The following is a 230,686-nucleotide window of genomic DNA, read 5'->3' on the forward strand; positions in this document are numbered from 1 at the left end:
ACAGAAATGGTATCGAAGAGCTCACCATATTGCTTTGGAGATTCTCCTTTAAAGACTAAGGCATTCCACAATCTAGCACCATCGAGATGATAGCCCAAACCGTGACGATCAGCCACTTGCCTTATTTTTTTCAATTCTTCAAAATCCCAACAAGCACCGCCGCCTTTGTTGGTCGTGTTTTCCACTTCAATTAATGAAGTTAATGGACTATGATAAAAATCTGGTGGATTAATAGAAGATTCGGCTTGTTCGGCGGTATACATTCCTCGATGACCATCGATTAGTTTACACGAAATGCCACTATTAAACGAGGCTCCACCTCCTTCATAATTATAAATATGGGCATATTTATCACAAATGACCTGTTCACCAGGATTGGTATGTAATTTCAATGCTGCCTGATTTGCCATACTTCCTGTCGGAAAAAACAAGGCTTCATCCATACCAAACATATCAGCTAATTTCGTTTCTAAGGCATTAACGGAAGGATCTTCCTTATATACATCGTCACCCACTTTTGCAGAAAGCATCGCATCTAGCATGCCTTGAGTAGGCTTAGTGACTGTATCGCTTCTTAAATCGATGATCATTATTATAAAATATTTGACTCTAAATATATTGAATGATTAGAAATATTGAATTACGTAGCACAAAGAAACTTAAAAGTTAAGATTATTCAATAACTAAAAGAGCACCTACTTAAAAAGAGGTGCTCTAAATGCTATCAGTTAATTTTAATTACTAAACAGAACGTTAGTTTTAACTTAATCAAATATAAAATAGATAGATTGTAAGCTACTTAACATATGTTAAGCACTTATTTAAATTTTAAATGATTATAACAAATAATTGATTAAATCTTACATATGGTCTATAAAATCAACCCTTAAAAAGAAATAGCACTAAGGGTAAATTTATTTTTATACCTTTAAGATTGCTATTAACATATTATCATATTAAAATGAGAACAAAATTATTAATGCTTCTAGGAATATGCTTTATATTCTTTACTTGTCAAACTGAACCCATTGAAACCGATACCAATTCAGAAACTGAATTAAACGCGCGAAAGAAAAAGAAAAAGAAGAAAAATCATGATAACGATAATGCTGATTATAGAGAATGTATTATCATAGATGCAGATAGATCTCCGTACGGGGCACAACAACCAACTTCTAATTTCTGGTGGTCTGAAACACCAGCTGGAGACGATTACTTTGTTGCTGATACTTATTTTTCGCAAGATGCAAATAATACTTTAGTTTTTAGAGAGTATGACAATGGAACTGCCAACATATTAGGCACCACGGTAAGCGGAACATGTATCGTTACAGTAGATGTATGGCTACGCGATAAGAAAACCTGGTCAGAGTGGCAAGCACTGGGTGGAGGTCATAAAAAAGAAGGGACTGCAGGTAATGCTTCAAATTCTGAGGACATGCATTTTTATGTTATTGATAATGAAAGAAGTTCAATTTCAGCATCAGGTGGAGATTGTGTACAGGAAGGGGATTTTGGACTTGAACAAAGACCAGACCCGAATGATCCGAACACTCCAAATTACGGCGCCCACATTGGTATTGGTGGCGCAAACTTTGATTCTGATTTAACTGCCATAGGTCTAAGTACATGGGGTTGGTTAACTAATCCTGATACTGGTGAACGATTATGGTTAATCGACTTTAATTTTAAAATTGAATGTCCAAACCCAAGCTTAGGTGGTTGCGAAACTGCATTCGCCAAAGGAAACTCTGAAAACGACCATGCTTGCTTTAGTGAAGGAGGATTTAGTAGATGGGGATGGAATATTGGTCCTATTTCAGAAGGAACTTACACATATGATGTTTACGCAGCTGCTGGTCAGTGCAACATTAATAATGGGGCGCTCGTAGGAACTGTAACCATAGAATACATTAATGGTTCTGTGTCTGCTACCTATAATTTGTTAGATGGTTATGTAATTCAGGAAGAACATTTATATGCTGGCTCCACAGTTTACCCAGTAAAAAGGAATGGTAGATATACCGTTGCACCAGGACAATATTACGTAGAACAGCCGTTATCTGGTGATATTTATGTTATTGCACATTCAGTTGTTTGCGATGACGACGATGATGATGATGGTGGTGGCGCATTTTAATACTAATATTAAAACCCTAAGTTTGAGCTTAGGGTTTTTTATTTAGTTATCGTAATTACAAATATCGCTTCCTATAGTAGAACCGTCCGGTATTTTTGGCGACACATTTATTTTGAATTTTTCTGGATGCTCAAAAAACGTTTTGATCATTATTCCATATTGAATACTCATGGCATCTTTTTTCAAAAACTTTTGGGACAACTCTAATAAGGTTTTGTTCGCAATTGCTTTTGTTTGTAGATAGCTTTCGTTATTTACAGCCAAATTCATAATGTATTTTAATACGTTTGCATTGATCTGATGCTGAATTTCACTGAGATAGGTATCCGTTTGAACTTTATGAAATGAGACTTCCAGTAATTCTGAAATAAGATCTTCAAGTCCTATCTGGCTTTCATCGAGTCCTTTTTGTAAAACTAAGCGATTGGCACGCTGCGGATGAAGCAAATATCTCAATGTCATATCACTAGCGGTATTTGCTACGCTTAAAGGATCGAATGCTACTCCAGTTTTACCCTTGAAAGATTCTCGTGATCTGTAGTACCCATTCGCTCTAGGCGGAAATAACCCTAGCTTATCTTTAGGAATGGCCAAAGTTTGGGCATCTAATGTCTTAAGTATGGCTTTCAGTGTTTCATTCTGAAGCTTTACATCAATAGGGTTCGTTGTAATTTGTCCGTCACCTTTGACGGCATAATTATAATCCAATCCACCAACAACTTTCGTTGCAGCCTCAACCTGATAACGATGGAAAAAATACAGAGGCACAAACACATCCTCTAATACTGAATAGGGCTCGTAACTTTTGATATTATCCTTTGAAAAATTGGCCATAGCCAATTGGCGCACTTCTAATACGCTATTGAGCTCATCAGCTGCACTTCTTCCGTTATCCCACAAGTGTGCTAGGGCATGTGCGCCGCCAGCAGCTCTGGCGTCAGAATCTGTAATGAATCGTAGGCCATCATCTTGTGCTTTTTTCAAAATACCATTTAAAGCGTCTCTTTCGTTTGTTTTCTTGTCAAATTCAGAATAGCTATAGGCAACTGTGACTTTATCCCATTCACCAATACCAGTATCGTAGGCATCACTGAAATCTACTTTTCCGTTTTCAAAAGTAATTTGAGGATGTGGATAGTCCATTACTGAAGCTCTATTATTTGTGCTTGCAGCAAAATTATGACTGAATCCGAGCGTATGACCAACTTCATGTGCACTTAACTGACGAATTCTTGCTAAGGCCATTTCTAACATAGGTTGATAATTATCATCTCTTTCGGCAAAGGGTTGATTCATCAAAGCTTGAGCAATCATGAAGTCCTGACGAATGCGCAAACTTCCTAAGCTCACATGCCCTTTTATAATTTCACCAGTTCTTGGATCAACTACACTACCGCCATAACTCCAGCCACGTGTAGAACGATGAACCCATTGTATAACGTTATATCTACAATCCATTGGATCTGCGTCCATAGGGAGCATTTCTACCTGAAAAGCATCCTTAAAACCGATAGCTTCATAGGCTTCATTCCACCAACGCGCACCATCGAGTAAGGCCGACCTCACTGGCTCTGGAGTACCAGGATCTAAATAGTAAATAATAGGTTCTTTGGCTTCACTTTTAGCACGACCAGGATTTTTCTTTTCCAAACGATGTCTAATGATAAAACGCTTTGTAATGCTTTCCTGAATAGGCGTTGCGTAGTCCATGTAAGACATCGAAATAGCGCCGCTTCTAGGATCGAAAACACGTGGTTTGTAATTATCATCTGGTAACTCCACAAACGAGTGATGCTGAATCACAGTAACTAATGACGAGGTCGGTGTTACACTGCGTAAATTTCTCCCAGTAGGTTGTCCTTTGAACGTCAGTAATGCTTCAAATTCTACATTTTTCGGGAAGGCCTTCGTGCGTTCTAAAGCCAGTGCACTTTTTGAAGCATCTATTTTGTAAGTTCCCTCTTTACTACTTTTTAGACGATTAGAAACACCATGAGCATCTTGCATTAAGAATGGCGTCATATCTACAATGAATTCACCTTTATCCTCTGAAAGGATTTTAAAACCAAATAAAACAGATTTGGCAAAAGCCTGTTCAATACTCTTTCGTTCTAATTCATTATCTGTATTAGCACGGTATTTTAAATTTGGTTGAATAAGCAATAATTTATTTCCTGCTCTTTCAAAATAAACCACGCGATCACTACCTAATTGACCGCGATCTAAACCTATATCATTACTTCCCACGCCAGAAGCTAAAGAATTAACGTAAAGAAATTCCTGATTTAAATTCTTAACTTTCAGATAGATTTTATCTGTAGATGCTTCATAATAAAAGTCGAAAAAACCCTCGTAAACCTGAAGGTCCTTTTTATCTAATATTTGTGCATTGATTGAGAAACTTGCCAAAAGAATGAGGGAAAGTAGAAGACGTTTTTTCATTTTCAGAATTTTGATGGATAAAGCTACGGAATTTCTAAAAAACCGATTCAAAATTATGCGACTTTAATATGACCTATTATATTTGCAGAAATTCAACTTATTTATGATTACTTCAGATCAAATAAAAGATCTTAATACCCGTCTAGACGCACTTAGACAGTATCTTTGACTTAGATGCTAAACTCATAGAAATTGCTAACGAAGAAGAGCAAACTTTCGACCCAAACTTTTGGAATGACTCAAAAAAAGCAGAGCAGGTTATGCGCTCAATCCGGGAGAAAAAAAGCTGGGTCAACGACTTTAACGCTGCCAATACACTCTACGAAGATTTAGAGGTTATATACGAGTTTTACAAGGAAGACGAGGCTACCATGGAGAACGTCGAAGCACGTTTTGAAAAAGCTGTGAATGCCATTGAAAAACTTGAATTCAAAAATATGTTATCCGAGGAAGGCGATAGTCTCAGTGCCGTTTTACAAATTACGGCTGGTGCCGGAGGAACCGAATCTTGTGATTGGGCAAGTATGTTGATGCGTATGTACTTAATGTATGCTGAGAAAAGCGGTTTTAAAGTGAAGGAACTTAACCATCAGGAAGGTGATGTCGCCGGTATAAAAACCGTGACCCTCGAAATTGAAGGCGATTATGCTTTTGGCTGGCTTAAAGGCGAAAATGGTGTTCACCGTTTGGTGCGAATTTCACCATTTGATAGTAATGCCAAGCGCCATACAAGTTTTGCCTCGGTTTATGTTTATCCACTAGTTGATGATTCTATAGAAATTGAGATCAACCCAGCAGATATAGAGATTACTACGGCCCGATCTAGCGGTGCTGGTGGGCAAAATGTAAATAAAGTAGAAACCAAAGTGCAATTATTGCATAAACCAACTGGAATTCAAATTCAATGTTCTGAGACGCGTTCGCAACACGATAACCGTGCGCGCGCCCTTCAAATGTTGAAATCGCAATTGTACGAAATAGAACTTCAGAAGCAAATGGCACAGCGTGATGATATCGAAGCTAGTAAAATGAAAATTGAATGGGGAAGCCAGATCAGAAACTATGTTATGCATCCGTATAAATTGGTGAAAGACGTTCGTTCAGCTCACGAAACTGGTAATGTTGATGCTGTGATGGATGGTGATTTAGAACCCTTTTTGAAGGCTTATCTGATGATGATGGGACAGCAAGAAGAAAATACAGGAAAACTATAGATGAAAACAATAGACACCATAATATTTGATTTGGGCGGTGTTTTGATCGACTGGAATCCTGAGTACGTTTATTTAGATGTATTTAATGGCGACCGCGAAAAAATGCAGTGGTTTTTTGATAATATCTGTACATCGGATTGGAATGAAAATCAAGATGCTGGTTACCCTATGCAGAAAGCAACTGAGGAACGTATTGCGTTATTTCCTGAATATGAAGAACTTATTAGAATGTATTATGGTCGATGGGTAGAAATGTTAGGTGATGCCATTGACGATACCGTTTCTATTTTGAAACAATTTGTAGAACATCCTGATTATAAGGTCGTGGCACTTACAAACTGGAGTCATGAGACCTTTCCTATTGCGTTGGACAAGTTTGAATTTTTACACTGGTTTGAAGGAATTATTGTTTCAGGCGAAGAAAAAACCAGAAAACCATTTAAAGAAATTTATCAACTTACACTAGATCGATTCCATATAAAAGCAGAAAATTCTGTGTTCATTGATGATAATTTGAGAAATGTAAAGGCTGCTGAAAATTTAGGCATTAATGGCATACATTTTGAATCACCTCAACAGTTGAAACAACAATTAATGCATTTAGATATACACTTAAAATGATTAAAATTTATCATAATCCAAGATGCCGGAAATCGAGAGAAGGCCTTGCTACTGTAGAGGCTTCAGGACAACCATTTGAAATTATAAAATACCTCGATCAACCAGTATCTCAAGAAGAATTAACAGAAATAATTACTAAATTAGGCATAGAACCAATAAACTTAGTGCGTAAGAATGAAGCCATTTGGAAGTCGGATTTTAAAGGTAAAAAGCTTTCAAATGAAGCTATAATCGAAGCTATGGTGATGCATCCTAAGTTAATTGAGCGACCTATAGTTATTAATGGTAAAGATGCCGTAATCGGAAGACCAGCAGACAACATATTAAATATTATTTAAAATGAAAAAGACTTTTTTGATCGTATTTGCCCTTTTCATAGGCTTCAATACATATAGTCAGATAAGAAGAGACCGTAACAGAATACCTCAGACCAATACGCAACCTTCAGATGCAGATATCGCTAAAAAGGAACGTGAAATGGAAGAGCGTAAAATGGAATTCATCAATAACTTCCTCACTACTCTAGAAGCTGATGAATTTCAGAAGGAAATAACCAAACAATACATAAGTAGCTTTTTTGACGAGAAGGTGAAAATAATTCAAACGAGATACGAGCGCAGTTTTGACCGTGAGGAAGCTCTTAAAAAACTAGAAGACACACACTTCAAAGACTTAGAAGAACTCATTTCTGAATCTGATATGACCAAGATCAAAGAGATGATTAAGGGAAATTTTGACGAGAAAGAGACCAAAAAGAAAAAGAAGAAAAGGAAAAAGAAGAAGAAAAAGGATAAGGATAATGAAGAGGATAATCGGTAGTTAGCTATAAGTAGCAAGTTATAAGTTGGAAGTTGGAAGTTGGAAGTTTACTGCCCTATTATGTCTTCATACAGTGTTTTTAAATTCATACCGAATAGTAATCTTGAATACCAGAATTGACAATCCTAATCTTGCTTTAACATAAGATTAACCAAAGTCGCCGCAAGTAAAAGTAATTTTGCGCATCCAAAAGCACAAACACTCTAACCTGTGAAACGACTTTTTTTATACACCATTTGTTTTTCAATACTTAGCACTACCCTAGCCTTTGCTCAAAAAGAGGTCAAGGTCGAAGGAAAAGTCATTGAAGAAGGATCAAATATTCCACTCGAATACGCTACTATTACTTTCAAAAATGCTACAGACAACACGGTTGTAACAGGTGGTATTACTGATACAGAAGGAAAGTTCAGTATCACCGTTCCCGCAGGAAATTATAATATCGCTGTTGAATATATTTCCTATAAATCAAAAACATACGACAATAAAGCTATCACTGACAATATTAATTTAGGAACGGTAAGTTTAGCCTTGGATATAGAATCTCTTGAAGAGGTAGAAATTATTGCTGAGACTACTACAGTAGATATTAGACTCGACAAAAAGATATATAATGTCGGAAAGGACCTTACTGTACGTGGAGGAACCGTTAGCGATGTTTTAGACAATGTACCTTCTGTATCTGTTGATGTCGAAGGAAACGTGGCCTTGCGAGGTAATGGTGATGTGAGAATTCTAATTAACGGAAAGCCATCTGGACTTGTAGGATTAAATTCAACAGATGCTTTGCGTCAATTGCCAGCTGAAGCCATCGAGCGTGTAGAAGTCATCACCTCTCCATCTGCTCGATATGATGCCGAAGGCTCTGCTGGGATCTTGAATATAATTTTAAGACGAAGTAAACTTCAAGGTCTTAATGGTGCAATCACAATCAATGGTGGTTATCCGTTACAAGCCGGGGTTTCAGGAAACATTAATTACAGAACAGGCGATGTCAATATTTTTAATACCACAAATTATAATTATCGTGAGGCTCCTGGAAATTCGCTTACTGAAACGGAATTTTTTAACGGCGACGATCCAAGTACTTTCTTGTTCGAAGACCGCGAATTCGATAGAACCAGAAAAGGCTATAGCACAAATACAGGAATTGAATGGTATGTAAATGAAAGTAGTTCTATCACTGCTACTTTGGTTTATAGAGATAGTGATAACGAAAGTGATGCGTTTAACCGTACACGCGAGTTCGACTCAGACTTCAACCTTCTAGATACCACGATTCGTCGTGACCCAGAACTCGAAGATGATCGTACGGTTCAGTATTCTTTGAGTTACGACAAGCAGTTCAATGAAAATAGTCAACATAAATTTACCTTCGATTTTCAGTATGAAGACAGTAATGAGCTAGAACGTTCATTAATTAACCAGAATAACTTTGATGTTGAAAATGTGGTTACGGACGAAAACCAAACTCGAATGTTACTACAAGCAGATTACGTGCAGCCAATCAATGAAACCGGACAATTTGAAATCGGTTATCGTGGTGAATTCTTTGATTTGCTTACAGATTATTTAGTAGAATTTAGACTAAACCCTGAAGATCCTTTTGAGGTGAATACCAATTTGAGCAACGTTTTGGATTTTACGCAACAGGTAAATGCATTTTATACACAATACGGAAATAAGATTGGTGAACGATTTTCGTACTTGTTAGGACTTCGATATGAAGGCACCAGAATAACTATTAACCAAATCACTAGTGGTGATTTTGATAAGAAGGATTACCACCAATTATTCCCAACGGTCAACCTGGCTTTCGAACTTTCTGAGGACGAAAATATAACATTAGGATATAACCGTCGTGTAAGACGTCCACGTTCACGATTCATTAATCCTTTTCCTTCAAGAAGTAGTGCCACTAACCTATTTCAAGGAAATCCAGATTTAGATCCAAGTACATCTAGTGCATTCGATTTAGGTTATTTCAAAAAGATGGGGAAACTGACATTTAACGGTTCAGTATATTTCCAAAGAGCTAAAGAGGCTTTTAATTTTGTGGCTTTAGAAACTGATAATTTCTACATATTCGAAACCAATCAAACCGTAAATATTAATGATCCAGATTTTGATCAGTTGAATGAGGATTTTGATTTGGTTCCTGTCATTCAACGCACACCGATTAATCTAGCGACTAACGATAGATTTGGAGCTGAATTTACACTTACCTATCGTCCAAATAAAAAATGGAATCTCAATGGTAATTTTAATCTTTTCAATTCTAGTACGAGAGGTGATTTTGAAGGTCAAAATTTTGATGCTGATAATTTAAGTTGGTTTGTTAGATTAAATAATAAATACACTCTACCAGGTGAAATAGACTGGCAAACGCGCTTATTTTATCGCGGTCCGAGTGAAACAGCCCAGAGCCGAAACCAAGGGATATTTTCAATGGATCTTGCATTTAGTAAAGACCTTTTCAAAGATAAAGCATCTATAGCCTTTAATGTTAGAGATGTTTTTAATTCTCGTAAGCGTCGTTCAGATAACTTTACTAATACATTTGAAAGTTATAGCGAATTTCAATGGCGTGTACGTTCATTTAATTTAGCGTTTACATACCGTTTCAATCAACAAAAGAAACGTGAACGTGATGGTCGTGGTAACGGTGGTGAAGACTTTGAATTTGAAGGATAATTTACAGCTTTCAATCTTCCGCTTTTAAAGGTATTATTATTGTTATTTTAGTCTTTTCGATTAGAATTCTAATATTATTTGGATCGTAGAACGTATCGTTGTGATTCTTTATAAAATCTGAATAATTCTTGTATTCCAAATAATGACTAAGAGATTCTGCTACATAAGATTTTAGTCTGATTTTTCTGTTGGGCTCAGTCACAACGGAATGGTATTTATCTCTTAAGCTTTTTTCACCATAAGGTTCTCTGCTATCTTCCAAAATATAGTCTGAAAGCAATTTTGCTCTTGGCTGAATTTTATCTGTGTTAAGTTCTTCCTCAGCCTTCTCAAAGGCGGTCTTAAGCAGTATTTGGTACATTTTTAAAGCTTAGTTTTTCAATATTCGCGATTCATTTCAAGAGCACATAGTTATAATTTCCAAAAACTTTCCAATTTATTTCCATTAAATACCGAAAACTCTTAGTTGATTTGAACATCCTAATTTTATTTAAAACTACATTCAATTTTTTTTGAGCCTAACACTTAATAAACTAGAAATTAAAAGTTTAGAACTATAACAACCGGCAGAACAATTCAAATCTAATCTACTATATACAAATGCTTCAAATCTTAAAATCAAACAAAATGAAAAAATTATTAATGATTGTTTTTACGGTTATCCTCAATGTTGGGATATTTTCATGTAATCCTGAAAGTTTAACTGAAAATCCACAAATTGAACAGTCTTGTTGTGGTGAGATGGCTGAAATACCTCCACCGCCTCCACCACCAGATGGTCTATAAAACAAATACTTAGTATTTTAGATGAATGAAGGTTTTTTCTTACGTATTTATCAGTCTGTTGTTCATTTTTTATAGTGTTCAATCAGAAACTTTTGCTCAAAATTCATCAGACAGTCTTAAACACTATTCCAAACTGGCATTGAATCCCCAGAGTGGCAAAGACTTGTCTGATGCCTATAGGTACTTTGATCATCATTTTCAAGTGGATCGAGAGACAAAGGATAAGCATAAGGCTGTAAATTCGTATTATTATTTAGTCAGTATTTTATATAAAAGTGGTAACTATCACAAGTGTGAGGAGGTTGCAGTGAAGGCATTGAAAATACTAGATAAAATGCGTAACTCCACTTTCACTTCATCTACAAGAAAGAGTTTTTATAATCTTCTCGGTGTCATCTACAAGGAACAGAAAAACTATTCTAAAGCTGAGGAATTGTTTCTTGAAACTTTAAATTTCGCCAACACACCTGAGGATAGTGCAAAAATTTACAATAATACATCTCAGTTGTACCTCAGTATGTCCCAGTTTAAAAAGGCGAAGGACGAAATTCTAAAGGCTTATAAAATCTTACCACGTGTTACAAACATTTTAGACCGAGCTCTCATAATAGATAATTATGGTGTACTAGAATCTGAAACCAATAAGGCCAATGCCTTAATACTTTTGAAAGAGGCATTAAAGCTACGTGAGTCTGTGGGTGATACCTCAGTGATTTACACAAGTTATTCTCATTTGGCTCAATACCATTTCAAAATCGGTAAACTAAATCAATCTAAAGTATATGCCTTAAAAGCCTACCAATTCGCAGAGGTCATCAACTCACCCATTTATCGGTCTGATGCTCTAAGTCTTTTAACAAAATTAAGTGATGATAAGTATGTTCAGGCCTATAAAAGATTAAGTGACAGCCTTAATGATGCCGAAAAATATGCAGAAAACAAATTTGCCTTAGCAAAATATGATGTATCAAAAGTGAATAATGATCTACTAAAAAGTAAAAGAAAACAAAGGGGTGTTTTGTATGTTTCACTGCTGCTTTTGGCAACCTTTCTGATCATTTATTTCTTTCAGAACTCAAGGCATAAAAAAGAGAAACTTCAGCAAGTTTACGATACCGAAACTCGCATTTCAAAAAAAGTTCACGATGATATTGCCAATGATATATTTCAAGTGATGATGACCCTTCAGGCTGAAAACTCCATCAAAAAAACAATTAAAAAAGATATTGAACGCATCTACGACAAAGCAAGAGATATTTCAAAATTGTCGGGTGAAATTGATCTTGACTTCGACTATACGTCTGTTTTGAAAGACTTGGCTCTGAGTTTCAATAATGAAAACACCAGCGTTATTATTAAGGACATCTCGAAAATAAATTGGGATAAAGTTCCAAAACCAAAGAAACTCGCGCTATTTAAAATTTTGCAAGAGTTATTAATAAATATGAAAAAGCATAGTGATGCCTCTGTCGCTGTCATTTCATTTAGTAAAAAACTCAAAAAAATGGTCATTACATATTCTGACGATGGCGTTGGCTGTAACTTAAAAATGGGAATCGGTTTGCTTAATGTGGAAAACCGTATAAACGCTATGGGCGGTCATATTACTTTTAATTCAATTATTAATAATGGCTTTAAAGTCAAAATTGAAATTTAGATATGTTTAAAAAAGTTTTAATAGTAGACGATCACGATGATATACATAAAAGTATTCTAAGTATATTAAAAAGTTTTGGTACAACTGAGGCCTGCAATTCTCAATATTGCGACGATGCATTTCTAAAAATAAAAAGAGCAGATCTCGATCAAGTTCCCTTCGATTTGCTCATTACCGATCTGTCCTTCAAAAAAGATCATCGTAATTGTACAATCTGCAATGGTGAAGATCTCATTGCCAAGTTGAGAACGGTATATAAGGATCTACCCATCATTGTTTATTCCATGAAAGATCAACTTCAGAAAGTGCGATTATTGGTCAACAAATACAATATAAACGCTTATGTCTGCAAGGATCGCAACGGTTCTAAGATCCTTTCAGAAGCCATTGCATCCGTTTATAATAAGACGCTATTTTTATCATCGCAAGTAGCAAATGCTTTAAGCTCTAAAATCGATTTGGAAATTACCGACTATGATATTGAACTAACGAGACAATTGTCTTTAGGTTTAGATCAGAAAAAAATAAGTCACTATTTTTCAGAAAACAACTTTTCGCCTGTGAGTGTAAGTTCAATTGAAAAACGTCTTAATAAATTACGTATAAAATTCAAGGCGGATAACGCCACTCACTTGGTGGCCAAAATGAAGGATTTAGGATTAATCTAAAGTATACGTATTAAGCCAATTTCAATCACTGCCAAATTGTTTATTTCTTATCGAAAAAAATAAGAATCTTACGGAATCCCGTTAGGAATACCTTTACCCTGATTTTACTTTTGAAGCAAATTAACCATAATATAAAAGTCATGCCCGTATATGATAATCTAAGTGGAGATTCAGATGTTTATTCATTTGATTTAGGAAAGGATTTCATTATTGTAAGATTTACAACTAATGAGTCCTTTCTTTACACATATTTAACTACAGGTGCACAGCACATAGAAAACATGAAATCCTTTGCACTACAAGGGCAAGGTTTAAGTAGTTATATCAAAAGGTTTGTAGGTGAACGCAGTGCATTAAAACTCTAAAATGATGACTGTAAAAACATTTTAGCACAAATCATATAACTATACCAATTTACCAATAAACATGACCTTTCTCATGTTGTTGCCTTTATTTTTTGGCTAAATTGCTACAATGAATACCATTGCAGCACGTATTTACGATTATCTTAAAGCCTATCCGCCATTTAACTTGCTCAATCCTGAGCAATTAATGGCTATTTCTACAGCGGTTGATGTTATTTATTTAGAAGATCAGCACTATTTATTTGAAATTGGACAACCTGTAGCCAATCACTTTTATGTGGTTCGTGATGGTGCCATAGGTTTGTTCCGAAAAGATAATACCCTTGTCGATGAGTGCGATGAAGGTGATATTTTTGGACTTCGTGCTCTCCTTAGAAAAGGTGATTATAAACTCAACGCAAAAGCCATTGAAGAGAGCATTGTTTATAGTATTTCCTCTGAACTATTAGAATCATATATTACCACCAACACAAATGCTAGTCAATTCTTAATGGCGAGTTTCGCGTCCAATACGAAAGCAAGAAATTCTGAAGACGACGATTTTATGGAAACGCTGAGTCGTTCTTCGGAATACACCTATTTACAAACGGCTGATTATTCAAAAAATCCTGTTACCTGCACGCTAGAAACTACGGTCAAAGAAGCGGCAAACATCATGACCGAAAAACATGTTGGGTCAATAGTTATAGCGAAGGACAACAAACCCATCGGAATAATTACCGATAAAGATTTACGCACTAAAATTGCCACTGGGAGGTTTGAGATCCAAGACAAGGTGTCAACCATAATGTCATCCCCAGTGATTACCTATCCCGAGACCATTACTGTGGCAGAGGCGCAAATCGCCATGTTAAAACACCGTATTACGCATTTATGCATAACCAAAGATGGAACTGATCATTCGGATTTAACAGGAATCTTATCTGAACACGATATTATTGTTCTGCGAGAAAACAATGCCTCTGCACTCATTAAAGAAATTAAGCGAAGTCATTCAGCTAATGAATTAAAAGGTATCCGCCAACGTACAGAATTACTCTTGAAACGCTACTTAGAGCAGGATATTCCGATTGATTTTATGTCGAAATTGATCTCTGCAATCAATGATGCCATTACACAGCGCATTATAGGGTTTGCACTCGATAAAATGGAACAAAAGCCACCTACAGCATTTGCGTGGCTGGCTATCGGAAGTCAAGGTCGACAAGAGCAATTACTCATGACTGACCAGGACAATGCTTTGGTTTTTGAGGACGTTTCGAAGGAATATTATGAGGCCACCAAGTCTTATTTTTTGACGCTATCGGAATATATTAATTCGGATTTAGAAACAGTCGGGTTTGAATTGTGCCCAGCACAAATGATGAGTAATAATGCCAAATGGTGCAATTCGGTTTCTGATTGGTCTCAGCAGTTCAAACGTTGGATCACAACTCCAGATCAGGATAATTTAATGCTATGCACCATCTTCTTTGATTACGAACATGTTTACGGCGATAAATCTTTAGTTGAACAGTTATCTGAGCATATTTTCAATCATATAGAATCGCATGATATATTCCTCAACTATTTGGGTAGAAATGCGCTTCAAAATCCACCACCATTAAGTTTCTTCCGACAGTTCTTAGTTGAAGCTGATGGTGAACATAAAGACCAATTCGATATTAAAGCAAGAGCCATGATGCCGTTGGTTGACGCTGCCCGACTACTCATTCTATCACACAATATTAAGTCTATTAATAACACTATCGAACGCTACGAAAAGCTAGTAGAACTCGAGCCTCAAAATAAAGACACCTATCAGTTTTGTATGGAGGCCTATAAAAACTTATTACGCTTTAGAACCGAACAAGGATTAACCAATAATGACTCAGGACGCTTTATTGATTTAGAATCTCTTAGTAAAGGGAATCGTTTACGTTTGAAGCGCAGTTTCAAGGCTGTTAAGGCAGTACAAGATTTAATAAAAACACGTTTTAACCTTTCGCAATTAATGTAGTATGAATTGGTTCAAACGTAAATCCTATCCCGAATATTGGTCGAGCTATACAGCTCACTTTTCAAAACCACAAGAACAACAACTTGATGGTATTCGTTTTGTAGTTTTTGATACAGAAACCACTGGGTTAAACACTAAAACTGATCGTGTATTATCCATCGGCTGTGTGGCCATTGAGGGTTTAAAGGTTAGAATCTCAGACCAATTAGAAACCTATCTTCAACAAGATCAATTTAATGCCGACACAGTGAAAATTCATGGTCTATTAAAAGCAGGAAAGCTCACCAAAGTTGAAGAAACCGAAGGTCTTTTACAATTTCTTGATTACACAAAAAATGCTGTATTGGTAGCGCATCATGCGGCTTTTGATGTGGCAATGATCAATCAGATGTTGCATCGCAATGGATTGCCTAAACTGAAGAATCATGTATTAGACACAGGACAATTATTTCAAAAGACCAAGATCGACACCAGTAAATCTCATTTCAGTTTAGATGAACTCGCCGAGCGGTTCAACATCCCTAAACACGACCGTCATACTGCCTCTGGTGATGCTTATATTACGGCCTTATTATTCTTGAAACTAGTTTCAAAATTAAAAAGCAAAAACCCAAAACTAACGCTACGCGATTTGGAGCGTTCTAATAATCGAGTTGGGTTGTTGTAGGGTAATTGTTCATTTTTTTCTTGACAAAAAAACGAACCAAAAAAGTCAAGACTGAAAAAGGAAATCACTTCGTGACGTTCGCTCTAGTCACCTAATATGTAATCTTTCAATTTTAAAATAATTGGGTTTATCCTTAATCTTACTTTATCACACTGTTTTACAGCTCACTATTTCTGCTTTCAGTCATTTTCCGACTTCGTCGGAATCAACGATTTTAAGAAATAATGAGCTACAATCAATCTTAATACCTAAATTAAGGATTAATAGATGAACCAAAATAAATTTTAATTAATTAACCTAATGTGGCGAATGGTGCTTTAGCAATTTCCAATAAATCGTTTTGATCTTTTGTTTCGTTTTGCATCAAGGCAAAATGAACATAAAAAAACACACCCCATAAGAGTGTGTTTCATCCTAACTAAATTATAAACAAAAAAATCATTTATGAATTCTTCATAAATATCTTAAGCAACTGCGCTTAATGCCTTTTTCTTAGTTTCAGTTTTAGCTTTTGGAGCATCAAACTGATTCGATGTATTCTTTGCACCGCCTGCTTTTAGAGCATTATCACCAGCAAAGAAGGTTTTATGATCATCCCCAAGGTCAGATCCTGCCATTCGCTGATGCTTCACACAGGCTACATTCTTTCTGATCTCCTGACGCTGAACTTCCTTAACATAAGCCAACATGCCATCTGCACCAAAATAGCCTTCTGTAAGATCATTCATGTGCAACGCCGTTGTGTGATATGTTGGTAATGTGATCAAATGGTGGAAAATTCCAGCTTCTCGAGCACCATCTTTTTGGAAGGTTCTGATCTTTTGATCGGCTCTGTAGCTAAGCTCTGTATTATCGTATTCTTCAGCCATGAGATTATTTCTATCGTAAGCTGTCATATTTTCGCCTTCGGCTACCATCTCTTCAAATACCTGGTTACGGAAATTCAATGTCCAGTTAAATGAAGGTGAATTGTTATAAACCAATTTGGCATTTGGTATCACCGCCTTAACACGATTCATCATATGTGCAATTTGTTTCACATTAGGTGTTGGTGTCTCAATCCAAAGCAAATCAGCACCATTTTGAAGACTAGTAATGCAGTCTAACACAACGCGGTCGATATTTGAACCGTCTTTGAACTTATATAACCCATTTGGTAAACGCTTAGGACGCATCAATTTTCCATCACGTTTTAATAGTACATCGTCTTCCTTAGCCTCAGTAATTGTGATCTCTTCAGCATCAATGAATGCTAAATACTGCGAAGCTAAATCTCCTGGTTGCTTACTAACAGGTAACTTTTGAGTTAATCCAGCCCCTTCAGAATCAGTGCGGGCCACTATAATTCCATCCTCTACTCCTAATTCAAGAAAAGCATAGCGAACAGCATTCAACTTAGCAATAAAATCTTCGTGTGGAACGGTAACCTTCCCATCTTGATGTCCACATTGCTTAGCATCAGACACCTGATTTTCAATTTGAATAGCGCAAGCTCCAGCCTGAATCATCTTCTTGGCTAGAAGATATGTAGCTTCTTCGTTACCGAAGCCAGCATCAATATCTGCAATGATCGGAACAACATGCGTTTCAAAATTATCGATTTGATCTTGCACATCTTCACCATTCTGCAGACGTCTAAATAAATCATTAAGTTCTATGGCATCAGCCTGACGAAGAAAATCATAGATTTCAGCAATCAAGGCCGGTACAGCTGTTTTTTCGTGCATAGATTGATCTGGTAATGGACCAAATTCTGAACGAAGCGCAGCAACCATCCAACCAGAAAGGTAAAGGTAGCGCTTGCTAGTTGTTTTGTGGTGTTTTTTAACCGCTATCATTTTTTGCTGAGCCACAAAACCATGCCAGCATCCTAAGGACTGTGTGTAATTTGCAGCGTCTGCATCGTAATCAGCCATGTCTTTTCGCATTATGGCCGCAGTGTATTTGGCGATTTCTAATCCAGTTTTGAAACGGTTTTGAGTTGCCATTCTGGCTGCATTTTCGGGACTGATTGCAGTCCAGCTATTTCCAAATTTTGCTTTTAGATCCTTTATAGTCTCTAAAGCTGAGGCATAGTTACTTTGTGGTAAATTTTTCATAATTTTGAAATGTATTAATGATATAATTAGATTTAATATGAATCCCGTTTAATGTTGCCGCATTAGCGGGATTTTTTGATTTTTTTAATTTGATGCTTCGACAAGCTCAGCATGATCATTCTATTTATAATTGACGATACGCTGAAATGGTTAGGAATTCTTCAAATTCATCTTGCGTTACCAATCGTTTGAATAAGGTTATGGCATCACAAAATTTGGTATCCTTAATTTTAGCTTCGCCAACCTCTCTAATGAGCTTTTCAACTTCATCATCAAAAATTGCATCAAACAACTCTTGGTTGAAAACACGTCCGTCTTCAAGAGATGCTTTGTTCTTTAACCATTGCCAAACCTGAGTTCGTGAGATTTCGGCAGTTGCAGCATCTTCCATAAGATTATATAGTGCAACGGCGCCATAGCCTCTTAACCATGCTTCCATATATAGGATACCAACGTTAATATTCTTTCTAATACCAGCTTCAGTAATAGTGCCTTTTGGTAATTCTACGAGGTCTGCTTCAGTTACATTAACGTCTTCTCGTTTTCTAAATATTTGGTTTGGCGTTGGCATATATTTATCAAATTCAGACATTGCAACCTTAACTAACGCTGGGTGTGCAACCCATGTACCATCATGACCATTTTTAGCTTCGCGTTCTTTATCAACACGAACTTTTTCGAGAGCAACTTCATTAGCCTTTGCATTGTTTTTTATAGGAATTTGCGCAGCCATTCCGCCCATAGCATGAATACCACGCTTATGGCAAACCTGAATGACAAGATTTGAATAAGCCGCCATAAATGGCGTAGTCATTGTAACCTGATCTCTATTAGGAACGATGAATCCCTCGTGGTTTCTGAATTTTTTGATGTATGAAAAGATGTAATCCCAGCGACCACAATTCAATCCTACGATATGGTCTTTCAATTCGTAAATGAATTCATTTAATTGGAAACTTGCTGTTATCGTTTCAATAAGTAAAGTCGCCTTAAACGTACCTTGAGGAACACCAAGATAAGCTTGGGCATATTCAAAAACAGCATTCCACCAGCGCGCTTCTAGATAGTGCTCTAGTTTCGGTAAATAGAAATATGGTGCTGTTCCATTTTCTAGCAAGATTTTTGAGTTATGGAAAACATATAGACCAAAATCAAATAAACTACCAGAAACTTCTTCACCATCGACCAAAACATGTCTCTCATTGAGATGCAGCCCTCTTGGTCTTACTAAAAGAACAGCCGTTTCATCATTTAATTTATAGTGTTTACCTCTAGATTCATCAATTAGCTCGATGGTTTTTTTATTCGCATCTAATAAGTTTTGTTGACCTTCAACAGTATTTGACCAACTTGGTGCGTTACTATCTTCAAAATCAGCCATAAAAGTTTTGGCTCCAGAATTCAAGGCATTAATAACCATTTTACGATCAACAGGACCAGTAATTTCAACACGTCGGTCCATTAAGTCTTCAGGAATCGAATCTACCTTCCACCCACCTTCTCTTACATGTGCCGTCTCTTTTAAGAACTCAGGAAAATTACCTTTATCAAAATGCGCTTGTTGCCCTTTGCGCTTATCTAATAAATCGAGACGTTGCTTATCGAATTTTCTATGAAGCTGTCTAACAAACAACAATGCGTCTTCTGTTAAAATGTTTGGGTAAAATTGGTCAACCTCTCTTGAAAAGGTTAAATGGTCTGGTGTAGCGATTAAAAATTCCATACTATAAATGATTTGATGAGACAATGTTACAACAAGTTTTTGAAAAAAACAAGCGAACGTTCGCTATTTTTATTTTTTCGCTCATAATTGAATATTCGCAAATAATTATATCTTTGTTTATATGGAACAAGATTATATCAAGCTTATTTTTGGACTAAAACTTAAGCAAATCCGCACTGACCGTGGGCTTTCACTATTTGGTCTTTCTAAACTATCTGGACTTTCAAAATCCTATTTGAATGAGATTGAGAAAGGAAAAAAATATCCAAAACCTGATAAAATTGCAGCGCTTTCGGAACATTTAGAGGTTGGTTATGATGATTTAGTGTCCTTGAAATTGGATAAAAATCTTGCGCCAATTGGAGAGATTTTACAATCCAAACTATTAAAGGAAATTCCTTTAGAGCTTTTTGGTATTCAAGAAAGCACGCTTATTGACATCATTTCGAATGCACCAGCAAAAGTCAATGCGTTCATTAGCACCATCATTGAGATCGCACGTAATTATAATTTTAGTCGCGAAAACTTTTTCTTAGCGTCCGTTCGTTCGTTTCAAGAAGCGAATAACAACTATTTCGAAGACCTCGAGCAAGAGGTACTGAAGTTTGCTAAAACCTATCAGGTAGATCTTTCAAAAAAGATAACTTCGAAGGAATTAGAGGATATATTAGTTGAAGAATATGGGTATCATATTAATAATGACGAGCTAGAAGCACATAGCGAACTCGATAATCTCAGATCCATCTATGTACCCAAGACCAAAACACTTTTGATTACCAAAGGTATTGACGATGCCCAGCGATCATTCATCTATGCTAAGGAATTGGCCTATAATTATTTAAAAATTGAAGAGCGACTTTATACCTTTTCATGGATCAAGTTTGATAATTTTGACGAAGTCCTAAATAATTTTTATGCCTCATATTTCGCAGGTGCCTTAATTATCCCTCGGGAAAGTCTTGTCGAAAACCTGAAACAAGTTTTTTCTAAAAAGCGTTTCAATTCTAAAGAATTTTTATCGCTTTTGTCCAACTACAACGCTTCACCTGAAAGTGTATACCAGCGCTTGACAAACATTCTTCCAAAGGATTTCAAACTTAAAAATCTTTTCTTTTTAAGGTTTTCACATAAACAAGATACCGATGATTTTTCACTGAATAAAGAGCTGCATTTAGCTAAACATCAATCACCGCGTGCGAGCGAAACTGATGAGCACTATTGTCGTAGGTGGGTCTCTATTAAGGTATTGAAAGCTATAAGTGAGAATAAATCCGACCATGAATTCGATATTCAAATATCAGATTATGCAACTGAAGAAAAACAATATTTGGTTTTGGCGTCAGCGACCAAAGATCCTTTTAGGGATAACCGATATAGAAGTGTCTCTATTGGTATTGAAATTAATTCACAATTTCAGCGAAGAGCCAATTTCCTTGAGCATAGAGGACTAAAAACGGTTCATGTCGGTGTGACCTGCGAACGTTGCGCCATTGTAAATTGTAATGTTCGAAAAGCGGATCCTGTTTTTCTAGAAAGAAAAAAGAAGGAAACTGATACGGAAAAAGTGGTTAAAGCCATTCAGGAAAAATACAGTCAATAAGAAATCCCAAATTCCAATGCACACAATTTCGGAATTCAGGATTTACATTCTCAATAGTCATATTGATAACATAATCAATGACTACCGATATATTCAGACAGGTTTATAGTACGTTATCCATTATTTCCTGAACTACCTCAGGATTAAGCAATGTACTTGTATCACCCAGATTACTAGTATCTTTTGAAGCGATTTTTCTCAAAATTCGTCTCATAATTTTACCAGATCGTGTTTTAGGTAAACCTGACGTGAATTGGATCTTGTCTAACTTGGCAATCGGACCAATACGATCAGTAATTAATTGATTAATTTCTCGACGTACGTTGTCGTGATCTCTATTTTCACTTGTATCCTTCAGCGTGATATAGCCATACAAAGCATTACCTTTAACATCGTGCGGAAATCCAACAATAGCAGATTCTGCCACGGCATTATGCTCGTTAATAGCATCTTCAATTGGCGCCGTACCGAGATTATGACCAGAAACAATAATTACATCATCTACCCTACCTGTAATTCTGTAATACCCTACTTCGTCGCGCAAAGCACCATCGCCAGTGAAATACATGTTTTCGAATGCTGAAAAATATGTGTCCTTATAGCGCTGATGATTGCCCCAAATGGTTCTAGCCATCGATGGCCATGGGAATTTAATACAGAGCCTTCCATCAACCTGATTGCCTTTAATTTCCTGACCATTTTCGTCCATCAATGCGGGTTGAATTCCAATAAATGGTAAGGTGGCATAAGTTGGTTTTGTAGGTGTTGAAAACGGAATTGGTGTGATCATAATTCCGCCCGTCTCGGTTTGCCACCAAGTATCAACAATCGGACTTTTCTTTTTACCGACATTGTCATTATACCAATGCCATGCTTCTTCATTGATAGGTTCGCCTACGGATCCTAAAACTTTCAAGGAAGAGAGATCATATTTTTCAACAAGCTCGGTTCCGTGTTTGGCTAAGGCTCTAATGGCCGTTGGCGCTGTGTAGAACTGATTGATCTTGTGTTTTTCTACAATATCCCAGAAGCGTCCAAAATCAGGGTAACTCGGAACACCTTCAAACATTACAGTGGTTGCCCCATTACATAAAGGCCCGTAAACAATATAGCTATGGCCGGTAATCCAACCAATATCTGCGGTACACCAATAGATATCTTCTTCACGGTATTGGAATACATTTTTGAATGTATATGCCGTGTATACCATATAACCTGCTGTGGTATGCAACATCCCTTTTGGCATTCCTGTAGACCCTGATGTATATAAAATAAATAAGGGATCTTCAGCATCCATAACTTCAGCAGTATATTCGCGATAGGCCTCGTCTAATAAAGGTTGAAGCCATTCATCACGGCCTTCCTTCATGTTGATATCAGAATTAATTCGCTTTGCGACTAGAACAGTCTCCACACCTGGACAATCCTCTAAGGCTTCGTCAACAATACCTTTAAGATCGATAGTTTTCGCACCGCGAAAAGAACCGTCTGAACAAATAACCATTTTGGCATCACAATCATTAATTCTTGTGGATAGAGCTGTAGCTGAGAATCCGGCAAACACTACAGAGTGAATAGCTCCAATTCGTGCACAAGCTAGTACAGCAATCGCCAATTCTGGAATCATAGGCAGATAAATACAAACGCGATCTCCCTTTTGAATACCTTTATCATGCAGTACATTGGCGAATTTACAGACGCGATCATAAAGCTGCCTGTAAGTAATATGCTCGGCCGGCTCATTTGGATCATTCGGTTCGAATAGTATTGCCGTTTTATCACCGCGAGTATGCAAATGTCTATCAAGGCAATTCTCGGTAATGTTTAATTTAGCACCTTCAAACCATTTGATCTCTGGTTTTGAAAAGTCCCAACTTAAGACATTATTCCACTTTTTACGCCATTCAAAATGTTCTTCAGCAATTTCTTCCCAAAATGATTCAGGGTCTGAGGTTGATTTTCTATAGACCTGAAAGTATTCTTCAAAGTTTTTAATATGATAATTACTCATGGTTGATTAAGTTTTTATGTATTCCTATTTGATTTTTTTTATAAACAGTTTCAATTTCTGAAATTATCGCGACATCGTCAATGGTTGACGGCACATTATATTCTAATTCGTCTGAAATGTTCCTCAACAATTTACGAAGAATTTTTCCAGAACGTGTTTTCGGCAATCGTTTAACAACAAGGACATCTTTAAATGATGCAACTGCACCAATTTCGTGACGAACATCTTGTACGATCTCTTTTGAAATTACCTCCTCATCCTGATTTTCACCAGATTTCAAGACGATTAATCCCAAAGGTTTTTGACCTTTTAAATCGCAATGCACCCCGAATACAGCACACTCAGCAACGGCCTTGTGTGAAGCAACAATTTCCTCCATCTCAGCTGTTGACAATCGATGCCCAGCCACATTGATGATATCATCTACACGACCCGTAATGAACACATAGCCATCTTCATCCTTGTAGCCACCATCACCTGAAAAATAATAGCCTGAAAATTTGCTAAGATATCCAGATTTGAAGCGCTCTGGATTGCCCCAAAGATTTAAAAGCGTACCTGGAGGTAAAGGCAATTTAACAGCAACGTAGCCTTCTACTCCGGCTTCAGTTTCACGACCGCTTTCATTCAGAATTTGAATATCGTAACCACAAACTGGTAAGGAAGCGGATCCGGGTTTTACGTCCATCAATTCAACACCTACCATATTGGCCAGCATCGGCCATCCGCTTTCGGTCTGCCACCAATGGTCAATTACGGGAATATTCAAATGTTGTTCTGTCCAGCGCAGTGTTGCCACATCACAACGTTCACCTGCAAGAAATTGATATTTTAAATGACTCAGATCGAATTTCTTAATAAAATCCCCATTAGGATCCTCCTTTTTAATAGCACGGATAGCAGTTGGCGCTGTAAACATTACCTTAACCTTATGTTCACTGATCACTCTCCAAAAGGTAGAAGCATCGGGTGTTTTAATTGGCTTCCCTTCAAATAAGATGGTAGTATTTCTATTTATTAGTGGTCCATAAACAATATAGCTGTGACCCACAACCCATCCAACGTCGCTTGCTGCCCAGTAAACATCGCCTGGCTCAACACCATAAACATGTTTCATGGAGAATTTTAAAGCCGTGGCATAACCTCCTGAATCTCTTATAATACCTTTAGGTTTTCCTGTGGTTCCTGAAGTATATAAAATATAAAGTGGATGGTTAGATTCAACAGCAACTGGCTCAATAGGCACAGATTTTGAAACTAGTTCATCATAATCAATATCGTAGGATTGATAAGGTATTTCAACCCCTAACTTTCGATCAAAAACAATGACGTGTTCTGGCTTATTCTCTGCCAGTTCTATGGCTTCATCTACAAATGGTTTGTATGGAATTATGCGTTGAATTTCTATTCCATTAGATGCAGTAATAATTGCCTTTGGCTTACAATCGTCTATACGGATAGCGAGTTCGTGTGGGGCAAATCCGCCAAAAACCACGGAGTGAATAACACCTAACCGCGCACAGGCTAACATAGCGTAAAGTGCCTGCGGAATCATTGGCATGTAAATAACACAGGTATCACCTTTTTGTAATCCAAGAGTTTCTAACCCTCCAGCTAATTTGGATACTTCATGATGTAATTGATTAAATGAAATAGCCGTTTTAGTGTCTGTTACAGGTGAATCGTAAATAATGGCATTTTGATCACCATAGCCATCCTCTATGTGCTTATCAATACAGAGGTAGCTGATATTCAATTTCCCGTCTGAAAACCACTGTGGATAGTCGTATTGGTCTGTCCCGAGAATTTCATTAGGCTTTTGATACCAAGCAATTTCTTCTGCCTGAGCCTTCCAGAATTTGGATGGTTGTTTAATACTTCTATCGTAAATATCTTGATAGCTCATGATTTACTTTTTTTAGAATTAAACAATCCAAACCAATTTGGATTCAACACTTTAAGCTTTATCAAAGCCCAAATAATAACTACAAAACAAATACCCATAACAACGGATTCTAATGGTCCAGTTGCGGTTTCACTTTCTAATTTAAAACGGAAAAATAAGGTCACAATAACGTATATACTGATAATAATATCAGACGTTAATGCATTAATTCGAAGTCGTTTCATTTTCTTTTACTTTAATTAAACATGGTTTGTTTGCACACAAAACCAACGTTCATTAAAGTTGAAATTAAGAAGCTATAAGTTCATTAATTTCTGAAACTATTTTTTTTACTGAAAACGGCTTTGTTAAATATTTATCAGCTCCTAGTTTTAAGCCCTTTTCAATATCTGAAGCTTTATTTTTTGCAGTTAAGAACACTACTTTTGTGTCCTTTAACTTATTATTATCCTTAATAGCCTTAAGTGTTTGATAACCATCTACTTTCGGCATCATTATATCTAACATTATAACATCAGGGACCACACGTTCTAAAATCTCCAAGGCCTCACTCCCATCTCTTGCAATATACACTTCAAAATCGTGCTTTTTGAACGTATATTCTAAGGTCATAACTATATTAGGTTCATCGTCAACGATGATAATCTTTTTCATGGCTCTAATTATCCTACAATTTACTTAAAAGGTAGCTTAAAACCAAAGGTTACGCCACTTTTTTGATTATTTTTTGCCCATATTTTCCCATTATGGTTCTCAACGATCTGTTTGCATATGGCCAGCCCTAAACCACTGCCCTCAGGCTTTTGAATATTTTGGTTTTTGGACTGGTAAAACTTATCAAAAATATATGGCATGTCCTGTTTGGGTATACCCTTTCCATTATCACTAATCGTAACCTCTAAAAACCCTTTTCCGTATTTATAATCTACTGCGATCTTTCCCTTGTTGGGTTCGCAAAACTTAATGGCATTAGACATCAAATTAGTCAATACCTGTACAATACGATCTTCGTCATATTGGGCATAAAAATCACTTTTATTAGAATGAATTAATTGAATATTGCGTTTTTCTGCAATTTGATGCAAACTATCAATAGTTTTCTGAATGGTTTCTCGAATGTTCTTTTTCTGAATATTGAGCTGTGTTCTACCTTTCGAAAGCTTTTCAAAATCCAAGATGTTATGTATCAATCGTGAAAGTCGATCACTATCTTGAAGCATATTCTTCAGAAATTGTGCTTTTATTTCTGAGGGCATATCATCTTCATCATCCATCAATAACTCTGTAGTTGCTCTAATTCCTGTAATTGGGGTTTTCAACTCGTGCGCTACGGTATCTAAAAACTCATCTTTTTGCTTATCTTTTTCTAATAGTTCTTCATTAGCCTCTTTTAACTGATTGGTGATTTTTGTTAACTCATCTGACTTCTCACGTAACAACTTATTGCGGGCAATGGTTTCCTTAGATTCTTCAAGAATTTTCAACACTTCAACCAGACTTACTTCATCTTCTTTAACAACACTAGATATCAATATTTTTGCTGATGCACCTCCTATACTACCAGTCAATAATTTTTCAGAAAAATTGATCAATCTCGCATCCGCCATTTGAGTATCTGGCGGTATATTATATTTTCTGAAAAATAGATTCAAAGCACGTTCGGTTCTCGTCTCGCCTAAAAATTTTACCAATACTTTTCTAATTTCAGCTACGTAAGCCTCACCTTTCCAAACTAATGCACTGTCTTGTAAATCCGTAAAGTTTCTGCTGTCAACATACATCTCAGCATAATTACGTTCACGATAATTTCCTTTAGTGATAACTGAAAAGGATACATAGCTAAAGATATTAACCAACATACTCCAAAAGAAGGCGTGGGCAGGTGGACTTAAAAAGTCAATTCCGAATAAGGCATGTGGTTTTAATGCTGCAATATTTCCTGGTCCATTCTGAACCCAATCGTCAGATCCTGTAAGTGCTTGAATGAAAAAAGGCAAAATTAAGGTATAGAATACAACACCTAACCCAGTGATGATACCAATTATAGTAGCTTTAGATGAACCTCTATTCCAAAATAACCCGATAAAGAACGATGGTGCCAATTGCGAAATAATGACAAAGGCCATCAATCCGATAGAATATAAGGATAACTCAAATGAAAAGTTGACATAAAAAGCATAGGCTACGATAATGATAGAAAAAATGGAAATACGCCTAATGTTCTTAATATACTTGGCGTTTCGCTCTGGTCTGTTTTTTACAAAGTATTCGAGAAATCCATAAGGTATCACCAAGTTGTTACTTACCATAGTCGATAAAGCCAGAGTTGCAACCACCACCATAGATATTACTGCAGAAAAACCACCTAAAAATACCAAAACCGACAAAAAGGTATTTCCGTTTTGTAGTGGTAATAATAGTGCGTAGTACTCTGCTTGATCTGGATTTCCGATTGTAAGATTACCCGCCCAAGCGATAAAAATTACGAAGATATTGAAGACTAAAAGGTACAGCGGAAACATCCAGATGGCGCCTTTCAAGTGTTTTTCTCTAACATTTTCTACAACCGAAATCTGAAACTGACGCGGCAGTAAAAATATTGCCATGAAGGATAACATTATTGTGTATAGCCAATTAAATCCATCTTCGAAACCATTGATCGTTATCAATGATTTAAAGTTTTCAGACTGCGACATTCTGTTATAGATATCTTCAGTTCCGTCGAATAAAATGTAGGTTACGTAAATACCAACAAATAAAAAGAAGGTCAGTTTTATTATAGATTCAAAAGCTACCGAGACCACAATACCTTTGTGCTTTTCTGATGCATCGGTAGCCTGAGTACCAAAAAAGGTTGCAAAAACGGCTAGAAGTAATGCAATGTAAAACGTAGAATCGTCATAAACTGAGGTTGACACATAGCTGGTTTTGTCTGATAAAATCTGAAAAGTTTCAGACACCGCTTTAAGCTGAAGCGATATATATGGTACGATAGCCAAAAGGCAAACAATTGTAACTAAAGCACCTAAAAATCTATGATTACCGTAACGTAGCGAAATAAAATCTGCTATAGAGCTGATCTTATGCTGTTTTGAAATTCTAATGATCTTTCTCATTACAACGATCCAAAGTGGAGCAGCTATTACAGGTCCCAAATAGATGGGTAAAAAATTTATCCCTGAATTTGCAGCAATCCCAATACTTCCATAATACGTCCATGCGGTGCAGTATACGGCCAGTGACAAGCTATATACAATAGCATTATTTACCCATTTACTTTTTGAATTCTTCTCAGCAACAAAAGCGATAAAAAATAATGCTGCTAAGTAAATGATGATCACTATGAATAAAACGTAATTACTCATAATAGCGCTTTAGAACAATATAAGACACAACAATTACTACCAACCAAATACTAAAAATTGAAAAGTAAAATGTAGGTATACCGAAAACGTGACCATCATGATTAAAAACCAATAAGAAAGGAATATTCAAAATAATGAACGCCGTAATAGAAAGGATAACTAATTTTTGCTCGTGTCTTTTTTTCAAACGTTGGTTGATTTAGTTTTTGAATTTAATAAAAGATATTTAAATAGATTCCGAATTAATTCTGAATAAACACAAAAAACAGTGTTGCTAATAACAACACTGTTTTTACTAACTAATAAAACTTGTCAACTAGTGACTATGTGCTTCTCCAGCACCAGAGGGGATTCTTATATTCTCAACAATTTCTTGAACGTGTTGTGGTGGAGCCGGTGTTAAACGCGACACAACAACTGAGACAATCACATTCACAAGCATTGCGATAGTTCCGAAACCTTCCGGAGAAGTGCCAAACCACCATTCGCTTGCCGGTCTTGGATCGAAACCTCCGATAAGACCAGTTTTATATCTAATCATGTAGAATAACATTAATGTAATTCCGACGATCATACCTGCAATTGCACCTTGTTTGTTCATGCGCTTATCAAAGATCCCAAGAATTATGGCTGGGAAGAATGATGCGGCTGCGAGTCCAAAGGCCAGTGCCACCACGGCGGCGACAAATCCTGGTGGATTCATACCAAAATAACCCGCTACGATGATCGCTCCAAGTATGGCAATACGCGCTGCCCAAAGCTCACCTTTCTCTGACATGTCTGGTTTGATCTGTTTTTTAATTAAATCGTGTGAAATCGAAGTCGAAATTACGAGCAGTAATCCTGCCGCAGTAGATAATGCTGCTGCTAAACCACCTGCTGCCACTAAAGCAATTACCCAGTTTGGTAATTTCGCAATTTCAGGATTTGCCAATACCATAATATCGCGGTCTACATATAGTTCGTTTGGCGAATCTGTAGCTGCATTAGAAATAGTACGCTCTCCATAAGTTCCTCTAGCTTCATTGAAGATTGGTTTTTTTCCAACGATAGCACCTCCAGCAACATACTGAATTTTACCATCGCCGTTTTTATCTGTCCAAGCAATAAGTCCACTATCCTCCCAATTTTTAAACCAGGCTGGTACTTCTGCGTATTCAGTATCTCTTACGGTCTCGATTAAGTTTGTTCTCGCAAACACAGCAATTGCAGGAGCTGTTGTATAAAGAATAGCAATAAATAATAAAGCTAAACCAGCTGACTTCCTTGCGTCTTTCACTTTTGGTACAGTAAAGAAACGTACAATTACGTGTGGTAATCCTGCTGTACCTACCATTAAGGCTAAAGTAATTGCAAATACATCCCAAGTGGATTTGCTACCGTCTGTATATTCTTTAAATCCGAGTTCTGTATGAAGTCGGTCTAATTTATCAAGCAGCAGTTCACCGCCTTCGACACTACCACCCATACCTAATTGTGGAATGATATTACCTGTCATTTGCATAGAAATGAAAAATGCAGGAACCATAAATGCAAAGATCAATACACAATATTGTGCTACCTGAGTATAGGTGATTCCTTTCATTCCTCCAAGGAAAGCAAATACTAAAACAATGGCCATACCAATGGCAACACCTAAGTTAATATCTACTTCGAGAAATCTAGAAAATACAACACCTACACCACGCATTTGTCCGGCTACATAAGTAAAGGAAACTAATAAAGCACAGATTACGGCGACTGTTCTCGCTGTGTTTGAGTAGTAACGATCACCGATAAAATCGGGTACTGTGAACTTACCAAATTTCCTGAGGTAAGGTGCTAAAAGAAGCGCCAGCAGTACATATCCTCCAGTCCATCCCATAAGATAAACGGAGCCATCGTAACCTGTAAAGGAGATAATACCAGCCATTGAAATAAATGACGCGGCACTCATCCAGTCGGCTGCAGTAGCCATACCATTTGCTAAAGGAGATACACCTCCACCAGCAACATAAAAGTCTTTAGTTGAGCCTGCTCTGGCCCAAATTGCGATTCCGAAATAGAGGGCGAATGTAATCCCAACTAATATCCATGTCCAAGTTTGTACACTCATAATTTTAATTTTTTTGGTTATTAGTTAAGACTATTCGTCGAAACCATATTTTTTATCTAGTTTATTCATAATTCGAACGTAAACGAATATCAAAATGACGAATACGTAGATCGATCCTTGTTGCGCAAACCAGAATCCCAGTTTAAACCCACCAAGTTTAATTTCATTCAAGGCATCTTTAAAAAGAATACCACAGCCATAGGATACAATGAACCATATGACTAAGAGTATGGAAAGGTATTTTACGTTTTCTTTCCAGTATGCTGATGCGTGTTTTTGTTTATCTGACATAATAAGTTGATTTATAAGAATATATGCGTTTGAATGGCAAAGACATTTCTATTTTCTGCTCCCATAGCTCCACTCTTACCAGTTAAAAATTCAGCAGTAATTTTGGCGAAATGACCATTGATGAAATAATTCAAACCAACACCAAATTCGCTACCATTATCAGGAGTAAAATCGAGTGATTGCGTATTGTATTTTACATAAGGCATTAGCTTCGCATTGCGGAATAAAAGTCCGACTTGCCCGTGCAAGATAGAACCCGAAGAAGGCACCAATCCGCCACCTGGAGCACCTGCCGTATCGCCATAATTGTAATTGTAGTAAGCGCCTAATGCACTAATTGCTAATGTATTATTAATTGGTGCATCATAAAAAATATCAAATGCGGCATGAAAAACGTCTTCTCTATTGTTGAGATCATTAACTGCCAAGGCATCTGGGTGGTAATGGAAACCTGCACCGATACTCAGTACTTTCTTTTTCCCTAAGTAAGTTCCAACAAAATAAGGTAACTTATCAGATTCCTTATCAAATAGGTCGTATTTAAAATACCCAGCATAGTTCCATGTCCCGGTACCCGTACTGTTGTCTACCTGAAATGTAGGTTGAGGCCCTAAGGTTCCTATGTTGTTTCTGGCATTGTTCGCAGAAATTCGATATCCGAATTTCCCAAGGGAACCCTTGGCATATATTCCTAAATGACGTGCAAACTGGTCGCTCGTGGTAATATTTGACCAAGGAAATAATCTAGCATCAGAAACTGAAACACCACCTTGACCACCAGGGTTATCTAAGGTCATCATATTCAGTGTACTCTGATTTGTTAGCCTTGATATTCCATTCCAATAATGCAATCCAGATCCGATATGCAATTTACCAGGTTCTACAGCAAATTCAGCCCAAGCATCATGTAAAAACAATAAACTACGTTGATTATTAGACTGTGAATTTGGATTTGCAGTAAGATTTCCAGCACCTAAACTATTAAGTCCAAAATGCGTTAAAATTAAAAATCGTGGTGAAATTTGTGCGTAGGCTAAAACTCTCGACCTTCTGATAGAGAATTTAGGACCTTTTTGTTCTGATCCTCCTTGTAGCCACATTTGGTGCCATAAAATAAATCTGATATACTTACTACCATCTTCATTTAACTTTACTTGCAAAGGCTTATAAGAATGATCCGGTTCAGAATCTTCTTGTTGGCCCCAAGTTGCAATAGGTATCATCACCATTGCAAAAAGAATTAAAAGTGTTTTCTTCATAAATTGTAGTGATTTAGTTAGTTATACATTGGTTTTGTGTGCACCACTAAGCTCAGAAAAACATGTCCTAAAAAAAAAGTTAATATAGTTTTCTGTTAATTAACTATATTTATAACTAACAAAGTGAAGATATTTTTGTTCGAAATGTCTTAAACAAGATATGAATAAAAAGCCTAAAGTTTCCCTTAATCACGGAAACGTTCCCATTTGATAAGCATGAATTTATCACCCAGTTCTGTGACGAGCGTTCCTGCACCTGAAAGATTTTCAGCATTGGAAAAAAATCTTGACAACTCTTCTGCATTTAAGATTTTATAGGTTGGATGGTATTTAGAATTATAAGGTCTTTTAATATTGAATTTCTTTACCCAATTCATCACGCTAACGTGCGAAATTCCCAAGATACGTTCAATTTCTCTGTAAGTTAAGCCTTCAAGATAGAGCTGAAGGGCCTTGTTTACATAGTAATCATCAATCTTTTTACCTAATTTATTGACGGTGAAGTAATAATTACATGCTTTACATTTATAGCGTTGTCTGTTTCCAACGATACCACTTTTCACATAATGATCAGACCCACAATTAGGACAAAGATTTAATTCCATAATTGATATATATTAAATTAGCATAAATATATTAATTTAGCATAATATATACAAATGTTACTTATTTGTTGTAAGCTGACAGTGATCTAGTTAAACAAAAACTACTTTGATTTTTTGTATCTACTGAAATAAGACTTTGATTCAGCAATAACTTTTGGCGCCAGTAAAATTGTAGCGATCATGGTTGGGATAGCCATAAATGCGAATACACCATCTATAAAATTAATCATTGCCTCAAAAGAGGTAGTTGCCGCCAGTATAATACTTATGATATAGAAAAAGTTGTAATAGTGCTTTTTGTCTGCCCCTATTAAATAAGACATGCACTTCTTACCATAATATGCATAGCTGAACATCGATGAAATACTAAAGAAGAAAACGCACACCATCAACAAATACTGACCATAAGGCAATGCATCTTTAAATGCAGATGCTGTAAGACTCACACCATTATCGGAAGTATTTTGCCAAACTCCGGTCACCAAAATCGCCAAAGCTGTTAGCGTACATACAATTAAGGTATCTATAACTGGACCTAGCATGGCTACTAAACCTTCACGAACAGGCTCATCAGTTTTGGCTGCACCATGAGCCATCGGTGCTGTTCCTAATCCTGCTTCATTAGAAAATGCTCCTCGTTTAATTCCATGTAAAATCAATGCCCCTAAAACACCGCCTAAAAACGGCTTATCAGCAGGGAAATAATCTGCTGCAAATGCATCAGTTATAATTAAACCTAAATACTTCGGAACTTCAGTATAATTGATTCCAAGTATAATCAATACCAAAATAAAATATAATACAACCATGGCAGGCACCATTTTAGATGCCCAATTGCTTATTCTTTGAAGTCCACCTAAGATAACGATTGTTGTTACCAATACTAATACAATAGCTATTGTAAGATTTGTACTGAATGTAACTTCAACACCATTAGGAATTAAAATTATATCGTTTATGGCTTGTTTGAGTTGATTAACGTTTACCACAGGTAATGCTCCAAGCATCCCAAAAATGCTAAAAAGTATAGCTAGAAATTTCCATTTTTTTCCGAGACCTTCCCGAATGAAATACATCGGCCCACCTTGCAACTCTCCATTGCTATCCTTACCTCTATATAAAATGGCTAAAGTAGATGTAAAATACTTTGTACTCATACCAACAATAGCACTTATCCACATCCAAAACATGGCGCCCGGACCACCAACAGATATGGCTAGAGCAACTCCAGCAATATTCCCCATTCCTATTGTGGAAGACAGTGCCGTACTAAGCGCTTTAAAATGGGAGATCTGACCGGGATCGTTAGGATCATCGTATTTTCCTCTCAATACGCTTATGGCATGACCTAAGTGTCTAAATGGTAAAAATTGTGAACGAATTAGCAGGTATAATCCACCTCCAATGAGTAGAATAAGTAGTGGTAAACCCCAAGCTAATGATGAAAAACGTTCGAGTAAATAGTTTAAGTTCTCCATGAGCCATAAAGGTAGCAAACCATTAAAATAAACCCAGTAAGATTGAAAGAAAAATTAGTGGACGTACTGCTTAGCGCTTTTTGCCTGAATGAGAGCGTTAGTCAACGCTAGATATTGTTGGTCTATATCATCGTTTTTATACGTGAATTGTTTCTTGTTATTGGCACGCTTCCAGCTATCTTCTGGAGATGCCTGCTCATCGATGAGATCTTCTATTATTGGTAAACTACTTTTAATATCTTTTAATCGTATGTACGTAATATTTTTGAGTAAGCTTGTTTTCTCCGTAAAATCGAAATAAAAATCAATTAGTTTATTAATAATTTCTTGATTTTGATCCGTTTCGGCTCCTAATTCAAACTCGCGCAGATTAACTCCAACTTTATCTTTCCAAAAATACTCATGAGGAATATCAAAATAAAATTTTAACATCGACGGTTTATTCCAATAGTTGATTACTGAAGTAATCCAAGATGAAGGTGATCTTAAAATGCAAACATAATCCAAGTTTTTAGCAGTTTTGTGCTGTGCTAATTCTTCAACATAAGCACTCCAAGATCCCGAACATTCGAGCTTAAGATTTAAATAATTTAGGCGTTTAACGAAGTATTTGTCAAAATCCTTATCAAGATATTTATAAGAAGCAAAGTGTATGGGCTCATGACGAGAAACTTCAGTGTTAAAGCTGCTCGACAGAAATGTTGTTCCTGTCTTGTAAGGAGAAATACAGTAAACTGTCCTCTGTTTAATTAAATCTGGACTTTGTTTATCCATTTTGGCCAATAGTAGGCGCCCCTCAAATTCCCTAATTTGCTTTGCAAAAGGAGTTTTAAGAAGGAAGAATTTCAATTTATCTGAAGTAATCATTACTATAAAAATTAAAAGTTCTTGCTTATTTTTATAAAAATGAGGGAACTAGAACGACGAAACCGCCTCTTAGAAATCGAATATCTAAGCTAATTTTTGGAATAAGCTATTAATTTTAGGTTCGGTGCTATATAACAACTAAAAATGTTTTTTTAAAAAAATAATAGAGGAATGGTAGAAAAATCAAGATAATAATGCATATTTCGTAAATAATAACCAATTTTTTAACAATATGAGCGACACCAGTCATCACGATGAACGTATAGCAAAAATGAGTTTTGCATCTGTATATCCGCATTACGTCACGAAGGTCGAAAAGAAAAATAGAACCAAAGAAGAATTACATGAGGTCATTGAATGGTTAACTGGCTATGATGAAAATCGACTAAACGAAATTATTGAAGCAAAGACTAATTTTGAGACCTTCTTTAAAGAAGCCAATATGAATCCAAATGCCCATCTTATAAAAGGTGTAATATGTGGTTATCGTGTTGAAGATATAACTAACCCAACAACACAAAAAACGAGGTACCTTGACAAGTTAGTTGATGAATTGGCAAAAGGTAGAAAAATGGAGAAAATATTACGATCCTAGTTCAATTACCAGCCGAATTATACTATGCCAAAAACTCTTTATCGCATCTATGTTGTTGAATTATCTAAACGTGTTTATACGAAAAATGCAAAATTCAGGGCGGCCAATCCTCAATTCAATGGTGTATTAGAATGTCTTTATGTAGGTATGACGAGCAAGACGCCTAATGAACGCTTTGAACAACATAAAACAGGACATAGAAACAAAAAGGGTTACAAGATATCTTCGAGTATTGTAGAAAAATATGGCTTATATCTACGGCCTAGTTTATATATGCATATTGATCCCTTCTTAACCCGCGAAGAGGCCCTAATTGCTGAAAAAGAAATTGCTCTTGAATTAAGACGTGAAGGGTATGCTGTTTGGTTTAATTAGTCACTAAAAACTTATTCAAAGTTTCTTCATAGATAGCTTCGTACTGCGGAACGATATTATGAATATCGAAGTTTCTAGATTGCGCCTTCGCATTGGCTTTAAACGTATTCAATGTATCTAAATCCTTAAGAATTTTTATGGCATTTGCAGACATATCTCGTACGGCATTAACATCACTTAAATACCCTGAAAAACCGTCAACATTCACTTCAGGTAATCCACCAGTATTTGTGGAGATCACGGGTACTCCACTAGCCATAGCTTCTAATGCAGCTAAACCAAAGCTTTCTGTACGAGAAGGCAATAAGAAGAGGTCACTAAAGCAAAGGATTCGGTCTATTTCAAAACTATTTCCGAAGAAGATAACCTTATCACTAATACCGAGTTCTTCAACCAATAATTCTGCGCCTTCCTTTTCTGGACCTTCACCTACTAACATGAGCTTTGCTGGAATTTCCTTCTGAATATTATAAAAGATCTTAATAACATCTGGAATTTGTTTTACCTCTCGCATATTACTGATATGAGTGACAATACGCTCGTGATCCTCGGCCATCATACCACGTTGGCAATCGGTAAAATTATTTTCATGCTTATCGAGATCAATGAAATTTGGCACTACATGAATATCTTTCTTTATGTCAAACAAGCGTAGTGTATCGTTTTTCAAACTTTGAGATACCGAAGTAACAGCATCAGATTTATTAATACTGAAAGTCACTGCTGGTTTGTAGAATGGATGACTACCAACTAAGGTAATATCAGTTCCATGTAATGTTGTAACAATAGGAACCAAAATTCCTTCATCTAAAAGCATTTGCTGGGCCATATAAGCTGCATACGCATGTGGAATTGCATAATGTACATGCAAAAGTTGAATGCCATACAACTTTACCATATCTACCAATTTACTAGAAAGTGCTAACTCATAAGGTTGATAATGAAATAATGGATATTCAGGGACATGCACCTCATGAAAATGAACATTATTACTCAACAGCTCTAGCCTAACAGGTTGGCTGTAGGTAATAAAATGAATTTCATGACCACGTTTAGACAGTTCTAGCCCTAATTCTGTGGCCACTACTCCACTACCACCAAAAGTTGGATAGCAAACAATTCCTATTTTCATTTATGTATGGTTGTAACTGGTTTGAGAGGCTAAAGTTAGAAGAATTAAGTCTTCAATAGTCAACTTTAAGATTTTTTAACTCGAAAATAAACGTATTCGTTTTCCAATTTGAACCTAATCTATTCAATAATAGCTTCATATATAAGCCGTTGTATTTCAGTACGGATATTTTCTCTTAGTAAAAGATTTTTACCGGCTTCCGGATAAGTTCTATTCGCTAAAAACACATAAACAATTTCTTCTTCCGGATCTGCCCATGCATAAGTCCCCGTAAATCCAGAATGACCAAAACTTGTCATAGAGATACAACCGCAGGTTGGACCTTCTTCTCCTAATTGAGGTTTGTCGAAACCAACGCCTCTTCGATTATCGTTCTCACAGTAATAGCAGGTATTAAACTTATCTAAAGTCTCCGCTTTTAGATAACGTTTACCGCCGTAAAATCCTTTTTGTAAATACATCTGCATAATTTTGGCAACGTCATTGGCGTTACTGAAAATCCCCGCATGACCGCCTATTCCACCTTGCATAGCGGCTCCCATATCGTGCACATAACCATGCACTTTTTTATAACGATAATACTTATCGACCTCAGTTGGTACAATATCTTTTAGACTGAATACTTTTCTAGGATTATAAGTGGTGTAATTAGCACCTAATGATCTGTAGTAACGATCTTGAGTGATCTCATGCAAAGACTTGTCATAAAAACCTTCAAGGTACTCTTTCAATATATAATATGGAAGATCGCTGTAGCGATAACGCAGTCGAGACAATAATTCACTTTCCTTTATTATTTCTTGAATAGAATCCTTGTAATCGCTGCGCATAAATAAACTGTTGGTCACTTCAACATTAAATTCCTTCGAACGCTTCGATCTGTAATATTTTGAATCTGGTTTCTTGGTAATCGTATCTAAAGTTGAATAATAAAACGGAATCCAAGGTTTTAATCTCGCATAGTGCGAAAGCATTTTTCTTATCGTTATATTCTTTTTATTAGAATCCTTGTAGTATGCCATAAGGTCGCCTAATTTTGCGTCTAACGATACCGATCCTCTTCCTTCTAATTCCATTAATATCGGAAGGGTTGCCAATATTTTGGTCAATGAGGCCACATCGTAAACGTCATCAAAATCAACTTTGTTTTTCTTCGCATACGTATGATATCCAAAGTTTTTATTATAGATAACCTTTCCTTTTCGAGCGACAATAAGTTGAATTCCAGGCGTCATTTTTTGGTCTACCGCATGATTGGCTACTGAATCAATTCGACTTAGCAGTTTAGAATCCATTCCGACGCGTTCTGGCAATCCATAACTCAAACTAGAAATAGCATTATAAGTTTCGCCAGAACCTACTGGGAAAAAAGCACCTGCACTCACGGGTAAATTCCCCAAAGCACTTATGGCCCCAAAAATGAGTTGTGCAGACTTTTCCTGAGCTATTTTACTGTTCTGGTAGCTCATTACAATCCCTTCAATATTTTCTATAGATCGTAGATCGTTCAAGGCGTATGGTCTTGCAAAAAGATCCAAAACAACGGTATTTGTTCTTGCAATTTCATATAACCATGCTAGTTCCTTCTGTGAAAATTTGAATCCTTTCCAAGGATTCGCATTAGATTTATGAAACCCAACAATCACCGTATTATAATTCTGTAGTTTTGAAACGAGTTCATCAAGCTTATCAGCTTTTATATGATGAACTTTGGTGTATTTTTTTAATTCGTCATAAAAGACCGAACCTGATGCATCACCGAGTTCAACATAAGCAATACTTTTAGTAGCCAAATCTCTAAATGGCAAAAGCGAGTTCTTATTTTTCAGCACGGTTATAGCGTTCTCCATCAATTCTTCGTAGAGCGCATCATCCTTAATTCGATTAAGATCTTCTCCTAGGTTATAAAGACCAACTGGCTTGTAATCGTGTAAACCGACCTTATATTTTGCCATCAGTATTTTCTTTACTGAATGCGCCAATCGCTCATCTGTGATTATTCCTTTATCGTAAGCTTCAACAAATTTTGCAATACCGAGCTTTGGGTCTTCAGACATAAGCATTACGTCGTTACCTGCAAGAAAGGCCATAAGATCAATTTCTCCGCCTTCAGACAAAGATTTTGCTGTAAGACCATCAACGCCTTTTGCAACATAATCTGCCGCACCTTTCATGGTAAGCGCGTCAGTAAAGATCAAACCTTTAAATCCTAAAGAGTCTTTCAAAATATCAGTTACAATATGCTTCGATAAGGATGATGGAAAGCCGCGTCGTTTTTCTAAACTTGGGACATTGAGATGCGCCACCATAACACTCGATAACCCTTCTTTAATCAATGTTTTGTAAGGATACATTTCAACAGAATCAATGCGTTCTTCTGAAAATGACACCGTTGGAAGGGTTAAATGCGAGTCGTCCTCAGTATCACCGTGACCTGGAAAATGTTTTGCATTGGCCAATACACCTGCGCTTTGCATGCCCTTCATAAAGGCTGAGCCTTTAGCAGTAACATTGTCACGGTCTTCACCAAAGGATCTGTTACCAATAATTGGATTATTTGGATTGGTATTTATATCGACCACTGGTGCAAAATTAAAATGAACACCTAATCGTTTACAGTGTTCCCCAATTTGGCGACCCGTTTGTTCAATAAGTTTATTGTCTGAAATAGCGCCAAGCGTCATATTCCACGGAAATGCATAGGTAGAATCTAGTCGCATGCTCAATCCCCATTCTGCGTCCATTCCAATAAGCATTGGTACTTTTGAAGCTGCTTGTAGCTTATTATTCAGCCTAGCTTGACGATAAGGTCCACCTTTAGAATAAATAATGCCTCCTATGCCTTCATTCTTAATAAGATCTACAACCTTGCTATTCTCTTTATCACTTTTTTCAGACATAACTTGTACCATAAATAACTGCCCAATTCGTTCCTTTACAGACATCGAGTTGTAAATACTGTCAACCCATCTATTCTGTGCAGTTGAATCTTTAGTTATTAATGGATTTGTTGTTGCTGTTTGAGCAAAACTTAAATGAATAAAAAAGTATAATAGAATAAGGGACCAATAACGCATGAAATTCTTTTTTCGTTTAATTGATTAACTAACGAATACTATGCCAAAATAGCATAATTAATAAGAAGTAAAAAGACTTTAGGATAGTTTTATAAACCGTGTAATTAACAGTTTTATGTCTATTTCATTAAATCGATATGACGATCGTGATAACCGAGTAAATATAATACACCGTCTAAACCAATACTCGAAATAGAATTCTGAGCATTATCTTTCACTTTTGGCTTGGCATGAAATGCGATACCTAAACCTGCAAGATTAAGCATTTGAAGGTCATTTGCTCCATCACCAACGGCTATAGTTTGACCAATATCAATCCCCATATTATTGGCTAAAAGTTTCAGGTATTCGGCCTTTTTGTTACCATCTACGATATCCCCGATATAACCACCAGTAAGTCTTCCGTCGATAATCTCTAGCTGATTAGCATAAACGAAATCAATATCGAGTTTCTCTTGCAAATAATGACCGAAATAAGTGAATCCACCAGATAAAATAGCCGTTTTATAGCCATAATAATGCAGTGTATCTATGAGACGCCTTGCTCCTTTGGTAATAGGTAAATTTTCTGCTACTTCCTGCAGAACACTTTCGCTCAAGCCTTTGAGCAATTTCATGCGTTTTCTAAAACTCTCATTAAAGTCGATCTCGCCCTGCATGGCCGACTCTGTGATCGCCTTAACCTCATTACCAACATCAGCACGTTCTGCAAGCTCGTCTATCACTTCAGTTTGAATAAGAGTCGAATCCATATCGAAACAAACCAATCTACGGTTTCTTCTGAACATGGTATCTTCTTGAAAGGCAATATCTACATCGAGCTCTTTTGAAATATCCATAAATCTTGTAGTGAACTCAGATTTATCGTTCAATTTACCTCTAATAGACAGTTGAATTGAGGCTCTTGGGTATTCTTGTTCTCTAACTAAAGAGGTTCGCCCCGTCAATCGTTTTATAGAATCTATGTTCAGTCCTTTGTCTGAAATGATCTTTGTGACTTCTGAAATTTGTTGAGCAGCTAACTTTTCCCCTAAAATGGTGATGATATAGCGATCTTTACCTTGTAAACTTACCCAGTGTTCATAATCCTCTAAAGATATAGGCGTGAATTTCGCAGTAATACCGAGCTCATAAGCCTTGAATAACAAGTCTTTTAAAACAGCTGCAGATTTCTTACCAGATTTGATTTCGAACATCATTCCAAGGGAAAGCGTATCGTGAATATTAGCCTGACCAATATCTAGGATTTTAGCATCGTATTCGGCCAGAACACTTGTAAGTCCAGAAGTTAAGCCAGGTTTATCCTGACCAGAAATGTTCAATAAAAATATATCTGTAGCCATCTTAAATGAAGAAGTACTTATTAAATCTTGATATTCAGGTGGTAAAAATGATTATTCTATCTGAGAAATAAAAATTATTCAGCATGCGAATACTGTAATAATTTGCGCGTATTCATGCAAATTCTTCAAAATTGAAAATTATTTGATAAACCTACTATGCCAGCTTTCAGATGCAGGTACCTCCCAATTCTCTTTAAACTCCGCAATGTTACTTACTAAATTATTAAAGACAATTGTGTTTTTTGAAACCGATCTATTTTTTGCCATCGTTTTAAAATCGACCAATGGTTTATATGCAATAAAATCGCCCTGTTTGAATGATACATTCATTTTATCCATAAGGTCAACATTGTAAGCCTTTTCTAAATCTTGAATAAAATGAACTGAGGCATCAATGGAGCAACCAGTGGCTAAATTCAGATTTTGGTTGAGCGCAATAACTATAAAACGCTTGTAAACAATCTTGTAACCGGCTTGTAAATCTTTACCGTGGGCAGTCCAGGCTTCTATAAATGTTTCAATCTTTGAATTCAATTCATCAATCTCTTCATCTGTAAACGAACGATTTGCCTGATATATCCAAACTCTTGATTCTTCGGGTAAGGTTTCAAAATCTACTAGCATAAGTTTATTTTTTCACTTTTTTAGGTCGAATAATTATACCCATTACCGTACCGAAAATAATAAAACGAATTATAAATTTTATTATAGAAAAATCTTTGTCGTCAACATATTCAAATCCAGCAGTTAATAAGGCAAAAATAAGTCCACCGATGAGACCTGCTTTAATTCTTACTTGTAGTGGTAATTTAGAATTTGCCATTTTTAGGAGTCAGCAATAAGTTCAGCTATATCTAGTACCTTAATGCTATCTTCTTTTTCATTGAATTTAACACCATCACTCATCATGGTGTTGCAATATGGACAGCCAGTCGCAATAATATCTGGCTTGGTTTCCAGAGCATCCTTAGTTCTTAGAATATTAACGTCCATATCACCTTTCTCAGGTTCTTTGAACATTTGAGCGCCACCAGCGCCACAACATAATGCGGTTCGCTTGTGACGTTTCATTTCAACAAGGTTAGCATTGGTATGTTTTAATACGTCTCTTGGTGCATCATACTCACTATTTGCTCTTCCTAAATAGCATGGATCGTGAAATGTAATACGTTTACCCTTATAGGTTTCGCCTTCTAGGCTTAGTCTTCCAGAGCTGATCAATTCCTTAATAAATTGAGTATGATGAACAACATCATAGTTTCCACCTAAACTCGGATACTCATTTTTGATACAATTGAAAGAATGTGGATCGCAGGTTACAATACGCTTAATCTCATAAGCGTTTAACACTTCAATATTCATCATAGCTTGCATCTGGAATAAAAACTCATTCCCTGCACGCTTAGCGACATCACCAGTGTTACTTTCCTCAGCTCCTAACACCGCAAAATCTACATTTGCTTTGTTTAGAATTTTTACGAATGCTTTGGTAATCTTTTTAGCTCTGTCATCGTAACTACCAGCAGATCCTACCCAGAATAAAATCTCTGGTTGTTTTCCTTCTGCCATATATTCTGCCATGGTTGGCACTTTCAACTGCTCACTCATATTATTCCTTTTTCTTTTTCTCAATCATTAGATCCTCATGATAGGATTTAGCCTTTTCTAAAACTTGTGCTGACAACAACTTAAAAAATATTGGCGAATCGGGATCATAGTTGATCATCGCCCATTTATCATCTGTAGTGGCGTCATTCACGAGGATTGTAATTCGATTAGGCATAACAACACTTATGGTATTATCTGAAACAAACGTTGCCTCCATGCCTTGTAATACCATCATTTTAATGATTTCATCCTTCATGGTATCATCAAAAGATTCATTTTTAAAGGTCATAGACATTTTCATATCATAGTCCACAAAGGCGAAATCTGTATCATTTTCTTCGTCCCTGAACTTTTCAGAAATATTATAGTCTGGTATTTCATCTGATAAAGCAATTGAAAATTCGTCGTTGCCTTCTAGCATTGACTTAAATGCATTTATCATCATGTCCTTCGAAACAAAATCAAAAACCTTTGGATGTGTCATATCCATAATGCCTTCATAATTTCTTTCGCTTACATCTTTGAACATTTTCAGGGCCAAACTATCGAGCTCAGACTCCACAACCTCTGTTTCCTGTGTATAAACTGAGGTCATCAGGCTCAAAAATAGCAAGGTGGTAATTACATATTTAATTCTGTATAATCTCATAAATCTGTCTTGCACTTTATTCATCTTTCCAATTAAGACGGTCCATTTGGTTATACGGCCAAGGAGCTCCATTATTTTCAATATTAGTCATCATATTGTTGAGTTCCATTGGCGCAGCACTTTGCTCCATCACTAAGTAACGACGCATATCTAAAATAATGGACAGTGGATTAATACTCACCGGACACTCTTCAACACAAGCATTGCACGTGGTACAAGCCCAAAGTTCTTCGTTGGTAATGTAATCGCCAAGTAATTGCTTTCCATCATCCTTAAATTCTCCATTATTAGCATCTATGTTTTTACCAACTTCTTCAAGTCTATCACGAGTATCCATCATAATTTTACGAGGAGACAACTTTTTACCTGTAAGGTTGGCCGGACAAGCGGAGGTGCAACGTCCGCATTCCGTACATGTATATGCATTAAGAAGTTGAATCTGATTTAAATCCATCACATCACTAGCACCAAACTTTTCAGGAACCTCATCCTCTGCTCCTTCAGGTGCCGCAGCAAAAGGATCTGCATTTGGATCCATCATTAGCTTTACTTCATTAGTAACAGCCTCAAGATTATTGAATTTTCCTTTTGGTTCTACACTGCCATAATAGGTGTTCGGGAATGCGAGAATGATATGAAGGTGCTTTGAAAAATAGAGATAATTCAAAAAGACTAATATACCTACAATATGCAACCACCAGGCTGAGCGCTCAATCGTATGAAGAGTTGTTTCACTCATACCTTCAAACCATGGTGCTATAAACTGTGAAATGATATTACCATGACCCATTTCCTGGAAGGGTGTGTCCGTTGCATTCATTACCAGAAATAAACACATTAGAACGACTTCAAAATAAAGAATGATGTTACCGTCATTCTTTGGCCAGCCTTTCATTTCAGCACTTAGAAAGCGCTTTAACTTAATCACATTTCTCCTTAACCAAAAGGCTACTACGGCAACTAACACTAACACTGCTAGAATTTCAAAAGAACCAATTAAAAAGCCATAAATAGACTCTGGAAGCACCTTTAAACCTATTCGGTGAGTGCCAGCAAGTCCATCTATAATTATTTCTAAAACTTCAATATTGATGATAATAAAACCGACATAAACCACAATGTGAAGAAATCCAGCAATTGGTCTCGTTACCATTTTACTTTGGCCGAGAGCGATACGCGCCATATTTTTCCAGCGCTCCTTTTTATTGTCGCTAGCATCTACTTCTTTTCCAAGTTTTATGTTTCTTATAAGCTTTCGAACGTTTCTTGTGAAATAACCTATTCCTAAAACTAGGACAATGGCAAAAAGTATATTTGGTATGTAATCCATAAAAAATTAATTCTTCTGGTCTTCGGTTGGTGGTGTATACGGGATTTCTTTTTTAGATAAAATTCGTCTGTAACGCGCAGGATGTAGTTTGATATCTAATAACAACAATTCCATTTCTTTGGATGCTGCTTCAAGATTATTGTAAAGCTTGTCGTCATTAAGCAACTTACCAATGGTGCCATCTTCACTTTTAACTTGAGCTAACAGTTCATTGATTGAAGACAATGATTCATCGAATTTCGTAATGGTTTTTGCGAGTTCAATATCCTTCAAATCATCTGATAATTTCGAAAGATTTTCGCTCGTAACATCAAAGTTGTTTAATATCGATGCAATTTTATTATCGTTCTCCTTTAAAACATCCTGAACAGAATACGATAGTATTTTAAATGATTTCAATGTAGCGTTTAGTTCTGCAATAGTGCTCTTAATGCCTTCTTCAGATTCATCAACGACTAATTTGTTGAGATTGGTCATAAGGGTATCTGCGGAACGGATGGTGCTATCGAGGTCAGAACTTAAGCCTGAAAAATTACTTTTCAATGAGGTTATTAGTCCGGGCTTTACTTCGGAAGCAATAAAGTCGCCAGGTTGAGCAAATTCATTGTCATTTTTATTGATAATGGCCAAAGCATTACCGCCCATTATTCCTGTTTCATAAAGGCGAATAGTGCTGTTTTTTGAAAACTTCAATTTCGGATTTACAGAAAAGGATACTCTGGTTTTACCGGTTTCAAAATCATACCGAATATCTTCAACTTTACCGACTTTATTTCCCTTTACTGTCACCGACGATGATGTGCTTAATGCGTTGTAATCAAATTCGGTGTAATACGTGTTGGTATCTGTAAATAGATCCTCACCTTTTAAATAAGAATACAAGTAAATAAAAAGGGCAATACCAGATAAGACTAATAGTGCAGTTTTAACTTCTCTTGAGATTTTCAATGGGCTTAGGTTTGATTAAAAACAAAATTAGGAATAAATATATTAATAATGTTTCTAATTAGTGGTAGTTTTCAGCGCTTCGGAAAGTTCAATTTGCTTTCCATCTTTATAAGCTACCACGAAGCTTGAAGGATAACCTTTAGATTTAGCTTCCTCTTGCAGTTGCATTGCTTTGTTATAGTCTGAAGTGTTACCATAGTAGTATTTAAAGAGCTGCCCTACTTTTTCTTTGCTTAATTCTGAAAGACCATTGAAATTATAAGATTTAGTTGCCAGGTCTCTCGAGCTTGCTGCAATCTGAACTTTGAAGGTGATGTCGTCATAAACTTTTGAAATTTCTTCAACTGGCTCCTCAGTGTTATCTTCATCTGAAACAATAATGCTGCTTCCTACATTCTGATCGATCTCCTTTTTATAGGAAATAATGGCATCCATAAGCGCATTGGCCATTTTTACTTGTCCGGCTCTCGAATTTAAAAATGCGCCCTCTTTCTTATTGCTAATAAACCCTAGTTCAACCAAGACGCTTGGCATGTACGTGTTTCTAATCACCAAGAGGCTGTGTTGTTTTAGGCCACGACTTTTACGCTTAGCTTTATTAACGAAGTTATTTTCGATTTTGCTAGCGAGGTCTACGCTTTGCTCAACATAAACTTCTTGTTCTATAGTAAGCGCAATTTCAGACTCTGGAGAACTTGGATCAAAACCGGCGTAGTTTTCTTCGTAGTTATCCTCCAAGAAAATCACTTCGTTTTCGCGCTTGGCAAATTCGAAATTTCTTCCGGCATTGTTTTCGCCTAAAACCCAAGTCTCTGTCCCATAAGGTTTTGAATTTGCAACCGAATTACAATGTATGGAAATGAATAAATCCGCATCAGCCTTATTGGCGATATCAGCACGTTTCCAAAGTTCGATGAATTTATCTGTTTTTCTTGTGTAGATAACTTTAATATCATCTACATCTTTCATTAGCTTACCTAACTCTATAACTACATCTAAGGCGATTTCTTTTTCTTTATAACCATTGCTTATAGCTCCTGGATCTCTTCCGCCATGACCAGCGTCTAGTACTACAATAAATTTATCCTCTTGAGCATGTAATGTAGAAAGACATGTTAAAGAAGTGATAAATGTAAGAACAATGGATACTATAATATATTTGCGCTTCGTTTGCATATTTAATCTAACGGTTAATGAACTCATATTATTACTCGTCATTGCTAGTGATACGGTATTTTTTAACTTTAGAACATTAATGTGATAATCACAAAAAAAATACTGTACTTTTGGCGTTTCAAAAACCGAGCCATACTTTTACAAAAATACATTTAAAAGGATTGCGTACAAATAGCCTACACATACTTTTTGTCTTGAGTTTTACAGTGTTTATTAACACTTTAAGCTTCGCACAGGAATTACCAAAAAACAATCCTAATATTCCTCCAGCTCAGAAGACAGATACCCTAGTTGTAGCAAGAGATTCCTTAAATATTGTTGTTGATTCGTTATTGAATAAACCCGTAAACACAAAGCCTATTGATTCTACTCAACAAGATTCAGTAAAACAAGAAGGCTTTTTAAAGGATATCGTAACCTATACAGCTAAAGACTATGTTGCGATAAACCAAAAGAAGCAGCAGATCAAACTATTTAACGAAGCTGAAGTACTTTATGAGGATATGGAGATCACTGCAGGAGTCATTGTTATCGATTACAGCAAAAATCTAGTTTATGCCGGCCGTTTAAAAGATTCAACAGGATACTCTCAGAAGCCCGTATTTAAACAAGGGGCTAATGTTATTGAACCCGATTCCATTATTTTCAACACCGATTCGCGTAAGGCACTTATCTTTAATTCAGTGACTGAACAAAGTGGCGGTACGGTTTTAGCAGAACGCACAAAGCGCGAAAATGATTCGGTTTATTTTATTTCGAAAGGAAAGTTTACAACTTCAGAAAATCTGGATGATCCGGAGTATTATATTTTAATGAACCGGGCCAAGATCGTACCGAACAAGAAAATTGTTACAGGTATGAGTCAGATGTACATATACGATGTCCCTACTCCTATTGCCATTCCATTTGCTTATTTCCCTATGAGCAGAAAGCAAACTTCAGGAATTATTTTTCCGTCGTTTGGTGAAGACACAGGAAACGACAGAGGCTATTTTTTACAAAATGGAGGTTACTATTTTGCCATTAGCGATCATGTAGATCTCGCGGTTTTAGGAGATTATTATACCAATGGAAGTTATGGATTGCGATTAGAAAGTAGCTACGCCACGCGTTATAAATATCGCGGGAACGTGAGTTTTAGATATGAAAACCTACTTAATAGCGAACGTGGTTTCCCTGATTTTAGGCAGAGTACTATTTATAATATTCGATGGTCTCATACGCAAGACGCCAAAGCCAATCCGAATTCAAGATTTTCGGCATCGGTGAATTTAGGTAGTAGTCAGTATTTCCAGCAATCGATTAATCAGGTGAATCAGGCCAATACACTAACCAACACGCTAGCTTCATCAGTATCATGGTCTAAAACATTTCAAGGTGAACCACAGGTTAATTTGAACGTTACAGCCAGTCATACGCAAAACACAAATACCGAATCCATCAATTTAACCCTTCCAACGGTTCAGGCTTCAATGACAAGGGTGTTCCCTTTCGCGCCTAAATCTGGCGTAAAAAAAGGAGCAATTCAAAATATAAACTTTCAGGTAAATACCAGAGGAGAATATCGTATCAATACAACGGATTCCTTATTTGGTAAAAGCGAAATGTTTGACGATGCCTTAGCAGGAATGCGACATTCCATACCGCTAACAACAAACTTCAAGATCTTCAATCATTTCAGTGTAAGTACAAATGCAAATTTTGAAGAAACCTGGACATTAAAAACCATTCGGAGAGACGACATCTTCCAAGGTGAGAGCTCGGTAACAAGAGATGTCAATGGATTTGATCGTTTCCTTACGTACAATTTTGGAGCGAGTATAGGTACGACGATCTATGGGATGTACGACTTTCAGAAGGAAGGTAAAAATCCGAAAATTCAGGCCATACGGCATGTGATGCGGCCAACGTTGAGTTATTCGGTCACACCTGCTTTCGATCAATACTATGAGACTTATGATGTAATTGATGCCGATGGTACAACAGTAGATCAGGTTGAATATACCCGATTTGAAAATTCCCTGTTTGGTCGTCCTGGAAATCGCTATTCGAGCAATGTTGGTTTAGCCATTGGTAACAATTTTGAAGCTAAAGTACGTTCTAAAGATTCCACTGAAACTGAACCAAAGAAGATCTTTTTGCTCAATAACCTCAACTTGGCAACCTCCTATGATCTGGCAGCAGATTCATTGAATTGGAGCCCATTGAGAGTAACTGGTAATACTCAAATTTTGAATAAAAAGATGAGTATTAACTTCGGAATGACTTTGAATCCTTATGCACTAGACAGTAATAACAACATTATAAACACCTTTAATATCAATAATGGCGGAAGTCTTTTCAGGCTTACCTCCGCCAATTTGAATATTAGCTACACACTAAATAACAACAGTTTTTCTGGCAAAGATGACGAAGAAAAACCTGATGAGGATGCCGAACGGCGCGCTGCCACAGCAAATGCCCGAACGGATGATTTATTTGGTGTATCACAAGATTTTGCAGATCAGCGATTGACCGATAGAGACCGTGAGAAAAAAGAGGAAGACAATAATGAATACTATAATTATAAGATTCCTTGGAACCTCCGATTGGCATACGCTGCGAATTACACTAACACTAGGCGCGAAAATAGGATAAGTTCAAACTCATTGATGTTTTCAGGAGATGTGGAACTTTCTCCGAGATGGTCGGTTGGGGTTTCTTCAGGATATGATTTTCTGAACCAGGGGTTCACCTTTACGCAGTTACGTTTTGAACGCGACCTCCTCAGTTGGCGAATGAATTTCACATGGATTCCTTTTGGAAATCAGCAGAGTTGGAATTTCTTCATCGGAATTAAATCGAACCTACTTAAAGATCTTAAATACGATCAACGTCGTCAACCAGATCGTAATTTAGGTAACTAGACCGTTTACCGTCAGTTTGAGTGAAATTTAATAGAATTTTGTATTGAGAACGAATTACGAGTTTAGATCTTTAGACTGTTAGATTATTAGATCTTTAGATCATTTGCCGTCAGTTCGAGTGAAATTCTGAATGAATTTTGTATCGAGAACGAATTAGGAGTTTAGATCTTTAGACTGTTAGATTATTAGATCTTTAGATCGTTTGCCGTCAGTTAGAGTGAAATTCTAATAGAATTTGTATCGAGAACGAATTGGGAGTTTAGATCTTTAGACTGTTAGACTATTAGATCTTTAGATCGTTTGCCGTCAGTTCGAGTGAAATTCTAATAGAATTTTGTATCGAGAACGAATTACGAGTTTAGATCTTTAGACTGTTAGACTATTAGATCTTTAGATCGTTTGCCGTCAGTTCGAGTGAAATTCTAATAGAATTTTGTATCGAGAACGAATTACGAGTTTAGATCTTTAGACTGTTAGACTATTAGATCTTTAGATCGTTTGACTTCAGTTCGAGTGAAATTCTGAAAGAATTTGTATCGAGAACAACTTAGATAATTTGATGGTTAGATAAATACCATTCATATTCCCCAAATCACAGATCAATCTAAAATCTTTTTCAATATTCATTCTGAAAAATCAATCCAATTGTCGATTTTTGATAGACAATTTCAACACGGAACCATGAAAAAAATCATTAATACTCCAAATGCACCAGCACCTATAGGCCCTTATAATCAGGCAGTTTTAATAGGTAATACACTCTATACTTCGGGTCAGATTGCACTCAACCCAGAAACTATGGAATTGGTTACTGAATTTATAGAGGCTGAAACCGAGCAAGTAATGGAAAACATGAAAGCAGTTTTAGCTGCTGCAGATATGACTTTTGAAAATGTCGTTAAAACCTCCATTTTCATTAAGAATATGAAGCATTTCTCGAGAATAAACTCAGTCTATGCCAAATATTTTAATGAAGCTACAGCACCGGCAAGAGAGACCGTAGAAGTGGCCAACCTGCCAAAATATGTAAATGTTGAGATTAGTATGATTGCGGTAAAATCGTAATATAAACGGTTACTCTTTCAAAGGAAATTTAATGATCGAAGTTTTACAGATCGTGTCTTTATTCTCCATGACTACTGTCGCTTTAGGAAACCCTTCAGAATTATAACTTGTTACGGTTTCATAATATTCCTTGCCATCATTTTTGAATTGTTTTAGACGCGTTTCTAATAAGTCTTTTCCATTCCAATGGTAAGAGGTTAACATCACTTGATATTTAAATTCTCCATTGGGATCATTCTTGGCTTCACTGTGTTTTTTGATTAATTGGCCACTTCTGTTATAGAAGTATCGCACTTCTTTCGAATAGTCATCGAATAGGTTATATCGAGATGACTTTGAAACAACACGATCCTTTTTTACCACATACTTATGTATTTTTGAATCATTGTAATTACTAGTCTCATTGACGTAAATGGTATCGCCTTTTCTGTTATAACTCATGTCGAATACGGTAGTGTAGCAATTAAGCCTTGTTCTTTTAGTTACGATTCCATCTGAATCAAATTGAAATGTATCGTAACAACACATAAAGCTTTTAAAATCTTTGCTTATAGTCTTGTTGTCGTGAGCACGAAAGTAATTCAACGTATCATTGATTTTTGCGGTGCCTAGTTGTCCATAAATAATTATTTCAGCAACCGAATCGATACTCTTCTTGTGCATTAAATAAGGGATCTGGTCAAAGTAATCGGTTTTTACGGAATCAATTGATGCAACATTTTCATTTTCACACGAAAACGACAGCAATAGAATAAGACTTATTAATTGATATTTCATTAGAAATAAAACAATAAAATCAACTTGTTATTGCCAAGCTCATCAATATTTAAAACTAAGTTCACATTAATGGTATTACTTTTCATTTATTCGCTGTTCTACTGTTTTTTCGTAACTTTTCTTCACGCTATAAATTTAAAGACAAACACCTAGCATACACCTTCTTGCACGGAAATGGTGGTGTTTTATACTCTTCATTCCATACTGAAAATAATGTTGCAGAAGCCATAACCGTTGAGCGCTTAATGCAGTATATGGTCTTTGAATTGGCTGCTATGGAAAATTCACTAGATTAAAAGCAAAAAAAAGTCCTGAGTATTTAAGCTCAGGACTTTTTTTATATATTTTGATTTTTGAATTAGTCTTCAGGGTGCATAAAGCGTTGTTTGCCTAATAACTCCTCTTCAGTCTCAACCACATTCTCATCAGGCACACAGCAGTCTACAGGACAAACCGCAGCACATTGAGGCTCTTCATGGAAGCCCATACATTCAGTACACTTATCTGGTGCAATATAATAAACTTCGTCACTTATAGGCTCTTGGGTTTCATCGGCATCAACTTCTTTTCCACTCGGAAGAACAACATTACCCTTAAGGCTGGTTCCATCAGAATAACGCCAGTCATCAGCACCTTCGTAAATAGCTGTATTAGGACACTCTGGCTCGCAAGCACCACAATTAATACATTCGTCTGTTATAATAATTGCCATCGTAATTTTTCTTTTTTATTGCGTAATTTTGCAGTTGCAAAAATAGAACCTAAACTGCTTTTTACCAAATAGCTAATGGATTTACAACAAAGAATTAACGCTTTCGCAAAATTAGGTGACTTTTTAAGTCAATTTAATACCTCTAGCATAGAACGAAAGGAAGGTATAGAAGCTAATGAGTTATTTTTTGAAGGTTTTAAACACCAAATGAAGCTTGCAAAAGAATACAATGGATGGTTTACGGATGCCAATGTATTATTTAGTTTAGAATTCTGGTCTGATGCCTTAAGCACAGAAAATCTAAACAAGTGGACTTCGAACTATAAATTTGATCGTGTTGAGACCAAAACCATTGGTATTATAATGGCAGGTAATATCCCGTTGGTTGGGTTTCATGACTTTTTATCGGTACTCATTACAGGTCATAATGTGCTGGTAAAACAATCTTCTAACGACAAGCATCTACTCCCCTTTTTAGCTAAATATTTAGAGATCGTAGAACCCGAATTTAAAGGTAAAATAACATTCACCGAGGAAAAATTAGAAAATTTTGATGCGGTAATTGCAACTGGAAGTAATAATACAGCACGCTACTTTGAATACTATTTCAAGAATCAGCCTTCAATCATTCGTAAGAATAGAAATTCTATAGCTATACTAACGGGTAATGAAACGTTAGAGCAACTTGAAGCACTTTCTGATGATATCTTCAGGTATTATGGATTAGGTTGCAGAAATGTTTCAAAACTATTTGTTCCAAAAGACTATAATTTCGATACCTTTTTTAACGCTGTTTATAAATGGCATCCTATCATTCACGAATCTAAATACGCCAATAATTACGACTATAATAAAGCCGTGTATTTAATGAGTGAATTTGATATGCTAGAAAATGGATTTTTAATGGTGAAAGAAGATGAAAGCTATGCATCTCCAATAGCAACCATTTTTTTTGAATATTATAATTCAAAAACTGAATTAGAACAAAAAATATCTTCTGATAAAGATCAAATTCAATGCATAGTGGCAGACCGTTTTACGGAAAATGAAGTGGCTTTCGGTGAAACCCAAAAACCACAACTTTGGGATTATGCAGATAATGTTGATACTGTTGAATTCTTGTTAAAAATTTGATTCAAAAATTATCAATTTATTAATGTATTATACCCAATTAATTAGCACCTTTGTAGCTCTTTAAAATTTAATAATAGATTTCCATTTGTTTGGAAATGAAAATAAATATTCATGAAAAAACATAATTTTAGTGCCGGCCCATGTGTACTGCCAAAATCGGTGATGGAAAAAGCTGCTCAGGCAGTAATTAACTTCGATGATGGTTTATCACTTATCGAAATATCTCACCGTAGCAAGCCTTTTGTTGATGTTATGGAGAATGCCAGATCCTTGGCTTTAGAATTATTAGGCTTAGAAGGTAAAGGCTACAAAGCACTATTTTTACAAGGAGGTGCAAGTACACAGTTCTTAATGGTTGCGCTAAATCTTCTTGAAAAAAGAGCGGGTTACCTCAACACAGGAACTTGGAGTGATAAGGCGATAAAGGAAGCTAAGATCTATGATGATATTTATGAAGTAGGGTCTTCTAAAAGTGCAAACTTCAATTATATTCCAAAGGGATATGATATTCCAGAAGATTACGACTATTTCCATTGCACTTCGAACAACACCATTTTCGGTACTCAAATGAAGAGTTTTCCAAACTCACCCATTCCAATGGTGTGCGATATGAGTAGTGATATCTTCTCACGTCAATTAGACTTCTCACAATTTGATCTTATATATGCAGGTGCACAAAAGAATATGGGACCTGCAGGAACAACTTTGGTAATTGTTAAAGAGGATATCCTTGGTAAAGTTTCACGTAAAATACCATCAATGATGGATTATAAAGTGCATATCAGCAAGGGAAGTATGTTTAATACGCCTCCTGTGTTTGCTGTTTATGTTTCTATGCTCACAATGCAATGGTTGAAAGACAAAGGTGGCATTAAAGTCATTGAAGAGGAAAACGATAAGAAAGCACGATTGATTTATTCTGAAATTGACCTTAACCCATTATTTAAAGGCTACGCTGTTAAAGAGGATAGATCTCACATGAATGCAACATTTACACTTGAAAACGAAAACCTGAAGGAAACTTTTGACGCTATGTGGAAGGAGGCTGGAATTAATGGCCTTAACGGACATAGAAGTGTCGGTGGTTACCGTGCATCAATGTATAATGCATTAACATTAGACAGTGTGAAGGTTCTTGTTGAAGTGATGAGTGAATTAGAACGAAAGGCATAAAAAATTATAACATTAATTGAAGTATTAAGTTTAGAGACCTTAAAACTTTAGACTTTTAACTTCCAACTTTTAACTTTTAACTTTTAACTTTTAACTTAAAATGAAAGTATTAGCAAACGACGGTGTTTCACAAAGTGGTATAGATGCATTAGAAGCAGCAGGATATGAAGTAATAACTACGAATGTAGCCCAAGAACAACTTCAAAATTACATCAATGATAACGAGGTCTCTGTTCTATTGGTAAGAAGTGCTACTAAAGTAAGAAAGGACATCATTGATAATTGCCCAAGCCTTAAAATCATAGGGCGTGGTGGTGTTGGTATGGATAATATCGATGTAGAGTACGCCAGAGAAAAGGGATTACACGTTATTAATACACCTGCCGCATCTTCGCATTCAGTTGCTGAATTGGTATTTGGGCATTTTTATGGTCTTGCTCGTTTTTTACACGATTCTAACCGTAACATGCCGCTAGAAGGAGATGCTAATTTTAAAGGTTTGAAAAAAGCATATGCCAAAGGCACTGAATTGAAAGGTAAAACTTTAGGTGTTCTTGGGTTTGGACGTATTGGACAAGCAACTGCAAAAATTGCGCTTGGTGCCGGAATGAAAGTTGTAGCCTATGACCCATTTATTGAAAAAGCGAATCTTGAACTAGATTTCTTTGATGGACAAAAAGTCTCTTTTGATATTGAAACTATTTCCAAAGAAGATGTATTACGTCAGGCTGATTTTATAACGCTACACGTACCTGCTCAAAAGGACTATGTTATTGACGAGAAAGATTTCAACCTTATGAAAGATGGTGTAATCTTGGCTAATGCTGCAAGAGGTGGTGTTGTTAATGAAGTGGCACTAGTTAAAGCAATAGAAAGTGGTAAGGTCGCTAGGGCTGCGCTAGACGTTTTTGAAAAAGAACCAAAGCCTGAAATTCAACTACTAATGAATTCGTCATTATCATTAACTCCACATACAGGAGCCGCTACAAATGAAGCTCAAGACAGAATTGGAGTTGAACTTGCAGAGCAGATTATAAATATTATGAGCAATTAGTTTCAAAAATGTGACTAATGTAAAAAAAATGAGTCCTACATATGCTAGGACTTTTTTTGTACCTTTTCAAATCAAATTAAATTAATCATAATACATATAAAAAAATGGAAGGAATCTTAGATTTATTAGGCAGTGACCTCGGGAAAAAAATCATCAGTGGTGTTTCAGGATCGACAGGGACTGATCAAAACAAAACTGGAAGCGTTTTAACGATGGCTTTACCTGTGTTAATGAAAGCAATGGAACGTAATGCCTCAACTCCCGAAGGTGCGCAAGGACTTATGGGCGCGCTAAACAATAAACATGACGGTAGTATATTAGACAACCTTAGTGGTTTATTCGGTGGTGGTGTTGACGAGGAAGTAAAAACAGATGGTGATAAGATTCTTGGTCATGTTTTAGGAAATAAGCGTAGAGGTGTAGAACAAGTTATTGGGCAGAAATCTGGCGTTGATGCAAGTAGTGTTGGTGACATTCTTAAGGTAGCTGCGCCAATCTTAATGGGTCTGTTAGGTAAACAATCTAGACAAAACAATGTAAGTTCACAAAGTGACCTTACGAGTTTACTTGGTGGTCTGCTTGGTGGAGCTAGTCAAAGAGGACCTGTAACTAAAGAGCAAACCTTTTTAGAACAAGTATTAGACTCCGACGGTGATGGTAGTGTTATTGATGATGTTGCCGGCATGTTATTAGGTGGTAACAAGAAAAAAAGTGGACTTGGTGGCCTACTCGGTGGTTTATTTGGAAAATAGAAACCTTTCTCTTAACAAATGATATAAAGCAGTTCAAATGAACTGCTTTTTTTTGACCACTATGTGAAATGTATCGTTTACTCAGCAGCAGGTAGTGCTCACAAAATTAGACTTACATAATACCTTATTTATTCATTGCTTTGTATTGACATTAAAACATACAACTGTAAAAAATTCAATATCTTTAGTTATTATGAAAAAAATTGCACACTTAATATTTGTCCTCGGAATTATTATCGTGAGTTGTAAGTCTTACACTCCTGAACAAATGATCAATCACGGTAATGAAAATGCCTTGGTTGAAAATGACACCCTTTCTATTAGTAGTGATGAAACAGATTATGAGATCATCATAATAGAACCCGGATTTAACGGTTGGCTGGCGAGTACAGCCAGACCAAGAGGTTATTATACTCAAACCTGGTTAGAAGAAAGAAATAGGCTCTATGTTCAGGCTTGGAATCAACGAAATTTACAACCAGGACTCTTCGATCAGAATCTATATATGTTACGCATAGATTATGATGTGAGGACAGACTACGGCTACGAAGTCAACTATTTACTGTACAACTATTTTGTCTATTTTCAATTGAAATATAAACAACAACTCACCACACTTATTCCTAGAATTTAACTTAACTTTGCTGCACTTTTAAAGTGCTATGAAAAAGTTTAAGGAAGCTTGGGAGATACAACATAACTGGCAATTAATATTTCCAATAATTGGTCTTTTAGGACTGGGATATTCTGCCTTTAAAATTTCCAATGCAATATTTCAAAAATTTGGTACAGCAATAGTAATTGTTGTATCAATTTTGCTTTTTATCAGTTTGCTATTCATTACACTTCGATTATTTAAATGGCTTGAAAAAAGATGGATTCTCGATTACAGATGGGAAATGATCCGTGTTTTTATAGTTTTTGCTTTAACGGGTTCTGCCTCCATGTTTGTAGGTAGGCCAATTATGAAATATATAGGAATTACTAAAGAAAACTTAAATCCTCTACTCTACTGGATATTATTTATTATCATTGGGCTAATTTTTTATCAAATACTTTTAGTTACCTTTGGGTGGTTATTTGGTCAGCATAAATTTTTTTGGGAGTTTGAAAAGAAAATGCTGAGAAGATTTGGTTTAAAACGATTTGTGGATTGACGGTTAAAACTATCATAAAACCTATTTATAAAGCTTTATCACTGTTATTAGTAGTAATTGTATTACTGCCTATTGGTGTTAAACTTTCGCATGTCTTTAATCATCATGAACACGAAGTGTGTTCTATTGATGATCGCAATGCAGGTACACATTTCCACGAATTAGATTTAGATTGTGAATTCTTCAAGTTTAAGTTAAACACTAACTTCTACTCCTTTATAAAAGATGAGGACTCCTCAGAAGACAAAAAATTAAACAAGACAAATACTTGTTTATACATTTTCTTAAGAACACATCAGCAAACTACGTCGTACTTAAGAGGCCCACCTCACTCCGTTTAAAACCCTTCTTTTAAACATCTAATTATTATACTAAGCGCTAATGTGCTTAGGTCACTGTATTATAAATATCCCATGAAGCTTAGTGCTTTATTTGTAACCTTATTTTGTTTTCAAATAGGTTTCACTCAAAAATGCGATTCTGTGTTTTTGGGCGAAATTAGAGACTTTCACGACAATACTCCAATTGTAGGTGCAACAGTATATATTCAAAATTTGAATAAATATGTGGCATCAGATAACAATGGAAAGTTTAAGATCGAAAACCTATGTAAAGGTCAAATTATCTTAGTTATATCTCATATAGGTTGTGAAACAAAGACCGTATCCTACATGATTGAAGGAGACTTATTTAAAAGTATCTCCCTTGAACATCATATAGAAGAACTTAACGAGGTTGCCTTAAGGGCTAAAGAAAATAAAACAACTCAGACGGCTCAAGAAACAATCATAAAAACTGATGTTCTAGAACGCTATAGCAGTCTAAGTTTGGGAGATGCTTTAAAGGAAGTACCAGGCGTATCATCTATTAATACCGGAAACACAATAGTAAAACCATTAATAAACGGACTTCATAGTAGTAGAATTTTAATTATGAATAACGGTGTTCGTCAGCAAGATCAAGAATGGGGTATAGAACATGCACCAAATATTGATATCAACAATGCTGGACAAATATCTGTGATTAAAGGTTCTGGGGCATTAGCCTATGGCGGTGACGCTGTTGGTGGAGTTGTTGTTTTGAAACCCGGCAGGATTATTAACAAGGATACGTTATACGGTAGAACTATTTTGGGAGGTCATACAAATGGCCGTGGTTACAACATCACGTCAACGCTCACAAAAAATTATAGTTCAGGTTGGTTTGCGCAATTGCAAGCATCATATAAACGTAACGGTGACTTCAGAGCACCCGATTATAACCTCACTAATACCGGACTCGATTCTAAGGGATTTTCTACACGGCTTGGAAAAAGGAATTTTGAGTCCGGTTTTGAATTTTATTATAGCTATTTAAATAACGAGATCGGTATCTTAGGCGCCTCGCACATTGGAAGTGTATTTGATATTGAACGCGCCATTAATTCGGGTCAGCCACTTCTAATTGAAGATTTCAGTTATGATATTAATGCACCAAAGCAAGACATTACACATCATCTTGCAAAGGCCAATTATTATCGAAGATTCCAAGGTTTTGGAAAAGTGAGCGTTCAATACGATTATCAGTATAATCAACGCTTAGAATTTGATGTTAGAATTGGAGATAGACGAAACATCCCTGCCATCGATTTAACGCTACAAACGCATTCTTTGCTTGCTGATGCAAGTTTAGATTCGAACTTAGAGCGTAAATATAATTTTGGTATAATGGGCCGCTATCAGAATAACTTTGCCGATCCAGATACAGGTGTTCGTCGATTAATTCCTGATTATGACAAATATGACTTTGGAATTTATGGAACGACAGAGTGGCAATTAAACGATGATCTCATCTTAGATGCAGGTGTTCGTTACGATTTTAGCCGCATCGATGCTAAAAAATTCTATTTAATATCACGATGGGAAGAGCGTGGTTACGATGAGGATTTTTCTGATATTATTATTGAAGAATTACCGACGCAGCTTCTAACCAATCCTGTATTCAATTATCATAATTTTTCTGCATCGGCTGGTGCAAAATTAGATCTTGATAATTATAATCAGATTCTTTTCAATTATAGTCTAGCAAGCAGACCACCAAATCCTTCTGAATTATTTAGCGACGGTTTACACCATTCGGCTGCAAGATTCGAGCTTGGAGATTTGAGATTTGGCAAAGAAGTATCAAATAGAGTGTCCCTTACTTATAGTTATAATAGTACGAGGTTTAGACTGTTGTCTGAAGTCTTTTATAATAGGATAAATAACTTTATTTATCTCCGCCCTTTCGATTTTGTTCTTACAGGAAGAGGACCATTTCCAATTTGGGAATACCAACAAACTGACGCCCAACTTTACGGTATTGATCTAACAGTAACTTACGATATTACAGATGCTTGGCAATTTCAAAATAAATCATCATTAACTAAAGGTTATGATAAAGAAACCGACTTGCCTCTAATTGATATTCCACCATTTAGTACCATCAATCAAATTCGTTATACGAACAGCAAGTGGAATAACTTTTCAGCGAGTCTAAAATCAGAATGGGTATTTGAACAAAATGAATTCCCAGATTTCAATTTTGAAGTCGAAGATGAACTAAGCGGAGAAATGGTACTTCTCGATATAAGTACGCCTCCTCCAGCCTATCATCTATTACATTTTTATAGTGAAGCTACATTCGATCTTAGCGAAAAAACAAAATTGAATGTTAGCCTTTCTGTGAATAACATTTTTGACACATCATACAGAAATTATTTAAATCGTCTACGCTTTTTTGCTGATGAACTCGGACGAAATATAAGCTTACAAATTCAACTTAATTATTAAAAAATAAAAATCATTTAAAAAATTAAAACAATGAAAATCAATAATCAAAATTTAAAAAACATGAAAACGACCAAATTTTTTGTAAAGGCGCTACTTTGTTTAGCATTGGTAACATCATTCACATCATGTTCAGATGATGACGATCCGGCTCCAGTAAATGAAGAAGAGATCATTACAACCTTAACGCTAACTTTCGTTAATAACGCTAATCCTTTGGATTTCGTTGTATTAAACAGTTTTGCTGCTGATGGTTTAGAAGATGGTATGTCTACAGAAACTATTACAGGAAACTTTACAGCCGGTGTTACCTATTCATTATCGCTTGGTTTATTGAATACTTCTGAAAATCCAGCTGAAGATGTATTAAACGGTGATATCATTCCAGAAGCTGATGAGCACTTTTTTGCTTATGCAGTAAATGGTCTTGATATGACAATGACTAGAGATGCTGATGACGTTCCTGGTCCTGACGGAAGTAACTTAGGTGTAAATACTACTTGGGTTGCTAACTCTGCAGGAACTGGTAACTTACAAATCAGATTAATTCACGAACCAACTTCAGTAGATGATTCAAACGAATTTGGATCTGCAACAGGAGGTTCTGAAGATTTCAATATCACTTTTACAGGTGTAGTTATCAACTAATCTTAAACTTGCTAAAAGAAAAAAGCACTCCAATTGGAGTGCTTTTTTTATGCTTTAGTTAATTTCTTTTCGGGATTTAGAACATAGGTGTATAACCACATTAATGAGAATGTTGGTATAACATCCATAAACGGCAGCGCTTCTTCAACAAAAGCTACAACCGCCGCAACTTTACCTTGCTTACCCTTATAGAGTCTCGTCATTAAGTAAGCAGACAATGGTGCCCAAATAACATCAGAGAACTCTCCTATTCCAGGTATGAAAAAGGATACAAATCCGAAGCTATCAAAAAGTAGCCCTAAGGCCAATTTAGTATATTTATTCATCTAACAGTTTTAGTATTAATTCATTAAGACAATAACAATAAGTATTCCAAATTTATTGCTCCGACAAATCGTCAAAATTTTCTTAACATACCTTAAACCTTTTTAACGTTTAGTTAAGAGCAGTGCTTCATGTATGAGTGTAGTTTTGCAACGCAAAAGTGCAACAAACCAATTAACAATTCATCTTTATAGCAACAGTTAGTTAATTCATCAATCAAATCTCTATGAACCTACGTTCTTTATTAATCTTATTTAGCCTTTGTATAACTTGCCTAGGCCTGGCACAACAGGATAGTATTCCTACACCAGATAAGAAGTTATTGAATATTGAACGGACTAATCAAAAGCCAAAGATCGATGGGGTTTTAGATGAAGCTATATGGCAAAACGCTGATATTGCCAGAGATTTTATTCAATTTAGACCAGAAATTGGAAATGCACTCCCTAACGAACAACGTACAGAAGTTAAATTAGCCTATGACGATAAGGCCATTTATGTGGCAGCCTATTTATATGACGACCCAGAGTTGATTATGAAGCAATTGGTTAATCGTGATAATTTTGGACAAACCGATTTTTTTGCAGTGGTTTTCAATCCGAATAATGATGCCCAAAACGACACACAGTTCTTTGTGTTTAGTTCGGGACAACAAGCTGATGCCATTGCTAACCCAAGTATTGGAGAAGACTTTAGTTGGAATGCCGTTTGGCAAAGTGCGGTTAAAATGAACGATGATGGCTGGAGCTTAGAAATTGAAATACCTTATCGTACCTTGCGTTTTGCCGAAGAAGAGAATCCGATTTGGGGACTCCAATTTCATAGACACTTTAGACGAGACCGATCACAATACACCTGGAATCCTATTGATCCAACCAAGGGAAACATAGGGTTGTATCACGGAGAATTAGACGGCCTTAGTGGTCTTAAACCACCAACACGCTTAATTTTTTATCCATTCTCCACAGGAATCTTAGATAATTTTGATGGCGAAACCGAAACCACTCTAAGACTAGGAATGGATGTAAAATACGGCATCACCGATAACTTTACCCTAGATGCGACACTAATACCCGACTTTAGCCAAGCTGGCTTTGATAATCTTGTATTGAATCTAGGGCCATTTGAGCAGACCTTTGCTGAACAACGGCAATTCTTCACAGAAGGTGTTGATCTGTTTTCTAAAGGTGGATTGTTCTTCTCGAGGCGTGTAGGTAGTGCTCCGACCGGACAACTAGATCTTGCCGATAACGAAGAGGCAGATGTTCCTAATGAAGTGAAAGTTCTAAATGCATTAAAAGTTTCCGGGCGTACAAAAGACGGTTGGGGTCTAGGTATTTTCAATGCTATTACTGAAAAGACTGAAGCCACAATTAGGAATACCGATACAGGTGAGACTCGAAGTGAGGTTGTAGAACCATTTGCCAATTATAATATTCTGGTTGTTGATAAACAGTTTGGAGGAAATTCGGCCATAAGTATCATTAACACAAATGTGATGCGTGAAGGTGAATTTAGAGACGGTAATGTTACGGCATTGGTGGCTAACTTAGTAAATAAGAAAAATACATATCGCTTTGATACGGCATTACGAATGAGTAATGTGAATTATCAGAATGCTCCAACAGAAACCGGTTTTAACACCTTTATGTTTGTCGGAAAAGTGGCAGGTAATTTCAGGTATAGTTTTGACCATAGCTTTTCAGATACCAAATATGAAATAAATGATCTTGGACTGAATTTCAGAAATAATCGAAACGATTTCGGAATAGACTTTTCATATCAAACATTTGAGCCTTCTGGAAAATTGAACAATTACCGTTTGAACTTTTTTGCTAATTATAGACGTCTCGTAAGACCAAATACCTTTTCGCGTTTCAATTTCGGTGGTGGTTACAGAGCTATTTCGAGAAAATTAGACGCCTACGGATTCCGATTAAATATCGAACCTGGAAAGCAGTATGATTTCTTCGAATCGCGCGATGGGCGTCCGTTTATTTTTGAAAATTTTGTAAGCACAGGCGGATGGATCTCCACAAATTACAATCGTGTTTTTGCTATTGACGTTAGAGCAAATGTTGCCACACTATTTGAAGAAGGTCGTGATCTTTTCAATTATAATTTTAATATCGAACCAAGAGTTAGGGTTTCTGACAAGTTATTATTGGTTTATGGATTTGACTTCAACCAAAGAAACGGAGATCGTGGTTATGCTACAGCCGTAAACGATGAACCTATTCTTGGTGAGCGTAACCGTAAGATCGTAACAAATACCTTATCTGGTAGTTTTACGTTTAATCCATTTCATACCTTAGGGTTAACCTTCAGACATTACTGGGACACGGTAAACTACGATTATGAATTATTCACCCTATTAGATAACGGCCGTCTAACAACAGCGTCCGGATTTAACTTAGATAATGTAGATGATCCAAATATTAATTTCAGTACTTGGAATGTAGATTTAAGCTACTCATGGCAATTTGCGCCGGGTAGTTTTTTAACGGCACTATACCGAAACCAGATCTTTAATTTTGACGAAAATTCTGAAGATGGTTTTTCAGAAAGTCTGGACTTACTTCTCCGTCAACCGATGCAAAATATCTTTTCATTGCGTATACAATACTTCATTGATTTTAATAATGTGAAGTCTATATTCAAAAAGAAACAAAAAAAGCAAAACGGACAGGCAACGATGTTTAATACCACGCGTCCGTTTAATACCTTACCATAATTAATAGTGCATTTCGTATTAAAATAGTATTTTCGCTTTTGTATGATTAATGCGACAAATATTCATAAATCTTATAAAGACCTTCACGTTTTAAAAGGTGTAGATCTTCAAATTTCTGAAAGTGAAATCATCTCTATAGTCGGGGCTTCTGGGGCTGGTAAAACGACGTTGTTACAGATTTTAGGCACCCTCGATAAACCAGACTACAAATCAGATACCGAACTCATCATCAACGGGCAATCCGTTAAAGCACTTAATGATAAAGCATTAGCGAAATTTAGAAATCAACACATTGGTTTCATATTTCAGTTTCATCAGTTATTACCAGAGTTTACTGCATTAGAGAATGTTTGTATTCCTGCCTTTATAAATAATACATCAAAAGCGGAAGCTGAAAAGCGCGCTAAGGAATTGTTGGATTATTTAGGACTTAGTGATCGCATAAATCATAAACCCAATAGCATGTCTGGTGGTGAGCAACAACGAGTTGCCGTGGCAAGAGCATTGATCAATCAACCGAATATTATTTTTGCCGACGAACCATCTGGAAATTTAGACAGCGAATCCGCCGAACAATTACATCAGCTTTTCTTTAAACTAAGGGACGAGTTTAAGCAAACCTTTGTGATTGTTACGCACAATCAGGATTTAGCAAACATGGCCGATCGCAAACTAACAATGATCGATGGTAAAATGGTAGGTTAAATCTGAGCGCTCATTTTATTCTATACCCATTACTTCTTAATTATTTTTTCTGAAATACTTCTCGCCTTCTATTTCAATTAATTTACGTTTTACTAGAGCAGACTATCACTCAACCACAAGTTTCACATAGATCTTCCCGTCTTCACCAACATAATCACGATTGAAGACTTTTTTACCAATGAGATCATTTTTTGCTCTTTTGAGGTCTTCAAGATCACCGCCTAATTCAATTTTAAAGGTATCCTTTTTAGATTTGAATTCGTGTGATACATATAATAAATATTCATCTAAAATATCTTCTAAAGGATATTGATCAGTAGTAACAATAACCTGATTGTAAGATATCGTCATTCTGTATTTAAAACTATCCGTTTCATTAAGGTCAAGATATATGCCTTCCTCGATAAGTCGATATTTTTTAGTGTTTTTATAACGTCCTCGAGTTTCTAACTTAATATCAGTCATAACATTGTATTCTGATTTTAGTTTGTATTCAGAAGAAGTTAACGTGTCTTTGTCAGTGGTTTGTGCGCTTGTTACATTGAGACTTAAGACTAAGAAGACAAGAGTTAATAAGACTTTCATATTATTTTTAACAAAACTTAAGATAATAATTTTATTCTTGGCTAAAATTATGGCGTAAAAATAAATGAACCAATACGTAGAACTACTTATTTTTCGATCTAGAATCCTCTAAAATTATTATGACAATCTTCAGCTTTTAAAACTGCAAAATCTGTAATTTTGTAGTTCTTTAAAAACATAAATAATCATGTCATACAGAATAGAAAAAGATACTATGGGCGAGGTTAAAGTACCTGCCGACAAGCTTTGGGGTGCACAAACCGAACGTTCTCGAAATAACTTCAAAATTGGAGCACCAGCTTCTATGCCATTAGAAGTGGTTTACGGTTTTGCCTACCTTAAGAAAGCTGCTGCTTATGCTAATTGTGAATTAGGCGTTTTAGATAAAGATAAACGCGATCTTATCGGTCAGGTATGTGATGAGCTCCTAGACGGACAGCACGATGATCAGTTCCCTTTAGTGATCTGGCAAACGGGTTCTGGGACGCAAAGTAATATGAATGTTAATGAGGTCATCGCCAACCGTGCACACCAAATTGCAGGAAAAGTGATCGGTGAAGGTGAAAAAACTATTCAGCCAAATGACGACGTTAATAAATCGCAATCTTCTAACGACACCTTCCCTACCGGAATGCACATTGCTGCTTACAAAAAGGTCGTAGAAACAACCATTCCAGGTGTAATTCAGTTACGAAATACACTACACAATAAAGCCATTGAATTCAAAGACTGTGTGAAGATCGGTCGTACCCACCTTATGGATGCCACACCACTAACTTTAGGTCAGGAGTTTTCAGGTTATGTGTCTCAATTAGACCATGGACTAAAAGCTTTAGAAAATACTTTGTCTCATCTAAGTGAATTGGCTTTAGGTGGTACTGCTGTTGGCACCGGGCTCAATACGCCTGAAGGATATGATGTATTGGTGGCTAAATACATTGCAGATTTTACGGGCTTACCTTTTGTAACGGCAGAGAACAAATTTGAAGCTTTAGCAGCACACGATGCGATTGTTGAAACTCATGGCGCCTTAAAACAGTTGGCGGTGTCTCTAAATAAAATTGCCAATGATATTAGAATGATGGCTTCTGGTCCGCGCTCTGGTATTGGAGAGATTATCATTCCCGCTAATGAACCAGGAAGTTCAATTATGCCTGGCAAAGTAAATCCAACACAATGTGAAGCATTAACTATGGTTTGTGCCCAAGTTATAGGTAATGATGTTGCCGTGACTGTTGGAGGTACACAAGGACATTATGAACTAAATGTGTTCAAACCTATGATGGCTGCAAATATTTTACAGTCGGCACAACTAATTGGTGATGCCTGTGTGAGTTTTGAGCAAAACTGTGCTATCGGAATTGAGCCTAACCACGCTGTGATTAAGCAATTACTTAATAATTCTTTAATGCTGGTAACGGCATTAAACACTAAGATTGGCTATTACAAAGCTGCAGAGATCGCAAACACAGCGCACAAAAACGGAACTACCTTAAAGGAAGAAGCCATTAATCTTGGCTATGTCACTCCCGAAGAATACGACGAATGGGTGAAACCAGAAGATATGGTAGGAAGTCTAAAATAAAGGTTTGATTTTAACCATATTCAGGAATTATTGTGGTAATTTTACTACGTTGACTAATTAATTCTTGTTTATGAAATTATCTTTACTTTCTGTTGCACTTATGCTCCTTTTTTCCCTCAGCATAAGCGCCCAAACCGTATGGGAAACTAAATCGACAATCGACGCACTTACAGGCAATAATCCTTATACTATTGCCTCTGGATTGATCGATAACGACACCGACCTCGATATACTCATCGGCACTGATGCCGATCATATTATCGTATGGTATAAGGGCAATGGTGATGGCACCTTTGTAAAACAAACGGCGATTACCAACTCACTCACCAATATTGTTGGCATTAAGCTCGTAGATTTAGATAGCGATACCGATTTAGATATCCTAGCCGTTGGCTTTGGAAGTTATGCTGCGGGTTATGGAACACCATCAGCATTAGTATGGTTTCAAAATGATGGCAGTGGCAATTTCGGGTCAGAGCAACTTATTACCAATGCATTTGATGGTATGAGTGGTTTATTTGCTGGCACTATTGATGCTGGGTCTACTATCGACGTCGCAGTAACTTCTGTTGTTGATGGGGAAGTATTTTGGTTGTCGAATGATGGCTCCGGAAACTTCTCTGTTCCTACCAATAGTAGTATCGATAATACACTCAATGCGCCGGGAGTTATAAATATGAAGGATATCGACGGTGATGGCGATTTAGACGCAGTTGTAGCCACCGCAAATTATTCTTCTGACGCAATCGAGATCTTTAGAAATGATTTAGTACCAGGTGGTACTGTTTTATTCACTAAAGATGCGGCCTCAGTAACTACAGGAAAAATTGGAATCTTCAATGCTAATTTTGAAGATCTAGACGGGGATTCAAATCTCGATATATTGGCAACTGAAGTTTCGTGTGGAACCTGTTCGCCTTCAACAGGTAATCTCTACTGGTATGAAGATAACGGGTCTGGCTTTACTGAAACCGTTTTTACAACCAGCATAAATAATCCAGCCGTTGCACAATTTAAAGATGTAGACAATGACGGACTCAATGATATCATTTTGAGCAGCGGTACTGCAGGCGCAGGGAATGATCTAGTATGGTTTAAAAATAATGGCTCTGGAAGTTTTGGTTCTGAAACCGTTATCGATGATACGCAAAGTCAGGCTTTTGTCTATACTATTAATGATTTTGATGATGATGGCGATAATGACATTGCCAGTTGCGCCTATAATCAGGATGATCTCAATTATTTTGAAAATTTATTGGAGTCCTTAAATGTCGATGACATTGAACTGATAGATTTCAGAATATATCCAAATCCGACGACTGAACTTTTATATTTTGAAGGGCTCAACGTTAGTGAAATTGATGTAACAATCACCGACATTTTAGGAAAGACCATAGCAATAAAAGCCCATAATCCTAGTTTTCCTTTGAATGTCTCAAAATTGGCTAAAGGATTATACACCTTAAAAATTAATGACGAATTTGTAACTAAGTTTATCAAAAACTAATCGCCTTAAAAATTATATTTCTAAACGTCAGTGCTTTGTGCTGACGTTTTTTTTATTCGAAAAAAATAGGCAACTTTACAAAAAGCCAATCTTATGTCTATTCTCATCACAAATATTAAGCAACTACTTCAGGTTCACGATCACAATGTTTTGGTACTAAAAGGTGAGGAAATGAAGACGCTAACTGTACTAGAAAATGCCTATCTATATATAGAGCACGATACCATCATTGAATATGGAGAAATGGTGGATTGTGAGGGTATTGAAGCCGAAACTGTTGTTGATGCTACAGGAAGAATTGTACTACCTTCTTGGTGCGATTCGCATACACATATTGTCTACGCAGGAAATAGAACTTCAGAGTTTGTAGACCGGATAAAAGGATTGAGCTATGCCGAAATTGCTGAACGCGGTGGCGGAATATTGAATTCGGCCAAGGTGCTTCAAGAGACCTCTGAAGCCGATCTGTACGACCAATCCATGGATCGCCTCGAAGAACTCATTAGAATGGGTACAGGTGCTTTCGAAATAAAAACAGGTTACGGACTCACGGTTGACGCCGAACTAAAAATGCTTCGTGTTATTAAACGTATTAAGCAGGAAAGCTTGGCGCTTATTAAACCAACACTCCTTGCAGCACATGCTATACCAGATGACTATCGCGATAAAAAAGAGGACTACATCAAATTGATTACTGAAGAACTCATTCCGAAGGCAGCAAAATTAAATATTGCCCATTTTATAGATGTCTTTTGTGAGAAAGGTTATTTTGATCTCAAAGACACCGAAGCCATTCTGAAAGCTGGTAAAGATCACAACATGCGACCAAAGATTCATGTGAATCAATTTAATATACTCGGCGGAGTAGCCTTAGGCGTAAAATATAATGCGCTCTCAGTCGATCATTTAGAAGAATTAAATGACGACGACATTAATGCTTTAAAACCATCATCTACTATGCCGGTAGCATTACCTGGATGCTCGTATTTTTTAGGAATACCCTATACTCCGGCACGCAAGCTTATCGATGCGGGAATACCGATAGCGATAGCAACAGATTATAATCCGGGTTCAGCGCCAAGTGGAAACATGAATTTTGTTGTAGGCGCCGCATGTATTAAAATGAAAATGACACCAGAAGAAGCAATCAATGCCGCCACGATCAATGGCGCTTATGCCATGGGAATCAGTAATATGTACGGCAGTATAACAAGAGGTAAAAAGGCTAATGTCATTATTACAAAACCGCTTGAACATTATAATGAAATACCTTATGCTTTTGCACACAATCCTGTGGAGCAGATCGTCATCAACGGTCAACTTAAGGATATAAAAAATCCGGAAGAAAACTTCCGGATTTAGCTATCAATCAATTAAACGAATAGTTTTTATTTCAGAATAAATTCTGAGGAAGAAATCAATTCTTTATCGTTAAATACACTTATTTGGTATCTGCCTTTTTCAAATTTTGAATCGTTCGGTTGTGAAATATATTCACAAATATTTAGGTTTCTATTCTCATAGTTGAAACGACTGATCAAACTGTAATTCAATACCTGATCATCGAACTGTACTTGGTTATTCGAACCTAGAACATTATTGTTAGGATCGATCACCTGAACGTATAATTCTTTATCACCTGCTTCGGTTAATTTATTTTTAGCAACTGTAAAACAAACTTTAATTTTATCGCTTCTACGTGCACGTTCTGTAGGGATTTGCTTTCCACTGCTTCTTTCAATTACACCCATACCTACTAAGCCTACAGTTTGCAAGGCTGCTGCATCTTCAACAACATTTGCTAGTTCTGTATTCTGCACTAATAATGAATCCGTAAATACCGTACGCTCGGCTAACTGAACTTGAGTACTATCAAGCGAAGTTGCCAAATACTCATTTTCTACTTTAAGACGATCGTTTTCAGCTAAAAGCTCGTCCATTTCTTCTTGTAAGACCAAAAACTTCTTCTTGTATCTAAATAGGCTGTTCACGCTATTCTGTGAAACTTTAAGCGAATCCATTAAACCTTGAATACGTTCTCTAGCCTCGATAAGATCCTGATCTTTGATCTCGCTGGCAGCAATTGCCTGATCGTATTGCTTCGCCATGTTATTAAGATCATTCATGACTTGTTGCTTTTCAGAAATGAGCTCTTTTTCTTGCTCTTTACCTTCAGAATAAAATTTAGATGCAACAAATGCTGATCCTAAAAACAGTATTAATAGTATTCCTAACCCTACTTTTAGACCAATGTTTGATTTTTGTGATCCTTCCATAATTTTTAGTTTTAAGTTATTGTAATTTCTTTGTTTTAAAATAATTGAAAAAACAGAATTAAATAAATAAAGCTGTATTTTTATTTTCAATTTTCATTATTTGTCCAAATGCAAAATCTCGTATTATTTTCTTCAAAAGATCGCGATGCGCTCTTAAATACTCGTAAAGGAGAATCTAAATTTGGAGAACATGTTCAGTTATTAACTAACCTCAATAACATATACGAAGACATTAGCAATTTAGATGTTGACCATGTCATTTTTGGTATCGCAGAAGATATTGGAGTTTACGCAAACCATGGTAAAACAGGGGCTTACAGAGCATGGGAGGCTTCCATAAATTTTTTATTAAATATTCAAAGTAATAGTTTTACAAAGGCTAAACGCGTTCTTATTCTTGGGTATTTAGATTATAGTAACGCATGTGAGATTGTAAAACAAGAACCGACTAAAAAGTCAATCTCAAAAGCGCGGCAGCTAGTTGAATCTATAGATAAAGATGTGACTTTTCTTGTTTCTTCGATAGTAAAAGCAGGGAAAACTCCGATAATCATTGGTGGTGGCCACAATAATGCCTACGGTAATATTAAAGGCTTGTCGCTTGCGAAGAATGATTTGGTTAATGCTGTGAACTTTGATGCACATACCGATTTTAGACCTGAAGAAGGTCGACATAGCGGAAATGGTTTTAGTTATGCCTATGCAGAAGGATTCTTGAAAAATTACTTCGTTTTTGGTGTGCACGAAAACTATACTTCAGAAAAGCTGTTCAAAACACTAAAGAAGATTAAGTCTATTAAATATAACACCTACGAAAGTATGGCCGTTAGAAATGAACTCGACTTTAATTCTGAAATGGAACGCGCTTTGAACTTTGTTTCAGGAAAACATTTTGGATTGGAGATCGATTGCGATGCCATTGAAAATATACCTAGTAGTGCCCAAACACCCAGTGGTTTTAGTGTTAAGGATGCCCGACAATTTGTACACTACTTTGGACAACATAAAAACGTTGGCTATTTACACATTTGTGAAGCCGCTCCACGCAAAAAATCAATGCAGAAAGTCGGTAAACTCATTAGTTACTTGATAACAGATTTTATTAGAGCAAATGACCATTGAAATTATTGATTACAAAGACAAATTTGCTAGCGATTTCTATGATTTAAACATTGAATGGTTAAAAACGTATTTCTATGTGGAGCCCTTTGATGAGGAGGTTTTAAGCAAACCTGAAATTTACATTATTAACAAAGGTGGTTATATATTCTTCGCTTTAAAAGAAGATAAAGTTGTAGGAACTGTTGCCCTTATGCCAACGGACCAAAAAGGTATATTGGAACTAACAAAAATGGCCGTTTCGCCAAATGTCCGTGGCCAAAAAATCGGACAACAAATTCTAAAATATTGCATCAAGTTTGCTAAGACTAAAGAATTGAAAGCCCTTCTGCTCTACTCTAACACACGTTTAGAAAATGCGATATATCTTTACAGAAAATACGGATTTAAAGAATTAGAGCTTGAAAAAAACAGTCCTTACAATCGTTCGGACATTAAGATGTTGTTAGAATTTAAAAACTAAGACCTGTCTTCAAACCATTTGATCTTTTTAGAATTATTGATCTTAGTTTTATAAAACTCGTTGATATCAATACTATATAAACCACTTGAAGGCTCATCAGAATAAAGGTCTTGTTTATAACCGCCGAGAATATACAGTTTACCGTCGTTATAAAATAGCTCCGCATACTTCAGGTTGAGTCTAATTTTATATTCATTCAAAATTCCGGTTTGTAAATTATAGGTTAAGATTCTTCCATCGTTGTAGATATAAATAGTGCCTTTACTATAAGCCAATCCCGGTCTTTCCATTCCTTGGAACAACTCACCTTCTTGTTTCCATTCTCCAGTAATAAGATCAAAACTTTCAATACTTGTTAATGCAAAACCATTAAATCCGCCCACTAAATAGATCTTGTCTTTCACTAAAATTCCTTTAGTTTCCTTAGGGTTTGGCATCTCTCCAAGTTTGTACCAATACCCTGTTTTCAAATTACAGAAATAAATATCTTCAGAATATTTTCTGCTACCGTTTTTATTAATCTTCTTAATCCCACCAAGAGTTATGAGGTAGTCATTGTAAAGAAACGACGCAAAGTTTACAGCTTGATTTGGGTTGGTTTCATCTAATCTTACCTTGTTCGTATCTGTATTATAGACTTCAACTACATGATCGAGGTATTTTTTTCCGGTTGAAACTGGTCGTTTACCTCCAAAAACATAAATGTCATCATCATAGATATGAAGGTTATGACCGCTGCGTTTTCTAAATTCAATATCCGATACTTCCCAGGAATCATTTGGAATATCATAAACCATTAAGCTACTCGAAAATTGCTCCTGACCGCTGGGTGCCATTCGCAAACCTTCAAGATAATTTCTAAAATTAAGATCGAAAACAGGATTTGGCTGATTGACAAGAAACCGGGTAGCCGCCACGTCTCGCACAAACATAGCTCTTCTAAAGACATAGGAGTTCTCGCCGCCAACAACATATATCTTATCGTCTTCCATACCGGCGGCAAATGAAAACAACGGCTGACTGAGTGAAGTCAATTCAGTAAATTCTATATTACTTTTAAGTTCCTTACCAGCATCGATCCAAGTCTCGGATAAGCGTTGATCTTTAGGTTCTAGAAAGATTCTAAGGTTACTTTTCTTCGCTTCTGAAATATGAATCGCTTTTGTTGCAAATCCAACATGCGAAATATAGATAGAATCGTTCGTGTTGTATTTTTCTTTATATCTGAATTTGAATTTTCCTTCAGCATCAGAAACAGCACCTTTCTTTTTACTGAAGTAAATGTGTGCATTTTCAATTGGTGCGTTAGTATTTTTATTCGAAATCTCACCCTTGATGGTTTGAGCTGAAATATTGCCAACAAAAATTGAAACACATAACGTGATGATTAGAGGCTTCATAATGCAATTTTTTAACTGTTTAATTTTCAGTTAATTTACCTCTTTTTCACCTAAAAGTGCGTTAAAGAATTTATAATTTAAACGAAGTTTTTATATAAGCGAAGGCCTCTTGAATATTGTCAAAAATGTGTTCTTCAGAAATTAAATCAGGAACAATATCAATAGAGATCAACTTATCTTTTGGCTGCTCCTGAATAGCGGTCAATAAAACTTGAACATCACGCTGCTCAAGATCTAAAACCGCATTCTCCAAGGCATATAAGCCCGATTGATCGATATAAGGCACACGATCCATCCGAATGATCAATGCCTTAACACCTTCCGGAATATTCTTTATCTCCTCTTGAAAATGCGAGGTAAAACCAAAGAATAAGGGCCCATAAAGGTGCTTTATATAAATTTTATCCTTGAATTCATTATAAAACTCAACCTCGTCCTGCCAAGGTTTTTCACCGTCAAACCCAGCGATAGTGCCTACCTCTAAACCTTTTTCGCCAATATCACTTGCACGCTTCATAAATAATAAGGAGGCCAATAATAAACCTATTCCAACAGCCTGAATTAGACTCCCAAATGTTGTAATAAATAGCACTAAAATCAAAACAATAGCATCTGCTCGAGGTACGGCCAATAAATGCTTTAGACCTTTAGTATCAATAATCTTAAAACCTATCGGAATTAAGAGTCCGGCTAAAACAGAAAGCGGAATATATCCTGCCAATTTTCCTAATCCTAATAAAACGGCCAATAAGAACAAACCGTGAATTGTCCCAGAAACTCTTGTACGGCCACCAGAGTTGATATTCACTACTGTACCTTTAGTTGCTCCAGCTCCAGGAATTCCACCAAAAATAGCGGCGATAGCATTACCTATACCCTGACCAACAAGTTCTCTATTACTGTTATGTTTGGTCTTGGTCATATTATCTGCTATTACAGAGGTCAATAAGGAATCTATTGAACCTAAAACAGCCAGTACAAGCGCGTATTCAGCAACTAAACTGTAAGCACTTGCATCGATTGAAAAAATACCATCAACCTGAATTGATGGCAAACCTGAAGGGATCTCACCAATTATTGGTACATCCCATTGTAGAAAATAACTAGCTACTGAGGCTACGATTAAAGCTACCAATGCACTAGGTATCACCTTAGTTACATATGGAAATATGTAATAGATCAAAACGGTGAGTCCGCCTAATGCCAATGCCTGCCAATTAAAGTCTGAAAAGAGTCTAGGAAAATCCTGAATAACTAACCAGGTTGACTTTGCTGAGTCTAATCCTGCAAAAGGAAACAATTGTAATATCACAATGATCAAACCAACACCACTCATAAACCCAGAAACTACCGGATATGGGAAGTATTTCACATAACCAGCAATATTAATTAAGCCAAATACAATTTGAAAAACGCCACCTATAAGAAAAGTTACGATGATGATGGGCATCGCAGCTTCTAAGCTTCCTGTTAATTCAATAGCAGACGCCACTAAAGCAGCTGATACAACGGTCATCGGACCTGTAGGTCCACTGGCCTGTGTTGCGGTTCCACCGAAAATTGCAGCAAAGATACCTACTGCAATAGCACCATATAATCCGGCAATTGCACCAAGTCCAGATTGAACACCAAACGCCAATGCTAATGGTAAAGCGACCACACCAGCAACTAATCCGCCGGTTAAATCGCCTTTTAGATATTTAAAATCGTAAAATTTTGAGCTCATAATTAAGTTTGATTAGACATTCATAAAGATATGACATCTATATTATTGTTAAAATTTAATTTTTAGATTCTAGTCGAAATCATCATTGTCGAAGTTTGGGCGTCGTCTGTCAATTTGTTTAGCAATCATTTCATTTAGGCTATGTGAAAAAGCTCTATATTGGCTATTATTTCGGAATAAATTGTTGTCGAGATCAAACAATGACTTATGTTGCATGTCAATTCTTGGAATATATATTTCTTCGACCTTCACTTTATATTGATCGATTAAGCCTAATGCTTTTTTTGACTTTATAAGCTGAATCCATTTAAACCGCTTCGCGTATTTACGCAACAATACAATTACAAACGCCCTCGAAGGATTTAAATACATTTCGTGCTTTTGCAATACCTTATCAATAATATTGTCAATATAGGTTCTTAAACCTACGTCCTCATTTCTATTTGTTTCATTAATCGCCTTATAAACGGAAACTGAAAAAAGATCCTTATCTGCCTGCAGATCCACCACTTCAAGTTGGTAGTCGACTTTTCGAAATTTGAAAGTATTGAATAAGAATGTCTCAGAAACTTCGACTTGAGTCAACCTTAATACTTGATTATTGATTAGATTTAGAATCGTAAGCCTTATGGTATCAATAGTATGACGTTGCCAATCGAATTTACTCGATTTTGATAAAAATCCGTACTCTAACCTGGGATATTTCCCGATAACATACAGACCGATATCCTGACAAATGACCGTCTCGAAATTGAGTTGTAAAGTATTTAAAGTGGTTACCTTTTTTTCGTACAGAGACCAACCGAAGAGCTTCGTTGATTTAATTATTTTGAAGGTGTTATTAATTTCCAATTGCCTTTAGAGAATCTATTTGACGCTGTAAAGCTTCTATTTGTTCAGCATTATCCTGAACTTTTGGAATAGTCTTTAATGAATCTATGGCTTGCTCAATTAGATCTTCATCCTTCGGTTGTTCGTTAAAGTAATACCCTATACCTTCTTCAGAACGCCATGCTTCGTTAAGTTGATTGTAAACCGCTTCATCCCAAGAACTTGGATGCTTTACATCGATCCAAACCACATCACGATATTCACTATCAATTAGAACTAGATCGGGCGTTGCCGAACCATCAAATTGCTGTGCGTTTTGATCACTAATTGAAGAAATTGTTCCTAGAAAGAACATGCGTTTTCTACCAGCAATATCCTTTACATAAGGTCTAAATTCTACAGGCGTACTTGCATTCCAATCGTATTCTTTTCTAGACTCTTTTACCTTTAGTGGCATGGCAGAAACACCGGCATATCCTTGTTTTTTGGTCGCATGATCATAATAATACAAACGATCCGTGCCGTCCGCAGGCACAAAAACACTATAGCTTAAACTGGTACGTTCTTCGCCCACTGGCTCCAATCCGAACCAGTGATAAAGTCCACTGTAGGCATCTGAATTACTTCCTGCAAAATCAAAATCCGTAACATAGGGTTGTTGGTTTTGATCTTTTGGCATTAAAGGAATTTTAACTGCTGTTTCCATATTCCATGGCAGCGGATCACTAAACCCTCCCAAAAACTTCAAAGATTCGGCCTGTAATTGAGATACTTTTTCAGACAGAGTATTTTGTTTGGTGAGGAACTTATAGTTTTTAACCTCCTCGGGTTTCACAAAAGTTCCTTTACCGATTGTAATGCGTTCTATATAGTCCTTAAAATCGTGATCCCCATTTTCAATAATCATTACGCCTCCAAAAGTTGGATAAGGAAAGAAAAAGCCTTTCCATTTGATAAGGCTAACTACTTGTACCCACTCGCCTTCGTCATTCTTCATGTAGAAGGTATCGCTTGGTTCGTAATTAAATAACATCCAAGGATTAAAACGCTGTACTACAGCATTATAGGTGTTTCTACTAAACATTAAAGACTCACCAATAGAAAAGGTAATATCTATTCGATTTTCATTCGAAAACCTAGGAAAGGGCGTCGTACTACTCACTGAAAACACCTCTTCAGTATTATCACTCATACGCTGCATGAAATACTTTTCACTTGGCTGTATGGCCATGGTCCATTTATTTTCTGTACCAATTCTTACTAAATGTGGAAGGGATACATCCTTGGTTTCACCGACACTTTCATTCGCCATTGAGAAAATATTTCTTAAAGGCTGAATACGTTCGTTTTGAGTTAAAGGTAATTCGTCGATCTCTACTTTATTCAAATTATTGAAGACATTATAGGTTTTCATATAGTCATAGAGACCTTGGTTCCAACCGAGAAAATAAAGAAGTCCGAAGAACAGAATTAATAGTCCTAGTATACCTAGTCGTCCACCCGCATTGGCAGTTTTCCTGAATTTTCTTAAACCAAGAATTAAAACGATTAGACTAACAAGAATTATAAAAATGTACTTGCGTAGAAATAATAAAACGGGTTGATAGTCATCTCTAAAAAAGAAGAGCGCCAGAATTAATAATATTCCAACAATAACGACGATACGTTTTTGTTTAGCCCCTTTATTCCAATAATTTTTGATCATATTTATAGTGTTGTCAAATCTTTATTACATCAAACCCTTATCCTTCAACCGGTCGCGAGCGCTTTTCTTTTCAACTTCTGGTTCTGGATCAGGTTGTATTTCTTCTTTTGTCTCTTCGATTTCTTTGGAAGTATTATCTGGTTTGAGATCTTCGATCAAATCCTTGCCCTTTTCAACAGCATCACCCAGTAAATCTCCTATTGAATCACTTTTCTCTTCAACAACCTTTGAAGTTTTTATAACAAAATTTGCCAAGTAGGTTCCGATGAGTGTACCTGTTGCGAAAGTAGCTAGACCAGATATTGCCAATAGGTTTGAAAATACAGCTATTGGTGTTAAGAACTGAAGAATCAATCCTACGATCAGCAATGAAATTACAACAAATAGTAATCTAGGAATAAATGGTTGCTTGTAAATAAACCCCTTGGTTTCTGCGGGACTCATTTGAAGTTCTTTACTATTCATCATTTTATTGATAAATCGGTATGCACCATTTCCATTAGACTCTCGCCAATAGAGAAAGATGCCAAATAATATGGCTGAAACAAAAATTATAATGTCGATTCCTAGTCCCATGACGTTGTATTTAAGGTTCTTATAAAATTAGTCTAAAATTCTTAACTTTTGTTACTATCCTTGATTTCAAAAGGTAATTTATCCTTCAAAATAGATCTTGTTAGTCGCTAAACAACAACTACTAAATATTCGCCTTTATCGTTTCAATTACCCAATCTCTAAAGGAATCATCCCAAGTTTCATAGCTTTTGTAAAATTGTTCTTTATCATACCAGTATAGAAACAGTACGTCCTTTGGCGCAATATTGATCAATAATTTATGGATTAAATCACGATGCTTGGTAGATAATGAAGAATGCGGTTGGTGCAGTGCAAAATACATGGATTGCTCTACCATATCTTCAATTTTATAAGCATTACTTCGCTCTAATCGCTCGAGATAGAGTTCGGCACCCATAATTTGCTTTCTTGCCTTAATATCAATTTTATTCAGATAACTTTTGAAAAGAGATTTACTATCTAAAATTTCTTTAATAGGATGCTCAGCGTCTTGAAGTATTTGATAAAGTTCAAACTTCTTTATACGGTCGTAATTTGGTGTTGTGACCATATGCTCCAAATCGCACTCAATAATGATATGACTTTTCAGTTTATCTACTAACTCGCGTTGATCAATGTGGTAAATTAAAACATCGTGAATGGTATCCTTAATGGCTTCCTTATAGATCTTTTTACTCTCAAAAACTAAAATCGGTTTAATAAAATCTCGTAATAGATAAACTCCGTCAAACGCCCTAGTATAAAATGAATCTGTAGAAAACTTTAAAGGCTCTAATTTGAGATCTCTGTTACGAAGATCACCATAAGCCTTAGCCGACTCTAATAATTCATTATGAATACGTTCATCAATAAAATTATTATCTCTTCGGAACTTTTCTACGAGCTGCATCTGTTCTCTCTGCTTCTCTTCAAGATTATCAATTAGTCTGAAGGTGATTTTGACATCTTCGTACTTCAGAATATCCAAAGGTTCATAAAACACATCTATATCCTGATCAAAATCAATACATATCGCAGAATCTCTGGTAATATCATTGATCTTTTGTCCATGTGTTCTAAAGATATGTTGCATCATTTCCCGATCGAAGGAATGAAAAGGTAAATAAACAGGTTTCCCTTTTTGCAATGGCGAAATTATAATTCCATGAGGATTAGCATCGCCGTGATTGAGGTACTGAACGTCTTTCTTTTCATCTGCAACTTCCGGACTCCATCCAACGCCGTCAATTGAGAAGGACTTAAGTTTAGTCTCTTTAAAACCTAAGGTTTTTAAACACTTATTATAGCGTTCCACTAACTTTCCGCTGACCGGAATGAGTTCACTTCTGTAAAGGTTTGCCTGTTTTAATTTATCCATTTTCTAGCCGTTGAGGCGGTCGTCATTTATTTTATATTCCTTCTTATAAAGAACAACCACAACTATACTAATTTATGTATTTGAGCATATTGTAGCAACATAATAGTTTTCGCATCGATAATTTCTTCATTCTTTATCATCTGAATCGTCTTATCAATGGATAACTCTAGTATTTCTATTTCTTCATTTTCGCTTTCCAGTCCGCCGCCGTCATTTATTTTCATACTGTCTTGATATTCGGCAACAAACAGATACATTTTTTCAGTCAACGCACCTGGCGATGTATACGCTGTTAACACCTGTTTAGCATCATCGATCTTATACCCGACTTCTTCTTCAGTCTCCCTGATAATAGTCGCTAATGGAGAGTCATTTCCATCAATGGCGCCCGCACAAACTTCTATGGACATAGCGTCTCCTTTATCATTTTCATAGATTGGCATTCTGAATTGCCGCGTTAAAATTACAGTTCGTTTTTCCTTATTATACAACAAGATAGCTGCACCGTTACCACGGTTATAGGTTTCGCGAGAAAGGCGTTTCCAATCGCCATTTTTGAATTGGAAGTCGTAATCAATACGATCTAGAACAGCCCATTCTCTTGAAAGGTTTACATGCTTTATGTTTTTTAGATTATTCAAAGGACTAACTGCGCTTATCAAATTGTTCCCTGGCTTCTGTTTCAATATTTAATTGATTTACTCTTGCATCAACTTTGCGTTTGAAGTCCGTATCAGCAATAGTCGCAACATTATCTAAATAACGTACTACTTCCTGTCGTCTGATATCACTAAAGTCGAGCCCTTTCATATTGGCACGCATCAACTCTTGAAGCATTCCAAATTTGGTATCGTAGTCCTTTTTGAAATAGGTCTCTGGATTTTCAAACCAATCTGATTCAAGATCAAAATCCGTTAGTCTCAGAGAAACCGCTTTCTGAATATTTCTTACATCACGAGAAGAGAAAAATGGAAATATCTTCTGTATTTCGGTATATAAATGTGCATAAAACATATGATCGTCATCGTCGTACTTTCTTGCCACTTTTTCAAAAGTATCGAGAACGCGCTCCTCTGTTGGCTTATCTATTTTCTCTAAAATTTCACCAAGATTCTTCGCAACTTTTTGCGCATCCAAATATTTATAATCATCTGGATTATCCATATTGATGAAATTCGGCATGGTTTCTTCTAAACTACGCCACCAGAGATAATCCTGATCAACGAAGTCCTTTTCATTTCGGGCACCATCAATTTTAAATCGCCCTTGCACACGTGATATTACCGCCTTATCTAACATCTCAGGAAGGTTGGTAAACAAACCGATTGAACTATTCCCATAGTTTACGGCATAAGCGCCTTCAGTATAGCGTAAGAAAACCCCAATCACCTCTTTTACACCAGCAGAAACGCCTTGAGCAGTACGTTCCTGTAGATTATTCTCAGCATCATCAATAGGTGCAAATATTAAGCGTGTTGGGTCTTGCAAAGGTTTCATCCATTCAACCATTTTTTCAGCAGAACCTCCTTGAAATGTTGAGATCAGAGTATCTGGCATTGGATGGAACAAAAACGGAATATCTAAATTCTCGCTATGCTCTTTTAATCGTGTAGCGATGGCAGCAATAAGCATACTCTTTCCAGTACCTGGTATTCCATAACCCATAAAAACTGGCATAAAACCACCTAATTCTTGAAATGGATTCTTCTTAGCTTCAAAATCGTAGCTTAACAAACGTTCTGTTAATCTTCTAGCGAAATGCTTTGCATCTTTATTACCAACGATCTGTTCAAACTGAATTTTATTAAACTCAACGCTAACAGCAGTACCTTGGAATACGTTATTCCAGCCATCTACTGCAAAGTCAGAGTTTTCTAATTTATAGGCTCTGTCAACTATAGTCCCGGTATATTCTAAAGAACTTTTACGCAATTGAATTTCATCGATGAGTGCTTCAAAATAAACAACCGTAAAATCGATGACATCCTTGTCCGTTTTTATAATATCTGGATGCCCTAAGTACTTATCATAATAAAACAGTTGACACGAAATTCCTTTGAGTGGTGTAATCAAAGACACCTCAGGAATCCCGGCAAACTTTTGCTTCATTACGGTAAGGTCGTCTGAAGCATGTGGTTTTAAATCGTGTAATATCTTATAAGCGGTTGCAAACAACATGAAAGCTGTTGCCGTCTGCATTTTACTTTCGTACTCTCGTTTACCTGCATTATCGAGGGCCGATCTATTTTCGTACAAAGTAGATAAACCTGAAGCATCATAATAACTATCCTTAATCCACAATCCTAAGGTAATGCCTTCCTGAACAGCAAATAAAGCATGATTAAGATAAATTGGAATGGCCACAGACTCTGGTAATAATCGCTTCTTTAAGGAAAGAATGGTTTTAGAAACTGAAGTCACTGACACACTACTTCCATTATTGGCCCGAGATAGATAAAGCAAAATAGATTCGTCCTTACCGTTATTATCTCTATTCTTGGCGCGTTGACTTTGTTCCCATTGAATAGATTTCAAATAGGATGTTGCCTCATCGCGAAGCATATCGAGTTCATTTTGTTTTATCGGAAAGGTTGAATTGTGTTCCATCTTTTAAGTAAAAAGTTCTAAGTTATAAGTTATAAGTTATGAGTTGTGAGTTCACGCTTCTAACTCCTAACTGCTAGCTTATTTTTCAATTTTTAAATCTGAGACCTGAACTGGCGGAATGGCTAGTTTATTCATGATCTCAGGGGTTTTATTATATAACAATTGTATAATTCTATGCGGTGCAAATACATAACGCTGTCTGAATGTATTGCCCCATCTCTGAAAGGTTTGCTTACTAAAAAAGCTCCCTTCTTTAAATTCACTTTCAGAATTAAGTTCATCTATTTTGAAGGATATCAAATAAGATTCAAGCGGTATAGTCTTTTTTGCAATGCCGTCTAAAATCGCATGTGTTAATTCGTTCTCGTCCTTGGCAAATACATTGTGAATTGGCCCGAGGTCAATTCGTCTTATTAGTTTTGGTAATACCTTCGGAAGCCTTTTATCTATGGCATAGGCCATGGTATCTAAAGCCATTTCGCGGTCAGAGGTATTTTTTAATACGCTGTAAATTTCGTCTTTATAGCCTTGAACATCTCGGCCGTCATAGTTGAAATACAGATAGCAAATAAAAGGTCTATTATGTGTAACATCATAAAAGCTCCAACTCACCAAATATTCTGAAGATGAACCTTTTGGAGCCTCGATGATCTTACCTTGAACAAAGCGGTTAAATATATACTCTTTACGTGCTGACGTATAATAAACAATAGACGACGCCTGGAATAGCTTTCGTTTGGAGATCGGTTGCTTCTTTCGCATCAAGGTGTCTAAGAATTCATCCTTAAGGACTTCAACATCGGTAAGCCTGCTAAGAAATTCTTCACGCAATTCCAGATCATTAAATAAATAACGAAATTCTAAATAATTAGGAAAGCTTGAATCCGTAAGATCGACCTTCATATTCTCGTCGTCATCATACATGTACTTAACACGCATGGCTTCAATAGAATACAACAACAAATCTGTATACTGTTTGAATAGCAGAATTTCCTGCTCATTCAATATTTGCTTCGCTTGAACAGCAGATATAAGCTCCTTGAGCGAGAAATCTATCATTTTATGATAGAATACGTATTGCTCTTTAGAATCGAGTGTTGCTGAATCTAATGGTGTTACGATCATTTTCTACTTGGTAGTTTACAGTCGTGTTTTTTTAATTAATTGTGACTGAACACTGATTACTAAACACTATTTCTACCCTAAGAGATCATCCTCATTGGCTTCAGGTTTTGGTTCACCTTCAGGTTCACCACCTTCGCTTGGTGCATTAGGATCAGCATTATAATATTCCGTGAAAATCTCTTTCATATCAATCCCATAACGGTCTGCGAAATTCTTCTGGATTTCAGCATCTTTCGATCTGATATCCTTAAGCGCTTCGGCGTAACTTCCGTAGATTCCCTGCATAACTTTCTCATGAACCGGAATATTATCCATCATCTCTTGACGTGCTTTCGCGCTTGCTGTGTGCATAGCGGCGAGGGTTTCACCAATATGCTCATCAGTTTTAACTCCAAGATGCTCTAAAATTGCAGCGAACTCTTGATCGGTTCTGGCCTTCAATGCCACTACATATCCATCGTAGTATTTTAATCGCTCATCGGTATCTGACTTCAATTTAGCACGATGAGTTTGTAGATTACTACGCAATGAAGTTAAAACCTTAATGGTAAGATTATGTTTATGAACAAAACTATCTTTTGAAGCCGCAAGGGTTATATATGCATTTTTAAGACCTTCAAGCTCCTCTACTTTTTGCTCTAGTTGTGTAACTTTTTCTAATGCCTCAGAATATTCAGGAGATTGTTTATCAGCTACCTCCTCTAATGCTTGTCTGGCTTGCTTCAACAAAGCGTACTGTTCTTCTAGTCGCGCTTCTACCTCTTCTTTCTTCTGAAGAGCTTTAGTGTGGTTGTTGCTCGCTTCAACAATTGCAATTTTGAGACTTTCTTCAACTTCTTTGATTTCGAGCTCTCTATCCTTTAAACGCTTAATCGCAGCCTGACTTTTAAAAGACAACTCGTTTAATAAAGTCTGAACATCAGCTGTTTCAATACGCTCTTGGAACATGGCCTTTGCTCTATTATCTGCACCGTCACGTTGTTTCTGAGCAGAAGCTAATTCTTCTTCAGCCTTTTTGATCTTACTTTTACGACCCCAAAGATTATTCCACCAGGTATCTGGTTTAGCTTTGGCATCTTCAAGCTCAACTTTAGCACGTTCCAGACGTCTAACAGCATCATCGATAATCTTTTGCTCGGCCTCATTAAGTGCCGAGAAACCTTCGAACATAATACCCACCTCATCCTGATAATCAGTAAGGTCTTTTATGGCATCAAGAAGAGTAGTTCGGTCCTTTTCAGCCATATCTACCACATTATCTAATGTGGCGTTTAAAATCTTCTGACGACTTTCGGGATCATCCTCCTGCGCCAATTTAGACTTCATTTGGTCTATGGCCTTTCCCCAGTTGACATCTACTTTTTCAGCTTTTTCTTGTGAGTTTGTCTCTAATAAATCGAAATCATCAGACATATTATATAGTGTTAATTAGTTGAACAATTTTTAGGATAAGCAATTTCGGTAATTTTTTTAAGACTATAAAAACTTTACCAGCAAATTATAGGTAGCAATTGTGATAAAAATGTTACAGTATTTTAAATGTTGCTTTTTGTTGAATATCTTTAGAGCAAAACAAATCGATGAAACTATCAAAATACATTGTTATTCTAACTCTTTTATTTGCATTTTTTTCGTGTAATGACAACAAAAAAAATGTTGATATCGCATCTGATAAAGAGGTGCAAAATCCTGAAAGCTCAATTAAAGTAGTTCCGATCTCTCATGGAACATTAATTCTTGAAACCGATAAGGAGGTCATTTATATTGATCCAACTGGTGGTAAAAAAGCATTTGAAGGACAAAAAAGTCCAACATTAGTACTCATAACTGATATTCATGGAGATCATCTCAGTAAATCTACTCTAGAAGCTCTAAATTTAACTGAAGTACCAGTTGTTGCTCCTAAAGCAGTTACTGACAAGATTCCGACTACAATCAGCCCAAAAACCGTTACGATTAATAATGGCGACTCCTATACACACAATGCTATAAAGATTGAGGCTATACCGATGTATAATCTTAGAGAGGAAGCTTTAAAATTTCACACTAAAGGTCGAGGAAATGGCTATGTATTGAATATCGGCAATGAACGTATATATATTTCTGGCGATACCGAAGATATACCTGAAATGCGCAATCTAATAAATATTGACCTTGCATTTGTATGTATGAATTTACCCTATACGATGCCTGTAGAAAGCGCAGCGAGTGCTGTTTTAGAATTCAAACCAAAAACTGTTTATCCTTATCACTACCGAGGCACCGACGGCTTGAGTGACGTGAATTTATTCAAGAGTATGGTTAATAAAGAGGATAAATCGATAAATGTTCAACTTTTGAAGTGGTATTAGCATTTTTAATATGTTAAAATTTAGAGTTGTTAACAACTCACCGAATCGTGTTTTTTAGCCGAAAACACTGCGTTTCGTCGTGTTTTTTATTCGTTTCACCGATGTTTTTGTTGACAATTACTATGTAATTTCTTCTAAATAAAGCATTTGGAAAGGGTTTTTTTTCTATATTAGCACCATAGAACCCAAATCTAATAAAATTAATCATGCTTAACAGACTGCTTTCCAAGGCTTTAATAGTGACCACGACACAACTGACGATGATTCTGATAGCAGTAGCATCTATTTTTTTAGTTTTTATTATCATCGCCATTATAAAGATGTATAGACTAAAAGCTGAAAATAAAAAGTTGATGGAAACTAACGCATTTAAGGATGTTGATGAATCCTATAAAGATTTTACCAGCGGTCATCTATACGGAGATAATTAACCAAACCACAGAAAATATTAATAAAAAAGCCAGCTTTCGCTGGCTTTTTTGTTTGAAGTCATTGCCTAGTTATCTTACTAGCTTTTTATACTTTATACGTTTAGGCATAATATCGCCTCCTAAACGCTTCTTCTTATTTTCTTCATAATCGCTAAAGCCACCTTCAAAGAAATAGACTTGAGAATCTCCTTCAAAGGCGAGTATATGCGTACATATTCTGTCTAAGAACCATCTATCGTGACTAATAACAACTGCACAACCAGCAAAGTTTTCCAAACCTTCTTCTAATGCTCTTAATGTATTGACATCTAAATCATTAGTTGGCTCATCTAAAAGTAGAACATTACCTTCTTCTTTTAAGGTCATAGCCAAATGCAAGCGGTTTCTTTCACCACCAGATAGTAAACTTACCTTTTTATTTTGTTCGCTACCCGAAAAGTTAAATCGACTCAAATAAGCTCTTGAGTTGACTTGTCGGCCACCCATCATCACCAATTCTTGTTCATCACTGAAATTTTGCCATATGGTTTTTTCAGGATCGATATTAGCATGCTTCTGATCTACATAGGCGATCTTAGCTGTCTCACCAACTTTGAATTCACCTTTATCAGGAGTTTCTTCTCCCATGATCATTCTAAAAATGGTGGTCTTCCCTGCTCCGTTCGGACCAATAACACCAACAATTCCGGCTTGAGGTAAATTGAAATTGAGATCGTCGTACAATAATTTGTCATCATATCCTTTAGCAACTCCGATTGCTTCTATAACATTGGTTCCCAGTCTAGGACCATTTGGTATATAGATCTCTAACTTCTCATCGAGTTGCTTTTGATCTTGGTTCATCAGTTTATCGTAGTTCTTCAAACGTGCTTTTTGCTTTGTTTGACGCCCTTTTGCTCCTTGACGAACCCACTCTAGCTCTCGCTCCAATGTTTTCTGGCGCTTTGATGCCGATTTACTTTCTTGTGCCAAACGTTTCGATTTCTGGTCTAGCCAAGAGGAATAATTACCTTTCCACGGAATACCTTCTCCTCGATCGAGTTCTAAAATCCAACCAGCAACATTATCTAAAAAGTATCTATCGTGTGTTACGGCTATAACCGTGCCCTTGTATTGTGCTAAATGATGTTCTAACCAATGAACAGATTCTGCGTCTAAGTGGTTGGTAGGCTCATCTAAAAGAAGTACATCAGGTTCTTGTAGCAATAAACGGCACAGGGCCACACGGCGACGTTCACCACCAGAAAGGACACTAATCTTTTTATCGCCATCAGGTGTGCGTAGTGCATCCATAGCGATTTCTAATTTGGTATCTAATTCCCAAGCATTAGAAGCATCTATTTGATCTTGAAGCTCGGCTTGGCGATTCATTAGTTTTTCCATTTTGTCTGGATCGCTATAAACTTCTTCTAGACCAAACTGTTCGTTTATACTATTGTATTCATCTAGAATTGCCACCGTTTCAGCAGCGCCTTCTTTAACGACATCCATAACAGTCTTCTCATCATCGAGTTGCGGCTCTTGTTCTAGATAACCAACCGTATAATCTTGTGAAAAAACAACATCACCCTGATAATTTTTATCTACGCCTGCAATGATCTTTAATAAGGTGGATTTACCCGAACCATTTAAACCTAGAATACCAATTTTAGCACCATAGAAAAAACTGAGGTAAATATTTTTGAGTACTGGTGTATTTGCCGATTGAAATGTCTTGGTTACACCAGCCATTGAAAAAATGACTTTCTTATCGTCGCTCATAATTAAACTCGTCCTTTTAAAGCATTAAACACCCACGCAATTGCAAAAAAACCAATGCCTACGGTTGCAAAACCCCATCCTGCGACATCGTCGTATCGGTATGCTCCCATTAGTATTAATAAAACACCCATTATAATCATGAGCACAGTAGCCCATGCAAGTACGGTATTCTTGTTCATTGCCATAATCTTATAATTTTTTTGAAAGTTAGTTGAAACACAAATATCGTGATAAAAACCAAAAAAAAGCATTCTTAAACAAGAATGCTTTTTTTAATGCTTCAAAATGAATTGAATAATTTAACTCATCGGAACTTCAATAATAACTAAATCAGAATCTTTATGCGCCGATATTTGTACCTTATCTGTTTCAGAAATACCTACTGCATCTCGTTTGTTTAAATGCGTGTCTGCAGCATTTATTTCGCCATCTGCTACAAAAACATAAAGTCCATTATTTGGTGATCTCAAGTCAATATTCAAACTATGATGAGCCTCTAAGTGACTCCTATAAATATAAGCTTGCTGACTTATAGGCAAGGCTTCACCTTCTAATTTGTCTTTCGGAGCGACTACAGTTTGAAGTTGATTACGTTTACCTGAATCTGAAAACTCACGTTGTTCATAATTAGGTTCTACGCTCATTTCCTCTGGAATGATCCACAATTGAAGAAAATTAACTTCATCTGTTTTGCTGTCGTTAAATTCTGAATGTGTTAATCCAGTACCAGCACTCATTACCTGAACTTCACCTACTTCAATAGCGCGTTTATTCCCCATACTATCTTTGTGTGAAAGTGCGCCTTTAAGCGGAATGGAAATGATCTCCATGTTTTGATGTGGATGTGTACCGAAGCCCATTTTCGGCTGCACTACGTCGTCATTTAGTACGCGAAGCATACCAAAATTCATTCGTTCTGGATCTTGATATCCTGCGAAGCTAAAGGTATGGTGTGATTTCAACCATCCGTGATCTGCATATCCTCTTGTATCTGCTTTGTGAATTATAGTTTTCATATGAATTTATTTTTAATGTTTATATTTAATTTACTGGTAAAAATCCCATTTTACCCATTTGATAATCGCGCATGGCCTCTAGCAATTCTGTTTGCGTATTCATCACATAAGGTCCATAAGTTGCTACTTCTTCCTTTAAAGGTTCACCCGAAAGAAATAAAAGCAAGCTATCAGATTGCGCTTCTAAGGTAAATCCGTCGCCATCCTGATGGAAATACACAAGTTGATCTTCGTTCAAACTTAAAGTGACTTGGTCATTTATTTTAACCGTGCCTTTTAGCAAATACAGCATTCCTTGATGTGAAGATTGAAAATTAATGGTTTCTACTCCACCTTGCTTCGCCTCGATCATAAATGCATTAACGGCAGTTTGTGTAACTATTTTTCCTGTCTTTCCGGCTAATGCACCAGCAATGATCTTTGTATTTATTTTACCATCTGATGAGTTAACAACTTCAAAGTCTTCGCTTTTTGCGTGTTGATAATTGGGTTGCATCATTTTCTTTTCTGAAGGTAGATTCAACCACAGCTGAATACCTTCAATAGTGCCTCCACGATTCACAAATTCCTTTGTTGGTCCTTCAGCATGAATAATACCTCGTCCGGCGGTAGTCCATTGTACATCACCTGCCTTTACTACGCTTTCATTGCCGAGCGAATCGCGATGTAATTGTTCACCCTGCACCAAGAATGTTACAGGCTCAAATCCACGATGCGGATGTGGACCAAGATCGAAAGGATTCTTCTCCGGACTTATATCGTAAGGACCATAATGATGTAACAAAATAAATGGATCAATCATATCTATTTGCTGCGTTGGCAGTGGTTGACGTAGTCTGATTGGACCCATATTTACAAAGTCGCTACGCCCTATTCGTTTTATTGAATTTGTTTTCATTGTTTTATTTGTCATTAAAATATTTTCCATGGAAAATATTTGATTAAAAAAATGCACTATCGCATTTTATCTAAGAGATCGCTTAATTGTTTGGCTTCTTCTTCATTCAAATTTTTAAGTAACTCTTTATTTAAAGTGTTAGGTATAGACTTCAATAAGTCAATGCCTTCCTGAGTAATGGCGATCTTTACTACACGTCTGTCGTGTTCTGAAGGTAGTCGCTCTATATAATTTTTAGCACAAAGTTTATCCATTAGTCGCGTTGCGTTTGGAGAACGCTCTAGCATGCGATCCTTTATGGTTTGAACATTTAATGGCTCACCTGCACCTCGTAATATTCTCAGGATATTATATTGTTGGGGTGAAATACCAAAAGTTTTGAAATGTTCGTTTTGACAACTATTTATCCAATTGGCTGTGTAAATAATGTTGAGTAAAGCTTTTACTCTATTATTTTCAAACTTTGAATTGATATCTTTTGCTAAATCTCCCATTCTAAAATCTTACATCGTTGTATTCGCTACGCTTTCTAAAAACAGCATTTGCAAATGGACAAAGAGGCATAATCTTCAAGTTATTTTCTCTTGCAAAAAGCACTGCTGCTTCAACCAATTTATAACCTACACCCTGACCTTTCAAAGATTCATCAACTTCAGTATGATCAATAATAATCTTATCTGAACCTGCATAACTATAGGTCATAAGTCCTAATTTACTACCGTCTACTTCGTAGTAAAACTCACCTTTCTTTTCGTTTTCTAACTGTTGTATTTTCATGATTACAGACTTTCTTCAAATTGTTTAACTTCTTCTAAAAGTGCTTCGTTTAATTCTGAATTAATAATCTTTCCGTCTTGAAAATTAATTCCAAAAGACGGTAGAGAAAACTTTCCCACAATATTGGCATCGTGTCGAGGGAAGCGATCAGAAGCCATTGCCAAAACTGACGCACCTCCTCTTCCACCTGGAGAGGTCGCCATAAGTAACATTGGTTTACCCAAAAAGGTTTTTTGTTCTACTCGCGATGCCCAATCAAATACATTTTTAAAGGCTCCTGAATAAGCACCATTATATTCTGCTAAGGATAATACAATACCATCTGCATTTCTAATTTCATCAACAAAAGCAATGGCTTCCTCAGGATGACCGTTTTCTTTTTCCCTATCGGAACTGTAAATAGGCATTTCAAAATCATTAAGATCCAAAACCTTTACCTCTACATCACTTACTTGGCTCGCCGCATAAGTTGCGAGTTGTTTGTTAATTGAGGTACTGCTATTACTTCCTGCAAATGCAATAATTTTTTTCATGATCTGGTTTTAGGCTAATTGTAATTCTTTAATTTGATTATCTGCTTTTTCTTGCTTCGATTCAGCATCGAACATCAATTGATCTAATTTAATCATTTCTATATCGGTAATTCCAATAAAACCAAGGAAATGTCTAATATACTTTCCAGCGAAATCAATATCACTATCAATTTGAGTTCCACCACTACTAATTACTACGTAAGCCTTCTTGTCTTTAAGTAGCCCCACTGGTCCATTTTCAGTATATTGAAAGGTTAATCCTGCTCTGGCAATTAAATCAAAATAGGCTTTTAAAGAAGCGGGCACAGAAAAATTATAAATTGGTGCAGAGATAATAATGGTATCCGCTTCGATGAGTTCATCGACCAACTCTTGCGATTTTCTTAGTGCATCTACCTGTGATTCTGTTCGTTCACCCTTCACAAATAATGAGGCTAACATTTCTTCATTCAGAAATGGTATATCTGAATATGTTGTATGTCTTTCAACAATACTAACTTCATCTTCAACCTCTTTTATACGGTCTATTAATTTTTCGGCATAGCCAGTAGAAATCGAACTTTGTCTGTTACTACTCGAATTGATATTTAATATTTTCATGATACATGTTTTTAATTACAGAACAAATCTACAATAAATAAATTTATTTTCCAAGGAATATAATTCCATGTTATATATATTTAACGTTTCATTTAGAAAATAGCTTTAACATTTAAAAGTTATGTTTCGTAAATTCGTAGCAAATAAATCTGCATTAATGGATATCAAATTCAATAAAAACGAAGATCATAATAAATTACTCCTTTCCGAATTAAAGAAGCGACTCGCTAAAGTAAAGCTTGGTGGTGGTGAGAAAAGTATAGCAAAGCACCACAGCAAAGGCAAAATGACAGCTCGTGAGCGTATCGATTACCTATTAGATCCTAAGTCTAAATCTATAGAAATCGGTGCATTTGCCGGTGAAGACATGTACAAAGACTATGGTGGTTGTCCGTCTGGAGGTGTCGTCGTAAAAATAGGATACATTAAAGGTAAGCAATGTATGGTAGTAGCTAATGACGCTACCGTAAAAGCAGGCGCCTGGTTTCCGATCACGGGAAAGAAAAATTTACGTGCACAAGAAATAGCAATCGAAAACAGATTACCTATTATTTATCTAGTGGATAGTGCTGGCGTGTTTTTACCAATGCAGGATGAGATCTTTCCTGATAAAGAACACTTTGGTCGGATTTTCAGAAATAATGCTGTGATGAGCAGTATGGGCATAACTCAAATCGCTGCTGTTATGGGAAGTTGTGTTGCTGGTGGTGCTTACCTTCCAATAATGAGTGATGAAGCCTTAATTGTTGATAAAACGGGTAGTATATTTTTAGCCGGAAGTTATTTAGTTAAGGCCGCAATCGGCGAATCAATTGATAATGAAACATTAGGTGGTGCTACAACGCATTGCGAGATTTCGGGAGTAACAGATTATAAAGCGAAAGACGATAAAGACGCCTTAGATACTATAAAAAACATCGTAGACAAAATTGGTGATTTTGATAAGGCCGGTTTTAATCGAATCAAGGCCTCAAAACCGAAAGAAAATCCAGAAGACATCTATGGCATTTTGCCTCATAGTAGAGCTGATCAGTATGATATGAACGAAATCATCAATCGACTGGTCGACGATTCAGAATTTGAAGAATACAAAGCTGGTTACGGTCAAACTATAATTACGGGTTATGCACGGATTGATGGTTGGGCTGTTGGTATTGTTGCGAATCAACGTCAGATTGTAAAAACCAAAGGCGCCAAAACTAAACCTAGTGAAATGCAATTTGGTGGTGTAATTTACAACGATTCGGCAGATAAGGCCACGAGGTTTATCGCTAATTGCAATCAGAAAAAAATCCCACTTGTGTTCTTACAAGATGTTACTGGATTTATGGTAGGGAGCAAATCTGAACACGGAGGTATTATTAAAGATGGTGCCAAAATGGTAAATGCTGTAAGTAATTCGGTGGTTCCAAAATTCACCATTGTTATAGGAAATAGTTATGGTGCTGGTAATTACGCGATGTGTGGAAAGGCTTATGATCCGCGTTTAATTGTTGCGTGGCCAAGTGCTGAATTGGCAGTGATGAGTGGTAAGTCTGCTGCTAAAGTGTTGTTGCAAATTGAAACGGCTTCACTCAAAAAGAAGGGTGAAACCATAACCAAAGAAAAGGAAGAAGAACTTTTCGATAAAATTAAATCGAGATACGATAATCAAGTATCACCGTATTATGCAGCTGCTCGTTTATGGACAGACGCCATTATCGACCCATTAGATACTAGAACCTGGATAAGTATGGGCATTGAAGCGGCCAACCATGCTCCTATTGAAAAACCTTTTAACTTAGGGGTTCTACAGGTTTAATGAAGGAAAGCACAAATAAAAAACAGCCTTTGTATGTCATATTATTATTAATCTTGGCGGCAGAGGCTATTTTTATATTGCCATTTGTGTTACAACGTATTTTCCGAACGACATTTTTAGAATCCTTTGGTATTTCGCAAATTGAAATAGGAAGCTGTTTTTCGGCCTATGGAACAGTCGCTTTGGTTAGTTATTTTTTTGGCGGACCATTAGCTGATCGATTCAAATCTCATGTCTTGATGTCTTCGGCATTGATTCTTACAGCCTTAGGTGGGTTTTATTTAGCGACTTATCCTTCACTTTATCAGTTACATATTCTATACGGATTTTGGGGGTTTACGACCATCTTTTTGTTCTGGGCTGCGATGATCAAAGCCACAAGAATTTGGGGTGGTTCTGATAAGCAAGGTATTGCCTTTGGGTTTTTAGATGGTGGACGAGGCTTAGTTGCCGCCCTTTTTGGATCAGCTGGAGTACTAATCTTTTCACTATTTATTACAAAAGACATTGAGCTAACCTCTATAGATGAACGACGACTAGCCTTCAAACAAGTTATGCAATTTACCTCCTTTGCTGTCTTAGCGATTGGTATTATTGTATACTTCTTTTTAAGATTTAAGGAATCTGGTGGGATCAAGTCCGAAAAAAAGGAGAAGCTTTTAACCATTAATAATTTCAAAAAAGTGGCCCAATACCGCGCTGTTTGGTTATTAATGATCATTATTCTTTGTGCCTATTACGCTTATAAAATGACTGATTTATTTAGTCAGTATGCTGAACAAGTTATGCTTTACAACAAAATTGAGGCCGCCAAAATAGGAACCTATCTTCTATACGTACGCCCCGTAATTGGCGTGGTTATTGGACTTTTAGCAGACAGAACACGTGCATCGTTATGGATTGTTATTGGATTTTTACTGATGACTATAACAAGCCTTATCTTTTACCTAGGTATTATTGATGACTCAAAAACCTTACTTTTTATTTTATCTATAGGAACAATGGCACTGGGTGTTTATTCAGCTCGAGTATTATATTTTGCAACTCTTGAAGAAGCAAAAATTCCTGTTGCTCTCACAGGAACTGTAGTAGGATTTATTTCTGTGGTAGGATACACTCCCGATATTTTCGCAGGTTTGCTCATGGGTTATTTTTTAGATGCCAATGAAGGTGTTTTAGGTCTGCAACATGCCTTTGGTATTATGGGCATATTCACCTTTGTAGGATTAGTTGCCTCCTTCATTTTCTACCGACATCAAAAAACGACATCCTAATTGCCTTGATGAGATTTTATACGTGGAATCGTTAGCAATTTTGTTTGTCTCCCATTCACATATCTAAATCCATCTTTACCCCAAAATCCGGCTTCTTCGAGCATAATGCGGATATCGCGTTTCCATTCAGGGATATTAACAGTTGTATTTAATTCAATGGCATAAACCGTATTTTCATGCAAGGGATAATCGCCATTTACAGGAACACCGTTTTGTGCATCCCACATGCCCAAAGTTGTTCCTGATGAATGTCCATAGGTGCCAAGCGGATGCGTATAGATTGCTGGTCGATACCCTTCTTCTCTACCCTGTTCAAGGGATTCCTTCAAGATTTGATTACCAGTTTTCCCTGTTTCAAAGTTGGATGTGAAAATATCCTGAACTCTATTTCCATCCTGAAGTGCTTCCTGCAAAAATTTAGGAGGCTCAGTTTCATTAGGTTTTAAAACATAGGCCAACTCCTGGCAATCCGTATTCAATCTTAAATAAGTAATCCCAATATCGCAATGAACAAGATCACCCGGAAGAATTACCATGTTTTCGGGTCGGTTGGAAAAGGCATATAAATGATTTCCTAATTCTTCGGCAGTGCGCTGCACATCGACAGTTGGGTGAAACCACGTTTCTAGTCCCAATGCTGTTATCTTGTCGCGCATCCACCATTCTACATCTGTTGTAGTGGTTATTCCTGGCGTGATAACTTTTTCTGAAAAGGCCTCAGCAATGATATCGTGGGTTATATCAACCAATTGATTGTAAATTATCATTTCGGTTTCAGTGCGCGTTTCTATCCAGCTGATCGCCAATTTTTCTGCAGATCTTACCTTAGAATAATAGTCTTTAGGTAAATTTTCCATAAAGGCTTCATAATCTGTTTTTACGATTCCGTCACAAATATTAAAATTATCGGAATAGTTTAGTCCAATCGATTTTGGTTGGCGTTCTTCAATTATTTCAACGAGTCGTTTCCATTGATCTGGTTGTTGTTCTTTATCCCAGGCCGAAATAATATTTTCGCCGAAATTATAACGTGCTACAGCAAGTTTTTCTATGGTGTTTTGTTCTTTATTTCTATAGAAAACAAGAATGGTTCTTCGTCTTGCATTGAGCCATGTAGCTGGCAGCATGGTTTTAAGAACAGGGTCTTCATTATACTCTCGAGAGATCAAAATCCACATATCAAAACCGGTATCGTCCATAAGTTCTGGTAGTAAATTATCGAATCTATCCTTCAGGATATTATCTACGACTTCAGCACGTTGCCTTTCAGGTAAAATTTGCTGACTATAGGTTACTGTAGAAACGAGAAATAGAAAGGAGATGATTAGTTTCATATTTTGGGTAATAATTCAAACATAAAAATACTGAAAAATAAGATGAGGCTAACACTTTGATTGTGAGTGTTAACGAGGTATAAAAGCCTAATATTTGATTTTATTTTGATCATTTTTGTAAGTATAATCGTAAAAAAGGGTGTTTTTCGTCGAAAATACGTGTGATTTTCAGTTTCAATAAATGCTGTATTTCTATATTGAAATCACTTAACCTACTTAATGATGAAAAAATCTGCGATTGCCCCAACAATTTGCGTTTTTTTACTGACGCTTTTTATGCTCAATACCAATTACGGTATTGAAGCCCAAAATTCTGTAAATTTTAGTACCGTAACTAGCACTGATAACTCAGCAAAAAAGACTATAATTTATGATGATGCTGATGGTCTAATTTTGTCTATTCCGACCGAGAAAATCAAGAAGTTAAATATCTACAATAAGGGTGGACGAAAACTAATTTCAATCACCAAGTTTGATAAAACAATCTATTTAAGAAGCTTAAGATCTGGCTCCTATCAAATAACCATTGAATTGAAATCTGGAGAAATAATTTCCAGAAAATTGATTAAACCCTAAGCTACTAATTAAGGCCAATAAAAAAGGGTGCTAAATAGCACCCTTTTTTTAATTTTATATTTTAAAAACTACGCTTCGCGCGCCGCTTTTTTCTCTTCTCTCATTTCTTTTAAACGCTCCATAGTAGCACCAAATAACCAATAAGGAATTACAAAAGTTAAAAGGAAAATCATTAACCAGAAACCAATTGTTAATATGGTTAAAAATGCTAAAAATCCTAAATACTGATCAAATTCGAACATAATTGCGTTTCATTTTTAATTGCACTGCAAAGATATAACCAAATTATAAGTTTTACAATAGCAAGATTGAGATTTATTAACAGCTTATTAAAAGCAAACTATAGATTTTTAACGTGATAATCCACGAGCCCATCTATAGGGCGTCTCACAAAATTACCAACTTTAAAGCCGTATTCTTCTGCGACCTCTTTGATTTCATTTTGAGAAAAATACGCTATCGAACCCGCAAAATGAACCGGCACGCCAGAATCTAATTCTTCTTTAAATTGCATGATCATATTCTCTGTAAACAGACGAATACCTTTTTTAATTAAGTTGAGAATATAACTCGAGTCTTTGTTTAAAAACATAAACTCAGCATGATCTGCTAAATAAGCACTTGGATTAGCTTGCTTGTACAGATTGAACTTAATGAAATCAGCATCTAAATTATGTTTGTGCTCAAAGGCCAGTTTTATAGTTTCGGGCATTTTGTTGAAATAATAATCTCTTATTAACTGCTTCCCAAAATAATTACCACTAGCATCATCCATCAAGGTATACCCTAAACTAAGTACGCGTTGGTGCAATTGAAGACCATCAAAATAACTACAATTAGATCCTGTTCCCAAAATACATACCACAGCAGCTTCGTCGTTTGTATTTATGCAAGCTCTAACGGCTGCATAAGTATCTTCTCTTACTTCAACAATTGACTTAGGGAAGTAGTCTTCTAAAACTGATTTTAACAATAGTCGAGGCTTTTCGGTACCGCAACCTGCACCATAAAAGAAGACATGAGAAACCTCATCGACTAAACTCATAAGTTCTTCACTTCGACCTATAGTTTTTCTGAGTTTCTTTTCTTCAATTATCGCCGGATTTAAACCTTTGGTTCTAATTTTTTCTGCAGCTTGTTCACCATTTTCGTTAATGGCTATCCAATCGCACTTTGTAGAACCACCGTCTGTAATTAAAATCATAGTTTGAGTTTAAAAAAATTCCGCAATGCTCAAATTAAAATAACACTACGGAATTTCATAATTAATATGCGAGATTATTAAGTTCTATAGGTTGTTGATCTTAATTGCCAAATCAACTAATTTGTTTGAATACGCAAACTCATTGTCGTACCAAGACACTACTTTAAAGAATTTTGAGTTTAACTCAATTCCTGCGCTAGCATCAAAAATACTTGTACGTGTATCACTCACAAAATCTTGAGAAACTACTGGTTCTTCAGTATAACCTAATACGCCATTCATTGCACCTTCTGAAGCTGCCTTAAACGCTTTTTTAATTTCTTCGTATGAAGTTTCCTTTTGAAGTCTAACCGTTAAGTCTACTACCGATACATCAGCAGTTGGCACTCTAAAGGCCATACCTGTAAGTTTTCCATTTAACTTCGGAATAACTTTACCCACAGCTTTTGCCGCACCAGTAGTTGAAGGAATGATATTATTTAAAGCCGAACGTCCTAATCTATAATTCTTGCGAGAAGGACCATCAACCGTTAATTGTGTTGCTGTAGAAGCGTGAATAGTTGTCATTAAAGCTTCTTCGATACCAAAATTATCATCTAGCACTTTAGCTACAGGTGCTAAACAATTCGTTGTACATGAAGCGTTAGAAACGATCTTATGGTCAGATGTTAATTCGTCGTCATTTACACCCATCACAAACATTGGTGCATCTTTACTTGGTGCAGAAATAACCACTTCTTTAGCACCAGCGTCGATATGGTATTGAGCAGTTTCTAAAGTTGTGAAGATCCCTGTACATTCAGCAACGACGTCTGTTCCGACTTCGTCCCATTTCAAATTCTTTGGATCGCGCTCAGCAGTAACACGAATGGTTTTACCATCAACTACCAAGTGACCATCTTTTACTTCTACTGTTCCATCAAAACGACCATGAACAGAATCGTACTTTAATAAATATGCAAGATGCTCAACATCTAATAAATCGTTAATAGCAACCACGTCTACATCTGGGCGATTCACTGTTGCTCTAAATACTATTCTTCCTATTCTTCCGAATCCGTTAATTCCTAATTTTAAATTTGACATGTTTTCTTTTTTTAAGTCTTTTATATTGTCATTATGTCTGAAACTCTTAGTAGTTCCATATTGATTTTTGATTGTCCTTTTATGGCTTGATCGAATGGCGTAAGATCAATGATATCATTTTTAAGCCCAACCATATAGTTACTTTTTCCTGTAATTAATGATTCAACTGCTTTAACACCCATACGACTGGCAAGTACACGATCGAAACACGACGGATTTCCACCACGTTGCATGTGTCCTAAAACTGAAACTCGCACCTCATATTCGGTCATATTCTCCTCAACATAATCGGCCAGTTCAAATACGTTTTTACCAATTTTATCACCTTCGGCTACCACAACGATACTCGATGATTTGCCTGAGGTCTTACTTCGTCGTAAAGACTCTAATAACCTATCAAGTCCTAAATCCTCTTCAGGGATTAAGATCTCCTCAGCACCTGCACCAACACCTACATTCAGGGCAATGTGACCAACGTCACGACCCATAACTTCAATAAAAAATAAACGGTTGTGTGAACTCGCCGTATCTCTAATCTTGTCAATGGCTTCTACAGCTGTGTTTAGAGCAGTATCATAACCCAAAGTATGAGTAGTTCCGAAGATATCGTTGTCAATTGTACCTGGTATGCCCATAACCGGAAAACCAAATTCTTGATTAAAAATCATGGCACCAGTAAAACTACCATCACCTCCAATTACAACAAAGGCATCTATTTTTGCTGCGCGAAGTGCATCGTAAGCTTTCTGACGCCCTTCTTTGGTTCTGAATTCTTTTGAACGCGCCGTTTTAAGCATTGTACCACCTTTATTAATGATACCCTTAACACTACGCGCATCCATGCTTTCAAAGTCACCTTCAATCATACCCTGATAACCTCTGTAGCAACCAAAGCATTCAATGTCGTGAAAGGCACAAGTTCTTACCACAGAGCGGATGGCAGCATTCATTCCTGGTGAATCACCACCAGAGGTCAAAACCGCAATTTTTTTAATTGTATGAGCCATTTTCGTTTTTAAGTTTTAGTAAAATTACTAAACTAAACACACAATATTATGACTAAAATCATAAAAAAAAAGCGCCTGAATAAATTCAAACGTTTTCGTTAATAACTATTTGATTAAAATTGGAAAAAAGGGAGTTTTCAAGACTTAGTTTTAGTCTTTTTCTTCTTCATTGTGATATAATCTGGCATCATACTTTCTTCATCTTCAACTTCTTCTTTAACTTCATTATCAGCCTTTTTATCTTTACGGTTCTTACCTGAAAAAATAATATCTATGAGTTCTTTGAAGGTATCGAATTCAACGCTGTAGGATAAACCTACGCCTTGTGTATATCCGATCTCCTCACCGAAGTTTCTAATGGTATTTTCTCTATTGAACACTTTGGCTCTCAGCGTTCCGTCTTCGTTGAGCAACCAATCAATTTGAACATCGCCAGTAAGTGTAGTCTGTTGGGCACTTCCAAATGGAACGCCTACCTTACCATTCACTATAAATCGATCTGATATTTTAGTCTGAAGTGTGAGTCCTACTCTACTATTCGTTCGGATATCTGGTGTATCCTGACCTAATTCAAAATCTAACCCAACTTGCAAGTCTTCATTATTTCCTCCTAATAAATTATTGACGATTCCACTTAAACGTTCAGCAATTGTACCAGAAAAATCAATGCCACTTACGCCGTTTGCAAAACTACCTGTAGCTAAAAATATAAGCGCCTGATTGTCGCGTTCGTCTCTTGAAGACAATCTATAATCGAGCTCTGATTTCACTGTTGAATTTACCGTTGGGAATCTAAAATCGAACTCAGGATTTGGCTGTTCTAACTGACCCGTTAAATGAATAATCACCTCAACCGGGATGGTTTGATTAATGGGATTATCTAATAAAACTGAGGGGTTTGCTGATCCCTGATATACTGCCTTGATATCAATTTCAGCTCTTAAAGGATCGCCTTCCCAAACTATGCTACCTCCTTGTTCTACATCAAAACGTTTTTCAACTAAGCCACGATATTTAAAGTTATATACGCCTTCAAATACAGAGAAGTCACCCCACATATTAAAGGTACCGTTAGTGTTAATTAAAAATACAAGGTTTCCTTCGCCCTTTCCTTTAATAGTGCTTCCCGAGTCTTTATCGATTACAATTTCTATCGTCGCATTCTGATTGACATCTAAATCAAAATTCAACTCTAAACCTTTAACCTCAATCGCTTCAACGACTTCACCGCTTATTCTAGCTTTCTTCTCTTCAGGACTTAAAAAATGAATAAATGAATTGTCTCCAAAACTTTCAGAATCATTTAGTGGAATATTGAATTCGGTACCAGAAGCTGTGCTTCCTTCGACATCAATGATGAGTTGATCTGTTGGACCTTTGATTTCTGCTTCACCTGAAATAAAAGCTGTACCGTAATATAATTCGTCTTCAGACTCTTCAGTATTCAATACCAATAGACGGTTGGTGTTAAGATCGAGACCTAATTTCCAATCCGAGAAATTATTGTGTTCTATATAGCCGTTGAGATAACCCTGAGAGAAGTACTCCGAGTCTGTCATGGCCACATTATTAAATATAAACTGTTGATTCCTAAGTGACACTTTTGAATCGAAGTCAAAGCCATAATCCACGTTGAGATAAGGTATTGAGAGTCCGGCTCTATCTAGTAGTAATTCGCCATCAATACTTGGTTTTTTGAGGCTGCCTGTGACTTTAGCATTTCCTGATACCAGACCTCTAATATTACTAATGACACCTTCACCCAAGGGATTCAATGGATCGAGCAAAAACTCTTCAAAGGCCACATCAACATTTATCGTAGGCCTATTTTTAGCTACATCTAGAGCACCATTAGCTGAGAATGAAACCAGGTTGTCATTTACCAGAGAGATATCGACGTCATAGGCTGTGAGTGAATTGTCACCTTCAATTTTAGCCGTTAGGTCTCCTAGATCAAAATCATTTACAAAAAGATTGTTGATCTCCATATCTGATTTTGGCAAATAAGCGCCATTCGTCTGGTTGATACTGAGTTTGCCATTTACGAGCCCATCGAGTGCCAGACTGTCTATTCGAGGTGTGATTTTAACTAATTGAACATCTTTAAAATCGAGCCTAATATTTTTATTAATACTATCACTGATAATACCAGACAATTCAATTTCTTCATTACCTTGATTTATGGTGATTGGGAAAATATCAAAGGCATCTAAATTCTTATCAAATCGCACTTTGTTAAAGTTATTCTTTTCAGAATTCACGAACCATTCATATCCTTTAAATAGAATATCGGATTTCTTGAAACCAACTATAGATTTATTGGCTTCATCGATGGTATAAAATAAATTAAGGTTGAATTCATCTTTGTTATTATCGCCGCCTTTAAATTCTGTTTTGATCAACAAAGTGTCTCTTCTGGTTACATTAACAAGTGAGAAGTCTGAGGCATTATATACGCCTGCACTTAAGCTATCAATTTGAAGGAACGTATTAAAAAGCGGATTGCTATTGTCTACATCGAGATTAATGTTATTAGCAAAATAGTTTTGATATTTAATTTGTGGCGAATTAAAGGTGAGCTCAAATCCTTTTTCATCGGTCTCCACTCTACCTTCAATAAAGGTATTCTTGCCCAAATACAAATCTTTGAAAAATACCGCAGCAATTTTAGAGTACACATTGAATCTAAAATCCATATACTGGCCTTCCTCGACTTCAAAAGGCTGATAGTTGGTATAAATGCTTCCGAGGGAATTTTCTACCAACTTTGGAAGGTCTTCTATCTTAAATTTACCTTTAATTTTCCCACTACAAATATCTGGTGAGTTAATCGAAATAGTGCGCTCGTCACCTTCAAACGTAGACACGATATCAAAATCTTCAAAGCGGTATCTGCTATCTTGATTTTTATAGGTCGTATTTTTAATTTTAACGGTACCGTCGGCATCATCAAAAGTGGAGCCCACAGCTGTCATATTCACTAAACCTCTAAACTCAGAAATACTATCTCGGTCTACAAAATTGAGAACTTTTAAATTAGCATAACCGACGTTTGCTTTAAAATCGAATTGCTTCTGTTCTTCAGCAAAATCTACCAACCCATTGAAATTAAGTTGCAAATTTGGATCATCTGCAATGAGCTTCCCGTTAAAAACTTTGTTACCTAAGTCTCCAGAAATCGCAATTCCTTGGTAGGTATAATCATTATATTCTAGGCTAAAGACATCTCCTTTTATATCTGTTCGCAGATTATCTAGTGTGAAGCCTCTACCATCTACATCGACATTGGCAGACACCAATTTGGCCTTTGGATCGTCTATCATTTGACCTATATCGAATTCGTCAAATACAATGTTACCAATGTAACTCGCCTCGTCGATATCGTCGATCTCAGTTAACTCTAGATTCGATTCTAATAAACCTATATCGGTATCGATCGTAATATCCGCATTTATCTGGTTTGCAGTGACTCTAGATGTTCCACTTATTTTGAAATTACCCACTTTGGTTAATACCGTTGGAATGGCATTGCCTAAAATTCGAGGCAATAAAGCGGTAAGATCATTATAATTAGAAGCTAAATTTTGAAACTTTCCGTCTAAGGCAAAGCTATCGTCTTCTTTACTAAACAGATTTGTAAAAGTGATATCACCTATGATTCTGGTATTTCTAGAAGTACTAACCTTTAGATTATTAGCGGTTAAATTATTTAAGGTTCCTGATAGGTCTACATCAAGTTTAGCACGTTGGTTTCTTCCGAATTCATCAAAAAACACATTGAGTTCAGTGAGGGAAACTTCAGATTCTCTAAAGCTCGCCGTAACAAGAACTTTCTCTGTAAAACCCTTTAAATCTTCACGCTTGTAATCGAATCGTAAATCACCTTTAAGTTTAGAATTCTCAGTCTTTATATCAAGATCTTGAAAATCCATGTGTGTTAAGGTATATTCAAAATTTGCCGTTAAATTATCAACAACAATACCTCGACTATCTATAAAACTAAAAGTGTTAATTCTACTGCTTACTTCGGGGCCATTAATTAAAAAATTAGTGGTATTAACATTGAGATCTTTAAAAATAAAAACTTCAGGAGTTTCTAAATTTTCATCTATAAGCCTAAAAGTTCCATCTTCTATAGAGACATCGCTCGATGAAAACAGAAACTCACTTGGTCCTTCTCTTGGATTATCGTCTTCAAATTTATCAACGAAAATATCGAGATTTGTATCTTCTTCGCTTTCGTAAGTTTTCAGATTGAACAATAGATCCTGAATGTCGATATCGCCAAAATTCAGTTTGCCGTTATATAGATTTTTAAAACTAATGATAGAACTATTCAATTCACCAATATTGATGAGCGTATCTTCATGATGATCTCTAATTAGAATTTCCTTGAGTTCTATGTCGCCATTAAGCTGCAGTCCAACCTTTGCGATGGTAATGTTCGTCTTAAATTCTTCATTAACTTTTTTAGTAGCGTATTTTCCTAACTTGGTCTGAACAGCTGGAATCCCTAGAATCAAAAAAACAATAAAGAATAAGAGCAGAATTATGCCTGCTATTTTTCCTATTATTTTGAGTACTTTTTTGATACGACTAGTGCTTAAAAATTGATGAAATCTTCATTACCTTTGTCTATTCTATACGTTATAAAGTATGGCTTTAGACTATATCTGGTAAAATTAACAATTATTGTGCCTTTTATTACTCATGAAAAAAGAAAATATATACATCCTTGGTATTGAGTCTTCTTGCGATGACACATCGGCCGCTGTATTATGTAACGATAAAATTTTAAGCAATGTTGTTGCAGACCAAAAAATTCATGCGGAATACGGAGGTGTAGTTCCGGAGTTAGCCTCGAGAGCACATCAGCAAAATATTGTTCCGGTTGTGGATAGAGCCATCGAACGCGCCGGAATTTCTAAAGATCAACTAAGTGCTATTGCTTTTACACGCGGACCAGGACTTATGGGATCTCTATTAGTAGGAACTTCGTTTGCAAAGTCTTTGGCCTACGGATTGAATATTCCATTGATCGATGTCAACCATATGCAAGCTCACATATTAGCTCATTTTATTGACGAAGACGACCATAACAAACCACCGTTTCCATTTTTAGCTATGACCATTTCTGGCGGTCATACTCAAATAGTGAAGGTGAGTAATTATTTTGAAATGGAAGTCCTTGGCGAAACCATCGACGATGCTGTGGGTGAAGCGTATGATAAAAGTGGGAAGGTTTTAGGACTCGGTTACCCGGCCGGACCTGAAATTGACAAACGCGCTCAGCTTGGAAATCCGAAAGCATATCATTTTACTAAACCAAAAGTTGAGGGATTAGGTTTTAGTTTTTCGGGCTTAAAAACTGCTATTTTATATTTTGTTCAGCGCGAAACCAAGAACAACCCAGATTTTGTAAAAGAGAACATTAATGATATCTGTGCTTCTATTCAATACACCATTATCGGTATTTTGATGGACAAACTGAAACTCGCCGTCAAACAGACTGGAATAAAGCATATTGCTATTGGTGGTGGCGTGTCAGCTAATTCAGGAATTAGAAAGGCGCTTAAAGACGCGGAGCAAAACCATGGTTGGACGACCTATATCCCAAAGTTTGAATATACCACAGATAACGCAGCCATGATTGCCATTGTTGGTTATTTAAAATATCTGGAGCACGATTTCTCAGATTTTAATGTTATGGCAACAGCACGATTGAAATTTTAATGCTAAAGTACAAGGCATATAAATATTATCTTGCTTTTTTGGTATTGTTATTAATCGCTTTAGTAATATTTCATTTCACCGAATTAACGTTTGTGTTTAATATTCTTGACACCTACTATGTTGTGCTTTATTCTCACATTACAATTTTTGTTTCACTAATTATTTTGGTATTGGGATTGGTGTATTGGATACTCCATTTAAGCAAATTTGAGCTTATTAGAAGTCTTTCCAGAATTCACACAACCATGACCATTATTGGGCTATTTATTTTTTTAATTGTGCTTTGCTTTTCAGAATTTATAAGTCCAATTGGCACATCATCTCGATTTCCGCTATTTGATGATACTCAAAATTTTGAAATAATTTTGTTTTGGCTGTTCGTTGTAGTAATGTTAGCCCAGTTAGTATTTATTATAAACATCATTGCATCGTTGGTGAAGTACTTCAAGAAAAAAATAAATGCTAATTAATATCTATGGAATTAATTTTCGAACTAATTGTTAAAACATCTGTTGATAAGCTAAATCCCAATATCCAAAATCCTTTTTAAATTTTAGTTGTTTTGTAGTAGCTCCAAATTAACTAAATCAATTACATCATGAAACATTTATTTGTTCTTCTACTATTTTGCCCACTATTCGCGCTTTCACAAGAATCATTAGAGCAAGAACTCGATTCGATCAAAACTACTGAAGACGCAAAAATCTTTGCGAAAACCTATAAAAAGGTCCATAAAAGTAAGGTGCTAACCTTCAATAAGGAAAAGCATAAAACCAAATTGGCCGATGAGCTTTTCAAATTATCAAAAGGTGGTAAAAAAGTGGTTAAAAAGGATGATAAGAAAACTTACTACAAGGTTATTGACAAGGATAAAACGCTGCATCACAGAGTAAGCTATATTTATTTTGATGGTCGTAAAATGACCATGGCTGATATTAATGCTAAGCGTTCAAAGATCATAAATCAATTTAAGCAAGGTTACAAATTTGAAGCCTTAGCAGAAATCCATTCAATGGACCTTAATGCCAAACGCGGCGGTGATTTAGGCTGGTTTCCTGAAGGACAAATGCATCCAGATTTTGAAAACGCCGTAAAATCACATTCCAAAGACGATATTTTCACTTTAGATATACCCGACAGACAATGGTATTATATCGTTCTTAAAACCTACGAAGCTAAGGATATAGAAGAGATCACAGTTTTAAAATATACTGAAGTCACAAAATAATGCAGCTGTTTTACAATCCGAATATTTCTGAGCAGACCGAAAATTTCAATTTTGATAAGGATGAAAGTCGACATATCGTTAAGGTTCTAAGGAAAAAGGTCGGCGATCATATACATATTACTAACGGAACAGGTTGGTTATTTGAAGCCGAATTGACCCTTGCAGAAATTAAAAACTGTACAGCAAAAATTGTGTCTCAGTCGCTTCAATCTAAACGAAATTACCGTCTTCACATGGCTGTTGCGCCTACCAAAATGAATGATCGCTTTGAGTGGTTTTTAGAAAAAGCCACGGAAATTGGAATAGATGAGATCACTCCAATTATTTGCGATAATAGCGAACGGAAAGTGGTAAAACTAGAACGCTTTGAGAAGATCATTCAATCCGCAATGAAACAATCTCTGCAATGCTATTTGCCAAAACTGAATGAGACCATGTCGTTTAAAGACTTTGTTGCGCAAGCTACAGCTTCAAAAAAGTTTATTGCGCATTGTGAAGAAACCGATAAAAAGTCGCTTAAATCACAGCTCGACACAAATGGTGATTGCATTATTATGATTGGCCCTGAAGGCGATTTTAGCACTCAAGAGATCGAACAGGCATTGCAGAATAATTACCTTCCAGTTACATTAGGAAATACACGCTTAAGAACTGAAACTGCAGCCATCGCAGCCTGTCATTCTGTGGCATTTCTGAATGAATAATTACAAGCCTACTTGACTTGCACCAGTGATATCAAGGTCATCATTTTCTATCACCACTATCAAAGATAAATCATCTGAAGCCTCTACGATCTCTGGGATGATGATAGATCCTTCACCAGAAACGTCCTCTAACTGAAATCGTAATTCACTAACCACAATATTCGAATTGAGAAGTTCTTTATTTCTATTTTCACCGCGCTTAACCGAAGTTTTGCGTTCATCGATCACTAAAATTGTTCGGATGTAACGATTGCTAATTGACCCTTCGATATTGTATTTAAAGTTAACGACATCATCAGTTTTTGATGCATCAGATAGTTTTACACTATTAGTATTTGCCTTCCTTTTGTATTCATTGATTTTTTGATCTACAAGACGTCTATTAGAACCAACTACATGCTCTTTTCCATTCACAACTAACTGTGGAGTATAAATGGTACTACTATTAAATTTCGAACCATAAATACGTTGTTTATCTGTAAATGTGGATTTGCTAAATGGATCTTTCCAACCAATATAATTCCAATAGTCCACGTGATAAGATAGAGCAATAATATTGTCGCTTTTTACAGTGTTTAAAATACGATCGGCTGGCGGACAACTAGAGCATCCCTGAGAGGTAAACAATTCAAGCACAATGATATTATCAGGTTCGCTTGTTTCACTTTTGAAAATGGTTAAAATGAATGCAGGAATTATAAATAATGTTAACAGAATAGACTTCATAGGATTTCTTTTTTACATTTGAATTATGAAGTTTATGTCGAAAAAAATAGCGCCTCTTACACTTTTATTGGCAATTATGATGAGTTTAACAAGTACGCAACTTGAAGCTCAGGACGTGGCTGTACTTAAATATAAAGGCGGTGGCGATTGGTATAGTAATCCTACGGCCTTACCCAATTTAGTAAAGTATTGTAATGATAATATAGACACCAATATCAATGAAAATATCCAAACCGTTGAAGTGGGTAGTATCGATATTTTTCAGTTTCCGTTATTACATATGACGGGTCATGGCAATGTCTTTTTTAGCGATGACGACGCCCGAAATTTAAGAAACTATCTCATCTCTGGTGGGTTTCTTCATATCGATGACAACTATGGAATGGAACCTTATATCACTAAAGAACTTAAGAAAGTATTTCCAAATAATGAGCTACGCGAAATTCCTAAGGAACACGAGATATTTAGTTCGGTTTATGAATTCCCTAATGGATTACCGAAAATCCATGAACATGACGGCAAAGCACCTCAAGCCTTCGGAATATTTCATGAAGATCGTTTAGTACTATTATTCACTTTTGAAAGTGATCTCGGTGACGGATGGGAAGATCCGGAAGTACATAATGACCCGGAAGAGGTACGCGAGAAAGCACTTAAAATGGGTGCTAATATTGTGAAGTATGCCTTTGAGAATTAGCCAAAAAACTTTCAATATCAATGCGCGAAATAGTTGATATCTTTTTCAGTTTGGTGGAGGGCTTTTTTTTATTTAATTCAAATGAACCGGGCTCGCAAAAAATTAAGAAAGTCGTTACGGGTATCATAATTTTTCTCATTTTGATGAGTATTTTAATAGCACTTATTGTGTACGCTAATCAGCCTGAAGTGACAACAATAACAAGATAAACCTCATTCTAAAATTGCAACGCACGCATTACAACTCGGACTTCAAAAAGCAAAAGCATTCAGTTACCTTAGTTTGTGATAACATCAACAATGCACCTAATATTGGCTCACTATTCAGAATAGCCGATGCATTCAATATAGAAGAAATTATCTTTTGTGGTGATGCCATTCCTATTGGAAGACGCATGACCAAAACCTCACGTTCTACCGAAAAACATGTGAGTCACCAAATTGTGGATAAAATAGAAGATGTAGTAGAACAACTAACAAAAACACATACTATTATTGGCCTAGAAATTACTGAAAATAGTATAGAGTTAAGTCAGTTTAAACTACAATCAGATCAACCCATAGCACTCATTATTGGTGATGAAAACTTTGGGGTTTCCGAGTCCGTCTTAAAACGATGTGATTCCGTGGTACATATCAATATGTATGGTAATAATAGTAGTATGAATGTGGTACAGGCCACAAGCATTGCCCTATACGAGATCGTTAATCAACTTCACACTTTATAGTTTGTTCGACTGAATTAATTTCAGCATCTTTGAGTTATGAATGCAAAAATCATTGCTAACGGCATTTTACGCGCTCTGGGTATTCTGGCAGCAATAGTACTTGTTCTATATTTCCTTTATAAAATTCAATCGGTTATTGTTTACATTGCTGTAGCTGCAGTTATTTCTCTAATCGGAAGACCTATTGTACTCTTTTTGCGACGCAAATTAAAATTTAATAACACCCTGGCAGTTGTTGTAACTATGGTTTTATTCATTGGAATTTTACTCAGCCTAATCAGCATGTTTATTCCGCTTATTGCCGATCAAGGAAGAAACCTTGCTCTGCTCGATTTTCAGCAGCTTGAAAGCAATGTTGATAATCTCTACCAACAGATCATCACCTATTTTGAATTCAATAATATTGATGTTGAAGAATCCATAAAAGATTCTAACCTCCTTTCGAAATTAGACTTTTCACTGATCCCGAATTTTTTCAATGGACTCGTAAGTGGTTTAGGAAGTTTTAGTATTGGACTCTTTTCGGTTTTGTTTATATCATTCTTCTTCTTGAAGGATAGTCAGCTATTCGAAAATGGTATTTTAATGTTTGTACCAAAAGGCAACGAAATGCGTTCAAAGCGCTCTTGGAATACAATTAAAGATTTGCTATCACGCTATTTTGTTGGGCTCATTTTTCAAATACTAATTCTATTTGTCATTTATACCATTGTCTTATTGATCTTCGGAATCGACAACGCTTTGGTGATCGCATTTTTATGTGCATTATTAAATTTGGTACCCTACGTCGGTCCTTTAGTGAGTGGGTTTTTAATGTTACTGCTTAGCATGTCTAGCAACTTGGGTGAAAGCTTTAGCGAGGTCATTTTACCCAAAACCACTTATGTAATGATAGGTTTTGTTATTGCACAGCTTGTCGATAATTTCTTTAGCCAGCCGTTTATTTTTTCAAAAAGTGTGAAATCACATCCGTTAGAAATTTTCCTCGTTATTATCATCGCAGGAATCCTATTTGGAATCGTTGGGATGATCGTGGCTGTACCAGCTTACACCGCCATAAAAGTCATTTTGAAAGAGTTTTTATCTGAATATAAATTCGTGAATAAGCTCACAAAGGGCTTATAATTATGGTTTGAATAAATCACTCTTAAATATTGAAATACAAGATTTTATAAATTCAAACTTAAAATCAGATATCTCAAACCTTCTTCTAAAAGGAATTACTTTCGAAGGTGTTGACACCAAGTCAATCATTGAACAAATTGAAGCCAAAAAACGTTGTGAAAAGAAGTTACCTACCTGGTTTAATACTGCTAATATCTACTATCCTAACAGACTAAATATTGAGCAAAGTTCTTCTGAAATTACTGCGAAATACAAATCTAATCTGGTCACAGGAAATTCATTAATCGATCTTACGGGTGGGTTTGGAGTAGACAGCTTTTTCTTTGCCAAACAGATTGAACAAGTGACCCATTGCGAAATAAATTCTGACTTATCAGAAATGGTAAAGCATAATTATAATGCTCTGAAAATTGACAATATTTCATGTTTAAATGAAAGTGGCATTGAAGCTCTTAAGCGTATTGACGAGCCTTTCAATTGGATCTATATCGATCCATCTCGACGAGACGATTCAAAAAAGAAAGTGTTTTTATTGTCAGATTGTACACCAAATATTAAGACCTTTCAAGGGTTATTTTTGAAATATGCAAAGCATGTAATGATCAAAACATCACCACTGCTCGATATTAAAAACACCATCAATGATCTTAAAAACGTAAAGGAACTTCACATTGTTGCGGTCAATAACGAAGTTAAAGAGTTACTATGGATCTTAGAGCGTGATTATGGAGGTGACGTTTTTATCAATACTACAAATCTTTCAAAAGTAGATGCTGAAATATTTGCGTTTAATTTTAATGACGAAGGCTCAAACTCTGCAACTTTTAGCCAGCCACTATCCTATCTGTACGAGCCTAATGCCGCAATTCTAAAGGCTGGTGCGTTTAGCACCGTTAGTGCTCATTTAGAAGTACATAAACTGCATAAACATTCGCACTTATATACCTTAGATCGTTTAGTTGATTTTCCGGGAAGGCGATTTAAAATTGAAAAAGTTATCGCATTCAATAAAAAAGAGTTTTCAAAAGAGAGAATATCAAAAGCGAATATCACTACGCGAAACTTCCCAATATCAGTTCATGATATAAGAAAGAAATTCAAAATAAAAGATGGTGGTAACACTTATCTCTTCTTCACCACAGACCTCAATAATTCGAAAATAATTATCGTCTGTACTAAAGATTTATAGGCGTATAAGACACAATGGTATTATTAGAATCGATCTCAATCTCGTAGGCCATACAGGTATCCATTTGTATTTCAACCTTATCATCATAAACGACCGGATCGTTACTATCTAAAATGAACAAGGTCTCACCAGGCTCAAAACTAGCCCATGATGTTGTTGAATTTGCTGGTATATTCGGAATAAATATAATCTCTTCACCGATGGCATTATACACCTTGAAATCGAACGGAATAGTACCATTATTAACAACTCTAGTGATTGGGTCCTCATCTACGCAAGGATCATTATTTGAGGATAATGCTACTTCCGTTGTACTATCATGAAGTTCTGAGTCTGGTGTACACGCAAAAAGCATTAAAACGAGACACAGTAGCTGTGTCACTTTAAGTAGGTTTCTCATTGCTCAATAGTTTCATTGCTGTAGACAAGTCTGCAACAATCAATTTGGGACTCCAAACATATAAAACAATTTCGAAATATCGATAAAATGAATCAATTATTCGACGAAATGCACGCTATTCAAATTTGAAAATGGAAGAATTTGTAAAGGCATAATGCACTGCATCTTTGGGACTATCGTGAGTGTTTAACCCTGTAAATAAGCTAAATGCCGGAAGAATAAGCTGTTTTTGTGTCACCTGATAACACGGTAATTTTAACTTCTGCCTACCTTTTCCTTTAATAAGCACACCCGGATGTGTATGCCCAGAAATACTAAAGAAATCTGAAGTATCATCCACACTATCGTGTACAAAAACAAAGGGTGCATTTACCCATTGGAAAACCGATTCAATATTCAAGTCCTCTAAAAAATGTCTTGATCTTTCATCATGATTACCCTTAATTAGTAGCAATTTTAAACTATCAAAACTATTCAACCACGTTTTGAATTTATCCATATCACTATTAACCTCAGCATGAAACAAGTCGCCTACAACAATGAGCTGATCCGCCCTAAAATACTGAATAAGAGCTTCTAACCTATGTAGATCTTTCTCCAGAATATCATGTGGCATTGGTATCCCATGCCTTCGAAAATGGGCTGTTTTCCCAACATGAAGGTCCGACAAAATCAAAGCATTCTCGCGTTTCCAAAAAATAGCACGTTGATTAGTTAATGTGAGTTCCTCACCAGATATAGAAATATGTTCTTCTGCTATATTCAATTAATCAATTTTAAAAGCCTGCTCTTTAATACGTTGAATGCGTTTATCGAGATTTTCATTACTCATGGTGCCTCGCAGACTATCAACTTTTAGTGGAAAACTCAATGGTGTAAACGATCTGGCGTGTTTAACAATAATCTTACTTTTCGAAATACGTTCAAAAGACTGCTGCAATCTTGCCTCTTCTAACTGCTGATTGAATACTTCCGTATAGGCTTGTTTCAGTAATAAATTATCTGGTTCGTAATCTTCAAGCACGCGAAAGATAAGTCCAGAAGACGATTGTAAACTCTTATTATTCTTGCGTGTCCCAGGTTGCGATTGTACTACTAAACCAGCAATAACTGCGATATCTCTAAACTTACGAGAAGCCATTTCAGAAGCATTAATACTAGCCACAACATCATCCATAAGATTTTCCTTACTCAGTAAGGCCCTAATATTCTCTTGATCGACCGGAATAGGCTGATCACTTAACAATTCAAAACCATAATCATTCATTGCGATTGTAAATGTAATGGGCTTGATCTTACTGATGCGGTATGCCATTAATGCCGAAAAAACTTCATGTACCAGTCGGCCTTCAAACGGATACATAAATAAATGATGGCCGTCTTTGGTCTCAATTAATTCAACTAAAAATTCATCCTGCTTAGGAATATGAGAATGCTCTTCTTGCCTACTGACTAACGGATTCAAAAAGCGTAATTCTTTTTCTAATCGACCGGGTTGGAGCGCATCAGACAGTTTCAAACGTAAATAATGACTAAGGTGTGAGGTTAAAGGAAGTCGTCCGCCCAACCAACTCGGTGACACTGCTTTCTTCGCTTTACTACGACGCACCAGTACGGTCATATCCTTAATTTGAACCAGTTCAAGAACTCGACCTGCCAAAATAAAACTATCGCCTGGCTTTAATTTCGAAATGAAAAATTCTTCGATCATGCCAATATAACCGCCAGACATATATTTTACCATCACATTGACCTCGCTTACTATGGCTCCGATATTCATGCGATGCAACATACTTATACGACGACTTTTTACGCGGTAATTGCCATCTTCTTCAAGAATAACTTTATGAAATTCCTCATAGGAATTAAGAGTTTTACCTCCTTTTGTTATGAAATGAATGCACCAAAGCCAATCTTCTTTAGTGAGGTAGTTAAATGCGTGGATTTGTTGAATACGTTGAAATAATTCTTCAGATTTAAACCCTTCACCCACGGCTAATGTGACCATAAATTGTACCAGTACATCGAAGGTTAACACCATCGGATCGCGCGATTCCATTTGTTTATCTTTGATGGCTTCTTTCAAAGCTGAAACTTCAACCAATTCTAAGGAATGCGTAGGAATGAAATATATTTTTGAACGTTCGAAAGGAGAATGACCACTTCGACCTGCGCGCTGCATAAACCGCGCAATACCTTTAACCGATCCAATTTGAATCACACAATCTACAGGTTTAAAATCAACACCAAGGTCTAAAGACGATGTACAAACCACAGCCTTTAAATACCCTGAAGCGATATTATCCTCAATCCAGTTCCGTAACTTTTTATCGATCGATCCATGATGAATAGCTAATAATCCTGCCAGATCTGGTTGTGCGTTTAACAATAATTGATACCACAATTCTGCTTGTCCACGCGTATTGGTAAAGATGAGTGTCGTTGTATTTGAAGCAATGATGGGTAAAATTTTATCTACCATTTTTGCCCCTAAATGACCGGCCCATGGCAAAACTTCAATCTCATCAGGTAAGACTGATATGATATCGAGCTTCTTCTTTTGTTTGGCCTTAATTTCAGTAATCTTCAAGTCTGAATAGGGTAATAAAACAGATTTTGCTTCCTCTAAGTTACCAATGGTGGCCGTTATTCCCCAGATTTTCAGTTTAGGTGCGTAGTGCCTTAATTGGGAGATCGCAAGTTCTGTTAATACACCTCTTTTATTTCCGATCAGTTCGTGCCATTCATCAATGGCTACACATTTCAAATTTTTGAACCATCTGGAATTCTTTTTTTGTGAGAACAACAAATGCATAGTTTCTGGAGTCGTCAGTAAAATATCTGGCATATTTCGCTCTTGACGGCGTCTTGCAGCTGTTGGAGTGTCACCATTTCGTACTTCAGCAGTCCAATCTAAACCTATGGCATCTATGGCCTCATTCATAGCTTTGGCCAGATCCTTTGCCAATGATCGTAAGGGACTAATCCATAATAACTTCAATCCTTTAGGATAACGCTCTGGGTGATTAAGGTAATCGATTACAACAGCAAGAAATACAGAGAATGTCTTTCCGAATCCTGTCGGCGCTACGACCATACCGGAGTACCCATTTGCATACCGCTGCCAAGTTTGCAATTGAAATGGAAATGGCGCATAACCATTCTCAGCCATCCAATTATTAATTATACGCAAACCTTCGCTATCTCTAAACTGACTCAAGTTGAAGTAATTAATTGTTTAACGGTTTCTATGGTATCAATTTCATCTACCGGTTTGTCTTTTCGCCAACGTGCAATTCTTGGGAATCTTAGAGCAACACCTGATTTATGGCGATTACTTAGAGCGATGCCTTCAAAAGCAATTTCAAAAACCAGTTCGGGCTTCACTGTTCTTACGGGGCCAAAACGTTCAATGGCGTTTTTATTTACCCACTGAGATATCTCGGTAATCTCTTTGTCTGTTAAGCCTGAATAGGCCTTTGCAACGGTGACTAGGGCGTCATCTTTCTTCACAGCAAAGGTGTAATCTGTGTATTTTGAACTTCTTCGCCCACTACCCTTTTGCGCATAGATCATAACGGCATCGATGGTTAACGGATCTACCTTCCATTTCCACCAATCACCTTTTTTGCGACCGGTGTGATAAGGCGAATGCTTCTGTTTTAGCATTAGTCCCTCGCTATTTATTGCTCTTGAATTATTTCTTATTTCATGAAGCTCATCCCACTTTTCAAACTTAACCAAAAACGATAATTGCAAATGATCTGGTAATGCTATGGAATCGAAAATTGTTTCCAGTCTTTGCCTTCGCTCGATAAATGAAACAGAACGCATATCATCGCCTTCATATTCCAGGAGGTCATAGGCATAGAATCCGATGGGAATTTCCTCTAATAATTTTTTGGTGACATTTTTACGATTCAAGCGTTTTTGAAGGTCATTAAAAAGTAAAACGTCGTTGTCTTTCATAGCCAGTATTTCGCCATCAATCACAAAATCATATTTGAAATTTTTTATAGCTTCTACAAGCTCAGGAAATTGTTTCGTAACTAATTCTTCACCACGCGACCAGATATAAATTTCGTTGTTACGCTTCACGATCTGACCTCTAATCCCATCCCATTTTTGTTCTACGATCCAATCATGAGGTTCGCCTAATTCTGGAAGTTCTTTTTCTAAAGCATAGGCCAAACAGAAGGGATAAGGTTTGGAATTATCGTAGTTGATATGAGTACCATTGATTAGTTCTTCAAAGGTAATATCATCCACTGTCCAGTTTCCAATAATACTATGCATCAATTGGTTGGAATCTATTCCTGTTAATTTTGACAAGGCATTGACAAGCGTTTTTTTTGAAACTCCAATTCTGAAACTTCCACCGATGAGTTTATTGAATATCAGTCGTTCTTGTTGGTCTAAACCAGACCATGCCTCCAAGACAAAGGCTTTTTTATCTTCCTCAGATTTTGGTTTTAAAGCCTTTAATTCGGTCATCCATTCATGAAGGCTAAGATCTAATTTGTGATTAGGTTCTGGTAGCAAAAGTGCCATGGTTTCACCGAGATCACCTACGGTGCTGTAACTTTCTAAAAAAAGCCATTCGGGTAGTGTTGTGAGTTCCATACACCATGCTCGCATAAGTGTTGTTTTAACAGGTCTGGAAGGGCGTTTACCTGTGAAAAGTGCAATGAGCCATAGTTTGTCCTTATCTGGAGCTCTTTTGAAATAATCAACCAAAGCATCAATCTTGGCATTGGTTTTATTGGTAATCTCTAAGGCACTTATGAGCTCTGAAAATAACTTCATTCGGCACTGGCTTTATCAGTTTCAACTTCGGAATTGATTAAGGTTTCGTCGCCGTATTCGGTAATTAATTCTTTTGCATTAATCCCAATCTCTCTCAGGTATTTTGAAAAAACAGCCTGGTAGCCATGTGTAACATAAACTTGTTCAGCCTCTGAAGATTTAACGGCGTCGATGAGACCATTCCAATCGGCATGATCACTAACCGCAAATCCGGCATCAACAGATTGCCAGCGACGATTGCCGCGAATTTGCATCCAACCTGAACATATTGCGGTTGCAGGATTGGGCAGGCGCTTAAGCATTCTTGAACCTAACAATGCAGGTGGTGCAATAATGACTTTGTTTTGGAGTGTTTTTTTATCAAGATCGGCAGACCATAATTTTGTTTCAGGGAGTTGAAACCCTGAAGCTGAAATGGCTTCATTCAAATTATAAATTGATCGATGCACGTAAATATCGTCATCTACACCCTCTAGTAGAGAAAGTAATCGTTGCGCCTTCCCAAGTGAATAGCCTAAAAATACTGAAGCTCTGTTATTAATTCGGTTATTCTCGACCCAACTATGTAATTCGCCTTGTAATTCTTCTTCCTTTTTCCAATTATAAATTGGTAGTCCGAAGGTACTTTCAGTAATGAATGTATGGCATTTAATGGATTCAAAAGGAGTAGTTATAAAATCGGGCTGCGTTTTGTAGTCACCAGTGAAAACCACCACATATCCTTTATATTCTAAACGGATCTGAGCAGAACCTATCACATGTCCTGCAGGATAGAAACTAACATCAACACCGTTGATAACTAGATGCTCACCATATTCTATACTTTGAACCTTAATATCGGCTCCTAGTCTATGTTTCAGAATGGGCTTTGAATCGTTAGTACAGAGATAGTTCTTCATTCCCCAACGGGCATGATCAGCATGGCCATGCGAAATTATGGCGTAGTCTACTGGTTTCCAAGGATCAAGATAGAATTTACCTTGTGGACAATAGATCCCTTTTTTGGTGAATTTTATAAGTTGGTTTTCTTTTTGCACAGCGTTGTAAGCTATAAAAAATGTGAATATGCCTGTAGTAAAATATAGTTAATTTTTAATATTTGAATGAAAAATCAGGAAGCAAAAATTTTAAAATGACTTAAAATGAATCTTGTAAGTGAAAGAAATTCTAAAATCATAAAATCGTATTAAAAAACTCGATATTTTTTTTGCGTTCTTTGATATGATAAGTTACATTTGCATCCGCAATTTTAGGAAACGTTCTTTAGATTGTATGGAGAGGTGCCAGAGTGGTAATGGAGCAGATTGCTAATCTGTCAACGCGTAAGTGTTGCCCGGGTTCGAATCCCGGTCTCTCCGCCTTCGCCCGCTGAAGTATAAACCAAAGCAGGCAACAATATATGGACAAGCGGGCTCCGTCGGACGGGTCCGCCCATTCCATTAAAAATCAAATTACAGCGCATGCTGTAATTCGGGGTGTAGCACCTCGACTGCGCTCGGTACAGGCTTCGCCCGGAACCGGGCTACAAGTTCAGAATTGATGACCGTTTTGAAGTTGTAATTTGAAATATTGACATTTAATACTGTTTTCGGGGTGTAGCGTAGCCCGGTTATCGCGCCGCGTTTGGGACGCGGAGGTCGCAGGTTCGAATCCTGCCACCCCGACTACGTTCATTGAAGCTTTTGTGAAGTAGTACTTCTAGCTTCTTGAACTTCGTCGGTTAAACCCGACAAAAAGGTTGAATTAAATTTGGTTAAAAATTTATTTTTATAAGAAATTGGTTCAAGCTTTTGCAGAAAGCATCGCTTTTTGCAACAAACTATATTCAGGATCAACGCAGTTAATCCTGTAATAAGAGCAAAGAAGAAATGTCAGCATACCTGCTGGTCCCTTCGTTAAAAATGTCTTCCAGACATTTTTTATTCACTCGGTCCGGTCGCGTAGCTCAGCTGGATAGAGCATCTGCCTTCTAAGCAGACGGTCACAGGTTCGAATCCTGTCGCGATCACTTTTTACTATTCAGTATTTTTCACTTCCCCGCGTTACGCCAGTAACGACGGGGATTTTAGTTTCTCATGGTTTCGGTGAAGTTCGGTGATTGTCACTTTTTTGTTTCACCTATACTTCACCCGTTGAAGTTATATTTCACCTAAAATAAAAAACTATGAGTTCAAGTATTAAATTTATCATCAACAAAAGCAAGAAAAGTAAAAGAGACAATCGTTATCCAATTTACCTAAGAGTTTTTCAAAATTTTAAAAAATCAGAGGGTTCTATGGATTTAACCAGAGTCAACGAATCAGATTTGAAATATTGGATAGAAGCTACCCAACGCTTCGATTCAAAGCAAAAGAAGTTTGAAGCCTACAATCTATTGTTTAATGAAATAGAAAATGAGTTTCACCATTTTCTACGGGAACACAGAAATGATATAAATAAAATAAGTGCCAAGGATATTAGAGATCACTTATTAAATAGAAACAAGCCCAATGAGGAGGTTTATCTCCACGATGCAATTTGGGATTGGTATAATACAGAAGTCCTAAACGATGGAGATAAGACGTTAGGAACCAAGAAGAATTACAAAAAATCACTAAACCATTTTAGTAATTTTCTTAAACGTGCCAAATTAAAAAATCTACGTATTGAAGATTTTAAACGGTTTCATGCCAATAAGTTTATGACCTATTTAAAACAATCTGATAATAAAACAGGAAAAATTGCATTAAAAGGCCAATCTGTGAATAGTGTAATCAAGAACATAAAACCTTATTTTTCAAAGTTACAGCAAGACGAAGCTATCCTATCAAATCCGTTCCATGGTATTAGGGCTACTGAAAAAAAGATTCATAAACCAAGACTTTCTAATGAAGATTTTAAAAGAATCGTAGAATTGGATTTATCAAATGATTTGAAGTTAGACGTTTACAGGGACTTATTCTTGTTTCTTTGTTTCACAGGATTGAGTTACTGCGATGCTACTAATTTGCGTTATGAGGATGTAAAAAACGGAAAATTTCAACTGTATCGCAAAAAGTCCAATGTAAGTACAAGGCAGTTTTTTATCAGACAGAGCTGGAAGATTATATTAAAGTATGAAGGACTGACTCCTGAGTCCCGCATTTTACCCAAGCGAAGTTTGGATAAATTGAATTTAAATTTAAAATTAATTGCTGTTAAAGCGGGAATTAGCTATAATTTGACTAGTTACTCAGCGCGACGGTTCTTCCGTCAATCTATTCATCAATCTGGAATTAGAGAGGCATTAGTTGTGAAAACCTTAATGGGACATACGCGATCAAACGACATGGACCACCATTATTTTCTTGTCGATGACAACATTTTGATTAAGGCCAAGAAAAAACTACAGAAACACTATAAAAAACTGCTGAAATGAATCAGTCAATTGAACAGTACCGAGCCAAGTTAAAAATACTTAATGCTAAGTATAAAAAACAAATAATATGCGATTTTGAATTAAAAAAAAGATCGCTTCTGGAAGAATTAAGGAAACAATATGACAAATGGAAAGAATCGAATGATATCCATAGGTTTATGCTAATTGGTAAAATTACTAGTCAGCTATCATTCTATAACTGCAAAGATGTAATTAATAATATGAAAGAATTAGGTATCAGTCAGTATACGTTGCGGAAGTTTGTTGACTTTAACTCTATTTTCAGAAGGCTAGACTTATTTCAGAATCAATCTAATTACCTATTTCCCTATAAAATCGTTTGGCCGTTATATGTAATGTATAGTGATTTTCTTATTCAAGATTTTTTAGCAATTGACTATGGAATAGACATATCAGCCATTGCAAAAAAAATAAATCGTCAGCGGCATAATCTGACATTCCCTTTTGAATTGAAAGAAAATGAAATGCATTTAAAACAATTGCAACGATTTTTCAAAGATGATTTCATATTCAACCTCTCAGAGAAGAACACCATAAGTTCAATGGCCCATGTTTATGCATATCCGCATAAATCTGTCTACAAAGCTATGTATAAAGAAATTGAGCATTTTAATTGTGAACTGCTTGCCAATGAATTGAATGTTGGTGATTACAAAGTTGACTTTTATGACCTACTAGTAATAATTTTAAGGAATCAAGGTCTATTGAATAAAAATGAAGAAGTAATTGATCGAAGCTATTATAACGAAAGGCAGCATAAAATCTTAACGGTTAATAGCATATTGGGATTGTGATTTTTTTGTTTCAACAATTCACGGCAGTTTCTGGCGAAATTAGTAGCAAAATTTATAATATGAATACTATAGAGAATCAAAAATTGAAGCTTAAAGAAACAACACTTATAGGAGACTGGATACCACGAAAAGTTGTCAAAGAGTTTTTTGGTTATGGTAATACTAAAATGGCATCTTTCGCAAGGGATTATGATATAAGAGTATCGAAAGTTGGAAAGCGAGTTTTTTATAGCTATTCCGACATATTACGTCTTTTGGAAGAAGAATCACTTCTTTGAGCATGATTTCTTTTCAGTCGTTCTAAAGCTGTTTCATATTTCAGGTCATCAATCAGTTTATTTAGTTCTGATTGTAAATCACGAAATCTCAATTGAATCATCCATAATTCTAGATAAGAATCAGAATCTGACTTGCTATGATTTTTAACTTCTTCAATATTTTTATTGAGTTCATCAATATAATCCTTTACTTTTTGGGTAAGGTTTGTTAGCCTTTCAGCCCTCAATGGTTTCCCATATCTTTTTTTATACTTTATCAATATCCATCTTGCCCATTCAGAAATGCATATTTCATTCTCATTGGCCAAAATTTCAAATTGATTATGGATACTTTCAGTTAATCTCATTGAAAGATTTTTAGTCTTAGGTTGTTTCATAATCATCTCATTTGAATTATTAGATCAAATTTAGCCCTTATTAGTTGTTTATTGTTGAAACAAAAATTTGACATCCAATGTTTTTATAAGAACCAAATAGGTATAAAATCTTCAATCCTTAGTTCTAGAATACAAAATGTTGTATAGTCAATGATATATCATTTTCAACCATTCATGATAGTAATACTTTGTTGGGTTGGACTATAATAAAAAGAAATAAATAGCACGCCGTATACTAATGTATACGATGAAATCGACAATCTGTATACAAGCGTATACGGTTATAAAAATGAAGCTAACATACTATTAACTAATACAATGACACAATTAATCAAAGGCTTTTATGCAAGTAAAATAATGCAGTAATAATATTTTATTAACCTCTAAAGCAAATAAGACATACAAAATATTTCTTCGCTTTATAGTTAAATCGGTTCTTCCATTTTTAAGATTATCAAACTGCCTGCTTATGATAAACACTTTGACCACCACCATAATAATTGGTGTAAACATGTTGATAAACAGTATCTGATTTTAAATTTACATCTTCATCAGAATATTGTTCTTGTGGTAAATGAAGAAGATTATCATAAATAATATTTTTCACTTGCGCTTTCACTTGACGACTCTCTCTCCAGCGTTCTACTTTCAGTTTCTCTTCTTTAAGTTTCTCTAAAGTTTGCTTGGCTACCTTTTTTACGGTTTTAATTTCTTTTGAATCTAATTCTTTACCTTCTTTAAGCAAATCGAAAATGGCCAAAGTTTCCTGGTCTCCTAAGTTTTCTCGGACCACTCTTTGCTCTTCGTGCGTTAAATCTTGTATGAAACTATTCAATTTTTCAAATGCCCTTACCGTATCTTCTAAGCTTTTACCTTTATTATATTCTTCTATTATTTCTTGGTATCTATCATAGAACTCTAGACGTAATGGATTTTCCTTAAGCATTTGCTCCAGCTTTTTTTCAATAGCCTTTTGCATATTATAGGTGATTGTATTCTTTCTAGGTGCTTTTTCAAATGCCGCTCTAAGCTTTTCGAAATCCAAAGACCCTAAATCCACATAAACCTCTTCTTCGTCCTCACCTACCTTATCCTGTATTATAATACTATCACTCACTATGGACTGAAGTTCCCTTATTATTTCTGTAACATCAGCAGATTTTACATTTTGATTTAGCTGATTATAAATGGCCTCAATGGCATTATACTTTTTAACGTAAGGTCTAACTTCTTCTTCTGGGAAAAGCGCTTTGTATTTTCTAAATACATTACGAGCCATCATTTCAAATGTTGTGCGTGTTGCATCATTAAGACATATAGCATCAGTGGCTTTATTGATAAGACTTAACTTCTGCATGGGTTTTGCATTAATTAAATCCGATAGCTTAAATTTAAGTAGATTCAGAAACTCGACAACTTCCTTAATTGCCTTTTTTAAATCCTCTGCAAGCTCTGCTAATTGCTCAACCGGTTCACCAATATCTTTCTTAAGTCCTGCGCCTTTACTTCCCTCGCCATAAATAGCATAGGCTTTTTCTAATTGCTTATAAACATTGCCATAATCTACGATTAGGCCATTTTCCTTTTCATCATCATAAACACGATTTGCTCTTGCAATGGTTTGCATTAAAGTGTGACCTTTAATTGGCTTGTCTAGATAAACGGTTGATACGCAAGGAGCATCAAATCCAGTGATCCACATAGCACAAACTATGGCTAACCTAAATGAATTGTCCTCGTCCTTAAATTCTTTTTCAAGGTCTCGCTCTACCATCTTACGTCTATGTGTTTCAATATCAAGACCAAGCTTTCTGAATTTATCAACCTCGTTTTGTTCTCCACTTACCACCACACAAACTTCAGTATTGGCTACTTTGTCATACTTACGCTTTAAATCCAAATATTCTTGTTCATCCTGTGCTTTCTTCATGCGATCCTCCAATTCTTTTAGGTATTCAGGCCAATATTTCATCACCAAATTATGCATGCGTACAGCAGTTGGTTTATCTAGAGACACATACATGGCCTTACCTTGATAACCACGTTCGTTAAAGTGCCAGACCAAGTCTTTGGCAATGGCATCTAAACGTGGCTCGGCAGTAAGGATAGGATAGTTTTGTTGAAAGAGGTATGCTAATTTTTTCTTTTGATCGTCATCTAAATCTTCGTTTTCAAATACCTCAGCCATTTTTTCATCTAACTCAGGATTAACAATATCCAGTTTTTCACCACGATTTACATAACGCAACGGTAATGTGGCTTCATCTTCAATAGCTCTTTTGAAATCATAAATAGACACATATTCACCAAAAATATTCTTGGTTAATTCTAACTCATCTTTGATAATTGGTGTACCTGTAAACCCTAAATAAGAAGCTTTAGGTATACCATGGAAACGCATATTTCTGGCATAAGTACCACCTTGCGTTCTGTGTGCCTCATCTGAGATGACTATAATGTTTGGACGATCTGTAATCAGCGGATATTCTGATTCTTTTTCTTTATTAATTGAGAATTTATGGATGAGCGTAAAAATGTATCTGTGGTTGTCTGCCAATAATTCCCTAAGATGTTCCCGACCTGTAATACCAGCTTTCTTCCCCGCAACGATCTGTTTATCATTAACAACTCCTACACCAGAAAAAGTATCGTAAAGTTGATTTTCTAATTCTGTTCTGTCTGCAACAATCAAGAAGGTGTAAGATCCACCAAGCTTTCTAATTATCTTCTCACAAATGAATACCATGGAATATGACTTACCACTTCCCTGCGTGTGCCAAAATACACCAAGCTTACCTTGTAAATCATCAATGTTTTTAACGTTGGCCAAAACCTTATTTACACCAATATATTGGTGGTTTTTTGCCATGATTTTAGACGTTTCTCCACCCGAAGAATCAAAGAGAAGGAAATTTTCAAATATATCCATGAGGCGATGCTTGGCACATGTTCCTCTAAGCATGGTATCTAAACTCACTAAACCTTCTTCGTCCTCTTCAATACGCTTCCAGTCTAAAAAGAATTTATATGGACTCGTCACCGTACCGACTTTGGCATCCGTACCATTGGATAGGATGATAAAGGCATTACAATGTAATATGCGAGGTATGGTATCCTTATAATCTCTTAAATTATCATCATAGGCATGACGCAAATTGTTGTGGTGTGCCTTGAGCTCCATAAATACAAGCGGAATACCATTAACAAAACCAACCACATCTGGTCTTCTGTTATATAGCTCACCAATGACCTCTAACTGACGTACTGCTAAAAAATGGTTGTCCTCGTAATTTCTGAAATTAAAGACTTTAAGCTTCTTTTTTATCAGCTCTCCTTTAGCATTGGTAAAATTGACCTCAACACCGTTTTTGAGCAGGTTGTACTTAATTTTATTGGTATTGCCCAGTGACTGACCAGACAAATTCTGTTCAATTTGCTCTATAGCATTAGAATAAGCAGTATCAGGTAAATTTGGATTTAAACGTTTTAAGGCATCAGATAAATAACGCACAAGAATAACATCAGACTTTTCTTCCCTACCAAGTAAGCCATCTGGCCCAAGGGTTTCTTTGGTCCAAGCCGTGACAACCTCCCAACCCAATTCTTCTAATACATCTTGGGTGGCCTGTTCTACTAAACCGTCTTCTGAATATTCGTAGCTCATAAGATAATTAGTTCTTTGTTCTTTTTGTGATACTGTTTTGTAATTATGAATTCATTTAGCCTATCTAAAAATGCTTCTTCACTTTTTATTATCTCACTCATTGACATTTCTTTACCAACTCTAATACCATCAACCAAGAAACCACTATCGAGTCTCCTGTTATCAAATAATTGAGTAGCATGAGATTTTTGTTGATTTATATGCTTGTTTACTGGGTAAATTAATCCACCAAAGAGTACTTTTGGCTGATAGTATTGTATGTAAGAATGAATTTGGTAAAAGTCACTTCTGTCAACATCAATCTTGTTTAGATTCATAGTTTTAAATTTAGCATCTAGAACAATAATATCATCAGAATACTTATGTTTCATAACTATATCAGGAAACATACGCCTTCCAAAAAACATTTTATCATACACCATTAATTCTTCTTGACCTGTAACGTACCAGTCATCAAAATAGCGGTCTAAAAGTTTTTCTAAATACACTTCAAATAACTGTGCCACATCAAATAAATAACCTTTTGTAATTAACGATGAATCATCACTTAATTGCAAGCTCTTTTCTCTTAATATGATTTCTGCATAACCAAGAACCTTCTTGTAACCATCGAACATTGGATTGTTTAAAACACTATGGTTTTTAGCTTTTTGAATTGTAGATATCTGAGGGAAATTACCTGAGTAATATTGTTTTAGAATTTGATGAATACCTAGCAGTTTTCGTTTTATACATGATCCATAAATTGGTTCTAAATGCAAACAGCAAGCGAATAGTACATCTACGATTTCTTGAACATATACTTGCTCCCTGTAAGAAGTAGTTATTTTCCCAGTAAAAGGTATATTCTCTTTAAGAAAGGAGTTAATATCTATCTTACCTCTAACTTTATTTCCGTGTTGTGAAAGTGTTTGATACGCTTTTGGAAGACCTAAAACCGCTGCTCTCTCAAGAGATTGAATGAATAAATATGCAATAATATCCTGAAACTCATTTGTATCATTAGATTGCCGAGCAAGATTATCTTGATTATCAACATAAATATCATTAACATAATTCAACATACGGTTAAGGAAATTCTTCCCATATCGTGTTGTTATATTGAATTGGCAATCGTTGTAATATACTACACCAGAAAACAAACCGGTTTGTACAAAAAAGTTAGATCTGCCATCTTGATTGTTCTTAGAATATAACTTAAGAATAAGCTGTTCTTCATCTTCGAGTTTATTTCTTGAAGATTTGAACTTAAAAAGTTCTAATTGTTCCAAAGAGTTAGACTTGGTTGTTAACTCATAAACGGAGGAGAATAGTTTTTTCTTAACTACAGTTTTATTAGCACCAAATACATCCCTTAGGTCATCCTCTAAAATAGGATGCCTCTCATGATAATTATGATTATTTGGTGCCGAGAATCTCATTATTTTCCTTTGATGGGATTTGTGAAGTACTTTAGACCTTCATCTATTTTCTTGTCAAGCTCACTTTCAGGAAACATGGCACGTAAGTATTCCCTAAAGGTTGGCTGTAAATGCAATTTGAATAGATTTTCCAGATTTTTTTTGGTAATGTTTTTTGAATTAGAAATATCGCTTATCTTCATAAAGAACGAATGACCAAACTCATAAGACTTGCCCAGACCAAGATCTTCACTAATATATTTGTTAAGGCTTTCACAGCATTTTCTATAAGTCTCTATATTATTAAAGTCCTCTCCATTTCTATACTTAACATCGTTTTCAATAACATCATAATCGCAGTCTTTTCTAATCCACTTAAATCGTCGTCTTAGAGCTAAATCAAACGTATCAATACTTTTATCTACATCGTTCATCATACCAATGAAAAATACATTTTTTGGTACTCCAAAGTAAACATTGCCATTCTCTAGATGGTAGGCTAAGGACTTGTTTGAAGGATTGTCTTTTATAAGATCTTCAATTAGACCTGAATATTGCGTTTTCATCAAGTTATCGCCATCTATACCATTATGACGGTAATCTTTTTCGAGAAGTGATAAGGTTTCACCGAACACAGAAGACAGATTAGCTCTGTTAATTTCATCAACTATAAAATAGTATGAATTTGGGTCTCTGTTTTCTTCATTTGCTTTAATACATTCTTTCTTAGCCTTTTTGCAGAATTTTTTAAAAATTCCATCAACCAAATTAAATTTAATGTTTCCATTTTCTGTTACGCCTTTTGGTTTAATACCTTCAATAAAATCCTCATAGGTAAAAGATGGGTGAAACTGAACCATTTCATATCTCGATTTGTCACCTTGGCAGAGGTATTTTAAACTGTTATGAACAGAATAGGTTTTTCCAGTACCTGGTGGACCATAGAGTATAACATTAGGTGAATCTTCATCTGCTATTCCTGTAATGGTAGCATATTTCCAAAGAAATCTCGATAGTAAAACACTTTCTACCCTATTTGAAGTATCAATATTAAGTAGGTCGTTTATAATCAATCTGATTTCATGTGTCTTACCAAGATTCCTTATTTCATCACTTAGGACAAATTCATTGTGCAACGTATTAATTGCATCATCTGAGTACATGGATAAAAACGTATGGTGATTGTTTAAAACAGCTGCTTTACGTAAGACCTGTTTACCATGATAATCACTAGATTCTATGGCGCTAATAATATCTTCAGGATTTGTAGAAATAACAATAGTTTTTAAAAGCGGTTTAATACTTTGGTTAAAGACTTCTAATGCTTGTTCTTTGGTGTGCTCTGTTTGTTTCTCTCCTTTTCTTAGTTCTTTTTTTAAGGTATAAGTCTCGCCGTCTTCATTTAACTTAACCATAAAATTATTAGCGTTACCTGGTTTTGAAGAGCCGTAGATTACACGAGTAGTTCTCTCAAAAAAGTTACAAAGATACCCTCCAGGCATAGCTGCATCATCACTATTTTTTCTATTAGTGTAATCATCTATTGTTAAAGAATCATCTTTAATCTTATCACAATAGATTTTCCATTGATGTTGCAATTCTTCAATTTGTTTTTCAATATCACGTAATTGAATATCGTCATATTCAGATTGATACTGTTTCCAGAGTTCCTTGATCTCTGATATTCTTTTGTTAGAAAGCTTTATGTTTTCCATAAGTGTTTTTCTTTGTGCGAGTAGATACCAATTAATAATTCTTTGAGAAGTACTTTTTGATCTATCTCTGCATATTTTAAGAGTTCCTCTTGAGTCGGGAAAAGTAAAGTTGTATGCTGGGTCGTAAAAGTCTAATATCTTTATCTTCCTACGAAAGGGAAACCAATCTAAATTTTTATTAACCACATCCACCTTAAAAGCAGGACCATCTACCATAACCAAAGCTATTGGTCTGTTACCACTTTTAACAGCCACAATATCTCCTTCTTTCATTTCATTATAGAACTGATTTCTAAGTGACTCTCCTTTTTCCCACTGACCTAAACCAATGATCTTTTTTTGACTCAATAATTCTATTACGCGTTTCTCGTTAAAATTACTAGAGTCATTAGGATGAAGTTGTATATGCCAGAAATTCATAGTTTTTCTAATTGGTCGTTTAAAATTTCTATATCCTGTAAAGCCTTTTTACCTTGTTTGGCGTAATGTTCTATTTGCGCCTTTTGTTGCTCATTTGGGATATATCCATTTTCTAAAACCTTCTTATTCATTGTAACTATAACAACCCTTAGATTGTTAACATACTCCTCTAATTCCTTAATTCTTTCATTTATTAATTTTCTCATTTTACTAAGTGTTTATAAATAAATATCTAGAAGTTTATAAAACACCAGGTTTTTTAAAAAAATTTTCAATTAACTAAAACTAACCTCATCAATCATCACCAATTAAATTGTCCCACGACGAGAAATCTTCTTCGTCAAAATCTTCATCATGAAGGCCTGGAATCAACCGATCTAATTCTGCTTCAGGATTATTATGGCTATCTTCTTTATTAGTATTATCTGCTATAAAATTTCTTATGTCATCACGGAGCTTCATCAGATCTTTAATAGGCTGCAGACGTGTATCATCAATGTATCTTATTTCCATTTCTACCTCACCTTCCAGTTCTTCTAATTCTTCAAAACCACTATCGGCATCGCACATGTCTTTGATGATTTGGTATTGTTGTTTAAAATATTCTAAATCTTTAGCCATTTACTTCTGCGGTTTTAACATCTAAGGCCTCCAGATCTATCATCCCAGTCATTAAACGAGGTAAAAATATATCTCTTGCTTCTTTAAGAAGTTGGTTTTGCTTAAAAAGAACTAATTGAGTTTCAAAAGAGTTAATGATTAAATCATGAAATTTTTGAACAATATCAGCTGTAGGCAAAGCAACCTTAAATAGTCCTAATTGTGTTAAATTTATATTGGGTTGAGCGGCCTGACCACTAATAGTATTTATGAGCTTATTCATATATGCGGAAGCTAAGAAATACCTGATATAAAATGGACTAATTAAAGTTTGATCTAATCTTACAATACCTACTGCTTGGTTTGTATTTGCTGGAAGCTCATTTCTACTTACCAAGGCAACTCTTCCTAGAACTCCAGCAATCGAAACAATTACATCCATTTCTTCAAGCTTTGATCTTTTTAATAGTTCATGAGTCTCATCGTCTATATAAGCAAACTTATTGTGAATAAAACTGCCACTATCGGTATAACTTTCTGCTTTTATATAATTGACCCCTTGCTTTATAAATTGCCTTTTTAAAGAAGTTGGTGTAGTTCCTTTTGTGATTTTCAAACATAAATCTTTTAGATAAACCTTCTCCCAACCCTCTGGCAAACCTGTTTCTTTATTAATTGGTGTGGTTTCATGGCCAGGGAATTTCATCCTTACAAACCACTCCTCGTAGGTGTTTTGTGCTTTTTCTTCTAGTAACTTAATCCTCTTTAGATTATTCTCAATTAAATCATCATAAGCCGATAAAATAGAGGCAATTTTGCGTTGGGTTGGTAGTGGTGGAAGATTGATTTTATAATTAGGAATAGCTTTTTTATTACCTCGTGGCATTTTAGTACCATTTGCACCAGCCATCATAAAATCAAAAAAATCCTGTTTTGATAAATAGTAATAAATAAATTTTGAGTCGGCTTTATTTCCATTAGTCCTTAAAACAAAAACGTCATTTGAGCAACCTCCGCGGAATTTAGCTTGCCAAATTTTCTTAAAATACGGTCTAATATTTGAAACTAAAATATCATCTTTTTCGAATAACGTAGCTCTACCCTTTTTAGGTGCATATACAGATGATGTAATTCCTCCTCTGTCAACTTCCATGTTGTCAGCAGAAATAAAATTAAAAGCATTTAGTTCGACAGAATCAATTTTTAATGTTCTGTAAGGTGCTACTGCGCCAAGTTTTACTTTATCCCATTTATCAATCATAAATCTACAGATTGTATTTGGTTAGTGTATATCTCTTCCACATCTATCATCCCAGTCATTAATCGTGGTAATAAGATATCTCGAGCTTCTTTAAGTCTTTTGTTTTGAGTTTTCAAAACTTCAGTGGTATCTAATATTCTTCCAGCAATCCTTGCGAATATCTTTTGTAACGCCAACGGTGGTATTATAATTGGAATACTTTTAAATGCACCATGATTTAAATCGGGCTGTGCAGAACCTGTCGCTAAACCTTTCACCCTCTTAATAATATGGTCACAAATAAGAAAATGATATAGAAAAATGTTATCTAAGTTTTGTTTCGGTGTAATCCTAAAACAGTTATTGTAAATTATTCCTTTTCTACCAATAAATGCATGACCGACTTGTCCCGTTCGACTGTATATAATCTCGTTCTTATTTACTAAGAACTGCTTTGGTATTGACTCTTTAACAAACAAGGTTTCTGTTTCATTAAATAGATCACTAATTTTCAATAATGGAAACTTAGTTGGTCTTGAGGCCAAATGATGACTACTTTTTTTGTTTAGTGCAAATCCTTGTTGAAGATCTACTAGGAACCCAATTTTTATTCTTTCCCATCCCTCAGGCAATCCTCTTTCATTATTAATAGGTGTGGTTTCATAGCCAGGGAATTTCATCCTTAAAAACCACTCCTCGTAGGTGTGTTGTGCTTTTTCCTCTAATAACTTAATACGCTTTTCGTTGTTTTCTATTAAATCATCATAAGCAGATAAAATTGAGGCTATTTTGCGTTGTGTTGGTAATGGTGGAACTTCGACCAAGTATGCATTTAATACGTTTCTATTTAGTGATGGAACTGCACCACCAGAATTGAATGAAGAAAAGTCTAAGCATTGTAACAAATAGTATGCAAATTTCTCATCATTACCTTTAAAATCCCTTACCCATAAACTTGTATTATGTGGCCAATATTCAGATTTTGCAAATTGAAATTTACCTAATGTTCCTGATCTTCCTGTTATTATGCCAGGTGGTTGAACTTTTGCCACGTTATGATAACCCAAAATTGAAGTTGCCCCATAAACAGGTACATCACCTTTATTAAATTTTGACTTTGGCAAATCATAACCTCTTTGAAACCAAACAAAATCGGTTAAACGTTTCTTGACCCAATCTCGCTTCATAATTGAACAGATTGAATTTGGTTCATCAATTCATTGGCTTCTGCATTTAATTCTTCTAATTCGGCATGGATTTCTGCCATACGGCCTTTATAGTCAAAATCCATATCTATATCTATCTTAACACCTACATAACGGCCTGGTGTTAGGCTGTAGTCTTGCTCTTCTACCTCTTCTAAAGATGCTATTTTACAAAGGCCTTCCACATCTTGGTATTTACCCTCCGGGAAATGCTCATTAAACCAAGCATTGTCTTCGGCAACCTCTAAATCGTCACCTCTAAAGGCATTCATTATAGCAGTTAAGCCTTCCATTTGTTCTTCAGAGAAATCATTAATGGTTGTAGTGACTTTTCTGAAGGTATTGCGTGCGTCAATCATTAAGATCTTATCCTTATTCTCTGCCTTTTTACCCTTATTAAAAAACCATAAATGGCAAGGTAAACTGCGAGTGTAGAAAAAGTTATTACCAATAGACACAATACACTCCACATCACCTGTTTCTATGAGCTGCTGTCGGATACGTTTCTCGGCATGACCAGCATCGGTAGCCGAAGAGGCCATAACAAAACCAGCGCGTCCGGTTTCATTTAAATAAGCATGGAAATACTGGATCCATAAATAGTTGGCATTACCAATGGTTCCCTTTCCAGTAAGCGGAGCTCCAAAAGGTAATCGTGCGTCTTCAGTCAGGAATTTATTTTTGGCATCTACCTTATCTACATTAAACGGTGGATTAGCCATAACAAAGTCGCACTTACCAACCAGATGGTGAGGGTCTGTGTAAAAGCTATTCTCATTAATAATTTTGCCTTCAATACCATGGATGGCTAAGTTCATTTTAGCCAACTTTGTGGTGTTGCTTTTATATTCCGTACCATAAGCGGTAATGGCCTCGTTAACACTCTTATTTTCGTGCGTTCTTATAAAATGTGCCGACTGTACAAACATACCACCAGAGCCACAGGCAGGATCGTGTATAATCCCATGGTTTGGCTGTATAAAATTTACAATAAGGTTTACCAATGATGGTGGTGTAAAGAACTCACCACCTTCTTGTGCACCTGCACCTTGCATCGAGAATTTCATAAGGAAAAACTCATAGATTCGCCCAAACACATCGCCCTTAGCATTTTTTACTACATCTGAGTTAAATACACGTACTAAATCCCTCAATAGTTTTTCATCAAACTGTTGGTAGCTTTTCGGCAGAATACCTTCCAAGTCTTTATACTCCGCCTCAATAAGCTTCATAGCATTGTTAATAGCCTCTGCCATATCTACATCTTCTGGTAAGTCAGCCAGATAATCGTACTTGGCTTTTTCTGGTAGCATTATAGCACCTGCAGCCGCATAGTCGCTCTTGTTAGCCACACGCTTCTCACCTGTTCTTGGATTTACAGGCAGGTTTTTCTCAACTTCTATTTTAGCGTCTTCATAGCGGTTTTGCGCAAAGCGCAAAAGGACCAAGCCTAAAAGTGGGTCTTTATATTCTGCTGCGGTTAGCTTTGAGTTAGATCTCAGATTGTCTGCTGCGTCCCATAATTCGGTTTCGAGTTGTTTTATGTTTTGTTGGGTCATTATATTTGGTTAGTCTTTTAAAATTCCGTCCTTATACTTTTCTTTTTTTAGCTTATCACCTGCTTTGTTGTAGTAAGTTGTAGTTCCATTGCGCAATCCATCTCTAACACGACGCTCTTCATAGTTACCAGTATCGTCATCTGTATAGATAAACTCACCATCAAACAATTGATTAGTATCTAATGTGTAATACGTTTCTTCCTTGGGCTTATTGCTAAAATCTACATATTTAGTAACAATCTTTACATTTTGATTTGGGTAGTTATGCTCCCATGTACCGGTCATGGCGGATTTATAGATGTTACCTTTAAAGACAATATTGCCATCTGCATTGGCCAACAAAACAATACCATCTTGGTAGCTTTTACTAGACCCTTTCATTTCGTTATGAAACAACTCTCTGAAATCGTAATGTGGTACGTCTGCTGTTGACTTTGCAATGTGGTAATCGGCCTCCAATCTTCCCTCTTCATTCAAATACTGAATAAAACGTACTTTGAAAGCATCACGGGTCTCTGATAAAATTTTATAGACTTTTTCTATGTTTTGCCCTTGTCCATCATAAACTCTGAATTCTTTAAGTTTATTACTTTTAAATAGCTTTTCTTCTTGTTTTATGCCATCAAGATTATATCTGGTCAACAACCCATTGAGAAGATTGTATTTGTAATTACTTTCTACCAGGATATGGTCATCATTAAGATATTCAATCCATTTACCATCTTTAGCACCGCTTTGGTAGTTTCCTTTTTTATAGACGTATATTGGGTCTTCTTCTGTTTCTATGGTATAACTCTCAATCCATTCTCCCTGCTCTTTTCCGTAATTATAATTCCCTTTGAAACGCAAATTTCCAAGGCTATCTTTAAGAGTATATAACCCATGTAATTCATCATTCTTGTAATTTGCTAAGAGGTGAATTTTATTATATATACGTCTTTTACAAGAATCCTGAGTTTGATTATTTTCATCGAGTTTATCACACTTATAAGTTTGATAACTGATCTGCGAGAATCGCTCAGATAAACCATTACGCATACCATTGCTGTAATTCTCTACAAGATAAAGCTCTTGTGAGTATGTTTCTTCTTTATCGTTACTACTCATTCTTGAATAATGGAATTTCCAAGGTCCTGTTTTCAAATCCCTAGAATAGTTTCCTTCGCTTAAACCACCAGCGAGCTCGAAATGTTTCCAATAGCCTGTTTTAAGACCATTTTGGTACTGCCCAATATCAGTAAGATATAGTTTTGTGGTATCGCTTTGTATGACACCACCAACTAAGAGTTTTTTTAAATCCCTATAGCGTCTAAAATTTCCGTTAAGTTTGTCATTTTTATAATTGGCTATAATTAAAGTATCTTCTGAGATTTCTTGTGCAAAACCATTTTTTTGGTCATTTTTGAACAACACTTTTGACAGTACAAGTTGATTATTATTTTCATCAATAAAAATCAATTTAGTTTCTCCATCTAATTTTCCATCTGAATAATTTGTAAACACCTTAGCTTTTATTCTATCAGTTTCCTCATCATAGAAGAAGTCTGTTGTCTCACCATCTAATACTCCGTTTTTAAAAAACTCAATTTTCCTAATTTTACCTTCAGGCTTATACTCAATTGATTTACCGTTCAGCTCACCTTTGTTTAAATTATAGGTATTTACCAAATTACCTACCTCATCATAATCTTTCCATAAGCCATGTTTAAGGTCATTTTTGTACGCACCTTCAATCCGTAAATTTCCATTTTTATAAAAGCGTTTATAGTTACCTTCTAATTTACCATCTTTAACATTATAGATAATTTCAACTTGCTGGCTATTATCAAAGTAAAGCTTTTTTAAACCATTACTAGGATCATACGCACTTGATTTTTTAATAAGTGTAAAACCATATGCTGTGACACTTTTATCAAAACTTGAATAGCTTTCTTTTTCTCTTTTCTCGGTTGTAATGGTTAGTAAAAACTTTTGATTGGTGTAGTTTGAAATTAACTCATCATCTTTGATCTCACTATTCATAAGCTTATAACCTTTTGCATTTAAAGACTTCTGTACTGCTGTGTAAGAAGACTTATTAAAAACTGAGTAGCTTACCTTATTAGGAAAACCCTCGTAAGTGTACAAATAGAACCATGCAGATGCCTTATCATCATAAGATTTATCGTAAGACCAAGTAATAGTATTATAACTCTCCGAGTCCCCTTTTGAAGACTCATAATATTCCCAACCTTTATTCATTAAAAACTGGTTAACATTTTCCCAGTTCTTTTTCTGACAAATATTTTCTAAATCATTTAACGATAATTTTTGGCCTTGAACTGTACTCAAAAATAGGCCGAACCATATATACAGAAATCTTAATTTCATTGATTAATTAGTTTATTATTAATAGAAATTCATTACAAATGATTGAAATGAATTGTTCAACTAAGAATAAGTTTTAAAGGGAGTAATAAAGATAAAAAATGTATCTACTAGTCAAAATAATACTTCCCATAATGTTTTAAATAATTTCAAAAAAACTAGTCAAAATTAGGCGCACAACCTAATACATCATTATATGGATGTATATAATTCCAAAAAGCTTTACCAGCACTGTCCATATAGTTTAGACTGTAATTGAATTTCGTATTTGAACCGACTTGATAAATATATTGTTTATACGAACTTGTAAAACGAACAACTGCAAAATAATATGTTTCATAATTCTCGCTGACCTCGTAAAAAGTTACTTGGGAGATTGCTTCACTATCATAGCTGTAATAAGTAACGCCATAACTTTTGGATTTGACATATTCTAATATCTTAGAACAAGACATTTGAGCATTGAGTACTCCGTAACTTAAAAGACCAACAAATAAGAGAGATAATTTGATGTTTTTCATATATGTAATTTTTATTAATACGGTTTGTAGTATACAACTCTGAATATCAATACTTTTGATAGTGTAAAATGACAAAAAATAATCTTACTGTCACATGACATAAGTCATGTTTCAATAAATTCAAATATCCTTAACGAAATTACCTTTTAAATAAGAAGAGGAATTACGGATTTCCGTAAAACAAAAAAATAAAACATTAATCCTCCCAACCACACAGGATACTTCCAATTTTCTTTGCATCTGAAAGTCTAATTTAGATATAGAACTCTTGCAATTGGAAAGGACTCTACAATTTTTGAATATTGATACCTTTTTACTTTACTTTCCTTTACAGATATAATCAGAGGTCTCATTAACAAAAGTATTATCTGAGGATAAAAAAGAAAGTACGACTAAAGAAAGTGAAAATTTGATTAATCGCGTTTTCATGTTTTGATTTCTTTTGTGAACGCCAATCCCAGGGTGCAATGGCGTTTGGATCACTCCACAAACCCACTTTTTTTTCTCGTGCTTTATCTTCTAAATTCTGTAAGGACTCATCATCTGAATACTTTACATAATGCCATGCCAAACCAGCTTTTAAGAGCTCTTCGCCTAAATTTTTATTATTATAAAAGACATAAGCAATAGATCTTCCATAACGATCTTTTTTAAGGACCTTAAGCTCCACGTTTTTACTAAAAATGGCATCTGATGTAAATTGTTTTGCCCGTTTTGAAAATGGCTGCTTTCGTTCAGGACAGTCTATATTAGCAACTCTTACTCTTACAAGCGTCGAATCCTTTTGTAACAATTTAAAAGTGTCTCCATCGGTAATGGCTACGACTTTGCCTTCGACCGATTGGGCGAATGAATTTAATGTGAATAGAATTATAATTATATACTTAAACATTCAAATCAATTTAAAAGATTCGGCATGGCTGGATATGGCACAAAACTGTCTAAAACGGGCTGAATACTCTCCTTAACCAACATGCTAAAACATATAATAACTACTGTAACTAAAATACTTAATCCAACATTGTTATTATCAATTTCCAATGAAATATTTTTTCCTTTGAAAAATCGCTTTGTAATTTGAAAAGCGATCATACAGGTTACAAAGGCCCAGATACCTACAATAACTATAAACAATGCAATATGTTTTGATAGATCAAACGCATAAATCCATTTATTACTAATAGTACTTAGCAACTGCATCGTTGAAGCAATTGGTGTTATAACAGATTCCATAAGATAAAAAACCGAAAAGGTTATACCTGATAAAAATATTCCATTCGAAGTCGTTAAGTCATCGAGTGAATTTTTCTTGAACTTCAAGCGCGTCATTATCCATTTTAAAATTAAAAGCGTAACAATTCCTATTAATAGAAACAGCCAGAATCTCATTATTCCTTCCTTTATTAAATTTTGTTCCATGTTTACTTGTTGTTAGTTAGTAAATGTACATCCCATAAATTCATATTTGATATGCTGGGGTCGAGTATACCTGGAATAAACCCAGTTGAAGTGGTTTCCCAAACGTAATATCTTTTTCCATTAATGATTTTATGTTTCCCTGTATAGGGTAAATTAATTGCCAATATAGAATGCTGAAATGGAATACTTCCCAATACGGCAACATCATATCCAAATTTTGAAAGTATTAAAAAAAGCATCACTGTTCTCGTATCACAATCTCCCTTTAAATTGGCCATAAATTCCACTGGCGTCTGTATACCGTATTTAATATTACCTATGCAACACTCCGGACAGTCAGTGAGTTGGTCTATAGCATTAACCGCCATGTTATTTTTTATTTCACAATCTTCTTGAAGAACAAGTGCGTAAGGTATATCTTGAATACATGAAACAATCATTTCTGCCATTTCCATTTTATCAAGCTTATTTGCTCGGCCAATACTGTCAAATGTTTTGTAAATATAGTCGAGTTTTCTTTGATCTTCTCTTATCAAAGAACTATACAAGTACGTCCAACTATTAGTATTTGCCAGATCAAAATTAGTTGAATTTCTATACTGCCTTGAAAAATTATAAGCTGACTCCAAAACACTAAATTTTCCTTGAAAAGTTCTTTTCCTATAATCATTCCATACCCTATTATGACTAATTAAAATTAAACTATCATTTAGTCTTGATTTTGTAACCTTTTCTTCTTTCTGGTTTTCAAAATATTGAGGTCTAGGGAAATCAAAATTTCTCGAAGAAGTTGCCATTGTCCGAAAAATTGAAATCAAGGAAAATATAAAGTAGACCATAATTACTCCCAATAATAATTGAAAACCAAGATTGAAGATTCTAAAAATCAAGTTGACAAGCCAACTGAAATAGTTAAATAAAAGATACACTATAAACAGTAGAGCCAACAAGACAATACCCTTTAAACCAATAACAAATAAAATTGCCGATGAAATTAAAATTAAAAAAGCCCATCCTATTGCTTCGAAACATCCGTCGAAAGAAAAGTTAGAAAATGTTGGTTGAGAATGTACTCTATGATTTTTTTTAGCCGGTAAAGAAGTGTTTTCTTCCTCAGAGATTAAAGATTCTGAGCAGTTGCATTGGTGAATTGGATTACCACAATTATCGCATACCTCAATAAAAGTCTCATCTTCAGTCGCAATAATATCAATTAAGAATCCATATACAATACAAGTAAACGTACCAAAAGTTTGTCCATCCTCTTTTGTGACATCTTTAATTTCTATTAATTTAACCTTAGGCTCGTGTATATTAAATCTGAAAGCATCAAATTTTCCGATTTTTTCCTCTGTGGAAGAAACCACATTTTCGAATGATTTCTGTAAAAAATGAACCTCAGACTCAATTTTAATAAAGGTCTTTTCCGAAATAATTGTAACATTTGAAATTTCGCCTTCATAGACATCGATATCATAATATCTAGCTTTGTCGAGGTGTTTTTTTCCTTCGTCAACACTTCCATAGTACTTACCTGTGAAGTTTCCCTTAATAAAGGTTCTTCTTTCAATATTTTTTTTGACTTTAATCCTCTTCCGCCCCATACAAATGATTAATAAAGTCCGTTTCTTGACCTATAGTTCTTGTATCCTTTTTTCGAATGGTATTAAATGGGGGATCTTCAAATCTTTCCTCAATTTCAATTGGTATACCTAAAGAAGACTCAAAACAAGCTTTATAGTATTTCTTAAATTGTTCGTATTCATCACGAATAATTTTTTCTTGTAAAACAAACCTCTTCTTACTGTAATATCCAGAGGGAGAAGTTGTGAATTTCAAGATGAAGGGACTTAGAAAAACAAACATTAAAATGAGTGTCAACATCCAAATTTGCGGATATTCTGAATTGACAAGAATCAAACTTTCAATAAAATAAGGAGATTCATTCAATAGAATTTCAATTTCTTTAAGCTCAGTTGACTTGTTTTTTTTTAAGTCTTCAATTTTTTGTGTCAAATAATCGACCTCGCCAGTTTCACCTGAAAGTCGTTGATCTTCAATATTTTGCTGAAGCTCCGCCAATTCATCTTCCAAATATTTAATTTCATTATTAAAATAAAGTTCCGATGACTTTAAGGTGCTATTTATTTTCTCTGCCTTAATACTCGCTATTTCTGTAGTTACTTGCTCATTAAGAAGAATAAGCTCTAATGGTTTTATTACCGTTAGGCTGATTAAGATTATAAAAAATATCCTGATCCCTAGAGAGGAAAAATACCCAAGACTATATTTTAATTTATTTGCATTTAAAGTGATAATATTAAGACGATAAATATTAATAATCATCATTGTAAAGGCAATTGATATCAACCACGACAATGTGGGTAAATTGAACAGTTTATTGAATGAATAATGATATGAATATAAACTTATCCAAAATAGTAGAAAAACAGTAATACCACTAGTAAAGAATCTAACTTTCAAACGATACCTAGCTTTATTTACTATTTGAGGATCCTCACCAGAAACTCTCCAGAAAAAAACGTATATGGATCTGCGTATACGCATTTAAACCTCATCAATATATTTATCTAAATCCTTGTCAATATTCTCTTTTTCTTTCTCCTTCCATTTCTGAATAATGTAGTCACTTAACTCTGTCTGAGCCCTAATCAAACTCATTTTTTCTTCAATCTTCTTATTGGCCTGATGATTTATAATGAGATTCCTTTCTTGCCCCTGTTTATCCTTATAGTAATCGTATTTGATTTGAATACCATTGTCGGCTTTAAGCAATTCACTTATGTTATCCGACATATAATCATATGGACTTTTTATAAGCATCATTTTAAAAAATATTGGAGTTAACTCAATTACAACAAATAATAGTGTAATGAATAAGGTAATCCAAAATCCAGCTACTTCGTGCGCTAAGAGTATACGTTCCAACAAACCATCCAATCCTCCTGCTACTTCTTCATTTTTTGCCAATTCGATGTCCAATTCATTCTGTAGTTTTAGTCTGTTATCATGTAATCTATCTAATTCATTTTTATTGTCTGCATCGAAAGAACTCAATTTGGCTGCCAAAGATTCCATCAAACTTTTCAAAGCTGCAGCTTTGGGACCAGGCCTAACAATTCTCACTTCATCCGCATATTGACTTTCAATATCTGTAAGCCTATCAAGGAGTTTGTTCCTTTCCTTTTCAATTTTTTCTATATCTGTATCTATAAGCACAAATCGTTCATCATAATTCGCTTTTGTAGCAGCTTCATATTCTTTACGCTTTTCTAATTGGGCTTGGTGCAATTCGGCATCAATTTCAGATTTAAACATCCTTATTTCCATGGGTTTAGAAATCGTAATTGCAATTACTAAACCCATAATTATTCTAGGTATAGATCCTGTAAACTCCTGCCAAGTAATTGCTTCAGTTCCATCTCCTTTTCCTGTTGCAGCAACAATAAATCTATCAATATTAAAAATGATTAATCCCCAAATAATTCCAAATAACGTAGAAAATATTGCAGTTGGGACATGAACATCATTCTGCAACGCAGAGCCTTTTGGTTCAAAAATCGTATAAATAGCATATCCACCTGCTAAGGCCGCCATAAATCCTGTTGCAACCACAATTCCACCTAAACAAGCATATTTAACTTGGTCATTATAAGTGCTTCTCTTTAGAATATATGAATCTGACCCAGCGGCTTTCCACAACCACTTCATGATCTTACTAGGGTTTGGGCTTTGGTAATAGTCTCTGTTCATTTTTATAAAGCATTAATTGATTAGTAGTTTTAATTTGGTCTATTTGTTTTAATTCCTCATAAGGTGGGCTACTGTAAATTGGTCTTTTATTTGTTAAAAGATTTGAGAAACCAATATTTATGAATTTTGAATTAATCAAATTACCTCTAACTTGGATATTCTTATGGTTAATGACATTTGCAACCCTTTCATCAGATCTCGCAAAATCTAGATCATTAATATTTAAATTATCAAGGCTTGGAATACGCTGTTTTAGTTTTATAATATTTACTTCTGAAACTAAAGTTTTTCTGGTATTTAATCCGTAACAATTTAAGTAAAAACGGGATTCAGCACAGTCGATTTTGAAAATCGTACTTCCTGAGCCTAAGTAAACTTTAGAAGAGTTATCAAGTAGAACAAAAAGACAGTTTTCCACCTTCCAAATCAATTGATTTAATGAACCATGGATACAATAAAGATTATTAGGGCGAAACTCTTTGGAAATAAGTTTTCTACCTAGTAAGAGAAACTTAAAATATCGAAATATAATAATTGGAGAATACCTCAATAATCCAATAAATATTAGAATTCTTCTTCTCATATAGGGTTTTGATATATTTTCCAATTGTTATTCAATCCAAAAATTACAAAAAGTAATGGAAATAATTAAGATTATTCACACAATGATTTACTTATAATGAGAAACTCTATTTACCTATACCTAAAATACTTAGATATTAATTTCTAAAAAAATAATAATTATATGGTAACAAATATTAATCTGCATATTTATTCTAATGTAGAACCATCTGAAAATATTATTTTTTGGGGTATCCATACAACCTTTAAATCAGCTATATCTTTATTCTTCAATCTCACGTCTTCATCTCGAAACTGATTGTAATCTGTTGTATAAGTCCCCTTAAAAGTGGATCCTGCTTTTATAGGATCGTCTATAGTAAGATTTATTGATTTTATCTCTGAATCAAATAAGTCCTGTATTGAAATTGAACCCTTAAAGGCTCTAATATCCTTTTCAGTTTTATTTTCAAACGCCAAACTATAAGTGAGATAATCTTGGTAATTATATTCCTCATATCCTTTATCATACATTGCAACAATTAATGCTTGCCCCAATCGATGCCTTTTATCCTCTTCCTCTAGCTTTACTTTTTCAGCTAATACTTCTTGTTCTTTTTTATAATCCTTTGCTTCTTTAAGAATCTCGCCATAGGTCATACCTTCCAAATTTCCGCCATTAAGTTTTGACTTCATTATCCAACCTGCCATAATTAGGGCGTCCTGTTCAGACAAATTTCCACTTTCCTTAATTTCTTTAGCATCATTCTCAAAAGTTTCCTCATTATATTTTCTGTCAAGTGGTGATGAACAGGAAAATATGAAGAAGAATATTGTTATACCGTAAAATAGTTTTTTCATTTATCCATTTATTTATTAATCAGGAACTTAATTCAGTTTCTATCTAGTTCCAATTTCTGTTGCAATTATTCTGTCTTTCCCACTCCATGGCGGCTTCTCTAGTAGTAATATTGCCAACTTGTACAATATGGCCATTACTCCAGTAATATCTCTGACCTTTATAATTTGTATACCTTCCAGAATTTCTATGTTGCGCTTCTCTAATCCTTAAATCATTCGTTATACCACAATGAACAATTAAATTCCTCACTTTGAAAATGTATTTGTATGTATCTCTCATTTAGTTCATGTTTTAAATATTAATACAAACATAACACCGATAGGTACCCTATCTATACGGTTTACCGTAAAAGCAAAAAGACAACCAAATTATTGTCTTTGTAGCATCTAAACCTTTTGAGTTTTTAGTCAATAGTTTAAAATTATTACAGTTTCAATCGCTCTATTTGGTGTATATATATTCACTTTTTGTATTTTACATTTTTTAATATATGCAGCCACCGCCTCAGATTTCATTTTTGATTGCACTAAATCAATCCTAAATCTTTGGTAATAGATACTAAATGTGTCGTATTATTCGCTTTGAATTGAATCTTTAGCCTATTAAGTCGCTTTTCAATACTGCTTAGGCTACTGGGCTTTAAGTTTTTAGACTTTAGGTCTTCACTTATTTCCTCTTGTGACATTCCTTTAGAAAGTAAATTGATAAGTCGGATATCAAAATCATCGATTTCCATATTGGATTTTGGCTGTAATGCCTTGCAAACTTGAGGTGATAAATATGCCTTGCCAGAAGCCACAACATTCAAGGATTCCCCTAATTCTTTTGAGCCCTTTCGGTCTTTACACACATATCCATTAACGCCTCTATTCTTAATCAAAAATCTAACTTTTTGAAGTTGGTCTTTCATAGAATACACTATGATTGCTAAATCAGGATAGTCCTGCGTCAGTTTAGTAATAAGTTCTTCACCGGAAGATAAGTTGTCGTTTCTATAATCACTTTTAAAGGATAGATCAGTAATTAATAAATCAAATGGGTCTTGATCGAGTTCTGCCTTTTTAATTTTGAGATAGGCCTCATCACAATATTGGGTTTTTTCAATATTGGTAATTCCATTTGACATTAAGACCTGAGCTACACTTTCACCAATAGCATCATGATCATCGTTAATTAGAACTCGGTTAAACTTCATTATATGACAATTTTTGCTTTAAATCCATGTTTTGGTTTTGATTCAAAAGTAATTGTCCCTCCAATAGAATAAATACGGTTTTCCGTATTTAGAAGTCCAGTATGTTTTACGAGATCAGTACCTTCTCCATTATCCGAATATATAATTTTTAGTTTCTTACCGTCCATTTCAAATACAAATAATACAAGAGTTGCCTTACTATACTTTTTCATATTGATTAACAGTTCTTGTAGAACTTTATAAATTGTGGTTTTATAAATATCTGAATAAACTTTCCATTTAACATCAGTTAGACCCTTTACTACAATATTGGTCCTATCTGTTTCATAACTTTCCATTAGTTCTTCAAGACTTTCTAATATTGGCTTACTAGAATCTACCAAGCCATGTTGATTTGAAATATCTCTGGCTTTATAATAAAGATCATTTAATTCTTCAACTAAATCTTTTTGTTCATTACTGTCATTTTCAAACTTGGTCATTATCTGAAATACATTATTTGCAACCTCATCATGGACCTGCTTGGAAATTCTCGATTCCGTATTAATAACTTGTTGTAATTTCTCTTTGCGATGTCTCGCTCTTAGCAAATAAAAAGTCACAATTGATATCAAACCAATACTTAATGCTATCAAGCCAGAAATTACAGCCCTTGATCGCTGCCTTTCCTCTTCCAGCTGACTTTCTAATGCCTCCCTTTGAAATTCGGAGTAATCATATTTCAATAAGGCAAAATCATTCTCACGGTCTTGATCCGTTTTTAGCAAACTATCATTCAATACCTTAAATTCCCTAGCATAATTATCATCACTTAGGTCAACCAAAAGTCCCAATGCTCGATTTCTATAAGATGGAGACTTTATTTTATTTGAAAAATCTAAAGCTTTGTTTGCATATAGCTTTGCATTAGTAATATCACCTTTCTCTTGATAATATTCTGAAAGATGACTGTAACTTGTAAAAGTTTTAGATGCGTCACCTACCTTTTCTCTTATATCAAGCGCCTTAAACATTAATGGCAAGCCATCATCACCATCAGTGGACATTAAAAAGCCCAGATTATCTAAAATCAATGCAGTCGTTAATGAATCTTTCACCTTTGGCAATATGCTATAGGCCTTTTCTAATTCTTCTCTAGCATGAGTCAATTCATTAGCATTTCTGTAGACAATGGATATATTATTATAGACGATAGCACTATCTGTGGCATTCTCAGCTAACTCCAGAACCCTTTCATAAATTTCATTCGCCTTATCCCTATTTTGTTGTTCTTTGTAGTTATTGCCTAAAAGGTTGAGTATACTTTTACGCAGTTCTTTTTTATATGCAGATGGATTGGTTTTATTCGAAAATTCCAAAGCCTCAACCAAATACTGCTCACTTTCGTAATAATCCCCCGTTTTATAAGCAAGACTACCTAAAAAGTAAAGGTGATACATTGCTAGATTGTATTCGTTCATTTCTTGCGCAATGTTATATTGTTTATTGAAATACGATTTTGCTTTTAATAATTGGGGGGCATTTTGTGGTTGCAATGCTACTTTTCTGTAATAATCGAGACTATCAGAAGGTTGTTGAGCACACACTGGTTGGAAAAATGAACAGCAAAATAATCCAAAAGCTAAACAAAAAAAGAGGAATGATTTTTTTAAATATTTCATTCCTCTAATGTAATAACAATTTAATTACTAATCTCCACTTTTTGTTGGTGGTGGCGGTGGCGGAGGCGGTGGTATTTCACCGCTTTCTCCACAACATGCTTGGGTCTTTGGTTCATCTGCGATTGGTTCTGGATCACAAGACATCATCACAGAACTAATGATTATTAACGAAAGTATATATGCAATTTTCTTCATTATATTTTGAGTTAAAATTTGACATAGGTGTGGCTGTCCGAGATTTTCTCAGATTTGAATACAGATCAACACCTGCGATATTTTTGAGGTGAAATCCTCAATCGGGAAGTATGGAGTGCAGATGTAATAGAAGACATTACCTTCCCAAATAGTGTATCTGATTACACCCTTGCTCCATTCATGAATTGATACTCGGAAGCCTTATTCCGATTAAGACAGAAATCAATTCTATAGCAAATGAATGAAGATTTTAATGTTTATATTGGAAAACCTTAAGAAAAGAATTTGAAAAGAATTGGAAACGATTTTCCATTAAATTTCTTTTTGAAATTTTTAATTTTAAGCTGTTAACACATAATTAATAATGCATAGAAAATTAATAGTTGCTGCTTTTGATAAAGGTAAAAAGGATTTAATAGAAAAAGGATCAAAGAATCCTTCGGATAATGCTATTTCTGAATTGATAGCTAATCATATTAATGAAGTACAAAACATTCAGGTTAACTCAAGAACATTAAGGAATTATTACAAGGAAGTAAATGTTAATATATCTCGCAATGACATTGTTCAAGCACTATGTTTGTATCTGGGGTTTGACTCATATGCTGCTTTCATAAGCAATACCGGATTGACCAATAGCAAGTCCTTTCTTAACAAGTTCAACAAAAGTAAGTATATCATTATGATAATAATCGTTGTTGGTTTATTAAGCGCATTAATCTATTTTAAAATCAATGAACCAAGGTTTATGATTTGGAAGGGAGATCATTATGAAGAAGTAGACCTTGATTTAGATAAATATTCTTTAAGTGAACTCAAAAAATATAATCAAGATCGTATTGATAACTTGAGAAAAATTGATCCACAATGTGGATTTGATTTTTTTAATGCTGATAATAGTCCAAGGGTTTGGTATGGCAAAAATTCTAATAAGGAATATGAGTATTTCACATCATTGGGGCTTCATCCAGAAACCAGTAAGACATTGAAACCAATAACTGATTTTATAATAAAAAATCATATATGTAAATAAGAAAGATGTTTTAAATGAATCATCGAATTCCAAAAATCTTACTCCCAAAATTATCTACTATGACAAAGTTACCTTATAATGAAATATGTATTTAGCACTATGGCCGGCATACTTACCATTATTTTCGTATAGATTAAGTTCAACTAAAAACCTATTGACACCTATTTTTAAATTACTCACATCGACAATTTTTAGTTTTTCATCTATGTCTACAAGTTTTTCATTACAATCACACGAAATTGAAATTATTTTTATTTTATCATCTTTTGATAATGTTAAATTTGCCTTTTGCGTAGTATAATATGATTCAGTATCTATTTTATAGCGATGAATCACATAATCCCCAACCTTTCCATAGACATGTTCAACCTTCTCTATTTCGATAGTAAGGTTATATTTCTGTTTGGAATTAAAACTGTTATTATAATTAACTAATGAATCCTTAACGAGCAAATCCAGATGTAGACCCTTCATGTTTTGATATGTAATGCATCCCAGTCCATGTATATGATTTAAAGAGAAACTCACTAAAAATAAGTATAGTAAAGAATATTTCATTTCTTCTAGAATATCAAACTAAATATTAAATCAAATATAATCTTTGTTTACGATCAAACCTATTTCCTTCTAATGGAAAATTAGTTCGCTGTAATCTTGAGTGTTTTACTCAATTGACCAAGGTTAGAGGATGCAAATTATTAATAGAATTCACCATTGATTCACCTTTTGACTTTATCAAACCTGAATCATTTAAAAATCAGTCATTAAATTTTTGGGTTTAGATACTATCTCGGTCATTACAAAACAAAAAAAGCAAACATTTTATGCTTGCTTTAATTATTGATAGATTATTCTTGTTTAGAAAATCGTGATGAAGGTTATTTTAATTTCCAGTCAAAATCACTTAAGAATTTATTTATAGCATAACGCCCAGTAATTTTCTTAACAGATGTCTCTGCCACAACACCATCGTCATCAACATTTGTAATGGAATAATTGCCATATTCGTCTTTATTGATATAAAAGTTATCTGCGTTATATGTACTATGTCTTATGCTAGTTCCAGGATAAACCGGATTGTAGCCTGCAAGCCTGATTCCATACTTGGTGTCTTCTAAATAGATTTTCTGTTCTACCATTTTAGTACCATTATTGTAATAACGAACCCGCATTACGCCAGATTTAAAATCATCGTTCATTACTAATGCGGCACGATGTACTGTTGTACCTGCTGTAAATTTGAGTTCATAAATTTCTTGTGCAGAAATAGTTAATATTGAAAAGAATACGAATGCGAGTGTGATTATAGATTTCATGATATGTGTTTTAATATTTATTTATTATTTTTTTGAAGCTTCATCTAGAAGATAAACAGCACCTACTAATAGTAACCAATCATATAAGGCTTCATTCCCCTTAACGAAATCCCAATTAGCAGAATTCTTTCCAACGGTTAGTATTCCAATGGCTTCATATTTTGTGCCAGATAGCACCCCGTAAAAGCTAATGTAGTGTTCTATTACCCAAACTTTTTCTGCATAACGGTATTGGCAATTAATAACTTTTGAATACACATTGGTGTCTCCTTTACTATGTAAAAGTTCTAAAATTCCTTGCTCATATTTTTGAACAAGCTCTGTTGCTCGACTGCAACTTTGTGCGTTTGTTACTTGTGGTAGGCTGAGTAGTGAGGCAAAAACGAAAATAAAAAAGAAAGTTCTCATAATACATTTATTTTTTGGTTATACTTTTTTGTTACTCCAAATTTAGATGTGAGGCTAAGGATTTCGGATAGATAGTATACGAAACAACCTTTTTGATATATGAAAACAAAAAAGAGCCCTTAAAAAGGACTCCTTAAAAAAAGTATAAATCAAATGTTAATTACAATTCTCATTGTAATTAGCGCACATAAACGCGGCTTCTTCTTCCTGTAATACTTCTTTAGCAACTTTTTCAAGTGCTTGGACCTTTCGCTTATTTGCTTTAGAAGTTGCTATTTGGCTCTTTTTAGGTTTGTCATTGGAACTCTTTATTTCTTCCAATAGTTTTTTTGCGTTTGAATAACAACTAGAATTAGTACTTATGAGATTTAAAAGCTCTATGGCATAATCAGGATTTTTATTATTAATTGCTTTTTTAGCTTCGTCTATGGTTTTCTCACAAATAATATCATTATAAATTAAATAGGCCTTTGTTTGTAAAGCTTGAATTTGTTCATAGCAACTTCCACCTAAATTACGAGGTACGGTTTGTAGGAGCCCAATGGCTTTTTCTAACTGACCGTTATTAAGTAATATTTTGGCATCAGCGTATATTTGATTGCAATTGTCCTGGTAATGACTTATGATTTTCATTTTAACTGAAGTCAAAAACTTTTCAACGGCATCACTCTTTGTCTTTATTCTGCTAATACTTTTTGTGATTGCCTTATCCTTACTTCCACGATCTTCTCCTTTAAGTTCTATAGTCATTGTATCGAATAAAGTCATCGTTTTTATATCAATCACCTTCAAAGTGAGTAATGCCTCTATCGAATGAACTTTTCCAAGTCCTGTTTGAATCTCACTATGATCGTAAATCTCGTATTCTGGATAGATCATAAAATCATTAATATAATCAACGCTCGATATACCGTAACTAGTAATCATACTCTGAATTTTAGTAACAAGCTTAGATACATGAACTGGTTTTAAATCTTCTACATGTATTAAAGGTGCTTTAACCGCCAATTTCACCTGAGTTTCTAAATTATTTGTCTGAGCATATGATACACTAGTTATTGAAAATGCAATAAATAGAACTGTTATAATAAGTCTCATAGTTTCTGTTTTAAAGTATTTTAATATAAATCGAAGCTCGATTTCTCTTTATCTCAATTTTCATATCTAAACCATCAAAGAATCTAACAAGCTTACGCTCCACTCTACTGGGCTTAGAATCACACTCGTATCGAAATTCGTCTACCATTAATTGATTAATTGTCTGATTTGAAATACTATACCTTCCATTTTTTGAATTTGCTTCAATCCAATCTTCAATAACATATTTTAGACGCTGATCGCCTGCTTGAGATATCTTAGAATCCATAGTTAGATTGGATCCCTCACCAATTATAAATTGCATTTCGGCACGTGCGCCATCTACCATACACCTTTCCAGATAATCAATTATTTCTAACATAAAATGGTCTATATAAGACAATTCATTTCCTTTCTCGTCCTCATTATTAATTTGATTGATAGCAGATTTAGTTAATGCGCTTACGTCAGTTGTTCTAAAATAATTTGATTCGCATACTTCACTTGCTAATGAGGTGGCTGTTGAGAAGTGATTGGCTTTAACAATTACAGTAACTTTATTACCATGTTCTGTTTCGATGTATTCTAAGTCTAACTCTACAATGACATCTGCCGCCGAACTATTAAAAAGTAGCTCCGTCAATTCGCATTGATCACAAGGATTAATTTGAAGGTCTGCCCTTACTTTGTCATAGGCGGCTTCAAAATCCTTGGTGTCAAAACCATAATTTTTAAAGGCATCATTTACAGTGGCCATTCCAACCTTAAGATTGAATGGGAGTTTGTCGAGATCATCCAGATTTTGATATTGGTTTAAACCTGGGATAATCATAATACTGGGTAATGTAATCTTATCATTCTGGGCATTATTAGCCATAAAAAACCCTAAGCATAATATGATGAATATCCGTTTCATTGATCTGTGATTTGGTTTAGATTATTAAATGATAGATTTACTAGGAATTGATTCGCAACTTAAATTCACGTCAGGATCCTCAAATAAGTCTATGAGATTATCAATATCTTTTCGCTTTATTTTACCCGATGAAAAATCGCCTTTAAGTTCATTTATATTGAATTGTGTAATTTCTTCCTTAAGTAATTTACCATTGACGTCAGTGACTTCATATATTGCAAATCTGTTACCTTTTGCAATGCCCTCTTCTTTACCTGCTATAATAATTATTTCTCCATTTCGCCCAACTTTTTTGATTTTATGAATCTCAACTTCGTAGGGTGAATAGTTAATTATAAAGTTTTGTATTTTCTTTCGAAAAGTTTTTATTTCATTGGCCATAGCCGAAGTTTTATCTAAACCATCAGGTGTAATATCTGCCATCTTAGAAAATGTCTTCGTGTCCATTGTCTCTCCGGTTTCAATGTCTATTATGCTAATGCTAAAATTGATAGTGCAATTATATTCACCGTTTCCTCCTTGCTTATAACCTACAGATGTTAATTTACCACCTACCAGAAACTTTGCTCCATCAAGTTTACCCTGTTTTACAATATGGCCATTAATAAAGTTGATATTTTTTTGTACCTCAATCTCGGTGAAAATTGAGGTTTCTGCATAGAGTGATCGATCGAGTGGCTTAAATCTTTTCGATGCTACAAAAATCTCTTTAACTGTTTCTGTAAGAAATTCGGCCTCAGCATAATTATCAATATTTAATGATTCAAACGATAGTAAACCGAGGGTTGGTTTCTTCTTATTTTGTCCGTAGGAAATCATTGCTATTAACAAGATGATTATTGTTAGTGATTTATTCATGTTGACTTGTTTTTATGGATTAATTTTTAATTTAATTTTTATTTCTCTGATTCTTTGAAATTATCTGCATAATCATATTTAAAATCGATTACTGTATCGCCGTTTCTATCGATAAATCCCCATTTATCATTTTTCTTCACTGCAATTAGACCATTTACGTAATAGCCCATACCGTCATAAATAGGTCCGATAACCTCATTGCCTTTATAATCGATCATAAGCCATTTATTGTCCTTTTTAACCGCAATGAACTCGGTACTTGATACTTTTATATCATCAAATGAATCCTCAATAAGTTGTTCATTTTTCATATTGATGAGAACCCACTTATTATTGTTCAATTGAACTGATAAAATGCCATCAGAAACATCTCTGATATTTTTATATTGAAAAGGAATGATAATTTTTCCTTGACGATCAATATAGCCCCAATGGTCTCCTTGCTTGACACCGGCTAAACCTTCAGAAAAAGGTCTCGCCATGTCATACATGTTACTAATTAGCCAATGGCCTGTCTTATTAATATATCCCCATTTGCCATTTAATCTAAATGATGAGAGACCTTCTTTAAATCCACCAATTAATTCATAGCTTGAATCTATTGTCTTTTTGCCTGATTTATCAATATAGAACCACTTGTTTTCTTTTTTAACAGCGGCCAATCCCTCAGAAAAAGGAGCGGCAAGTTGAAACTCATTTAATACAACTTCATTGCTTGTATTTATATAAGCCCAATATGCTCCATTTTGAATAGGTGCTAATCCGTTAGAAAAGCCAAAGCTATTGGTGTATTGAGGTTTTATAATTTCATTACCGCTGATATCAATATATCCATATTGCCCATTCAATTTTACTTTGGCCAAATATTGTTCGGATGAAGCAGTTCCCATAAATTTAAACAGAACAAAGGCAGATACTATCAGAATTGAAATAGCAGAAATAATAATAGCTTTTATACCCTTACCCTTATTAGATTTGGCATTCGATGTCTCTTCGCTATTTTTAGAAGTTTCAATATCATTTTCTAAACTTGCTTCATCTATCAGTACGGTAGGACTATCGTCTAAAATCTCCGTAGCGTCTTGTATATCTGAACTCACCATGGTTTTAGAGATACTTAAAGCCTTGGTCAAAAAATGATCGTCATCTATATTATAATATTTTGGCTTTAATTGTTCTAATAAGGATTTACCCGTTATAGGTCTTAGGCTAATATCTCTGGTTAAGCATTGTTTGGTTATTTCTCTCCAATCTTCAGGAATCTTCTCAAGTTCTTCGTCAATATCTTTATTTAATATTTGGGACATAATCTCACTTTGCCATTCGACACTTGCCAAATTACCACCATCATTATCAAATAAAGATCGGCCTTCAAAAACTTCATAAATAATAATTCCGAAACTCCAGAGATCAGCATTTAGTTTCAATGGTAATCCACGCAGTTGCTCAGGTGCACTGTATTGTAAAGTACCTCCCTTAAAGCTATTTTTAAAGCTCGAATCTATATTTTCAATCTCAGCAAGCTTACTCATACCAAAATCAGTGATTTTTGGAATAATACCCTCATTAGGTCGATCAACAACTAAAATATTACTTGGTTTAATATCTCTATGCACTATACCATTGTGATGCAAGAAAGCAATGCCCTGTAATATTTGAACTAGCAATCTACTTTTCTCATCATAAGACAAGGAATTATTTTTTAGATAATTCGATAAATTTCCTAAACCGTAATATTGCATGATTGCATAATCGAATACACCAGGTCCTTCTTCAAACCGATGTACCGTTTCATAATTAGCAATATTTGGATGATCGTCGAGAGATTTTATGGCGTCATATTCAATTTGCAAGGAGAATTCTTTTCCTTGAAGATGTTGAACCTCTTGCACCTTAATGGCTACTTCAATATCTTTTCTGAGATCATAAGCCTTATAAACAGTACCAAAGCTACCGCCACCGATTTTGTCAGTTCTGTTACTGTATTGGTATCTTTTATAAAATTCCTCTCTTGTCATTTCTATGATCTCTTAATTGTAATTAGGACAATAATTCTAGCTTCTGGTTGAATGACTTCACAAGCCACTTATATGTATTAGTTTTTGTTCTTGTTCAATTTAATGTCATCTGGTCTTAGCACTATTTCAAAAATGTTTGGATCCTTTATTCGCTTCGTATAAACCAGCTTATAACTCTGATTTTCTGTTGCATCAATTTGAAAATCTCCCTTTCCAAACAACATGGATTTCTTACCTTTTTTACTTACAATAGATTTGGTAATTATATTCAGCGAGTGTTTGCCTTTGGGCAAGTAAATTTTATTATTATACTTCGTGTTTTTTTTGTTCATACCGAAGCGTTTGGTCACTGAACCATTTATGGTTACAATTAGCTCTTGATGGTCTTCAATAGAACCCAATACATGAGTGAGATTAATGGTAATTAAATCCTTGTCATTAATTTCGGGCTCGTCACTGTCACTATCTAATCTGGCAACATCTAACCAGTTAAAGTCTTTCATAGCTTCTTTGCCATATCCAACCCATCCAAATCCCATATCTCCCCAGGATGTGCCCCAAGAATTTTTAATTAACCAGGCTTGTTTAGTGTCGTCCCAACCAACAACCGAAATAGCATGATTAGGTTTCTTTGTTGTATATCTGTTCAGAATCTGTCCAGATTTATAATTTTGCCATCTTTTATCAGCATAAACACCAGAAGTTAGTGCGCCATGTTTTACTATAGCATTCTTTATCTCTTGAATACTTGGATTTCTTAATTCACCCCAATTTGATACTCTAATATTATTACCGTTTTGTGTAAGGCAATTTTGTCTTGGTCCAACATATGGTTGCTGGTTTTCGGTGTTTAATTCGATGTCATTCTTGGTCATCCAATCAAGTACTAAATAGGGATGACTCCCTTTACAATTATTACCATATTCTTGATATGGAGGATCTAGTCTGGCACAGTCCACAAGTTGTTGCTCTGATAGGTCATTTGTAGCATTATTGATAATTAAATGACTCGATTCTATTGCTGAAATTACCGAGAAAGCCCAGCACGTACCACAAGTGCCTTGGTTTTTTGCCGGAGTGACCCCATTTACATCTCTTAAATCGAAGCGTTTAGCTTGTGCATTACCTAATGGTTGGAAGGTACTTTCGTAAATTTCACTACCAGCTCCTATATATTCCAATTGGGATCTTAATAAAGCTTCTTTCTTTTCATCTGTAATTTGAAGAAGACCCGTCCCTTTATCTTCTTGCACAACCACTAGAGATAAGCAAAATGTTATGAGAAATACGATTATATTAGTTTTCATATGTTTTCAGTTTATTATAGGTCTTCTCCTAAATTATCTTCTTCGTAATAGGCTTCACCATCATTAAGTCCCTCAATAATTTCTTCGTCAGTACCAATCTCTTCGATATCTGAAAATTCTTCGTCTACCGTATCAATTTCAATATCAGGTTCAACTTCGTCAATAATGCCATCATCAAAATTGGTATTTTCACTAAAAAGTTTAAAAAAAGCTTCTTTGTCTTCTTCTGAAAAGGCTTCCCATTCTTCTTTGGTGTATGTATTGAAGGCATTGCCTTTCCAAACAAAAAAACCGCCTTGTCCCAATTGTGCTCTGGCCGCTTGAAAGGCTTCATTAAAGTTCATATCTTCAGTTATATTGTCGGCAAATTCTACAGAAGTTGGTACTTCATAATTGTAAATATGCGCATCGCCATCACTGATATCTGCTTTTTTAATTGGCTCATCGCTATCTGTATCTAAATCTTCTTCGGCAATGTTGTCGTTGACAGGTTTTGTTATACCAGAAATTGAATAGCCACCTAATAAACCGGCTAAGGCAACTACAGGCAATTTGCCTTTCTTCAAAAGAACTATCTGTTGTTCTGTTAGTCCTCTAAGTTTAAACTTAGATACTTTAGACTTGTTTATTCTTAAAAGATTTTTATTGTTTTCCATTGATCAAATTTTTGATACTTAATTAGGCTATTCCGTATTTAGATCATCTTTGATTAGCTATTATTTTGTTTTATTAACTAAAATTCTCCAATACATTGCTTCCAGATATTCTAGAAAATGGAATAATAATAATGGCAGCAAATAAGTCAATCACAAATAGGATTAATGCCAAGCATAAAATTGACACGACCGTATTCCCAGTACTTTCAAATCCTGAATCCCAAGTTTGAACTAATTCTATAAAATCATTTAGAAAAACCCAAGACAATGACACAAATACTACATTAAAAAATAATAATAAAGCGACTATAACTTCAACTATTATTTTAAATAGGCTATCCATTAAAGCGATGGCTAATCCAAAAATTACTGCACCACAGCAACAACTAATGAGTATTACTTTGGTTACTGGCCAAAACCCGTCTTCAAAAAGTGAAGACATATTTAAAAATGCAATAAATACTATAAATAGTAATACAACTGTAATTTCAAAGGCTATGGTAGACTTATTTGATTCTAATTTATCATTCATGATTTAAGTGTTTTAATTTATTATCTGTTTCTAAATCAAAACTACTTTACAATGAGCGTCACAATTCAAATTAATTTATCAAATGATGGTTTTGTCTTATGAAATTAAATTAGCATCTATTCTATCGATATTATTGTTTGTTTTCCTATTTTAATTTTATCATCCATTTTTAGAATTACCCTATCGTTTTCTTTCAATTTCTCAGTCGTGTGATTATTTATGATATAAGTACCATTAAGACTCTTTAAATCTTCAATAATGATCCCTTTATCAATAGTTAACATAGCATGTATGCGAGAAACCGCTGAATCCATCGCAGCATTAATTATAATTGGATCGGCTTGGCTATTATAGCTGCGTATTCTAGCTGCGTCTCTTCCTATGATATATATCTTTCCTGGATAGAGGTTTTTCATGCCTAACATTTTATCATCAGTTTCATTGCTAATTTTAATTTTGAATGAATGCTGAGCAAAGTCGTTATCTTCTATAAGTACTGTACCGCTTTTCTTACTTCGTTTGGTATCTTTCTGAGAGCTTAAATTGCGCTCTAGGTTAAAAAAATATCTGGTCTTACAAACTTTGCATTTAATTCTTTTGTTTATGCCAAGTATTACCCATTCTTCGGGAATTAAAACTCTTGTGCCGCAATTTTCGCAAGTATGATGCATTTACAATCTTTAAATATCTATATCGTTAAACGCATCCTCATTATCATCATTCGGGTCTTCATCCTCATAAGATTGATGGTCATTATGATCAAGAATATTCTGATCTTCAATAGAGATTTCATCATCTAGATAGGTAAAATCCATTTCGATGATGCCATTGGCTGAAATGGGTAGGTCTACTATTATTGAGCTTTCTGTGACTTCATAGTCGATAATTATTTCTTTCATAATTCAATTATTTGGTCCAATTGCATTTACAATTAGGGCATGTTTTCTTTTCTTTCCAATATCTCCACTTATTATTAGATAATTCTTTATTGCACTTCGGGCAAACAAAACTCAGTTGAAACTCAATCCTTAAATCTTCTAAAAGTGATAGTTTCCTTTTCTCCGATACTGATATTGTAGTTAATATTGTGCCTAGAAATCCTGTAACAATAATAATAATGTACCTAATATCGTTATCAATATCTAAAAATGAAATCACCAATATAACCAGCAGAGTAAGCAGAATTTTTGGTAATGACGTTTTTATTTTATAATACTTATTGAGTCGATTTCGTTTATCTAAATAAGTCTCTTCTATCAATTTTAATTCTTGAAATTCTTTATGAAAATCTTTTCTAGATTCTTTGACATAATGATTTACATTATTTATTAATTCAATGCTATCGACTTCTATATTTCCGAAAATGATCTGATCGGAATTTGATATTTCCTTCGCTAGAATTGATCTCCCATTCACCCTTGTACCGTTAGAGGAGTCTAAATCTTTTAATGTAAGCCTCTGGTAATCATCAGAGATTTCAATTTCTGCATGTTTACCACTAACTGAAGGATTTTCAATCACAAAATTATTGCTGCTATGTCTACCAATACTAAATGATTTCATTCTAATACCAATACACAAATTTTCTTAATCGCTTTATGTAAGAATTCCCAAAATAAGCCTTATGCTTTGGCGTATTAGGATTTGTTACAAACCAAACATCATTACCGTCAATTTTTAGAACTCTATTTCTATTAATAATATGCGATTTACCCAATCGCTGAATAGAATTAATCCCAGCAAGACGTTGTTCAGTATCACTTAAAGGTTTGCTTTCTATCCGTTTTTTACCATCACTGAGATAGATTTCAGTAAAAGCTCCACTCCCGGTACAATAAAGAATATCTTGCGTGTCGACAAGATCAAAATATCCCTTAGATCTTATTTTTAACTTCTTCAATATAGCATCCTTATACATTGGAAATTTCATAAGACGATCTATTAAGCAGTTCATAGCACTGAGATCTCCGCTATCGTTTATATGATAAAAACACACAATTTCCTCCTCCCATCCTACAAAGCCCAAATTCTTGTCTTCAGAGACCAATACAGTATGTGATGGTTTATTATTTAACTTACTAAGGCTTAGATAACCTCTTAACTGTTCTCTACTTGTTTGTGATCCATCTGGGATATAAAAGAAGTTTATGTTTTCGATATCTTCGAGATAGGCATTTTTTAAATTGTGCCATTGGGACTCAATTTGTTCAATATAGGCTTCATTTGAGAAATTGATAAAGTCTAGTTCGGTCTGTATATTCAACATGGGTGGTGTTAGAAAATCGAATGTTGAATTTAAGCAAAAAAAAGTACATAAGACCATAATCAACTAAATTTAAATGGGTTAGGTCTAAATTGTTGAAATATTTATCCAATCAGATCTAAACCCTGAATGTTGATTTACATCCTGAGGTTCAAATTCGCAAATGATTGCAGAGTGATTGTCGTTACTTTTAACTGCACAATCTTGTTTAATGATTTCTAATTTCTGTTCTATAGAAATTACTTGATTTGAAAGTACCTCAAGAAGTGAGCGATCCGAAAAAGACTCGGCTACGCCATCAGAACAAATAAAACAAAGGTCTCCAGATTTTAAATCTGATATAAAATTAATCTCTGGAACAACAACATTTCCATCGACATTTCCTCTTATGGCATTAAAAATCTGATTATTCATAGGATGCGATCGGGCTTCTTCTCTTGTAATTTCATTTTTCTGTACAAGCTTCCCGACTATTGAATGATCCCAGCTTTGCCAAAATAAATTTTGATCTGGCTTTATAAAGTAGATGCGACTATCACCGGCATGAGCAGTTAATACTCCTTGTTCAATAATAAAAATTGACGCTATTGTTGTTGCCATTCCTTCTAACAATGGGTTTTCTAAGACCAATTGATTAAGCTCCTTATGCGCACTCTCAATTAAACCGACGATTTTTTTATCGGTCGGTATTGCAGCTACATTTTTTAAGATTGTGTCTACTATTAATTTACTTGCAACGTCTCCCTTTGACGCTCCACCTACACCATCACAAACAATCAAACAATGACTGTTATATCCTATGCAATCTTGATTTACGTCTTTTTTACCTTTATGACTATAGGATTTTATTTTCATAGTAAGCTCGAATTATCAAATCAACCAAATGTCCTTTATTGATCTTTAGCTATTGCATTTAAATGTATGAAATAAACTTTTTAGTATATGAAATTGATTCTGAGCGAGTAAAAGTTAAGCACAATCGCTTGCAATAAAAATTACCATTATAACATGATTATAGGAAGTATGAAAAAGCTAATATTCGCGCATAAAATAATTTTTCACTTATGATTATTTACAGTAAAAATTAACAGCATTTTCAGACCACTTTACAATACTAATCACTAACTCGTTTAGCTTAGATTCCGGGATTACCAATCCATCAGAAAAATTACTACACTTTAGAAACGGATTCTGCAACATATATTTAGCCAAATTATCAGGATCTACTCTGCCCGATAAATTATTGATTACTCTTCCTTTTGAATATGACCCGTCAAAAGGCTTTGGACATGCTCTAACCACGCATGGAGATACATCAACTTCACCTGGTCTTACTATCACCATCATGCGCAAATCCCATAAATGTTTCTTACCTTCAATATTTAATCCTTTTGCTTTTGCAAATTCGAAAAAGCGAATTGGAAACATAGTATGAACACTTTCTGGGCCATACTTCCTGATTACTGCATTTTCAAGTTGATCTAGGGTCTCGTTTATATTTTCATCTGACATTTGGGGTGTAAAAAACTCAATTCCAGTACCTCCGGACCCTGCGTTCATTTTCCCTACCAATACTTGCTCCATTACTCTGGCCTTACTCAATATATCTACACATTCCTCTCTGCTTTTAGCTTCAACGCATTTTAAAGGTGCTATTCCAGTACCCAAACACATGGTTTGTTGCAACGACTTGTCATGAATTAATGCTACGCAGCTTTGTTCGTGCACTATTTCTTTACCGATGGTCTCCAATAATTCATGTGCTACACCCATTCTTTTAAGCTCTGGTAGCAAATTAGGGTTAGAAATCAATCTTACTGTAATGCCTTTATATAAAAGTTGATGTCCATTACAGGTAATATGAGCGGCCACTTCCTTTATTTCTCCAGCTACAACTGTCACCTGTTCATTGCCTATTTTTTCATCACAACTTCTTAATATCGCATCCTTATCTTGGGATAAATAGTCTGTAAACTTTGCCGCTCTACAAAAGAATTCTCCAAGATGAATAAAGCGAAATTGATGAGTAAAAATCACAGCACATTTTTCTGAATTGTCCTTGGTGTTGAATACGTCAACTAAATGTTGTGCTCTTTTTTCATCACCTAAATGTGCTGTAGATGATAGCGCAGCATTACTTCCGTTTGCTTCAATTAATCGCCACTTGTTATCATCACACAGCGTAACATCTAGCATAAAAAAAGCATGGGATTTGGTTTTTACTTTCAGATTAAAAACCAAAGGTTCGTCACCACAGAACTGGTTTAAGTCCACTATTTTTTGTGATATTTCATTGTCATTCCTACCAACTCTTAAAGCGAGTTGAATAGCCTTTGTGTAAACATCTTGTTTCATGTTATATTAAGTTTAGATTGCGTAATACGTTTTTTAATTCCATTGGAGTATCGATTAAAAAGTCTGGTTTTGCGTTTTGAAGCAGCTCTTTCCCATCATAACCCCAAGTCACTGCAATTACAGGAACATCAATAGATTTGCATCTAGCAATATCTACAATTGTATCCGTTATATAAATAAATCTAAGGTCTTGCTTTAGTCTGTTTAAAAGGACTTCTTTCGGTCCTTCCTCAAAGCCATAAATGGCTTCAAATATGCTTACATTATCTGACAGTACCTTTTCTATTGTTCCGATATATGATGAAGACAAGACATATGGTTTGCGTTTAAGAGCTGAGTACATTTGTAATACATCAGTAAAAGGCTTAATACTTGCGCCATGATGTTCCATGAGCAAACGATGCATCTCTCTTAGCTTTTCCCTATGTGGTAGAGTGCCGTGCTTTCCTATTAATCTTCGATAATCATCAAATTGTTCTACCACTTCATTTTCATCAAATAAGTTAACAATGCCTTTCGCTACTTCGATGGCCGTTCGCAGGGAATTCCCTACGACGCCATCGAAATCTGTTATTACGACCTCTGGGTTCATGTCAGATGTAATTTATCATTTACATCTAGCACTTTAACATCGAACTTATGAGATGCATAATCATAAAACTTAGCTCCGCTTTGAGGGTCTGCTTGACCATGATAGTGCAGTGGTACCACAACGCCTGGGTGTCTGAGTGAGCTAAGAAAAGATAATGCCTCATCGGCGTTCATAATGACCTCTCCTCCACAAACTGGTATTAACGTAAGATCGTAATGAATATCTGGTACCACACCTGGCACTTTCATGTCGCCGCAGAACAAAATATTTTTGTCCCCAATTTTAATGTAAAACCCAAGATTGCTAATTGGTTTTGAAATGGGGCCGTGGTCTACCTCGAATGCTGTGACTTCTATAGCACCATAACCTACCACATCATTGTCCTTAATCTTTTCGGCTTCGACTCCCTTGCTCGTCAAGTCCTGATGTGGCTCATCAGCTGAAAAGATTTTTTCAGACTTCATGGCTATTACATTATCATATAAGTAGTGATCTCCATGCTCGTGTGAGATAAATACTGCCTTTAGTTTTGGAAGTACAGGTATCTGTGCTTGGGAAAAAACCCCAAAATCGAAAGCGAAATTCTGACCTGTCTTGCTGTCGGTGAGCAATATGGCTGATTGCTCAAATTTTCTAATTGTTACCATTGTTTTATTGATTTAAGATTAAACATTAACGATTTCGTGTTTGGGCTTGAGCCCTAGGTCCTCAGCGGATTCCATTAACAGCTGAACAGAAAAGGCATAGGCGTATTCAACTCCAAAGTTGAACTCGGCATCATCATTCCCAGAAATGAGAAGTACTCCAACTGGGATGCCTCCATGTGCCTTTACAACTTCTATTGCATTCAACATTGATATTCCGGACTCCGCACAATTATCAACTAGAATAACGCGTTTTCCCTCTAGGACACCTTCAACCTGACGCTTCATCCCTGATTCTCTCGGTTCTTTAAGAATGTTAGCGAATTCCAGGTTGGTTCTGTCTGATAATATTGCTGCCCACTGAGTTCCAGAGTTGGCCACTCCAGCAATGACATCACAATCTGGAAGTGTTGTACAACACTTCATAAGCTCTTTTATTATTAAGTGCCTTAATGGTGGGTTGGTGCCACTGCCTCGACTGTCAATCAAGTAGTCTTTGCCGCCGGGCTTCTTTCGATTAGCAAATACTTGGTTTTTAGAGAACTTGATTAAACCAAGCTTAGCTGCATTTTTGTGTTTTACTTTTGTCATTACGCTTTTTTTAAGTTTACCTGAATAGGGTTAACATTGATTTTTATTGTATTATCAGTAAGTTGCACCTTAGGCAGTGTCAACTCGCCTCTAGATGTAACCACTGTATTAGTTTTCATTCTTTTCGCCAGCCACGGAAGACGTTGTTGTAAAAACGCAAGAGTGCATAGCCCAGTAATAGGTGCTGACTTGTGTACATAAGAGGAAGTAATATATTTCACTCTACCTGACGGTGGATGCAGTACGCAGACTTTTTGATTAGGACCCAAATCAGACTGATGTTTAATCTCCCATTGGCAGCTGTTCTCAAAACTCGAAACTGTGTCGCTAATATTGATACGATAATCATTAAGGAAATTTAGAGTTATCTCCGATCCACCATTTATTTTACACTTCTCATTAAGCTTAAATTGCTTTTCAAGTTCCCAATTTTGACTAACCATAAACTCCCCATTTTCAATTGGATTGACATTGGCGTCTACTTGCATGGTTGCACCATTAGACACTTCAAACAGCGTGTTACTATCTGTTGAATTAAGATATGCTGCTGTTGCCGCAGATGCGTTTCCACACCAAGCAGCCTTAACTAAAGAGCCGTTGGCCTGAAAGCATATGCTTTTTGGCTTAGACTCTGTGCGATCAATTAGGATAACCTTTCCTTTGGCTGCAGCTCTAAGCTCAGTGCTTGTATCCTTGTATAACTTATAGAAGGCTGAGATTTCTTTGTCGACCCAAGCTGCTGTTGATTTAAATTCTGTGCGCTCCAAGTCAACAATTATCCCAACCGTTCCTGGCACAGCTTCGGTGCCAGTTCTAAATTCAGTGATTGGTGAAATACACATATTATCCGTTGGTTTTAATTACTATTTACTTCGTCTTCGCAAAGATTAAGTCTGGTAATTATTAGGGCTGAAATTTGGGGCCCAAACGAAAACAGTAAATATGCTGTCCTTATAGTGTTTGGCTCAGATGGTCGTTTTTGAGAGCTGATTTAATCGCTAAGGCATAATCCTGTTTTCGACTTTTACTTACACCATGACTGCGGTGTGTTAATCAGACCTCATTATACTATGCGCCTTAGGCGTACGGTATGTTGATTTGAAAATTGTAGGGTGTGGTTTTTAGCATTCATTAATAATTGGTTTGTTAGTTATGATAAACCACATCTGTTTATCGATTGCAAACTACAACCAACATGCTACGTGAAGGTTCTTCGGAGTCATTTGGGGTTAATACAAGTTTCGGGAAGTTATTTCGAGTTATTTAAGTACCAATAGCATTGTGCTAAACCTTATCAAAACCTTCAATATCGGTGTGTTGAACAGATATGCACAATTAGAAAATTATGGCTCAATAATTTGCTTAGGTTAAAACGCTAAAAACGAATCTGAAAAAGAGTAGTCGGACTTAGCGCGTTTTAAATATTTTAATAATCTCTGAAATTCTGCCGGATTTATATTGCTTTTTACATCTCGAACACTTTGCTCAAAATGTGAATAGTCTGTCCATTCTTCTTCTGAGTCTAGATGATCTGTATTTTTAAGATATGGAATGTCATTGATTAAATCATCCTTAATGACCAGTTTATCCAAGAATCGCCTTAAATCTTTTAATCTTTTTTTATTTGATTTATACCACTCCCTTTCTTCATTCAAAATATAACCTTCATTGCCTGAATAGCGTCTTATGCAGTTATCTGATAAGCCTAAACCTGTACTAGATACAGGTTTCTTTAGTGTTTTGCTTTTATCAGGAAAGTATTTTTTAAGATGCCCGTCTCTAAGTATAAAATACAACTGAATCTCATCAAAGTTTTTTGTATCTTCTAACTCAAGCTCAACATGACATAAGAGGAGTACTCTTCTTAGAATTAATTTATCGATAAAATTTTGCCAAAGCTCTCTTGTGGATATATTTTCAGAGTTGCACTTTTTAGTTGCACTCAAAAGCCTATTTCTTTTATTTAAAATAATTTTTGAGAGGTTTAAATCTTGGATTTTATTTGAACTTTCTATCTTATTATAAATCAATAAAAGGTTAAGATAGTAGTCTGTTGCAGCATCACTAATTTTTAATTCCAACTCAGCTTTTTTAACTGAGCTTAGAGAAAAGTACTGTTCGAGTTGGACTTTACATTCAGTTCTGAATGCTTTAGTAAACAAATTCAGTTCTTGTGACCTATTAAAAATAGCACTGATCATTTCACTTATTTTGAGATTTGCGTCATCTCCCCATTCAGGATTATAAAGTAAGTCACTCACCTTGTATACACCGTTATCTATTTCTAGTTTTAAATCTTGTCTTGACCAATCGGCCATCCCTAATTCAAGTGCTTCTTCTTGAAACTTATACAAATCTTCATGTTTTGAAGTCAAAAAATAGTCTTCAATCTTTTCTCTTAAAACCAACTGCTTTATTTTCACTAAACGTTTAAAACCAGGTAGCTTTGTGAGCTTCAAAATATTCTTTTCAATGTCTCGCTTAAACTCGGTTTTTTCAAAAAAATAGCATATTCCGTAATCACCAAGTACTTCTTTAATTTTATCAGCCGAATTTGATATTCCTGTATGCAAAATCAAGGGTGTTGTGTAATCTAATTCACATAAGTGCCTACACAAATCTGCGCCATTTGTGATATTCTTTTTTTGGTAAATAAATTTGCCATTAAAATTTTCATCTACTAAAACAAAATCATATTTAAATCTGTTGGACTCATCCGTTAAATGATGATATGCTTTTTGCAAAGAGGTTTCAATAAATATGCTATGGCCTAAATCTTCCAAATCTTCAAGAAGGGCTTTGTTAAAATCTAAATCAATCTCATCATCTACTATATAAATATTCATGTTCAGACTTTTAAAATTTTTAATATAATTTTTGTTTCATTTATTACCTCATCAGCAATAACCTCCAAGGATATTTTGGGATTACTTTTTATCAAATCTTTAATAATTATCAACCCTGGATAAGGGTTTTTCCATGAAGTGTCTCTGGGATAGTTCGGAATTTTGCCTTTTAAATAATCAGCAAGATCATTGTCAAGTGCAGGCTCATTAATGAATTCAACATAATATTCCTTGCCTTTATTATAACCATTTATATGTAAATCATCTTTAGTGTTATGTACTATTCCATTTCTCCACAGGTTCCATAATATTAATATGAAATCAAATAATTCATAATTATTTTTATCCGGTGTTATCTTTGGATAATAATGTTCCTGCTTATCAAAACAAAAATTGGTTAAAACTTTTCTATCATTATAATTTTCTTCAAAGTCTTTTAAGATTTGGAAGATGCTTTTTCCTTCATACTTAATATCATAGTCCGTATATCCTGCGCTGACTAATTCGTAGTCAAACATTAAATGATGTGTAAGCTCATAAACAAGAAAAATCTGTTCTATTTCATTTAGTGCCCTATTTATTTTATCGGCATCTTTAGTTGTAATCCCTCTCTTCAAATTGCGTATTGCACTTAATGGATTTAATTGCTGTAAATTATGTTTATACCCTAACACATATGACTTTCTGCGGCCAGAAAGTAGCTTAGTCAATACTGGACTGTGAAAATAAATATCCAAAAAATAGAATACTTCTTTGTAAAGCAGTTTTGAAATCTCATGTAAAATTGTATCTTCAGGGTGTTGTATATTTATTCTAAATGTGCAAACTAGTGTATTATCGTCATAGGCATCCTCAGTTTCTAACCCTAACTTTTCACTTAAGACTAGTATCTGTTGACTAGATTTTATATTGTCTTTTGAGCTTTCTACATTGAACAAATAGTTTTTTTTATTTGTTATCGCGCAATCTATAACTGGTAAAAAAAGTAAAAGATCTTCAGCGTCATTTTCATAATCTAAGTTATTCTTTGTGTTCTTTAAGACGTATGTTTTAGATTCTTCGTCTATATAATAGTCGTAAAACAAATAGCCATTAATACCTTTACTCACTCTTAAGTCTTCAAATCGCCTATTAACTCTTACATCAACCTGTTTGAGTATCTCATTTTGGGCTAAGTCAATATTCAAGCTATCTACAGCCTCACTATCAGTAAAAGGAAAATCAAAATAGTGATACGAATCTAAAAGTACACCATAAGCGATCTGTTCTAGTTTTATCTGATAGGCCTCCTTTAAAGATATTTTTGAACCTTTTAGGAAAATCGAACTCAAAATGTACTTATTTATTTTTTCTACATACTTGTCAATTTTATGGTGATGTTCCTTTTTTTCTTTGTGACTGAGTGGAATCATTTAAATATATTTTTGGTTGTATTACCTATTCTAATCACATCTTTTACTAAGTCTTCGAAATCCTCTTTTACTGTTCTGTGGTTGACATTCGCAATTCTAATACAATACTTGTTTTCAATATATACATGAGACGTTACGGCACAGCCAAATTCTTGAAGTTCAACCACAATCTCTCTATTTAATTTATTCAACCCCTCTTCAGACATTTTTTCTTGAGGTACAAATCGAAAGCATACAATATTCATTGTAACTGGGGTTACCAATTCCAACAGCTCCTCATCATCTACTAATTCCCCTAAATAATATGACTGAGCAATATTTTGCTGTACTATTTCACCAATTTTGTTAAGACCCTGTTCCTTTAACATCATCCATATTTTTAATGCCCTAAAACCACGGGTCATTTCAATGCTATAGTTGAAAATTGGATCTGGTCCGGACGCGAGGCCTCTGGCGTGTACTTGCAAATAATCTGGCTGTATTGCAAATGCATTTCTGTGATGGTGCTTATTTTTTACCAACAGACAGCCTGTCCCGAAAGGCAATGACATCCATTTATGAGTATCAAATGCAAGACTGTCGGCTGCATTCATTGATTTAAGCATTTTTTTATGCGAAGGTGCAAACTTCGCAAACGCTCCAAATGCACCATCTACATGCATCCAAAGCCCCTCGCGCTTACAAATTTTACTTATCTCATCTAAAGGGTCTATTGCTCCCGTATTTACAGTACCAACATTTGCAACAATACAAAACGGAACGTTACCCTTTTTTCGATCTTCAATTATAGCTTGCTCTAATTTTTGAACATCAATTTGAAATTCTGACGTGGTGTCAACTAAAGTTACAGAATTTATACCTAGGCCCATGATATCTGCAGCTTTAATTACACAACTATGAGCTTCAGTAGAAGTATATATAATCAATCTAGAGTTGTATTCTAACATTCCCTGTTTGCGCACAACTTGATTGGTCGCTTTGTCTCTTGCTATAAGAAGCGCTGTTAAATTTGCTGTGGATGTACCACTTACAAGTATACCGCTGGCATTATTCGGAAATCCCATCATTTTTTTTAGCCAATCTATAACCTGCTTCTCAATATACATGGCACCATGGTCTCCAGTGCAAACATCTGGGTTTAAGCCTGCAACTAATATCTCCGAAAGAATGGACGAAACTGTACCTGTCCCCTGTACCCAAGACCAGAATTTGGGGTGAATATTACCTTTGTAATAAGGGGTTAAATTTTCTTTAATATCTTGATATACTTTGTTTAAATTTTTAGGTTCTATCGGAAGGGCTTCACCTAATATTGCGCCTTTACTATCATCCGTTGGTTGCGTCCATACAGGTTGATTACGAATATCCTTAAGTAAAGCAAACATATCTTTGACCATTTTATGAGCCAAGTCTTCCATTTCATCCCAATCCTTAGGGTCAAAAGATTTTTCGTACTTGAGTAACTCTTTATAATTCATAATTAACAACTTCGATTATATCTTCAAATTTTCCATTTTTATTAAATCTCAAAACTTTTCCCTTTAAAAACAATTTACACCCGGAAATTGATTTCGTCATGAGATTTATCCTTTGTCCATCTAGCAGTTCTATCTGAGCATATTTATCATTTTTATATAAAATATTAAAATCAAATCCCAAGGTATCTGAATAGCCAATATTGTTTTCATCTAAACTTATGAAAAAAAAGTCTTCTCCTTTTGCAAGTTGAATTTGATTATCTCTATCAAAAGTACATTTCATGATTTTTGCATTTGGGTATTTTACAGCCTCCAAAGCCTCTAATAATTTAGGTTTTTCTAAAAAGTTATTCAGTGAATCTATATAAATGGAGCTATCTTTAGAAAGTTCATCTCGGTAAATATATGCAATATCGTCTGCAACCAATTGTGCTTCATCTAAATGGTGAGTAACATAAATACCCAAGGTATTTGTCCCGAGTATAATTTCCCTGAGTTGATTGAGAAATTGTGCCCTAGTTCGTGCATCAAGTCCCTTTGCTGGCTCATCCATCATGATGGTGTCCGGATTTATACTTAAGGCTCTTAATAAAGCTATTCTTTGTCTTTGACCTCCACTTAAATTATTAACCGAAGTTTTACTCTTTAGAACTTCTTCGAGCCCTAAACTCTTTTTAAACGTTTCGAATGTTTTATTATCAAATAAGTATTTGTAGGCCTTAACACTCTTGAAATAAATGGCGTTATCTAGAGGCGACAAAAATTCCATCAAAACAGGTTCTTGGGGCAAGTAAGAGACCACATTTTTTTTACTGACAATATCAACAGAGCCAGCACTAGGTGAAAGGTTACCAAGCATAAGTTTCAGCAATGTTGATTTACCGACACCGCTTTCCCCAAGCAGTGCAATTATGTGGCCTTTGTCTTCATGCCTTTTATTGAAACTAAGCGAAAGATTCTTAAAAATGAGTTGGTCTTTGGTATATCCAAAACTTGTATTATGAAGTTCTATTTTACTCATTGTGACTATAAATTTTAGAGTTTTTAAATACCAAATAATTCCAAACCATAACACAAACAACTGCTAGACCTATTGAAAAATACAAAAAGATCATTCCTTTAGAATAATCTGCCGATCTTCCTGAAATGGTCATGTTCAATTCAGTGACAAAGGATTTTATTTGATCTGATAACACATTATTAATTATGGATTCATTCCAAATTAGGGCGCAAGAAATAAGTCCTAAAAGAAGATAATCTGCCTTGAAAGGTTTAAAGAATAAGTCTCTTGTTTTTTCTAACAAACTAATCTTATGAATTTGTAAATAATTAATATGATCGGTCTTTACCCTGAAGTGTGTTGCCATAGAAAATGAGGTGATTAATGGAAATGCCATAATTACATGACCAATTACCCATGAGATGCGAATGCCAAAAGATGCTCTATAACCTACTATGTCCATCCATTTAAACCCAAGTATTAAAAATACAATTGGCGGAATCATAACCAGCATAAAAAGAGCTAAAAAAAAGCGTAAGGACTTGGAATTAAAATTTGCCAATATTTGCTTCCACATCAAACGACATAGCACACTGAAAATAAATGCTAATGCGGTTAGTATTAAAGCTGAAATAAAAGTCATCAATAAGGTTGGTCCAAGTTTTTCTAATCCAAGCTGAAAATTCACTTTGTTGGTTAAAAGAACATAGAGCATGGGTAGAATTATCCACATTACAAGTATAGGTAAGCTTAATTTACTGGTGAATTCAGCGTTAATACTCTTATAGTTTCGGGCAGTTTTACTTTTAATTCTTTGCTCGAATACTTTAATGAATATTATTATTAAAATAACCAATGACACTAAAGAAACTATAAAAACAAAAACAGAAGATGTCGCTAGTTGTTCAAAAGCAAAGTCTGAATTAATCAATGAATTTGTTTTAAAAGTTCTATGAAGCCAATGACTTGCTAATTCTGTATTTGTACCGCGAGATGCTTTAAATATGAAATACATTTTTGCTTCCTCAAAAAATGAAAAAACAAAAACAACCATAAATAATAATACTGACAAATTTCTTTGTTTAGGTAGTACGATATCACGAACTTTTTCGTATTGGTTTAGACCTATCGCATTTGCATACTCCCAAACTTTCGGGGAAATTGTCTGTTGATTTAACCAAAAAAGATAAATAACTAAGCTTCCAAATTGCCAAAACTGTATGGCAGATAGAGTCAAGAATTTTGTGCTCGGATTTATATAAACGAACTCATTATTTATAAGTACAACTTTAAATATGAAAGCTATGGAGGCACCACCTATAAGAGTTGGGATAAGTAAAATACTTAGGTATTTGCCTCTATTTTCACTGAGCTTAATTTTAACAAGTAATAAGGAAAAAATTAATCCGATTATGACACACAATGCAGCAACAAAAGCTGCAAAAAACAAGGATCTTATTACAGGATTAATAAAGTTGTCATTTGAGGTGAAAAAATCCTTTATATCCGCTGAAACAAAATTTACATTAGAAATAAAAGGAAGATTATACCCTAAGTAAATAGCAATTAAAGCCAATAACAAAAATTTTATCAGGAAATGCTCCTTTATTCTATATCCCATGTCATTTCTCCCTAATTAGACTTTTGATTAACTGAGAACAATTTTTTGCGCCCAATTGTTATTTCAGACTGTATTTGCTCTAAAGCTTCCTCTTCGGTTAATTCATCATTCCAGCATCTTTGAATATAAGTAGTAATAATTTCATTAATCATATTAGAATCAATTCCAGCGACTAGGGCGATATCCGCCCTATCTAAAGACTTTGCCAATGCCTCTGAATAAGGCAATTTAGCTACTTCTGGATTTAAATAGGTTGTTTTCAAGGGAGAGCAAAAACCATTCAAAGCCATTTGAACTTGGGTTGATTCTTGCATCAAATAATTAATGAACTTAGAAACTTCGCCTAAATTTTTTGTTTGTTTATTTACAAAGTAAGCTCCTCCTCCTAAAATTGAGCTATTTCCAGGTACTTCTGCAAAACCAAATCGATTATCTGATTCTGCAGCAAATAAGGACGGATATATCATATCACTCCAAACAAATGCCATAGCAGTTTTTCCTTTTTTCATTATCCTCATTTGTTCGAACTGCTCTACATTAGAATATTGACCGCTATTAAAATTCTTCATTTTATTATAAAGCTTGAGCGCTTCAAGATTTTCAGGAGAATTAACAATAACATTGGTGTCCGGTTTACTGTCCCAACCTCGCTTAGAATCTAGGACTTTACCTCCCTTTAATCCACCTAAAAAGTTCATTAGTTCGAAATATAAGAAGCCTCCTGGACCACCCTCAATACATACACCTTTTTCTCCTTTGTCTTCATTGGTGAAAAACTCAGCTACGGTATAATAATCTTCCCAATTAGATGGAATCTTCAACTCTTTGTTATAAATAGAAAAGTACTCTTCTTTGTTAATGGAATCTTCAAACATGGATTTATTGTACATTAATAGCATTGTTAATGCAGCTGAAGGATAGCCAACCTTAATCACGTCCTTATCACTATCTGAGTTTATGTTATAATAATACCCTAATTCTTCCCAATAGTTTTGAAATAGATCAGATTCAAAAGCCAACATTTTACTATCAACACTTGAATTGACCTCATCTAGAAGATGAATGTAGTCGTTCTCAACAAAGGAAGACAATGAAAAGTTATATTGAATAACTATGTCATAAAGACCTGTTTTATTTGCAAAGTCTTGATTTGATTTGTTGAATGCGTCATCGAAGGTATTGGGATGAAACTTTAAATCTACATTTGGGTTTTCTCGTTCATAATCCTCTTCAATGCTCATCATTGCCTGCATTGTAGATGTATTCTCCCCTATTATACTAATTTCAATTTTATCAGTTTTTTCATCACAACTTAGTGTGATAAGCAGCGGTATTATTACTAAGAATAATATGAATCTTGGTTTTCTCATCTTTATAAATTTCTCTAAATGTAGATTAGGTTTAAAAAATGAGGGTTATTTAGGGTTATTTAGGAATATTTAGGTTTGTTTTTTAGTAAAAAAAATGAAATTGAATAACTAAAAGCATTAATAATAAGTTTAAACTTTCATCCTATTTATTTTTTTAGCATTTTTTCAACTTTAAAAGTCCTGAAGCTTTCAAAGTCTTCAGTGTTATAATTATTATCAATTTCACCATTTATTCACTAAAATAACAAACGAACTGAAAAGTATATATACAAAAAGAAAAAAATAATGCGTTTAAATACCTGTCGAATCCAATCCTTAAAGTGCCTATATCATAAATAATAGAAATCCTATTTAAATGGATTAGACAACGAGTAAAGGAATAAACATTTTAGTTATCCACTCTAATTAAAATTTATCAAATTCAATAGAACCCAGAGATTACCTTTTAAGAAATCATTAACGAAGTTTCATGTGGGAATAGATGTTTTGAAACCTCAAGTCTAATAAAATCAATTAATTTATATAAATCATCACACCATACAGATTCATTTTTAAAATTGTTTTTATCAGAATATCTGTGTGGTAAATATCCTCCTTTACACACTTCAAAATTTCTGCATTGTAAACATTTGGCACTATAATCTTTTTGCCATAAAGTAAATCCATTTTCATTATACACATTATTCATAAATTCTAACAAGGTACCATTTCCCTTATGATGTTTTGTAGATCCATCGTAACACACCTTAAGTGCATCTAATAATTCATAATTACCATTTGATTCTACAATAACATAACCTAGCCCATTTCCTCCAAATAAATCTGTCTTTGGGACACCTCCCAAAATTGCGCTGATAATATCTTCAAATAGTCTTATTCTAATACCCGAATGATCCTTTTGCCATTCGATAAACAATGAAATCAAATAATTTGCTAATGCATATTTAGGAAGTAAGTGATAGTACTTCTCTCTGCTATCATGCGTTACATCTGGAATTAGGAAACTCATTCTTTTAACACCAATTTTCTTGATCGCATTATAAGTGGAATCTCCCCTCGTATAAGGATCAATTACACATAAGATATTTACATCTATTCCTGACGAAATTAATTTATGGATACCCTTTATTGTACTTTCATAACTACCTTCTCCCTTATGGTCAAGTCTAAATTTATCATGACTTTCCTTAGTCCCATCTAAGCTTACACTAACTCCAATCTGATATTGTTTGATTAACTTTATAAAAGTTGAATTGATAAGTGTAGCATTAGTTTGAATTGAAAGTGAAGTTAAATTATTGCCAAGTCTTTCTTTAAGTTTTTTGATAAATGCTTCAAATGCTTCCTCCTTCATTAACATTGGTTCTCCACCATGTAGTGTTATTTCAATAGGATGTTTTTTTATTAATAATATTTCATTCAAATCGTCGCAGATTTTATCTAGGACTTTTAAACTCATGAATTTGGGTTGTTCCAGATACGAGTTATCTAGATGATTGTACAAATAACAGTAAGAACAATTTAGGTTGCATCTAGAGGCAACTTTTAATATTAACGAAGGTATATATGTCTTTAGGAACTTCATTTATCAAATTCTAATTTTTTGAGAAGTTCTTTAAACAAGAAATCGCCATCAGGTGTGAGATGTGTACGGTTTTGGATTAGAGACTCTGTTAAACTAATTACGTCCTTCTTTGTCTGATTATAAATTGCATTTGCCTGTTCTAATAATTTTTTATCATTAATTTTTAAAAAGAATTTATTATAAAAAATAAGTACATTTGAAAAGGCATGAAATGCTAGTAAAACTAAAATTAGTGGTCTTTTTGTATTTTTTACACTTGAATAAGCATCAGGAGCATTTTCTCTTACAAGCTTTGCTTTAGCTAAAAATTTATAAAAATGTTGATGGGAAGATTCATGAATAAGCATCTCACATAATGCTACTTTTGAAACTAGTAATGAAATATGTACTTCACCAGGTTTAATAGAAAGGCTTGAACTCTCCATTATTGAGGGAGGTTTAAGAAGGATGACCAGTTTATGAATGGCGCTGCTTATCCAGAACGCGAAGTCCGGTTCTACTTCTCTAATTAGCGCAGTTGAATCTAAAATTTTATTCTTAGCAATTTCAATTATATCAAAACGATATTCGTCCCTTAAAGCTTCGAATGACAGTACATCAAGCTCTATTTTAGGATGCCAATTTGATAAATGATTTTTATCTCTTTGACATATTTGAATTATTCGAAATAAATGTTCTTTGAATATATTATTTTCTGGAAGTTCATTTAAAAAAAATACTTCTTTCTCTAACTGATTATGGAATTTTTTAATTGATTTTTCGAATTCTATACCAGGAGTAGCAAAATAGTTTTGCATTAACAATTAAAATTAGTTGTTCGCAGAATTACTTTTATTTACCTTAAGTTGATCTCTTAATGAATCTAGTAAATTCTCCTTTAAATCATCAGGGATTCTAGGATCGTTATTCCAAATTGAAATAAGTTCCGCTATTCTTTTGTCATCCTTTTCGTAGACATCCTTTTTTTCATAAGAACCGCCTTTAGTGTACGTACTTGGAGATCCAGATTTTGTGTATGTACCACCTTTGGTATATTTAGTGAATGGATTATTAATAGGATCAAAAGGATTTGTTGAAGGATCTACTGATAACATATCCTTTGGGTTTAATTCTAGAAGAGCACGCATTAAGGCTTTTGCTAGAGAATCATTTAAATCTGACATAACTTTATATTAATATGTAACTCAAAATAACAAATTTTTAAATTATGGACAAAAAAATGTTACACAATGGAATGTATAAAATGCGTTTTAAAACTTTTTATTTATTACAATTATTGTTTATTTAGATTCAAATAGTTTATTTGAGGTTATGTAATTAAAACGGAAAGTAGCTCCATGAAAAAAGTTAGTATTTTATCCATATGATACTTCGGACTTAAGTTGACTGTTTATTAAATTTATAGACAACTTAAAAGTCTGACTTATGACCAGAGAACAAAGGCATGATATTAAGAGAAAACTAGATGTTTTTGATTATGCTAAAAAGGTGGGCAACATTAACAAAGCTTGTAGGCATTACGGGATCTCTAAGACGACTTATTTTAATTGGTTAAAGCGTTATCAAAAAGACGGAGAAAAAGGATTGATTAACAATAAGCCTTGTCCAGAAAATATAAGATTACGCACACCCATTGAGGTAGAAGAGAAAGTCCTTTACCTAAGAAAGAAATATCATTTTGGTCCAGAGAGAATCTATATGTATTTGAAACGTTATCTCGATATTGAAACCTCTGAAAGTAGTGTGTATCGTATCTTAAAGAGAAATGGAATCAGTAGACTCCCAAGAAATGCTAAAAGACGCTCTCCAGGACCAAAATTTAAGCGATATGAGAAACAAACCCCTGGCCATCACATTCAAATGGACGTAAAGTTCCTTACCTTCACTGATAAGCAAGGAAAAAGCATAAAACGCTATCAGTACACAGCTATCGATGATGCAACCAGAATACGCGCCTTAAAAGTCTATAATAGACATAACCAGAACAATGCTATTGATTTTTTAAATTATGTGATCAAAAAGTTTCCTTTTCGGATTAAAATGGTAAGAACCGATAATGGTCATGAGTTCCAGGCAAGATTTCATTGGCATTGTCAAGACCAGGGGATAGAACATGTTTATATAAAGCCAGGAACTCCAAGGCTGAACGGGAAAGTAGAAAGATCACATCTCACCGATAAGCTGGAATTCTATCAATTAATCGAGTACACATCAGATGTTGATTTAGGAAAGAAAATGAACGAATGGGAGAATTTTTATAACTTTAACAGACCCCATAAATCTCATGGAGGATTGACACCTTATGAAGTATTCAGAGCAAAAATGAATATCAATATTCAAAGTTAACCCTAGTTTGAAGTATCACAACTCTACCCAACTGCTGTCAGCAATAACACCACTTTCATTTGATAAACCAAAATACAACTCTGTTCTTTTACCATTGGCTTTATCTGTACATTTACATGATGTAATTAAAAACAGACCAAATATGGATAAAACCATATACCTCATTAATAAAAACTTAAAAATTTTAATTTCGTTTTAGAATTCTAATTTAACTTTAAATAATTAATTTTAAAGCGAAATTAAAAATAACAAACTAATTTCACTCTCGCTTCACCAAGCTTTTAGGGAAGTTGTAAAATATTGAAAATAAGAGGATTGTAATTTAAGTTCAATTCCTGTCGCAACTACAAAAAGCCATTTCTTAACAGAGGTGGCTTATTTGTTATCTTTTTTTGTTTCTGTAAACCTCATTTCGCCAGCAATGCGGCACCAACAATTCCTGCATTGTTTTGATAAGCTGCCGGAATTACCGGTGTGGAAATTGTTATTTGATCTTTGAATTTATCAAATTTTTTACTTGCACCTCCGCCAATAATAATATAATCTGGAGAGAATAATTTTTCGACTAATCTTAAAAATTTATGCACACGACCTCCCCACTCAGGATAAGACAGTTTGTAACGTTTGCGAGCAGCATCAGAAGCGTAATATTCAATCCGTTTATGATTCTTATATGGCATAGAACCTAACTCAAAATTTGGAATAAGATCTCCATTATAGAAGGCTCCCGAACCAATTCCTGTACCAAGTGTTATCATAAACACCAAACCATCCTTACCTTTTCCAGAACCGAAAGTCATTGTTGCCAATCCGGCCGCATCTGCATCGTTGGCCACTGAAAATTCAAGCCCAGTTCTTTTTTCAAAGAGTTCTTCAACATTTACGCCTTTCCAACTTTTATGAATATTAACACTAGTATGTGCTACTCCATGAGTAACCAGGGCCGGAAATCCACAACCTACTTTACCCTTCCAATTGAAATGCTCTACTAGTTCTGCTACCTCGTCAGCAACATCTGCAGGCTTTGCTCCTGTAGGTGTTGCAACACGATGTCGTTCAGTGACAAGCTCACCAGTTTCTATATTAACAACAGCGCCCTTAATACCTGAGCCTCCAATATCAATTCCGAGTAATTCCATAGGTTGAGAAAAGTTAATTATGTATTGTCAAAATACTTTGCAAAGTCCTAAATATAATCAAAAGAGAACGCTTAGCAATAAATTAATAATTCAGACTAAAATTGAAATCCGAAATTACTTATTTTAGCGCAATCATTTTCGGGATGTAGCGCAGCCTGGTAGCGTACTAGCATGGGGTGCTAGGGGTCGCTGGTTCAAATCCAGTCATCCCGACTAAATAATAGCTTTGGTTTTCGTTGAAAGTTTACTTTCTTAAGGAAACCGGGGCTATTATTTTCAAATAAAGCCAAGCTTTATTTGCAACATTTGCGATGTAAATGGATTCTGAAAATCCTAAGAACATCCATCCTACTCCGGATACTCTATTCTAAGGTGATAGATATTTGCAAGCTTATGTTTTAATACCTTTTTAATGGATTGAATTTCTTTAAACGTGATATTAGCGTTTAAAAACTGACCATTATCCATTTGCTTATTGATGATATTTTCAACGAAATCATTGATTTTCGTAGTGGTTGGTTCTTTTAAACTTTTTGAGGCCGCTTCTACGCTATCACACATCATTAAAATAGCAGTTTCCTTACTGAAAGGTTTTGGCCCTGGATACGAGAAGTCTTTTATATCTGCTCCGTCTTCATTAGATTTTTCCTTCATATAAAAATAATAAACCGAGCTTGTGCCGTGATGTGTTCTAATAAAATCGATAACACGATCAGGTAAATTATTCTTTTTGGCTAATTCAATACCATTTAATACATGATCAATAATAATTTTTGCACTTTCTTTGTTTGAAAGCTCCTTATGCGGATCAATCCCGTTACTCTGATTCTCTGTAAAATAGGTCGGATTGACCATTTTACCAATATCGTGGTATAACGCTCCTACCCTTACTAGCATTGCGTTTGCGCCAATTTCGTTTGCCGAAGCTTCAGCTAAATTGGCTACGTTCAATGAATGATGAAAAGTCCCTGGTGCCTCATTAGAAAGCTGCTTTAATAACTTGGTATTGGTATCTGATAATTCGAGTAAGGAAACATCTGAAACTAAACCAAATATCTTCTCGTAGATATAAATTAATGGTTGAACAAATAGGGTCGCTAATCCGCAGAGCACAAAGAGTCCGAAGGTCTCCCACTTAAGGCTAGTAATTTGTCCTTCATGAATAACGAAAAACGCAAAATAGGCGATTATATAAATCAGTGTGATTTGCCCAACAGATATAAAAAGATTTGCACGTTTATACAGTTCAGAAACCGTAAGAATAGTTACAATACCAGCAATGATTTGAAGAAACATATATTCATAACTATTCGGAACAATAAAGCCGAGTAACAACACGGTTAGCACATGAGCAAAAAGCCCGAGTCTGGCATCAAAAAATGCTTTTAAAACCAGTGGTAGTACACAAAGTGGAACGACATATATGTATTGTGAATTATAATTGATAACCAAAGTGGTTAACAAAATCATTAAGGCAATATTGAAAAATATGAAAGTAACTTTAGTATTGTTCAAAAATACTTCAGGTCTGTATTTGTCTAGAAAAAACAACAACATCAGTAGTGCAAGTGCAACGAGTAATGTATATGCAAATAGAACCCAATTGTAGTTGGCCGTATTCCATACTTGCGACTCGTATTCGGACTTCAATGAATTTAAAATTTTGTATTCTTCATCCTCTACGACCTGTCCTTTAGATATGATAAGCTGGTCCTTATCGACGCTTCCTCGAGTAAGTGAGATTTGAGATAATTTTTCTTCAAGCGAATTCCGTGTTAAGTTTTCATTTAAAGAAACATTGGGTTTAACAATATCAAAAAACAAAGAAATCATTCGATTTCTATTTTCGAATGAAATCGATGAGCCAAAATAATTCTCCATAAACGGCCTCAACTGATCTATTTCAATTAAGTTCCCATATTCCAACCGTTTTTCAACAGTATTTGAAGCCATTAAGGTTATTGATTTATCATCAGTATAGGGATAATCTGTGTCAAGAATACCATTTTCGTATAACCTATCGATTAAAGTTTCACCAGATTTGTATAAATTCACATTTAACGAATCACCAAAAACCTCATTGAATTTCTTAGGATAATCAGATTTAATTTTCGCAGGTATTTCCGAATCTACATCAAAATAATCTGAAGCACTATTTTCAATATCGACGCGTTCTTTTTCAATTTCATCTTGAGATTTTTTTATCGCAAAATTGAAGGGGGCATATAGATTCTCTGATTGCCACGGTTTTCCTTTTTCAAATGAATATCTAAACTTCCCAGTTTTTGGAAAAAGGTAAACTATAAAGAGTGTGGTAACTAAGAACAACAAAATCTTATAGACTAATGCATGATTCTTATACCATTTGTTCAGAAGTTCTTTCATATGAAATCAAATGTAACAAATATTAAAATCTTTGATGCCTATAATCTTTAATACATTGAGAAATATCTCAAAATTGATTAATTTCGCAGCAAATAATTTAAACATAGATATAATGAACAAGGAGGTCGTAATCGTATCTGCTGTTAGAACGCCAATAGGAAGCTTTTTAGGCAGTTTAAGCAGTGTTCCAGCACCTAGACTTGGTGCCGCGGCTATTAAAGGCGCCATGAATAAAATACACTTAAAACCAGAATTGGTTGATGAAGTATTATTGGGAAATGTTGTTCAGGCCGGAACAGGACAAGCGCCAGCCAGACAAGCTGCCATTTATGCAGGAATACCAGATACTGTTCCTTGTACTACTGTAAACAAAGTTTGTTCTTCTGGAATGAAAGCTATCATGCAAGCTGCCCAAGCTATACAGTTAGGCGATGCTGAAATTGTTGTTGCCGGTGGTATGGAAAACATGAGTGCTATTCCGCACTATTATCATGCAAGAAGCACCACCAAATTCGGACCAGCGACGATGGAAGACGGTATGCAAAAAGATGGACTTGTAGATGCTTATGATAAAAATGCTATGGGTGTTTGTGCCGATGCTTGTGCTGTAGAATACAATTTTAGCAGAGAAGATCAGGATGCTTTTGCTGTTCAATCTTATGAACGTTCTAAAGCAGCGTGGGATTCGGGAAAATTTGACGACGAAGTTGTTTCTGTGGAAGTTCCGCAACGCCGAGGCGATGCCATTGTAGTTGATAGAGACCAGGAGTATACTAACGTTAAAATGGAGAAAATTCCAGCATTACGCCCAGCCTTTACAAAAGATGGTACAGTAACTGCTGCTAATGCTTCGACCATAAACGATGGTGCTGCTGCAATGGTATTAATGAGTAAAGATAAAGCCGAAGAATTGGGCTTAACACCGTTAGCAACTGTAAAAAGTTACGCTGATGCAGCTCAGGAACCAAAATGGTTTACTACCGCTCCTGCTAAAGCTTTACCAAAAGCGCTTGCTAAGGCTAATGTTTCGCTAGATGATATCGACTATTTTGAATTTAATGAAGCGTTTTCTGTGGTTGGATTGGCCAATATGAAAATTCTAGGATTATCTGATAAGAACGTAAATGTTAATGGTGGTGCAGTTTCATTGGGGCATCCACTAGGTTGTTCTGGAGCTCGAATTTTAGTAACATTAATAAGTGTGTTACATCAAAATAATGCCAAATTAGGTGCAGCCGCAATTTGTAATGGTGGCGGTGGTGCATCAGCAATGGTATTAGAACGCGCTTAAATTCTTTTTATGCAATACGGCATTTGTAATCTGGGGATTGTTCCCATTAGACTTGAAGCCTCAGATAAAACTGAGATGGTTACACAAGCTCTATACGGTGATCTTTTCAAAGTATTAGAACAACGAAAGAAATGGAGTCGTATTCGTTTTGCATATGATAATTACGAAGGTTGGATAGATAACAAGCAGTATCTTGAAATAGAAAAAGAGGACTACGACCAGCTTTCCAAAGCCGGCCTCAACCTTTCTAAAGATTTAGTTGAATTTGTTACTGACGAAACTAGCAGCCTCTATCCTATTCCATTAGGGTCAGATCTAAACGGAATTGATCTTTTAAAGCATAAGTTTGAAGGGAATGCCTTAAAGGCGAAAAGTCCGAAAAGCAATCTTATTTCAACTGCGTTTTTATATTTAAATGCACCTTATCTCTGGGGAGGAAAAACGCCCTTTGGCATTGATTGCTCAGGGTTTACACAAATGGTTTATAAACTGAACGGCTGCATGCTTAATCGAGATGCATCTGAACAGGCAACCCAAGGTTTGGCTTTAAGTTTTATAGAAGAAAGTGAACCTGGCGACCTTGCATTTTTTGACAATTCTGAAGGTGATATCATTCATGTTGGGATCATAATGGCAGACAATCATATTATTCACGCCCATGGTAAAGTGCGAATAGATCGATTAGACCACAGTGGTATATATAATGCAGACACTCGATCTCATACACATAGACTACGCGTAATCAAAAAGATTATATAAAAAAAGCGGTTCAAATTATTTGAACCGCTTTTTTATTCAGATTATAAATTTTAGTTTCCTCCGGCTGCTGCCTCAATAGCTTCCTTTTTAGCTTTCATTTCTTGATACTTTTCAGTATCGTTGATAGCACTATAAAGGTTCATAAGGTTCTTTGCAGTACCTACTTCCTCTTGAAGTTTCAATGCTCTTTCCAACCACGGAATCGCTTCTTTGTATAGATCTTGTAAACTTGCTTTAAGTTCGTCGTATTTATCATAATTTGGTGAAGATGAATCTAAAATAGCATTCATTTCATTCACTACAGACTCTTCCTTAGCCAATATAGCGTATCCCATATTTAATACGGCATTGTAGTAATTAGGATCAATATCAAGCGCTTTTGCATAATACTTCTTAGCTTCTTCCTCTGCTCCTGAAGTTGAAAGTAAAGCACCTAAATTGTACAAAAACTCAACATTTCCTGCACCTTTATTTGAAGCTTCATCAATTAAGGATTGGAATTTTTCTTTATTACCTAATTTTAAGTAAGTCTGAGCTTGAGCGACAATTAAACCTAAGTCCTCAGGGTTTTCTGCTCTAGCTTCTATTGTAGCTGCTAAAGCTTTTTCATTTTCACCTTGATCAGCATATATTAAGGCAATATTCTTAACAATCTCTGAGCGCTTCGAATCTGTTTTTTGATCTCTTGGACTTATATGCGTTTTAATTTTCACAGAAAGATCTCTACCATTTTTATCGGCAAAAGCTTCTTCTTGGCCTGTTTCCTTATTAGTTGCATAATATACCATTCTGACACCTGTGTATTTTATGTCAGCTAGTTCTTCATAGTACTTAAGAGCGCTAGGATAATCATTTGCTCTAACTGATGAATAGGCTGCATTATAAAGATAAAGGGTATCGGCCGGTGAAATTCTATAAATCTTTTCAAATCGCTTTGCCGCACCAGTAAAATCATTTCGATTGAAGGCATCATTCGCCTTTTGAATGAAACTATTAAACATTCCGTCTTTCATTTGGTTAGCCTCTTCTGTATACTTCAATTTACCCATTGAAGATTCTAAGGCCTTTAATTGATCGAGGGTATTAATGGCTTCATCAATGTCAGCATCAGAACCTCCACCATTAGCATATAAGGCTTTTGCTTTTAAGAAATAAAACTTAGCTTTAGTTTTATCGTCCATGTTACCCATCAAAGCTTCAGCTGCAGATACAGCAGATTTAGCATCGGCAAAATTTGAATTTTTAAGTGCTTTATCTATTGCTTTAATTTCATTTTTTTGTGCAAAAGACATTGTTGCTACAGATAACATTAGCACTAACGTCATTAATTTTTTCATCTCGTAATAATTAGTTTTTATTGTTAATTTTAGTTCTCGGTTTCATTAGTATCAAGAGCCGTGCCATCTTCATTAGATGACTGAATATCAGTTGATTCTGCATCATTTTCATCCGCTTCATCGTCATCATCCTTCATCACTTTGGCAACCGCTGCTATAGAATCATTACCCTTAAGGTTAATCAATTTCACGCCTTGAGTAGCTCTACCCATAACACGGAGATCAGCAACTTCCATACGGATAGCAATACCCGATTTATTGATAATCATAAGATCATCGTCGTCAGTTACGTTCTTTATAGATACTAAATTACCAGTTTTTTCTGTAATAGAAATGGTTTTAACGCCTTTTCCTCCTCTATTGGTAATTCTATAGTCCTCTAAACTAGAACGTTTACCGTAGCCGTTTTCTGAAACCACAAGAATGTTACTTTCCATGTCATCGACTGCGATCATTCCTATAACCTCATCTTGATCATTGGCTAAAGTAATTCCTCTAACACCTGATGCATTTCTACCCATCGGTCTTGTCTTAGCCTCTTCAAAACGAATAGCTTTACCAGATTTTAGTGCTAACATTACCTGACTTTCACCTGTTGTTAGTTTAGCTTCAAGTAAAGTATCGTCTTCTCTAATCGTAATAGCATTGATACCATTAGTTCTTGGTCTTGAATATTGCTCGAGCGATGTTTTCTTAACCTGACCTTTCTTAGTTGCCATAATGACATAATGACTGTTTATGTAATCTTCATCTTTAAGATCTTGAGTACAAATGAATGCCATTACCTTATCATCTTGTTCAATATTGATCAGATTTTGAATTGCTCTTCCTTTTGATGTCTTGGCACCTTCCGGAATTTCGTAAACACGCATCCAGAAGCATTTTCCTTTTTGCGTAAAGAACAGCATATATTGATGATTTGTTCCAACGAATAAATGCTCTAAGAAATCTTCATTACGTGTTGTTGATGCCTTCTGGCCAACACCACCTCTATTCTGTGTTTTATATTCTGTAAGTGAAGTTCTTTTGATATAACCTGCATGAGAAATAGTGATCACTACCTTTTCATCAGGTATCATATCTTCAATACTTAGATCACCACCTGCATATTCAATGTTTGAACGACGCTCATCACCGTACTTCTCCTTGATCACTTCTAATTCAGACTTAATGATATCCATTCTACGATCTTTTTTATCGAGAATGTCTTTAAGATCTTCAATAGTTTTGATCAACTCATCATATTCAGCGCGTAATTTGTCTTGCTCTAATCCTGTTAACTGACGTAGGCGCATTTCAACAATAGCCTTCGCCTGAATTTCGGTTAATTCAAAACGTTCAATTAATTTGTTTCTAGCCTCTTCAGCATTGGCTGAAGCTCTGATAAGCGCAATCACTTCATCAATATTATCAGATGCTATAATTAAACCTTCTAATATATGCGCGCGCTCTTCAGCTTTTCTTAATTCGTATTGCGTTCGTCTTACAACTACATCATGACGATGCTCAACGAAATAATGAATTAAATCTTTTAGGTTGAGTAACTGTGGACGTCCTTTTACCAGTGCAATGTTATTCACACTAAATGATGATTGTAAAGCGGTATACTTGTAAAGCTTGTTAAGAACAATATTTGGTATAGCATCACGCTTTAATACGTAAACGATGCGCATACCTTTTCTGTCAGACTCGTCTCTTATCGTTGAAATACCTTCCAATTTCTTATCATTAACAAGATCGGCAGTTTTCTTAATCATATCTGCCTTATTGACTTGATAAGGTATTTCATTAACTATGATACATTCTCTGCCATTCACCTCTTCGATATTGGCTTTACCACGCATCACAATACGTCCTCGTCCTGTATGAAAGGCTTCTTTAACACCATCATAACCGTAGATAGTTCCACCTGTTGGGAAATCTGGCGCTTTAATATGTTGCATTAATTCATCCACATCGATATTGTTGTTATCAATGTAAGCGATTGTACCATTTACAACTTCAGTTAGATTATGTGGTGGCATATTGGTAGCCATACCTACTGCGATACCAGACGCTCCATTTACTAAGAGACCAGGAATTCTTGTCGGTAAAACTGTTGGCTCCTCTAAGGTGTCGTCGAAATTAAGCTTATGATCAACCGTTTCCTTATCAATGTCAGCTAACATTTCTTCCGAGATCTTCTGCATTCTTGCCTCGGTATAACGCATTGCTGCCGGACTATCGCCATCTACTGAACCAAAATTTCCTTGTCCATCGATCAATAAATATCTCAAACTCCATTCTTGAGCCATACGAACCATAGTATCGTATACAGAAGTGTCACCATGAGGGTGGTATTTACCTAAAACCTCACCGACAATTCTGGCTGATTTTTTATGTGCTGTATTTGCTCTAACACCAAGTTCGTGCATGCCGTAAAGTACTCTTCGGTGTACTGGTTTTAAACCATCTCTTACATCTGGAAGTGCACGTGACACAATGACCGACATTGAATAATCAATGTAGGCTGATTTCATTTCATCTTCAATGTTAATCGGAATGAGTTTTTCTCCTTCTGCCATATATAAAATTAATTAGTTTTTATAGGTTTTCAAAACGTGCTAATATAACCAATTTAGTAGTGTTTGCAGAAGTTTTAAGTGCTCTTTTTGGGAGTTTTTATTAACAATTTTTAATATCTTTTTCGTTAATAAGTATCCGAGAAAATACTTTGATTTAAAGTGCTTTTTTAGTCTATTCGTTCAGACCTTTAATTTAAGGTATGATTTTTGACTAATAGATAATATGTTTTTACTATTTTTAATGCAGAAAGGAGTTTACTATGGACGATAATTTTTCCCCAAGAGTTAAAGATGTTATTGCTTATAGCAAGGAGGAAGCATTACGTTTAGGCCATGACTTTATTGGCACTGAACATCTAATGCTAGGGCTTTTGCGTGATGGTAACGGTAAGGCAATTGATATATTAAGTTCCCTGGATGTAGATCTTAACCACCTAAGAAGAAAAGTTGAGATTTTAAGTCCGGCAAATCCCAATATCACCACCACCTCAAACGAAAAAAAGAATTTACATCTTACTAGACAAGCTGAGCGTGCTTTAAAAACAACATTCTTAGAAGCAAAATTGTTTCAAAGCACATCAATTAACACCGCACATTTATTACTGTGTATTTTAAGAAACGAAAATGACCCAACTACTAAGTTATTAAACAAACTTAAAGTTGACTATGATAACGTAAAAGAAGAATTCAAATCTATGATTACAAGTGAAGAAGACTATCTAGACGAACCAAAAGCAGAATCATTTTCTGATGATGATATCAATGAAGAAGAAGATGATGCAAAACAGAATCCTTTTGGAGGCGGTCAGTCTAGCAAATCAAATAAAAAATCTAAAACACCTGTTTTAGACAACTTCGGAAGAGACCTAACCGTACTTGCCGAAGAAGGAAAATTAGATCCAGTTGTGGGTCGTGAGAAAGAAATTCAGCGTGTGTCTCAAATTTTGAGTCGCCGTAAGAAGAATAATCCCTTATTGATCGGTGAGCCAGGTGTTGGTAAATCTGCCATTGCTGAAGGCCTAGCATTACGTATTGTGAAGCGTAAAGTTTCCCGCACATTATTTAATAAGCGTGTTGTGACTTTAGACTTGGCAAGTTTGGTTGCGGGTACAAAATATAGAGGACAATTTGAAGAACGTATGAAAGCCGTAATGAACGAGCTTGAAAAAAATGACGACATCATTTTGTTTATTGATGAAATTCATACCATTGTTGGTGCTGGTGGAGCAACCGGAAGTTTAGATGCTTCAAACATGTTTAAACCTGCCCTGGCACGTGGAGAAATTCAATGTATTGGTGCAACGACACTAGATGAATATAGACAATACATTGAAAAGGATGGTGCTTTAGAGCGTCGTTTTCAAAAGGTCATCGTAGAACCAACTACGGTTGAGGAAACTATTGAGATCTTAAACAACATCAAAGGAAAATACGAAGAACACCATAATGTAGACTATACCGATGAAGCCATCGAAGCTTGTGTGAAACTTACAAATCGCTACATGACTGAGCGCTTTTTACCAGACAAAGCTATTGATGCATTAGATGAAGCCGGCTCACGTGTTCATATTACCAATATTGATGTTCCTAAACAGATTCTAGAGTTAGAAAAACGTCTGGAAGAAGTTAAAGAAACAAAGAATAGTGTTGTTAAAAAGCAGAAGTACGAAGAAGCTGCAAAGCTTCGTGATGACGAAAAGCGACTTGAAAAAGAATTGGCATCAGCTCAGGAAAAATGGGAGGAAGAAACCAAGCAACACAGAGAGGTCGTAACCGAGGACAATGTTGCTGACGTTATCTCTATGATGACTGGTATTCCTGTAAATAAAATTGCCCAGACCGAACTTAATAAGTTAGCACAATTGCCAGAACTTATCAAAGGAAGAGTCATCGGCCAAGACACAGCCGTTGCAAAGGTGGTGAAAGCCATTCAGCGTAACAGAGCAGGACTAAAAGATCCAAACAAACCAATTGGTTCATTTATCTTTTTAGGTCAAACTGGTGTTGGTAAAACGCAGTTAGCCAAAGTTTTAGCTCATGAACTATTTGACAGTAATGAAGCTCTGGTTCGAATTGACATGAGTGAATACATGGAGAAGTTTGCTGTATCTCGACTTATCGGTGCACCTCCAGGATATGTAGGTTATGAAGAAGGCGGACAGCTTACAGAAAAGATTAGACGTAAACCTTATGCGGTAGTACTTCTAGACGAGATTGAAAAAGCACATCCAGATGTATTTAATATGTTACTTCAAGTGCTAGATGATGGCTATTTAACTGATAGTTTAGGTCGAAAAATTGACTTTAGAAATACCATCATTATCATGACATCTAATATCGGTGCTCGAAAACTTAAAGATTTTGGAACCGGCGTTGGATTCGGAACTGCAGCTAAAGAAGCTCAAGAAACGGACTATGCTAAAGCAGTGATTGAAAATGCTCTTAAAAAAGCATTTGCACCTGAATTCTTAAATAGAATCGACGACGTAATCGTCTTCAATTCTCTAGAGAAAGAAGACATCGATAAGATCATTGATATTGAATTGGTGAAGTTAATTTCTAGAATTAAAGAATTAGGTTACAATCTTCAGTTAACGGATAAAGCGAAGGACTATATTGCAGAGAAAGGATTCGACAAGCAGTATGGTGCAAGACCTTTAAACAGAGCAATTCAGAAATATGTTGAAGATGCTTTAGCTGAAGAAATAATCAACGCTAAAATTCAGGAAGGTGATACCATTACAATGGATCTTGATACTAAAAACGATGCCTTAAAAATTAAGGTGAAAAGTTCTAGTAAAACTACTGAGTCCTAAACTAATTAGGCACATATATATTGAAACTCCTTCAAATTGAAGGAGTTTTTTTGTATCTTATATGTCAGTTAAAAACAATTTGTCATGAGAGATTCCCTAACTTTCGACTTTTGTGACATCACGATTTATGACAATTATATCATCGTGGTTATGAAAGAAGGTATGAATATCACACCAGATTATAATGATATTTTGGTGGGGATCACTAACAAGTATTTTCCAAAACAATCCTTCGTTTATATTACACATCGTATACACTCCTACTCTGTTGATCCAAAGATCTATTTTGAAACAGCTAAGATTAAAAATCTAAAGGGGTTTGCTGTGGTTTCAGGAAAGTATCAGGCCAAGGTGAACGCGCAAATTGAACAGATGTTTTTTGCAAAACCTTTTGAAATATTCACTAATCTCGATGATGCCATTAGCTGGGCCAATGAGCTCGTTGAAACTGATCTAACTAATCATTAGTGTTTTTCTACACCATAATTATTCAGGAATAATTCTTCAACTTCAATATCTACATCTTTCAAAAATTGAATTGAATTTTCAATATCGTTATGCAAAACTTTATCCTCTTTGATAAATGGAACAACTTTTCTGTAGTAATCTAGAAATGACTCAAGCAATGGTGAGGTCTTCAATGGACGTCTAAATTCTAAAGCTTGTGAAGCATTCATCAATTCAATAGCAATAACACGTTCAACATTTCTAATTAACGTAAAGGCCTGTGTTGCAGCATTAGCGCCCATGCTTACATGGTCTTCTTGCCCGTTGCTCGATACAATACTATCTACACTAGCAGGCGTAGCCAACTGCTTATTCGCGCTAACGATACTAGCTGCCGTATACTGCGGAATCATAAAACCAGAGTTTAATCCAGGATTGTCAACCAAAAACGCCGGTAACCCTCTAAGACCAGAGACCAACTGAAAAATACGACGTTCAGAAATATTACCGATCTCAGCCATAGCAATTTTAAGATAGTCCAAGGCTAAGGCCAAAGGCTGACCGTGAAAATTTCCACCTGAAATGATCAGATCTTCTTCGCTGAAAATATTAGGGTTATCTGTAACTGAATTGATCTCAGTTAAAATCACCTTTTCAACGAAATCTAAGGTGTCTTTTGTGGCACCATGAACCTGAGGAATACATCGGAATGAATACGGATCTTGAACGTGTTCCTTCTCCCTAGAAATCAACTCGCTGCCTTCCAATAGTTCATTAAATCGTCTGGCAACTTTGCGCTGACCCGGATGTGGCCTCACTTCGTGCACTAAATCATGAAATGGATCTAATCGACCATCGAATGCATCTAGAGAAATAGCTGCAATAATGTCTGCCAAATATGATGTTTTATGAGACATCAATAATAAATAAACACCATAAGCACTCATAAATTGTGTGCCATTTAAAAGTGCCAATCCTTCTTTTGCTTGTAAATTTATAGGTTCCCAATTAAACTTTTCAAGAAGCTCTGCAGCATGATAATTTTCGCCTTCGTGAACAACATTTCCTTTCCCTAAAAGTGGCAATGCCAAATGTGCTAAAGGAGCCAAATCGCCAGAAGCACCCAATGAGCCTTGTGTAAACACAAATGGGAAAATATCGTTATTAAAAAAGTCGATAAGGCGTTCTACCGTTTTTAACTGAACACCACTATGTCCATAACTTAAAGATTGGATCTTTAGTAATAACATTACCTTTACTACGGACTCTGGTACGCGCTCTCCTGTTCCGCAAGCATGAGACATCACTAAATTTTCCTGAAGTTTAGAAAGATCACTCTCAGAAATTTTAGTGTTACACAAAGAACCAAATCCTGTGTTAATTCCATACATCGGCTTTTTTGAATTAGCCAGTTTACCATCTAAATAGGTCTTACAAGCCACTATTTTTTCAACTGATTCTGAAGAGAGCTTAAGTTTTTTCTTCTCTTTAAAAATGTTGTAGATAGTCACAATATCTAAGGCTTCCGAAGAAATGATGTGGTAATTATTCATGAATCATTAGTTATTACCCTCAAAATTGAGAATATTTTATTGTATTGACAACAAAATATTAATAATTCAATGTTTCTTTCATTTGTGGTCAATATCCTTATTTTTGAACTTGAATAAATTAAACTCGATGAAAAAAATATTGCCAATCCTTGTATTGCTATGCCTATGGTCTTGCTCAAAAGACACAAAAATTGATTACGCCATACTTTCTGGGAAAATTGCAAATCCAACGAACGCAAATATTACAATACATCAACAAGATCGTAAGATCGATGAGATTAATTTGTCTAATGAAGGCACATTTATAGACACTATTAAAGTTACAAGTGGGTATTATACGCTTAAGCACGGCCGACAGCAAGTTGATCTATTTTTGAATCCTGGAGATGACATCAAAATGTCGATGAATTCTGAAGCACTTAACAAAACTCTCGAATTCAGTGGCGTTGGATCTGAAGACAATTTGTTTTTGGTAGCTAAAAATAGGTCTGAAGCTAAATTCAATTTAAACTATGATGAATTGTATGCAATGGATGAGAATGACTTCTTGGCAATGATGAATGAGGTTAAAAGCTCTAAAGTTGAATTCCTGAAAGCAGCAGAAAACATAAGTGAGGCCTTAAGACTTTCCGAAGAAAAGGCTATTGAAAATGAGTTTCTAACAGACTTGGAAAATTATATTTCAAAACATGGACAATACGCTAAGCTTAAAGATTATCAACCTTCAAAAGATCTGTTGAGTCTCATTGAGTCCTTAAAATAAGTACTATAATTCGATCTTAAACTATTCTTTTTGTGCTTCACCTTCTTCGGCTTCGGGCTGTTCGGGTTGTGAAAATAAGTCTATATAGGCTTCACCTAGAGTTTCAATAATGTGACTTGCAATTAAACTTTGATAACCAAAATCCTCCAATGAAATATCCGCTGCTCTTCCATGAAGATACACACCAAAAATTGTAGCCGCAAGAGCATCGTATCCTTGAGCAATCAATCCTGAAATTATGCCGGTTAAAACGTCGCCGCTACCTGCTGTTGCCATTCCAGGGTTCCCAGTGGAATTCACATATAATTTATCTCCAAAAACTGTGATGGTATTTGCGCCTTTTATCACCACGATGACTTTGTGTTTTTTGGAAAAGGCTTTTGTTTTTTCAAGTTTATCAAAATCATCAGACCACTTCCCTATCAAGCGTTCTAACTCTCTCGGGTGAGGTGTCAATACTGACATTTCAGGTAATAACTTTAGTAAAGTTTTCTTTTTAGCTAACAAATTCAACCCATCAGCATCAATTACTAATGGGACTTTATTCGATTTTAAAAAGGTTTCAAAAGCTTTTAAAGTATCATCTGCAGTTCCTAAGCCTACACCAATTCCTATAACCGTTGGTTCAATATCAAAATTGATATTTGTGATGATCTCTTCATGAGTATCGGTAATTACCATAGCCTCTGGTAATGAAGCTTGCATACTGTGATAGCCACACTTCGGAATGAATGCTGTTACAAGTCCGGCACCAGCACCCAACGCTGCTCTGCTTGCCAAATTAACTGCACCTATTTTTCCATAACTGCCACCAATTATGAGTACATGGCCAAAATCGCCTTTATGTGAAAATTTCTGTCTGGGCTTATAAAGTGGTAATACTTCAAATTTAGAAATGAGTTCAGCCAGGGTTTCAGTTTGCATCAGGTATTGTCGGTCTATACCAATATCCAAAACTTCCCATTGCTGAGTAAATTTGGCCGTTTCGGGTAAGAAAAATACCAGTTTTGGGGACTGAAAACTTATGGTATAATTAGCGTGTACCACAGCATTTTCGTCTTCTACTGCCCTATCTGTGTAAACACCAGAAGGTATGTCAACAGCTAAAGTGAATGCTTTAGAAGCTCTCCATTTCTGAAATAATTCTTGAGTCCAATCATTTGGTGGTCTATTCAAACCTATTCCAAAAACAGCATCAACAATAATATCGCGTTCTTCAATAACAATTTCTGAAAAATCACCACCACAACTAAGCATTTTTGGCCAGTCTTTAGTAACGGTTTTTATTCTATCGTAGTTTATAAGAAAGTCTTTTGAACGTTTATCACTACAATTTACGATATAGGTAATGACATTGTATCCATGTGTACTGAGGTGTCTTGCCAAAACCAGTCCGTCACCGCCATTGTTCCCTATTCCACAAAAAACATGAATTGGCACTTGTGCACCTTGCATTCGCATGTGAATCCAATTGAAAATTTGAGTACCTGCGCGTTCCATCAGGTCTGTAGACGTTATATTTTGGCGCTCAGCAGTTAGTCGGTCACCTTCATATATTTGCTCTTTTGAGAAGATTTTCATGAATTATATTCAGTATATTTTAGACCGTAAAAATAACACATTAGTAATCAATTCATAAATACTTTACGAGTTCATGTCTATTCCAAAATCATTTCAAACTGATAGACTCCTTGTAAGAGCCGTTGCGCTTGAAGATGCGCCATTTATATTAGAACTAATGAATACACCTGAATGGATTCGGTTTATTGGTGATCGAAATGTCAAAACCGTCGATGAAGCAAAAGACTATATAAAAGAAAAAGCCTTTTCTCAATTAGATAAATTGTGTTATACTAATAATGTTGTGATTAGAAAAAGTGATTCCATGAAATTAGGGACTTGTGGTATTTATCATCGTGAGGGCAATGATATCCCCGATATTGGGTTTGCTTTCTTACCTGATTTTCATGGCAAGGGTTATGCCTTTGAATCGGCAAATAAACTTATGCTTCAAGCATTTGAATACTATGGCCTCAGTGAGCTTAGTGCTTATACCTTGGAAAATAACCAGGCATCTAGAAAATTGCTAGAACGACTAGGGTTCGATTTAATAGGTTTAGGCACCTTACCGATGAATGATGATGAATTACTTCACTATCACCGAAATCTGGATTTTTGACCAATATTTTGATAACTTTTACATTTCGTCTTAAATAAAGGCGAATCATATAGTTTTTAATACTTGATCCCTTAGAATAATTACATTTATCCTTCAATTAAATGGTATGAAAGCACGCATTCTTCTAAGTGCAACTCTAATCTTTGGATTTTTGGTTTCGAGGGCACAACAACTTACCCTTGAAACTCCACTAGATGCTACTGTTAATGAAACTTCTGGTCTATTGTTTTTAAACAGCACGCTCATTACGCATAATGATAGTGAAAACGCCAATGAATTATATGATATAGATTCTACGACTGGATTAGTAACTCGCACGGTAACAATATCTAATGCTACTAATGCAGACTGGGAAGATTTGGCAAATGATGATACTTACATATACATAGGTGATTTCGGGAATTTTAGAGGTGATAGAACAGATCTTAAGGTATATCGAATTACCATTGCTGATTATTTTGCTAGCACATCAGTTACGGCCGACGTTATAAACTTTAGCTATAGCGACCAGACCGATTTTACACCCAATCCATTAGCCACAAATTTTGATGCAGAAGGCCTTATTCATTACAACAATAACCTTTATGTATTCACGAAGAATTGGCTCGATGGTAATACGAATATCTATGAGTTACCAAAGACTCCAGGCACGCATAGTATTTCAAACATAGATAGCATAATGGCTCAAGGTTTGGTTTCTGGTGCAACTTATAACGCTTTAGATAACAGTATTTTTATTACCGGTTACGACCTCAGCGGTGCCTTTTTAATACAGCTTAGTGGATTTAACTCAGGGTTATTTTCTAACGGAACTGTCACAAGGACTTCGGTTAGCGTTCCTGCAAATTTCTCTGTTCAGGTTGAAGCGATAACGCCAATCAATGCAAATGAATACTACATTACTTCGGAAGAAAATTCACCTGACGCATCAGGTTTATTTAGTTTTAATGTTTCGACGCTTGAAGTTTCAGAAACACATATTGAAGAGTTTTCATTTTATCCCAATCCAGCAGACGAAAAAATTGTTTTAAGTAATGACCAACTAATAACCCATATCTACACTGTGACTGGGCAGGTTGTGAGTTCTTCAAATCAAAGAGAAATAGATATTTCGGAATTAAAGTCTGGCATCTATATCATTAAAATGCAAGATGAAGTTACTGGGAATTCACAGATTAAGCGTTTACTTATAAACTAAATCAGCCTAAAATTTTAACCAACAATTCTTTAAGAAGGTCTCCTTGCGGAACAGCATTAGCACCTACGCCTTTACTTTTTACATCAAATTCGCGCAATAACGCAATCACAGAACTTACTTTTTTCATAGGATAGTTCCGTGCCGCTGTTAAATACTCATTAACAAAGTACGGATTAACACGCAAGGCCGAGGCCACACTGCGCGGGTTTTTATCAGACATCCCATGAAGGTGTAAAAGCTGAGAAAAGAAATTAAACAGCAGTGCTACAGTTACAACCATTGGATTATCCTTAGGATTATCAGCAAAATATTTTGCAATCTGGTGTGCCTTCACCACGTTGCGCTCACCGACTGCTTTTCGCAATTCGAAATTATTGAAGTCCTTACTTATTCCGATATTTTCTTCAATATGCTCTGGAGTAATCTGAGTGCCTTGTGGTAAAACAATTTTCAATTTATCGAGCTCATTATTAACCTTACTCAAATCGGTTCCCAGAAACTCAACAAGCATCTGCGCCGCCTTTGGTGAAATATCATAACCCTGACCCTTCAAAACACGTCTGATCCAATCTGGTACCTGATTTTCATAGAGCTTTTTACTTTCAAATACCACACCTCCATTTTTATTGATGGCTTTGAATAACGCCTTGCGCTTATCTAATTTTTTGTATTTGTAGTTAAGAACTAAAACAGTTGTTGGCTGTGGATTTTCAGCATACGATGCAAGTTTCTCTATAGTTCTACTAAGGTCCTGAGCCTCTTTGACAATGACGACCTGGCGCTCTGCCATCATAGGATATCGCTTGGCGTTACTGACGATATCATCAATAGTTACATCACGTCCATAAAGCACCATTTGATTGAATCCTTTTTCAGCTTCATCAAGAATGTTCTTTTCAATAAAATCTGAAATTTTATCAATGTAATAGGCCTCTTCACCCATTAAAAAATAGATGGGTTTTATCTGACCGCTTTTTATATCTGCTACTAATTGTTTTACCTCTTCCAAAGTCTTAAAGCGTTTGCTTGAATGGCATTATAATTTTAATTTTGTGCAGTGCAAGAACTCAACTTTCCACAGTTTGAATACCGATTCAAAAGTACTGAAAATAAAGTTTCTATTTTTGATGTCATTCGGAAAAAATTCATCATTCTTCAGCCTGAAGAATGGGTGCGGCAACACTGTGTTCATTACTTACTTAACACTAAGAATTATCCGAAGTCGCTTATTAATGTTGAAAAAGAATTAAGCATCAACGGTTTAAAAAAACGCTACGATATTGTAATATTTAATTCGGATGGCAGTATCAAGTTAATCGTAGAATGTAAATCTTACGACGTAAAGATCGATCAGGCTACTTTCGACCAGATAGCACGTTATAATCTTGCATTAAACGCTGAGTATTTAATGGTAACTAACGGGATAAATCATTATTATTGTCAAATGGACAAAGACGCACAATGTTATAGTTTTTTAAAAGATATTCCAGAATACTCAAACGTGTAGATGTACAGCATTAATGACATAGCGATTGTAATTTTAAACTGGAATGGTCAGGCACTCCTAGAACAATTTTTACCCTCTGTTTTAGATTATTCAAAAGGTGCCAAGATCTATGTTGCCGACAATGCCTCCACAGATCATTCTGTAGATTTTCTGTCGGAAAATTTTCCTAGTGTTAGCATTATTCAGAATGCTGAAAATGGTGGATATGCCAAAGGTTATAATGATGCACTTCAAGATGTAAATGAGCCATTACTCTGTTTATTAAATAGTGATATTGAAGTAACGGAAGGTTGGTTATTACCTATTCTCGAAGCCTTCAATAATGACGCAAATACGGCGATCATTCAACCCAAAATACTCGATTTTAAGCGGAAGTCTTATTTTGAATACGCCGGAGCAGCTGGTGGTTTTATTGATAAATATGGTTATCCGTATTGTCGCGGTCGAATTTTTGATACCATTGATAAAGACCACGGACAGTATAATGATACCACTTCTATTTTTTGGGCCTCGGGTGCCTGTTTTTTCATAAAGAATGAGGTGTTTAAAAAGTTACAAGGTTTTGATGATACCTACTTTGCACACATGGAAGAAATTGATCTCTGCTGGCGTGCGTTCAATGCTAATTACAATGCAAAATATGTCGGCAGTTCCACTGTGTATCATGTTGGCGGTGCTACACTTAGCAACACCAACCCTAAAAAAACGTATTTGAATTTCAGAAATAGTCTGTTCACACTTGTGAAGCATACCGATAAAAATGTCTTTATTAGAACCATATTCAGAATGAAACTCGACGGCATTGCCGCATTGCGGTTTTTAGTTCAAGGTAAACCCAAATATTTTCTTGCCGTTCTAAAAGCCCACGGTTCATTTTATAAAAATATCGGACGCATTTTGAAGCAACGAAAGCTACAAACCAAGCGTTCAAATTATTACGAAACCAATTCTATAGTTTGGTCTTATTTTATTAAAAAGCGTAAAATTTTCTGATTGTTTATAAAACTGTTAAAAGTTTTGTTAATCACTGCCTGCCCCTATTTTCTTTTATATAATTTTGAGCTGTTATTACGTATAATTTAAACTGAAAACTGATTATGAAGAAATTAATGACACTTAGTGTTTGCACAATGCTTTTATTAGCATCTTGTGTATCGAAGAAGGAGTATTTGGCGCTTGAGGAGAAACAAAAAGAAACGCAGGATTTATTAAACACCGCAACAGTAAAACTGAACGCATGTTTATCTGATGCTGCGGCTGCAAATGCACGAGTTGAGGCGATGAAAGACCAGTTAGAAGACTTGCGTAAAAGTAATGAGGCTTTAATAAAAAGTTCTCAGGATTTAACGGAGTTGACCAGTAAAGGTGCAGAGAATTTAGAAAAATCATTAGAGAGTCTTAGAGAAAGCAATTTAAAGATCACACGTTTACAAGATGCGCTATCTCGAAAAGACAGTGTGACACTTGCCATTGTAACTAGTCTTAAAAAGGAAGTTGGTATCAACGATCCAGACATTGAAGTTAATGTTGAAAAAGGAGTTGTATTTATTTCAATTGCCGACAAACTATTATTTAAAAGCGGAAGCTATAATGTTACGGACCGTGCAAAAGAAATATTAGGAAAAGTAGCAAAAGTAATTAACGGTAAACCTAATTTTGAAGCTATGGTTGAATCACATACTGATAATGTGCCTTATAGCAAACCACCGTTATTAGATAACTGGGACCTTAGTGTGAAACGTGCAACATCTGTAGTAAGAGTGCTTGAAGAGCTAGAGGTAAATCCACAGCAGTTAATTGCTGCCGGACGCAGCTATCATGTGCCATTAGTTGAAAATGACACGGCTGAAAACAAGGCTAAAAACAGACGTACACGAATTATAGTACTTCCAAAGATCGATCAGTTCTACGATATGATTGAGAAAGAAATGAAAAATCTTTCTGCTGGAAATTAATAGCTGAACTTATAATAAAAAAAAGCCCAATGCAGATGCATTGGGCTTTTTTATTTAGTCTTTTATGACTTTTATAATTTCGGGTAATAATGCGATGGCCGTTAATACCACTGCATTTCCTCGTGATGGTTTAGATTCTGATTGTTCAACGTTATTGGCAGCTAGAGGTTCAGATTTTCTCGACTCAACTTTTACCTTAGGTGGAATTCTAATCATGACAACTGAATTCTCGGAGTCTTCGGTGAATTGTTCCTTTGCATTCTTGTAAGCAACTCCAATGCCATCCTCTTCAAGGAATTTAATACTGGTCTTCGGATTTTCGATGGCATATAATAGCTTTTTCGATTCTGTAGGATTTGTGAAGTTGAGCACTACGCCATTATAATTTCCATAAGCTACAATGCTCACTGAATCTTGTTCGGTTAAACGATTCGAAATGAGTTTGAAGGCTTGTTTTAGTACGACCTTATCCTCAATTTCGAAATCATTGCCATAAGATTGAAGTAAAAAAGTAACATTTCTTACAGGTGTAGAATCAGTTACAACGGGGTACTTTTCAATAACAAAATTTATTAATTCATCTATTGAAACAGATAAGGTCTCTATGTTTTTTTCTTGGGACAAACTCGCATTAAACATCATAAGAGCGAGTACTGAGGTGATTAGTGTTTTCATGAGTACAGCATTTAAAGTTCTACATAAAACTATAAGCTTAATCTCTTAGAAAAAACTAACAATGAGTTAATTGGGTGTATTGGTGAGTTAACTATCCAAGAACAGATTTTATGGTTTCATTCCGCTGAATTTTACCATTAACGGTTTCAACAAACTTATCAACGATATAGATATGTTTAGGAACCTCATATTTGGTGAGTCCTTTTATAAATCGAATTCTGTTCGAAATACTTTCAGCAGAGTCTCTCGGATTCTCAACTATTAGAACCAGTCTTTCACCAAGCGTATCATCCTCTTCTCCTGCAACAATAAAACGTTCGTCAATAACAGGCTGCAACTTATCTTCGATCTGCTCTGGAAATAATTTAATCCCACCAGAGTTGATCACATTATCTGCACGACCTAGAAGTTCGAAACTAGTTTCAGATTTTAAGTCTACTATATCACTTGTCACTAAAGATTCCTCAACTAATTTAGGTGCATGAACAATTAAACATTGCTTATCATCCTGAGAGAAAGTAACATTTGGTAAGGCATTAAAAAGTGCTTCGCCCTTTGAAACTTTCGATGCTAGGCGCTTTACCGCAACGTGTGTCACCGTCTCAGTCATACCATACGTTTCATAGAATGTAGAATGACTAGATTTAATTCGTTCTAAAAGAGGTTGAGTCACCTTGGAACCACCAACTATTATCGTTTTAATATTTTGAGTATAATTAATGGTATGCTTAAGCTGTAGCGGAATCATTGCACAGAAGTCGTACTTTTTTTCATAATCAAAAAGCGGATGAGCACTTGGTTCTACATGGTCGATCTCAAGCCCAAGGATCATAGCTCTCACCAGCATCATCTTCCCAGCAATGTAATGACTTGGCAGACAATCGAGTGCTGTATCGCCAGGTTCTAATCCAAAATAATCACCCGTTGCTATGGCAGAATTCACCATGGCTTGCTTCTTAAGCTTGATACGTTTTGGCGTTCCGGTCGAACCCGAAGTGTTCACATATAAGTAATCATTATCATTTAACCAATCGATCAAAAAGTTACCAGTCACTTTTTCGAAAGCCTCACCTTCTTTAATAAGGCTGTAAGCGACTTCCTTTAGCTCTTCATGGTTATAATGTAAACCATTCAATTTAAATCGGTTATGAACTTTGTCGTATTTCGGTGTCATCTATTCTAAAATTTTGTAGTCTTCTTTTAAGGGTTTTGTCACCTTTCCGAATAGTCGCTCTTGCCAGTTATTCCATCCATAACGCTTAGATAAAATCAGTAGCATAATCGGATAGATTACGAGAACAGGCACTAAAATTTCGGTAACAATACTCATTGAAGGTTCTGCAGTACTTCTGAAAATTGCATCTGTTTGAAGCGCCGTCCAGTCTGCGGTTACTAGCAACGAGGCCAAAAGATTGTTTCCTAAATGAAAACCTAATGCTAGTTCCAAACCATCGTCCATCAAGGTCATAATCCCTAAAAGAAGCCCTGTTCCGATATAAAAGATCATCATCTTCCAGAATCCAACTGCTCCAATTTCAGGGTTGGCACTATGCGCTATTCCAAATAAAACTGAGGTAAAAATTAGAGGAAACCATTTATTTTTCACTAGTACGCCCAAATGTTGCATCAGATACCCTCGGAATAAATATTCTTCTAATCCAATTTGAAATGGAAATAAAATAATACTAATCAAAAATAAAATGGCGAATTTCTTCAGATCGAATTGGTAAATAATTTCAGAAGAATCAATTGAATAACCGATAATGAAGGTGCCAATTGTAAATACTGCAACCATCATAAAGGAAAAGAAGATTCTTCCGTAGTCCACTTTATGCCTCGCTGTAGTCAGCGATAAAATACTACGCTGATGCATAAATTTCACCAATAAAAAGAGAATTCCGAGCAAGGGCACGAAAAAGATCAAATTTAGGATCAGTGTGAGATTTTTTGGCCATTCTTTCATCATATCCATGGTCGCCTGCAAATCTGCAGGATCTGAAAAGAGATATAAAATGAAATTCGCTATAAAAACGCCTGCAACTATAAAGGTCGTTAATATGAACATCCATATTTCTAATTTTCCTTTATAGGCTTGTTGTATATAATTCATGCTTAGAGATTAAATTTCCAATCTTCTTTGGTATTGTAATGCAAATTACCATTTTTTACGGTTAATGGCGAATCAAAATTGTTTGTAAATAAACTCCCAGTACCGAGGCCTTGTGGCATATTATTTTTTAGGGTGTAAGTCCATTGCGCAATGGCATTTAGACCAATATTACTTTCTAAAGCACTTGTAATCCACCATTTCATATTTTGATCTTCTGCCAAACTTATCCATTCTTCACTACCGCTAAAACCACCCACCAGACTTGGTTTAAGGATAATGTATTGTGGATTTATAGTTTGAAGTGTTTTTAGTTTGTCTGCTTTTGAAAACACACCAATCAGCTCTTCATCTAAAGCAATAGATAAAGGTGTGGCTTCACAAAGTTTAGCCATGGCTTCAAATTGCCTTGGTTTAATGGGTTGCTCAATGGAATGTAATTGAAATTCTGAAAGTCGTTTTAATTTTTCAAGAGCTTCTTCGACTGCAAATGCACCGTTAGCATCGACTCTTAATTCGATATCCGAAACTGAAAACTCTTTCCGAATAGATTTTAACAGATTTAATTCAGTTTGAAAATCTATTGCACCGATCTTCATTTTGATACAATCGAAACCTGCTTCTAATTTTTCTTTGATCTGAGCTTTCATGAAAGCCTCGTCACCCATCCAAATGAGACCGTTAATTCGAATCGGATCAAAACCTTTAGTAAAAGCTGAAGGAAATAGTAAAAACTCGTTCGAAGATTTCAGAGATCTAAATGCCATCTCTACACCAAAAAGAATACTTGGAAACTCAACGAGTTCTTTTGCCAAACTTTCTAATCCAATGCTGATATTTTCACAAGTCCATTTTAGTTTTTCTTCATAATCCGGACGATCATCCACAGATAGACCTCGTAATATTCCGCATTCTCCAATACCTCGTTTTTGTTGTTCTTCAAGAACAATAAACCAGGTTTCCTTGATCGACATAACGCCTCTTGAAGTTCCGCTAGGCCGTTTAAAGTTTAAAGTGTATTTATGGTAGCTGGCTCTCATTTTACGGATTCAAAAATACTCAATTATTTTCGTAATTTGCTGCTCATAAATGTTGTCTTTATGCCAAATTTTCCCAACATAATCTTATATGCGATTCCATTTTTCATATTGGCAATGGCGATAGAATTATTTGTGACCACAAGAGAACAGTTGAAGCATGTAAAAGGCTACGAAACCAAAGATGCCTTGGCCTCAATTTCTATGGGATTAGGAAATGTCATTCTAGGTTTTGCGAGTAAAGCACTGGTATTATTGGCTCTTTTTTGGGTTTATGACAACTTCAGAATTTTTGAGATCCCTATAGTTTGGTGGTCTTTTATTTTATTGTTTTTTGCTGATGATATATCCTACTATTGGTTTCATCGTATTTCGCACGAATGTCGACTATTCTGGGCATCTCATGTTATCCATCATTCGTCTCAACATTATAACTTAAGTACTGCGCTCCGCCAAACTTGGTCTGGTGGTTTTTATACATTCATTTTTTGGATTTGGTTGCCTTTACTTGGTTTTCATCCGGCGATGATTATGCTCCAGATGTCTATAAGTTTATTATATCAATTTTGGATCCATACTGAAGCGATCGACAAAATGCCTCGATGGTTTGAAGCCGTTTTTAATACACCTTCACATCATAGAGTGCATCATGGTAGCAATCCTATTTACCTCGATAGAAATCACGCAGGAATACTGATCATTTGGGATAAAATCTTCGGAACATTTCAACCAGAACTCAAAGAAGAAAAGGTTAATTACGGATTGGTTAAAAACATAAAAACCTTCAATCCTGTAAAAATTGCGTTTTTGGAATGGTGGTATATGTTTAAGGATGCCTTTTCAGGTCAGAAATCATTTAAAGATCGACTTCTATATTTAATTAAGCCTCCCGGCTGGAAACATGACGGTACAGGCAAAATTAGTGACGATCTAAGGAAAGAGTGGTTAGATTCTAAAAACACATAACTGTCTTACAGAATCTAAACATTAATACTTTCACCAATATCTAATAGAATTAATTTTTTAAGTCTCGCATCAAATTTGGCAACAGCCTTTGGTTTGTCGATTTCGATATAGCCAAACGTATCGTAATGATAACCTAAAACTCTATGGCAATCTATAAATCTGCAGGCTATAAGTGCATCATCAACACCCATTGTGAAATTATCCCCAATTGGTAAAACGGCTAGATCTAGATCGAAGTGTTTTCCAATGAGTCGCATATCGTCCGTTAGTGCTGTGTCGCCTGCTATATATATGGTTTTATCCGGACATTGAATTATAAATCCTCCTGGGTTACCGCCATACTTTCCATCTGGGAATGACGAGGTGTGAACGGCATTTACATACTTCACTTTACCAAAATCGAATTGCCATTGACCACCATGATTCATTGGATGCCCTTTTAAACCCATTTTTTGATAGTGCATAACGATCTCATAATTAGATACAATTACTGCACCTGTTCTTCTTGCGATAGCCTCAACATCTAAAGTATGATCTTCGTGAGCGTGAGTTACCAGAATATAATCAGCCTTCAAGCTTTCAATATCTATGCTTGAAGCCTTCTCATTTCCTGTAATAAATGGGTCTACAATGATGTGTGTGTTTCCAGTTTCAATACCCAAACAGGCATGTCCGTAAAAAGTGATTTTCATATTTAAAAGTATTAAGAACTAAACGTGTTCTAAAATTAATACAAAATATAGCCAACACCCAAGAGAATTGAGAAAAGAAATGTTGATAATGCCAAAACTTTTAATTGACTATCAAAATCGTCTGGTAATTTTGCTTTAAATATTTTTTTCAAATGTAAAGTTAGAGGGATAAAGACTAATAAATAAAGAAAATTATAAGGTTCAACATAATACAATATTGAAAAAATAATTGAAGTTAGCATCGCTCCACCAATAAGAAAATAGTGATAAAACTTTGCCCGTTTGAGACCTAATTTTACAGCTATTGTTACTTTGCCTGCATTGGCGTCACCCTCGATATCTCTCATATTATTGAGATTAAGAACGCCTACACTTAACAGACCAATTGCTATAGCTGGTAATACGGTAACATGATCTATGCGTTGCATATACAATAAATAACTTCCTATTGTACTGACTAATCCGAAAAACACAAATACGAATATATCTCCTAGTGCCCTGTAACCATATGGTGTATCACCCATAGTATAATTTAAAGCGGCATAAATGGCAATACCACCCAAAAACATAAACAATAGGAGGAAGAGTAAATTTGTAGATCCAAAAGCTGCCCAGATCAATGCTAATGCCAAAATAATTACTAAAACTATATTGAATTTTATGGCGTCGAGCATTTCATCTGGAGTGATCTCACCACTCTGAACTGCGCGTCTTGGTCCTACACGTTCGCTATTGTCTGCACCATTTATGCTATCACCATAATCATTAGCTAAATTAGAAAGTATTTGAAGGCTAATCGTAGTTAATATCGCCAAGATCAAAACCCACCAACTAAATCGACCATTGTAATAGGCAAAACAGGTTCCTAAAATAATTCCTGAAACTGAAAGCGGTAACGTTCTAAGTCTCATGGCAGATAGCCATGGTCTAATTTCTTTCATTCGAGATTACAGATTATGGGATCCATTTTTTTGGGAAGTCTGGTTTCCTTTTTTCTAAAAAGGCATCTCTTCCCTCTTTTGCTTCGTCTGTCATGTAAGCCAGTCGCGTAGCTTCACCGGCAAATACTTGCTGACCTACCATACCATCATCAGTAAGATTCATAGCAAATTTCAGCATCTTTATTGAGATTGGTGATTTCGCTAATATTTCTTGTGCCCATTCGTAAGCTGTAGATTCTAATTCGTCGTGAGGTATAACAGCATTTACCATACCCATTTCAAATGCCTCTTGAGCCGAATAATTTCTTCCGAGGAAAAATATCTCCCTTGCCTTTTTCTGTCCGACCATTTTAGCCAAATAGGCCGAACCATAACCACCATCAAAACTAGTTACGTCTGCGTCGGTTTGCTTAAAAATAGCATGTTCTTTACTCGCAAGTGTTAGATCACAAACAACGTGTAAACTATGTCCGCCACCTACTGCCCATCCAGGGACAACAGCAATCACAGCCTTAGGCATAAAGCGAATTAAGCGTTGAACTTCGAGAATATTCAATCGGTGGTAACCGTCATCACCTACATAACCTTGGTGGCCTCTCGCCTTTTGATCGCCTCCGGAACAAAAACTCCAAACGCCATCTTTAGAAGAAGGTCCCTCAGCACTTAGCAAAACAACCCCAATATTTACGTCCTCATTTGCATCGTAAAAAGCATCATATAACTCTGAAGTAGTCTTTGGACGAAAGGCATTACGCACATCTGGGCGGTTGAAAGCTATCCTAGCAACGCCATTACATTTATGATATGTTATATCTTCATAAGATTTGGCAACTTTCCAATCTATATGACTCATTTTTCTCAATATTTTGATTGCAAAAATACGGAATTAATAATAATGAAAATGCGTCAATTTAAATTGGTATAAATTATGCAAGCATAGTATATTTGCGCTCGATTTTTAGCAAATATGATCATTACAAACTCTAACCTTAAGGATAAAAACTGTACCCGCGTAAAGGTAAACCTTGGTACGATATTTCTTTTTGAAAATTATGTAGTCACCAATTTTGATGAAGGGGTTGATATCAATTACGATAACTATTACGAAGTTGGAATGCTAATGAAAGATTATTTCAAAGATAGACCATTTGGTTACATCGCTAATAGATCTCACTCCTATTCGATCGACTTGACCGATGCCCATGTTTTTAATGAGGAATTCCCAAATTTAAAGGCTTATGCAGTCGTTGCCTACAACACATTAACAGAGCGTGTTTTTGAAATTGAGAATCATTTCTTTAAATCAGAAAGGAATACTTTCAAGACTATTGAAGAGGCCGTTGAATGGGTGAATCAAGTTATATCAGAAAGTAATTAATTGTTTATTTGAGATAGATACCATCATCTTTGATCTCGATCTGACGTTCCTTATACAATGATCCAATAGCCTTTTTGAAGCTCTTTTTACTCATTTGAAGCTGGTCCTTAATGACATCGGGGCTCGATTTATCATGAAGTGGTAGGAAGCCGCTGTTGTCCTTCAAAGCATTTAGAATAAACTTTGCCGTAGGCTCAATATTTCTATAACCAATTTGACTTAATGAAATATCAAGTTTGTTATCGTGTCTAATTTTTTTAACGATTCCTTTAAGTCGATCACCAACGCTTATATCTTTATAAATTTCGTCCTTAAACACCAAACCTAGATGCTTCTTATTGACGATAACGTTCATGCCAATTTCAGATGGATGCGAAACGATAAGCTCTACTTCTTCAAACTGAGAAACAGTTAATTCTCGATTATCTAAAAAACGATTGGTTTTACTCGAAGCCACTAGACGTTCAGTTTCTTCATCGAGATAACAGTACACTAAGTACCAGCCACCAGCCTTCATTTTGAATGCTTGTTCTTTAAACGGGCAGAATAATTCCTTCACTAAGCCCCAATCTAAAAACGCACCAAACTTCGTTACCTGATTGCATCGTAATAAAGCGAAATCACCTTTTTTAATGTAGGGTTGGTCAGTTGTAGCAACTGGACGTTCTTCATTATCTAAATAAACGAATACGTCGAGCTTCTCTCCTATTTCAAATTCTTCAGGTACATAGCGATTGGGTAATAAAACTTCACCTTCATCACCATCACCCAAAAACAAACCTGGTTCTGTATCCCTTAATATTTCTAATGTATTGTATTCGCCTAAATGTATCATGCTGCAAAGGTATTGATATAAACGTCATCCCAAAACGAATTCGATATAAAGAAAAACGCTGCAATTATAAAATTGCAGCGTTATATTCTTAGTTATGGCCCTAATCTATTAGTAAACAGATGCTTTGTTGAAATGTTTTACTAATAAATAGTAAACCACAGCTCTATATTTATTTCTGTTAGATTGTCCATAAGTATCCATTACTGATGCAATGGCTCCGTCTAAATCATCACTTTCGCTTAAACCCAATTTTTTAATTAAAAAATTGTTCTTAACAGTTGCTAATTCTTTTTCGTCAGAACCAGAAACTGTTGATGAATCTGCATTGTAAATTGAAGGCCCTAGTCCAACAGTCACTTTTGTTAATAGATCCATATCAGCATTTACTCCACATTTTTCTTTCAAATCTGCGGCATACTTGGTGATTAATTCGTCTCTTTTACTCATGTTGTAAATTGTTTTAGGTTAAATATATTATCTCACTAAAGGTAAGTATTTTTTAGACACACAGAAAATGCTTTGGTCACATTTGGAACCTAAAATCCTAAAAAATTATTTTACAAAATTGAAGTATTCTAAGAGGATTTCGTCATTGATTTTTGACGGTGTGAATATCTCTAATAATTTTGGACGTTCAGAAGCTTTATAAAAGGATTCTAGTGTTGCATCTAATTCAACTTGATTAGAAGCTTCATTATATTCAAAACCAAACATATCACAAAGCTGTTTAGCTTTCAAATGGTGTTTTGTCTCAAAATATGTGTCGAAATTTTCAGTGTTCTTATGCCCTGGTAAAATTCTGAAAATACCTCCACCTTCATTATTGATAAGAACAATTCTAAAATCATTAGGAATGTAATTATTCCAAAGTGCATTACTATCGTAAAAGAAACTCAAGTCTCCTGTTATAAATGTGGTTCGTTTTTGGTTGGCAACCGCGGCACCAATTGCCGTGCTAGTACTACCATCTATACCGCTGGTGCCTCTATTGCAAAAAACAGTAATATCTTTTCTTATCTGAAATAACTGTGTATATCTAATAGCCGAACTGTTGCCAACTTGCAATTGACTTTGCTTCGGAATACTTTTCAAAACTGCATTAAATACTGTAAAATCCGAAAATGGGATGGTTTTTAAATATTGGTCGTGCTTATTTCGTCGATGTTGTCTTATCGCTAACCAAGTTGCCTTATAATTACTCTTTGCATGAAATTCTACCAAAGGTAAAAATGCTTCAAAGAAGGTGTTAGGCGACAAATGAATATGTTTTTCTAAGCAAAAGAAAGTGTCATTGGCTCTGAACAAATCTACATGCCAGTGATGTTTTGGTTTATATTTTCTGAGAAATGCTTTGATCTTTTTTGAGACCACCAATCCACCGAATGTTAGTAAAATATCAGGCTGAAGGGCTTCAAATCCCTCATCATCAAGAGAGGCGATCATTTTGTCTATTCCTGGGAAAAAATCTTTGTGATGCAAGTTGGAAGTTGTTTCAGAAAATACCAAAACACTGTCTTCATTTGCTAATTCCTGTAACCATTGTTCTTCAATAGAATTTGGCTGAAGTACACCCACAAGTATCATTTTTCTTTTTGCCCTATGCCAAATATCGATTAGGCTTTTTATTTCGAAATCATCAACTTTTTCTGTCCTGTCTTTCAAACTGAAAGGCTTCGGATTAATAGTCAAGGCTTCAACAGTTTCGTATAAAGGCTCTTCAAAAGGAATATTAATATGTACGGGGCCCGACTGAATTCTTGCCGCGGTTAATGCATCATGGATTTCCGATTCATTGTAAGTCTGAATGCTTTTCTGTAGTCCGAGGAAATGCTCTAACTTATTTTCAATACTCTTAAGAATTGGAAGTTCTTCCTCTTTACTGTTTTGTTTATCTTCTTTAAGATCTAATTTCAAATTTGCACTATACAGCACATGCTCTCCATAAACATTTTTTTGTTTGATGGTCTGACCATCACCAATATCAATTAAGTGCTTAGGCCGATCTGCTGACAAAACTACCAAAGGAATGTTACTGTAATAGGCTTCAGAAATGGCAGGGAAATAATTCAATAAGGCACTTCCCGAGGTACAAACGATAGCTACAGGTTGCTGTAATTGCTGAGCAATTCCTAAAGCGAAAAATGCAGCACAACGTTCATCAACTATACTGTAGCACTCAAAATAATCATCATGGGTAAAGCCAATAGTTAAGGGTGCATTTCTACTTCCGGGTGAGATAACAACATGCTTAACATTATGCGTTTTGCAAAGCGTTACAACAGTTTGTGACAAGGGGATTTTAGAATATTTCATCAAGCTACAAAGATAAGGAATATCTATATTTTAGCTCAATACGTTTAAGATAGTTTTAGTCTTATTTACGGTTTCTTCCCATTCTTTTTCAGGATTAGAATCTTTGGTTATACCACCACCAACATAAATACTTTCCTTATCGTTTGTTATTTGCATACAACGAAGGTTGACATAAAAATTTGAATACGTTCTTACCAATCCGTAAGCATTATTCTCAACGTTTCGTCGATTAGTGTTCCTCGTTTTGGTCTGTTTTAAATTGAGTTCTCCCAAGAACCCGGTGTAGTATTGGCGGTCGTAACCTTCATTATTTAATATGAAGTCTTTGGCTGGTGCCTTTGGAAAACCACAAACAGCAGGCGTAGGATGCAATGCTTCAATAATTGATCTCAGACTGCAACCTTCTTTAATTAAACCAATGATATAAGTCTTAAGATGCAAAAGATTACCAGCTCTTACTGTTTCAACTTCGGTGGTATTTACCTGATGTGTGTAAGACGAAATCTGATCAACGATGTAATCGGTAACGATCTGCTGTTCTTCGTACTCTTTTTCTGTCCATGCTATCTGATTGCGTGTAGAATATGGCTTTGTTCCGGCTAAAGAAATCATGGTAAGACGATTTCCTTCTACTTTGAATAAAAGTTCAGGTGTAGCTCCTAGCCAGAGACCTACTTTAGGGTGATACCAGCAATACACCATTGCTTTTTTATAGGTATTAAACAAGCGTTTAAAGACCGTTATGGGATGGTCCGTTTTTGAAGAAATATCAACTTTTCGGGATAAAACCACTTTGTCTAGATCACCGTCTTTAATTGCTGTAATTCCTTTGGAAACAAGATCTAGATGGAACTGAGCATCAGTATTATCGATGGTAGTCGGCTTGAAGTCCTCTTCAATATTAATATTGGAGACTTCTAAGGTAAAATGATCACAATTCGCTTCCGGAAGCAAAACACTTTTTTGACTAAGATCGAACGGTGAAAATACAAACCCACTCTCCGTAAAATTCTCAGTGGTATGTAATTCAGCATCATCTTGTAACCAACATTTTATGATCGAATTTATTGGCCTGCTATAAACCACAAAAGGCAATTTATCAGTGTACTGCTTTTCTAAAGTTTCAAAAAACGAATCAACCGTCATCGACTATTTCTTTTTTGGTAAACTAATGGTCGACAATCGACAAATGGACACCAAATTATCATCTTCGTCTGTTATTCTAATATCTAACAGTTGCGTGGTTCTACCCTTATGAAGAAATGTAGCTTTCGCATATACATATCCAGATTTTACGCTTTTCAAATGATTAGCAGTAATCTCTAGACCTCTAACAAAATAGGTGTCGAGATCCGTAAAAATATGTGAAGCAAAACTACCCACACTCTCGGCGAGTGCGGCAGTGGCACCACCATGCAAAACGCCGTCGGGTTGGTGTACTTTAGGTGTAACAGGCATCCTTGCCATTAAGAAGTCATCACCGTAATCTACAATTTCAATTTCTAAAGTTTCCATTAAGGTGTTCTTACTTACTGAATTAACCGTAGCCAGGAATTCTTCTTTAGATTTTTGCATATAAAATGAGTAGTTTTATTGTCAGTTTACAAAAATACTGAAACTACCAAGAATAATGAATCCTGAAGAAAAAGAAATCAATTACACAACGAGCAATTCCTACTCTACGTTGAATACGCTTTCAGAGACGACAAAAACTGTTTGGTTTGTATGCCATGGCATGGGTTATTTAAGCCGTTATTTTTTGAGATATTTCAAGGAGCTCAACCCTAAAGAACATTATATCATTGCTCCACAAGCCCCGAGCAAATATTATATTCAGCCTAAAATGCATGTGGGCGCTAACTGGTTGACGAGAGATAATACAAAGGCTGGAATGCAAAATATATTGAATTATTTTGATGCCATTTTTGAAGCAGAAAAAATCCCCAACACTATTAATTTCATTGTTTTTGGTTACTCGCAAGGTGTAAGTGTATCGATGCGCTATTTAGCGCATAGAAGACTTCAATGCTCGCAATTGGTGCTGCATTCTGGAGGTATCCCGAAGGAATTAAAACCAGAAGATTTTGAATACTTAAATCCAGAAACTGAAGTTAAACTCATTTACGGAACTGAAGACGAATTTTTGGATGCGTCTCGAATTGAAGACGAAACCAAAAGAGCGAAAGACTTATTTGGCACACGTCTTACTATTCTGCCCTTTAAAGGGAAACATATCGTTAATGTCGATTATATCAACCAATTAGTATGATCATCCCAACACTCGAAAATTCCCGTGTAAAACTTAGTCTTCTAGACTTGAGTAATTATAACCATCTCGAAGCCATCGCGCAGGAAAAAGACCTCATTTTTTATTCTCCTTCTGATATTTCAACACCCGAAAAATTAAAGCGTTATGTTGAATTGGCAGTTGACGGTTATTATCATAAAACGATCATCCCATTTATTATTTATGACAAAAAGAAAGAAGCTTATGCGGGCTCAACGCGATTTGGATTAATACATTGGAAAAACAAACTCCTGCATATCGGCTGGACCTGGATCGGGAAGGATTTTCAAGGAACAGGATTAAATGCAAACATGAAATTCTTAATGTTACAATACGCCTTTGAATCATTAGAATTTGAAAAAGTAGAATTCAGAATAGATGAACGGAATATGAAATCGCTTCGCGCGGTTGAAAAATTAGGAGCAAAACTAGAGGGCACACTTCGTAAGGACACTTTAATGAAAGACGGTTTTAGACGCAGTACCTGTTGCTATGGTATTCTAAAAGAAGAATGGCCGCAAATTAAAGCGACCATTTTCAAAAATTATTAACTCGACTGTTGAAGCGTTTTATTCTTTTCTTTTAAAATTGCTAATTGCTTTTCTAAAAATGTAATTGCTTGTTCAGTCTTATAGCTTGTTTTCGAAGCAAACTCTTTTAAGTCTTCTTTGAATTTATCCTTACCAGACTTTGCCGCCTTCGAAACATCTTCTTTAACTTCTTTGAAGTCACTTACTAATTGATCTTTGACCTCTTTACCTTCCTTTTTTAATTTATCTCTGGTTACGCTGCCCTTATCTGGCGCTAACAGAACCGCAGCTCCTGCACCGATCAAAGCACCTAGAACCAATGCGCCTTTAAATTGTATCATGTTGTTTTTCTTTTAGATTAATAGTTCCTTTAATTGTAAGTAGTGAAACTTCTCAATTTGTTACAAACAAATTCAATACCAGAGTTTTATATCTATTCTTTATAGCTGTTTAGTTTCTCATCAATCCACTCAGATACATCTCTGTAATAGTTTTTACTAACCTCCGATTTTTGCTCTTCGAGAAGTTTTTTGGTTTTTCTAAAGGAACTTTCTGCTAAATCCTTTCGTCCCATTTTATCGTAAACATCGCAGATATTCACGTAAATCTTAACCGTGGTTTCGGCCTTTTCTAAGGCCATTTTATAAACGGACAATGCAATATCCCATTGCTCTAGATCTCTGAAATCATTGGCAACAAAGTTCAAATACGCTGCACTAGGTTCGTGTGTGTATCCGAAAATTTTCCATTGTTTCAAATAAAAACTATCAACGAAGGGTTTTATATCATAGGTGCCATAAGATAGATCTTGCATCACCTTCTGATCGGCAAAGTAATTTCTACTCATACTGATAAGACCGTCACAAATAGAAGGTCCAACGATCTGCCAATGCCCAACACGTTCAATGGGTCTTCGATCGAAGGCCAAGGTCTTATTTGGGTAACGTTTCAAAAGTGAATCTATACTATTCACATAACCTGCAAATTCTACTTCGCGTCGACCAACGTCACCGTAGGAGAAATATAGGTACTTGCCGAATTTGGTATTCAACTTTAGTAACGAATCTGCTCGTTTTACAATAACATTATCGGTATCACCGAAAGAAGGACTTATTCCTATGTAGGCATTAAACATATCGCGCTTATCACTAAACAACGTATTTCCAACGAATGCTCCACCCCACGAATGTCCTAAAATGGCTCTAAATCCATCTGTTCTATAATTGGCTTCAACAATCGGAAATACCTCTTTTTGAAGGTGTTCCTGAAGTTTTGGATTTGAAGGGTTAAATTCAGATCCACGATTGTCAGACACAACGCCTACAACGATCATAGGCATTACTGAATAATTATCTACCAAATATCCAATATTTCCTTTCGCGGCATCCCAAAAGATCTTATGCTGAGCGTCTAAAATATAGGTCACGGGATACTTTGCAATAGAATCTCTGTTGTATCGATTAGGTAGAAAGACCTTTATTTGGCGTTCTTTTCCGAATATCTCAGAGTTTATAGTGTGAACTACTTCTTGTTTGTCTTGTGCGCTTAAAAATAAAGTGAAGGTGAAACTTAAAATAAAGGCTGTGATTAGGAATTTTCTCATGATGGTTAGATTTTTAATAACAACGTAAAAGATTGACTATTAATTGCTTTACGCTGTCAATTTTATCTAGAGATTCCTTTTAATTAATGTTCTTTTTAACAAGCTCATAAAGTTCGTCTAGCTTGGTCTTAAGTTCTTTATTTTCTTTTTCTAAAGTTTCTAATTTTGAATTAAGCGCTTTTATGGATTGAACATAAAGTGCATCATAAGTACCATAGGCCGTTTGATAATATCCTTGATTGTCCTTTTCAACATTTTCTGGAAAAACTTCCTTCAATTCTTGAGCAATAAATCCGTATTGTAAACCTTTTGGCCTGTTTGTTCCAGTTTTGTCATCGTTCCATTCATAGGTGACACCTCTCATTTGAAGTAGTCTTTTTAAAGCTTCTTCTTGGGCAAAGGTTTGAATATTTTTTTTCAATCGGCTATCACTATTTGCGAGCCAATCACCTGGTGCAGTTTTAGAGGCTGTTCCTTCTACTTCAAGAATATTTGTTGTGGGTATTCTCGAGAATCCAACTCTACCATTTTTAAGCATAGTCATAGCATTGGAAGCACTGTTATTAGCTACCACCAACAATCTATCATTTCCGTTAGCTACAGATGTACTTGCAGGAGTATACACATTACTGCCATAACCCAAAACCACCTCAGCATATGAATATGCAGTAACATTATTCCCGATGGCTTTAGAATGATCTCCAGATGCCTCTGAACCTTCACCAATAGCTACTGAATATGTACCACTTGCATCTGAACCTCCGAGCGAAATCGACTCATCGCCTGAGGCCAATCCTGCCCATGCTAATGATAATTCCCCGCTTGCTACTCCACCGTAAAATGCAGTAGATTCATCTCCTGACGCCTGGCCAAATCCTGATGAAAATGCATTATCACCCGCTGCGTTGGAGGATGCACCTATTGCTGCTGAACCAACACCACTTGCATTACTGCTATTTCCCATCGCAATTGAATTTTCACCTGAAACACTTGAATTATTCCCAAATGAAAAACCTCTATCAGCTGTTACTGCTCCTCCTTGAATAGCCACTGAAAAATCTCCACCCGCATCGACGCCACCTAATGATATCGCACCATTCTCAGATGCTAAACCAGCCCATGCCAATGAACTTTGACCGCTAGCAACGCCGCCATATAAGGCAGTTGATGAATCACCTGATGCCTGGCCTAAAGCAAATGCTGTTCCATTATCTCCAGACGCATTGGCCGACGAACCAATTGCAACGGCGCCTGTTCCACTTGAATTACTAGCATTTCCCATGGCTATAGCATCCTGCCCTGACGAGCTTGAATTCATACCATGAGCCAAACCTCTTGTTCCGGTTACAGCACCACCTTGAATGGCCACTGAAAATTCTCCACCCGCATCTACTCCTCCTAATGATATCGCACCATTCTCAGATGCTAAACCAGCCCATGCTAATGAACTTTGACCACTAGCAACACCGCCATATAAGGCAGTTGATGAATCACCTGATGCCTGGCCTAAAGCAAATGCTGTTCCATTATCTCCAGAAGCATTGGCCGACGAACCAATGGCCACAGCACCTGTTCCACTCGAATTACTAGCATTTCCCATGGCTATAGCATCCTGCCCTGACGAGCTTGAATTCATACCATGAGCCAAACCTCTTATTCCAGTTACCGCTCCTCCTTGAATAGCGACTGAAAATTCTCCACCCGCATCTACTCCTCCTAATGATATCGCACCATTCTCAGATGCTAAACCAGCCCATGCTAATGAACTTTGACCACTAGCAACGCCGCCATATAAAGCAGTTGATGAATCACCCGATGCTTGGCCTAAAGCAAATGCCGTTCCATTATCTCCAGAAGCATTGGCCGACGAACCAATGGCCACAGCACCTGTTCCACTCGAATTACTAGCATTTCCCATGGCTATAGCATCCTGCCCTGACGAGCTTGAATTCATACCATGAGCAAAACCTCTTGTTCCGGTTACAGCACCACCTTGGATGGCCACTGAAAATTCTCCTCCTGCATCAACGCCACCAAGAGAAATTGCACCATTCTCAGAAGCCAATCCAGCCCATGCCAATGAACTTTGACCACTGGCAATACCGCCATATAAGGCAGTTGATGAATCACCTGATGCCTGGCCTAAAGCAAATGCTGTTCCATTATCTCCAGAAGCATTGGCCGACGAACCAATAGCGACGGCTCCAGTTCCACTCGAATTACTAGCATTTCCCATGGCTATAGCGTCCTGCCCTGACGAGCTTGAATTCATACCATGAGCCAAACCTCTTGTTCCGGTTACAGCACCACCTTGAATAGCGACTGAAAATTCACCACCCGCATCTACTCCTCCAAGTGAAATTGCACCATTCTCAGATGCTAATCCAGCCCATGCCAATGAACTTTGACCACTAGCAATACCGCCATATAAGGCAGTTGATGAATCACCTGATGCCTGGCCTAAAGCAAATGCTGTTCCATTATCTCCTGAAGCTTCAGCAAAAGAACCAATGGCCACAGCACCTGTTCCGCTTGAATCACTCTCACTACCAATAGCAATAGCATCCTGTCCTGAAGAAGTGGAGTTATTACCATGAGCAAAGCCTCGAGTTCCTGTAGCAGCTCCTCCTTGAATAGCCACTGAAAATTCTCCTCCCGCATCTACTCCTCCAAAAGAAATTGCGCCATTCCCAGAAGCCAAACCAGAAATGGCGAAAGAATTTGTACCAGTCGCAGTTCCGAAAATAGCAGCAAAACTACCCGATCCTGAGGCCAATCCATTTCCTAAAACAACTGACAAGGCACCTACATTAGCATCGTTCCATTCGTTACTGTAGGCTTCACCTGCTCTAAAAGCTCCCTTACTTTTATCAAAAAAGAAACGTGAACTAGACCCAGAAAGGGTTGTACTTCCGAATACAAAATCATCGCTACCGACATTTGTAGTGTTTTGCACTATTCCACCAATACTCTGAAATTCTCCAGTTGCTCCAAAAGTGAGTTGATTCCAATTAGAACCGTCGTAAAACCAAAAACCAGCCGAATTATTGGTTTGATAAACCATCAAACCTTGAGCAGGAGAACCTATGGCAAGTCGCTGTACCTCGGTCATTCGGGGAATGAGAATCCCCGACGATGTACTTTCAATATCGAGCATAGCAGAAGCATCAGGATTGGTAGTACCGATTCCGACTTGAGCGATTGAAAAATTAATACATAAAAAGAATAATAGAAAAGTAAGGGTTTTCATAACGCGTAGTTTTAGAATATATATCTACATCGTAAAACCCATAAATTGTCATCACAACCATTAAGTTTCTGAATTTATCTGCGTCAATTCAAGGTCTTCAAAAAAATAAAGACTTCTTCAGTTTAACGTATTATTCGTAATCCCGACGAATAAAAGGTCACATTCAGAATAATAAATATAAATTCAGAATGAAATCAACCAATCATGAAATTTATCATTACGCTTCTAGCACTAGGTTTTATCAATTCTAGTCTATGTCAAATAACATTAAAAGATGAAGGTTTACACTTTGCAACAGGCGTTGTTTTGTCGAGTACAACCTATTATCTGGTCTATTCAAAAACAAATAATAAAACGAAAGCATTTTGGTATAGCCTTGGTGTATCTACTATAGCTGGACTTTCAAAAGAGATCTATGATGGCCATATCATTCGGGAAAATTTGATACTGGCGAATTTATTGCAATGGCATTAGGAGGCTTTACAGCCAGTTATACATTTAATATTTTCACAGGAAAACAAAGGAAAAAAAAACGAGAGAAACGCTTGGCTGCCCTTAGGTTATAAGCTTTGCAACAATGTCTTTAACGGGTAGAATCGCTTTGGTATGCTCAATACTCGGCCCGGCAACCCAAACCGTTTTATAAGTAGCCTTTTTGGCTGCTTTTTCTGTGGCTTTCATACCAATTGAAAATCGGACCATTTTTACCCATTTCTTAAGCTTGCGATTTTTATTGAGTAAATTCTCAATCCAGGTCGCTTTTGTTCCGATCTTTTGAACATAAGGTGTATTAATGACGGTACATGGAGTTCCTGAAATTCGCTCTGTCATAATAATATCATCAGCGCCATAATCTACACAGGCTTGTTTATATTCTTCAGTGACATTGGCTTCTGTTGATGCAATAAATGGACTCCCAACAGACACACCTTCGGCGCCATAGCTTAGCATTTCATCAATATCGGCTTTACAACCTACGCCACCTGCAGAAATAACGGGAATGTTGCAGTTTTCATTTAATTGCTTGATCAATTCTTCTGGTGAAAGATTTCCACGATGGCCACCTGCTTCATTATTTACCGCAATAAGGGCATCAGCTCCAAGGCCTTCAACCTTTTTCGCAAACTTTAAATCTGTGACATCGCAAAATACTTTTATTCCGGCTTTATGAGCCTGCTTAATGGTTTCCTCTGGACTACCAAGCGACGTGATGATAAAATCACAACCTTCTTTACACAGTACCTCGAGCTGACCTTTATATTTTATGTTAGATTTGTTTACAATCAAATTAAATCCAAAAGAACCACCTTCAACTTTATTGGCATGTAACTCCTTTATGGCTTCAGAAAGTTCTTCAAGCGTTCTATAATTTAAAGCAGGAATACAACCGGCTATCCCAGCTTTCATAGCCTCAGTTACCATCGCAACATTTGAAACCAAAAACATTGGTGCCTGTATAATTGGATATTTGATTTTGAGTAATTCGGTCAGTTTTGTTTGCATTAGTACGAAGAATTTCTTCAAATATAATAAAATATATTATGCGTGCATAATACTTTTAATTCAAAAACTGATAATAACCGCATTTTAAATACGCACCTTCAGGAAAGCTAATAGGATGATCAATATCGTGACCAGTTTTTAATATAGTTTTGAAGGGTTTTGGTTGCGTATTCAATACCCTTTGATTGAGATCAAAAAAGGACTGTGCCAAGATTCTTGAAGAGCAAGAGGCCAGTACTAATAGACCCTCTTTTGCTGTGAGCTGTGCCCCGAGTTCTGCTAGTTGTGCATACTTTTTTTTGGCAAGTTCTATTTCTGATCTTTGTTTGGCAAAACTTGGTGGGTCAATAACTACGACATCGAAGGTTTTATTTCGCTTAATAAGTTTCTTCATTTCTAAAAAAGCGTCGCCAGCAATGGTTTTATGTATGCCGGAGTAAGTATTAAGTTTTCCATTTTCTTCGGCAATCTCTAGGGCTTGTTTGCTTATGTCTAAGCTCGTCACCTCTGTAGCGCCATTTGCCAAAGCATGAACCGAAAATCCACCAGCATAGGAAAAGACATCCAAAACTGTTTTATCTTTACTCAGCTGCCCCACGCGTTTACGGTTATCACGATGGTCTAAAAAGTAGCCTGTCTTATGTCCTTTGATGACGTTAGCTGAGAAATTCACGCCGTGTTCAACAAATTTCACTACCTCATTTTCTAGAATTCCGTAGACTACCTCACCATCCTTTAAATCGTGATTTTGACTATTTTGAAGCTGTCTACTTAATCGCACAACTACTGTTTCAGAGTTAGATATACTTTGTAAACTACTCAGAATTGACTGCAAATATGGAATCCATATTTCTGAATATAATTTAACAACCAAAACTGTGTTATAGACATCTGCTATGAGCCCGGGGAAGCCATCATTCTCACCAAACAAAAGTCGATAACTATTGGTATTCGTTTGAAATAGATCTGTTCGTTTTGAAAAGGCCAGTTCAATCTTTTGATGGAAAAACTCGGCATTAATTATGGCCTTAGACTGGCCGTTGTGTATGATCTTTATTCTTATTGGTGACTCCGCATCGTATAATCCTATGCCAATAACTTTATTCTTAGACTTTCCGAAAATAACAGCAAGGTCACCTGTTTGAGGATTGTTACTAATTTTCATTATACTTTTTGAAAATACCCAAGGATGCCCTTTTAGAACAGATCTTTCACCAATAGCATTCAATTTTACTGCCAAATTCTTTGGTGTTTTATCTGAATAAAATGTTCTATTGAAAGCCATAAACGCTGTTAGAAGTAATCTTAAGTTATTTATGCAAAAATAGGTTGAAATTACTTTAGAATTTCATTATCAAAGGTTGAAAACGGGCTATTTGCGCGAATAAGGGCATTATTCAGGATGCATCGAATATCTTCCGGACGCTGCTAAAGGATCTTATACCTAAGATTAATTCCTTTTTTCTCGATAATAATTATAGTTGAAATAAAAAAAGCGCAATCAAATCAATGATTGCGCTTTTGTTTTATGAATCCCGAAGTAAATTCGGGATAAGTTCAATTGCGAATTTTGTAAAACAAAATTCTATTTCACTTACTTAACTTCTTCGAAATCTACCCTTCGACTACGCTCAGGACAGGCTACTTGACTTCTTCGAAGTCTACGTCTTCGACATCGCTACCTTCATCATTAGGCTGACCACCTTGAGCTCCGGCACCTGCATCAGGTCCTGCTCCATTTTGTTGTGCTTCAGCTTGAGCTTTATACATTTCTTCACTTGCTACTTTCCAAGCTTCATTGATCTTTTCTAAAGCCGGATCGATTACTGCGATATCTTTAGTTTCATAAGCCTTCTTCAATTCTTCTAAAGCATCTTCAATTGGTTTTTTCTTATCCTCAGATAACTTATCACCAAATTCTTCTAATTGCTTTTCAGTTTCGAAGATCATTCCATCAGCTTTATTTAATTTTTCAGCTGTTTCTTTAGCCTTAGCATCTGCTTCTGCATTAGCTTCAGCTTCTGCCTTCATCTTTTCGATTTCTTCCTCTGTTAATCCAGATGATGCTTCAATTCTGATATCTTGCTTCTTCCCTGTCGCTTTATCTTCAGCTGAAACTTTAATGATACCATTAGCATCGATATCAAAAGTTACTTCAATTTGAGGTGTTCCTCGTCTTGCTGGTGGAATGCCATCTAAATGGAAACGACCAATAGTTTTATTGTCTGCTGCCATTGGACGCTCACCTTGTAATACGTGAATTTCTACCGATGGCTGATTGTCTGCAGCTGTTGAGAATACTTGTGATTTCTTAGTTGGAATGGTTGTATTCGCATCGATTAACTTAGTCATTACATTACCCATAGTTTCGATACCTAATGATAAAGGTGTAACATCTAATAAAAGTACATCTTTCACGTCACCTGTTAATACACCTCCCTGAATACCTGCACCTAGAGACACAACTTCATCTGGGTTAACGCCTCTACTTGGAGCTTTTCCGAAGAACTTCTCTACAGCTGTTTGTACTGCTGGGATACGTGTAGAACCTCCAACTAAAATTACCTCATCAATATCAGATTTTGATAACCCTGCTGCCTTTAAGGCTGTTTCACATGGCTCAATAGTACGCTTGATCAAATCGTCGATTAATTGTTCAAATTTTGAACGCGATAATGTGCGTACTAAGTGCTTTGGTCCACTTGCAGTTGCCGTGATGTAAGGTAAGTTAATTTCAGTCTGAGATGACGATGATAACTCGATCTTTGCTTTTTCAGCGGCCTCTTTCAGACGTTGTAAAGCCATTGGGTCTTCTCTTAGATCCATGCTCTCGTCATTCTTAAACTCATCAGCTAACCAATCGATGATTCTTTCGTCAACATCATCACCACCTAGGTGTGTATCACCATCTGTTGATAATACTTCAAATACGCCGTCACCTAATTCAAGAATAGATACGTCGTGTGTACCACCACCAAAGTCGAATACTACGATCTTCTGATCTGTAGATTTCTTATCTAAACCATAAGCTAAAGCTGCAGCTGTTGGCTCATTGATGATACGTCTAACTTTTAAACCAGCGATCTCACCAGCTTCTTTAGTTGCCTGACGCTGTGCATCGTTAAAATATGCCGGAACAGTAATTACCGCTTCAGAAACATCTTGACCTAAATAGTCTTCAGCAGTTTTCTTCATTTTCTGAAGAATCATTGCTGACAATTCTTGTGGTGTATATAAACGACCGTCGATATCTACACGTGGTGTATCGTTATCGCCTTTTACCACTTTATATGGTACGCGTTCTGCCTCTTTTTTAGATTCAGAATATTTATTACCCATAAAACGCTTAATAGAATAAACCGTTTTTGTTGGGTTTGTTACTGCTTGTCTTTTTGCTGGGTCACCAACTTTGATTTCACCACCTTCTACGAAAGCGATTACCGAAGGCGTTGTACGCTTGCCTTCAGCATTTGGAATAACAACAGGTTCGTTACCTTCCATTACTGAAACACAAGAGTTGGTTGTCCCTAAATCAATTCCAATAATTTTACTCATAATATTAGTGTCTATATTTTGTTGTGTTTTTCATTTTAAACTCGTTCAGTATAAGTCAAGTATTATGCCATGACAAAATTTATGACATGATGTCATATACGATTCAAAAAAATATTTTCTAGTTTGAATAGTTTGGAACGTCATTTGATATTGAAATAAAAAAACTATTACTATTATGAAACGTATATTATCCTTTATTACCGTATTTGCTTTACTGCTTACCGCTTGTGAAGGCGACCCAGGACCTCCAGGACCTCCAGGCTTTAATGGACAAGATGGGGTCAACATTGTTGGACAAGCTTTTGAGATCATTTTAGATTTCACACCTGAAAATGAATATTCATTCATTGAGCCTTATGGGCCAAATTTCGAAGTATTACCATCGGATGTGACACTTGTTTACATTTCATGGGAAGTTGACAATGGTGAAGACATATGGCGTCTATTACCTCAAACCGAATACTTTGAGGAAGGAACTCTGGTTTACAACTTCGATTTTACCCAAAATGACGTGCGCTTTTTCTTAGATGGCACTATAGACTTTTCAATATTAGATCCATCTTATACAGATGCCCAAGTGTTTAGGGTTGTAGTGGTACCAGCTGACAATGTTGGTCGATTAGATGTATCAGACATTAATGCCGTTATGGAAGCTTATGGCATCACCTCTTTTGAAAAAAGATAAAAAAACTCCAAATAGAAATAAAAAAGCCGAAATTTTGATTTCGGCTTTTTTTTATGATTGACAACCTTCACGTCGTCTTGTATCTACAAGATAAATGATTTTCCACTCATCATCTTCTTTAATAAGCTGAAATGAATTCACACCACAATGACTAAAATTTCCATTGTACCAGAACTCATAGGGTGTCCAGGCATTTGCCATTTTTCCATCTATTTGAATATTGAAATCCAGTAATTTCTCTTCAAAAGTATTATCCTTCGGGATGCTTGCTATACTTTTAATAAACTCATTGTAACTGCTTTCTTGTAATACTGTCTTACCTTCTCTATTTACGGCGATCGATTGCAATTTAATATCTCCTTTCGCCATTGTTTTGAGCGTCAAAGTATCTTGTTTGTGAAAAGCAACAAAGAAGTTCTCGATCGTAGCTTTAACCTTATCTTTTTCAGAATCTTGGGCATTTACAGTTAATCCCATACAAAAAATTAGCGCTAATGTTAGTTTTTTCATGATTGAATAGTTTTGGTTGAAATTACAGATTCAACATTATTTGTGCTGTGCAATAAACAAAAGTTTAACAAAACTCTTTATTTTTACGAACACATTAAATATATCATCATGTCAGTCGCAAAAAAAGAATACAAAAGAATAACCGTAAAGACTTTAGTAGATATGAAGTCTAAAGGTGAAAAGATATCGATGCTTACTGCGTACGATTACACTATGGCAAAGATTGTTGACGGTGCTGGTGTTGATGTGATATTGGTTGGTGATTCTGCAAGTAATGTCATGGCTGGTCATGAAACCACCTTACCTATTACCCTCGATCAAATGATCTATCATGCCTCTTCAGTAGTAAGAGCTATTGACCGTGCTTTAGTGGTGGTTGATCTTCCCTTCGGAACCTATCAAAGTGACCCTAAGGAAGCCTTGCGTTCCGCAATTCGTATTATGAAAGAATCGGGCGCCCACGCTGTAAAAATTGAAGGTGGTAAAGAGATTAAAGATTCCTTAAAACGTATTCTAAATGCCGGAATCCCTGTTATGGGACATTTAGGATTAACGCCGCAGTCTATCTATAAATTTGGGACGTATACCGTACGCGCCAAAGAAGAACAAGAAGCACAGCAATTAAAGGAAGACGCTATAATGCTCGAAAGAGCGGGATGCTTTGCTATAGTCCTTGAAAAAATTCCTGCTGCATTGGCTCGTGAAGTTGCAGAGAGCGTATCCATCCCGATCATTGGTATAGGTGCTGGTGATGGTGTAGACGGACAGGTTTTGGTTCTGCATGATATGATCGGAATGACCCATGAGTTCAATCCAAGATTTTTGCGTCGCTACATGAATTTATATGAAGAAATGACCCAAGCTATAAGTCAGTATGTGACTGATGTAAAGTCTGAAGATTTTCCGAATGAAAAGGAGCAGTATTAGTTTTCAGTCGCAGTTAACAGTTGCAGTTTTCAGTTGCAATTAACAGTCGCAGTTTTCAGTTTGCTGTCGAAGGAATTGCGAAAATACTATTCAAAATTTGACCCTATAATTATTCTGAATGTCCAAAATAATTTCCAATAAAAACAATCTTCAAGTTCTTTATGAAGACAACCATATTATAGCAATTAATAAACGTGCTGGAGATATTGTTCAGGGTGATAAAACAGGTGACATACCATTGAGCGAAGTTGTAAAGACTTTTTTAAAATCGAAATATAACAAACCTGGTAATGTTTATCTCGGTGTAGTTCATCGCTTAGACAGACCGACAACAGGGATTGTACTTTTTGCAAAAACGAGTAAGGCATTACCCAGACTGAACAAACTTTTTGCAGAAAAGAAAGCCAAAAAAACCTACTGGGCAATCGTTAAAAATCGACCTCCAAAACATGAAGATCGATTGATTCATTGGCTTCGAAAGAACCCTAAAAATAACAAGTCAACAGCATTCGATAAAGAAGTTGACGGCAGTAAAAAGGCAATTCTTAACTATAAGATTATCAAGGAGCTTGATCGGTTTTTTGTTTTAGAAATTAATTTAGAAACTGGAAGACATCACCAAATTAGATGTCAATTAGCCAAAATAGGTTCCCCTATTAAAGGTGATCTAAAATATGGTTTTTCTCGCAGTAATAAAGATGCTAGTATAAGTCTGCATGCGAGATTCTTAGAGTTTATACATCCTGTAAAAAAAGAAGAGTTGAGTTTGGTTGCACCTCTTCCTGAAGACGCACTATGGCGAGCAACTTTAGAATCTTAAAGGGTTCGGTAAGGATAGCTCAAACTTAGTGTTGTACCTTCATTTTGAACAGACTCTAATTGAAATTCAGCATTAATTAATTCAGAGCGTTTCGACATGTTGGTTAGCCCTGATCCTTGTTCAATTTGATCATGATCAAACCCAACACCATTATCTTCTGCTGTTATTGTAAGTAATGAAGAATCATAACTTAAGCTAACAATGATCAATTCGGCCTCTGCATATTTAAGCGTATTTGAAATAAATTCTTGAAGTATTCTAAACAGAATTATTTCATCCTTATTATTTTCAAAATTCACCCTTTCGCCAACTGTGTTAAGTTTTGCTTCAATTAACCCAGATTTGTTCAATCGATCAATTTCATTCTTTACTGTTGCTTCAAAACCTAAATTAGCAATAACATCACTATTTAAAGATCGAGACAAATTTCTAACTTCTGCTAAACTCTCCTTCAATGCTTCTGAAGCACTTGCCACTTTAGGTTTGATTTCACTATCTACAACTTTCGCAACGGAATTCATTTGCATAGTTGCAACAGATAATAATTGACCGACATTATCGTGTAACTCACGACCCACTTGCTTTAAAGTCTCCTCTTGGATTTCTTGTTGGGTAATTAATAATTCTTCATCAAATTGTTTTTGCTGTTCTATATTTTTCAAGAGTAGTTGGTTTTTTCGCTTTTGAAAGGATAGAAAAAATAAAACAAAAACGACAACTATAATAACAACAAAGAATACAACATAGACTATTAATGCAATTTCTTCCTCAGTTATTGTTTTTTGAATTGAAGCGTGTATAAAAAGGCAAAGGTTAAACATGAATATAAAATGATGTTAATAACAAACATGTAAACATATCTAAATTGAACGAAACTCTCATTTATTGACGAGAAATATTTGTTAAAAGTAAATAAGGGTGCTGTGCAGATATAAAACAAAAGTAAACCCGAACTAATATAAAATTTTGGTAATCTGTAGAACAGCAATATTTTATCACTTTTTAGTAATTGTCTATAGTAAAGCATTGTAAAAATGAAGACTATAAAGGTTTCTAAAAAATAATAATACGGAAGTGATTTTTCAAAAAATGTTCCCGATAAAAGAAAGTATAATACCGTGAATACGGCGTAAATTATAACCGAAATCTTGATTAGTGATTTTGATGATTTGTCTTTGATAATTTTAGAATAGAATAAACCAAAAAACAACACTGACCCCAAAGAATAAATATTATAAAGCCAGGTATTTTCACAAAACACACTATTTTTCAACCGATTATACCAGTCATAATCATAGTTATTTGTCAAAACATAGCTATACATTCCTAATGTTTCAATAAAAACCACAAACCACAGATACCAAACAAAGATTTTCATTTGACTATCCATGGTTTTAAAATAGTAATACGTGCCAGCTAAAGCAGCTACTAGTTCAATTATATGTATAGCTACAATATAGTTAGACATTATTTCTAGAAAATACTATTGCGGATAATTTGCACCTGGTGGATCGCCTTGGCTTCCTCTATTCAGCCCATTTGCACCAGGAATGTCAGGGCTTCCACCTCCGTTTCCATCCTTACCTAAACCACCACTGGTGGTCGGAATAAGAAATGCTGTTGATAATCCCACTTGTTCCCCTTCGTCAGGATAAGCACCGCAATAAACACGAATGCCATCCAACTCATAACCAAGTTCCTTCGCTTGGTCTTTTGCATATTGAAGAAACAAATTGATCTCCTCTAGCGAAAACCAAGTCGACCGATTGTCTGGTCGCTTTGTAATCTGATTGCTGATCAATGTGTGACGCGCGGAATATGCATCATTTAACGTTTTCGCCTCTTTTGGCGTAATCAAACCTTTTGGATTGCTCATTTTTCAGTTAGTTTAGAAGTTAATAATTAGTATTTCTTGTACTAATTGAGGGTTTTAGGAATTAAGGGATGTGTTATAAAATTATGGAAATTATACCAAACTCTACAAGGTTTATGATAATTTTTCTTACGCAATTATTCTTTTAGTCTGATTTTTAGGCTCTTTCCTGTTGAATTCTGACTCAAGCAATTTATAGCGCTTTCTGAAAGTTGCAGTATTCTTGGATAACCACCTGTTGTTTGAGCATCTCTCATCAAAACTATCAAATTGCCTTGGGGTGTTAATTGTACCGTCCCTGGTAGTACTGGTGAGGTAATAATAGAGGGTATGGTATTAGTTATAAGAGGTTCTAATTGATAAGCCATTCTATTATTCAATTTCGTTACGGTGAAAGTGCTTGTTAATAACTTATTTTGTTGATTTTCAGATAATTTTTCGAACTCTGGTCCTTTATAAACTTCTAAGACCGATTCTGAAATAATGGATTGGTCAAATTTCAGACTTGCATTAGCATCCTGAAAATCTCCTATATTTTTATCATAAATAAGACGGTCTCCCTTTTCTACTTTTTCTTTTTTGGTGATCCCCTTATACTGACTTCTGCTATTTAAAACTTCTTCAGAACGAAAGCCGTCCTTAACCGCTACATAGGTTCTGAATCCTTCACTCGCTGCGCCAAAAGTAAGTACATCATTGGCATCGACGACTGCTACTGTATTATTGATTAAAGCCTTACCATTTATTTTCGGACTCATATTTGCACCAGAAATCGCAATAAATGTTGGTTCAGTAAATAAAAATTCACCGCCAATCATGGTCATTTCTAATACAGTATCTGATACCTGATTACCCAACAGAGCATTCGCAATTCGACTTGAGTAACTATCCATTGCACCTGATACCGGTACTCCAAGATCTCTATAACCAAATCTGCCAGAATCTTGAATGGTTGTATAAAATCCAGATTTTATAACCTTAAGCATTTGACGGAATTTGTTTAAGTTGGTATGTGGAGTTCTCTGCGCGTTTTTTAATATCTAAAAAAGTGTTTTTATTTACTGAATAAAACTTTATACGATCTCCTGCCAGAATGCTACAAGGTGTTTGTTGTGAAGCATTAAATAACTCAATTGGAGTTTCGCCAATAAGATGCCATCCACCAGGACTATCTTGTGGGTAGATTCCGGTTTGTTGTCCACCGATTGCAACTGCCCCTTTTTTAATATTGAGACTGGGTTTATTTTTTCGATTAAAATGTAGTTTAGGATGAAGACCTCCGAGATATAAAAAACCTGGTAAAAATCCGATAAAATAAACAGTATAAATTGCAGCTGTATGCAGTTCAATAATTTCTGAGATTGAAAGTTTTTTTTCGCTTGAAATCGTGCTTAAATCTATACCAAATTCTCGATCATAACAAACTGGAATTTCCCAAAGTCTAGATTCTAACATGACGTCTGAGTTTTGATCGTCAAATATGGATTTTAGCTCAAATAATCTATCATTGAAATTATCAATAGCATGATCATATATTACTAATATTGAGCTATATGTATTAATTACTTCAACTTTTAGTTTACTATAGAATTCAATTACTGATTTTTTTGACTTAAGTATACTTTTAAGGATATTTTCATCAATTATTTTCGGCCATTCAATCAAAATTGAATGTTCATTATACTGCGAAAATTGAAGTTCATAATCCATAAAAATTACTGGATATTTATATTGTGTTTTGGTAATTTTTCATTGAGAAATTTTAAAATTTCATAGGCATTTTTGGTGTCGCCGTGCACACAAAAAGTAGAGGCTTTTATTGGTACTTTTTCACCTGTTAAAGTGATTACATTTTCATGCTTAATCATTTCTAAAAGATGCTCCAAAATTTGATGTTTATCCGTTAAAATTGCAGCATCATTATTTCTTGAAACCAAGGTCAAATCTGAATTATAATTTCTATCGGCAAATGCTTCAAAAGTAACCCTAATGTTTTCTTCTATTGCTCTATCTGCAAGAACCGATTTATAAGGTGCATATAGCTTTATTGGTAGTGAAATACTTTTAATGACTTCGATCACCACATTTGCCGTCTTTTCATCTTTAGCTGCAAGATTATAAAGCGCGCCATGGGGTTTTACATGATGCAATTGAGTATTCTCACTATACAACACGCTTTGCAAATCCCTTATTTGCTGTTTTAGAGATGAATAAAGATCAGCGGCCGAAATATCCATGACTTGGCGTCCAAAATTTGCTTTATCAGGAAATGAAGGATGAGCTCCTATTTTTACCTTATGATTTTTTGCGATCCTCACCACCTTTGTCATAGTCGAAATATCACCTGCATGCCCGCCACAAGCAATATTGCATGAGGATAAATAAGGCATTATCGAGGATTCATTATTTATCCCCTCGCCTACATCAGCATTAATATCAATAGAAATCTTGTTCATCTA

The 230,686-nt window shown here is 35.5% G+C and carries 213 protein-coding genes and 4 tRNA genes (2 of these 217 running past the window's edge); 72 read left to right on the forward strand and 145 right to left on the reverse strand.

The features are described 5' to 3' along the window. On the reverse strand, window positions 1-590 hold the 5' portion of the coding sequence (locus DDY94_RS03740; protein ID WP_111682707.1) for a threonine aldolase family protein. Its footprint begins 430 nt before the window's first position; 590 of the gene's 1,020 nt are visible here — the first part of the coding sequence; the start codon lies at window positions 588-590; its stop codon lies off the left edge, out of view. A gap of 371 nt (window positions 591-961) precedes the next feature. Here DDY94_RS03740 and DDY94_RS03745 point away from each other — a divergent pair, with 371 nt between their 5' ends. Then, window positions 962-2,140 carry a hypothetical protein gene (locus DDY94_RS03745; RefSeq protein WP_111682708.1) on the forward strand — a complete coding sequence of 393 codons (1,179 nt, stop codon included), beginning with the start codon at window positions 962-964 and terminating at the stop codon, window positions 2,138-2,140. 42 nt (window positions 2,141-2,182) lie between these two features. Here the strand turns inward: DDY94_RS03745 and DDY94_RS03750 are convergent, their stop codons facing one another. Further along, a complete protein-coding gene (locus DDY94_RS03750) occupies window positions 2,183-4,582 on the reverse strand; it encodes a zinc-dependent metalloprotease (RefSeq protein ID WP_111682709.1) in 2,400 nt (799 codons plus the stop codon). A gap of 103 nt (window positions 4,583-4,685) precedes the next feature. On the opposite strand from DDY94_RS03750, the gene prfB reads away from it, so the two are divergent. The 5 genes from prfB (at window position 4,686) to DDY94_RS03775 (ending at window position 9,930) form a co-directional block, all read left to right on the forward strand. Next, window positions 4,686-5,796, forward strand: a protein-coding gene (gene prfB / locus DDY94_RS03755) for a peptide chain release factor 2 (RefSeq protein WP_111682710.1) whose coding sequence is annotated in 2 segments (ribosomal slippage) — window positions 4,686-4,748 and window positions 4,750-5,796 — 1,110 coding nt in all. Because the reading frame shifts where the segments join, the coding sequence is not laid out codon by codon here. Beyond that, window positions 5,797-6,417: an HAD family hydrolase gene (locus DDY94_RS03760; RefSeq protein WP_111682711.1), complete on the forward strand. Its 621-nt coding sequence runs from the start codon at window positions 5,797-5,799 to the stop codon at window positions 6,415-6,417. Further along, entirely contained in the window at window positions 6,414-6,755 is a 342-nt protein-coding gene (arsC, locus tag DDY94_RS03765) for an arsenate reductase (glutaredoxin) (RefSeq protein ID WP_111682712.1), read from the forward strand. Before DDY94_RS03760 ends, arsC begins: the two co-directional genes overlap by 4 nt. A 1-nt stretch (window position 6,756) precedes the next feature. Next, window positions 6,757-7,236 carry a hypothetical protein gene (locus DDY94_RS03770; protein WP_111682713.1) on the forward strand — a complete coding sequence of 160 codons (480 nt, stop codon included), beginning with the start codon at window positions 6,757-6,759 and terminating at the stop codon, window positions 7,234-7,236. Between the two features lie 210 nt (window positions 7,237-7,446). Further along, window positions 7,447-9,930 (forward strand): outer membrane beta-barrel family protein, encoded by a 2,484-nt coding sequence (locus DDY94_RS03775; protein WP_111682714.1) that lies wholly within the window; start codon window positions 7,447-7,449, stop codon window positions 9,928-9,930. A gap of 10 nt (window positions 9,931-9,940) precedes the next feature. Here the strand turns inward: DDY94_RS03775 and DDY94_RS03780 are convergent, their stop codons facing one another. Next, a complete protein-coding gene (locus tag DDY94_RS03780) occupies window positions 9,941-10,291 on the reverse strand; it encodes a hypothetical protein (protein WP_111682715.1) in 351 nt (116 codons plus the stop codon). Window positions 10,292-10,557: 266 nt separating this feature from the next. Here DDY94_RS03780 and DDY94_RS03785 point away from each other — a divergent pair, with 266 nt between their 5' ends. From DDY94_RS03785 to DDY94_RS03810, 6 genes are all read left to right on the forward strand, one after another. Next, window positions 10,558-10,716: a hypothetical protein gene (locus tag DDY94_RS03785; protein ID WP_157957233.1), complete on the forward strand. Its 159-nt coding sequence runs from the start codon at window positions 10,558-10,560 to the stop codon at window positions 10,714-10,716. A gap of 25 nt (window positions 10,717-10,741) precedes the next feature. Then, complete coding sequence (locus DDY94_RS03790) at window positions 10,742-12,373, forward strand: tetratricopeptide repeat-containing sensor histidine kinase (protein ID WP_111682717.1); 1,632 nt, start codon at window positions 10,742-10,744, stop codon at window positions 12,371-12,373. A 2-nt stretch (window positions 12,374-12,375) separates the two neighbouring features. Beyond that, the gene (locus DDY94_RS03795; protein ID WP_111682718.1) at window positions 12,376-13,041 is read left to right on the forward strand and encodes a response regulator; all 666 of its coding nucleotides are present in this window, start codon (window positions 12,376-12,378) and stop codon (window positions 13,039-13,041) included. A gap of 140 nt (window positions 13,042-13,181) precedes the next feature. After that, a complete protein-coding gene (locus tag DDY94_RS03800) occupies window positions 13,182-13,406 on the forward strand; it encodes a hypothetical protein (RefSeq protein ID WP_111682719.1) in 225 nt (74 codons plus the stop codon). 109 nt (window positions 13,407-13,515) lie between these two features. Further along, window positions 13,516-15,405, forward strand: coding sequence for a DUF294 nucleotidyltransferase-like domain-containing protein (locus DDY94_RS03805; RefSeq protein ID WP_111682720.1), 1,890 nt, complete (start codon window positions 13,516-13,518; stop codon window positions 15,403-15,405). 1 nt (window position 15,406) lies between these two features. Continuing rightward, on the forward strand, window positions 15,407-16,072 hold the full coding sequence (locus DDY94_RS03810) for a 3'-5' exonuclease (RefSeq protein WP_111682721.1): 666 nt from the start codon (window positions 15,407-15,409) through the stop codon (window positions 16,070-16,072). Between the two features lie 464 nt (window positions 16,073-16,536). Here DDY94_RS03810 and DDY94_RS03815 read toward each other — a convergent pair whose 3' ends face one another. Then, window positions 16,537-18,171 carry an isocitrate lyase gene (locus DDY94_RS03815; protein ID WP_111682722.1) on the reverse strand — a complete coding sequence of 545 codons (1,635 nt, stop codon included), beginning with the start codon at window positions 18,169-18,171 and terminating at the stop codon, window positions 16,537-16,539. A gap of 124 nt (window positions 18,172-18,295) precedes the next feature. Next, window positions 18,296-19,894 carry a malate synthase A gene (aceB, locus tag DDY94_RS03820; protein ID WP_111682723.1) on the reverse strand — a complete coding sequence of 533 codons (1,599 nt, stop codon included), beginning with the start codon at window positions 19,892-19,894 and terminating at the stop codon, window positions 18,296-18,298. Between the two features lie 121 nt (window positions 19,895-20,015). Here aceB and DDY94_RS03825 point away from each other — a divergent pair, with 121 nt between their 5' ends. Further along, window positions 20,016-21,494 (forward strand): helix-turn-helix domain-containing protein, encoded by a 1,479-nt coding sequence (locus tag DDY94_RS03825; RefSeq protein ID WP_111682724.1) that lies wholly within the window; start codon window positions 20,016-20,018, stop codon window positions 21,492-21,494. A gap of 103 nt (window positions 21,495-21,597) precedes the next feature. Here DDY94_RS03825 and acs read toward each other — a convergent pair whose 3' ends face one another. The 11 genes from acs to DDY94_RS03885 all read right to left on the reverse strand — a co-directional run bounded on the left by acs (window position 21,598) and on the right by DDY94_RS03885 (window position 35,371). Then, window positions 21,598-23,505, reverse strand: a complete 1,908-nt coding sequence (gene acs / locus DDY94_RS03830) for an acetate--CoA ligase (RefSeq protein WP_111682725.1) — start codon at window positions 23,503-23,505, stop codon at window positions 21,598-21,600. Beyond that, window positions 23,498-25,411 carry an acetate--CoA ligase gene (locus tag DDY94_RS03835; protein ID WP_111682726.1) on the reverse strand — a complete coding sequence of 638 codons (1,914 nt, stop codon included), beginning with the start codon at window positions 25,409-25,411 and terminating at the stop codon, window positions 23,498-23,500. The genes acs and DDY94_RS03835 overlap by 8 nt, the downstream gene beginning before the upstream one ends. Then, on the reverse strand, window positions 25,408-25,635 hold the full coding sequence (locus tag DDY94_RS03840) for a hypothetical protein (protein ID WP_111682727.1): 228 nt from the start codon (window positions 25,633-25,635) through the stop codon (window positions 25,408-25,410). Before DDY94_RS03840 ends, DDY94_RS03835 begins: the two co-directional genes overlap by 4 nt. 64 nt (window positions 25,636-25,699) lie before the next feature. Then, a complete protein-coding gene (locus DDY94_RS03845; RefSeq protein ID WP_111682728.1) occupies window positions 25,700-26,065 on the reverse strand; it encodes a response regulator transcription factor in 366 nt (121 codons plus the stop codon). 20 nt (window positions 26,066-26,085) lie between these two features. Then, a complete protein-coding gene (locus DDY94_RS03850; RefSeq protein WP_111682729.1) occupies window positions 26,086-28,776 on the reverse strand; it encodes a sensor histidine kinase in 2,691 nt (896 codons plus the stop codon). 316 nt (window positions 28,777-29,092) lie between these two features. Then, entirely contained in the window at window positions 29,093-30,871 is a 1,779-nt protein-coding gene (locus DDY94_RS03860; protein WP_111682731.1) for a sodium:solute symporter family protein, read from the reverse strand. A 30-nt stretch (window positions 30,872-30,901) separates the two neighbouring features. Further along, window positions 30,902-31,162, reverse strand: a complete 261-nt coding sequence (locus tag DDY94_RS03865; protein WP_111682732.1) for a DUF4212 domain-containing protein — start codon at window positions 31,160-31,162, stop codon at window positions 30,902-30,904. A gap of 11 nt (window positions 31,163-31,173) precedes the next feature. Continuing rightward, window positions 31,174-32,421, reverse strand: coding sequence for a porin (locus DDY94_RS03870; RefSeq protein ID WP_157957234.1), 1,248 nt, complete (start codon window positions 32,419-32,421; stop codon window positions 31,174-31,176). A gap of 185 nt (window positions 32,422-32,606) precedes the next feature. After that, window positions 32,607-33,026, reverse strand: coding sequence for a transposase-like zinc-binding domain-containing protein (locus DDY94_RS03875; RefSeq protein ID WP_111682734.1), 420 nt, complete (start codon window positions 33,024-33,026; stop codon window positions 32,607-32,609). Between the two features lie 101 nt (window positions 33,027-33,127). Then, window positions 33,128-34,504, reverse strand: a complete 1,377-nt coding sequence (locus tag DDY94_RS03880) for an alanine/glycine:cation symporter family protein (RefSeq protein ID WP_111682735.1) — start codon at window positions 34,502-34,504, stop codon at window positions 33,128-33,130. Window positions 34,505-34,558: 54 nt separating this feature from the next. Beyond that, window positions 34,559-35,371, reverse strand: coding sequence for a hypothetical protein (locus DDY94_RS03885; protein WP_111682736.1), 813 nt, complete (start codon window positions 35,369-35,371; stop codon window positions 34,559-34,561). A gap of 232 nt (window positions 35,372-35,603) precedes the next feature. Here DDY94_RS03885 and DDY94_RS03890 point away from each other — a divergent pair, with 232 nt between their 5' ends. Then, a complete protein-coding gene (locus tag DDY94_RS03890) occupies window positions 35,604-35,966 on the forward strand; it encodes a DUF2200 domain-containing protein (protein WP_111682737.1) in 363 nt (120 codons plus the stop codon). Window positions 35,967-35,990: 24 nt separating this feature from the next. After that, the gene (locus DDY94_RS03895; protein WP_111682738.1) at window positions 35,991-36,341 is read left to right on the forward strand and encodes a ribose-5-phosphate isomerase; all 351 of its coding nucleotides are present in this window, start codon (window positions 35,991-35,993) and stop codon (window positions 36,339-36,341) included. Here DDY94_RS03895 and bshA read toward each other — a convergent pair. The 10 genes from bshA to DDY94_RS03945 all read right to left on the reverse strand — a co-directional run bounded on the left by bshA (window position 36,334) and on the right by DDY94_RS03945 (window position 47,604). Further along, window positions 36,334-37,473 (reverse strand): N-acetyl-alpha-D-glucosaminyl L-malate synthase BshA, encoded by a 1,140-nt coding sequence (gene bshA / locus DDY94_RS03900; RefSeq protein ID WP_111682739.1) that lies wholly within the window; start codon window positions 37,471-37,473, stop codon window positions 36,334-36,336. The two genes, DDY94_RS03895 and bshA, sit on opposite strands and share 8 nt — an antisense overlap. 119 nt (window positions 37,474-37,592) lie before the next feature. Beyond that, window positions 37,593-40,550, reverse strand: coding sequence for a glycoside hydrolase family 3 N-terminal domain-containing protein (locus DDY94_RS03905; RefSeq protein ID WP_111682740.1), 2,958 nt, complete (start codon window positions 40,548-40,550; stop codon window positions 37,593-37,595). A gap of 119 nt (window positions 40,551-40,669) precedes the next feature. Next, a complete protein-coding gene (gene serB, locus DDY94_RS03910; protein WP_111682741.1) occupies window positions 40,670-41,893 on the reverse strand; it encodes a phosphoserine phosphatase SerB in 1,224 nt (407 codons plus the stop codon). Between the two features lie 138 nt (window positions 41,894-42,031). Beyond that, window positions 42,032-42,517: an ABC transporter ATPase gene (locus DDY94_RS03915; protein WP_111682742.1), complete on the reverse strand. Its 486-nt coding sequence runs from the start codon at window positions 42,515-42,517 to the stop codon at window positions 42,032-42,034. A 4-nt stretch (window positions 42,518-42,521) separates the two neighbouring features. Next, complete coding sequence (locus DDY94_RS03920; protein WP_111682743.1) at window positions 42,522-42,716, reverse strand: hypothetical protein; 195 nt, start codon at window positions 42,714-42,716, stop codon at window positions 42,522-42,524. Between the two features lie 2 nt (window positions 42,717-42,718). Next, entirely contained in the window at window positions 42,719-43,501 is a 783-nt protein-coding gene (locus DDY94_RS03925) for a (Fe-S)-binding protein (protein ID WP_198658908.1), read from the reverse strand. Between the two features lies 1 nt (window position 43,502). Then, the gene (locus tag DDY94_RS03930; protein WP_157957235.1) at window positions 43,503-44,150 is read right to left on the reverse strand and encodes a hypothetical protein; all 648 of its coding nucleotides are present in this window, start codon (window positions 44,148-44,150) and stop codon (window positions 43,503-43,505) included. Window positions 44,151-44,166: 16 nt separating this feature from the next. Beyond that, complete coding sequence (locus DDY94_RS03935; RefSeq protein WP_111682745.1) at window positions 44,167-45,480, reverse strand: (Fe-S)-binding protein; 1,314 nt, start codon at window positions 45,478-45,480, stop codon at window positions 44,167-44,169. 6 nt (window positions 45,481-45,486) lie between these two features. Further along, window positions 45,487-46,428 (reverse strand): MlaD family protein, encoded by a 942-nt coding sequence (locus DDY94_RS03940; RefSeq protein ID WP_111682746.1) that lies wholly within the window; start codon window positions 46,426-46,428, stop codon window positions 45,487-45,489. Between the two features lie 54 nt (window positions 46,429-46,482). After that, window positions 46,483-47,604: an N-acetylmuramoyl-L-alanine amidase family protein gene (locus tag DDY94_RS03945; RefSeq protein ID WP_111683040.1), complete on the reverse strand. Its 1,122-nt coding sequence runs from the start codon at window positions 47,602-47,604 to the stop codon at window positions 46,483-46,485. A gap of 110 nt (window positions 47,605-47,714) precedes the next feature. Between DDY94_RS03945 and DDY94_RS03950 the strand changes: the two genes are divergently transcribed. Together DDY94_RS03950 and DDY94_RS03955 are read left to right on the forward strand one after the other, a co-directional pair. After that, on the forward strand, window positions 47,715-50,510 hold the full coding sequence (locus DDY94_RS03950; RefSeq protein WP_111682747.1) for a putative LPS assembly protein LptD: 2,796 nt from the start codon (window positions 47,715-47,717) through the stop codon (window positions 50,508-50,510). A 681-nt stretch (window positions 50,511-51,191) separates the two neighbouring features. Next, the gene (locus DDY94_RS03955) at window positions 51,192-51,575 is read left to right on the forward strand and encodes a RidA family protein (protein WP_111682748.1); all 384 of its coding nucleotides are present in this window, start codon (window positions 51,192-51,194) and stop codon (window positions 51,573-51,575) included. A 9-nt stretch (window positions 51,576-51,584) separates the two neighbouring features. Here the strand turns inward: DDY94_RS03955 and DDY94_RS03960 are convergent, their stop codons facing one another. Continuing rightward, window positions 51,585-52,352 (reverse strand): hypothetical protein, encoded by a 768-nt coding sequence (locus DDY94_RS03960; RefSeq protein WP_111682749.1) that lies wholly within the window; start codon window positions 52,350-52,352, stop codon window positions 51,585-51,587. A gap of 164 nt (window positions 52,353-52,516) precedes the next feature. On the opposite strand from DDY94_RS03960, the gene DDY94_RS16300 reads away from it, so the two are divergent. Then, on the forward strand, window positions 52,517-52,648 hold the full coding sequence (locus DDY94_RS16300; protein WP_262627050.1) for a hypothetical protein: 132 nt from the start codon (window positions 52,517-52,519) through the stop codon (window positions 52,646-52,648). A 62-nt stretch (window positions 52,649-52,710) separates the two neighbouring features. On the opposite strand, the gene DDY94_RS03965 is transcribed toward DDY94_RS16300, so the two are convergent. Beyond that, window positions 52,711-53,064, reverse strand: coding sequence for a 4Fe-4S dicluster domain-containing protein (locus DDY94_RS03965; protein WP_111682750.1), 354 nt, complete (start codon window positions 53,062-53,064; stop codon window positions 52,711-52,713). A 75-nt stretch (window positions 53,065-53,139) separates the two neighbouring features. Here DDY94_RS03965 and DDY94_RS03970 point away from each other — a divergent pair, with 75 nt between their 5' ends. From DDY94_RS03970 to DDY94_RS04010, 9 genes are all read left to right on the forward strand, one after another. Next, window positions 53,140-54,198: an acyl-CoA reductase gene (locus DDY94_RS03970; RefSeq protein ID WP_111682751.1), complete on the forward strand. Its 1,059-nt coding sequence runs from the start codon at window positions 53,140-53,142 to the stop codon at window positions 54,196-54,198. A gap of 111 nt (window positions 54,199-54,309) precedes the next feature. Continuing rightward, window positions 54,310-55,371 carry a 3-phosphoserine/phosphohydroxythreonine transaminase gene (gene serC, locus DDY94_RS03975; protein ID WP_111682752.1) on the forward strand — a complete coding sequence of 354 codons (1,062 nt, stop codon included), beginning with the start codon at window positions 54,310-54,312 and terminating at the stop codon, window positions 55,369-55,371. Between the two features lie 100 nt (window positions 55,372-55,471). Continuing rightward, a complete protein-coding gene (locus DDY94_RS03980) occupies window positions 55,472-56,425 on the forward strand; it encodes a D-2-hydroxyacid dehydrogenase (protein ID WP_111682753.1) in 954 nt (317 codons plus the stop codon). A 104-nt stretch (window positions 56,426-56,529) separates the two neighbouring features. Continuing rightward, on the forward strand, window positions 56,530-57,177 hold the full coding sequence (locus DDY94_RS03985; RefSeq protein ID WP_111682754.1) for a DUF937 domain-containing protein: 648 nt from the start codon (window positions 56,530-56,532) through the stop codon (window positions 57,175-57,177). Between the two features lie 193 nt (window positions 57,178-57,370). Beyond that, a complete protein-coding gene (locus tag DDY94_RS03990; RefSeq protein ID WP_111683041.1) occupies window positions 57,371-57,811 on the forward strand; it encodes a DUF6146 family protein in 441 nt (146 codons plus the stop codon). A 28-nt stretch (window positions 57,812-57,839) separates the two neighbouring features. Next, window positions 57,840-58,334 carry a DUF6787 family protein gene (locus DDY94_RS03995; RefSeq protein ID WP_111682755.1) on the forward strand — a complete coding sequence of 165 codons (495 nt, stop codon included), beginning with the start codon at window positions 57,840-57,842 and terminating at the stop codon, window positions 58,332-58,334. Continuing rightward, entirely contained in the window at window positions 58,331-58,675 is a 345-nt protein-coding gene (locus tag DDY94_RS04000) for a hypothetical protein (protein WP_111682756.1), read from the forward strand. The genes DDY94_RS03995 and DDY94_RS04000 overlap by 4 nt, the downstream gene beginning before the upstream one ends. 72 nt (window positions 58,676-58,747) lie before the next feature. Beyond that, window positions 58,748-61,144, forward strand: a complete 2,397-nt coding sequence (locus DDY94_RS04005) for a TonB-dependent receptor (RefSeq protein WP_111682757.1) — start codon at window positions 58,748-58,750, stop codon at window positions 61,142-61,144. A 60-nt stretch (window positions 61,145-61,204) separates the two neighbouring features. Then, window positions 61,205-61,789 (forward strand): type 1 periplasmic binding fold superfamily protein, encoded by a 585-nt coding sequence (locus DDY94_RS04010; protein ID WP_157957236.1) that lies wholly within the window; start codon window positions 61,205-61,207, stop codon window positions 61,787-61,789. Between the two features lie 47 nt (window positions 61,790-61,836). Here DDY94_RS04010 and DDY94_RS04015 read toward each other — a convergent pair whose 3' ends face one another. Further along, window positions 61,837-62,115 (reverse strand): hypothetical protein, encoded by a 279-nt coding sequence (locus DDY94_RS04015; protein ID WP_111682759.1) that lies wholly within the window; start codon window positions 62,113-62,115, stop codon window positions 61,837-61,839. Between the two features lie 224 nt (window positions 62,116-62,339). Between DDY94_RS04015 and DDY94_RS04020 the strand changes: the two genes are divergently transcribed. Further along, the gene (locus tag DDY94_RS04020) at window positions 62,340-64,847 is read left to right on the forward strand and encodes a DUF5916 domain-containing protein (RefSeq protein WP_111682760.1); all 2,508 of its coding nucleotides are present in this window, start codon (window positions 62,340-62,342) and stop codon (window positions 64,845-64,847) included. Window positions 64,848-64,889: 42 nt separating this feature from the next. Next, window positions 64,890-65,552, forward strand: coding sequence for an ABC transporter ATP-binding protein (locus DDY94_RS04025; protein ID WP_111682761.1), 663 nt, complete (start codon window positions 64,890-64,892; stop codon window positions 65,550-65,552). A 105-nt stretch (window positions 65,553-65,657) separates the two neighbouring features. Here the strand turns inward: DDY94_RS04025 and DDY94_RS04030 are convergent, their stop codons facing one another. Further along, window positions 65,658-66,137 carry a hypothetical protein gene (locus tag DDY94_RS04030; protein WP_111682762.1) on the reverse strand — a complete coding sequence of 160 codons (480 nt, stop codon included), beginning with the start codon at window positions 66,135-66,137 and terminating at the stop codon, window positions 65,658-65,660. A 187-nt stretch (window positions 66,138-66,324) separates the two neighbouring features. Here DDY94_RS04030 and fumC point away from each other — a divergent pair, with 187 nt between their 5' ends. The 3 genes from fumC (at window position 66,325) to hutI (ending at window position 70,591) form a co-directional block, all read left to right on the forward strand. Beyond that, window positions 66,325-67,722: a class II fumarate hydratase gene (fumC, locus tag DDY94_RS04035; RefSeq protein ID WP_111682763.1), complete on the forward strand. Its 1,398-nt coding sequence runs from the start codon at window positions 66,325-66,327 to the stop codon at window positions 67,720-67,722. A gap of 70 nt (window positions 67,723-67,792) precedes the next feature. After that, window positions 67,793-69,229, forward strand: coding sequence for a T9SS type A sorting domain-containing protein (locus DDY94_RS04040; protein WP_111682764.1), 1,437 nt, complete (start codon window positions 67,793-67,795; stop codon window positions 69,227-69,229). Between the two features lie 93 nt (window positions 69,230-69,322). Further along, window positions 69,323-70,591 carry an imidazolonepropionase gene (gene hutI, locus DDY94_RS04045; RefSeq protein WP_111682765.1) on the forward strand — a complete coding sequence of 423 codons (1,269 nt, stop codon included), beginning with the start codon at window positions 69,323-69,325 and terminating at the stop codon, window positions 70,589-70,591. 26 nt (window positions 70,592-70,617) lie between these two features. On the opposite strand, the gene DDY94_RS04050 is transcribed toward hutI, so the two are convergent. Further along, complete coding sequence (locus tag DDY94_RS04050; protein WP_111683042.1) at window positions 70,618-71,505, reverse strand: chromosome partitioning protein ParA; 888 nt, start codon at window positions 71,503-71,505, stop codon at window positions 70,618-70,620. 108 nt (window positions 71,506-71,613) lie between these two features. On the opposite strand from DDY94_RS04050, the gene DDY94_RS04055 reads away from it, so the two are divergent. Together DDY94_RS04055 and DDY94_RS04060 are read left to right on the forward strand one after the other, a co-directional pair. Continuing rightward, window positions 71,614-72,627: a formimidoylglutamase gene (locus tag DDY94_RS04055; protein WP_111682766.1), complete on the forward strand. Its 1,014-nt coding sequence runs from the start codon at window positions 71,614-71,616 to the stop codon at window positions 72,625-72,627. Continuing rightward, window positions 72,617-73,087: a GNAT family N-acetyltransferase gene (locus DDY94_RS04060; protein ID WP_111682767.1), complete on the forward strand. Its 471-nt coding sequence runs from the start codon at window positions 72,617-72,619 to the stop codon at window positions 73,085-73,087. Before DDY94_RS04055 ends, DDY94_RS04060 begins: the two co-directional genes overlap by 11 nt. Here DDY94_RS04060 and DDY94_RS04065 read toward each other — a convergent pair. The 10 genes from DDY94_RS04065 to DDY94_RS04110 form a co-directional block, all read right to left on the reverse strand. Further along, a complete protein-coding gene (locus DDY94_RS04065; protein WP_111682768.1) occupies window positions 73,084-74,487 on the reverse strand; it encodes a Kelch repeat-containing protein in 1,404 nt (467 codons plus the stop codon). The two genes, DDY94_RS04060 and DDY94_RS04065, sit on opposite strands and share 4 nt — an antisense overlap. 70 nt (window positions 74,488-74,557) lie before the next feature. Further along, a complete protein-coding gene (locus tag DDY94_RS04070; RefSeq protein WP_111682769.1) occupies window positions 74,558-76,213 on the reverse strand; it encodes a SulP family inorganic anion transporter in 1,656 nt (551 codons plus the stop codon). A gap of 69 nt (window positions 76,214-76,282) precedes the next feature. Continuing rightward, window positions 76,283-77,065 carry a hypothetical protein gene (locus DDY94_RS04075; protein WP_111682770.1) on the reverse strand — a complete coding sequence of 261 codons (783 nt, stop codon included), beginning with the start codon at window positions 77,063-77,065 and terminating at the stop codon, window positions 76,283-76,285. Next, complete coding sequence (locus DDY94_RS04080; RefSeq protein WP_111682771.1) at window positions 77,055-78,749, reverse strand: hypothetical protein; 1,695 nt, start codon at window positions 78,747-78,749, stop codon at window positions 77,055-77,057. Before DDY94_RS04080 ends, DDY94_RS04075 begins: the two co-directional genes overlap by 11 nt. A gap of 24 nt (window positions 78,750-78,773) precedes the next feature. Then, window positions 78,774-79,325 (reverse strand): hypothetical protein, encoded by a 552-nt coding sequence (locus tag DDY94_RS04085; RefSeq protein ID WP_111682772.1) that lies wholly within the window; start codon window positions 79,323-79,325, stop codon window positions 78,774-78,776. A gap of 121 nt (window positions 79,326-79,446) precedes the next feature. After that, window positions 79,447-80,682 (reverse strand): DUF6638 family protein, encoded by a 1,236-nt coding sequence (locus tag DDY94_RS04090; RefSeq protein WP_111682773.1) that lies wholly within the window; start codon window positions 80,680-80,682, stop codon window positions 79,447-79,449. A gap of 62 nt (window positions 80,683-80,744) precedes the next feature. Further along, complete coding sequence (locus DDY94_RS04095) at window positions 80,745-81,368, reverse strand: NUDIX domain-containing protein (protein ID WP_232817812.1); 624 nt, start codon at window positions 81,366-81,368, stop codon at window positions 80,745-80,747. Beyond that, complete coding sequence (locus DDY94_RS04100; RefSeq protein ID WP_111682774.1) at window positions 81,328-83,289, reverse strand: AAA family ATPase; 1,962 nt, start codon at window positions 83,287-83,289, stop codon at window positions 81,328-81,330. The genes DDY94_RS04095 and DDY94_RS04100 overlap by 41 nt, the downstream gene beginning before the upstream one ends. Before the next feature lie 78 nt (window positions 83,290-83,367). Then, window positions 83,368-84,414: a hypothetical protein gene (locus tag DDY94_RS04105; protein ID WP_111682775.1), complete on the reverse strand. Its 1,047-nt coding sequence runs from the start codon at window positions 84,412-84,414 to the stop codon at window positions 83,368-83,370. A gap of 72 nt (window positions 84,415-84,486) precedes the next feature. Further along, window positions 84,487-85,827 (reverse strand): coiled-coil domain-containing protein, encoded by a 1,341-nt coding sequence (locus DDY94_RS04110; protein WP_111682776.1) that lies wholly within the window; start codon window positions 85,825-85,827, stop codon window positions 84,487-84,489. A gap of 167 nt (window positions 85,828-85,994) precedes the next feature. Here DDY94_RS04110 and DDY94_RS04115 point away from each other — a divergent pair, with 167 nt between their 5' ends. Both DDY94_RS04115 and DDY94_RS16085 read left to right on the forward strand, forming a co-directional pair. Further along, complete coding sequence (locus DDY94_RS04115) at window positions 85,995-86,765, forward strand: MBL fold metallo-hydrolase (protein ID WP_111682777.1); 771 nt, start codon at window positions 85,995-85,997, stop codon at window positions 86,763-86,765. 206 nt (window positions 86,766-86,971) lie between these two features. After that, on the forward strand, window positions 86,972-87,196 hold the full coding sequence (locus DDY94_RS16085) for a hypothetical protein (protein ID WP_157957237.1): 225 nt from the start codon (window positions 86,972-86,974) through the stop codon (window positions 87,194-87,196). Window positions 87,197-87,265: 69 nt separating this feature from the next. Here the strand turns inward: DDY94_RS16085 and ettA are convergent, their stop codons facing one another. The 8 genes from ettA to DDY94_RS04160 form a co-directional block, all read right to left on the reverse strand. Then, complete coding sequence (gene ettA, locus DDY94_RS04125) at window positions 87,266-88,957, reverse strand: energy-dependent translational throttle protein EttA (RefSeq protein ID WP_111682779.1); 1,692 nt, start codon at window positions 88,955-88,957, stop codon at window positions 87,266-87,268. A 2-nt stretch (window positions 88,958-88,959) separates the two neighbouring features. Beyond that, window positions 88,960-89,142 carry a CAL67264 family membrane protein gene (locus DDY94_RS04130; protein WP_111683044.1) on the reverse strand — a complete coding sequence of 61 codons (183 nt, stop codon included), beginning with the start codon at window positions 89,140-89,142 and terminating at the stop codon, window positions 88,960-88,962. A gap of 114 nt (window positions 89,143-89,256) precedes the next feature. Beyond that, window positions 89,257-89,973, reverse strand: coding sequence for a pirin family protein (locus tag DDY94_RS04135; RefSeq protein ID WP_111682780.1), 717 nt, complete (start codon window positions 89,971-89,973; stop codon window positions 89,257-89,259). A 25-nt stretch (window positions 89,974-89,998) separates the two neighbouring features. Then, window positions 89,999-90,871 (reverse strand): pirin family protein, encoded by an 873-nt coding sequence (locus tag DDY94_RS04140; protein ID WP_111683045.1) that lies wholly within the window; start codon window positions 90,869-90,871, stop codon window positions 89,999-90,001. A gap of 56 nt (window positions 90,872-90,927) precedes the next feature. Next, complete coding sequence (locus DDY94_RS04145; RefSeq protein WP_111682781.1) at window positions 90,928-91,365, reverse strand: MarR family winged helix-turn-helix transcriptional regulator; 438 nt, start codon at window positions 91,363-91,365, stop codon at window positions 90,928-90,930. Between the two features lies 1 nt (window position 91,366). After that, window positions 91,367-91,648, reverse strand: coding sequence for a GNAT family N-acetyltransferase (locus tag DDY94_RS04150; RefSeq protein WP_111682782.1), 282 nt, complete (start codon window positions 91,646-91,648; stop codon window positions 91,367-91,369). Window positions 91,649-91,650: 2 nt separating this feature from the next. Beyond that, window positions 91,651-92,181, reverse strand: coding sequence for an NADPH-dependent FMN reductase (locus DDY94_RS04155; protein WP_111682783.1), 531 nt, complete (start codon window positions 92,179-92,181; stop codon window positions 91,651-91,653). 9 nt (window positions 92,182-92,190) lie between these two features. Next, window positions 92,191-92,781 (reverse strand): FMN-dependent NADH-azoreductase, encoded by a 591-nt coding sequence (locus DDY94_RS04160; RefSeq protein WP_111682784.1) that lies wholly within the window; start codon window positions 92,779-92,781, stop codon window positions 92,191-92,193. A 157-nt stretch (window positions 92,782-92,938) separates the two neighbouring features. Between DDY94_RS04160 and DDY94_RS04165 the strand changes: the two genes are divergently transcribed. Together DDY94_RS04165 and DDY94_RS04170 are read left to right on the forward strand one after the other, a co-directional pair. Continuing rightward, window positions 92,939-94,582 (forward strand): acyl-CoA carboxylase subunit beta, encoded by a 1,644-nt coding sequence (locus DDY94_RS04165; protein WP_111683046.1) that lies wholly within the window; start codon window positions 92,939-92,941, stop codon window positions 94,580-94,582. Further along, window positions 94,582-95,856: an MFS transporter gene (locus tag DDY94_RS04170; RefSeq protein WP_111682785.1), complete on the forward strand. Its 1,275-nt coding sequence runs from the start codon at window positions 94,582-94,584 to the stop codon at window positions 95,854-95,856. The genes DDY94_RS04165 and DDY94_RS04170 overlap by 1 nt, the downstream gene beginning before the upstream one ends. Here DDY94_RS04170 and DDY94_RS04175 read toward each other — a convergent pair. Further along, window positions 95,853-97,190 (reverse strand): M24 family metallopeptidase, encoded by a 1,338-nt coding sequence (locus DDY94_RS04175; protein ID WP_111682786.1) that lies wholly within the window; start codon window positions 97,188-97,190, stop codon window positions 95,853-95,855. The genes DDY94_RS04170 and DDY94_RS04175 overlap by 4 nt on opposite strands. A gap of 219 nt (window positions 97,191-97,409) precedes the next feature. Between DDY94_RS04175 and DDY94_RS04180 the strand changes: the two genes are divergently transcribed. After that, the gene (locus DDY94_RS04180) at window positions 97,410-97,766 is read left to right on the forward strand and encodes a hypothetical protein (protein ID WP_157957238.1); all 357 of its coding nucleotides are present in this window, start codon (window positions 97,410-97,412) and stop codon (window positions 97,764-97,766) included. A 68-nt stretch (window positions 97,767-97,834) separates the two neighbouring features. Here the strand turns inward: DDY94_RS04180 and DDY94_RS16185 are convergent, their stop codons facing one another. From DDY94_RS16185 to DDY94_RS04200, 5 genes are all read right to left on the reverse strand, one after another. Next, window positions 97,835-98,008, reverse strand: a complete 174-nt coding sequence (locus DDY94_RS16185; protein ID WP_198658909.1) for a hypothetical protein — start codon at window positions 98,006-98,008, stop codon at window positions 97,835-97,837. Window positions 98,009-98,106: 98 nt separating this feature from the next. Beyond that, window positions 98,107-98,970 carry an N-acetylglucosamine kinase gene (locus DDY94_RS04185; RefSeq protein ID WP_111682788.1) on the reverse strand — a complete coding sequence of 288 codons (864 nt, stop codon included), beginning with the start codon at window positions 98,968-98,970 and terminating at the stop codon, window positions 98,107-98,109. Window positions 98,971-99,054: 84 nt separating this feature from the next. Beyond that, on the reverse strand, window positions 99,055-100,056 hold the full coding sequence (gene gap / locus DDY94_RS04190) for a type I glyceraldehyde-3-phosphate dehydrogenase (RefSeq protein WP_111682789.1): 1,002 nt from the start codon (window positions 100,054-100,056) through the stop codon (window positions 99,055-99,057). Window positions 100,057-100,076: 20 nt separating this feature from the next. Next, window positions 100,077-101,063 (reverse strand): 6-phosphofructokinase, encoded by a 987-nt coding sequence (gene pfkA / locus DDY94_RS04195; RefSeq protein WP_111682790.1) that lies wholly within the window; start codon window positions 101,061-101,063, stop codon window positions 100,077-100,079. Between the two features lie 137 nt (window positions 101,064-101,200). Then, window positions 101,201-105,586, reverse strand: coding sequence for a translocation/assembly module TamB domain-containing protein (locus DDY94_RS04200; protein WP_232817813.1), 4,386 nt, complete (start codon window positions 105,584-105,586; stop codon window positions 101,201-101,203). 187 nt (window positions 105,587-105,773) lie between these two features. Here DDY94_RS04200 and tsaD point away from each other — a divergent pair, with 187 nt between their 5' ends. From tsaD to DDY94_RS04220, 3 genes are all read left to right on the forward strand, one after another. Continuing rightward, window positions 105,774-106,796, forward strand: a complete 1,023-nt coding sequence (tsaD, locus tag DDY94_RS04205) for a tRNA (adenosine(37)-N6)-threonylcarbamoyltransferase complex transferase subunit TsaD (RefSeq protein WP_111682791.1) — start codon at window positions 105,774-105,776, stop codon at window positions 106,794-106,796. A 598-nt stretch (window positions 106,797-107,394) separates the two neighbouring features. Beyond that, on the forward strand, window positions 107,395-108,024 hold the full coding sequence (locus DDY94_RS04215; RefSeq protein ID WP_111682793.1) for a peptidylprolyl isomerase: 630 nt from the start codon (window positions 107,395-107,397) through the stop codon (window positions 108,022-108,024). Further along, complete coding sequence (locus DDY94_RS04220) at window positions 108,024-108,728, forward strand: 16S rRNA (uracil(1498)-N(3))-methyltransferase (protein ID WP_111682794.1); 705 nt, start codon at window positions 108,024-108,026, stop codon at window positions 108,726-108,728. Before DDY94_RS04215 ends, DDY94_RS04220 begins: the two co-directional genes overlap by 1 nt. On the opposite strand, the gene DDY94_RS04225 is transcribed toward DDY94_RS04220, so the two are convergent. Further along, a complete protein-coding gene (locus tag DDY94_RS04225) occupies window positions 108,729-109,454 on the reverse strand; it encodes a DUF1223 domain-containing protein (RefSeq protein WP_111682795.1) in 726 nt (241 codons plus the stop codon). It lies immediately after the preceding gene. Between the two features lie 76 nt (window positions 109,455-109,530). On the opposite strand from DDY94_RS04225, the gene DDY94_RS04230 reads away from it, so the two are divergent. The 4 genes from DDY94_RS04230 (at window position 109,531) to DDY94_RS04250 (ending at window position 113,192) form a co-directional block, all read left to right on the forward strand. Further along, window positions 109,531-110,151: a DUF4159 domain-containing protein gene (locus tag DDY94_RS04230; protein ID WP_232817826.1), complete on the forward strand. Its 621-nt coding sequence runs from the start codon at window positions 109,531-109,533 to the stop codon at window positions 110,149-110,151. Between the two features lie 223 nt (window positions 110,152-110,374). Next, a complete protein-coding gene (locus DDY94_RS04240) occupies window positions 110,375-110,878 on the forward strand; it encodes a TrmH family RNA methyltransferase (protein ID WP_111682797.1) in 504 nt (167 codons plus the stop codon). A 36-nt stretch (window positions 110,879-110,914) separates the two neighbouring features. Continuing rightward, window positions 110,915-112,003 (forward strand): AI-2E family transporter, encoded by a 1,089-nt coding sequence (locus tag DDY94_RS04245; RefSeq protein WP_111682798.1) that lies wholly within the window; start codon window positions 110,915-110,917, stop codon window positions 112,001-112,003. A 7-nt stretch (window positions 112,004-112,010) separates the two neighbouring features. Continuing rightward, on the forward strand, window positions 112,011-113,192 hold the full coding sequence (locus tag DDY94_RS04250; RefSeq protein WP_111682799.1) for a class I SAM-dependent methyltransferase: 1,182 nt from the start codon (window positions 112,011-112,013) through the stop codon (window positions 113,190-113,192). Here DDY94_RS04250 and DDY94_RS04255 read toward each other — a convergent pair. The 5 genes from DDY94_RS04255 to DDY94_RS04275 all read right to left on the reverse strand — a co-directional run bounded on the left by DDY94_RS04255 (window position 113,179) and on the right by DDY94_RS04275 (window position 119,435). Beyond that, complete coding sequence (locus DDY94_RS04255; protein ID WP_157957239.1) at window positions 113,179-113,592, reverse strand: hypothetical protein; 414 nt, start codon at window positions 113,590-113,592, stop codon at window positions 113,179-113,181. The two genes, DDY94_RS04250 and DDY94_RS04255, sit on opposite strands and share 14 nt — an antisense overlap. 115 nt (window positions 113,593-113,707) lie before the next feature. Continuing rightward, window positions 113,708-114,358, reverse strand: a complete 651-nt coding sequence (pdeM, locus tag DDY94_RS04260) for a ligase-associated DNA damage response endonuclease PdeM (protein WP_111682801.1) — start codon at window positions 114,356-114,358, stop codon at window positions 113,708-113,710. After that, window positions 114,359-116,812, reverse strand: coding sequence for a ligase-associated DNA damage response DEXH box helicase (locus DDY94_RS04265; protein WP_262627051.1), 2,454 nt, complete (start codon window positions 116,810-116,812; stop codon window positions 114,359-114,361). Then, window positions 116,809-118,398 carry an ATP-dependent DNA ligase gene (locus DDY94_RS04270; protein WP_111682803.1) on the reverse strand — a complete coding sequence of 530 codons (1,590 nt, stop codon included), beginning with the start codon at window positions 118,396-118,398 and terminating at the stop codon, window positions 116,809-116,811. The genes DDY94_RS04265 and DDY94_RS04270 overlap by 4 nt, the downstream gene beginning before the upstream one ends. After that, window positions 118,395-119,435 (reverse strand): ligase-associated DNA damage response exonuclease, encoded by a 1,041-nt coding sequence (locus DDY94_RS04275; RefSeq protein WP_111682804.1) that lies wholly within the window; start codon window positions 119,433-119,435, stop codon window positions 118,395-118,397. Before DDY94_RS04275 ends, DDY94_RS04270 begins: the two co-directional genes overlap by 4 nt. A 237-nt stretch (window positions 119,436-119,672) precedes the next feature. Between DDY94_RS04275 and DDY94_RS04280 the strand changes: the two genes are divergently transcribed. The 5 genes from DDY94_RS04280 to DDY94_RS04300 all read left to right on the forward strand — a co-directional run bounded on the left by DDY94_RS04280 (window position 119,673) and on the right by DDY94_RS04300 (window position 122,610). Then, window positions 119,673-119,756, forward strand: a tRNA-Ser gene (locus DDY94_RS04280). Window positions 119,757-119,987: 231 nt separating this feature from the next. After that, a tRNA-Pro gene (locus DDY94_RS04285) sits at window positions 119,988-120,062 on the forward strand. A gap of 270 nt (window positions 120,063-120,332) precedes the next feature. Continuing rightward, window positions 120,333-120,406, forward strand: a tRNA-Arg gene (locus tag DDY94_RS04290). A 267-nt stretch (window positions 120,407-120,673) separates the two neighbouring features. Beyond that, window positions 120,674-121,795, forward strand: a complete 1,122-nt coding sequence (locus DDY94_RS04295) for a tyrosine-type recombinase/integrase (protein WP_157957240.1) — start codon at window positions 120,674-120,676, stop codon at window positions 121,793-121,795. Beyond that, window positions 121,792-122,610 (forward strand): hypothetical protein, encoded by an 819-nt coding sequence (locus DDY94_RS04300; RefSeq protein ID WP_111682806.1) that lies wholly within the window; start codon window positions 121,792-121,794, stop codon window positions 122,608-122,610. The genes DDY94_RS04295 and DDY94_RS04300 overlap by 4 nt, the downstream gene beginning before the upstream one ends. Before the next feature lie 232 nt (window positions 122,611-122,842). Here DDY94_RS04300 and DDY94_RS04305 read toward each other — a convergent pair whose 3' ends face one another. The 22 genes from DDY94_RS04305 to DDY94_RS16190 all read right to left on the reverse strand — a co-directional run bounded on the left by DDY94_RS04305 (window position 122,843) and on the right by DDY94_RS16190 (window position 147,623). Then, the gene (locus tag DDY94_RS04305) at window positions 122,843-123,265 is read right to left on the reverse strand and encodes a hypothetical protein (protein WP_157957241.1); all 423 of its coding nucleotides are present in this window, start codon (window positions 123,263-123,265) and stop codon (window positions 122,843-122,845) included. Between the two features lie 454 nt (window positions 123,266-123,719). Beyond that, complete coding sequence (locus DDY94_RS04310) at window positions 123,720-126,929, reverse strand: type I restriction endonuclease subunit R (protein WP_111682808.1); 3,210 nt, start codon at window positions 126,927-126,929, stop codon at window positions 123,720-123,722. Continuing rightward, a complete protein-coding gene (locus DDY94_RS04315) occupies window positions 126,926-128,350 on the reverse strand; it encodes an McrC family protein (RefSeq protein WP_111682809.1) in 1,425 nt (474 codons plus the stop codon). Before DDY94_RS04315 ends, DDY94_RS04310 begins: the two co-directional genes overlap by 4 nt. Further along, window positions 128,350-130,464 (reverse strand): AAA family ATPase, encoded by a 2,115-nt coding sequence (locus DDY94_RS04320; RefSeq protein WP_111682810.1) that lies wholly within the window; start codon window positions 130,462-130,464, stop codon window positions 128,350-128,352. The genes DDY94_RS04315 and DDY94_RS04320 overlap by 1 nt, the downstream gene beginning before the upstream one ends. Continuing rightward, the gene (locus DDY94_RS04325; protein ID WP_111682811.1) at window positions 130,461-130,670 is read right to left on the reverse strand and encodes a hypothetical protein; all 210 of its coding nucleotides are present in this window, start codon (window positions 130,668-130,670) and stop codon (window positions 130,461-130,463) included. Before DDY94_RS04325 ends, DDY94_RS04320 begins: the two co-directional genes overlap by 4 nt. 88 nt (window positions 130,671-130,758) lie before the next feature. Next, complete coding sequence (locus DDY94_RS04330) at window positions 130,759-131,085, reverse strand: hypothetical protein (RefSeq protein WP_111682812.1); 327 nt, start codon at window positions 131,083-131,085, stop codon at window positions 130,759-130,761. After that, a complete protein-coding gene (locus DDY94_RS04335; protein ID WP_111682813.1) occupies window positions 131,078-132,325 on the reverse strand; it encodes a restriction endonuclease subunit S in 1,248 nt (415 codons plus the stop codon). The genes DDY94_RS04330 and DDY94_RS04335 overlap by 8 nt, the downstream gene beginning before the upstream one ends. Beyond that, complete coding sequence (locus DDY94_RS04340; protein ID WP_111682814.1) at window positions 132,322-133,491, reverse strand: restriction endonuclease subunit S; 1,170 nt, start codon at window positions 133,489-133,491, stop codon at window positions 132,322-132,324. Before DDY94_RS04340 ends, DDY94_RS04335 begins: the two co-directional genes overlap by 4 nt. Beyond that, window positions 133,488-135,068 (reverse strand): type I restriction-modification system subunit M, encoded by a 1,581-nt coding sequence (locus DDY94_RS04345; protein ID WP_111682815.1) that lies wholly within the window; start codon window positions 135,066-135,068, stop codon window positions 133,488-133,490. Before DDY94_RS04345 ends, DDY94_RS04340 begins: the two co-directional genes overlap by 4 nt. A 9-nt stretch (window positions 135,069-135,077) precedes the next feature. After that, window positions 135,078-137,438 (reverse strand): toxin-antitoxin system YwqK family antitoxin, encoded by a 2,361-nt coding sequence (locus tag DDY94_RS04350; RefSeq protein WP_111682816.1) that lies wholly within the window; start codon window positions 137,436-137,438, stop codon window positions 135,078-135,080. 155 nt (window positions 137,439-137,593) lie between these two features. Continuing rightward, window positions 137,594-137,956, reverse strand: a complete 363-nt coding sequence (locus DDY94_RS04355; protein ID WP_111682817.1) for a hypothetical protein — start codon at window positions 137,954-137,956, stop codon at window positions 137,594-137,596. 364 nt (window positions 137,957-138,320) lie between these two features. Continuing rightward, entirely contained in the window at window positions 138,321-138,848 is a 528-nt protein-coding gene (locus tag DDY94_RS04360; RefSeq protein WP_111682818.1) for a thermonuclease family protein, read from the reverse strand. A 5-nt stretch (window positions 138,849-138,853) separates the two neighbouring features. Next, on the reverse strand, window positions 138,854-139,375 hold the full coding sequence (locus DDY94_RS04365) for a DUF350 domain-containing protein (RefSeq protein WP_111682819.1): 522 nt from the start codon (window positions 139,373-139,375) through the stop codon (window positions 138,854-138,856). 2 nt (window positions 139,376-139,377) lie between these two features. After that, entirely contained in the window at window positions 139,378-140,979 is a 1,602-nt protein-coding gene (locus tag DDY94_RS04370) for an Asp23/Gls24 family envelope stress response protein (RefSeq protein ID WP_111682820.1), read from the reverse strand. Further along, a complete protein-coding gene (locus DDY94_RS04375; protein WP_111682821.1) occupies window positions 140,960-141,943 on the reverse strand; it encodes a DUF4407 domain-containing protein in 984 nt (327 codons plus the stop codon). The genes DDY94_RS04370 and DDY94_RS04375 overlap by 20 nt, the downstream gene beginning before the upstream one ends. After that, window positions 141,944-143,149 (reverse strand): DUF4407 domain-containing protein, encoded by a 1,206-nt coding sequence (locus tag DDY94_RS04380; RefSeq protein ID WP_232817814.1) that lies wholly within the window; start codon window positions 143,147-143,149, stop codon window positions 141,944-141,946. After that, window positions 143,115-143,732: a hypothetical protein gene (locus tag DDY94_RS04385; protein ID WP_157957243.1), complete on the reverse strand. Its 618-nt coding sequence runs from the start codon at window positions 143,730-143,732 to the stop codon at window positions 143,115-143,117. Before DDY94_RS04385 ends, DDY94_RS04380 begins: the two co-directional genes overlap by 35 nt. 188 nt (window positions 143,733-143,920) lie before the next feature. After that, window positions 143,921-144,571 carry a hypothetical protein gene (locus DDY94_RS04390; RefSeq protein WP_111682823.1) on the reverse strand — a complete coding sequence of 217 codons (651 nt, stop codon included), beginning with the start codon at window positions 144,569-144,571 and terminating at the stop codon, window positions 143,921-143,923. 43 nt (window positions 144,572-144,614) lie between these two features. Then, complete coding sequence (locus DDY94_RS04395) at window positions 144,615-144,851, reverse strand: GIY-YIG nuclease family protein (RefSeq protein ID WP_111682824.1); 237 nt, start codon at window positions 144,849-144,851, stop codon at window positions 144,615-144,617. Between the two features lie 247 nt (window positions 144,852-145,098). Continuing rightward, window positions 145,099-145,767 carry a DNA-binding response regulator gene (locus DDY94_RS04400; protein WP_111682825.1) on the reverse strand — a complete coding sequence of 223 codons (669 nt, stop codon included), beginning with the start codon at window positions 145,765-145,767 and terminating at the stop codon, window positions 145,099-145,101. Continuing rightward, window positions 145,767-147,428, reverse strand: a complete 1,662-nt coding sequence (locus DDY94_RS04405) for a tetratricopeptide repeat-containing sensor histidine kinase (protein WP_111682826.1) — start codon at window positions 147,426-147,428, stop codon at window positions 145,767-145,769. The genes DDY94_RS04400 and DDY94_RS04405 overlap by 1 nt, the downstream gene beginning before the upstream one ends. A gap of 27 nt (window positions 147,429-147,455) precedes the next feature. Next, window positions 147,456-147,623 carry a hypothetical protein gene (locus tag DDY94_RS16190; protein ID WP_198658910.1) on the reverse strand — a complete coding sequence of 56 codons (168 nt, stop codon included), beginning with the start codon at window positions 147,621-147,623 and terminating at the stop codon, window positions 147,456-147,458. A 364-nt stretch (window positions 147,624-147,987) separates the two neighbouring features. Here DDY94_RS16190 and DDY94_RS04410 point away from each other — a divergent pair, with 364 nt between their 5' ends. Continuing rightward, window positions 147,988-148,656 (forward strand): hypothetical protein, encoded by a 669-nt coding sequence (locus tag DDY94_RS04410; RefSeq protein WP_111682827.1) that lies wholly within the window; start codon window positions 147,988-147,990, stop codon window positions 148,654-148,656. 57 nt (window positions 148,657-148,713) lie between these two features. Here the strand turns inward: DDY94_RS04410 and DDY94_RS04415 are convergent, their stop codons facing one another. From DDY94_RS04415 to DDY94_RS04555, 29 genes are all read right to left on the reverse strand, one after another. Further along, window positions 148,714-149,130, reverse strand: coding sequence for a hypothetical protein (locus tag DDY94_RS04415; protein WP_157957244.1), 417 nt, complete (start codon window positions 149,128-149,130; stop codon window positions 148,714-148,716). A gap of 404 nt (window positions 149,131-149,534) precedes the next feature. After that, complete coding sequence (locus DDY94_RS04420; RefSeq protein ID WP_111682829.1) at window positions 149,535-149,972, reverse strand: hypothetical protein; 438 nt, start codon at window positions 149,970-149,972, stop codon at window positions 149,535-149,537. Window positions 149,973-149,996: 24 nt separating this feature from the next. Further along, window positions 149,997-150,380: a hypothetical protein gene (locus DDY94_RS04425; protein ID WP_111682830.1), complete on the reverse strand. Its 384-nt coding sequence runs from the start codon at window positions 150,378-150,380 to the stop codon at window positions 149,997-149,999. A 156-nt stretch (window positions 150,381-150,536) separates the two neighbouring features. After that, window positions 150,537-151,478 carry a hypothetical protein gene (locus tag DDY94_RS04430; RefSeq protein WP_111682831.1) on the reverse strand — a complete coding sequence of 314 codons (942 nt, stop codon included), beginning with the start codon at window positions 151,476-151,478 and terminating at the stop codon, window positions 150,537-150,539. A gap of 10 nt (window positions 151,479-151,488) precedes the next feature. After that, a complete protein-coding gene (locus DDY94_RS04435; protein WP_157957245.1) occupies window positions 151,489-152,373 on the reverse strand; it encodes a DUF6175 family protein in 885 nt (294 codons plus the stop codon). A gap of 24 nt (window positions 152,374-152,397) precedes the next feature. Beyond that, window positions 152,398-153,231, reverse strand: a complete 834-nt coding sequence (locus tag DDY94_RS04440) for a hypothetical protein (RefSeq protein WP_157957246.1) — start codon at window positions 153,229-153,231, stop codon at window positions 152,398-152,400. A gap of 38 nt (window positions 153,232-153,269) precedes the next feature. Continuing rightward, window positions 153,270-155,249: a WG repeat-containing protein gene (locus tag DDY94_RS04445; protein ID WP_111682834.1), complete on the reverse strand. Its 1,980-nt coding sequence runs from the start codon at window positions 155,247-155,249 to the stop codon at window positions 153,270-153,272. A gap of 77 nt (window positions 155,250-155,326) precedes the next feature. Continuing rightward, the gene (locus DDY94_RS04450) at window positions 155,327-156,556 is read right to left on the reverse strand and encodes a C1 family peptidase (RefSeq protein ID WP_111682835.1); all 1,230 of its coding nucleotides are present in this window, start codon (window positions 156,554-156,556) and stop codon (window positions 155,327-155,329) included. A 14-nt stretch (window positions 156,557-156,570) separates the two neighbouring features. Continuing rightward, entirely contained in the window at window positions 156,571-157,212 is a 642-nt protein-coding gene (locus tag DDY94_RS04455; protein ID WP_111682836.1) for a hypothetical protein, read from the reverse strand. Window positions 157,213-157,285: 73 nt separating this feature from the next. Further along, entirely contained in the window at window positions 157,286-157,744 is a 459-nt protein-coding gene (locus DDY94_RS04460) for a hypothetical protein (protein ID WP_111682837.1), read from the reverse strand. A 116-nt stretch (window positions 157,745-157,860) separates the two neighbouring features. Further along, on the reverse strand, window positions 157,861-158,415 hold the full coding sequence (locus DDY94_RS04465; RefSeq protein WP_111682838.1) for an FHA domain-containing protein: 555 nt from the start codon (window positions 158,413-158,415) through the stop codon (window positions 157,861-157,863). Window positions 158,416-158,424: 9 nt separating this feature from the next. After that, window positions 158,425-158,643, reverse strand: a complete 219-nt coding sequence (locus DDY94_RS04470; RefSeq protein ID WP_111682839.1) for a hypothetical protein — start codon at window positions 158,641-158,643, stop codon at window positions 158,425-158,427. Between the two features lie 7 nt (window positions 158,644-158,650). After that, complete coding sequence (locus DDY94_RS04475; protein WP_111682840.1) at window positions 158,651-159,307, reverse strand: FHA domain-containing protein; 657 nt, start codon at window positions 159,305-159,307, stop codon at window positions 158,651-158,653. A 1-nt stretch (window position 159,308) separates the two neighbouring features. Further along, on the reverse strand, window positions 159,309-160,010 hold the full coding sequence (locus tag DDY94_RS04480; protein ID WP_157957247.1) for a LytTR family DNA-binding domain-containing protein: 702 nt from the start codon (window positions 160,008-160,010) through the stop codon (window positions 159,309-159,311). Window positions 160,011-160,094: 84 nt separating this feature from the next. Then, window positions 160,095-160,862: a PP2C family protein-serine/threonine phosphatase gene (locus DDY94_RS04485; RefSeq protein ID WP_111682842.1), complete on the reverse strand. Its 768-nt coding sequence runs from the start codon at window positions 160,860-160,862 to the stop codon at window positions 160,095-160,097. Window positions 160,863-161,075: 213 nt separating this feature from the next. After that, the gene (locus DDY94_RS04490; RefSeq protein ID WP_111682843.1) at window positions 161,076-162,362 is read right to left on the reverse strand and encodes a hypothetical protein; all 1,287 of its coding nucleotides are present in this window, start codon (window positions 162,360-162,362) and stop codon (window positions 161,076-161,078) included. A 1-nt stretch (window position 162,363) separates the two neighbouring features. After that, complete coding sequence (locus DDY94_RS04495; protein WP_111682844.1) at window positions 162,364-162,954, reverse strand: HAD family hydrolase; 591 nt, start codon at window positions 162,952-162,954, stop codon at window positions 162,364-162,366. Further along, on the reverse strand, window positions 162,951-163,601 hold the full coding sequence (locus tag DDY94_RS04500) for an MBL fold metallo-hydrolase (protein ID WP_111682845.1): 651 nt from the start codon (window positions 163,599-163,601) through the stop codon (window positions 162,951-162,953). The genes DDY94_RS04495 and DDY94_RS04500 overlap by 4 nt, the downstream gene beginning before the upstream one ends. A gap of 18 nt (window positions 163,602-163,619) precedes the next feature. Next, window positions 163,620-164,024: a phosphoribosyltransferase family protein gene (locus tag DDY94_RS04505; protein WP_157957248.1), complete on the reverse strand. Its 405-nt coding sequence runs from the start codon at window positions 164,022-164,024 to the stop codon at window positions 163,620-163,622. 164 nt (window positions 164,025-164,188) lie between these two features. Beyond that, entirely contained in the window at window positions 164,189-165,031 is an 843-nt protein-coding gene (locus tag DDY94_RS04510; RefSeq protein WP_111682847.1) for a hypothetical protein, read from the reverse strand. A gap of 525 nt (window positions 165,032-165,556) precedes the next feature. After that, window positions 165,557-167,035 (reverse strand): DNA-binding transcriptional response regulator, encoded by a 1,479-nt coding sequence (locus DDY94_RS04515; protein WP_111682848.1) that lies wholly within the window; start codon window positions 167,033-167,035, stop codon window positions 165,557-165,559. A gap of 2 nt (window positions 167,036-167,037) precedes the next feature. After that, window positions 167,038-168,447 (reverse strand): hypothetical protein, encoded by a 1,410-nt coding sequence (locus DDY94_RS04520; RefSeq protein WP_111682849.1) that lies wholly within the window; start codon window positions 168,445-168,447, stop codon window positions 167,038-167,040. Then, a complete protein-coding gene (locus DDY94_RS04525; protein WP_111682850.1) occupies window positions 168,444-169,925 on the reverse strand; it encodes a pyridoxal phosphate-dependent decarboxylase family protein in 1,482 nt (493 codons plus the stop codon). The genes DDY94_RS04520 and DDY94_RS04525 overlap by 4 nt, the downstream gene beginning before the upstream one ends. Further along, window positions 169,915-170,946 (reverse strand): ATP-binding cassette domain-containing protein, encoded by a 1,032-nt coding sequence (locus tag DDY94_RS04530; protein ID WP_157957249.1) that lies wholly within the window; start codon window positions 170,944-170,946, stop codon window positions 169,915-169,917. The genes DDY94_RS04525 and DDY94_RS04530 overlap by 11 nt, the downstream gene beginning before the upstream one ends. After that, window positions 170,939-172,501, reverse strand: coding sequence for a sugar ABC transporter permease (locus tag DDY94_RS04535; protein ID WP_111682852.1), 1,563 nt, complete (start codon window positions 172,499-172,501; stop codon window positions 170,939-170,941). Before DDY94_RS04535 ends, DDY94_RS04530 begins: the two co-directional genes overlap by 8 nt. 56 nt (window positions 172,502-172,557) lie before the next feature. Further along, window positions 172,558-173,916, reverse strand: a complete 1,359-nt coding sequence (locus DDY94_RS04540; protein WP_111682853.1) for an extracellular solute-binding protein — start codon at window positions 173,914-173,916, stop codon at window positions 172,558-172,560. Window positions 173,917-174,361: 445 nt separating this feature from the next. Beyond that, window positions 174,362-175,501 carry a radical SAM protein gene (locus DDY94_RS04545; protein ID WP_111682854.1) on the reverse strand — a complete coding sequence of 380 codons (1,140 nt, stop codon included), beginning with the start codon at window positions 175,499-175,501 and terminating at the stop codon, window positions 174,362-174,364. Then, window positions 175,498-176,298, reverse strand: coding sequence for an aKG-HExxH-type peptide beta-hydroxylase (locus DDY94_RS04550; RefSeq protein ID WP_111682855.1), 801 nt, complete (start codon window positions 176,296-176,298; stop codon window positions 175,498-175,500). Before DDY94_RS04550 ends, DDY94_RS04545 begins: the two co-directional genes overlap by 4 nt. 12 nt (window positions 176,299-176,310) lie before the next feature. Continuing rightward, window positions 176,311-176,664: a hypothetical protein gene (locus DDY94_RS04555; protein WP_111682856.1), complete on the reverse strand. Its 354-nt coding sequence runs from the start codon at window positions 176,662-176,664 to the stop codon at window positions 176,311-176,313. A gap of 262 nt (window positions 176,665-176,926) precedes the next feature. Here DDY94_RS04555 and DDY94_RS04560 point away from each other — a divergent pair, with 262 nt between their 5' ends. After that, window positions 176,927-177,847, forward strand: a complete 921-nt coding sequence (locus DDY94_RS04560) for an IS481 family transposase (RefSeq protein WP_111682857.1) — start codon at window positions 176,927-176,929, stop codon at window positions 177,845-177,847. Window positions 177,848-177,862: 15 nt separating this feature from the next. Here DDY94_RS04560 and DDY94_RS16090 read toward each other — a convergent pair whose 3' ends face one another. Together DDY94_RS16090 and ppgK are read right to left on the reverse strand one after the other, a co-directional pair. Continuing rightward, the gene (locus tag DDY94_RS16090) at window positions 177,863-178,012 is read right to left on the reverse strand and encodes a hypothetical protein (protein ID WP_157957251.1); all 150 of its coding nucleotides are present in this window, start codon (window positions 178,010-178,012) and stop codon (window positions 177,863-177,865) included. A 242-nt stretch (window positions 178,013-178,254) separates the two neighbouring features. Continuing rightward, complete coding sequence (gene ppgK, locus DDY94_RS04565) at window positions 178,255-178,986, reverse strand: polyphosphate--glucose phosphotransferase (protein ID WP_111682858.1); 732 nt, start codon at window positions 178,984-178,986, stop codon at window positions 178,255-178,257. A 139-nt stretch (window positions 178,987-179,125) separates the two neighbouring features. Between ppgK and DDY94_RS04570 the strand changes: the two genes are divergently transcribed. After that, a tRNA-Pro gene (locus DDY94_RS04570) sits at window positions 179,126-179,199 on the forward strand. A gap of 135 nt (window positions 179,200-179,334) precedes the next feature. Here the strand turns inward: DDY94_RS04570 and DDY94_RS04575 are convergent. Next, window positions 179,335-181,371 (reverse strand): HD family phosphohydrolase, encoded by a 2,037-nt coding sequence (locus DDY94_RS04575; RefSeq protein ID WP_111682859.1) that lies wholly within the window; start codon window positions 181,369-181,371, stop codon window positions 179,335-179,337. 112 nt (window positions 181,372-181,483) lie between these two features. Between DDY94_RS04575 and DDY94_RS04580 the strand changes: the two genes are divergently transcribed. Beyond that, the gene (locus DDY94_RS04580) at window positions 181,484-182,662 is read left to right on the forward strand and encodes an acetyl-CoA C-acyltransferase (RefSeq protein WP_111682860.1); all 1,179 of its coding nucleotides are present in this window, start codon (window positions 181,484-181,486) and stop codon (window positions 182,660-182,662) included. A 9-nt stretch (window positions 182,663-182,671) separates the two neighbouring features. Then, the gene (locus tag DDY94_RS04585) at window positions 182,672-183,421 is read left to right on the forward strand and encodes a C40 family peptidase (protein ID WP_111682861.1); all 750 of its coding nucleotides are present in this window, start codon (window positions 182,672-182,674) and stop codon (window positions 183,419-183,421) included. Between the two features lie 50 nt (window positions 183,422-183,471). Here the strand turns inward: DDY94_RS04585 and DDY94_RS04590 are convergent, their stop codons facing one another. Both DDY94_RS04590 and gyrA read right to left on the reverse strand, forming a co-directional pair. Next, a complete protein-coding gene (locus DDY94_RS04590) occupies window positions 183,472-184,758 on the reverse strand; it encodes a tetratricopeptide repeat protein (protein ID WP_111682862.1) in 1,287 nt (428 codons plus the stop codon). A 29-nt stretch (window positions 184,759-184,787) separates the two neighbouring features. After that, window positions 184,788-187,322, reverse strand: a complete 2,535-nt coding sequence (gene gyrA / locus DDY94_RS04595; RefSeq protein WP_111682863.1) for a DNA gyrase subunit A — start codon at window positions 187,320-187,322, stop codon at window positions 184,788-184,790. A 260-nt stretch (window positions 187,323-187,582) separates the two neighbouring features. Here gyrA and DDY94_RS04600 point away from each other — a divergent pair, with 260 nt between their 5' ends. Both DDY94_RS04600 and DDY94_RS04605 read left to right on the forward strand, forming a co-directional pair. Then, entirely contained in the window at window positions 187,583-190,138 is a 2,556-nt protein-coding gene (locus DDY94_RS04600) for an ATP-dependent Clp protease ATP-binding subunit (protein WP_111682864.1), read from the forward strand. Between the two features lie 84 nt (window positions 190,139-190,222). Beyond that, window positions 190,223-190,606, forward strand: coding sequence for a hypothetical protein (locus tag DDY94_RS04605; protein WP_111682865.1), 384 nt, complete (start codon window positions 190,223-190,225; stop codon window positions 190,604-190,606). Here DDY94_RS04605 and hutH read toward each other — a convergent pair. Continuing rightward, window positions 190,603-192,138 (reverse strand): histidine ammonia-lyase, encoded by a 1,536-nt coding sequence (hutH, locus tag DDY94_RS04610; RefSeq protein ID WP_111682866.1) that lies wholly within the window; start codon window positions 192,136-192,138, stop codon window positions 190,603-190,605. The two genes, DDY94_RS04605 and hutH, sit on opposite strands and share 4 nt — an antisense overlap. 127 nt (window positions 192,139-192,265) lie before the next feature. Between hutH and DDY94_RS04615 the strand changes: the two genes are divergently transcribed. Continuing rightward, window positions 192,266-192,901 carry a hypothetical protein gene (locus DDY94_RS04615; RefSeq protein ID WP_111682867.1) on the forward strand — a complete coding sequence of 212 codons (636 nt, stop codon included), beginning with the start codon at window positions 192,266-192,268 and terminating at the stop codon, window positions 192,899-192,901. A 21-nt stretch (window positions 192,902-192,922) separates the two neighbouring features. On the opposite strand, the gene DDY94_RS04620 is transcribed toward DDY94_RS04615, so the two are convergent. Continuing rightward, a complete protein-coding gene (locus DDY94_RS04620; protein ID WP_111682868.1) occupies window positions 192,923-194,482 on the reverse strand; it encodes an NAD(P)H-hydrate dehydratase in 1,560 nt (519 codons plus the stop codon). Window positions 194,483-194,555: 73 nt separating this feature from the next. On the opposite strand from DDY94_RS04620, the gene DDY94_RS04625 reads away from it, so the two are divergent. Together DDY94_RS04625 and DDY94_RS04630 are read left to right on the forward strand one after the other, a co-directional pair. After that, the gene (locus DDY94_RS04625; RefSeq protein WP_111682869.1) at window positions 194,556-195,080 is read left to right on the forward strand and encodes a GNAT family N-acetyltransferase; all 525 of its coding nucleotides are present in this window, start codon (window positions 194,556-194,558) and stop codon (window positions 195,078-195,080) included. A 106-nt stretch (window positions 195,081-195,186) separates the two neighbouring features. Continuing rightward, window positions 195,187-196,278: a T9SS type A sorting domain-containing protein gene (locus tag DDY94_RS04630; RefSeq protein WP_111682870.1), complete on the forward strand. Its 1,092-nt coding sequence runs from the start codon at window positions 195,187-195,189 to the stop codon at window positions 196,276-196,278. Window position 196,279: 1 nt separating this feature from the next. On the opposite strand, the gene holA is transcribed toward DDY94_RS04630, so the two are convergent. Next, complete coding sequence (holA, locus tag DDY94_RS04635) at window positions 196,280-197,287, reverse strand: DNA polymerase III subunit delta (protein ID WP_111682871.1); 1,008 nt, start codon at window positions 197,285-197,287, stop codon at window positions 196,280-196,282. Window positions 197,288-197,335: 48 nt separating this feature from the next. Between holA and DDY94_RS04640 the strand changes: the two genes are divergently transcribed. From DDY94_RS04640 to DDY94_RS04650, 3 genes are all read left to right on the forward strand, one after another. Further along, window positions 197,336-197,785, forward strand: a complete 450-nt coding sequence (locus DDY94_RS04640) for a type I restriction enzyme HsdR N-terminal domain-containing protein (protein WP_111682872.1) — start codon at window positions 197,336-197,338, stop codon at window positions 197,783-197,785. Further along, window positions 197,786-198,778, forward strand: a complete 993-nt coding sequence (locus tag DDY94_RS04645; protein WP_111682873.1) for a glycosyltransferase family 2 protein — start codon at window positions 197,786-197,788, stop codon at window positions 198,776-198,778. 104 nt (window positions 198,779-198,882) lie between these two features. Next, window positions 198,883-199,740: an OmpA/MotB family protein gene (locus tag DDY94_RS04650; protein WP_111682874.1), complete on the forward strand. Its 858-nt coding sequence runs from the start codon at window positions 198,883-198,885 to the stop codon at window positions 199,738-199,740. A gap of 54 nt (window positions 199,741-199,794) precedes the next feature. On the opposite strand, the gene DDY94_RS04655 is transcribed toward DDY94_RS04650, so the two are convergent. The 4 genes from DDY94_RS04655 to DDY94_RS04665 form a co-directional block, all read right to left on the reverse strand. Next, complete coding sequence (locus DDY94_RS04655; RefSeq protein ID WP_111682875.1) at window positions 199,795-200,415, reverse strand: vWA domain-containing protein; 621 nt, start codon at window positions 200,413-200,415, stop codon at window positions 199,795-199,797. A gap of 91 nt (window positions 200,416-200,506) precedes the next feature. Further along, window positions 200,507-201,589, reverse strand: coding sequence for an AMP-binding protein (locus tag DDY94_RS16195; RefSeq protein WP_198658911.1), 1,083 nt, complete (start codon window positions 201,587-201,589; stop codon window positions 200,507-200,509). Then, window positions 201,590-202,525: a CPBP family intramembrane glutamic endopeptidase gene (locus tag DDY94_RS16200; protein ID WP_198658912.1), complete on the reverse strand. Its 936-nt coding sequence runs from the start codon at window positions 202,523-202,525 to the stop codon at window positions 201,590-201,592. 2 nt (window positions 202,526-202,527) lie between these two features. Further along, on the reverse strand, window positions 202,528-203,562 hold the full coding sequence (locus DDY94_RS04665; RefSeq protein WP_111682876.1) for an o-succinylbenzoate synthase: 1,035 nt from the start codon (window positions 203,560-203,562) through the stop codon (window positions 202,528-202,530). Between the two features lie 60 nt (window positions 203,563-203,622). Between DDY94_RS04665 and DDY94_RS04670 the strand changes: the two genes are divergently transcribed. Next, on the forward strand, window positions 203,623-204,525 hold the full coding sequence (locus DDY94_RS04670; RefSeq protein ID WP_111682877.1) for a sterol desaturase family protein: 903 nt from the start codon (window positions 203,623-203,625) through the stop codon (window positions 204,523-204,525). A 14-nt stretch (window positions 204,526-204,539) separates the two neighbouring features. Here the strand turns inward: DDY94_RS04670 and DDY94_RS04675 are convergent, their stop codons facing one another. Genes DDY94_RS04675 through DDY94_RS04685 form a run of 3 tightly spaced genes read right to left on the reverse strand, consistent with a single transcriptional unit; the run spans window position 204,540 to window position 207,011 of the window. After that, window positions 204,540-205,217 carry a metal-dependent hydrolase gene (locus DDY94_RS04675; RefSeq protein WP_111682878.1) on the reverse strand — a complete coding sequence of 226 codons (678 nt, stop codon included), beginning with the start codon at window positions 205,215-205,217 and terminating at the stop codon, window positions 204,540-204,542. Window positions 205,218-205,252: 35 nt separating this feature from the next. After that, window positions 205,253-206,158, reverse strand: coding sequence for a 1,4-dihydroxy-2-naphthoate octaprenyltransferase (menA, locus tag DDY94_RS04680; RefSeq protein ID WP_111682879.1), 906 nt, complete (start codon window positions 206,156-206,158; stop codon window positions 205,253-205,255). A gap of 13 nt (window positions 206,159-206,171) precedes the next feature. After that, window positions 206,172-207,011, reverse strand: coding sequence for a 1,4-dihydroxy-2-naphthoyl-CoA synthase (locus tag DDY94_RS04685; RefSeq protein WP_111682880.1), 840 nt, complete (start codon window positions 207,009-207,011; stop codon window positions 206,172-206,174). 114 nt (window positions 207,012-207,125) lie between these two features. On the opposite strand from DDY94_RS04685, the gene DDY94_RS04690 reads away from it, so the two are divergent. After that, a complete protein-coding gene (locus DDY94_RS04690) occupies window positions 207,126-207,536 on the forward strand; it encodes a hypothetical protein (RefSeq protein ID WP_111682881.1) in 411 nt (136 codons plus the stop codon). Between the two features lie 4 nt (window positions 207,537-207,540). On the opposite strand, the gene DDY94_RS04695 is transcribed toward DDY94_RS04690, so the two are convergent. The 5 genes from DDY94_RS04695 to DDY94_RS04715 form a co-directional block, all read right to left on the reverse strand. Then, window positions 207,541-208,371: a CvfB family protein gene (locus DDY94_RS04695; protein ID WP_111682882.1), complete on the reverse strand. Its 831-nt coding sequence runs from the start codon at window positions 208,369-208,371 to the stop codon at window positions 207,541-207,543. 108 nt (window positions 208,372-208,479) lie between these two features. Next, window positions 208,480-208,818, reverse strand: coding sequence for a DUF2853 family protein (locus DDY94_RS04700; protein ID WP_111682883.1), 339 nt, complete (start codon window positions 208,816-208,818; stop codon window positions 208,480-208,482). A 105-nt stretch (window positions 208,819-208,923) separates the two neighbouring features. Continuing rightward, window positions 208,924-210,684, reverse strand: a complete 1,761-nt coding sequence (menD, locus tag DDY94_RS04705) for a 2-succinyl-5-enolpyruvyl-6-hydroxy-3-cyclohexene-1-carboxylic-acid synthase (protein ID WP_111682884.1) — start codon at window positions 210,682-210,684, stop codon at window positions 208,924-208,926. Between the two features lie 30 nt (window positions 210,685-210,714). Further along, window positions 210,715-211,830 (reverse strand): chorismate-binding protein, encoded by a 1,116-nt coding sequence (locus tag DDY94_RS04710; protein WP_111682885.1) that lies wholly within the window; start codon window positions 211,828-211,830, stop codon window positions 210,715-210,717. Window positions 211,831-211,833: 3 nt separating this feature from the next. Next, window positions 211,834-212,259 carry a PaaI family thioesterase gene (locus DDY94_RS04715; protein ID WP_111682886.1) on the reverse strand — a complete coding sequence of 142 codons (426 nt, stop codon included), beginning with the start codon at window positions 212,257-212,259 and terminating at the stop codon, window positions 211,834-211,836. 55 nt (window positions 212,260-212,314) lie between these two features. Here DDY94_RS04715 and DDY94_RS04720 point away from each other — a divergent pair, with 55 nt between their 5' ends. Both DDY94_RS04720 and DDY94_RS04725 read left to right on the forward strand, forming a co-directional pair. After that, complete coding sequence (locus DDY94_RS04720; protein ID WP_111682887.1) at window positions 212,315-212,953, forward strand: alpha/beta hydrolase; 639 nt, start codon at window positions 212,315-212,317, stop codon at window positions 212,951-212,953. After that, window positions 212,950-213,522, forward strand: coding sequence for a GNAT family N-acetyltransferase (locus tag DDY94_RS04725; protein WP_111682888.1), 573 nt, complete (start codon window positions 212,950-212,952; stop codon window positions 213,520-213,522). Before DDY94_RS04720 ends, DDY94_RS04725 begins: the two co-directional genes overlap by 4 nt. On the opposite strand, the gene DDY94_RS04730 is transcribed toward DDY94_RS04725, so the two are convergent. The 3 genes from DDY94_RS04730 to DDY94_RS04740 all read right to left on the reverse strand — a co-directional run bounded on the left by DDY94_RS04730 (window position 213,519) and on the right by DDY94_RS04740 (window position 218,354). After that, a complete protein-coding gene (locus DDY94_RS04730; RefSeq protein WP_111682889.1) occupies window positions 213,519-213,842 on the reverse strand; it encodes a YtxH domain-containing protein in 324 nt (107 codons plus the stop codon). The genes DDY94_RS04725 and DDY94_RS04730 overlap by 4 nt on opposite strands. Window positions 213,843-213,934: 92 nt before the next feature. Next, window positions 213,935-215,104 (reverse strand): alpha/beta hydrolase-fold protein, encoded by a 1,170-nt coding sequence (locus tag DDY94_RS04735; protein ID WP_111682890.1) that lies wholly within the window; start codon window positions 215,102-215,104, stop codon window positions 213,935-213,937. Between the two features lie 79 nt (window positions 215,105-215,183). Next, window positions 215,184-218,354: a tail fiber domain-containing protein gene (locus tag DDY94_RS04740; RefSeq protein ID WP_111682891.1), complete on the reverse strand. Its 3,171-nt coding sequence runs from the start codon at window positions 218,352-218,354 to the stop codon at window positions 215,184-215,186. A gap of 204 nt (window positions 218,355-218,558) precedes the next feature. Between DDY94_RS04740 and DDY94_RS04745 the strand changes: the two genes are divergently transcribed. Next, on the forward strand, window positions 218,559-218,828 hold the full coding sequence (locus DDY94_RS04745) for a hypothetical protein (protein WP_232817815.1): 270 nt from the start codon (window positions 218,559-218,561) through the stop codon (window positions 218,826-218,828). 81 nt (window positions 218,829-218,909) lie between these two features. Here DDY94_RS04745 and DDY94_RS04750 read toward each other — a convergent pair whose 3' ends face one another. The 3 genes from DDY94_RS04750 to dnaK form a co-directional block, all read right to left on the reverse strand. Then, entirely contained in the window at window positions 218,910-219,857 is a 948-nt protein-coding gene (locus DDY94_RS04750; RefSeq protein WP_111682892.1) for an NAD(P)H-dependent flavin oxidoreductase, read from the reverse strand. A gap of 55 nt (window positions 219,858-219,912) precedes the next feature. Beyond that, on the reverse strand, window positions 219,913-221,142 hold the full coding sequence (locus tag DDY94_RS04755) for a class I SAM-dependent rRNA methyltransferase (protein WP_111682893.1): 1,230 nt from the start codon (window positions 221,140-221,142) through the stop codon (window positions 219,913-219,915). A gap of 356 nt (window positions 221,143-221,498) precedes the next feature. Beyond that, window positions 221,499-223,412, reverse strand: coding sequence for a molecular chaperone DnaK (gene dnaK, locus DDY94_RS04760; RefSeq protein WP_111682894.1), 1,914 nt, complete (start codon window positions 223,410-223,412; stop codon window positions 221,499-221,501). A 175-nt stretch (window positions 223,413-223,587) separates the two neighbouring features. Between dnaK and DDY94_RS04765 the strand changes: the two genes are divergently transcribed. Next, a complete protein-coding gene (locus tag DDY94_RS04765; protein WP_111682895.1) occupies window positions 223,588-224,097 on the forward strand; it encodes a hypothetical protein in 510 nt (169 codons plus the stop codon). Between the two features lie 51 nt (window positions 224,098-224,148). On the opposite strand, the gene DDY94_RS04770 is transcribed toward DDY94_RS04765, so the two are convergent. Continuing rightward, window positions 224,149-224,607 carry a nuclear transport factor 2 family protein gene (locus tag DDY94_RS04770; protein WP_111682896.1) on the reverse strand — a complete coding sequence of 153 codons (459 nt, stop codon included), beginning with the start codon at window positions 224,605-224,607 and terminating at the stop codon, window positions 224,149-224,151. Between the two features lie 108 nt (window positions 224,608-224,715). Here DDY94_RS04770 and panB point away from each other — a divergent pair, with 108 nt between their 5' ends. Together panB and DDY94_RS04780 are read left to right on the forward strand one after the other, a co-directional pair. Further along, on the forward strand, window positions 224,716-225,534 hold the full coding sequence (gene panB, locus DDY94_RS04775) for a 3-methyl-2-oxobutanoate hydroxymethyltransferase (RefSeq protein ID WP_111682897.1): 819 nt from the start codon (window positions 224,716-224,718) through the stop codon (window positions 225,532-225,534). A 118-nt stretch (window positions 225,535-225,652) separates the two neighbouring features. Further along, window positions 225,653-226,354, forward strand: a complete 702-nt coding sequence (locus DDY94_RS04780) for an RluA family pseudouridine synthase (protein WP_111682898.1) — start codon at window positions 225,653-225,655, stop codon at window positions 226,352-226,354. On the opposite strand, the gene DDY94_RS04785 is transcribed toward DDY94_RS04780, so the two are convergent. From DDY94_RS04785 to DDY94_RS04815, 6 genes are all read right to left on the reverse strand, one after another. Next, entirely contained in the window at window positions 226,351-227,016 is a 666-nt protein-coding gene (locus DDY94_RS04785) for a sensor histidine kinase (RefSeq protein ID WP_232817816.1), read from the reverse strand. The two genes, DDY94_RS04780 and DDY94_RS04785, sit on opposite strands and share 4 nt — an antisense overlap. Window positions 227,017-227,837: 821 nt before the next feature. Beyond that, window positions 227,838-228,212 carry a hypothetical protein gene (locus DDY94_RS04795; RefSeq protein ID WP_232817817.1) on the reverse strand — a complete coding sequence of 125 codons (375 nt, stop codon included), beginning with the start codon at window positions 228,210-228,212 and terminating at the stop codon, window positions 227,838-227,840. Between the two features lie 152 nt (window positions 228,213-228,364). Then, entirely contained in the window at window positions 228,365-229,213 is an 849-nt protein-coding gene (locus DDY94_RS04800; RefSeq protein ID WP_111682902.1) for a 5-oxoprolinase subunit C family protein, read from the reverse strand. Beyond that, window positions 229,206-229,937, reverse strand: a complete 732-nt coding sequence (gene pxpB / locus DDY94_RS04805) for a 5-oxoprolinase subunit PxpB (RefSeq protein WP_111682903.1) — start codon at window positions 229,935-229,937, stop codon at window positions 229,206-229,208. The genes DDY94_RS04800 and pxpB overlap by 8 nt, the downstream gene beginning before the upstream one ends. Window positions 229,938-229,942: 5 nt before the next feature. After that, window positions 229,943-230,683, reverse strand: coding sequence for a 5-oxoprolinase subunit PxpA (pxpA, locus tag DDY94_RS04810; RefSeq protein WP_111682904.1), 741 nt, complete (start codon window positions 230,681-230,683; stop codon window positions 229,943-229,945). Then, window positions 230,684-230,686 carry the final stretch of an Nramp family divalent metal transporter gene (locus DDY94_RS04815; protein ID WP_111682905.1) on the reverse strand. 1,221 nt of this gene lie beyond the right edge of the window, so 3 of the gene's 1,224 nt are visible here — the last part of the coding sequence; its start codon lies beyond the right edge, outside the window; it ends in the stop codon at window positions 230,684-230,686.

It is taken from the genome of Winogradskyella tangerina, assembly GCF_003260205.1.
Classification (GTDB): Bacteria; Bacteroidota; Bacteroidia; order Flavobacteriales; family Flavobacteriaceae; genus Winogradskyella; species Winogradskyella tangerina.

Excerpts from the sequence above, each read along its gene's own strand:
- DDY94_RS03745 (WP_111682708.1), top strand. The coding sequence starts at position 962 with ATGAGAACAAAATTATTAATGCTTCTAGGAATATGCTTTATATTCTTT.
- DDY94_RS03750 (WP_111682709.1), bottom strand. The coding sequence starts at position 4,582 with ATGAAAAAACGTCTTCTACTTTCCCTCATTCTTTTGGCAAGTTTCTCA.
- DDY94_RS03760 (WP_111682711.1), top strand. The coding sequence starts at position 5,797 with ATGAAAACAATAGACACCATAATATTTGATTTGGGCGGTGTTTTGATC.
- arsC (WP_111682712.1), top strand. The coding sequence starts at position 6,414 with ATGATTAAAATTTATCATAATCCAAGATGCCGGAAATCGAGAGAAGGC.
- DDY94_RS03770 (WP_111682713.1), top strand. The coding sequence starts at position 6,757 with ATGAAAAAGACTTTTTTGATCGTATTTGCCCTTTTCATAGGCTTCAAT.
- DDY94_RS03780 (WP_111682715.1), bottom strand. The coding sequence starts at position 10,291 with ATGTACCAAATACTGCTTAAGACCGCCTTTGAGAAGGCTGAGGAAGAA.
- DDY94_RS03785 (WP_157957233.1), top strand. The coding sequence starts at position 10,558 with ATGAAAAAATTATTAATGATTGTTTTTACGGTTATCCTCAATGTTGGG.
- DDY94_RS03790 (WP_111682717.1), top strand. The coding sequence starts at position 10,742 with ATGAAGGTTTTTTCTTACGTATTTATCAGTCTGTTGTTCATTTTTTAT.
- DDY94_RS03795 (WP_111682718.1), top strand. The coding sequence starts at position 12,376 with ATGTTTAAAAAAGTTTTAATAGTAGACGATCACGATGATATACATAAA.
- DDY94_RS03800 (WP_111682719.1), top strand. The coding sequence starts at position 13,182 with ATGCCCGTATATGATAATCTAAGTGGAGATTCAGATGTTTATTCATTT.
- DDY94_RS03805 (WP_111682720.1), top strand. The coding sequence starts at position 13,516 with ATGAATACCATTGCAGCACGTATTTACGATTATCTTAAAGCCTATCCG.
- DDY94_RS03810 (WP_111682721.1), top strand. The coding sequence starts at position 15,407 with ATGAATTGGTTCAAACGTAAATCCTATCCCGAATATTGGTCGAGCTAT.
- DDY94_RS03815 (WP_111682722.1), bottom strand. The coding sequence starts at position 18,171 with ATGAAAAATTTACCACAAAGTAACTATGCCTCAGCTTTAGAGACTATA.
- aceB (WP_111682723.1), bottom strand. The coding sequence starts at position 19,894 with ATGGAATTTTTAATCGCTACACCAGACCATTTAACCTTTTCAAGAGAG.
- DDY94_RS03825 (WP_111682724.1), top strand. The coding sequence starts at position 20,016 with ATGGAACAAGATTATATCAAGCTTATTTTTGGACTAAAACTTAAGCAA.
- acs (WP_111682725.1), bottom strand. The coding sequence starts at position 23,505 with ATGAGTAATTATCATATTAAAAACTTTGAAGAATACTTTCAGGTCTAT.
- DDY94_RS03835 (WP_111682726.1), bottom strand. The coding sequence starts at position 25,411 with ATGAGCTATCAAGATATTTACGATAGAAGTATTAAACAACCATCCAAA.
- DDY94_RS03840 (WP_111682727.1), bottom strand. The coding sequence starts at position 25,635 with ATGAAACGACTTCGAATTAATGCATTAACGTCTGATATTATTATCAGT.
- DDY94_RS03845 (WP_111682728.1), bottom strand. The coding sequence starts at position 26,065 with ATGAAAAAGATTATCATCGTTGACGATGAACCTAATATAGTTATGACC.
- DDY94_RS03850 (WP_111682729.1), bottom strand. The coding sequence starts at position 28,776 with ATGAGTAATTACGTTTTATTCATAGTGATCATCATTTACTTAGCAGCA.
- DDY94_RS03860 (WP_111682731.1), bottom strand. The coding sequence starts at position 30,871 with ATGAGTGTACAAACTTGGACATGGATATTAGTTGGGATTACATTCGCC.
- DDY94_RS03865 (WP_111682732.1), bottom strand. The coding sequence starts at position 31,162 with ATGTCAGATAAACAAAAACACGCATCAGCATACTGGAAAGAAAACGTA.
- DDY94_RS03870 (WP_157957234.1), bottom strand. The coding sequence starts at position 32,421 with ATGAAGAAAACACTTTTAATTCTTTTTGCAATGGTGATGATACCTATT.
- DDY94_RS03875 (WP_111682734.1), bottom strand. The coding sequence starts at position 33,026 with ATGGAATTAAATCTTTGTCCTAATTGTGGGTCTGATCATTATGTGAAA.
- DDY94_RS03880 (WP_111682735.1), bottom strand. The coding sequence starts at position 34,504 with ATGGAGAACTTAAACTATTTACTCGAACGTTTTTCATCATTAGCTTGG.
- DDY94_RS03885 (WP_111682736.1), bottom strand. The coding sequence starts at position 35,371 with ATGATTACTTCAGATAAATTGAAATTCTTCCTTCTTAAAACTCCTTTT.
- DDY94_RS03890 (WP_111682737.1), top strand. The coding sequence starts at position 35,604 with ATGAGCGACACCAGTCATCACGATGAACGTATAGCAAAAATGAGTTTT.
- DDY94_RS03895 (WP_111682738.1), top strand. The coding sequence starts at position 35,991 with ATGCCAAAAACTCTTTATCGCATCTATGTTGTTGAATTATCTAAACGT.
- bshA (WP_111682739.1), bottom strand. The coding sequence starts at position 37,473 with ATGAAAATAGGAATTGTTTGCTATCCAACTTTTGGTGGTAGTGGAGTA.
- DDY94_RS03905 (WP_111682740.1), bottom strand. The coding sequence starts at position 40,550 with ATGCGTTATTGGTCCCTTATTCTATTATACTTTTTTATTCATTTAAGT.
- serB (WP_111682741.1), bottom strand. The coding sequence starts at position 41,893 with ATGGCTACAGATATATTTTTATTGAACATTTCTGGTCAGGATAAACCT.
- DDY94_RS03915 (WP_111682742.1), bottom strand. The coding sequence starts at position 42,517 with ATGCTAGTAGATTTTGAAACCTTACCCGAAGAATCAAGAGTTTGGATA.
- DDY94_RS03920 (WP_111682743.1), bottom strand. The coding sequence starts at position 42,716 with ATGGCAAATTCTAAATTACCACTACAAGTAAGAATTAAAGCAGGTCTC.
- DDY94_RS03925 (WP_198658908.1), bottom strand. The coding sequence starts at position 43,501 with ATGAGTGAGCAGTTGAAAGTGCCAACCATGGCAGAATATATGGCAGAA.
- DDY94_RS03930 (WP_157957235.1), bottom strand. The coding sequence starts at position 44,150 with ATGAGATTATACAGAATTAAATATGTAATTACCACCTTGCTATTTTTG.
- DDY94_RS03935 (WP_111682745.1), bottom strand. The coding sequence starts at position 45,480 with ATGGATTACATACCAAATATACTTTTTGCCATTGTCCTAGTTTTAGGA.
- DDY94_RS03945 (WP_111683040.1), bottom strand. The coding sequence starts at position 47,604 with ATGCAAACGAAGCGCAAATATATTATAGTATCCATTGTTCTTACATTT.
- DDY94_RS03955 (WP_111682748.1), top strand. The coding sequence starts at position 51,192 with ATGAAAAAAATCATTAATACTCCAAATGCACCAGCACCTATAGGCCCT.
- DDY94_RS03960 (WP_111682749.1), bottom strand. The coding sequence starts at position 52,352 with ATGAAATATCAATTAATAAGTCTTATTCTATTGCTGTCGTTTTCGTGT.
- DDY94_RS03965 (WP_111682750.1), bottom strand. The coding sequence starts at position 53,064 with ATGGCAATTATTATAACAGACGAATGTATTAATTGTGGTGCTTGCGAG.
- DDY94_RS03970 (WP_111682751.1), top strand. The coding sequence starts at position 53,140 with ATGGATTTACAACAAAGAATTAACGCTTTCGCAAAATTAGGTGACTTT.
- serC (WP_111682752.1), top strand. The coding sequence starts at position 54,310 with ATGAAAAAACATAATTTTAGTGCCGGCCCATGTGTACTGCCAAAATCG.
- DDY94_RS03980 (WP_111682753.1), top strand. The coding sequence starts at position 55,472 with ATGAAAGTATTAGCAAACGACGGTGTTTCACAAAGTGGTATAGATGCA.
- DDY94_RS03985 (WP_111682754.1), top strand. The coding sequence starts at position 56,530 with ATGGAAGGAATCTTAGATTTATTAGGCAGTGACCTCGGGAAAAAAATC.
- DDY94_RS03990 (WP_111683041.1), top strand. The coding sequence starts at position 57,371 with ATGAAAAAAATTGCACACTTAATATTTGTCCTCGGAATTATTATCGTG.
- DDY94_RS03995 (WP_111682755.1), top strand. The coding sequence starts at position 57,840 with ATGAAAAAGTTTAAGGAAGCTTGGGAGATACAACATAACTGGCAATTA.
- DDY94_RS04005 (WP_111682757.1), top strand. The coding sequence starts at position 58,748 with ATGAAGCTTAGTGCTTTATTTGTAACCTTATTTTGTTTTCAAATAGGT.
- DDY94_RS04010 (WP_157957236.1), top strand. The coding sequence starts at position 61,205 with ATGAAAACGACCAAATTTTTTGTAAAGGCGCTACTTTGTTTAGCATTG.
- DDY94_RS04015 (WP_111682759.1), bottom strand. The coding sequence starts at position 62,115 with ATGAATAAATATACTAAATTGGCCTTAGGGCTACTTTTTGATAGCTTC.
- DDY94_RS04020 (WP_111682760.1), top strand. The coding sequence starts at position 62,340 with ATGAACCTACGTTCTTTATTAATCTTATTTAGCCTTTGTATAACTTGC.
- DDY94_RS04025 (WP_111682761.1), top strand. The coding sequence starts at position 64,890 with ATGATTAATGCGACAAATATTCATAAATCTTATAAAGACCTTCACGTT.
- DDY94_RS04030 (WP_111682762.1), bottom strand. The coding sequence starts at position 66,137 with ATGAAAGTCTTATTAACTCTTGTCTTCTTAGTCTTAAGTCTCAATGTA.
- fumC (WP_111682763.1), top strand. The coding sequence starts at position 66,325 with ATGTCATACAGAATAGAAAAAGATACTATGGGCGAGGTTAAAGTACCT.
- DDY94_RS04040 (WP_111682764.1), top strand. The coding sequence starts at position 67,793 with ATGAAATTATCTTTACTTTCTGTTGCACTTATGCTCCTTTTTTCCCTC.
- hutI (WP_111682765.1), top strand. The coding sequence starts at position 69,323 with ATGTCTATTCTCATCACAAATATTAAGCAACTACTTCAGGTTCACGAT.
- DDY94_RS04050 (WP_111683042.1), bottom strand. The coding sequence starts at position 71,505 with ATGGAAGGATCACAAAAATCAAACATTGGTCTAAAAGTAGGGTTAGGA.
- DDY94_RS04055 (WP_111682766.1), top strand. The coding sequence starts at position 71,614 with ATGCAAAATCTCGTATTATTTTCTTCAAAAGATCGCGATGCGCTCTTA.
- DDY94_RS04060 (WP_111682767.1), top strand. The coding sequence starts at position 72,617 with ATGACCATTGAAATTATTGATTACAAAGACAAATTTGCTAGCGATTTC.
- DDY94_RS04065 (WP_111682768.1), bottom strand. The coding sequence starts at position 74,487 with ATGAAGCCTCTAATCATCACGTTATGTGTTTCAATTTTTGTTGGCAAT.
- DDY94_RS04070 (WP_111682769.1), bottom strand. The coding sequence starts at position 76,213 with ATGAGCTCAAAATTTTACGATTTTAAATATCTAAAAGGCGATTTAACC.
- DDY94_RS04080 (WP_111682771.1), bottom strand. The coding sequence starts at position 78,749 with ATGATCAAAAATTATTGGAATAAAGGGGCTAAACAAAAACGTATCGTC.
- DDY94_RS04085 (WP_111682772.1), bottom strand. The coding sequence starts at position 79,325 with ATGGGACTAGGAATCGACATTATAATTTTTGTTTCAGCCATATTATTT.
- DDY94_RS04090 (WP_111682773.1), bottom strand. The coding sequence starts at position 80,682 with ATGGATAAATTAAAACAGGCAAACCTTTACAGAAGTGAACTCATTCCG.
- DDY94_RS04100 (WP_111682774.1), bottom strand. The coding sequence starts at position 83,289 with ATGGAACACAATTCAACCTTTCCGATAAAACAAAATGAACTCGATATG.
- DDY94_RS04105 (WP_111682775.1), bottom strand. The coding sequence starts at position 84,414 with ATGATCGTAACACCATTAGATTCAGCAACACTCGATTCTAAAGAGCAA.
- DDY94_RS04110 (WP_111682776.1), bottom strand. The coding sequence starts at position 85,827 with ATGTCTGATGATTTCGATTTATTAGAGACAAACTCACAAGAAAAAGCT.
- DDY94_RS04115 (WP_111682777.1), top strand. The coding sequence starts at position 85,995 with ATGAAACTATCAAAATACATTGTTATTCTAACTCTTTTATTTGCATTT.
- DDY94_RS16085 (WP_157957237.1), top strand. The coding sequence starts at position 86,972 with ATGCTTAACAGACTGCTTTCCAAGGCTTTAATAGTGACCACGACACAA.
- ettA (WP_111682779.1), bottom strand. The coding sequence starts at position 88,957 with ATGAGCGACGATAAGAAAGTCATTTTTTCAATGGCTGGTGTAACCAAG.
- DDY94_RS04130 (WP_111683044.1), bottom strand. The coding sequence starts at position 89,142 with ATGGCAATGAACAAGAATACCGTACTTGCATGGGCTACTGTGCTCATG.
- DDY94_RS04135 (WP_111682780.1), bottom strand. The coding sequence starts at position 89,973 with ATGAAAACTATAATTCACAAAGCAGATACAAGAGGATATGCAGATCAC.
- DDY94_RS04140 (WP_111683045.1), bottom strand. The coding sequence starts at position 90,871 with ATGAAAACAAATTCAATAAAACGAATAGGGCGTAGCGACTTTGTAAAT.
- DDY94_RS04145 (WP_111682781.1), bottom strand. The coding sequence starts at position 91,365 with ATGGGAGATTTAGCAAAAGATATCAATTCAAAGTTTGAAAATAATAGA.
- DDY94_RS04150 (WP_111682782.1), bottom strand. The coding sequence starts at position 91,648 with ATGAAAATACAACAGTTAGAAAACGAAAAGAAAGGTGAGTTTTACTAC.
- DDY94_RS04155 (WP_111682783.1), bottom strand. The coding sequence starts at position 92,181 with ATGAAAAAAATTATTGCATTTGCAGGAAGTAATAGCAGTACCTCAATT.
- DDY94_RS04160 (WP_111682784.1), bottom strand. The coding sequence starts at position 92,781 with ATGAAAATATTAAATATCAATTCGAGTAGTAACAGACAAAGTTCGATT.
- DDY94_RS04165 (WP_111683046.1), top strand. The coding sequence starts at position 92,939 with ATGGATATCAAATTCAATAAAAACGAAGATCATAATAAATTACTCCTT.
- DDY94_RS04170 (WP_111682785.1), top strand. The coding sequence starts at position 94,582 with ATGAAGGAAAGCACAAATAAAAAACAGCCTTTGTATGTCATATTATTA.
- DDY94_RS04175 (WP_111682786.1), bottom strand. The coding sequence starts at position 97,190 with ATGAAACTAATCATCTCCTTTCTATTTCTCGTTTCTACAGTAACCTAT.
- DDY94_RS04180 (WP_157957238.1), top strand. The coding sequence starts at position 97,410 with ATGATGAAAAAATCTGCGATTGCCCCAACAATTTGCGTTTTTTTACTG.
- DDY94_RS16185 (WP_198658909.1), bottom strand. The coding sequence starts at position 98,008 with ATGTTCGAATTTGATCAGTATTTAGGATTTTTAGCATTTTTAACCATA.
- DDY94_RS04185 (WP_111682788.1), bottom strand. The coding sequence starts at position 98,970 with ATGATTTTAATTACAGACGGTGGTTCTACAAAGTGCGATTGGATAGCC.
- gap (WP_111682789.1), bottom strand. The coding sequence starts at position 100,056 with ATGTCAAATTTAAAATTAGGAATTAACGGATTCGGAAGAATAGGAAGA.
- pfkA (WP_111682790.1), bottom strand. The coding sequence starts at position 101,063 with ATGGCTCATACAATTAAAAAAATTGCGGTTTTGACCTCTGGTGGTGAT.
- tsaD (WP_111682791.1), top strand. The coding sequence starts at position 105,774 with ATGAAAAAAGAAAATATATACATCCTTGGTATTGAGTCTTCTTGCGAT.
- DDY94_RS04215 (WP_111682793.1), top strand. The coding sequence starts at position 107,395 with ATGAAACATTTATTTGTTCTTCTACTATTTTGCCCACTATTCGCGCTT.
- DDY94_RS04220 (WP_111682794.1), top strand. The coding sequence starts at position 108,024 with ATGCAGCTGTTTTACAATCCGAATATTTCTGAGCAGACCGAAAATTTC.
- DDY94_RS04225 (WP_111682795.1), bottom strand. The coding sequence starts at position 109,454 with ATGAAGTCTATTCTGTTAACATTATTTATAATTCCTGCATTCATTTTA.
- DDY94_RS04230 (WP_232817826.1), top strand. The coding sequence starts at position 109,531 with ATGATGAGTTTAACAAGTACGCAACTTGAAGCTCAGGACGTGGCTGTA.
- DDY94_RS04245 (WP_111682798.1), top strand. The coding sequence starts at position 110,915 with ATGAATGCAAAAATCATTGCTAACGGCATTTTACGCGCTCTGGGTATT.
- DDY94_RS04255 (WP_157957239.1), bottom strand. The coding sequence starts at position 113,592 with ATGAGAAACCTACTTAAAGTGACACAGCTACTGTGTCTCGTTTTAATG.
- DDY94_RS04270 (WP_111682803.1), bottom strand. The coding sequence starts at position 118,398 with ATGAAGTTATTTTCAGAGCTCATAAGTGCCTTAGAGATTACCAATAAA.
- DDY94_RS04295 (WP_157957240.1), top strand. The coding sequence starts at position 120,674 with ATGGATTTAACCAGAGTCAACGAATCAGATTTGAAATATTGGATAGAA.
- DDY94_RS04300 (WP_111682806.1), top strand. The coding sequence starts at position 121,792 with ATGAATCAGTCAATTGAACAGTACCGAGCCAAGTTAAAAATACTTAAT.
- DDY94_RS04305 (WP_157957241.1), bottom strand. The coding sequence starts at position 123,265 with ATGAAACAACCTAAGACTAAAAATCTTTCAATGAGATTAACTGAAAGT.
- DDY94_RS04310 (WP_111682808.1), bottom strand. The coding sequence starts at position 126,929 with ATGAGCTACGAATATTCAGAAGACGGTTTAGTAGAACAGGCCACCCAA.
- DDY94_RS04315 (WP_111682809.1), bottom strand. The coding sequence starts at position 128,350 with ATGAGATTCTCGGCACCAAATAATCATAATTATCATGAGAGGCATCCT.
- DDY94_RS04320 (WP_111682810.1), bottom strand. The coding sequence starts at position 130,464 with ATGAATTTCTGGCATATACAACTTCATCCTAATGACTCTAGTAATTTT.
- DDY94_RS04325 (WP_111682811.1), bottom strand. The coding sequence starts at position 130,670 with ATGAGAAAATTAATAAATGAAAGAATTAAGGAATTAGAGGAGTATGTT.
- DDY94_RS04330 (WP_111682812.1), bottom strand. The coding sequence starts at position 131,085 with ATGGCTAAAGATTTAGAATATTTTAAACAACAATACCAAATCATCAAA.
- DDY94_RS04335 (WP_111682813.1), bottom strand. The coding sequence starts at position 132,325 with ATGATTGATAAATGGGATAAAGTAAAACTTGGCGCAGTAGCACCTTAC.
- DDY94_RS04340 (WP_111682814.1), bottom strand. The coding sequence starts at position 133,491 with ATGAAGCGAGATTGGGTCAAGAAACGTTTAACCGATTTTGTTTGGTTT.
- DDY94_RS04345 (WP_111682815.1), bottom strand. The coding sequence starts at position 135,068 with ATGACCCAACAAAACATAAAACAACTCGAAACCGAATTATGGGACGCA.
- DDY94_RS04350 (WP_111682816.1), bottom strand. The coding sequence starts at position 137,438 with ATGAAATTAAGATTTCTGTATATATGGTTCGGCCTATTTTTGAGTACA.
- DDY94_RS04355 (WP_111682817.1), bottom strand. The coding sequence starts at position 137,956 with ATGAAAAACATCAAATTATCTCTCTTATTTGTTGGTCTTTTAAGTTAC.
- DDY94_RS04360 (WP_111682818.1), bottom strand. The coding sequence starts at position 138,848 with ATGTTTAAGTATATAATTATAATTCTATTCACATTAAATTCATTCGCC.
- DDY94_RS04365 (WP_111682819.1), bottom strand. The coding sequence starts at position 139,375 with ATGGAACAAAATTTAATAAAGGAAGGAATAATGAGATTCTGGCTGTTT.
- DDY94_RS04370 (WP_111682820.1), bottom strand. The coding sequence starts at position 140,979 with ATGGGGCGGAAGAGGATTAAAGTCAAAAAAAATATTGAAAGAAGAACC.
- DDY94_RS04375 (WP_111682821.1), bottom strand. The coding sequence starts at position 141,943 with ATGCGTATACGCAGATCCATATACGTTTTTTTCTGGAGAGTTTCTGGT.
- DDY94_RS04380 (WP_232817814.1), bottom strand. The coding sequence starts at position 143,149 with ATGAACAGAGACTATTACCAAAGCCCAAACCCTAGTAAGATCATGAAG.
- DDY94_RS04385 (WP_157957243.1), bottom strand. The coding sequence starts at position 143,732 with ATGAGAAGAAGAATTCTAATATTTATTGGATTATTGAGGTATTCTCCA.
- DDY94_RS04390 (WP_111682823.1), bottom strand. The coding sequence starts at position 144,571 with ATGAAAAAACTATTTTACGGTATAACAATATTCTTCTTCATATTTTCC.
- DDY94_RS04395 (WP_111682824.1), bottom strand. The coding sequence starts at position 144,851 with ATGAGAGATACATACAAATACATTTTCAAAGTGAGGAATTTAATTGTT.
- DDY94_RS04400 (WP_111682825.1), bottom strand. The coding sequence starts at position 145,767 with ATGAAGTTTAACCGAGTTCTAATTAACGATGATCATGATGCTATTGGT.
- DDY94_RS04405 (WP_111682826.1), bottom strand. The coding sequence starts at position 147,428 with ATGAAATATTTAAAAAAATCATTCCTCTTTTTTTGTTTAGCTTTTGGA.
- DDY94_RS16190 (WP_198658910.1), bottom strand. The coding sequence starts at position 147,623 with ATGAAGAAAATTGCATATATACTTTCGTTAATAATCATTAGTTCTGTG.
- DDY94_RS04410 (WP_111682827.1), top strand. The coding sequence starts at position 147,988 with ATGCATAGAAAATTAATAGTTGCTGCTTTTGATAAAGGTAAAAAGGAT.
- DDY94_RS04415 (WP_157957244.1), bottom strand. The coding sequence starts at position 149,130 with ATGAAGGGTCTACATCTGGATTTGCTCGTTAAGGATTCATTAGTTAAT.
- DDY94_RS04420 (WP_111682829.1), bottom strand. The coding sequence starts at position 149,972 with ATGAAATCTATAATCACACTCGCATTCGTATTCTTTTCAATATTAACT.
- DDY94_RS04425 (WP_111682830.1), bottom strand. The coding sequence starts at position 150,380 with ATGAGAACTTTCTTTTTTATTTTCGTTTTTGCCTCACTACTCAGCCTA.
- DDY94_RS04430 (WP_111682831.1), bottom strand. The coding sequence starts at position 151,478 with ATGAGACTTATTATAACAGTTCTATTTATTGCATTTTCAATAACTAGT.
- DDY94_RS04435 (WP_157957245.1), bottom strand. The coding sequence starts at position 152,373 with ATGAAACGGATATTCATCATATTATGCTTAGGGTTTTTTATGGCTAAT.
- DDY94_RS04440 (WP_157957246.1), bottom strand. The coding sequence starts at position 153,231 with ATGAATAAATCACTAACAATAATCATCTTGTTAATAGCAATGATTTCC.
- DDY94_RS04445 (WP_111682834.1), bottom strand. The coding sequence starts at position 155,249 with ATGACAAGAGAGGAATTTTATAAAAGATACCAATACAGTAACAGAACT.
- DDY94_RS04450 (WP_111682835.1), bottom strand. The coding sequence starts at position 156,556 with ATGAAAACTAATATAATCGTATTTCTCATAACATTTTGCTTATCTCTA.
- DDY94_RS04455 (WP_111682836.1), bottom strand. The coding sequence starts at position 157,212 with ATGGAAAACAATAAAAATCTTTTAAGAATAAACAAGTCTAAAGTATCT.
- DDY94_RS04460 (WP_111682837.1), bottom strand. The coding sequence starts at position 157,744 with ATGAATGATAAATTAGAATCAAATAAGTCTACCATAGCCTTTGAAATT.
- DDY94_RS04465 (WP_111682838.1), bottom strand. The coding sequence starts at position 158,415 with ATGCATCATACTTGCGAAAATTGCGGCACAAGAGTTTTAATTCCCGAA.
- DDY94_RS04470 (WP_111682839.1), bottom strand. The coding sequence starts at position 158,643 with ATGAAAGAAATAATTATCGACTATGAAGTCACAGAAAGCTCAATAATA.
- DDY94_RS04475 (WP_111682840.1), bottom strand. The coding sequence starts at position 159,307 with ATGAAATCATTTAGTATTGGTAGACATAGCAGCAATAATTTTGTGATT.
- DDY94_RS04480 (WP_157957247.1), bottom strand. The coding sequence starts at position 160,010 with ATGTTGAATATACAGACCGAACTAGACTTTATCAATTTCTCAAATGAA.
- DDY94_RS04485 (WP_111682842.1), bottom strand. The coding sequence starts at position 160,862 with ATGAAAATAAAATCCTATAGTCATAAAGGTAAAAAAGACGTAAATCAA.
- DDY94_RS04490 (WP_111682843.1), bottom strand. The coding sequence starts at position 162,362 with ATGAAACAAGATGTTTACACAAAGGCTATTCAACTCGCTTTAAGAGTT.
- DDY94_RS04495 (WP_111682844.1), bottom strand. The coding sequence starts at position 162,954 with ATGAACCCAGAGGTCGTAATAACAGATTTCGATGGCGTCGTAGGGAAT.
- DDY94_RS04500 (WP_111682845.1), bottom strand. The coding sequence starts at position 163,601 with ATGGTAACAATTAGAAAATTTGAGCAATCAGCCATATTGCTCACCGAC.
- DDY94_RS04505 (WP_157957248.1), bottom strand. The coding sequence starts at position 164,024 with ATGAAGTGTTGTACAACACTTCCAGATTGTGATGTCATTGCTGGAGTG.
- DDY94_RS04510 (WP_111682847.1), bottom strand. The coding sequence starts at position 165,031 with ATGTGTATTTCACCAATCACTGAATTTAGAACTGGCACCGAAGCTGTG.
- DDY94_RS04515 (WP_111682848.1), bottom strand. The coding sequence starts at position 167,035 with ATGAATATTTATATAGTAGATGATGAGATTGATTTAGATTTTAACAAA.
- DDY94_RS04520 (WP_111682849.1), bottom strand. The coding sequence starts at position 168,447 with ATGATTCCACTCAGTCACAAAGAAAAAAAGGAACATCACCATAAAATT.
- DDY94_RS04525 (WP_111682850.1), bottom strand. The coding sequence starts at position 169,925 with ATGAATTATAAAGAGTTACTCAAGTACGAAAAATCTTTTGACCCTAAG.
- DDY94_RS04530 (WP_157957249.1), bottom strand. The coding sequence starts at position 170,946 with ATGAGTAAAATAGAACTTCATAATACAAGTTTTGGATATACCAAAGAC.
- DDY94_RS04540 (WP_111682853.1), bottom strand. The coding sequence starts at position 173,916 with ATGAGAAAACCAAGATTCATATTATTCTTAGTAATAATACCGCTGCTT.
- DDY94_RS04545 (WP_111682854.1), bottom strand. The coding sequence starts at position 175,501 with ATGAAGTTCCTAAAGACATATATACCTTCGTTAATATTAAAAGTTGCC.
- DDY94_RS04550 (WP_111682855.1), bottom strand. The coding sequence starts at position 176,298 with ATGCAAAACTATTTTGCTACTCCTGGTATAGAATTCGAAAAATCAATT.
- DDY94_RS04555 (WP_111682856.1), bottom strand. The coding sequence starts at position 176,664 with ATGTCAGATTTAAATGATTCTCTAGCAAAAGCCTTAATGCGTGCTCTT.
- DDY94_RS04560 (WP_111682857.1), top strand. The coding sequence starts at position 176,927 with ATGACCAGAGAACAAAGGCATGATATTAAGAGAAAACTAGATGTTTTT.
- DDY94_RS16090 (WP_157957251.1), bottom strand. The coding sequence starts at position 178,012 with ATGAGGTATATGGTTTTATCCATATTTGGTCTGTTTTTAATTACATCA.
- ppgK (WP_111682858.1), bottom strand. The coding sequence starts at position 178,986 with ATGGAATTACTCGGAATTGATATTGGAGGCTCAGGTATTAAGGGCGCT.
- DDY94_RS04575 (WP_111682859.1), bottom strand. The coding sequence starts at position 181,371 with ATGAAAGAACTTCTGAACAAATGGTATAAGAATCATGCATTAGTCTAT.
- DDY94_RS04580 (WP_111682860.1), top strand. The coding sequence starts at position 181,484 with ATGAACAAGGAGGTCGTAATCGTATCTGCTGTTAGAACGCCAATAGGA.
- DDY94_RS04585 (WP_111682861.1), top strand. The coding sequence starts at position 182,672 with ATGCAATACGGCATTTGTAATCTGGGGATTGTTCCCATTAGACTTGAA.
- DDY94_RS04590 (WP_111682862.1), bottom strand. The coding sequence starts at position 184,758 with ATGAAAAAATTAATGACGTTAGTGCTAATGTTATCTGTAGCAACAATG.
- gyrA (WP_111682863.1), bottom strand. The coding sequence starts at position 187,322 with ATGGCAGAAGGAGAAAAACTCATTCCGATTAACATTGAAGATGAAATG.
- DDY94_RS04600 (WP_111682864.1), top strand. The coding sequence starts at position 187,583 with ATGGACGATAATTTTTCCCCAAGAGTTAAAGATGTTATTGCTTATAGC.
- DDY94_RS04605 (WP_111682865.1), top strand. The coding sequence starts at position 190,223 with ATGAGAGATTCCCTAACTTTCGACTTTTGTGACATCACGATTTATGAC.
- hutH (WP_111682866.1), bottom strand. The coding sequence starts at position 192,138 with ATGAATAATTACCACATCATTTCTTCGGAAGCCTTAGATATTGTGACT.
- DDY94_RS04615 (WP_111682867.1), top strand. The coding sequence starts at position 192,266 with ATGAAAAAAATATTGCCAATCCTTGTATTGCTATGCCTATGGTCTTGC.
- DDY94_RS04620 (WP_111682868.1), bottom strand. The coding sequence starts at position 194,482 with ATGAAAATCTTCTCAAAAGAGCAAATATATGAAGGTGACCGACTAACT.
- DDY94_RS04625 (WP_111682869.1), top strand. The coding sequence starts at position 194,556 with ATGTCTATTCCAAAATCATTTCAAACTGATAGACTCCTTGTAAGAGCC.
- DDY94_RS04630 (WP_111682870.1), top strand. The coding sequence starts at position 195,187 with ATGAAAGCACGCATTCTTCTAAGTGCAACTCTAATCTTTGGATTTTTG.
- DDY94_RS04645 (WP_111682873.1), top strand. The coding sequence starts at position 197,786 with ATGTACAGCATTAATGACATAGCGATTGTAATTTTAAACTGGAATGGT.
- DDY94_RS04650 (WP_111682874.1), top strand. The coding sequence starts at position 198,883 with ATGAAGAAATTAATGACACTTAGTGTTTGCACAATGCTTTTATTAGCA.
- DDY94_RS04655 (WP_111682875.1), bottom strand. The coding sequence starts at position 200,415 with ATGAAAACACTAATCACCTCAGTACTCGCTCTTATGATGTTTAATGCG.
- DDY94_RS16195 (WP_198658911.1), bottom strand. The coding sequence starts at position 201,589 with ATGACACCGAAATACGACAAAGTTCATAACCGATTTAAATTGAATGGT.
- DDY94_RS16200 (WP_198658912.1), bottom strand. The coding sequence starts at position 202,525 with ATGAATTATATACAACAAGCCTATAAAGGAAAATTAGAAATATGGATG.
- DDY94_RS04665 (WP_111682876.1), bottom strand. The coding sequence starts at position 203,562 with ATGAGAGCCAGCTACCATAAATACACTTTAAACTTTAAACGGCCTAGC.
- DDY94_RS04670 (WP_111682877.1), top strand. The coding sequence starts at position 203,623 with ATGCCAAATTTTCCCAACATAATCTTATATGCGATTCCATTTTTCATA.
- DDY94_RS04675 (WP_111682878.1), bottom strand. The coding sequence starts at position 205,217 with ATGAAAATCACTTTTTACGGACATGCCTGTTTGGGTATTGAAACTGGA.
- menA (WP_111682879.1), bottom strand. The coding sequence starts at position 206,158 with ATGAAAGAAATTAGACCATGGCTATCTGCCATGAGACTTAGAACGTTA.
- DDY94_RS04685 (WP_111682880.1), bottom strand. The coding sequence starts at position 207,011 with ATGAGTCATATAGATTGGAAAGTTGCCAAATCTTATGAAGATATAACA.
- DDY94_RS04690 (WP_111682881.1), top strand. The coding sequence starts at position 207,126 with ATGATCATTACAAACTCTAACCTTAAGGATAAAAACTGTACCCGCGTA.
- DDY94_RS04695 (WP_111682882.1), bottom strand. The coding sequence starts at position 208,371 with ATGATACATTTAGGCGAATACAATACATTAGAAATATTAAGGGATACA.
- DDY94_RS04700 (WP_111682883.1), bottom strand. The coding sequence starts at position 208,818 with ATGAGTAAAAGAGACGAATTAATCACCAAGTATGCCGCAGATTTGAAA.
- menD (WP_111682884.1), bottom strand. The coding sequence starts at position 210,684 with ATGAAATATTCTAAAATCCCCTTGTCACAAACTGTTGTAACGCTTTGC.
- DDY94_RS04710 (WP_111682885.1), bottom strand. The coding sequence starts at position 211,830 with ATGACGGTTGATTCGTTTTTTGAAACTTTAGAAAAGCAGTACACTGAT.
- DDY94_RS04715 (WP_111682886.1), bottom strand. The coding sequence starts at position 212,259 with ATGCAAAAATCTAAAGAAGAATTCCTGGCTACGGTTAATTCAGTAAGT.
- DDY94_RS04720 (WP_111682887.1), top strand. The coding sequence starts at position 212,315 with ATGAATCCTGAAGAAAAAGAAATCAATTACACAACGAGCAATTCCTAC.
- DDY94_RS04725 (WP_111682888.1), top strand. The coding sequence starts at position 212,950 with ATGATCATCCCAACACTCGAAAATTCCCGTGTAAAACTTAGTCTTCTA.
- DDY94_RS04730 (WP_111682889.1), bottom strand. The coding sequence starts at position 213,842 with ATGATACAATTTAAAGGCGCATTGGTTCTAGGTGCTTTGATCGGTGCA.
- DDY94_RS04735 (WP_111682890.1), bottom strand. The coding sequence starts at position 215,104 with ATGAGAAAATTCCTAATCACAGCCTTTATTTTAAGTTTCACCTTCACT.
- DDY94_RS04740 (WP_111682891.1), bottom strand. The coding sequence starts at position 218,354 with ATGAAAACCCTTACTTTTCTATTATTCTTTTTATGTATTAATTTTTCA.
- DDY94_RS04745 (WP_232817815.1), top strand. The coding sequence starts at position 218,559 with ATGAAATTTATCATTACGCTTCTAGCACTAGGTTTTATCAATTCTAGT.
- DDY94_RS04750 (WP_111682892.1), bottom strand. The coding sequence starts at position 219,857 with ATGCAAACAAAACTGACCGAATTACTCAAAATCAAATATCCAATTATA.
- DDY94_RS04755 (WP_111682893.1), bottom strand. The coding sequence starts at position 221,142 with ATGGCTTTCAATAGAACATTTTATTCAGATAAAACACCAAAGAATTTG.
- dnaK (WP_111682894.1), bottom strand. The coding sequence starts at position 223,412 with ATGAGTAAAATTATTGGAATTGATTTAGGGACAACCAACTCTTGTGTT.
- DDY94_RS04765 (WP_111682895.1), top strand. The coding sequence starts at position 223,588 with ATGAAACGTATATTATCCTTTATTACCGTATTTGCTTTACTGCTTACC.
- DDY94_RS04770 (WP_111682896.1), bottom strand. The coding sequence starts at position 224,607 with ATGAAAAAACTAACATTAGCGCTAATTTTTTGTATGGGATTAACTGTA.
- panB (WP_111682897.1), top strand. The coding sequence starts at position 224,716 with ATGTCAGTCGCAAAAAAAGAATACAAAAGAATAACCGTAAAGACTTTA.
- DDY94_RS04780 (WP_111682898.1), top strand. The coding sequence starts at position 225,653 with ATGTCCAAAATAATTTCCAATAAAAACAATCTTCAAGTTCTTTATGAA.
- DDY94_RS04800 (WP_111682902.1), bottom strand. The coding sequence starts at position 229,213 with ATGCTTAAGGTTATAAAATCTGGATTTTATACAACCATTCAAGATTCT.
- pxpB (WP_111682903.1), bottom strand. The coding sequence starts at position 229,937 with ATGGATTATGAACTTCAATTTTCGCAGTATAATGAACATTCAATTTTG.
- pxpA (WP_111682904.1), bottom strand. The coding sequence starts at position 230,683 with ATGAACAAGATTTCTATTGATATTAATGCTGATGTAGGCGAGGGGATA.